The 225509-nt window shown below is 71.3% G+C and carries 213 protein-coding genes, 4 tRNA genes and 5 pseudogenes (2 of these 222 cut by a window edge); 115 read left to right on the top strand and 107 right to left on the bottom strand.

What is annotated here, in order from left to right:
• Positions 1 to 112: the end of an ROK family transcriptional regulator gene (locus LIV37_RS30775; RefSeq protein ID WP_121824314.1), read on the top strand. It extends 1064 nt beyond the left edge of the window; the window shows 112 of its 1176 coding nt (coding positions 1065-1176); its start codon lies beyond the left edge, outside the window; it ends in the stop codon at positions 110 to 112.
• A 118-nt stretch (positions 113 to 230) separates the two neighbouring features.
• Positions 231 to 1820, top strand: a complete 1590-nt coding sequence (locus tag LIV37_RS30780; protein ID WP_020870989.1) for a hypothetical protein — start codon at positions 231 to 233, stop codon at positions 1818 to 1820.
• Between the two features lie 48 nt (positions 1821 to 1868).
• Here the strand turns inward: LIV37_RS30780 and LIV37_RS30785 are convergent, their stop codons facing one another.
• The gene (locus LIV37_RS30785) at positions 1869 to 2057 is read right to left on the bottom strand and encodes an antitoxin (RefSeq protein ID WP_020870990.1); all 189 of its coding nucleotides are present in this window, start codon (positions 2055 to 2057) and stop codon (positions 1869 to 1871) included.
• Positions 2058 to 2292: 235 nt separating this feature from the next.
• Here LIV37_RS30785 and LIV37_RS30790 point away from each other — a divergent pair, with 235 nt between their 5' ends.
• The 4 genes from LIV37_RS30790 (at position 2293) to LIV37_RS30805 (ending at position 5744) form a co-directional block, all read left to right on the top strand.
• On the top strand, positions 2293 to 3075 hold the full coding sequence (locus LIV37_RS30790; RefSeq protein ID WP_020870991.1) for an HAD-IIA family hydrolase: 783 nt from the start codon (positions 2293 to 2295) through the stop codon (positions 3073 to 3075).
• Between the two features lie 125 nt (positions 3076 to 3200).
• Positions 3201 to 3800, top strand: coding sequence for a hypothetical protein (locus LIV37_RS30795; protein WP_121824313.1), 600 nt, complete (start codon positions 3201 to 3203; stop codon positions 3798 to 3800).
• 5 nt (positions 3801 to 3805) lie between these two features.
• Positions 3806 to 4543, top strand: a complete 738-nt coding sequence (locus tag LIV37_RS30800) for a class F sortase (RefSeq protein WP_020870993.1) — start codon at positions 3806 to 3808, stop codon at positions 4541 to 4543.
• Positions 4544 to 4727: 184 nt separating this feature from the next.
• The gene (locus LIV37_RS30805; protein ID WP_020870994.1) at positions 4728 to 5744 is read left to right on the top strand and encodes a glycoside hydrolase family 6 protein; all 1017 of its coding nucleotides are present in this window, start codon (positions 4728 to 4730) and stop codon (positions 5742 to 5744) included.
• Positions 5745 to 5747: 3 nt separating this feature from the next.
• Here the strand turns inward: LIV37_RS30805 and glxA are convergent, their stop codons facing one another.
• Entirely contained in the window at positions 5748 to 7694 is a 1947-nt protein-coding gene (gene glxA, locus LIV37_RS30810) for a radical copper oxidase GlxA (RefSeq protein ID WP_020870995.1), read from the bottom strand.
• A 345-nt stretch (positions 7695 to 8039) separates the two neighbouring features.
• Here glxA and uppS point away from each other — a divergent pair, with 345 nt between their 5' ends.
• Positions 8040 to 8741 carry a polyprenyl diphosphate synthase gene (uppS, locus tag LIV37_RS30815; RefSeq protein WP_121825169.1) on the top strand — a complete coding sequence of 234 codons (702 nt, stop codon included), beginning with the start codon at positions 8040 to 8042 and terminating at the stop codon, positions 8739 to 8741.
• Positions 8738 to 10195 carry an oxygenase MpaB family protein gene (locus LIV37_RS30820; protein WP_020870998.1) on the top strand — a complete coding sequence of 486 codons (1458 nt, stop codon included), beginning with the start codon at positions 8738 to 8740 and terminating at the stop codon, positions 10193 to 10195. The genes uppS and LIV37_RS30820 overlap by 4 nt, the downstream gene beginning before the upstream one ends.
• 5 nt (positions 10196 to 10200) lie before the next feature.
• Here LIV37_RS30820 and LIV37_RS30825 read toward each other — a convergent pair whose 3' ends face one another.
• Genes LIV37_RS30825 through LIV37_RS30835 form a run of 3 tightly spaced genes read right to left on the bottom strand, consistent with a single transcriptional unit; the run spans position 10201 to position 12056 of the window.
• Positions 10201 to 10881: a FadR/GntR family transcriptional regulator gene (locus LIV37_RS30825; RefSeq protein ID WP_121825168.1), complete on the bottom strand. Its 681-nt coding sequence runs from the start codon at positions 10879 to 10881 to the stop codon at positions 10201 to 10203.
• Positions 10882 to 10926: 45 nt separating this feature from the next.
• A complete protein-coding gene (locus LIV37_RS30830) occupies positions 10927 to 11232 on the bottom strand; it encodes a DUF397 domain-containing protein (protein WP_020871001.1) in 306 nt (101 codons plus the stop codon).
• Positions 11229 to 12056, bottom strand: coding sequence for a helix-turn-helix domain-containing protein (locus LIV37_RS30835; RefSeq protein ID WP_243146133.1), 828 nt, complete (start codon positions 12054 to 12056; stop codon positions 11229 to 11231). The genes LIV37_RS30830 and LIV37_RS30835 overlap by 4 nt, the downstream gene beginning before the upstream one ends.
• A 114-nt stretch (positions 12057 to 12170) precedes the next feature.
• Between LIV37_RS30835 and LIV37_RS30840 the strand changes: the two genes are divergently transcribed.
• A complete protein-coding gene (locus LIV37_RS30840; protein ID WP_020871003.1) occupies positions 12171 to 12605 on the top strand; it encodes an ATP-binding protein in 435 nt (144 codons plus the stop codon).
• Between the two features lie 558 nt (positions 12606 to 13163).
• Positions 13164 to 13751 carry a choice-of-anchor C family protein gene (locus LIV37_RS30845; protein ID WP_020871004.1) on the top strand — a complete coding sequence of 196 codons (588 nt, stop codon included), beginning with the start codon at positions 13164 to 13166 and terminating at the stop codon, positions 13749 to 13751.
• Between the two features lie 67 nt (positions 13752 to 13818).
• Here LIV37_RS30845 and LIV37_RS30850 read toward each other — a convergent pair whose 3' ends face one another.
• Complete coding sequence (locus tag LIV37_RS30850; RefSeq protein ID WP_020871005.1) at positions 13819 to 14304, bottom strand: hypothetical protein; 486 nt, start codon at positions 14302 to 14304, stop codon at positions 13819 to 13821.
• A gap of 4 nt (positions 14305 to 14308) precedes the next feature.
• Positions 14309 to 14983: a TMEM175 family protein gene (locus LIV37_RS30855; protein ID WP_020871006.1), complete on the bottom strand. Its 675-nt coding sequence runs from the start codon at positions 14981 to 14983 to the stop codon at positions 14309 to 14311.
• A 188-nt stretch (positions 14984 to 15171) separates the two neighbouring features.
• Here LIV37_RS30855 and LIV37_RS30860 point away from each other — a divergent pair, with 188 nt between their 5' ends.
• Genes LIV37_RS30860 through LIV37_RS30870 form a run of 3 tightly spaced genes read left to right on the top strand, consistent with a single transcriptional unit; the run spans position 15172 to position 17785 of the window.
• Positions 15172 to 15837: a hypothetical protein gene (locus LIV37_RS30860; RefSeq protein ID WP_020871007.1), complete on the top strand. Its 666-nt coding sequence runs from the start codon at positions 15172 to 15174 to the stop codon at positions 15835 to 15837.
• A gap of 41 nt (positions 15838 to 15878) precedes the next feature.
• Positions 15879 to 16451: a hypothetical protein gene (locus tag LIV37_RS30865; RefSeq protein WP_020871008.1), complete on the top strand. Its 573-nt coding sequence runs from the start codon at positions 15879 to 15881 to the stop codon at positions 16449 to 16451.
• Positions 16448 to 17785 carry a carotenoid oxygenase family protein gene (locus LIV37_RS30870; protein WP_020871009.1) on the top strand — a complete coding sequence of 446 codons (1338 nt, stop codon included), beginning with the start codon at positions 16448 to 16450 and terminating at the stop codon, positions 17783 to 17785. The genes LIV37_RS30865 and LIV37_RS30870 overlap by 4 nt, the downstream gene beginning before the upstream one ends.
• Before the next feature lie 114 nt (positions 17786 to 17899).
• Here LIV37_RS30870 and LIV37_RS30875 read toward each other — a convergent pair whose 3' ends face one another.
• Both LIV37_RS30875 and LIV37_RS30880 read right to left on the bottom strand, forming a co-directional pair.
• Entirely contained in the window at positions 17900 to 18442 is a 543-nt protein-coding gene (locus LIV37_RS30875) for a PadR family transcriptional regulator (protein ID WP_020871010.1), read from the bottom strand.
• A 61-nt stretch (positions 18443 to 18503) separates the two neighbouring features.
• Positions 18504 to 18580, bottom strand: a tRNA-Lys gene (locus tag LIV37_RS30880).
• Positions 18581 to 18764: 184 nt separating this feature from the next.
• On the opposite strand from LIV37_RS30880, the gene LIV37_RS30885 reads away from it, so the two are divergent.
• A complete protein-coding gene (locus LIV37_RS30885; RefSeq protein WP_020871011.1) occupies positions 18765 to 19358 on the top strand; it encodes a lytic polysaccharide monooxygenase auxiliary activity family 9 protein in 594 nt (197 codons plus the stop codon).
• 51 nt (positions 19359 to 19409) lie between these two features.
• On the opposite strand, the gene LIV37_RS30890 is transcribed toward LIV37_RS30885, so the two are convergent.
• Together LIV37_RS30890 and LIV37_RS30895 are read right to left on the bottom strand one after the other, a co-directional pair.
• On the bottom strand, positions 19410 to 19619 hold the full coding sequence (locus LIV37_RS30890; RefSeq protein ID WP_121824310.1) for a DUF397 domain-containing protein: 210 nt from the start codon (positions 19617 to 19619) through the stop codon (positions 19410 to 19412).
• A gap of 17 nt (positions 19620 to 19636) precedes the next feature.
• A complete protein-coding gene (locus LIV37_RS30895; RefSeq protein ID WP_121824309.1) occupies positions 19637 to 20521 on the bottom strand; it encodes a DUF5753 domain-containing protein in 885 nt (294 codons plus the stop codon).
• 154 nt (positions 20522 to 20675) lie between these two features.
• Here LIV37_RS30895 and LIV37_RS30900 point away from each other — a divergent pair, with 154 nt between their 5' ends.
• The 6 genes from LIV37_RS30900 to LIV37_RS30925 all read left to right on the top strand — a co-directional run bounded on the left by LIV37_RS30900 (position 20676) and on the right by LIV37_RS30925 (position 25794).
• On the top strand, positions 20676 to 21077 hold the full coding sequence (locus tag LIV37_RS30900) for an ATP-binding protein (protein ID WP_020871014.1): 402 nt from the start codon (positions 20676 to 20678) through the stop codon (positions 21075 to 21077).
• Between the two features lie 49 nt (positions 21078 to 21126).
• Complete coding sequence (locus tag LIV37_RS30905) at positions 21127 to 21522, top strand: hypothetical protein (RefSeq protein WP_020871015.1); 396 nt, start codon at positions 21127 to 21129, stop codon at positions 21520 to 21522.
• Positions 21523 to 21911: 389 nt separating this feature from the next.
• Positions 21912 to 22706 (top strand): response regulator transcription factor, encoded by a 795-nt coding sequence (locus tag LIV37_RS30910; RefSeq protein ID WP_020871016.1) that lies wholly within the window; start codon positions 21912 to 21914, stop codon positions 22704 to 22706.
• 54 nt (positions 22707 to 22760) lie between these two features.
• On the top strand, positions 22761 to 23651 hold the full coding sequence (locus LIV37_RS30915; protein ID WP_020871017.1) for a LuxR family transcriptional regulator: 891 nt from the start codon (positions 22761 to 22763) through the stop codon (positions 23649 to 23651).
• Positions 23652 to 24151: 500 nt separating this feature from the next.
• Positions 24152 to 24715, top strand: a complete 564-nt coding sequence (locus tag LIV37_RS30920) for an ABC transporter permease (protein WP_243146274.1) — start codon at positions 24152 to 24154, stop codon at positions 24713 to 24715.
• Between the two features lie 26 nt (positions 24716 to 24741).
• A complete protein-coding gene (locus LIV37_RS30925) occupies positions 24742 to 25794 on the top strand; it encodes an ABC transporter substrate-binding protein (protein ID WP_020871019.1) in 1053 nt (350 codons plus the stop codon).
• A gap of 17 nt (positions 25795 to 25811) precedes the next feature.
• On the opposite strand, the gene LIV37_RS30930 is transcribed toward LIV37_RS30925, so the two are convergent.
• From LIV37_RS30930 to LIV37_RS30945, 4 genes are all read right to left on the bottom strand, one after another.
• Positions 25812 to 27062, bottom strand: coding sequence for an MFS transporter (locus tag LIV37_RS30930; RefSeq protein ID WP_020871020.1), 1251 nt, complete (start codon positions 27060 to 27062; stop codon positions 25812 to 25814).
• Positions 27059 to 27841, bottom strand: coding sequence for an LLM class F420-dependent oxidoreductase (locus LIV37_RS30935; RefSeq protein ID WP_020871021.1), 783 nt, complete (start codon positions 27839 to 27841; stop codon positions 27059 to 27061). Before LIV37_RS30935 ends, LIV37_RS30930 begins: the two co-directional genes overlap by 4 nt.
• Positions 27842 to 27932: 91 nt before the next feature.
• Positions 27933 to 28949: a zinc-dependent alcohol dehydrogenase gene (locus LIV37_RS30940; RefSeq protein WP_020871022.1), complete on the bottom strand. Its 1017-nt coding sequence runs from the start codon at positions 28947 to 28949 to the stop codon at positions 27933 to 27935.
• Between the two features lie 75 nt (positions 28950 to 29024).
• Positions 29025 to 30590 (bottom strand): MFS transporter, encoded by a 1566-nt coding sequence (locus LIV37_RS30945; protein WP_020871023.1) that lies wholly within the window; start codon positions 30588 to 30590, stop codon positions 29025 to 29027.
• A gap of 344 nt (positions 30591 to 30934) precedes the next feature.
• Here LIV37_RS30945 and LIV37_RS30950 point away from each other — a divergent pair, with 344 nt between their 5' ends.
• The 21 genes from LIV37_RS30950 to LIV37_RS31050 all read left to right on the top strand — a co-directional run bounded on the left by LIV37_RS30950 (position 30935) and on the right by LIV37_RS31050 (position 49040).
• A complete protein-coding gene (locus LIV37_RS30950; protein WP_020871024.1) occupies positions 30935 to 31684 on the top strand; it encodes a helix-turn-helix transcriptional regulator in 750 nt (249 codons plus the stop codon).
• A gap of 284 nt (positions 31685 to 31968) precedes the next feature.
• On the top strand, positions 31969 to 32220 hold the full coding sequence (locus LIV37_RS30955; protein ID WP_020871025.1) for an acyl carrier protein: 252 nt from the start codon (positions 31969 to 31971) through the stop codon (positions 32218 to 32220).
• 39 nt (positions 32221 to 32259) lie between these two features.
• Positions 32260 to 33501, top strand: coding sequence for a beta-ketoacyl-[acyl-carrier-protein] synthase family protein (locus tag LIV37_RS30960; protein ID WP_121824306.1), 1242 nt, complete (start codon positions 32260 to 32262; stop codon positions 33499 to 33501).
• Positions 33498 to 34643, top strand: a complete 1146-nt coding sequence (locus LIV37_RS30965; protein ID WP_020871027.1) for a beta-ketoacyl-[acyl-carrier-protein] synthase family protein — start codon at positions 33498 to 33500, stop codon at positions 34641 to 34643. The genes LIV37_RS30960 and LIV37_RS30965 overlap by 4 nt, the downstream gene beginning before the upstream one ends.
• Positions 34640 to 35782: a beta-ketoacyl synthase N-terminal-like domain-containing protein gene (locus tag LIV37_RS30970; RefSeq protein ID WP_020871028.1), complete on the top strand. Its 1143-nt coding sequence runs from the start codon at positions 34640 to 34642 to the stop codon at positions 35780 to 35782. Before LIV37_RS30965 ends, LIV37_RS30970 begins: the two co-directional genes overlap by 4 nt.
• Positions 35779 to 36771 carry an acyl-CoA thioesterase family protein gene (locus tag LIV37_RS30975; RefSeq protein WP_020871029.1) on the top strand — a complete coding sequence of 331 codons (993 nt, stop codon included), beginning with the start codon at positions 35779 to 35781 and terminating at the stop codon, positions 36769 to 36771. Before LIV37_RS30970 ends, LIV37_RS30975 begins: the two co-directional genes overlap by 4 nt.
• A complete protein-coding gene (locus tag LIV37_RS30980) occupies positions 36771 to 37997 on the top strand; it encodes a beta-ketoacyl synthase N-terminal-like domain-containing protein (RefSeq protein ID WP_020871030.1) in 1227 nt (408 codons plus the stop codon). The genes LIV37_RS30975 and LIV37_RS30980 overlap by 1 nt, the downstream gene beginning before the upstream one ends.
• Complete coding sequence (locus LIV37_RS30985) at positions 37994 to 39184, top strand: beta-ketoacyl synthase N-terminal-like domain-containing protein (RefSeq protein ID WP_121824305.1); 1191 nt, start codon at positions 37994 to 37996, stop codon at positions 39182 to 39184. Before LIV37_RS30980 ends, LIV37_RS30985 begins: the two co-directional genes overlap by 4 nt.
• Positions 39181 to 39972, top strand: a complete 792-nt coding sequence (locus LIV37_RS30990) for an SDR family oxidoreductase (RefSeq protein WP_020871032.1) — start codon at positions 39181 to 39183, stop codon at positions 39970 to 39972. Before LIV37_RS30985 ends, LIV37_RS30990 begins: the two co-directional genes overlap by 4 nt.
• Positions 39969 to 40295: a DsrE family protein gene (locus LIV37_RS30995; protein WP_020871033.1), complete on the top strand. Its 327-nt coding sequence runs from the start codon at positions 39969 to 39971 to the stop codon at positions 40293 to 40295. The genes LIV37_RS30990 and LIV37_RS30995 overlap by 4 nt, the downstream gene beginning before the upstream one ends.
• Positions 40295 to 40702, top strand: a complete 408-nt coding sequence (locus tag LIV37_RS31000) for a DsrE family protein (RefSeq protein ID WP_121824304.1) — start codon at positions 40295 to 40297, stop codon at positions 40700 to 40702. Before LIV37_RS30995 ends, LIV37_RS31000 begins: the two co-directional genes overlap by 1 nt.
• Positions 40703 to 40705: 3 nt before the next feature.
• Complete coding sequence (locus LIV37_RS31005; RefSeq protein ID WP_020871035.1) at positions 40706 to 41101, top strand: hypothetical protein; 396 nt, start codon at positions 40706 to 40708, stop codon at positions 41099 to 41101.
• A gap of 50 nt (positions 41102 to 41151) precedes the next feature.
• Positions 41152 to 42270: a beta-ketoacyl synthase N-terminal-like domain-containing protein gene (locus LIV37_RS31010; RefSeq protein WP_020871036.1), complete on the top strand. Its 1119-nt coding sequence runs from the start codon at positions 41152 to 41154 to the stop codon at positions 42268 to 42270.
• Positions 42271 to 42307: 37 nt separating this feature from the next.
• On the top strand, positions 42308 to 43309 hold the full coding sequence (locus LIV37_RS31015; protein ID WP_020871037.1) for an ACP S-malonyltransferase: 1002 nt from the start codon (positions 42308 to 42310) through the stop codon (positions 43307 to 43309).
• 33 nt (positions 43310 to 43342) lie between these two features.
• Complete coding sequence (locus LIV37_RS31020) at positions 43343 to 43597, top strand: acyl carrier protein (protein ID WP_020871038.1); 255 nt, start codon at positions 43343 to 43345, stop codon at positions 43595 to 43597.
• Between the two features lies 1 nt (position 43598).
• A complete protein-coding gene (locus tag LIV37_RS31025; protein ID WP_020871039.1) occupies positions 43599 to 44060 on the top strand; it encodes a 3-hydroxyacyl-ACP dehydratase FabZ family protein in 462 nt (153 codons plus the stop codon).
• Complete coding sequence (locus LIV37_RS31030; protein ID WP_020871040.1) at positions 44057 to 44563, top strand: 3-hydroxyacyl-ACP dehydratase FabZ family protein; 507 nt, start codon at positions 44057 to 44059, stop codon at positions 44561 to 44563. Before LIV37_RS31025 ends, LIV37_RS31030 begins: the two co-directional genes overlap by 4 nt.
• Positions 44564 to 44597: 34 nt before the next feature.
• Positions 44598 to 45401 carry a 3-oxoacyl-ACP reductase FabG gene (gene fabG, locus LIV37_RS31035; protein ID WP_020871041.1) on the top strand — a complete coding sequence of 268 codons (804 nt, stop codon included), beginning with the start codon at positions 44598 to 44600 and terminating at the stop codon, positions 45399 to 45401.
• A gap of 18 nt (positions 45402 to 45419) precedes the next feature.
• On the top strand, positions 45420 to 46175 hold the full coding sequence (locus LIV37_RS31040; protein ID WP_020871042.1) for a DsbA family protein: 756 nt from the start codon (positions 45420 to 45422) through the stop codon (positions 46173 to 46175).
• 114 nt (positions 46176 to 46289) lie between these two features.
• Entirely contained in the window at positions 46290 to 47219 is a 930-nt protein-coding gene (locus LIV37_RS31045) for an alpha/beta hydrolase (protein WP_020871043.1), read from the top strand.
• A 54-nt stretch (positions 47220 to 47273) separates the two neighbouring features.
• Positions 47274 to 49040: an acetyl/propionyl/methylcrotonyl-CoA carboxylase subunit alpha gene (locus LIV37_RS31050; protein WP_121824303.1), complete on the top strand. Its 1767-nt coding sequence runs from the start codon at positions 47274 to 47276 to the stop codon at positions 49038 to 49040.
• 92 nt (positions 49041 to 49132) lie between these two features.
• Here the strand turns inward: LIV37_RS31050 and LIV37_RS31055 are convergent, their stop codons facing one another.
• A complete protein-coding gene (locus tag LIV37_RS31055) occupies positions 49133 to 50044 on the bottom strand; it encodes an alpha/beta hydrolase (RefSeq protein ID WP_020871045.1) in 912 nt (303 codons plus the stop codon).
• Between the two features lie 278 nt (positions 50045 to 50322).
• On the opposite strand from LIV37_RS31055, the gene LIV37_RS31060 reads away from it, so the two are divergent.
• The 3 genes and pseudogenes from LIV37_RS31060 to LIV37_RS31070 all read left to right on the top strand — a co-directional run bounded on the left by LIV37_RS31060 (position 50323) and on the right by LIV37_RS31070 (position 52267).
• Positions 50323 to 51171, top strand: a complete 849-nt coding sequence (locus LIV37_RS31060) for a 4'-phosphopantetheinyl transferase family protein (protein ID WP_020871046.1) — start codon at positions 50323 to 50325, stop codon at positions 51169 to 51171.
• 23 nt (positions 51172 to 51194) lie between these two features.
• Positions 51195 to 51640, top strand: a pseudogene (locus LIV37_RS31065) (alpha/beta fold hydrolase); the annotation flags it as partial.
• 408 nt (positions 51641 to 52048) lie between these two features.
• Entirely contained in the window at positions 52049 to 52267 is a 219-nt protein-coding gene (locus LIV37_RS31070) for a DUF2277 domain-containing protein (RefSeq protein WP_020871047.1), read from the top strand.
• 47 nt (positions 52268 to 52314) lie between these two features.
• On the opposite strand, the gene LIV37_RS31075 is transcribed toward LIV37_RS31070, so the two are convergent.
• The 6 genes from LIV37_RS31075 to ehuB form a co-directional block, all read right to left on the bottom strand.
• Positions 52315 to 52388: transfer RNA gene (locus LIV37_RS31075), tRNA-Lys, on the bottom strand.
• Positions 52389 to 52465: 77 nt separating this feature from the next.
• Positions 52466 to 53227 (bottom strand): IclR family transcriptional regulator, encoded by a 762-nt coding sequence (locus LIV37_RS31080; protein ID WP_020871048.1) that lies wholly within the window; start codon positions 53225 to 53227, stop codon positions 52466 to 52468.
• Positions 53228 to 53486: 259 nt separating this feature from the next.
• Entirely contained in the window at positions 53487 to 54257 is a 771-nt protein-coding gene (gene ehuA, locus LIV37_RS31085) for an ectoine/hydroxyectoine ABC transporter ATP-binding protein EhuA (RefSeq protein WP_020871049.1), read from the bottom strand.
• A 22-nt stretch (positions 54258 to 54279) separates the two neighbouring features.
• Positions 54280 to 54930, bottom strand: a complete 651-nt coding sequence (gene ehuD, locus LIV37_RS31090; protein ID WP_020871050.1) for an ectoine/hydroxyectoine ABC transporter permease subunit EhuD — start codon at positions 54928 to 54930, stop codon at positions 54280 to 54282.
• On the bottom strand, positions 54927 to 55679 hold the full coding sequence (gene ehuC, locus LIV37_RS31095; RefSeq protein WP_020871051.1) for an ectoine/hydroxyectoine ABC transporter permease subunit EhuC: 753 nt from the start codon (positions 55677 to 55679) through the stop codon (positions 54927 to 54929). The genes ehuD and ehuC overlap by 4 nt, the downstream gene beginning before the upstream one ends.
• Positions 55676 to 56599 carry an ectoine/hydroxyectoine ABC transporter substrate-binding protein EhuB gene (ehuB, locus tag LIV37_RS31100; RefSeq protein WP_121824302.1) on the bottom strand — a complete coding sequence of 308 codons (924 nt, stop codon included), beginning with the start codon at positions 56597 to 56599 and terminating at the stop codon, positions 55676 to 55678. The genes ehuC and ehuB overlap by 4 nt, the downstream gene beginning before the upstream one ends.
• 120 nt (positions 56600 to 56719) lie before the next feature.
• Between ehuB and LIV37_RS31105 the strand changes: the two genes are divergently transcribed.
• Positions 56720 to 57229, top strand: a complete 510-nt coding sequence (locus tag LIV37_RS31105) for a DUF3830 family protein (protein ID WP_020871053.1) — start codon at positions 56720 to 56722, stop codon at positions 57227 to 57229.
• A 228-nt stretch (positions 57230 to 57457) separates the two neighbouring features.
• Here the strand turns inward: LIV37_RS31105 and LIV37_RS31110 are convergent, their stop codons facing one another.
• On the bottom strand, positions 57458 to 58873 hold the full coding sequence (locus LIV37_RS31110; RefSeq protein ID WP_020871054.1) for an amidase: 1416 nt from the start codon (positions 58871 to 58873) through the stop codon (positions 57458 to 57460).
• A gap of 25 nt (positions 58874 to 58898) precedes the next feature.
• The gene (locus LIV37_RS31115; RefSeq protein ID WP_020871055.1) at positions 58899 to 59846 is read right to left on the bottom strand and encodes a D-2-hydroxyacid dehydrogenase; all 948 of its coding nucleotides are present in this window, start codon (positions 59844 to 59846) and stop codon (positions 58899 to 58901) included.
• Positions 59847 to 60053: 207 nt separating this feature from the next.
• Between LIV37_RS31115 and LIV37_RS31120 the strand changes: the two genes are divergently transcribed.
• From LIV37_RS31120 to LIV37_RS31145, 6 genes are all read left to right on the top strand, one after another.
• Positions 60054 to 61037, top strand: a complete 984-nt coding sequence (locus LIV37_RS31120; protein WP_121824301.1) for a maleate cis-trans isomerase family protein — start codon at positions 60054 to 60056, stop codon at positions 61035 to 61037.
• 317 nt (positions 61038 to 61354) lie between these two features.
• Entirely contained in the window at positions 61355 to 62110 is a 756-nt protein-coding gene (locus LIV37_RS31125) for a maleate cis-trans isomerase family protein (RefSeq protein ID WP_020871057.1), read from the top strand.
• 141 nt (positions 62111 to 62251) lie between these two features.
• The gene (locus LIV37_RS31130) at positions 62252 to 63499 is read left to right on the top strand and encodes an EfeM/EfeO family lipoprotein (RefSeq protein WP_020871058.1); all 1248 of its coding nucleotides are present in this window, start codon (positions 62252 to 62254) and stop codon (positions 63497 to 63499) included.
• A complete protein-coding gene (gene efeB, locus LIV37_RS31135) occupies positions 63496 to 64716 on the top strand; it encodes an iron uptake transporter deferrochelatase/peroxidase subunit (RefSeq protein WP_020871059.1) in 1221 nt (406 codons plus the stop codon). The genes LIV37_RS31130 and efeB overlap by 4 nt, the downstream gene beginning before the upstream one ends.
• A 157-nt stretch (positions 64717 to 64873) precedes the next feature.
• Positions 64874 to 66748 carry a phospholipase C gene (locus tag LIV37_RS31140; RefSeq protein WP_020871060.1) on the top strand — a complete coding sequence of 625 codons (1875 nt, stop codon included), beginning with the start codon at positions 64874 to 64876 and terminating at the stop codon, positions 66746 to 66748.
• A 232-nt stretch (positions 66749 to 66980) separates the two neighbouring features.
• Positions 66981 to 68108, top strand: a complete 1128-nt coding sequence (locus LIV37_RS31145; protein ID WP_020871061.1) for an LLM class flavin-dependent oxidoreductase — start codon at positions 66981 to 66983, stop codon at positions 68106 to 68108.
• Positions 68109 to 68331: 223 nt separating this feature from the next.
• Here LIV37_RS31145 and LIV37_RS31150 read toward each other — a convergent pair whose 3' ends face one another.
• Positions 68332 to 69975 (bottom strand): putative bifunctional diguanylate cyclase/phosphodiesterase, encoded by a 1644-nt coding sequence (locus tag LIV37_RS31150; RefSeq protein ID WP_243146273.1) that lies wholly within the window; start codon positions 69973 to 69975, stop codon positions 68332 to 68334.
• 696 nt (positions 69976 to 70671) lie between these two features.
• Here LIV37_RS31150 and LIV37_RS31155 point away from each other — a divergent pair.
• From LIV37_RS31155 to LIV37_RS31170, 4 genes are all read left to right on the top strand, one after another.
• Positions 70672 to 71937 (top strand): M6 family metalloprotease domain-containing protein, encoded by a 1266-nt coding sequence (locus LIV37_RS31155; RefSeq protein ID WP_020871063.1) that lies wholly within the window; start codon positions 70672 to 70674, stop codon positions 71935 to 71937.
• 190 nt (positions 71938 to 72127) lie between these two features.
• Complete coding sequence (locus LIV37_RS31160) at positions 72128 to 72535, top strand: AMP-binding protein (protein WP_020871064.1); 408 nt, start codon at positions 72128 to 72130, stop codon at positions 72533 to 72535.
• Positions 72532 to 73770, top strand: a complete 1239-nt coding sequence (locus tag LIV37_RS31165) for an AMP-binding protein (RefSeq protein ID WP_276064849.1) — start codon at positions 72532 to 72534, stop codon at positions 73768 to 73770. The genes LIV37_RS31160 and LIV37_RS31165 overlap by 4 nt, the downstream gene beginning before the upstream one ends.
• A gap of 140 nt (positions 73771 to 73910) precedes the next feature.
• Positions 73911 to 74516, top strand: a complete 606-nt coding sequence (locus tag LIV37_RS31170) for a response regulator transcription factor (protein WP_020871066.1) — start codon at positions 73911 to 73913, stop codon at positions 74514 to 74516.
• A gap of 110 nt (positions 74517 to 74626) precedes the next feature.
• Here LIV37_RS31170 and LIV37_RS31175 read toward each other — a convergent pair whose 3' ends face one another.
• From LIV37_RS31175 to LIV37_RS31185, 3 genes are all read right to left on the bottom strand, one after another.
• On the bottom strand, positions 74627 to 75847 hold the full coding sequence (locus LIV37_RS31175; RefSeq protein WP_243146131.1) for a sensor histidine kinase: 1221 nt from the start codon (positions 75845 to 75847) through the stop codon (positions 74627 to 74629).
• A gap of 138 nt (positions 75848 to 75985) precedes the next feature.
• A complete protein-coding gene (locus LIV37_RS31180) occupies positions 75986 to 78394 on the bottom strand; it encodes a TOMM precursor leader peptide-binding protein (RefSeq protein WP_020871068.1) in 2409 nt (802 codons plus the stop codon).
• 7 nt (positions 78395 to 78401) lie between these two features.
• The gene (locus LIV37_RS31185) at positions 78402 to 78647 is read right to left on the bottom strand and encodes a hypothetical protein (protein ID WP_020871069.1); all 246 of its coding nucleotides are present in this window, start codon (positions 78645 to 78647) and stop codon (positions 78402 to 78404) included.
• A gap of 183 nt (positions 78648 to 78830) precedes the next feature.
• Here LIV37_RS31185 and LIV37_RS31190 point away from each other — a divergent pair, with 183 nt between their 5' ends.
• The 5 genes from LIV37_RS31190 to LIV37_RS31210 all read left to right on the top strand — a co-directional run bounded on the left by LIV37_RS31190 (position 78831) and on the right by LIV37_RS31210 (position 84630).
• Positions 78831 to 79655 carry an AfsR/SARP family transcriptional regulator gene (locus tag LIV37_RS31190; RefSeq protein WP_020871070.1) on the top strand — a complete coding sequence of 275 codons (825 nt, stop codon included), beginning with the start codon at positions 78831 to 78833 and terminating at the stop codon, positions 79653 to 79655.
• 368 nt (positions 79656 to 80023) lie between these two features.
• Entirely contained in the window at positions 80024 to 81259 is a 1236-nt protein-coding gene (locus LIV37_RS31195; protein WP_020871071.1) for an FAD-dependent monooxygenase, read from the top strand.
• A 93-nt stretch (positions 81260 to 81352) separates the two neighbouring features.
• A complete protein-coding gene (locus LIV37_RS31200) occupies positions 81353 to 82303 on the top strand; it encodes a GlxA family transcriptional regulator (protein WP_020871072.1) in 951 nt (316 codons plus the stop codon).
• Between the two features lie 103 nt (positions 82304 to 82406).
• The gene (locus LIV37_RS31205) at positions 82407 to 83234 is read left to right on the top strand and encodes an SDR family NAD(P)-dependent oxidoreductase (RefSeq protein ID WP_020871073.1); all 828 of its coding nucleotides are present in this window, start codon (positions 82407 to 82409) and stop codon (positions 83232 to 83234) included.
• Positions 83235 to 83325: 91 nt separating this feature from the next.
• Positions 83326 to 84630 carry a nucleotide disphospho-sugar-binding domain-containing protein gene (locus tag LIV37_RS31210; RefSeq protein WP_121824299.1) on the top strand — a complete coding sequence of 435 codons (1305 nt, stop codon included), beginning with the start codon at positions 83326 to 83328 and terminating at the stop codon, positions 84628 to 84630.
• A gap of 78 nt (positions 84631 to 84708) precedes the next feature.
• Here LIV37_RS31210 and LIV37_RS31215 read toward each other — a convergent pair.
• The 7 genes from LIV37_RS31215 to LIV37_RS31245 all read right to left on the bottom strand — a co-directional run bounded on the left by LIV37_RS31215 (position 84709) and on the right by LIV37_RS31245 (position 91575).
• Positions 84709 to 84782, bottom strand: a tRNA-Lys gene (locus LIV37_RS31215).
• Between the two features lie 56 nt (positions 84783 to 84838).
• Positions 84839 to 85510, bottom strand: coding sequence for a bifunctional DNA primase/polymerase (locus LIV37_RS31220; RefSeq protein ID WP_020871075.1), 672 nt, complete (start codon positions 85508 to 85510; stop codon positions 84839 to 84841).
• Positions 85511 to 85624: 114 nt separating this feature from the next.
• Positions 85625 to 85990 (bottom strand): hypothetical protein, encoded by a 366-nt coding sequence (locus tag LIV37_RS31225; protein ID WP_020871076.1) that lies wholly within the window; start codon positions 85988 to 85990, stop codon positions 85625 to 85627.
• Positions 85991 to 86269: 279 nt separating this feature from the next.
• Positions 86270 to 87652 carry an AAA family ATPase gene (locus tag LIV37_RS31230; protein ID WP_243146272.1) on the bottom strand — a complete coding sequence of 461 codons (1383 nt, stop codon included), beginning with the start codon at positions 87650 to 87652 and terminating at the stop codon, positions 86270 to 86272.
• Positions 87652 to 89367 carry a hypothetical protein gene (locus LIV37_RS31235; RefSeq protein ID WP_020871078.1) on the bottom strand — a complete coding sequence of 572 codons (1716 nt, stop codon included), beginning with the start codon at positions 89365 to 89367 and terminating at the stop codon, positions 87652 to 87654. The genes LIV37_RS31230 and LIV37_RS31235 overlap by 1 nt, the downstream gene beginning before the upstream one ends.
• The gene (locus LIV37_RS31240) at positions 89358 to 90518 is read right to left on the bottom strand and encodes a hypothetical protein (RefSeq protein WP_121825161.1); all 1161 of its coding nucleotides are present in this window, start codon (positions 90516 to 90518) and stop codon (positions 89358 to 89360) included. Before LIV37_RS31240 ends, LIV37_RS31235 begins: the two co-directional genes overlap by 10 nt.
• A 31-nt stretch (positions 90519 to 90549) precedes the next feature.
• Entirely contained in the window at positions 90550 to 91575 is a 1026-nt protein-coding gene (locus tag LIV37_RS31245) for a phosphatase PAP2 family protein (protein WP_121824298.1), read from the bottom strand.
• A gap of 309 nt (positions 91576 to 91884) precedes the next feature.
• On the opposite strand from LIV37_RS31245, the gene LIV37_RS31250 reads away from it, so the two are divergent.
• Positions 91885 to 92478 carry a histidine phosphatase family protein gene (locus LIV37_RS31250; RefSeq protein ID WP_020871081.1) on the top strand — a complete coding sequence of 198 codons (594 nt, stop codon included), beginning with the start codon at positions 91885 to 91887 and terminating at the stop codon, positions 92476 to 92478.
• Positions 92479 to 92540: 62 nt separating this feature from the next.
• Here LIV37_RS31250 and LIV37_RS31255 read toward each other — a convergent pair whose 3' ends face one another.
• Positions 92541 to 93995, bottom strand: coding sequence for an NsdA family TPR-like regulatory protein (locus LIV37_RS31255; protein WP_020871082.1), 1455 nt, complete (start codon positions 93993 to 93995; stop codon positions 92541 to 92543).
• Between the two features lie 204 nt (positions 93996 to 94199).
• On the opposite strand from LIV37_RS31255, the gene LIV37_RS31260 reads away from it, so the two are divergent.
• Entirely contained in the window at positions 94200 to 94799 is a 600-nt protein-coding gene (locus tag LIV37_RS31260; protein WP_243146130.1) for a hypothetical protein, read from the top strand.
• Between the two features lie 40 nt (positions 94800 to 94839).
• Positions 94840 to 95730: a spermidine synthase gene (locus LIV37_RS31265; RefSeq protein ID WP_121825160.1), complete on the top strand. Its 891-nt coding sequence runs from the start codon at positions 94840 to 94842 to the stop codon at positions 95728 to 95730.
• 85 nt (positions 95731 to 95815) lie between these two features.
• Here LIV37_RS31265 and LIV37_RS31270 read toward each other — a convergent pair whose 3' ends face one another.
• The gene (locus LIV37_RS31270) at positions 95816 to 96400 is read right to left on the bottom strand and encodes a hypothetical protein (RefSeq protein WP_121824297.1); all 585 of its coding nucleotides are present in this window, start codon (positions 96398 to 96400) and stop codon (positions 95816 to 95818) included.
• 42 nt (positions 96401 to 96442) lie between these two features.
• Between LIV37_RS31270 and LIV37_RS31275 the strand changes: the two genes are divergently transcribed.
• The 3 genes from LIV37_RS31275 to LIV37_RS31285 all read left to right on the top strand — a co-directional run bounded on the left by LIV37_RS31275 (position 96443) and on the right by LIV37_RS31285 (position 99739).
• A complete protein-coding gene (locus LIV37_RS31275; protein WP_020871086.1) occupies positions 96443 to 97156 on the top strand; it encodes a response regulator transcription factor in 714 nt (237 codons plus the stop codon).
• Positions 97153 to 98547, top strand: coding sequence for a sensor histidine kinase (locus LIV37_RS31280; protein WP_020871087.1), 1395 nt, complete (start codon positions 97153 to 97155; stop codon positions 98545 to 98547). The genes LIV37_RS31275 and LIV37_RS31280 overlap by 4 nt, the downstream gene beginning before the upstream one ends.
• A gap of 139 nt (positions 98548 to 98686) precedes the next feature.
• The gene (locus LIV37_RS31285) at positions 98687 to 99739 is read left to right on the top strand and encodes a chitinase (RefSeq protein ID WP_121824295.1); all 1053 of its coding nucleotides are present in this window, start codon (positions 98687 to 98689) and stop codon (positions 99737 to 99739) included.
• Positions 99740 to 99923: 184 nt separating this feature from the next.
• Here the strand turns inward: LIV37_RS31285 and qcrB are convergent, their stop codons facing one another.
• From qcrB to LIV37_RS31310, 5 genes are all read right to left on the bottom strand, one after another.
• Positions 99924 to 101615 (bottom strand): cytochrome bc1 complex cytochrome b subunit, encoded by a 1692-nt coding sequence (gene qcrB / locus LIV37_RS31290; protein ID WP_020871088.1) that lies wholly within the window; start codon positions 101613 to 101615, stop codon positions 99924 to 99926.
• Positions 101616 to 101795: 180 nt separating this feature from the next.
• Positions 101796 to 103202, bottom strand: a complete 1407-nt coding sequence (locus tag LIV37_RS31295) for a GH1 family beta-glucosidase (protein ID WP_020871089.1) — start codon at positions 103200 to 103202, stop codon at positions 101796 to 101798.
• Between the two features lie 69 nt (positions 103203 to 103271).
• Complete coding sequence (locus LIV37_RS31300; protein ID WP_020871090.1) at positions 103272 to 104186, bottom strand: carbohydrate ABC transporter permease; 915 nt, start codon at positions 104184 to 104186, stop codon at positions 103272 to 103274.
• Between the two features lie 17 nt (positions 104187 to 104203).
• Entirely contained in the window at positions 104204 to 105229 is a 1026-nt protein-coding gene (locus LIV37_RS31305) for a carbohydrate ABC transporter permease (RefSeq protein ID WP_121824294.1), read from the bottom strand.
• Between the two features lie 7 nt (positions 105230 to 105236).
• The gene (locus LIV37_RS31310; protein WP_121824293.1) at positions 105237 to 106571 is read right to left on the bottom strand and encodes an ABC transporter substrate-binding protein; all 1335 of its coding nucleotides are present in this window, start codon (positions 106569 to 106571) and stop codon (positions 105237 to 105239) included.
• A gap of 280 nt (positions 106572 to 106851) precedes the next feature.
• Between LIV37_RS31310 and LIV37_RS31315 the strand changes: the two genes are divergently transcribed.
• Entirely contained in the window at positions 106852 to 107898 is a 1047-nt protein-coding gene (locus LIV37_RS31315) for a LacI family DNA-binding transcriptional regulator (RefSeq protein WP_121824292.1), read from the top strand.
• 147 nt (positions 107899 to 108045) lie between these two features.
• Here LIV37_RS31315 and LIV37_RS31320 read toward each other — a convergent pair whose 3' ends face one another.
• From LIV37_RS31320 to LIV37_RS31335, 4 genes are all read right to left on the bottom strand, one after another.
• Positions 108046 to 108597: an NUDIX hydrolase gene (locus LIV37_RS31320; RefSeq protein ID WP_020871094.1), complete on the bottom strand. Its 552-nt coding sequence runs from the start codon at positions 108595 to 108597 to the stop codon at positions 108046 to 108048.
• Complete coding sequence (locus LIV37_RS31325) at positions 108594 to 109715, bottom strand: adenosylhomocysteinase (protein WP_020871095.1); 1122 nt, start codon at positions 109713 to 109715, stop codon at positions 108594 to 108596. Before LIV37_RS31325 ends, LIV37_RS31320 begins: the two co-directional genes overlap by 4 nt.
• A 175-nt stretch (positions 109716 to 109890) precedes the next feature.
• A complete protein-coding gene (locus tag LIV37_RS31330) occupies positions 109891 to 110289 on the bottom strand; it encodes an ATP-binding protein (protein WP_121825159.1) in 399 nt (132 codons plus the stop codon).
• An 8-nt stretch (positions 110290 to 110297) separates the two neighbouring features.
• The gene (locus LIV37_RS31335; RefSeq protein ID WP_020871097.1) at positions 110298 to 110744 is read right to left on the bottom strand and encodes a hypothetical protein; all 447 of its coding nucleotides are present in this window, start codon (positions 110742 to 110744) and stop codon (positions 110298 to 110300) included.
• 191 nt (positions 110745 to 110935) lie between these two features.
• Between LIV37_RS31335 and LIV37_RS31340 the strand changes: the two genes are divergently transcribed.
• Genes LIV37_RS31340 through LIV37_RS31350 form a run of 3 tightly spaced genes read left to right on the top strand, consistent with a single transcriptional unit; the run spans position 110936 to position 113469 of the window.
• Entirely contained in the window at positions 110936 to 112039 is a 1104-nt protein-coding gene (locus LIV37_RS31340) for a helix-turn-helix domain-containing protein (RefSeq protein WP_020871098.1), read from the top strand.
• A 16-nt stretch (positions 112040 to 112055) separates the two neighbouring features.
• Positions 112056 to 112724, top strand: coding sequence for a YdcF family protein (locus LIV37_RS31345; protein WP_020871099.1), 669 nt, complete (start codon positions 112056 to 112058; stop codon positions 112722 to 112724).
• The gene (locus tag LIV37_RS31350) at positions 112666 to 113469 is read left to right on the top strand and encodes a WbqC family protein (protein ID WP_121824290.1); all 804 of its coding nucleotides are present in this window, start codon (positions 112666 to 112668) and stop codon (positions 113467 to 113469) included. Before LIV37_RS31345 ends, LIV37_RS31350 begins: the two co-directional genes overlap by 59 nt.
• A gap of 91 nt (positions 113470 to 113560) precedes the next feature.
• Here LIV37_RS31350 and LIV37_RS31355 read toward each other — a convergent pair whose 3' ends face one another.
• Together LIV37_RS31355 and LIV37_RS31360 are read right to left on the bottom strand one after the other, a co-directional pair.
• Positions 113561 to 114928 carry a glycoside hydrolase family 6 protein gene (locus tag LIV37_RS31355; protein ID WP_020871101.1) on the bottom strand — a complete coding sequence of 456 codons (1368 nt, stop codon included), beginning with the start codon at positions 114926 to 114928 and terminating at the stop codon, positions 113561 to 113563.
• Entirely contained in the window at positions 114925 to 116136 is a 1212-nt protein-coding gene (locus LIV37_RS31360; RefSeq protein WP_121824289.1) for a glycoside hydrolase family 5 protein, read from the bottom strand. The genes LIV37_RS31355 and LIV37_RS31360 overlap by 4 nt, the downstream gene beginning before the upstream one ends.
• Positions 116137 to 116435: 299 nt before the next feature.
• Here LIV37_RS31360 and LIV37_RS31365 point away from each other — a divergent pair, with 299 nt between their 5' ends.
• The 3 genes from LIV37_RS31365 (at position 116436) to LIV37_RS31375 (ending at position 120720) form a co-directional block, all read left to right on the top strand.
• Positions 116436 to 119327: a glycoside hydrolase family 48 protein gene (locus LIV37_RS31365; protein WP_185058005.1), complete on the top strand. Its 2892-nt coding sequence runs from the start codon at positions 116436 to 116438 to the stop codon at positions 119325 to 119327.
• 291 nt (positions 119328 to 119618) lie between these two features.
• Positions 119619 to 119891: a hypothetical protein gene (locus tag LIV37_RS31370; protein ID WP_020871105.1), complete on the top strand. Its 273-nt coding sequence runs from the start codon at positions 119619 to 119621 to the stop codon at positions 119889 to 119891.
• 79 nt (positions 119892 to 119970) lie between these two features.
• Positions 119971 to 120720 carry a Clp protease N-terminal domain-containing protein gene (locus LIV37_RS31375; RefSeq protein ID WP_020871106.1) on the top strand — a complete coding sequence of 250 codons (750 nt, stop codon included), beginning with the start codon at positions 119971 to 119973 and terminating at the stop codon, positions 120718 to 120720.
• Here LIV37_RS31375 and LIV37_RS31380 read toward each other — a convergent pair.
• Positions 120698 to 121156, bottom strand: coding sequence for an STAS domain-containing protein (locus LIV37_RS31380; protein WP_121824287.1), 459 nt, complete (start codon positions 121154 to 121156; stop codon positions 120698 to 120700). The two genes, LIV37_RS31375 and LIV37_RS31380, sit on opposite strands and share 23 nt — an antisense overlap.
• 110 nt (positions 121157 to 121266) lie before the next feature.
• Between LIV37_RS31380 and LIV37_RS31385 the strand changes: the two genes are divergently transcribed.
• Both LIV37_RS31385 and LIV37_RS31390 read left to right on the top strand, forming a co-directional pair.
• Positions 121267 to 121668, top strand: coding sequence for a helix-turn-helix transcriptional regulator (locus LIV37_RS31385; protein WP_121824286.1), 402 nt, complete (start codon positions 121267 to 121269; stop codon positions 121666 to 121668).
• A 36-nt stretch (positions 121669 to 121704) separates the two neighbouring features.
• The gene (locus tag LIV37_RS31390; protein ID WP_020871109.1) at positions 121705 to 122082 is read left to right on the top strand and encodes a MerR family transcriptional regulator; all 378 of its coding nucleotides are present in this window, start codon (positions 121705 to 121707) and stop codon (positions 122080 to 122082) included.
• 21 nt (positions 122083 to 122103) lie between these two features.
• Here the strand turns inward: LIV37_RS31390 and LIV37_RS31395 are convergent, their stop codons facing one another.
• The 13 genes and pseudogenes from LIV37_RS31395 to LIV37_RS31450 all read right to left on the bottom strand — a co-directional run bounded on the left by LIV37_RS31395 (position 122104) and on the right by LIV37_RS31450 (position 130789).
• Positions 122104 to 122295, bottom strand: a complete 192-nt coding sequence (locus LIV37_RS31395) for a hypothetical protein (RefSeq protein WP_020871110.1) — start codon at positions 122293 to 122295, stop codon at positions 122104 to 122106.
• Positions 122296 to 122602: 307 nt separating this feature from the next.
• On the bottom strand, positions 122603 to 123310 hold the full coding sequence (locus LIV37_RS31400) for a YVTN family beta-propeller repeat protein (RefSeq protein ID WP_020871111.1): 708 nt from the start codon (positions 123308 to 123310) through the stop codon (positions 122603 to 122605).
• The gene (locus LIV37_RS31405) at positions 123285 to 123647 is read right to left on the bottom strand and encodes a hypothetical protein (protein WP_020871112.1); all 363 of its coding nucleotides are present in this window, start codon (positions 123645 to 123647) and stop codon (positions 123285 to 123287) included. Before LIV37_RS31405 ends, LIV37_RS31400 begins: the two co-directional genes overlap by 26 nt.
• A 97-nt stretch (positions 123648 to 123744) precedes the next feature.
• Positions 123745 to 123873, bottom strand: coding sequence for a hypothetical protein (locus LIV37_RS51830; RefSeq protein WP_020871113.1), 129 nt, complete (start codon positions 123871 to 123873; stop codon positions 123745 to 123747).
• Between the two features lie 260 nt (positions 123874 to 124133).
• Positions 124134 to 124277 (bottom strand): hypothetical protein, encoded by a 144-nt coding sequence (locus LIV37_RS31410; RefSeq protein ID WP_020871114.1) that lies wholly within the window; start codon positions 124275 to 124277, stop codon positions 124134 to 124136.
• A 243-nt stretch (positions 124278 to 124520) separates the two neighbouring features.
• Positions 124521 to 124760, bottom strand: a complete 240-nt coding sequence (locus LIV37_RS31415; protein WP_020871115.1) for a hypothetical protein — start codon at positions 124758 to 124760, stop codon at positions 124521 to 124523.
• The gene (locus tag LIV37_RS31420; RefSeq protein WP_121824285.1) at positions 124757 to 125359 is read right to left on the bottom strand and encodes a hypothetical protein; all 603 of its coding nucleotides are present in this window, start codon (positions 125357 to 125359) and stop codon (positions 124757 to 124759) included. The genes LIV37_RS31415 and LIV37_RS31420 overlap by 4 nt, the downstream gene beginning before the upstream one ends.
• A gap of 280 nt (positions 125360 to 125639) precedes the next feature.
• A pseudogene (locus LIV37_RS31425) lies at positions 125640 to 126813 on the bottom strand (helix-turn-helix domain-containing protein).
• 70 nt (positions 126814 to 126883) lie between these two features.
• Entirely contained in the window at positions 126884 to 127522 is a 639-nt protein-coding gene (locus tag LIV37_RS31430; RefSeq protein ID WP_020871118.1) for an HAD family hydrolase, read from the bottom strand.
• Positions 127523 to 127758: 236 nt separating this feature from the next.
• A tRNA-His gene (locus LIV37_RS31435) sits at positions 127759 to 127831 on the bottom strand.
• Between the two features lie 108 nt (positions 127832 to 127939).
• Positions 127940 to 128548, bottom strand: coding sequence for an oligoribonuclease (gene orn / locus LIV37_RS31440; RefSeq protein WP_121824284.1), 609 nt, complete (start codon positions 128546 to 128548; stop codon positions 127940 to 127942).
• 5 nt (positions 128549 to 128553) lie between these two features.
• Complete coding sequence (locus LIV37_RS31445) at positions 128554 to 129894, bottom strand: helix-turn-helix domain-containing protein (protein WP_020871121.1); 1341 nt, start codon at positions 129892 to 129894, stop codon at positions 128554 to 128556.
• A gap of 520 nt (positions 129895 to 130414) precedes the next feature.
• On the bottom strand, positions 130415 to 130789 hold the full coding sequence (locus LIV37_RS31450) for a hypothetical protein (protein ID WP_373920676.1): 375 nt from the start codon (positions 130787 to 130789) through the stop codon (positions 130415 to 130417).
• Between the two features lie 497 nt (positions 130790 to 131286).
• On the opposite strand from LIV37_RS31450, the gene LIV37_RS31455 reads away from it, so the two are divergent.
• Complete coding sequence (locus LIV37_RS31455) at positions 131287 to 131808, top strand: universal stress protein (RefSeq protein ID WP_020871124.1); 522 nt, start codon at positions 131287 to 131289, stop codon at positions 131806 to 131808.
• 523 nt (positions 131809 to 132331) lie between these two features.
• Here LIV37_RS31455 and glmS read toward each other — a convergent pair.
• From glmS to LIV37_RS31470, 3 genes are all read right to left on the bottom strand, one after another.
• Positions 132332 to 134164 carry a glutamine--fructose-6-phosphate transaminase (isomerizing) gene (gene glmS, locus LIV37_RS31460; RefSeq protein WP_020871125.1) on the bottom strand — a complete coding sequence of 611 codons (1833 nt, stop codon included), beginning with the start codon at positions 134162 to 134164 and terminating at the stop codon, positions 132332 to 132334.
• A 120-nt stretch (positions 134165 to 134284) separates the two neighbouring features.
• Positions 134285 to 134560, bottom strand: a complete 276-nt coding sequence (locus LIV37_RS31465) for a hypothetical protein (protein WP_037953108.1) — start codon at positions 134558 to 134560, stop codon at positions 134285 to 134287.
• A 155-nt stretch (positions 134561 to 134715) separates the two neighbouring features.
• Entirely contained in the window at positions 134716 to 135627 is a 912-nt protein-coding gene (locus LIV37_RS31470; protein WP_020871127.1) for a DUF4429 domain-containing protein, read from the bottom strand.
• A 103-nt stretch (positions 135628 to 135730) separates the two neighbouring features.
• Between LIV37_RS31470 and LIV37_RS31475 the strand changes: the two genes are divergently transcribed.
• Positions 135731 to 137395, top strand: a complete 1665-nt coding sequence (locus LIV37_RS31475; RefSeq protein ID WP_121824283.1) for a beta-N-acetylhexosaminidase — start codon at positions 135731 to 135733, stop codon at positions 137393 to 137395.
• Between the two features lie 271 nt (positions 137396 to 137666).
• On the opposite strand, the gene LIV37_RS31480 is transcribed toward LIV37_RS31475, so the two are convergent.
• Genes LIV37_RS31480 through LIV37_RS31495 form a run of 4 tightly spaced genes read right to left on the bottom strand, consistent with a single transcriptional unit; the run spans position 137667 to position 143637 of the window.
• The gene (locus tag LIV37_RS31480) at positions 137667 to 138833 is read right to left on the bottom strand and encodes an acyl-CoA dehydrogenase family protein (RefSeq protein WP_020871129.1); all 1167 of its coding nucleotides are present in this window, start codon (positions 138831 to 138833) and stop codon (positions 137667 to 137669) included.
• A 3-nt stretch (positions 138834 to 138836) separates the two neighbouring features.
• Entirely contained in the window at positions 138837 to 139769 is a 933-nt protein-coding gene (locus LIV37_RS31485; protein ID WP_020871130.1) for a hydroxymethylglutaryl-CoA lyase, read from the bottom strand.
• Complete coding sequence (locus LIV37_RS31490; protein ID WP_121825157.1) at positions 139769 to 141925, bottom strand: acetyl/propionyl/methylcrotonyl-CoA carboxylase subunit alpha; 2157 nt, start codon at positions 141923 to 141925, stop codon at positions 139769 to 139771. Before LIV37_RS31490 ends, LIV37_RS31485 begins: the two co-directional genes overlap by 1 nt.
• A 59-nt stretch (positions 141926 to 141984) precedes the next feature.
• Positions 141985 to 143637, bottom strand: coding sequence for a carboxyl transferase domain-containing protein (locus tag LIV37_RS31495; protein WP_020871132.1), 1653 nt, complete (start codon positions 143635 to 143637; stop codon positions 141985 to 141987).
• A gap of 103 nt (positions 143638 to 143740) precedes the next feature.
• Between LIV37_RS31495 and LIV37_RS31500 the strand changes: the two genes are divergently transcribed.
• From LIV37_RS31500 to LIV37_RS31510, 3 genes are all read left to right on the top strand, one after another.
• Complete coding sequence (locus LIV37_RS31500) at positions 143741 to 144364, top strand: SACE_7040 family transcriptional regulator (RefSeq protein ID WP_020871133.1); 624 nt, start codon at positions 143741 to 143743, stop codon at positions 144362 to 144364.
• A 164-nt stretch (positions 144365 to 144528) separates the two neighbouring features.
• A complete protein-coding gene (locus LIV37_RS31505; RefSeq protein WP_020871134.1) occupies positions 144529 to 145686 on the top strand; it encodes an acyl-CoA dehydrogenase family protein in 1158 nt (385 codons plus the stop codon).
• A gap of 59 nt (positions 145687 to 145745) precedes the next feature.
• Entirely contained in the window at positions 145746 to 146636 is an 891-nt protein-coding gene (locus LIV37_RS31510; protein WP_020871135.1) for an acyl-CoA thioesterase, read from the top strand.
• 55 nt (positions 146637 to 146691) lie between these two features.
• On the opposite strand, the gene LIV37_RS31515 is transcribed toward LIV37_RS31510, so the two are convergent.
• The 3 genes from LIV37_RS31515 to LIV37_RS31525 form a co-directional block, all read right to left on the bottom strand.
• Positions 146692 to 147501: a phosphatase gene (locus LIV37_RS31515; RefSeq protein ID WP_020871136.1), complete on the bottom strand. Its 810-nt coding sequence runs from the start codon at positions 147499 to 147501 to the stop codon at positions 146692 to 146694.
• Positions 147502 to 147629: 128 nt separating this feature from the next.
• Positions 147630 to 149084 (bottom strand): DEAD/DEAH box helicase, encoded by a 1455-nt coding sequence (locus LIV37_RS31520; protein WP_121824282.1) that lies wholly within the window; start codon positions 149082 to 149084, stop codon positions 147630 to 147632.
• Positions 149085 to 149142: 58 nt separating this feature from the next.
• Positions 149143 to 149346 carry a cold-shock protein gene (locus LIV37_RS31525; protein WP_020871138.1) on the bottom strand — a complete coding sequence of 68 codons (204 nt, stop codon included), beginning with the start codon at positions 149344 to 149346 and terminating at the stop codon, positions 149143 to 149145.
• Between the two features lie 296 nt (positions 149347 to 149642).
• On the opposite strand from LIV37_RS31525, the gene LIV37_RS31530 reads away from it, so the two are divergent.
• From LIV37_RS31530 to LIV37_RS31540, 3 genes are all read left to right on the top strand, one after another.
• Entirely contained in the window at positions 149643 to 149942 is a 300-nt protein-coding gene (locus LIV37_RS31530) for an SCO5918 family protein (protein ID WP_020871139.1), read from the top strand.
• 67 nt (positions 149943 to 150009) lie between these two features.
• Positions 150010 to 150381 (top strand): ArsR/SmtB family transcription factor, encoded by a 372-nt coding sequence (locus LIV37_RS31535; protein ID WP_020871140.1) that lies wholly within the window; start codon positions 150010 to 150012, stop codon positions 150379 to 150381.
• Positions 150382 to 150384: 3 nt separating this feature from the next.
• The gene (locus LIV37_RS31540; RefSeq protein ID WP_020871141.1) at positions 150385 to 151017 is read left to right on the top strand and encodes an SRPBCC family protein; all 633 of its coding nucleotides are present in this window, start codon (positions 150385 to 150387) and stop codon (positions 151015 to 151017) included.
• Here the strand turns inward: LIV37_RS31540 and LIV37_RS31545 are convergent.
• Entirely contained in the window at positions 150999 to 151400 is a 402-nt protein-coding gene (locus LIV37_RS31545; RefSeq protein WP_148717787.1) for an ATP-binding protein, read from the bottom strand. The two genes, LIV37_RS31540 and LIV37_RS31545, sit on opposite strands and share 19 nt — an antisense overlap.
• 317 nt (positions 151401 to 151717) lie before the next feature.
• Here LIV37_RS31545 and LIV37_RS53065 point away from each other — a divergent pair.
• From LIV37_RS53065 to LIV37_RS31580, 7 genes and pseudogenes are all read left to right on the top strand, one after another.
• Positions 151718 to 151804 (top strand): annotated as a pseudogene (locus tag LIV37_RS53065) (hypothetical protein); the annotation flags it as partial.
• A 159-nt stretch (positions 151805 to 151963) separates the two neighbouring features.
• On the top strand, positions 151964 to 152164 hold the full coding sequence (locus LIV37_RS31555; RefSeq protein ID WP_148717786.1) for a DUF397 domain-containing protein: 201 nt from the start codon (positions 151964 to 151966) through the stop codon (positions 152162 to 152164).
• 145 nt (positions 152165 to 152309) lie between these two features.
• A complete protein-coding gene (locus tag LIV37_RS31560; protein WP_020871144.1) occupies positions 152310 to 153233 on the top strand; it encodes an alpha/beta hydrolase in 924 nt (307 codons plus the stop codon).
• Positions 153226 to 154461: an acyltransferase family protein gene (locus LIV37_RS31565; RefSeq protein WP_020871145.1), complete on the top strand. Its 1236-nt coding sequence runs from the start codon at positions 153226 to 153228 to the stop codon at positions 154459 to 154461. The genes LIV37_RS31560 and LIV37_RS31565 overlap by 8 nt, the downstream gene beginning before the upstream one ends.
• A 10-nt stretch (positions 154462 to 154471) precedes the next feature.
• The gene (locus LIV37_RS31570; RefSeq protein ID WP_020871146.1) at positions 154472 to 155827 is read left to right on the top strand and encodes a sensor histidine kinase; all 1356 of its coding nucleotides are present in this window, start codon (positions 154472 to 154474) and stop codon (positions 155825 to 155827) included.
• A complete protein-coding gene (locus LIV37_RS31575; RefSeq protein ID WP_020871147.1) occupies positions 155824 to 156498 on the top strand; it encodes a response regulator in 675 nt (224 codons plus the stop codon). Before LIV37_RS31570 ends, LIV37_RS31575 begins: the two co-directional genes overlap by 4 nt.
• A 163-nt stretch (positions 156499 to 156661) precedes the next feature.
• The gene (locus LIV37_RS31580) at positions 156662 to 159442 is read left to right on the top strand and encodes a glycosyl hydrolase family 65 domain-containing protein (RefSeq protein WP_020871148.1); all 2781 of its coding nucleotides are present in this window, start codon (positions 156662 to 156664) and stop codon (positions 159440 to 159442) included.
• Positions 159443 to 159600: 158 nt separating this feature from the next.
• Here the strand turns inward: LIV37_RS31580 and LIV37_RS31585 are convergent, their stop codons facing one another.
• Both LIV37_RS31585 and map read right to left on the bottom strand, forming a co-directional pair.
• On the bottom strand, positions 159601 to 160593 hold the full coding sequence (locus tag LIV37_RS31585) for a helix-turn-helix domain-containing protein (RefSeq protein ID WP_020871149.1): 993 nt from the start codon (positions 160591 to 160593) through the stop codon (positions 159601 to 159603).
• Between the two features lie 144 nt (positions 160594 to 160737).
• Positions 160738 to 161505 carry a type I methionyl aminopeptidase gene (map, locus tag LIV37_RS31590; RefSeq protein WP_020871150.1) on the bottom strand — a complete coding sequence of 256 codons (768 nt, stop codon included), beginning with the start codon at positions 161503 to 161505 and terminating at the stop codon, positions 160738 to 160740.
• Between the two features lie 75 nt (positions 161506 to 161580).
• Here map and LIV37_RS31595 point away from each other — a divergent pair, with 75 nt between their 5' ends.
• Complete coding sequence (locus tag LIV37_RS31595) at positions 161581 to 161871, top strand: helix-turn-helix domain-containing protein (RefSeq protein ID WP_020871151.1); 291 nt, start codon at positions 161581 to 161583, stop codon at positions 161869 to 161871.
• A gap of 597 nt (positions 161872 to 162468) precedes the next feature.
• Complete coding sequence (locus LIV37_RS31600; RefSeq protein WP_121824281.1) at positions 162469 to 166515, top strand: ABC transporter ATP-binding protein; 4047 nt, start codon at positions 162469 to 162471, stop codon at positions 166513 to 166515.
• A gap of 64 nt (positions 166516 to 166579) precedes the next feature.
• Here LIV37_RS31600 and LIV37_RS31605 read toward each other — a convergent pair whose 3' ends face one another.
• Entirely contained in the window at positions 166580 to 167023 is a 444-nt protein-coding gene (locus LIV37_RS31605; RefSeq protein ID WP_020871152.1) for a hypothetical protein, read from the bottom strand.
• Between the two features lie 182 nt (positions 167024 to 167205).
• On the opposite strand from LIV37_RS31605, the gene LIV37_RS31610 reads away from it, so the two are divergent.
• Positions 167206 to 168612, top strand: a complete 1407-nt coding sequence (locus LIV37_RS31610) for a S28 family serine protease (protein ID WP_020871153.1) — start codon at positions 167206 to 167208, stop codon at positions 168610 to 168612.
• 31 nt (positions 168613 to 168643) lie between these two features.
• On the opposite strand, the gene LIV37_RS31615 is transcribed toward LIV37_RS31610, so the two are convergent.
• Positions 168644 to 170566, bottom strand: coding sequence for a glycoside hydrolase family 3 protein (locus tag LIV37_RS31615; protein WP_020871154.1), 1923 nt, complete (start codon positions 170564 to 170566; stop codon positions 168644 to 168646).
• 259 nt (positions 170567 to 170825) lie between these two features.
• Between LIV37_RS31615 and LIV37_RS31620 the strand changes: the two genes are divergently transcribed.
• Positions 170826 to 172046, top strand: a complete 1221-nt coding sequence (locus LIV37_RS31620; protein WP_121824280.1) for a macrolide family glycosyltransferase — start codon at positions 170826 to 170828, stop codon at positions 172044 to 172046.
• Between the two features lie 367 nt (positions 172047 to 172413).
• Here LIV37_RS31620 and LIV37_RS31625 read toward each other — a convergent pair.
• The 4 genes and pseudogenes from LIV37_RS31625 to LIV37_RS31640 form a co-directional block, all read right to left on the bottom strand.
• A pseudogene (locus LIV37_RS31625) lies at positions 172414 to 173160 on the bottom strand (RNA-guided endonuclease InsQ/TnpB family protein); the annotation flags it as partial.
• A 160-nt stretch (positions 173161 to 173320) separates the two neighbouring features.
• Positions 173321 to 174118 carry a sugar phosphate isomerase/epimerase family protein gene (locus tag LIV37_RS31630; RefSeq protein WP_020871157.1) on the bottom strand — a complete coding sequence of 266 codons (798 nt, stop codon included), beginning with the start codon at positions 174116 to 174118 and terminating at the stop codon, positions 173321 to 173323.
• Positions 174119 to 174606: 488 nt separating this feature from the next.
• Positions 174607 to 175749, bottom strand: a complete 1143-nt coding sequence (locus LIV37_RS31635; RefSeq protein WP_121825155.1) for a methyltransferase — start codon at positions 175747 to 175749, stop codon at positions 174607 to 174609.
• A 199-nt stretch (positions 175750 to 175948) separates the two neighbouring features.
• Complete coding sequence (locus LIV37_RS31640) at positions 175949 to 176899, bottom strand: bifunctional helix-turn-helix transcriptional regulator/GNAT family N-acetyltransferase (RefSeq protein ID WP_020871159.1); 951 nt, start codon at positions 176897 to 176899, stop codon at positions 175949 to 175951.
• A 185-nt stretch (positions 176900 to 177084) separates the two neighbouring features.
• On the opposite strand from LIV37_RS31640, the gene LIV37_RS31645 reads away from it, so the two are divergent.
• The 3 genes from LIV37_RS31645 (at position 177085) to LIV37_RS31655 (ending at position 179362) form a co-directional block, all read left to right on the top strand.
• A complete protein-coding gene (locus LIV37_RS31645) occupies positions 177085 to 178308 on the top strand; it encodes a helix-turn-helix domain-containing protein (RefSeq protein WP_020871160.1) in 1224 nt (407 codons plus the stop codon).
• A gap of 173 nt (positions 178309 to 178481) precedes the next feature.
• A complete protein-coding gene (locus LIV37_RS31650; RefSeq protein ID WP_121824279.1) occupies positions 178482 to 179075 on the top strand; it encodes a hypothetical protein in 594 nt (197 codons plus the stop codon).
• Complete coding sequence (locus LIV37_RS31655; protein ID WP_020871163.1) at positions 179072 to 179362, top strand: hypothetical protein; 291 nt, start codon at positions 179072 to 179074, stop codon at positions 179360 to 179362. The genes LIV37_RS31650 and LIV37_RS31655 overlap by 4 nt, the downstream gene beginning before the upstream one ends.
• 44 nt (positions 179363 to 179406) lie before the next feature.
• On the opposite strand, the gene LIV37_RS31660 is transcribed toward LIV37_RS31655, so the two are convergent.
• A complete protein-coding gene (locus LIV37_RS31660) occupies positions 179407 to 180456 on the bottom strand; it encodes a LacI family DNA-binding transcriptional regulator (protein ID WP_121824278.1) in 1050 nt (349 codons plus the stop codon).
• A gap of 179 nt (positions 180457 to 180635) precedes the next feature.
• Here LIV37_RS31660 and LIV37_RS31665 point away from each other — a divergent pair, with 179 nt between their 5' ends.
• The 12 genes and pseudogenes from LIV37_RS31665 to LIV37_RS31720 all read left to right on the top strand — a co-directional run.
• Positions 180636 to 181793: a Gfo/Idh/MocA family protein gene (locus tag LIV37_RS31665; RefSeq protein ID WP_020871165.1), complete on the top strand. Its 1158-nt coding sequence runs from the start codon at positions 180636 to 180638 to the stop codon at positions 181791 to 181793.
• A gap of 7 nt (positions 181794 to 181800) precedes the next feature.
• Entirely contained in the window at positions 181801 to 182748 is a 948-nt protein-coding gene (locus LIV37_RS31670; RefSeq protein ID WP_020871166.1) for a DUF6807 domain-containing protein, read from the top strand.
• 5 nt (positions 182749 to 182753) lie between these two features.
• The gene (locus LIV37_RS31675; protein WP_020871167.1) at positions 182754 to 183512 is read left to right on the top strand and encodes a cupin domain-containing protein; all 759 of its coding nucleotides are present in this window, start codon (positions 182754 to 182756) and stop codon (positions 183510 to 183512) included.
• 61 nt (positions 183513 to 183573) lie between these two features.
• Complete coding sequence (locus tag LIV37_RS31680; protein ID WP_121824277.1) at positions 183574 to 184863, top strand: ABC transporter substrate-binding protein; 1290 nt, start codon at positions 183574 to 183576, stop codon at positions 184861 to 184863.
• Positions 184860 to 185822, top strand: coding sequence for a carbohydrate ABC transporter permease (locus LIV37_RS31685; protein WP_020871169.1), 963 nt, complete (start codon positions 184860 to 184862; stop codon positions 185820 to 185822). Before LIV37_RS31680 ends, LIV37_RS31685 begins: the two co-directional genes overlap by 4 nt.
• On the top strand, positions 185819 to 186688 hold the full coding sequence (locus LIV37_RS31690; RefSeq protein ID WP_020871170.1) for a carbohydrate ABC transporter permease: 870 nt from the start codon (positions 185819 to 185821) through the stop codon (positions 186686 to 186688). Before LIV37_RS31685 ends, LIV37_RS31690 begins: the two co-directional genes overlap by 4 nt.
• A 2-nt stretch (positions 186689 to 186690) precedes the next feature.
• The gene (locus LIV37_RS31695) at positions 186691 to 187275 is read left to right on the top strand and encodes a hypothetical protein (protein ID WP_121824276.1); all 585 of its coding nucleotides are present in this window, start codon (positions 186691 to 186693) and stop codon (positions 187273 to 187275) included.
• Complete coding sequence (locus tag LIV37_RS31700) at positions 187272 to 189086, top strand: hypothetical protein (protein ID WP_020871172.1); 1815 nt, start codon at positions 187272 to 187274, stop codon at positions 189084 to 189086. Before LIV37_RS31695 ends, LIV37_RS31700 begins: the two co-directional genes overlap by 4 nt.
• Positions 189087 to 189202: 116 nt before the next feature.
• Complete coding sequence (locus tag LIV37_RS31705; protein ID WP_020871173.1) at positions 189203 to 190363, top strand: Gfo/Idh/MocA family protein; 1161 nt, start codon at positions 189203 to 189205, stop codon at positions 190361 to 190363.
• Positions 190364 to 190435: 72 nt separating this feature from the next.
• Positions 190436 to 191605 (top strand): dihydrodipicolinate synthase family protein, encoded by a 1170-nt coding sequence (locus tag LIV37_RS31710; RefSeq protein ID WP_020871174.1) that lies wholly within the window; start codon positions 190436 to 190438, stop codon positions 191603 to 191605.
• Complete coding sequence (locus LIV37_RS31715) at positions 191602 to 192435, top strand: sugar phosphate isomerase/epimerase family protein (protein WP_020871175.1); 834 nt, start codon at positions 191602 to 191604, stop codon at positions 192433 to 192435. Before LIV37_RS31710 ends, LIV37_RS31715 begins: the two co-directional genes overlap by 4 nt.
• A 125-nt stretch (positions 192436 to 192560) precedes the next feature.
• A pseudogene (locus LIV37_RS31720) lies at positions 192561 to 192776 on the top strand (transposase); the annotation flags it as partial.
• A 42-nt stretch (positions 192777 to 192818) separates the two neighbouring features.
• On the opposite strand, the gene LIV37_RS31725 reads toward LIV37_RS31720, so the two are convergent.
• Entirely contained in the window at positions 192819 to 193625 is an 807-nt protein-coding gene (locus LIV37_RS31725; protein WP_121824275.1) for an SDR family NAD(P)-dependent oxidoreductase, read from the bottom strand.
• 286 nt (positions 193626 to 193911) lie between these two features.
• Here LIV37_RS31725 and LIV37_RS31730 point away from each other — a divergent pair, with 286 nt between their 5' ends.
• On the top strand, positions 193912 to 194820 hold the full coding sequence (locus LIV37_RS31730; RefSeq protein WP_020871177.1) for a LysR family transcriptional regulator: 909 nt from the start codon (positions 193912 to 193914) through the stop codon (positions 194818 to 194820).
• A 10-nt stretch (positions 194821 to 194830) separates the two neighbouring features.
• On the opposite strand, the gene LIV37_RS31735 is transcribed toward LIV37_RS31730, so the two are convergent.
• The 7 genes from LIV37_RS31735 to LIV37_RS31760 form a co-directional block, all read right to left on the bottom strand.
• Complete coding sequence (locus LIV37_RS31735) at positions 194831 to 195001, bottom strand: hypothetical protein (RefSeq protein ID WP_020871178.1); 171 nt, start codon at positions 194999 to 195001, stop codon at positions 194831 to 194833.
• A 598-nt stretch (positions 195002 to 195599) separates the two neighbouring features.
• Positions 195600 to 196754 (bottom strand): methyltransferase domain-containing protein, encoded by a 1155-nt coding sequence (locus tag LIV37_RS31740; RefSeq protein ID WP_158634876.1) that lies wholly within the window; start codon positions 196752 to 196754, stop codon positions 195600 to 195602.
• Positions 196742 to 197695 carry an ATP-grasp ribosomal peptide maturase gene (gene tgmB, locus LIV37_RS31745; RefSeq protein WP_020871180.1) on the bottom strand — a complete coding sequence of 318 codons (954 nt, stop codon included), beginning with the start codon at positions 197693 to 197695 and terminating at the stop codon, positions 196742 to 196744. The genes LIV37_RS31740 and tgmB overlap by 13 nt, the downstream gene beginning before the upstream one ends.
• Entirely contained in the window at positions 197692 to 197973 is a 282-nt protein-coding gene (tgmA, locus tag LIV37_RS51835) for a putative ATP-grasp-modified RiPP (protein ID WP_020871181.1), read from the bottom strand. Before tgmA ends, tgmB begins: the two co-directional genes overlap by 4 nt.
• A 70-nt stretch (positions 197974 to 198043) precedes the next feature.
• A complete protein-coding gene (locus LIV37_RS31750) occupies positions 198044 to 198232 on the bottom strand; it encodes a hypothetical protein (protein ID WP_020871182.1) in 189 nt (62 codons plus the stop codon).
• Positions 198229 to 198837: a hypothetical protein gene (locus tag LIV37_RS31755; RefSeq protein WP_121824274.1), complete on the bottom strand. Its 609-nt coding sequence runs from the start codon at positions 198835 to 198837 to the stop codon at positions 198229 to 198231. The genes LIV37_RS31750 and LIV37_RS31755 overlap by 4 nt, the downstream gene beginning before the upstream one ends.
• Positions 198838 to 198946: 109 nt before the next feature.
• Positions 198947 to 200140, bottom strand: coding sequence for a helix-turn-helix domain-containing protein (locus tag LIV37_RS31760; RefSeq protein WP_020871184.1), 1194 nt, complete (start codon positions 200138 to 200140; stop codon positions 198947 to 198949).
• A gap of 277 nt (positions 200141 to 200417) precedes the next feature.
• On the opposite strand from LIV37_RS31760, the gene LIV37_RS31770 reads away from it, so the two are divergent.
• Positions 200418 to 200891 (top strand): hypothetical protein, encoded by a 474-nt coding sequence (locus LIV37_RS31770; protein WP_020871185.1) that lies wholly within the window; start codon positions 200418 to 200420, stop codon positions 200889 to 200891.
• Between the two features lie 42 nt (positions 200892 to 200933).
• Here the strand turns inward: LIV37_RS31770 and LIV37_RS31775 are convergent, their stop codons facing one another.
• The 8 genes from LIV37_RS31775 to LIV37_RS31810 form a co-directional block, all read right to left on the bottom strand.
• Positions 200934 to 201293 (bottom strand): hypothetical protein, encoded by a 360-nt coding sequence (locus LIV37_RS31775; protein WP_020871186.1) that lies wholly within the window; start codon positions 201291 to 201293, stop codon positions 200934 to 200936.
• Positions 201290 to 201922: a sigma-70 family RNA polymerase sigma factor gene (locus LIV37_RS31780; RefSeq protein ID WP_020871187.1), complete on the bottom strand. Its 633-nt coding sequence runs from the start codon at positions 201920 to 201922 to the stop codon at positions 201290 to 201292. The genes LIV37_RS31775 and LIV37_RS31780 overlap by 4 nt, the downstream gene beginning before the upstream one ends.
• A 69-nt stretch (positions 201923 to 201991) precedes the next feature.
• Positions 201992 to 202360 carry a hypothetical protein gene (locus tag LIV37_RS31785; RefSeq protein WP_121824273.1) on the bottom strand — a complete coding sequence of 123 codons (369 nt, stop codon included), beginning with the start codon at positions 202358 to 202360 and terminating at the stop codon, positions 201992 to 201994.
• A 318-nt stretch (positions 202361 to 202678) separates the two neighbouring features.
• Positions 202679 to 203074, bottom strand: coding sequence for a D-ribose pyranase (gene rbsD, locus LIV37_RS31790; RefSeq protein ID WP_020871188.1), 396 nt, complete (start codon positions 203072 to 203074; stop codon positions 202679 to 202681).
• Positions 203071 to 203997 carry a ribokinase gene (gene rbsK, locus LIV37_RS31795; protein WP_020871189.1) on the bottom strand — a complete coding sequence of 309 codons (927 nt, stop codon included), beginning with the start codon at positions 203995 to 203997 and terminating at the stop codon, positions 203071 to 203073. The genes rbsD and rbsK overlap by 4 nt, the downstream gene beginning before the upstream one ends.
• A 19-nt stretch (positions 203998 to 204016) precedes the next feature.
• The gene (locus LIV37_RS31800; RefSeq protein WP_020871190.1) at positions 204017 to 205966 is read right to left on the bottom strand and encodes an ABC transporter permease/substrate-binding protein; all 1950 of its coding nucleotides are present in this window, start codon (positions 205964 to 205966) and stop codon (positions 204017 to 204019) included.
• On the bottom strand, positions 205956 to 207524 hold the full coding sequence (locus tag LIV37_RS31805; protein ID WP_020871191.1) for a sugar ABC transporter ATP-binding protein: 1569 nt from the start codon (positions 207522 to 207524) through the stop codon (positions 205956 to 205958). Before LIV37_RS31805 ends, LIV37_RS31800 begins: the two co-directional genes overlap by 11 nt.
• Positions 207521 to 208537 carry a LacI family DNA-binding transcriptional regulator gene (locus LIV37_RS31810; RefSeq protein WP_020871192.1) on the bottom strand — a complete coding sequence of 339 codons (1017 nt, stop codon included), beginning with the start codon at positions 208535 to 208537 and terminating at the stop codon, positions 207521 to 207523. The genes LIV37_RS31805 and LIV37_RS31810 overlap by 4 nt, the downstream gene beginning before the upstream one ends.
• Before the next feature lie 209 nt (positions 208538 to 208746).
• On the opposite strand from LIV37_RS31810, the gene recD2 reads away from it, so the two are divergent.
• Together recD2 and LIV37_RS31820 are read left to right on the top strand one after the other, a co-directional pair.
• Positions 208747 to 210990 (top strand): SF1B family DNA helicase RecD2, encoded by a 2244-nt coding sequence (gene recD2 / locus LIV37_RS31815; RefSeq protein ID WP_020871193.1) that lies wholly within the window; start codon positions 208747 to 208749, stop codon positions 210988 to 210990.
• Positions 210991 to 211129: 139 nt separating this feature from the next.
• Complete coding sequence (locus LIV37_RS31820; protein WP_202979599.1) at positions 211130 to 212431, top strand: citrate synthase; 1302 nt, start codon at positions 211130 to 211132, stop codon at positions 212429 to 212431.
• Between the two features lie 803 nt (positions 212432 to 213234).
• Here LIV37_RS31820 and LIV37_RS31825 read toward each other — a convergent pair.
• The 3 genes from LIV37_RS31825 to LIV37_RS31835 form a co-directional block, all read right to left on the bottom strand.
• On the bottom strand, positions 213235 to 215544 hold the full coding sequence (locus LIV37_RS31825; protein ID WP_020871195.1) for a heavy metal translocating P-type ATPase: 2310 nt from the start codon (positions 215542 to 215544) through the stop codon (positions 213235 to 213237).
• Positions 215545 to 215631: 87 nt separating this feature from the next.
• A complete protein-coding gene (locus tag LIV37_RS31830; RefSeq protein ID WP_020871196.1) occupies positions 215632 to 215856 on the bottom strand; it encodes a heavy-metal-associated domain-containing protein in 225 nt (74 codons plus the stop codon).
• Positions 215857 to 216067: 211 nt separating this feature from the next.
• Positions 216068 to 216727, bottom strand: a complete 660-nt coding sequence (locus LIV37_RS31835) for a TetR/AcrR family transcriptional regulator (RefSeq protein WP_020871197.1) — start codon at positions 216725 to 216727, stop codon at positions 216068 to 216070.
• 167 nt (positions 216728 to 216894) lie between these two features.
• On the opposite strand from LIV37_RS31835, the gene LIV37_RS31840 reads away from it, so the two are divergent.
• Positions 216895 to 219261 carry an MMPL family transporter gene (locus tag LIV37_RS31840; RefSeq protein WP_020871199.1) on the top strand — a complete coding sequence of 789 codons (2367 nt, stop codon included), beginning with the start codon at positions 216895 to 216897 and terminating at the stop codon, positions 219259 to 219261.
• Positions 219262 to 219287: 26 nt separating this feature from the next.
• On the opposite strand, the gene LIV37_RS31845 is transcribed toward LIV37_RS31840, so the two are convergent.
• The 6 genes from LIV37_RS31845 to LIV37_RS31870 form a co-directional block, all read right to left on the bottom strand.
• Positions 219288 to 219497, bottom strand: coding sequence for a helix-turn-helix transcriptional regulator (locus LIV37_RS31845; RefSeq protein ID WP_020871200.1), 210 nt, complete (start codon positions 219495 to 219497; stop codon positions 219288 to 219290).
• Positions 219498 to 219771: 274 nt separating this feature from the next.
• Complete coding sequence (locus LIV37_RS31850) at positions 219772 to 220791, bottom strand: Gfo/Idh/MocA family protein (RefSeq protein WP_020871201.1); 1020 nt, start codon at positions 220789 to 220791, stop codon at positions 219772 to 219774.
• A gap of 118 nt (positions 220792 to 220909) precedes the next feature.
• The gene (locus LIV37_RS31855; protein ID WP_020871202.1) at positions 220910 to 221830 is read right to left on the bottom strand and encodes a sugar phosphate isomerase/epimerase family protein; all 921 of its coding nucleotides are present in this window, start codon (positions 221828 to 221830) and stop codon (positions 220910 to 220912) included.
• Positions 221831 to 221985: 155 nt separating this feature from the next.
• Positions 221986 to 222861 carry an ATP-binding cassette domain-containing protein gene (locus LIV37_RS31860; RefSeq protein WP_020871203.1) on the bottom strand — a complete coding sequence of 292 codons (876 nt, stop codon included), beginning with the start codon at positions 222859 to 222861 and terminating at the stop codon, positions 221986 to 221988.
• Positions 222862 to 222866: 5 nt separating this feature from the next.
• Positions 222867 to 223937, bottom strand: coding sequence for an ABC transporter permease (locus tag LIV37_RS31865; RefSeq protein ID WP_020871204.1), 1071 nt, complete (start codon positions 223935 to 223937; stop codon positions 222867 to 222869).
• A gap of 7 nt (positions 223938 to 223944) precedes the next feature.
• A complete protein-coding gene (locus LIV37_RS31870) occupies positions 223945 to 224955 on the bottom strand; it encodes a substrate-binding domain-containing protein (RefSeq protein WP_121825152.1) in 1011 nt (336 codons plus the stop codon).
• A 290-nt stretch (positions 224956 to 225245) separates the two neighbouring features.
• On the opposite strand from LIV37_RS31870, the gene iolC reads away from it, so the two are divergent.
• Positions 225246 to 225509, top strand: the 5' portion of a protein-coding gene (gene iolC / locus LIV37_RS31875; protein WP_020871206.1) for a 5-dehydro-2-deoxygluconokinase. The gene runs 684 nt beyond the window's last position; the window shows 264 of its 948 coding nt (coding positions 1-264); its start codon is at positions 225246 to 225248; its stop codon lies beyond the right edge, outside the window.

The following is a 225509-nucleotide window of genomic DNA, read 5'->3' on the forward strand; positions in this document are numbered from 1 at the left end:
CGCCCGCGCCAGCCGCCCCCCGGTCTCCGTGGACGTCGTGGAGCGGGGCGAGCGGGCCGTCGTCGAGGGCGCCGCCCGGCTGGTGCTCGCACCGCTGTTCGCACTGGGCTGATCGAGGGGGATCCTGACCGCCAGTCGGGGGCAATCCGGGCCTGGTGCGGTGTGTCGGCGTGCGAACGCGGAATGTAGCGGAGTGCTCGGGGAAAACCGCAGCACAGCAGAGGTCACTCATGCGCTTGCCCACCGCACTGTCCCTACGAGCTGTCCTTCCGGCGGCCGCGCTCGCGTTCGCCCCCGCCCTCTACGGGGTCCCGGCGTACGCCGCCGAGGCCGAGCCCGCCGCCTGCGGGGACCGGAACGCCTCCGACTTTCCGATCGAAGCCCATCTGCGCGGCGGGCCGGACCAGTACGCCCTGGGCGGCGGCTGGCGCGGCTGGCACCTCGAACTGCGCAACGCCACGGACACCGGCTGCCGCGCCATCCACCCCGTCGCCGTCCTGGTCGACCAGGCCCGTCAACTGCGGCCCCGCCATATCGGCTTCGAGTTCCTGGACCCCTCCGCGGACGGCGGCGCCACCTGGCGGAACGTCTCCTTCCAGACCACGGACGAGGACGAGAACATCGGGGTCTTCGACGACCACTTCAAGGGCTTCACCGTGCCCGCGCACAAGACCGTCGACGTCCAGGTGCGCACGCGCTTCACCGCGGACGCGCCCGAGGGGCCGGTGACGGCCAACGCGATCGCCGTACAGCGGCGCGCGGACGACGGCGACTGGGTGGGGCAGTCGAACGACTACGTCTTCCGTATTGGCGGGACGGCGACCGGGTCGGGTACGAGTACGGGGTCGGGTACGAGTACGTCGGGTACGGGTTCGGGCACGGAGGCCGGTGCTGCGGGCACCGGTTCCGGTACCGGTACCGGTACCGGAACCACGGGCCCGGACGCCGGAACGCGTACGAGGGCGGCCACGCGCTCCGGCGGGCTCACGGAGACCGAGCCGGAACCGACCACCCGCTCCAAGCGCCCCACGGCCACGCCGAGCCGAACGTCCGAGGAGACCGACTCGGCCGCGCCGAGCCGGAAGCCGAGCGCCACCAGAAGCCCCGGCGCAACCCATAAGGAGAGCAGCCCGGCCGTGGTGCCGCCCCGTGCCGACAGCGACGTTGACGCCGACACGGAGGCGGACGCCGATGTCGGCGAGGAGGCCGACATCGACACCGATCCCGGAGCCGAGGAGGACGCGGGGACCGGAGCGGGTACCGATACGGATACCGATACCGGTGCGGATTCCGAGTTGGGCGCGGATGTCGATACGGACATGGACACGGACCCGGGCTTGGACTCAAGCGCGGACGCCGATGCCGGTACCGACACCGAGACGGGTACTGACACCGCCACCGACACCGGTACCGACACCGGTACCGACACCGGTACTGACCTCGACGAGGGCCTGGACACCGACACCGACACCGACACCGACCTCGGTACGGAGACCGACCCCGGCACCGACGTGGGTACCGACCCCGGCACCGACGTGGGTACCGACCTCGGCACCGACACCGGGCTGGGCACGGAGACCGACGACCCCGGCGCCGAAACCGACCCCGGGCGTGAACCCCAGACCGAGCCCAGCACCGGTACCGGCGGTGACGGCCGTCACGAGGAGGACGGCGGTCACGAGCGCGAGCACGAGCGGATGCCCGAACTCGCCGCGACGGGCCGTCACACCGCCCTGCTCGCGGGGCTCGGAGTCATCAGCGCCGCGCTCGTGACCTGCGGAACCGTCCTCGTGGTGAGGTCCCGGCGCTCGGGGGTCTGAAGCCCCGGCGCCCGGACGCCCTCACGTCCGGCGTCGCGTACGTACGAACTACTGGCCCCGGGGCCCCTCGCCCCGGCGGCGCAGTTCGTCGTCGACCTTGTCCGAGCCGGACTGGATCTGCTCCGAGTACTTGCCGCCGGTCTTCTTGTCCGCGGTCTCGGCTCCCTTACGAGCGCCCTTCCGAGCCTTGTCCGGGTTCTTGCTGATCGCGCCCTTGAGCTTGTCCATCATGCCCATCGCGGCCTCCTTACGGTCCGGCCTCACGGTCCGGCTCGTTCCACGGAGGGGCGGATTCCGCCCCTTCCCCAGGATCAGACACCTGTGCGGATCTGTCGCGCTGGGACGGGGCGCGAACGGACGGCGAAACGGACGGCGAACGGATCGTGCTCCGTAACACAGGGCGGTCTCCCCAGCGCTTTCCCCGGTTAGGCTGAGGTCGTCGCAGTGGCCGATTCCGAGCGGAGAGCAACCAGTGGCAGAGCGCAAGCCGATCGAGTCATGGCTCACCGACATGGACGGTGTGCTGATGCACGAGGGCATACCGGTGCCCGGTGCCGACGCCTTCATCAAGCGGCTGCGCGAATCCGACACGCCATTCCTGGTTCTCACCAACAACTCCATCTACACCCCGCGCGACCTCCACGCCCGGCTGTCCCGGATCGGGCTGGACGTGCCGGTGGCCAACATCTGGACGTCGGCGCTGGCCAGCGCCCAGTTCCTGGACGAGCAGCGCCCCGGTGGCACCGCGTATGTCATCGGCGAGGCGGGGCTGACCACCGCGCTGCACGACATCGGCTACGTCCTTACGGATGTCGAGCCGGACTATGTGGTGCTCGGCGAGACGCGTACGTACAGCTTCGAGGCGCTCACCAAGGCCATCCGGCTGATCAACGACGGTGCGCGGTTCATCGCCACCAACCCCGATGAGATCGGCCCCTCCGCGGAGGGCGCGCTGCCCGCCACCGGCTCCGTGGCCGCGCTGATCACCAAGGCCACCGGCCAGAAGCCCTACTTCGTCGGCAAGCCCAACCCGCTGATGATGCGGTCCGGGCTGAACGCGATCGGCGCCCACTCCGAGTCCAGCGCGATGATCGGCGACCGGATGGACACGGATGTGCGGGCCGGGCTCGAGGCCGGTATGGAGACCTTCCTGGTGCTCACCGGGGTGACCAAGGCGGGAGAGGTGGACCGGTACCCGTACCGCCCGTCCACGGTCGTCGAGTCCATCGCGAACCTCGTGGAACGCATCGCATGACCCGCGCATGAGCCCTGGCATGACCCGCCGGTGAGCCCTGTGCCCCCGGATGGCGCAGTAGGCGCCCGCAGCGGATGCGGGGCCCTGCCGGGCGCGTGAGCCTCTTGGTATCGGGAGGTTTCACCATGCGCATTGTCGCACTCACTCTCTGTGGCGCAGCTTGTGCCGCCGTCGCGGCGGTGACGGCCGCCGCTCCGGCCCTCGCCGACCAGCGCCACTCCGCCACCACCACGATCCGGATCAGTCCGCGGGCCCTCGCCCCCGGCGCCGAGGTCGAGGTCTGGGCCTTCGGCTGCCCGGCCCGGGTGGCCACCGCCTCGTCACCGGTGTTCGTGGACGACGCGGAGCTGACGCCCGAAGGGGACGCGCTCTTCAGCGAGGCGACGATCCGCTCGACGGCGGCCAAGGGGGCGCACCGGGTCACCCTGGACTGCGCGGACGGCGGCCTCGTACGCGAAGACGGATCGGGCGCGGACGGCGCGGACGGCGCGGGCGGGGACCGGCAGGGCGGCGCGGGCGGGGTCGCCCTCGCCGTGGAGCGCCCGCCCTCGCCCGTCGCCCCCGTCCGCGCCGGCGGGGGCGGCACCGCGCCCGACGAGGCGCGACCACGCGACGACATCGGCGCCGCGGAGGCGTACGGCCTGGTGCTCTCCGGCGGTACGGCCGTGGCCGTCGGCGGCCTCGCGGTCCACCGCCGCCGTCACCCCTCCCGTGCCGCGAGCTGATCCCCATGGATCTGGATACCGAGATGGACGGAAACATGGACGGCATCGGGAATCGCTTCTCCGGCCTCGGGCGGCTGGCCATCGGACTCGCCTGGGCGGCGCTGCTGCTGGGCCTGTGGATGTGGGGCCGCGACACCACGGAGGGGACGGGTGGTCCGGCGCCCATGACCGGGGACGTGGCCGCGGTCGGGCGGCCGTCCGCCCATCCGCTGCCCCCGGCGCACGCGCCGCTGGCCTCCGCCCGGCCGAAACGGGTCGTGATCGAGGCGGCGGGAGTCCGCGCCCCGATCGTCGCCAGCGACCTGGACCGCGACGGGGCCGTGAAGCCCCCGCCCGTCAGCCGCCCCGGCACGGTCGGCTGGTACCGCGCCGGCCCCGAGCCCGGCTCCCCTGGCGCCGCGCTGCTGGTCGGCCACCTGGACACCAAGAGCAAACCGGCGGTCTTCCACGAACTGAGCGACCTCAAACGGGGGGAGCGGGTGCGGGTCGCGCGATCGGACGGGACGACGGCGGAGTTCACGGTCGAGAACGTCGAGGTGGTGCCGGAGAAGCACTTCGACGCGCGACGGGTGTACGGGTCGCGGTCCCATGACCGCGCGGAGCTGCGGCTGATCACGTGCGGGGGCAAGTACGACCGCTCGACCCGGACGTACTCGGCGAACGTCGTCGTCTCGGCCTACCTGACCGGGACGACGCGCTCTCCGGGCAACGTGTCGGCGGGCAGCCGCGATGCCCCGCACTAGCCGGTGGTGCGACGGGTGGGCGCCTGCGGCGGGCAAAGCCCCCACCCCGCCCCTCCCCGAAACTGGGGCTCTGCCCCAGACCCCGGGGCCCAGGGACGAAGCCCCTGCCACGCGGCGGAGCCGCATATCGAAATGGTGCGGGAAGGGGGGCCGTACCCACACCGGCATCCGCGGCCGTACTCGCGTGGTCTCCGTCGCCGCCGGGGCGCTCCTGTCGTGCGTCGTGGTCTCCGGGTGCTTCGGGGCCTCGGAGGGGGACAGTGACCATGCCTCGCTGGCCGGGCAGCAGCCGAAGCAGCGGCCCAAGGCCACGATCCCCTATTGGGTGAATCCGGATGGCAGCGCGGCGCGCCAGGTCGTGGCGTATCGGAAGAGGGGCGAGGACGGCGAGGCCAGGCTGGTAGAGAAGATCGCGGAGCAGCCCGTCGCGGAGTGGCTGGGGGTGGACGACCCGGAGGGGCAGGCGCGGGGGTTCACCGCGGCCGCGGATCAGGTGAACCGGGATGCGCTGCTGGTCTTCTACAACATTCCGCACCGCGACTGCGGGCAGTACTCCAAGGGCGGCGCGGCCGACGGCGACGCCTATCGCACCTGGCTGGACCGGGTGGTCCGGGGGATCGGCGAGCGCCGGGCGACGGTCATCCTGGAGCCCGACGCGCTGCCGCACGTGGTGGACGGCTGTACGCCCAGGAAGTTCCACGAGGAGCGGTACGACTTACTGACCGGCGCGGTGGACAAGCTCAAGGGGCTACCGCGCACCAAGGTCTATCTGGACGCCGGAAACCCCCACTGGATCAAGGACCCGCGCCGGATGGTCGAGCCGCTGAAGCGGGCCGGTATCCGTAAGGCCGACGGCTTCGCGCTGAACACGTCGAACTATCAGACGACCCAGGAGAACCGGGCGTACGGCAAGCGGCTGTCCGCGCTGATGGGCGGCAAGCCCTTCGTGATCGACACCAGCCGTAACGGCAATGGCCCGGCCCCGGGGAAGAACGACCCGCAGGCGTGGTGCAATCCGAAGGGCCGGGCGCTGGGCGAGCGGCCGACCGTCGACACCGGGGACAGGTGGATCGACGCCTATCTGTGGATCAAGCGTCCGGGCGAGTCGGACGGCACCTGCAAGGGCGGTCCCACCGCGGGTCGGTGGTGGCCCCGGTACGCGCTCGATCTCGCCCGTAACGCCGACCGTGGAAATGGTTAGCCGTCACTTCTTCGTGGGGGCGGGCACTCTCACCCATGCCGCCTTCGACGGCGTCCCCTGGTCGTCCACCGCGTTGAGCATGTACCACCCCGGCGGCACCACGGACGAGTCCTTCGGCAGGGTCACCGTCACCCCGTCCTTCGTCCGGGTGAAGTCAAGGGCGATCGACCGTTGCTCGACATTGGTCACATGGGTGAAGGAGCCGGGCCGGATCAGCCGCATCTTGGTGATCGCCGATGCGTGCGCGGTCCGGTACGTGGTCTTCCCGCCGAGCTTGACCGTCCTGGGCGCGGTGTCGGCGAGCTTCGGACGGGAGTCGCGGAAGAGATACGGCGGGGTGTAGAGGTCGATCTGCTGCTGGAACTCACCCGGCGTGGTGTTGGCCTTGTCGGCGAAGAGCGAGTCCGAGCCGAAGGTCATGACCCGGCCGTCCGGCAGGAGCAGCGCCCCCGAGTGGTAGTTGCGGCCCACCAGCGGATCGGCCACCGCGCGCGCGGTGTCGCTCTTCGGGTTGTAGAGCTCGGCCTTCAGCACATTGGTGGCGCCGCGGCCCCGGTAGTCGCCCGAGCCGTTCGTGGTCAGGACGGTGTCATCGGGCAGGATCACACTGCTCGGATAGCGCACCTTGGCGTACAGTTCCGGGCCATTGCGGAACCGCGGCTTATCGGCGTGCAGATCGACGATCCGGGTCTTCGCCGTGGATTTGGGGTCCTCGCCGACCCCGCCCCCGCCCTGCACCATGTACCGCTGGTCCTGCGCGGGCGGCAGCAGCACGGACATCGACGTCTCCAGGGCGTCGGAGTCGCTGATGCCCGGGACCACATCGAACCGATTGGTCTTCAGGTTCCAGATGCCGGGCGTGCGGCCCTTGTCGTCCGGGCCGTATCCGGCGTTCGAGCCGGTGTAGAAGATCCGGCCCTTGTCGGTCAGGAACAGCGCGGGGTAGGTCGGGAAGAAGCGCTTCTTGGGCAGGTACTTCCACTTCTTGGTCTTGGGGTTGTAGATCTCGTTCTTCCCCGGCACCACCTGGCCGATCTCGTCCAGCCCGGAGACCGCGAGCACCTTGCCGTCCTGGAGAGTGGTCAGGGTCGGGTACCAGCGGGCCTCGTTCATCGGATCGACCGGGACATACCGCTCGGCCTCCGGGTCGAACTCATACGCCTGCTTGATGCCCTGGAAGTCCTTCTTGTCGAACGACAGCTTCTGGGCGATCCCGTAGAAGTTCCGCTTGTCCTTTCCCTTCAGCCCGGAGATCCGGTAGTTGTCCTCGGTGCCGGTCTGGTACTTCTTGCCCTTGCGCAGCGCCTCCACATAGACCCGTGCCGTGCTCGCGGTGACGGTGATCTTCCCCTTGCGGTTCTTGCTCTTCTTCGCGCGCGGAACGAGAATCGGGTCCTTGGACTCGAAGGTCTTGCCGTTCTCCTTGCCCGTGAAGCGGGTCCCGGCGGGGAGGGTCTTCGGTTTGTCGGGGCTCTCGTTGTGGACGAACATCAGTCCGCCCGCCTTCTCGACATCGCCCCTGAGCTTCTCATAGCGCTGGGTACCGCCCGCCACCAGCAGTTTTCCATCCGGGAGCTGGCTGTGCCCGGAGCAGAAGAGATCCTTGGGGGTGGGAATGTTGGTGAAGGTGTTCTTCTCCGGGTCCCACAGGACGCTGCGGAAGGATTTGGCGGCGAAGTTCTTGGCGTTGTTCCCGGATCCGGCCACCAGCAGTACCTTGCCGGTGTGCAGCAGGGCGGCGTGGATCGTATTGATCCGGTATTCCTCGGGGACATCGACCACGTCCCAGTGGCCGTTCTGCGCCTTGTACTCCGGTTGGTTGATTTTGTACTTGTGGTACTTGTCCGAGCTGAAACGGTAGAGGGCCGGGCCGTTCATTCCGGCCAGCACGAAGACAGCCGCCGCACCGATCCCGAAGCGGCGGGTGCGGCGACTCGGTCGGTACTTCACTTCTTATCGTCCCCCAAGGGCGGGCTGCGTGTTCCGGCAAGCAACGTCTAAACGGTCATCGTGGGGCGAATGTGGCCGAAGTGGAAGGAAGTGGCGAGCGACCCGCCGAAGACCACCAGGAAGAACTCGGACAAGGGTTCCAAGGGTGAATGTGTGGCTCCGGCGCGCCATTCGGGCTCGGGGGCTGGCACCCTGCTTCAGGTGCGATCGCCGCTTGACCTGTGGTGGCTCGCCAAGGGGAGGGCTGCCGTGGTAGCTGGGCACACCGTGGGCGATGCGTTCGCCGATCCCGCTTCCGCGCCGCGGTTCGCCGATGGTGACCGGTCGCTCAGGGCGCCGCGTCACGTGGCGTGTGTGATGGACGGCAACGGACGGTGGGCGGCCCAGCGGTCGCTGCCGCGTACGTCGGGTCATCGGGCGGCGGAGACGACCGTGATCGACGTCATCGAGGCGGCTCGGGCCGCGGGCGTGGAGTGGCTGAGCCTGTACGCCTTCTCCACCGAGAACTGGAGCCGGCCGAGTGCCGAGGTCGACTATTTGATGCGGCTGGTGCGCACGGTGGTGCGCAAGCACGCGCCGCTGCTGCACGCACGGGGGATCCGCTGCCGTTTCCTCGGGGTGAGCGACCAGAGGATCCCTCGGGCACTGGCACGCGACTTCGCCGACCTGATGACGCTGACCGGCGACAACCGAGGTATGACCCTGACCGTCGCGTTCGATCACGGCGGCCGCGGGGACATCGTCGCGGCCGCGCGGTCACTGATCCGCGCGGGTGTGGCGGCCGAGGCGGTGGACGAGCGGAGTTTCGCCGCCCATCTGCCCTTCCCCGACACACCCGACGTGGACCTGGTCATCCGGACCTCGGGGGAACAGCGCATCTCCAACTTCATGCTCTGGCAGGTCGCCTACGCGGAATGGGTCTTCCCGGCCGTGCTCTGGCCCGACTTCCGCGCGCCGCACTTCCTCGAATGTCTGCACACCTACCGGCAACGCGATCGCCGCTTCGGCGGCGTGCTGCCCGAGCAGAACGGAGATTCCCGATCGTGACCACCGCAGACGGCGGGACCCCCGAAGGCGCCCAGGACGGTGGGCTGTTCGGCGCGGGCTCGCAGTTCCAGGAATTCGTCAACGATCCGCGATGGGCCCTGGCCATGGTCCGGGCGACTGTACTGGAGGCCGCGCACCCGCAGGTCGGCGCCGCGCTGATCGACAACTCCACTTTCGTCGCCCACCCGTGGCGACGGCTGCGCAACACCCTCCGCAGCTTGCAGCGCATGTTCGGTGACGACGAACAGCTAAGGCTCCGCGAGGCGGCACGGCTGAACCGCCTCCACGCACGGCTCAGCGGAACCGACCCGCGGGGCCGGCCCTACAACGCGCTGGACCCCGCCGTACGGGCCTGGGTGGTGGCCACCATCTTCGAGTCCACCGTGACCATGTGCCGACTCAGCGGACAGCCTCTTGAGCAGCAGGCCATGGAGCGGCTGTACACCGAGTTCCAGGCATACCTGGCCGCCATGGGAGACGAGGCCGGTCACCTGCCGCCCACCCTCTCCGAGTTCTGGCTCTACTACGACCACGTCGTGGCGCGGGAGCTGGAGAACACCGAGGCGATGCGGATCATCCTCTACAAGCTGTTCGACCATCTGCCCGCTCCGGCCCTGTTGGGCGGGTTACCCACGCTGTGGGCCACCGGCCGGGCCGTCGTCGGCCCGCTCATCGGGGCGATCACCGTAGCCTCGCTCCCGGAGCCCTTCCGACGGCGTGCCGGGCTGCCCGAGATGCCCGGTGCGCAGACCCTGATGCAGGGGGCTTATCTGGCCGTCGGTCTGACCCGGTTCCTGCCGGACGGCTGGGTCCGAGCCGACGCCATCGCCGACCTGCTGGCTCTCTCGCCCCACAGTGACGACCCACGGGCTCGGGCGGTCACCGCCCTGCACGACAAAATGCGGCGAGCCGGTGCCCTGATCCGGCTCATCACGCCTCTCCCTCCGCAACCGGAACCCGTCGCCCGCACCGGCACCGAACGCGGTGCGGAGGAGTTCTTCCGCGAGGTGCTCGACCAGACCGGCGACGGGTACCTGGACTGGCCGGACCTCGCCGCCATGGCCCGCGAACTGTCCACCCGCCTCGATCTGGCGGAGCCCGAGGAAACGAGGCTCTACAACGCCTACGCCGACTGGTGGCGTGAGCTCCAGACGGCACTGGACACCGACGGTGACGGCCGCGTCAGCGCCCACGAGTACGCCGCCGCCGTTCCCTCCCTGGCCGGGCCCGCACTGATCAAGGTCGCTGAGGTCCTCTTCGACGCCACGGACAAGGACGGCGATCAGCACATCGACGCCGACGAATACCGGACGCTGTTCCAGACGGCGTTCCACCGCGACACCGTCGGCACCGGCCATACCTACACGCGCGGCGCCTTCACCGGGGACTTCCTCGCCTTCATGTCCGGCCGCCGACGATCGGCAGCCTACGACCCTCTGCTCGCCCAGGCGTGAGCCGCTCAGTCGCGATGCGCCGACCGCAGTCGGATGCGGATGTTCCCGAAGTGGTCGCGGATCGCCTCTTCGGCCCGTAGGGCGTCCCCCGAGCGCACCGACTCCAGGATCTCCCGGTGCTGTTTGCAGGTGACCCTTGGATCGGTGGGCACGTCCACGAGGTCGGTCCGCACCCGGTGGAAGGCGTCCCAGAACGCCTCCAGCACCTCGCTCAGCAGCGTGTTGTCCAGGCTCCCGTAGAGCGCGGCGTGAAACGCCCGGTCGGTCTCGGCCCGCACCGAGCCCTCCGCCGCCTCCGCCTCCATCCGCCGCACGACCGCGTCCAGCTCGGCGAGATCCGCCTCCGGGATGCGGCCTGCCAGCCGCGCGATCAGCCCCGTCTCCACGGCCTCGCGCAGTTCGAGGAGTTGGAGCAGGCTGTCCTCGCCCCGGTAGTGCCCGGCGACGGTACGGAAGATCAGCCCCTCGATCATCGGCGCCATCGACATCGGCCCGACGTACGTCCCGAAGCCGTGCCGGATCTCCACGATCCCCATCGCCTGGAGCGCCTTGAGCGCCTCCCGCACGGAGTTACGGCTGACGCCGAGCAGTTCCATCAGCTCGGTCTCGGTGGGCAGCGGGGCGCCCGAGGGGAGCCGCTGGTCGATGATCAGCCGCTTGATGCGTTCCTGTATGTGCGCCGCCACCGCCACCTCCGATCCGAATAGCTTAGCGGCGGCGGCACGAGCAGGTCAGATGTGCGCGATGAAGGCGGCCCAGGCTTCGGGGGACACAGTGAGCCGACCCCCCTGGGGGGTTTTGGAGTCGCGGATGTGGACGGCCCCGGTGCGTATGGCTACCTCGACGCAGTTGCCGCCTCCGCCTCCGCTGTAGCTGCTCTTGGTGAACGCGACCTCGACGCAGTCGCCGCCGCCGCTTCCGCTGTAGCTGCTCTTGTGCCAGCCGGGCTGGGTGAATGCGACCTCGACGCAGTCGCCGCCTCCGCCTCCGCTGTAGCTGCTCTTGAACCACTTCAGGCCCGTGGTGCTGCTGCTCATAGCGCTCCTCGCGTCCGCTCCAGCAGGCTCGTGGTGTCCTGGGGGCTCAGAGCCTGTGAGCGCAGTTTGCCATAGCGCTGAAGCATCGCACTGACGGCTTTTGGCTCGGTGATCAGGACGCTGCTGTCGTGCGCTTCGACGTATCCGATCCATCGATGGTCCGCCGTTTCCGCGAGGCGCATCGGGCCCTCGAAGCCGGAGTGATCCTCCTGTCGCAGCGGCATGATCTGGATCTCCACGTTCCGGCGGCGCTGCTGCTCAAGCAGGTGGTCGAGCAGAGCCGTCGTGACCTCTGCGCCGCCGAAGTGCCGGTCCAGCAGAGCCTGTTCGATGGTGAAGCAGAACGACGTGTTCGGCCGCTCCTTGAGCAGTCGTTGCCTCGCGAGGCGCGCGACGACCTGTTGCTCGTACTGCTCCTCCGAGATGTGCGGGAGGTAGCGGTCGAAGACCGCGCGGATGTAGGGCTCCGGCTGCAGCAGGCCCGGGATGACCGCGCACTCGTACGTGAGGAGGGACACCGCCTCCTCCTCGATCCCCGCCCACCGTAAGAACCACGACGCGAGGCCGACCTTCCGGGTCAGCGTGCGGTATGCCGCGCCCAGGACGCGGGCGGCCGGGGCGCCCAGGACCTCCTCCGCGCGCGGGATCAGTTCCTTCGGTGGGAAGCGCCTGCCCTGTTCCATCTTCGCGACGTACGTCGCCGAGTACCGGACCCGTGGGGCGAACTGCTCCTGCGTCAGCCCAGCCTCGTCCCGCAGCGCCTTCAGTACTGCGCCAAAGGTCTTGAGGCTCTCCGACGTTTCCGGTTCGCTGTCTTTTGCCATCCTCATATCGTCACGGACGGTGACCGGTCCGGTCCAGGCGGTGAACTGGTACAAGCGAAACTGGGTGGGTGTCGTGCCTGGCAGAAGCCGCCGCGTGGCCGGGACGCTTCCGCCATGACCGCACCACAGGGCCAAGTCCCCGTCACCGTACGTACGTTCGCGCAGCGATTCTCCGCCACCCGGCGCGGTGCCCGGCTCGCCCGGCTGCTGGCCGTGCACCAGCTCACCGCATGGGGGTTCACCCCGGGGGTGGGCGGCTATGACGCGGCGATCCTGGTCGTGGCCGAGCTCTCGGCCAACGCGGTGCTCCACGGGCGCGTGCCGGGGCGGGACTTCGCGGTGCGGCTGGCGTACGACGAGCGGGGCGGCGTCCTGGAGATCGAGGTGAGCGACACCCACGAGAAGTGCCCTGTGCCGAAGGCGCCCACGTCGGACGACGAGGAGGGGAGGGGGTTGATGCTGGTCGAGGCGGTGGCGGATCGCTGGGGGACCAGGGAGCGAAGGGGGCCGGGCAAGACCGTATGGGCGCGGATCACCGAGGCGAGGTGACTTTGAGCATGGGGCCGGGGGGGGGGGCCCGGGGCCTCGCCGCCGGCCGCCGGGCCGGTGGGGGCCGGTGCCGTGGCGGCTTCGGTGCCCGAGGGCCGGGGCCGATCCGGGGTGCGGGCCGGCGGCCCAGGGCGGCCCCTCCGGGTACCCCTCCCAAAAGCGCTTGATCTGAAGCAACTAATTTGTCAAACAGTTTCGAGACCACCCCCCGGCAGGCGGTCCGGCAACGGCCTTCGCTCCGGAAGACCGTGGCCGCCACCGGCGGCCACAACCGGCCGCCCGGCGCCCGGCGACGCGGCCGCGCCCCCCACCCCCTGCCCCGCTGCTCAAATGCGCCGGAGGCGCGAGACGGTGCCGCACCCGACCAAATCGAGCAACCCACACCCTCCCTCCCCGAGGGGCGGCTAGGCGTGATCGACCGGCGCACCAGCCGCGCTCGACCCGGTCCGCACCACGGTGCGCCGGGGGGCGGGCCCTGGCGTGTGATCCTCCGGTACGGAAGATTCAGCGGCGCCATCAATTCGGCACATTGCCGAATGAGTCGCACTGGAGGGGAATATGTCGCCCATTCGCATCTTTGTCGCATCGCTCGCCGTCGCCGGGGTGCTGGCCGGTATGGGGGCCGGTACCGCGACGGCCGCCGCCGTCAGCCGCTTCGACGACGGCAGCTTCGAGACGCCCACGGTGGCGGCCAACACGTTCGTGGACCTGGGGACGGGCGCGTCCCTCGGGCCGTGGAAGGTCACGGCCGGAAGCGTGGACCACATTGGGGACGGCTACTGGCAGGCGGCCGAGGGGGGCCAGTCCGTGGACCTCAACGGTCAGGGCGCCGGGGCCGTGGCGCAGACCTTCAGCACGGTCCCGGGGAAGCGGTACTCGGTGACGTACTCCCTGGCCGGCAATCCGGGGGGAGGCCCGACCGTGAAGACCGGGAAGGTGATGGTGGACGGGCAGAACTTCCAGGACTTCAGCTTTGACGTCACGGGCAAGACCTTCGCGAACATGGGCTATGTGACCCGGGAGGTGACCTTCGTGGCGCGCGGGACCTCCACGACGCTGGCGTTCGCCAGCACGAAGGACAGTGCCTACGGGCCGGTCATCGACGACGTCAGGGTCAGCGCCTGCACGCCCTGCCCCTCCTGCTGAGCACCATGCCGACCCGGAGTCCCGGCGCGCAGGCGCGCCGGGACTCCCCGTCTCGGGAGCCCGCCGCTCAGACCGCCGCCCGCTGGTCGCGGGCCACGACGGATACCGCGCCCGTGGCGATGGCCAGGACGAAGGCGATGCCCATGGCCGGGTTGACGTATCCGGGGACCGCGGCGTCGTAACTTCCGCCCTCGTCGATCCGGCAGGTGAAGCGCAGCGGAAGGTAGCTCGCCGAGTAGCGGTCGACCTGGGCCGCCTTCGCCGCCCCGCCCGCCTTGGCGCACTCCTCGCGCATGTTGTCGCTCTCCATGAACATCACGTGGAGCGAGCCCCAGGCGTACAGGGCGATGGTCGCGCAGACGGACAGCAGGGCGGTTCCCCCGAGCCATTCGGCCCGCGTCTTCCGGCGGCCGGTGCGCCGGGCGATGCCGGAGCCGAGCATGCCGATCAGGGTGAAGATGACGATGACCCCGATCAGGCAGATGAACAGCAGCAGGATCGAGTCGTGCCCGCCGCCCGAATCGGCCGCCAGTAATGAAGATGCTTCGCTCACCGCATCATCTTGTTGCACTTCCCGAAGACGTAGTAGAGGGGCGGGGCGACTCGGTCGCCGCGTGCTTGCGCTTCTTGGCGTGGTGCCGTGCGAGGCAGTACCGGACGGGAACGGCCAGGATCCACCAGTACTCCGCCACGTCGGACGAGACGATCACCGCCACCGGCACCGAGCTTCCGAAGACGATCGCGACACTCACGGTCTGCTGGAGCGTCTGGGTGACCAGGCCGCGCGGAGTGTCGCTGTCGCGCAGGTCGGGGCGGTTGAGGAGATGGGCCGCCATCGCCGTGATCAGCAGAGCGGCCAGGGTGATCGTGCCGGCGTACAGCGAGGTCGCGATCGCGCTGCTGTGGTACTCCGTGACGATCTTCGTCGGAAACGGCAGGGCGGCGACGAGGGCCATCAGCGCCAGATCCAGGTAGAGCAGCGGGCCGTTCACCACCTTGGCCATCCGGAACAGCCGGTGATGAGAGATCCACAGCGCCCCGACCACCACGAAGCTGAGCAGGTACCCGGCGATGGACGGGAGCGCCTCCTCCTTCAGGGCGTGCCCGAGCTCGGCCGCCGGGAGGCCCTCGGGGACCTTGATTTCCAGGGCGAGGAGCGTGATCGCGATGGCGAAGACCGCGTCGGAGAACGCTCGTATCCGCTCGACGTCGATTCCGTACTGAGGTCTCACCGTCAACAGCTCCTGACTCATTCGGGTGCGAGCGCGGATGCGGCCCGGTGGGACTCTGCACATTACAGATCTGACATGTCAAGCTGACTCCTGCTGGTGATGCGTGATGGCGTGCCCCTGTTGGCGGAGATCCAGCATCGGCAGTCGTTACTTTTGACATGTCGAATCTGACATGTAAGTTGAAGCGCATGAGCTTCTTCGAGGTTTTGGTCGCCGTGGCGGTCGTCGCGGCCCTCATCGCGCGCCAATTGCGAGGAGAGGCGCTCACCGGCCGGCGGCTGATGCTGCTGCCCGTGGTCCTCACGGTGATCGGCACAGCCGATCTGAGTCGGCATGGCCGCCATCCGGCCTCCATCGACGTGGTGTGCCTGGTGGTCGGAGCGCTGCTGGCCGCCGGTATCGGCGCCGCTCAGGGCGCGACGATCCGGCTGGAGCGGCGCGCCGGGGTGCTGTGGGCGCGGATGCCGGCGGTCGGCCTGTGGCTGTGGGCCCTGCTGGTGGTCACCCGCGTGGGGATGATGGCCGTCGCACACGTAGTGGACGCGAAGGTGGCGGCGTCCTCGGCGACCATTCTGCTGATGCTGGGCGTCAACCGGCTCGGACAGGCGCTCGTCCTCGTTCCGCGCGTGATGTCCTCCGGCATGGCGTTCGCCCCGGAGCGGGACGGCAGGACGTTCCCGGAACAGGTGTCGCAGCGGTTCACGCCCCCGCCACTGGACGACGAGGCCCCCGGGCGGCCGTACGGCGCTGCCCCGGCGGCGCCGTACGCCGACGGACATCAGGGCGATCGGCTGGACCTCATCCGCAGCCGTAGGCAGCAGCGCCGGGCGCGCCGGTTCAGCGACTGGAGGTGACGGCCCACGGTGGCCGAAATCCCCCATCAACAAGGAGTGGAATGCAATTCATCAAGGGTTTCCTGCCATGGGTGGCTTTCGCGGGCCTGGCCGCTTTCGGATGGCAGTGGGCATCCCTGGGCGCTCTCGTCGTCAGCACCTTGGTCCTGGTCAAGGGGATGATGGACGGCTACAAGGCCGACGCCCTCGTTCTGGAGTACAGCAACACCCTGTTCTTCGCACTGTGGACCGTGCTGGCCTTCGCCGACACGAACAGCCCCGCCGAGCATCTCGACGGGCCGGTATCCATGGCCTGGCTGGCCGCCACCGCATGGGGGTCGATCGTCTTCGGCCACCCGTTCACCACCGGTCTCGCGAAGCGGGACGTACCGCCCGATATGTGGAACCACCCCGGCTTCATCAGGACCAACCTGATCCTCACCAGGGTCTGGGCCACCGCCTTCTCGATCAGCACGCTCACCCTGGGCCTGGTCGTGGTCGCCGACCTGAACGTGGCGTTCAGGGTCTTCTTCCAGGTCACCGGGCTCGTCGTCCCCGCCATCGTCACGGTCCAGTACCCCAAGCGCGTCCAGGCACGGATGAACGACGCCATGGTTCAAGGAGTCCGATCATGATGAACACGACACCCGTCCCGCACCTCGCGCAGAACTTCGCCCCGGTGATGGACGAGATGACCGTCCGGGACCTGGAGGTCACCGGGGCGATTCCTCCGGAGCTCAGCGGCTGGTACGTGCGGAACGGGCCCAACCCCCAGGACGCCGACTCCGCCCACTGGTTCTTCGGCGACGGCATGGTGCACGGCGTCCGTCTCGACGGCGGCAGGGCGACCTCGTACCGCAACCGCTGGGTCAGGACCACGAAGTACACGGACGGCCGGACGACCTACGCCAACGGTCCCGAGGAGGACTTGGCCGCGGGCTCGGCCAACACCCACGTGGTGCGGCACGCGGGGCGCACCTTCGCCCTGGTGGAGGGGACCCTTCCGTACGAACTCGACAGCCGCCCCGGTCGCGAGCTCGACACCATCGGGGTCCACGACTTCGGCGGGCGTCTCACCACCGGCATGACCGCGCACCCCAAGACGTGCCCGGTCACCGGCGAGCTCCACTTCTTCGGATACGGCGGCTTCAAGCCCCCCTTCCTCACGTACCACCGGGCGGACGCGTCGGGCGCCCTGACGGTCAGTCGGCCGATCAATGTGCCGGCGCACACGATGATGCACGACTTCCACCTGACCGCCTCCTACCTCGTCTTCATGGACCTGCCCGTCCTCTTCGACCAGGACACGGCCCTCCACGGCGATGGTCTTCCGTACAAGTGGCACCCGACGTACGGGGCACGGCTCGGCGTGCTGCGCCGCAATGACCCGTTCGGTGTCGTCCGCTGGCTCCCCATCGAGCCGTGCTACGTGTTCCACGCGCTGAACGCGTACGACGGGGGGCCCGACAGTGGGCGGATCGTGATGCACGTGGCCCGCTACCCGGTCTACAACGAGACCAATGCCACCCTGTGGCGGTGGGAGATCGACCTCGACGCGGGCAAGGTCACCGAGGTCCAGATCGACGACACCCCGTGTGAGTTCCCCCGCGTGGACGACCGCCTCGCGGGCCAGGACTCCCGATTCGGGCACGCCACGGTGGCCGACACCCCGCATGTCGGCACCGGCCTGCCGCGCTCCTATCTGGTCCGCTACGACCTGCACTCGGGCACCGCGACGCGACACGAGTTCGCCGCGGGCCGGACTCCGGGCGAGGCCGCGTTCGCCGCGGCCGACGACACTCCGGGCGGCCCCGGCTGGCTGCTGAGCTACGTCTACGACGCGAGCACCGACAAGAGCGACCTGGTGATCCTGGACGCCCAGAACGTCGTGGCACCCCCCGTGGCCACGATCCACCTTCCCCGCCGCGTCCCGTTCGGATTTCACGGCAACTGGCTGCCGGACGAGTGACGGCGTCGCCGGCCGGGACGCGGCGGCGGAGCACGGACGGGGGCGCCACGGATTCCGTGGCGCCCCCGTCCGTTGGGCCGTGGCGGGCCCGGAGGAGGCGAGGCGAGGCGATGCCTATGCCGAATCGGACCCCTGGCGCTTGTTCACGTGCTCGATGGCCCACAGCGCCCAGTCGTGAGTCGCCTGGTACTGGCGCAGGCCGTACTCGGCGGCGAGCTGCCCGAGGGTGTCACGGCCCTGCCGTGGTTCGGTGTCCTGTTCCTCGCGGAGCCTGCGGAGTTCGGAGATGCGCGCCTCGGTGTGCTCGACGAGGCCGCGCAGTGCGGTGATGGTCTCGTCCGGCTCCAGTGCCTCGAGAAGGAACAACCGCAGGACCTGCTCATTGCGCACCACGCCCTGCCCCCATGGCGCGAGCAGCCACTCCCTCAGCTCCTCGCGGCCCTTGTCCGTCACCGCGTAGGTCCGGCTGCGGCGGGCGCCCTCGTGCGTCACCTCGACGAGCCCTTGCTCCGCCATCCGGATCAGCTCGGGGTACACGCTCGTGTGGCCGGCCTGCCAGGCGTACCGCCCGAGGTCGCGCTCGAACTCCTTGCTCAGTTCATAGCCGCTCGCGGGCTCGATGGCGAGGAGGCCCAGCAGCGCGTGCGACAGAGACATGTGCGAAATCCTAATGGGCGTCCTCGGAAGCCGAGGACGCCCAGGTCAGCGATATGGGTGCTGGTGCGCCGCCAGGGACTCGAACCCCGGACCCGCTGATTAAGAGTCAGCTGCTCTAACCAACTGAGCTAGCGGCGCCCGCTGACGTGGAAAGCCTACCGGACCCGGCGGGGTGCTCAGGGCGCCGTCAGGGCCCGTTCGCCCCGGCGTCCGGCCCCGCCATTGGTATGGACATGACTATTACCCCTGGATACTCTCAAACTTGGTCTAGACCGCCGTGCACGGCTCGTCGAAGCACTCCCCACGTCTTCAGGAGCGAAGCATGCGCAAGAAGATCAGCGCCGCCGTCATCGGCATCGGGCTCGCGGCGATTTCCGTCCTCGCGACCGGCGGCAGCGCCTCCAGCCACGGCTACACCGACTCGCCCATCAGCCGCCAGAAGCTGTGCGCCAACGGCACGGTGACGGGCTGCGGCGATATCCAGTACGAGCCCCAGAGCGTCGAGGGCCCGAAGGGCTTCCCCTCGGGCGGTCCCGCGGACGGTTCGATCTGCGCGGGCGGCAACAGCCGGTTCTCCCAGCTCGACGACCCGCGGGGCGGCAACTGGCCCACGACCAAGCTGACCGCCGGCCGGAGCTACACCTTCAACTGGCGGTTCACGGCCTCCCACGCGACCACGGACTTCAAGTACTACATCACCAAGAATGGCTGGAACCCCAGCCAGAAGCTGACCCGTGCGAGCCTGGACTCCCAGCCCTTCCTGACCGTTCCGTACAACGGTCAGCGTCCGCCGTCCACGCTCTCCCACTCGGGGACCATCCCGAGCGGTAAGACCGGCAGACACGTGATCCTCGCCGTGTGGACCATCGCGGACACCTCGAACGCCTTCTACGCCTGCTCGGACGTCCAGTTCTGACGTCGCTGGTGTGGTGCCGTCCCGGGGCGGCACCACACCGTCGTCATACGATCAGGCGTCGAACGCGCCCGCCTTCGCGCTCCGGACGAAGGCGGCGAGCACCGCCGGCACGGTGGTCAGCACGGTGCCGGGGTCGTCGCTCTCCCGCAGCCGGACGCGGCCGCCGGTGGCGGTGACCTCGACGCACTGTCCCTCGCCCACGGAGTGGGAGGACTTGCGCCAGTGGGGGTGGCGGTGCGTGGTCATTGCAGAGGTGTTCATATGTGGGGCCCTCTTTCTCATACCAGACCAGCGATGAGGGCCTTCGTCGCATCCGTGGACAGCGCGCAGTCCACGATATGGCCGAAGGCGTCGGCGAAGACGTTGACGTCGTCGACTCCTTCGACGTATATGGGGCCGCGCAGGTTCTCCTGGGTGACGACATCCGGCATGGGCCCAGGGAAGGCCACGAGTGTGAACGCTCCCGCGTCCCCGGGGTTGGGGGCCGCGTCGATCGGCATCACCTGGAGGGTGACCGTGGGCCAGTCCGCCACGTCCAGCAGCCGCTTCAGCTGAGCGGCCATGATGCCGGGCCGGCCGGTGAACCTGCGGCGCAGCGCGGCCTCGTGGATGACGGCCCACAGCCGCAGCGGATGGCAGGAGCGGGTGAGGACGGCCTGGCGGGCCAGGCGCACCTCGGCGAGGGCGTCGACCTCGGAGGCGGTGCGGGCCACGGCGTTCGCCGCGATCGTCTCGCGGGCGTAGTCGGCCGTCTGGAGCAGACCGGGGACGACCAGTGAGGCGTAGTCGCGGACGCTCTCCGCGTCGCTCTCCAGTGAGATGTAGTCGGCGTAGGCGGGGCCCACGACGCCGCGATAGGTCTGCCACCAGCCGCGTTTGCCCGCGTCCTTGGCCAGTCCCTCCAGGGCTATGCGGGTGCCCGGGTCGGTGACGGCGTAGGCCCTCAGCAGGGTTTCGACCTCGGTGGTGCGGATGGTCGCGTTGGCGTTCTCGATCCGGGAGAGCTTGGGCGCCGTCCAGCGGCGGGCGTCGGACGATCCGTTCGCGGCCGCATTGAGTGCGTCGGCCGCCGCGTCCAGTGTCATCCCCGCTTCGGTGCGCAGTTTCCGTAGCGTGGAGCCCAGGCGCCTGCGCCGAACGGTGGGCACTGGCTGGTAGGACATGTCGCCAGTCTGTCGTATTGCCAACTACGCCTACCAGCCAGGCATATGCCAGTCTTGTGCGAGTGGGTCGAAACATTGCGAGTGGGACGTTCCATAGGCCAGGATCGCTAGGGGACACGGCAGCGCGTCGTGCTTTGGAGGGGCCCCGGAGCATATGGCTGAGAACATCTCGCAGCGATACGAACTGCGCCTCCGTGCCCATCCGCGGATACTCGCCGACATACGCCGCGCCGTTGGGGCGCGGCTGCGGCTGTGGGGGCGTGAGGAACTGATCAGCGCGGCGGGGATGTGCGTCACCGAGCTGTTGTCCAACGTCCACAAGCATGCGGCCTCTCCCGAATGCGTCCTCACCTTGGAGAACCTTCCGCACGGGATCCAGGCGGCGGTCAGCGACACCGAGTCCGGGCTGCCGGTGGTCAAGGAGCCGGACTTCCTCTCCGAGAGCGGCCGGGGGATGTTCCTGCTGAGCAAGACCGCCCATGACTGGGGCACGGATCTCACCCCGACCGGCAAGACGGTCTGGTTCACGCTCCGCGCGGAAGCGGTGGAACCGTGACCGGCGGCGCCGGTAGCGTGGGGATCCGAACGAGGGCAGGGGGTGGGCCATGGACCCGGTGACGGCGGGTGCGCTGGTCGCGGCGGTCAACGCGGCGGTGTCGGGCGCCGGCGGCGAGGCCGGGCGGCGGGCCCTGGAGTCCTTCGGCACGCTGGTCCGCAGGGTGCTGCGGCGCGGCGAGGGCGAACCGGCCGGTGGGCCGGATCCGGAGCCGGTGGCGATTCCGTACGACGATGACGCCCGGCTGCGCCAGTTGGCCGATCTGCTGGTCGAACGGGCCCGGCGGGACCCGGAGTTCGGCCGTGACCTGGCGGCCTGGATGCGTGAGCACGGCGAGCCGGCCGGGCAGGCGGGGACCGTGAACAACCGCATCGGGGGCAACGCCCGTATCACCGGCCCGGTCGTCCAGGCCAGGGACATCAACGGGCCGATCAGCTTCGGCTGATACCGATCTTCGGTGCCGAGTTGGCAGTAACCGGACACCGGCCCCACTCCGCGTCGCCGAACGGCGTCGATTCGCTGCGGTCCGTAGTCTCCCCGGGTCCGGAAGGTGCACTCGCCGGTAACTTGTGGACACGCGCCCCCGGCGCATCGGCGGCGCGGCGGCATGACGCGCGTCGCCGCACGCTGTTTTGCCAACTCTTTACCTCACGCCCCGCGTTGACGCGGTCGCTGTGCGCGAATTAGTGTCGTCATGGATTTCGCACAATGCTGCCCGCGCATTTCGGGGCAGGGAAATTGACGAGAATCAGGCCGGTATTCGCATAACCAGGTCATTGTCACCCGGCAGGGGAAGTCATGGTTGGTCTTGTGAGGGTGTCCGAGCCTTCTCCCATGAGCACGGAGAGCACGGAGACTCCCTCGTCGGGCGCCATCGACTATGTCGAGCACGCGCTGCTGGCCGCCCGTGATCTGATCGAGTCCACGGTCACCCGGCACCGAAGGGAGCTGGCCCAGGACTCCTGGGCGGGGACGGCTCTGGGGAAGGTGCCGCTCGCCGAGGTCGTCGACACCCTGGTCGACTGCGCCGAGCGGACCGTCAGCATGGTGCTCTCGGGGAACGAGGAGCAGACGCGGGCCGTCTGCGCCGCGCTCGCCCGCCCGGCCAGGGGAGCCCGGCGCGCCGTCGTCGTACGGCTGTTGTGCGAGGAGCCGGTGCTGGCCTCGGGGGCGGTACGGGCGCTGGCGCGCACCGATCCGCGGTGCGAGATCCGGATCTGCGACGGCGGGCTGCCGGCGTTACCCGAGGCGCTGCTCATCGACGCCGAGGTGGTCTACCTCAGGAGGGGGCCGTCGGAGCCGGGGCGGGGCCCGGGGCAGGCGTCGCTCGCCGAGGACCCCGCCACGGTGCGGGCCCTGGAGATGATGTTCGCCGGGACCTGGGGGAACGCGGTGGCGCTCGCGGACTATCCGCGGCTGGGCGGGCGGTTGTGCCCGGACTCCGTACGGCGGATCCTGGAGTGTCTGCGCACCGGCCACACCGATGAGGTGGCGGCGCGCCAGATGCAGGTCTCCCTGCGCACCTACCGCCGGTACGTGGCGGAGATCATGCGCGAACTGGGGGCCAACTCCCGCTTCCAGGCGGGGGTGCGGGCGGTGGAAATGGGGCTGCTGCCCAGCCGTCACTGAACGGCGCTCGAGACCTTGACCACGTCACGAGGCGGAAAGTGCGGGAATATCGACATGATGGAGCGCGGACGCGATCCTGGACCGGAGGCCGCGCTCGCGGGGGACAGCCTGGAGGGGACGCTACGGGAGGTACGGGACCTCATTGAGTCCACGGTGATCCAGCACCGCGCCCGGCGGGCCCGGGACGCGCGGTTCACCGAGGTGGGGGTGGAGGACGCCGCGTTCCTCGCCGCCGCCGAGGAGGTGATCGGCCAGGCGGGGCGGAGCGTGGACGCCGTCTTCCCCGAGTGCTCGTCCCGGATGGCGCCGGTGCAGGCCGCGCTCGGCGCGCTGCTCACGGACCTCGGTGAGCCGGTCGGGGTGCGGATGCTGCGCGGCAGGTCCGCGCCTGGCCCCGGAGCGACCGGACCTGCCTCCGGATCCGCGCCTGCCTCCGGACCCGCCGTGGGAACGGCGCAGTCGGGGCCCGTACCGCGGCCCATCCCCGGGCCCGCGCCGCCCGCCGAGGCGTCCGGCGAGGTCCCGGCCGCGCGCCCCGCGCAGGTGCGGATCGCGTCGGTGCCGCTGCCCACGGCGGTGATCGCCGACGGGCGGACCGCGCTGGTGTGCACCGAGGCCGAGGAGGGGCGGCAGACCTCGGTCATCGAGGACCCGGTGGTGGTGGCCACCCTGTACGGCATGTTCCGCTCCATCTGGGGCGGTGCCGTACCCGCCGCGCGCCCGCTGGACTTCGGCAACCGCGCCCGCACCGAAATGGTCCGCCGGGTGCTGGCCCGGCTGCGCGACGGGGTCACCGACGAGGCCGCCGCCCGCGACCTGGCGATCTCGGTGCGTACGTACCGCCGCTATGTCACCGGGATCCTGGAGCTGCTGGAGGCCAACTCCCGTTTCCAGGCCGGGGTGCGCGCCACTGAGCTCGGCATCCTTGGAAATACGTCCACATGATAATTTCGTTTTCCCCATCGACATTGTGATCCGGAGCGTGCTGGCGATAGGTTGCCTGCGGGCGTGCCGAGATCTGGCAACAGCCGGTAATGCAAGGGGATTTGGGGATGACCGAAGGGCACGGAAGGGGCGCGACCGCCACGGCGGGCGCGGACGGCGAGTCGACTGCGGACGAGCCGCATTCACCCCGACCGGGACATGCGCGAAAGACCGGCGACGGCGGTGGAAATGGTGAGAAGTCGCGGTCCGGGGCCGGCCGGAAAATGACCGGAGCGGCATCAGGGGCGGCATCCGGAAGGGCTCTCGCCAACCGGCGCGGAACGCTGTTCCGGAGTGTGCTGCCGCCCCTGGTATTCGGGCTGTTGCTGCTTGTCGTCTGGGACATCGTGACCCGGACCGGCGCCGTTGCGGAATTCTATCTTCCGGCTCCGCTGGACCTCGCGCGGCAATTCCTCGATGACGTCTTCCACGGTGATCTCGTCGACTACACCAAGGAGACGGTGTGGGAGGCGCTGGCGGGCAGCGGTATCGGCATCGGAGTGGCGCTGCCGCTCGGCTATCTGATCGCCCGCAGCGAGATCGCCGCGGCGGCCCTCCAGCCGTATGTGGCCGCCTCGCAGGCCATGCCCGCGGTGGCGCTGGCCCCCCTGCTGGCCCTGTGGATCGGGTACGGACTGCTGCCCATCGCGGTCCTCTGCGCGCTGCTGGTCTTCTTCCCCATCCTCGTCAACACCGTGCTGGGGCTGCGTTCGCTGGACCCCGATGTGATGGGGGCCGCGCGGGTGGACGGGGTGGGGTGGTGGGGGATGCTCTGGTACATCGAGCTTCCGCTCGCCCTGCCCAGCGTCCTCGCGGGGGTGCGCAACGGCCTCACGCTCTCCATCACCGGCGCGGTCGTCGGCGAATTCGTGATGGGCGGCGACGGACTGGGGCAGCTGCTGTCGGTGCAGCGCCAGGAGGCCGACACCATCGGACTGTTCTCGACGCTCGTCATGCTCGGCCTTCTCGCCGCCGTCTCGTACGGAGTGATCCGCCTGGTCGAGCGGCTCGTTCAGCGCGACTGACAACTTTCACCCAAGAGGAGAAGTACGTGCGTTTCGTGCAGACGTCCATGAGGCGTGCCCACAGACCTCGGGTCACGGGCGCGGCCGCCCTCGCCTCGGCGGTGGCGCTGGCCACTTTGACCTCATGCGCCGAGGAGCCGGAGAACGCGGGGGCCAAGGGCGGCGCAGGCATCACCGTGGGGCTGACCTACACCCCCAACATCCAGTTCTCGCCGTTCTACGTGGCCGCCGAAAAGGGCTACTACAAGGACGCCGGACTCAATGTGACACTGCGCCACCACGGCGCGGCCGAAGATCTCTTCGGGGCCCTCACATCGGGCAAGGAAGATGTGATCTACGCGGGCGGCGACGAGATGCTTCAGGCGCGCGCCAAGAATGTGCCCGTCGTGGACATCGCCACCTTTTACCAGAAATACCCGGTGGGGCTGATCGTGCCCAAGGAATCCGACATCCGGACCCCCGCCGACCTCAAGGGCCGGAAGATCGGCACCCCCGGTGCCTTCGGCGAGACCTATTTCGGTTTGCTGGCGCTCCTGAAGGAGGGCGGCCTTTCCACCAAGGACGCCAAGGTACAGAACATCGGCTTCACCCAGCAGGCGGCCCTCACCGGAAACAAGGTCGAGGGGGTGATGGGCTATCTGAACAATGACGCCGTCTCGTTCAGGGAGGCGGGCAAGGCCGTCCGGTCGATAACCCTCAACTCGGGCTCGGCGGGGGATCATCTGGTCGGCGTGGGTCTCGGCGCCAAGAAGAAGACGCTCGACAAGCGCGGCGACGACATCAAGAAGTTCGTCGACGCGTCTCTGCGCGGATTGCGCTATGCGATCGACCACCAGGACGAGGCCATCGAGCTCAGCGAGAAGTACGTACCGGGACTGCGCGGCGAGAAGCAGCGGAACAACGCCCGCGCGGTGCTCAAGGCCACCGCGCCGCTGATGAAGAACGACCAGGGCGAGCTGGGCGCGATCGACCCGCAGACCTGGACCCGGATGGCCGACTTCATGTACGACCAGGGGCTCCTGGAGAAGACCGTCACGCCTGAGGACGCCTACGACACGTCGTATCTGCCCAAGTCATAGCGGTGCTTGGACGGCGGTCAGACCGTCGTCCGGCTGCGCAGCGCGGCGGCCACCGTGAACGCGGCCGCCGCGCCAAGGGCGAGGGCCAGCCAGCCGCCCGTGGCCGAGGCGTTGGCCACGACGAACAGACCGATCGGCGGGCCGGAGGCGGTGCCCAGGTTCCAGGCCAGCGACGCCAGGGCGCTCGCCCGGCCCACCGCCTCCTCGCCCGACCAGCGCAGCAGCAGCGGATAGAAGGCGGAGGAGTACATCAGCTCGCCCGCCGCGAAGATCACCGCGAAGGCGAGCAGGAGTCCGTACCGCACGGCCGCCGGGGCCGTCTCCCCGGCCAGTGCCGCGCCCAGACCGCAGCCGAACGCCCCGGTCCACAGCACCGGCCCGGCGGCCAGGCTCACGGTCTCCGGCAGCCGTTCCAGCCGGCGGCGGAGCAGCGGCTGCAGGGCGATCAGGGCGAAGGAGTTGGCCGCCACCACCGTGCTGACCCAGCCCAGCGTGACCGCCATACGGTCGTGCATCAGCAGCGGTACGGTCGCCTCGATCTGGGTGAAGCCGACGATCGCGAAGAGCGCCTGGGCCAGGATCAGCAGCGCCATCGGGCGGGCCCGCAGCAGGGCCCGATAGGTCGGCCCGCCCCCGGACCCGGCCCGTTCCTCCGGCTTGGGCCGCGCCCGGGTCCGGGGCCGTACGCCCAGGATCACCGCGATCAGCGGCAGCGCCGCCAGCCCGTTGGCCAGGTACAGCCAGCGCAGCGCCCCTACCGGGGTGGCCGCGCCGTGCAGCGCGAGTCCCGCCGCGACCGAGCCCAGCCCGATCCCGGCGTTGTTGACGATGTGCCGGATGGCGAAGGCCGAGCGGCGGCCGCTCTCGGGGACGGCGGTGTCCACGATGCCCACGATCGAGGCGTAGAAGAGCCCGAAGCCCGCCCCGACGCACGCCCCCGAGGCGAGCACCAGCGGCACCGAACCGGCCGGTGCCAGCAGGGCGTACCCGACCGCGAGCGCCGCGCCGCCCAGCGCGCCCACCCGGTGCGGGCTGCCCCGGTCGGCCAGCGGCCCACCGGCCAGGGCGGCGGCGAAGCTGGCCGCGGCCATCGCGATGAAGTAGCCGCCCGCCGCCCGGCCACCGAGCCCCAGCAACTGGCTGATGTAGATCGAGGTGAACGGGAAGCACAGCCCGTTGCCCAGGCTGGAGAGCAGCAGCGCGCCCATGAGCAGGCCGAATCGGCGCCCCAGGGGCGTACGGGGCGCCGTGGCGCGTATGGCCGTCACGAGGTGAGCGCGGCCCGCACCTTGAGCAGCTCCTCGACCCTGCGCAGGTCGTACGGGGCCGGGAGGGAGAGCACCACATGGACCGCCCCGGCCTCGGCGAACCCCTCGACCAGCGGCAGCTGGTCCGGGTTGACCATCACCGTACGGGCCACCTCGCCCGGGTCCCGGCCGACCCGTTCGCACCACTCGTCCAGCACCCCGCTCAGCTCGCGGAACTCGGCGACCGGGTCCTCGGAGGCCCAGCCGTACCAGTTCCACCAGTCGGCCTCGCGGGCCACCAGCTGCAGGGTGCGCCGCCGCCCGGCGCCGCCGATCAGCAGCGGAAGCGGGCCCGCCGGGCCGGGGTTGAGCCTGGCCAGCCGCTCCTTGACGGCGGTGACGGACGCCGCGAAGGCGTCCATGCGCCCGGCCGGTCCGGGGAAGGGCAGCCCGTACTCGGTGTGTTCGGCCTCGAACCAGCCCGCGCCCAGGCCCAGCACCAGCCGCCCGCCGCTGAGCTGGTCGACGGTGCGGGCCATGTCCGCCAGCAGATGCGGATTGCGGAACGCGGTGCAGCTCACCAGCGGCCCGATGGTGGCCCGCCGGGTCTCGACCGCCATCGCGGACAGCAGCGACCAGCACTCGTAGTGCCGCCCGGCGGGGTCGCCGGTGTGCGGCAGGAAGTGGTCCCAGGTCCACAGCGAGTCGACCCCGATGGCGTCGGCATCCCGCCACGCGGTGCGCAGCTCGGCGATTCCGGTGTGCTGGGGGTGGAGTTGGACGCCTACGCGCAGGGACACGGAGGGGAATCCTTTCTCTTGGCTCTCTTGGCTCTCTTGGCGATTCGGGTCCTTTGCCGGTTCGCCCGCGGCGGGCGGGCGCCGCGGACGGCTACGGCGTGACGACGACCCGGTAGACGGGCGTCTCCGCGGCCTGCTTGAGCGCCTTCTCGACCTCGTCCAGCGAGTAGCGCGCCGTGACCAGCGTCTCCAGCCGCCCGGACAGCCGCCCGCCGCGCAGCAGTTCGGCGGCGGCCCGCCAGTCGTCCGGCTCATGGCTGAAGGAGCCGGTGACGGTCAGCTGGCGGCGGTGCACCTCATAGCCGGGCAGCTCGGCGGGCGGGCCGCCGGGGCCGCCGCCGTAGAGGACGACGGTGCCGCCGTCGGCGACCGCGGCGAGCGCCGAGGCGATGGCCTCCTTGGACGCGATGGTCACGAAGACCACGTCCGCCGGGGGCAGTTGCCCGACGTCCTCGGGCGTTACGGCCGCGTCGGCGCCCGCCGCCGCGATGGCGGCCAGCCGCTGCTCGTCCCGCTCGACCACCGCGACGCCGCGGGCCTGGAGATGCGCGGCGACGGCGAGGTGGAGATGGCCCATGTAGCCGGCGCCGATGACGGTGACCCGGTCTCCGGCGCGGAAGCCGCCGCGGCGCAGCGAGTGGACCACACAGGCCAGTGGCTCGCCCATGGCGGCCACGGCGGGGTCGGCGTCGCCGACCGACCACACCCGGGAGGCGGGCAGAACGATGTACTCGGCGAGCCCCGCGCCCATGGTGATCGCGCCGTCCTCGCGCTTGTGTCCCTGGAGCGCGACGCAGATGGCGGTCTGGCCGCGCCGGCAGCTGCGGCAGGCGCCGCAGCGCGGCAGTCCGTCGAGGGCGACCAGGGAGCCGACGGCGGGCATGTCCTCCAGCGCGGCGGCCTTGGCGCCGATCCGCTCGACCCAGCCGGATATCTCATGTCCGGCGGCGGCGGGGTAGACCGTCATCCGCCCCGCGTAGAGATTGGCCTCCATGGTGCAGATACCGCAGGCCGCGATGCGTACCAGCACCTCCGAGTCACCGATGTCGGGGACAGGTATCTCTCTGGTCTCCACCTGGCCTGCCGCCGTGATGACAGCTGTACGCATGTGAACTGCCTTCCCCGTTACGGATGTTGTGCCGGGAGGCTATGCCGGGGCGACGGGGGTGGCAAGGAAGAACGATCACATGCTGGATCGCGCTCCGGAAGATGTCCTGCGGAAGCCCCACCAGATGATCAGGGCTCCGGCCGCGGCGGCGGCCGCGCCGACGACGGAGGCCACGTGCATGGCGTGGACGAACCCCTCGTCGGCGATGTCCGACAGCCGGGGCAGCCGCATCTTCGCGCCGAGCAGCCGGGTGGCCTCGGGCGACTCCGCGGCGCCGTCGGCGGCACGGGACGGCAGTCCGCTCAGGCGCGGGGTGACCCGGTCGCGGTAGACGCTGACCAGGATCGAGCCGAGGACCGCCACCCCGAGGACGCCGCCGATCTGCCGCAGCGAGTTGTTGACGGCGGAGCCCGCGCCGGTCCGGTCGGCGGGGAGGATCGCCATGATGGCCTCGGTGGTGGGGGCGACGGCGGCGCCCATGCCCAGGCCCTGGAGGATGAGGAAGACCCAGAACAGCGGCAGTCCGCTGTGCTCGTCGAGGAACACGTAGGCGACGAAGCCGGTGGTGGCGATCAGCATGGCCGCGGTGACGACCGGGCGCACTCCGTAGGCCCGTACCAGCCTGGCCGAGAGCGGGGCGCCCAGCAGCACGCCGAGGGCGACCGGGGCGATGGAAAGCCCGCACTCCAGCGGGGTCTGGCCGTGGACGCCCTGGAGATAGAAGCTGGTGTAGTACATCGAGCCGTTGAGCCCGAAGAACGTGAGCATGACGGCGACGCTGGCGCCGGTGAAGCGGATGTCGCGGAAGAGCCTTACGTCGAAGCTGGGGTTGGCGACGCGCAGTTCGACGAGGACGAAGGCCGCGACCAGCAGCACACCCCCGGCCAGCGAGGCGACGATGGCCGGGTCGGTCCAGTCGTTGCGGTGGCCGCCCTCGATGACGCCCCAGACGATGGCGAAGAGCCCGGCGGTGGAGAGCAACACGCCCAGCGGGTCGAACTTCTGCCGCACCCGGGTGACCACACCGGGCAGGAACACGAACGATCCGGCCACGCACGCCACCACGATCGGCACGTTCACCAGGAAGACCGAACCCCACCAGAAGTGGTCGAGCAGCGCTCCGCTGAGCATCGGCCCGGTGGCGATCGCGATTCCACTGGAACCCGACCAGATGGCGATGGCGGTGGCCCGGTGCCGCTCGTCGAAGACCTGGGCGATCAGGGCGAGGGTCGCGGGCATGATCAGGGCGCTGCCGATGCCCATCGCGCCACGCGCCACGATCAGTTCGGTGGCCGAGCCGGAGTAGGCGGCCCAGGCGGAGGCCGCGCCGAAGACCACCATGCCGGTCAGCAGTAGGCGGCGGTGGCCGTAGCGGTCGGCGAGCACTCCGCCGGTGAACAGCAGCACCGCGAAGACCAGGGTGTAGGAGCTGATGCTCCACTGGAGCTGATTGGGGCTGGCGCCGAGCCCCTCGGTGGGGTCGGCCAGGGTCTTGAGGGCTACGTTCAGCACGGTGTTGTCCAGCCACACCGCGAGTTGGGACAGGACGAGCACCGAAAGGGCGAGCCATTGGCGACCGGTGGGGGAGTGTGAAGGACCGGCCTGGGTGGCATCGGTGGTCGCGGTGTTCTGTGCAGCCATGGGGGCGGCGCCTTTCGGGACCCAAGGCGTGGTGGGGGGTCCGCGTCGTATGGCAAGGGATGGCGTGCTGGCTCTAGAGGAAGTTACCAATCCGCCGAGCGGAGGCGCAGCCCCTTGCCGACACGGGGAGGTGTGGTGGCCGGAACGCGAGGGTATTTCCCGGCGGGAAGTGTCCCATAAGGAGCGATCTTCCTTGCCGTGTGCCAGGGGGCTCGTTACTGTTCCCGGAAAGGGAACGGGGGTGTCCTTTGAGCCATTTCGGAATTCAACCAAATGGGCGAGTGCCTATTGATGGATTTGACGGGGAGGTGGGCACGGGGGGCGCGGTTCGAACGGAGCCGGACATGGGGTCGGACAACCTGGAGGAGGCTCTGGGCCAGGCGTTACGCCTCCTGGAGTCCGCCGTGCACCACCACCGCCGCTCCGCGCTGGCCTCGGCATCCGCCGAACTGCCGGTGGACGGGGAGGCCGTGGCCGGGTGGGTGGCGCGGCTGGTGCTGCGCGCCGAGCGGGATGTGATCTGGAGTCTGCCGGAGGTCGCGGGCGAGGACCACGCCCGGCTGGTCGGGCAGACGCTCGCCCAGCTGGCGGGCAAGGGGGTCAGGACCCGGATGCTGTGCCCGCCGGCGGTCATCCGGGGCGCGGCGTGGCAGCGCTCGTTGGGCACCGTGGCGCGCCTGGAGGTGCGCGTCTTCGAAGGGGTGCGGCAGGAGTTGGTGGTCGTGGACGGCGCGGCCGTCATCGCGCCCGACGTCTCGCCGGGCGAGCCCGGCGGCTCCCGCGCCTCGATGATCCAGAACTCGACGGTGGCCGATATGCTGCATCAACTGCTGTGCGGCATGTGGGACACGGCCCAGCGCCCGATGCGGCCGCTGTCGTTCGAGGGCGGCGCGCGCGGCCGGGTGCTGCGCGAGGTGCTGACGCTGATGGCGGAGGGCTACAAGGACGACGCCGCGGCGCGCAAACTGGGCCTTTCGGTGCGTACCTACCGTCGCTATGTGGCCGACATCATGCGGGACCTCCAGGTCGAATCGCGGTTCCAGGCCGGAGTGCGCGCCGTGCGCGCCGGGCTGATGGAGGCCGACCCCGAGTAGGGGGGGCATCGCACCGGGGCGGCGGCCGGGTTGTTGGCGGTTTGAACGATATTGGCAGGCTTCTGTCCGCCGACGACCTGGCAGCTTCCTGCAGATTCCATCTTCTGACCGTGGAGTAACCGGCTGTCATCTGCAGCTTTATGACACGCCGACTAGTCGAACGCTGGTGTTCAGCGGGTGCGTGACAGCTAGTGGACTCTGGGGTTGTCCCCTCCCGGACCGGCGCCTAGCGTCAGCGGAAGCTTCGTCGCTTTGCCCATGCCCGAAAATGGAGGTGCGCGGTAATGACCGCCATCGTCGAAGAGCGTCGTGAAACCATCAAGGAAATCGTCACAGATATTCTTGAGATCGACCCCGACGAGGTCACCGAGACCAGTCTCTTCAAAGAAGAGCATGACGCGGATTCACTGCGTGCCATTGAAATACTCGCGGCATTGGAGAAAACCTTCAACATTGTCATAGACCAGTCCGAACTCAGCCGGATGGTAAACCTCCGGGGCGTCTATGAGGTTGTCTCCGACGCGGCGGGCTGGTGACCGCCGGATCCTGGCGGACTCCTCGGAAGGCAGGGCGAAATGCGTGGTGAGCCGGGTCGTAGGGTCGTTGTCACCGGCCTCGGGGCGGTGTCCGGCATCGGCATCGGCGCGGCGGAATTCCTCGCCGGACTGCGCGCCGGGAAGAGCGCGGCGGGGCCCATCACCGCGTTCGACACGGAGGGCTTCGACCGCTCTACGGCGTGTGAGGTCAAGGATTTCGAGCCGGACCGGTGGATTCGAAATCTCGATGTGCGGACGCTGGGCCGGGCGAGCCGGTTCTCGGTCGCGGCGGCCCGTATGGCGGTGGCCGACGCCGGATTCCCCGAGCCGGAGAGCGCGCTGCGCGACATCCCCTGTCTGATCTCCGTCGGCACGACCGACGGCGAGTCCAGGGACCTGGACCATCTGGTCGAGGAGGAAGTGGACCTGGGGCCCGAGCGGATGGACCCGACGGTCGCCCGGCGGGTGCCCGCCGGACGGCTGTCGAGCGCGATCGCCCAGGAGTTCGGCCTCACCCGCGCCGAGGCGGTCACCCTCCCCACCGCGTGCGCCGCCGGGAACTACGCGGTCGGCTACGGCTACGACGCCATCCGCGGCGGGGACGTGGACGTGGCGCTGTGCGGCGGGGCCGACGCGCTGTGCCGCAAGACCTTCACCGGCTTCTACCGTCTCGGCACCATCGCCCCCGAGCGCTGTCAGCCCTTCGACAAGGACCGCAAGGGCATCCTGACCGGCGAGGGCGCGGGCATCCTGGTGCTGGAGAGCCTGGAGTCGGCGCTGGCCCGCGGCGCCCGTATCTACGCCGAGGTGCTCGGCTACGGCCTCAACTGCGACGCGGACCACCCCGTGGCCCCCAACCAGGACAGCGTGGTCCGCTGTATGCGGCTCGCCCTGGACAACGCCCGCGTCAAGCCGGACGAGGTCGACTTCATCTCCGCGCACGGCACCGGCACCAAGGCCAACGACACCACCGAGGCCCGCGCCATCCGCCAGGTCTTCGGGGACGCCGCCCCGCCGCGCACGGTCTCCATCAAGTCGATGATCGGCCATTCCATGGGCGCCGCCGGGGCGTTGGCCTCGATCGCCTGCTCCCTCGCGCTCACCGAGGGCTTCATCCCGCCGACCATCAACCATGAGCACACCGACCCCGAGTGCGGACTGGACTGTGTGCCCAACCAGGCCGTGGCAGCGGACCTGAAGGTGGTCCAGAACAACGGGCTGGCCTTCGGCGGCAACAACGCCGTCGTCATCTTCGGCAAGGCCCGAGCGGACTGGTCATGAGCCAGCTGGTGACGGGCGCGGGCGCGGTGGCGAGCGTGGGCGAGGGCGTCGACGAGGTCTTCCGGGCCCTGTGCGCGGGCACCAGCGGACTCGGCGAACTGCGCGGCTTCGACCGGGAGCGGTACCGGACCCGCCACGCCTACGAGATCGACGACCGCCCCGCGCCCGGCACCGACCTCCCGGGCCGCGCCACCGACTGGCTGCTGCGCGCGGTCGGCGAGGCCGCGGCCCAGGCGGGACTCGGCGAGGACCTGAGCGAGGTGCCGGTCCTCATCGGCACCGGGCTGCGGGAACTGCGCTCGGCCGAGCTCGCCTGGCGCGACGGCACGCCCTTCGACATCGGGCGGCTGCACTTCGGCACCGCACTGCGGACACGTTTCGGCGCGGTGCGCACCCACACCTTCTCCGGGGCCTGTTCGGCCTCCCTCTACGCGCTCGCACTCGCCGCCGACCTGCTGACCACGGGGGCCGAGGACACCGTCGTGGTGGCCGGGGTCGACACCCTCACCGAGTCGATGTACGGGCTGCTGGACCGCGTCAACAGCGAACCCCCCGACCGCGTCCGGCCGTTCGACCGGGACCGCCGCGGGGTGCTGATGGGCGACGGCGCGGCCGCCGTGGTGCTGCGCCGGGAGGAGCCCGGCGCGGAGACCCGCGCGCTCGGCCGGGTGCGCGCCGTCAGCATGAACTGCGACGCGAACCATGTGACCGCCCCCGACCCGCGGGGCATCGCGCGGGCGGTGCACGAGGCGCAGTGGCGGGCGGGCGTCAAACCCGGCGACATCGACCTGGTGCTGCTGCACGGGACCGGCACCCAGCTGAACGACGCCGCCGAGGCCGCCGCCATCGCCGAGGTCTTCGGTCGCGAGGTCAGCGGGCCCCTGATGACCGCCATAAAGTGCATGACCGGCCACACCTCGGGCGGCTCCGGGCTGCTCAGCCTCATCGTCGCGCTGGAGTCCCTGGCCTCCGGCCGGGTGCCGCCCACCCTGGGCCTGGCCGAACCGCTGCCCGAGGCCGAGGCGTTCCGCTTCGTCCGGGAGGAGGCGCGGGAGGACGGGGATCTGCGGGTCGCGCAGATCGACGCGTTCGGCTTCGGCGGGGTCAACGCGGTCGCCATCGTCGAGAGGGCCGGCCGATGACGCATGGCCCCGGCGGAGTCGTCGTCACCGGCGTCGGCCTGGCCGTCCCCGGCGCCGGCACCCCCGAGGCGCTGCTGCGCCGCACCGCCTGCCCCGTCACCGGGCCCGCCCCCGAACCGTTCGACACCGCCGCCCGGATCGGCCGCCGGGGCCACCGCTACAAGGACCGGGCCACCCGGCTGGCGCTGTGCGCCGCACTGGAGGCGCTGCGGAACGCGGACCTGATCCCCGCCGACGGCGAGGAGGTGACCGTGCCCGGCGACACCGTCGGCGTGGTCGCCAGCTCCAACCTGGGCAACCTCGACACCGCCTGTCTCACCGCCGCCGCCATCGCCGAGCGGTCGGCCGTGGACCTCAGCCCCATGAGCCTGCCGAACGCCTCCAGCAATGTGATCGCCTCCTGGGTGGCCATCCGCCACGGGCTGCGCGGCCCCAATCTGATGCTGTGCAACGGGGCGACCTCCGGCCTGGACGCCGTGCACTGGGGCGCCGCGCTGGTCGCGGCGGGCCGGGTCCGGCGCGCGGTGGTGATCGGCGTGGAGACGCACAACGCCGTCGTGGCGGATCTGGTCGGCCGGCCCGCCGGTGAGCTGCTGGACGGCGCCGCCGCCGTCGTCGTCGAGGGCGCGCGCTGGGCCGGGGCCCGGGGGGCGCGAGCCGCCGCCGCCCTCGGGCCGTACGAACGGCGGGCCGGGCTCGGCGGCTGCGTCGAGGCCCTGCTGCCCGACGGTGCCGCCCCCGGCGTCTGGTTCACCCCCGAGCGTTACGCCGAGGGGCCCGCCGGGGCCGTTCCGGTGCCGGGGGCCGTGCCGCGCTACGACGTCACCGGTGCGGTGGGCCGGGCCTCCGGGGCCCTCGGGGTGTTCCAGTGCGCGGCGGCCGTCGGCTGGCTGGCCCGCGCCGGGGCCGGAGCTGAAGCCGGGGCCGGAGCCGGGCCGGAAGCGGGAGCCGGGAGCGTCTTCGAGGCCGCCGGCCCCGGGGCCGCGCCGGGCCCGGTGCCCGCGTCCCGTCAGGCGCTGATCACCAGCGGGGACGACACCGCGGACGCCGTGGCCGGACTGCTGCTGCGCCCCGCGCCCGACCGGTGCCCCCCGCGCCCCGCACGTGCCCCCCTTATCTCCATGGAGTGTTCCCGATGACCGCCGCCGCCCCGCCGATGTCGACCAAAGCCCTGCTGACGGACGTCACCACCGTCCGGCTGCGCCCGCGCTACGAGGGGTCGAACATCTGCACCTGGATCGGCTTCAAACACGTCAACTACCTCGTCGAGGAAGCCGTGCTGGTGCACTTCGCGGAGTCCGGTACGCCCGCCCGGCGGCTGTACGAGGAGCACGGCCTCGGGCTGGACGTCGTTGCCCTGGAGACCCGCATCCTGCACGCCTTCCACATGGACGACGTGGCCGAGGCCGAGGTGGTGCCGGACACCGAGGACGACGACCGCACCCTCGGCTTCCGGGTGACCCTCCGCGTGGAGCGCGACGGCTCGTTCCTCAAGGCCGTGGCCGCCAAGGCGCGGGTCTCGCTGCGCGCCGACACCTATCTGCCGGAGCTGGGTGAACCCCCCGCCGAATTCGCGCCGTTCGTGGTGGACCGGCTGGGGGCCGAGGCGCGCACGGGCGAGCTCGCGCCCATCCGGGTGCGGATGCCGGACGGGGACGAGGCCGCCGTCCTGGCGTCGCTGACCGAGGGCCGCAACGCCTACGCCTGGAAGTGGAACATCCCCTACCCCTACTGCCACTTCACCGAGCGGCTCCAGATGTCCGGCTATCTGCGACTGCTGGAGGAGGCCAAGGACCGCTTCGTCCTGGACCGCGGCATCTCCATCAAGACCCTGCTGGACGAACGCAAATGGATACCGGTCGTCCCCCAGTCCTCGGTGCGCGTCCTCGACGAGGCGGTGATGGAGGAGGACCTCTACTCCGTCTACACGGTCGAGGAGATCTTCAAGGACCTCACCTACACCGCCCGGATGGACTGCTTCGTGGTCCGCGACGGCGCGCTCACCCTCACCGCCACCGGCCGGATCACCCACGGCTACGCGGTGATCGACAACCGCAGCGACTGGCGGCTGGTCCCCTTCGACCGGCGGGTGCTGGACGCGCTCGGCGGAGAACAGAGCGGCACCTGATGGACGACGTACTGGTCACCGGCCTCGGCGCGCTGTCCCCGCTGGGCGCGGGTGTCGACGCCTTCTGGCGCGGGATGCACAAGGCGGACACCGCGCCGACGCGGGTCCCCGATCCGCTCGCCCACATGAACCATCCGCTGATGTACCTGGTGCCGGAGGCCGACCTTCCGGACGGGCCCGAGGAGCAGGACGGGCTGCCGCTGGGCCGCGGCTCGCGGTTCGCGCTCGCGGCGGCGCGCGAGGCGGTCGCCGACGCGGGGCTGGCCGCGCTGCCGGGGCCGGGCGAGAGGCCGGAGGCCGAGGGGCTCGATCCGCGCCGGGTGGCGGTCGCCCTCAGCACCGGTATGGGCGACACGGATCTGCACGAGGGCTGGTGGACCGGCGAGGCGCCCGCGTCCGGCCGCTGGGCGCCCCCCTTCCCGCCGGCCTCGGTGGTCGGCGGCTGGTTCGGCGCCCAGGGCGTCAACACCTGCGTCAGCAACGCGTGCGCCGCCAGCGGCTACGCGCTCTCGGTGGGCGCCGATCTGATCCGCTCCGGCGAGGCCGACGTGGTCATCGCGGGCGGCGCCGAGGCGTACTCCCGCGTTGCCCTGGCCTGCTTCAACCGGCTGGGCGCCATCGACCCCGAGCGCTGCCGCCCGTTCGCCGTCGAACGGCGGGGGACCGTCTTCGGTGAGGGTGCCGCCGTGCTCGTCCTGGAGTCCGCCACGCACGCCCGCGCGCGCGGCGCGCGCACCGTCTACGGTCGTCTGGCGGGCGCCGGCTGGAGCTGCGACGCCTACCACGCGACCGCTCCCGAGCCCTCAGGAGAGCAGATCGAGCGGGCGATGCGCGAGGCGCTCCGGGAGGCGGGGGCCGGGACCGGGTCCGGGGCCGGGCCGGGCGGGCTGGGGTTCGTGATCCCGCACGGCACCGGCACCGAGCGGGGCGACGTGGTGGAGAGCCGGGTGCTGGACGCGCTGACCCCCCGTACGCCCCTCTACAGCGTCAAGGCGCTCATCGGGCACACCGGCGGCGCGGCGGGCGCGTTCGCCGCGCTGGCCGCCGGCTTGGTGCTGCACCACAGGACGCTGCCGCCGAACGTGCCGGTCGGCGAGCGGGACCCGGAGTGCGCGGTGCCGCTGCCGTCCGGCTCCGCTCCCATGACCGGGGCGTACGGGCTGGTCAACGCCTACGCCTTCGGGGGCAACAACATCTCGCTCGTCTTCGGGGAGGCCGCCGCGTGAGCGACGCACATGCGGCCGCCGGGCCGCGGATGGCGACGAAAGCCGCGCCTCCGCGCCGCGTGGGCGGAGAAGCGAACGAGGAGGCAGTGCGCGACGAACCGGCCGTCGGCCTGGTGGTGACGGGCATCGGCACCGTGGGCGCGGACGGCTTCGACTTCCGTACGGCGCTCGGCCGGCACGGCTACAAATACCTGCCCGCCGCCTCCCAGTACTTCCTCGCCGCGGCCAAGCGCGCGCTGGCCCAGGCCGGCCCGGACGCCCTGGCGGCGGTCGGGCCCGAGGAGCGGGGCGCCGCGGTGGGCACCAACAGCGCGGCCGTCGCCCTGCACCACACGATGGACCGTACGGTCACGGCCACCGGGGCGGGCGATCTGTCCCCGGTCACCGCGCCCTACTTCTCCATCAACCTCTTCGGCAGCCGACTGGCCACCGAACACGACCTCAAGGGCTTCAACCTCACCTTCACCAGCCCCCGGATCGCGGGCCTGGAGGCCCTCCAGACCGGCCAGCGCGCCCTCGCCACCGGCCGGGCCCGGCGGCTGCTGGCCGGGGCCACCGAGGAGACGCTGCCCGAGGGCGAGCCCGGCGCGGACACCTCGGAGGCGGGGGCCGTCGCGCTGGTCCTGGAGCCCGAACCGGCCGCCCGCAGCCGTGGGGTGGCGGTGCTGGGCCGGGTGGGCGTCCGCTCGTTCTTCCTGCCGCCGAAGGTGGCCGCCTCCGCCGAGGGGGCCGAGCGGGCCGCGGCGCTGCTGCGGGACGCGCTGGACGCCCTCGGCCACCGGCCGGACCGGCCCCTGGCCGTCACCGCCGTCCTCGACGGCTCCCCGGTCGGCGAGGCCTTGGCGGCGGCGCTGGACGAGAAGGCGCTGGGCGGGTGGACTCTGGCGGGCGAGCCCGAGCGGGTCCCGGCGGGCGCGGGCGCCCTGGAGCCGGTGGCGCGCGTGGCCGTCGCCCTCGGCGCGCCGGACGGCCACCCCCACGCCGTGGTCACCGCGGCGGCCGAGGGGAACGCCGCCGTCTGCCTGGTGACCCCGGGTGCCGCCGTCTGCCTGGTGCCCCCGGGCGCCCAGCTGAACGCAGCTTCCGGAGCCGAAGCGAGCGCCATGCCGGACGCGCCCGCCGGAGGCGAAGCGAGCGCCGGAGGCGAGCAGCCCATGAGCGGACGACGGAGGGCGAGCGACCGATGATCACCCGACTCGAAGGTTCCTGGTGCCTGGTCCTGGGCGCCTCCAGCGGTATGGGCCTGGCCATCGCCCATGAACTGGCCCGCGAGGGCGTCCACATCCTCGGCGTCCACTTCGACACCACCGACGGCCAGGAGAAGGCCGCCGTCGCCCGGGAGGAGATGCGCGGCCACGGCGTCCAGGCCCATTACTTCAACGCCAACGCGGCCTCCGCCCGCACCCGCGAGGAGCTGCTGCCCCGGTTCGAGGAGCTGACCGGCGGCGCGGGCATCCGGATCGTGGTGCACTCCCTCGCCTTCGGCACCCTGCTGCCGTACGTCGGCGCCGAGGGCCAGGACAGCCTGACCGCCCGCCAGATGAACATGACGCTCGATGTGATGGCGCATTCGCTCGTCTACTGGACCCAGGACCTGTTCACCGCGGGGCTGCTGCGCCAGGGCGCCAAGGTGTACGCGATGACCAGCGCCGGGGGCGCCAGGGTGATGCCCCACTACGGCGCCGTGTCCGCCGCCAAGGCCGCCCTGGAGTCCCATGTGCGCCAGCTCGCCCTGGAGCTCGCCCCCTCCGGCATCGCCGTCAACGCGCTGCGCGCCGGGGTCACCCCGACCCCGTCCATGGAGCGCATCCCCGGCAGCGACCGGCTCGCCGCGTACGCCCGGGACCTCAATCCGCACCGGCGGCTGACCCGGCCCGAGGACGTCGCCGAGGCCGTCTCGCTGCTCTCGCGCACCGACTCCTCCTGGATCACCGGCAATGTGATCGGCGTGGACGGCGGTGAGCTGCTGACATGACGGCCCATCTGCTGATCGAGAGCGGCGGGCCGCAGACCGGACCCGCCTGCGAGCGGTTCCTCGGCGATGCCGCGCGGCTGGCCAGGGACGGCCACCAGGTGGTGCTGTTCCTCGTGGAGAACGGCGTGACCGCCGCCGTCCCCGGCACCGCCCCGGGCGTCGAGACCTTCCTGAGCGACGGCGGCGAGCTGTGGGTGGACACCTTCTCCGCCGCCCAGCGCGCCCTGCCCGCCGACGATCTGACGCCCCGGGCGCGGCTGGTGGAGATGGACGACGTGGCCGCCAAGCTGCTGGAGCCGCGGATCAGGGCGGTGTGGCACTGATGCCCAGGCCCGTCCCCCGTACCGATGTACTGCTCAACCTCTTCGGCGCGCCCCACCAGACCGACCTGGTCACCTCGGCGCTCCGGCTGGCGGCCGCGCTGCTCGCCCGCGGCGCCCGGGTGCAGATCTGGACCTGCGGCGACGCCACCCGGCTGACCGGCGCCGCCCTCGGCGACACCAAACCGCGCGACTACACCGACCTGGGGCGCGAGCACCCCTCCACCGCCCGGGTCGTCCGCGAGCTGATCGAGGACCACCCCGACCGGTTGTACTGGTACGTGTGCCGCTTCTGCGCCGAGGAGCGCGGCGCCGCCGAGCAGATCCCGCAGGTCCGCACGCGGGCGCCGTTCGTCTTCGCCGAGCATGTGAACGCGGCGGACAAGAGCCTGCTCATGGGGGTGTGCTGAGCCATGGGCGACCAGGCGCGCTGGCTGCTGATCGTGGAGAAGGCGTACCGGGGCTCGATCGAGACCCAGTACGCCGACGTGCTGTACTGCGTGCCCGATCTGCACCGGCAGAGCGGCGGCTGCGATCTGGCGCTGCGCGGCCCCGCCGCCGGCTACGCCCTCGACACCGGCCCCCGGCCCTCGCTGCGCCTCGGCGGCCGCACCCTGGACACCCTGCCCCATCCGCCCACCTCCGTGGCGAAGCTGCTGGCCGCCGGGGTGACCGTGCTGGTCGAGGAGGACGGTCTGGCCGCGCTCGGCCGCACCGCCGCCGAGCGGCTGCTGCCCGGCGTACGCGTCATCGGGGGCGACGACCTCGCGGCCCGCTGGCCCTCCTACGAACAGGTGTGGTTCCTGTGACCCGCCCCTCCCACGGCCCCTTGGCCCCAACCGAAGGAGTACCCGTACCCATGGTCAACGCCCCCTCCGGGGCAGCCCCGGTCATCTCGGCCTGGACCGCCGTATCGCCCCTGGGACTGCGCGGGGCCGACTTCACCGCGGCCCTGCGGTCCGGCCGCTCGGCCGCCCGGCCGCTGGACCCCGAGGAGTGGTCGGCGCCGTTCCGCGAGGCGAGCCTCGTGCCCGACTTCCACATCCGGCAGATCCTCGGCCGCAAGGGCACCCGCTCCATGGACCGCGCCACCGGCCTCGCCGTCACCGCGATACGCCATCTGCTGACCGGGGAACGGGAGTACGGCGAGGGCGAACGGCTGCCGGGGGTGGGCGAGGAGACCGGTCTCGCGCTCGGCACCAGCACCGGCTCCGCCCAGAGCATCATGGACTTCACCCGGGACTCGCTGGTGGGCGAGAAGCCCTTCTACGTGGACCCGGCCCGGTTCCCCAACACCGTGATGAACTGCGCGGCCGGCCAGTCCGCCATCTGGCACGGGCTCAGGGGCCCCAACACCACCATCGCGGGCGGCCGCGCCACCGGGCTGCTCGCCCTGCGGTACGCGATGCGGCTCCAGCGGGCCGGACGGGCCGAGGCCGTGCTGTGCGGGGCGGTCGAGGAGTTCTCCTCCGCCCGCGCCTGGCTGGAGTGGCACGCCCGCGCGGACGAGAACAGCGCCGCCGTGCTCGGCGAGGGCGCGGCCGTATGGCTGCTGGAGCCCGAAGCCTCGGCGCGCGAGCACGGCCGCGACGGGCTCGCCGAGGTGGTGGGCCTGGAGTTCGGCTGCGCCGCGGACGCGAAGGCCGCCCGTACGGTGCTCGCCGAGGCGATCGGGCGGCTGCTGGACCGCACCGGGGTGACCCCCGGTGAGCTGAGCGCCGTCGCCGACTCCGGCGCCCCCGGCGCCGAGGGGGAGGCCGAACTCGCCGCCCTCGCCGCCGCCCTCGGCGGCAAGGAGCCGCCGCGGATCACGGCCGCCGACACCATCGGGGACACCTGCGCCGCCGCGGCGGCCTTCCAGATCGCCGCCGTGCTCGCGATGGCCGAGCGCAAGGAGATCCCCTCCGGCGGAACCGCCCTGGTCACCACCGTGGACCGGGACGGTGTGGTCGGCGCGGCCCTGCTGCGGATCCGGTGACGGGCCGCCGCCCCCTGAACTGAAGGAGCTGGTTGAGATGACGGACCGAGAGACGATGGCCGGGCCGCCCGCGGCCCCCGGCGGCCAGGCGCCCCGTACGGCGCTGGTCTTCCCCGGGCAGGGCGCCCAGAAGGCGGGCATGGGCGAGGCGTGGCGGGACACCGCGTCCTGGGCGGCGGTGGCGGAGATCTCCGAGTACACCGGTGTCGACGTCGAGGAACTCCTGCTGAAGGCCGACGACGAGACGCTGCGCCGCACCGACCTCGCCCAGATCGCCGTCTTCACCATCGAGGTGCTCGCCCACCGCGAGGCGGAGGCCGCCGGACTGCTGGGCGGCGTGGTGGCCTGCGCCGGGCACAGCCTGGGCGAGTACACCGCGCTGCACGCCGCCGGGGCCGTGCCGCTCGCCGACACCGCCCGCCTCGTCGCCGCCCGCGGCCGGGCCATGCGCGGCTGCGCCGAGGAGTCGCCCGGCACCATGGCCGCCGTGGTGCGGCTCGGCCCGGAGACCGTGGAGGCGCTGGTCGCCCGGGTCCAGGAGGAGGGCGGTCAGGAGGACGGCGGCCAGGTCTGGATCGCCAATGTGAACGCGCCCGGCGCCATCGTGCTCTCGGGCACCGCCGAGGCCGTCGACCGGCTCGCCGAACTGGCCGTGGAGAGCGAGGGCAAGGTGATCCGGCTCGCCGTCGGCGGCGCCTTCCACAGCCCGCTGATGGCCGCCGCCGCCGACGAACTGCGCGAGGCCCTGGCCGCCGTGGACTTCGCCCCCGAGCACACCCCGGTCGTCGCCAACGTGGACGCCCGGCCGTACGCGAGCGGCGAGCACTGGCGGGACCTCGAACTGGCCCAGCTCACCAGCCCGGTGCGCTGGGAGGAGAGCGTCCGCACCCTCGCCGGCGAGCTGGGCTGCGTCCGGTTCGTGGAGCTGGGCCCCGGGCGCCAGCTGACCGGCATGATCCGCCGGATCGCGGACGGCGCGCTCACCGTCCCGGTCGAGTCGGCCGCCGCCCTCGCCAAGCTCACCACCCCCGAACCCTGAGCCCCACGCTCTGAGAGCGGAAGGAGACCCCGCATGGCCGACGCCACCGCCGCCCTGGACATGGACGAGCTGCGCACCTTCGTCGCGGATGTGCTCGACGTGGACGAGGAGGACGTCACCGACGACGCCGACTTCGTCAAGACCCTCGGCGTGGACTCCCTGATGGCCCTCGAGGTCATGGTCGTCCTGGAGAAGAAGTACTCGGTGAAGCTGGAGGAGCGGGAGATGAAGGACATCACCACGCTCCGGAAGGTGCACGACCTGCTCGCCTCGAAGATGGGGAAGTGAGATGACGGTGGCCGCGTGCGGGCCGGTGGACGGCACCGTGGAGATCGTGGACCCTGGCCTCCCCGGTGAGCGGCCCGCCCGGTGCGTGGCCGTGGTCGGCGCGTCGGAGAAGGTGTTCGCCGGGCACTTCCCGGGGTTCGCCATCTTCCCCGGGGTGTGTGTCGTGGAGTACGTCCAGCGCGGCGCCCTCGCCACCATGCCGGAGCGGGAACCGGGCGGGCGCTGGGTCCTGGCGGCCGTCGAGTCCTCCCGCTTCCTCAGCCCGGTCTACCCCGGTGACGAGCTGACCAGCGAATACGTCTGGTCGCGCAAGGACGGTGGCTGGCGCTGCCGGGCCTCGGCGGCCACCGGGCGCGGGACCGCCGCGCAGATAAGGCTGCGCTTCGAGAACCGGGACGCCCCGGGCGCGGCGGCCGGGGCGGGGGAGCGGAGCGACCAGGACCGAGGAGCGGACGCCGGATGATCACCGTCGATGAGATCAAGCGGATGCTGCCGCACCGCTACCCCATGCTGCTGGTCGACCGGGTCACCGAGCTGGTGCCGGGCGAGCGGGCGAGCGGGCTGAAGGCGGTCACCTGCAACGAGCCCTGGTACGAGGGGATGCCGGACACCGCGTCCGAGGAGGACTACCACTATCCGTGGACGGTGCTCATCGAGTCCTGGTGCCATGTGGCCGGGGTGCTGGTCACCTGGGACCGGCCCAACCCCGACGTGCGCTCGGGCAAGGCGATGCTGCTGGGCGGCATCGCGGACGCCGAGTTCCACCGACCGGTGGTGCCCGGCGACGTGGTGGAGCATCATGTGCGGCTGGCCCGCCAGGTCGGCGAGACCTACGTCTTCGAGGGCGAGAGCCTGGTCGGCAAGGAGACCGCCCTCACCATAGGGCGGCTGACGATGACCATGCGCCCGGCCTCCGACCTGGCCGCCCCGCCAGTGCCTGATCCGCCCGTGCCCGATCCGCGCTGACCGCACACCACTCCCGGGAGAAGGACCTCACCGTATGTCCGACCGAATATCCGACGACACGGACCGCGCATCCGGTGACGAGGAGCCGACGCCTGACGAGAAGCCGGCGCCGCGCGTCGCGCTGGTCAGCGGCGGCTCCCGCGGCATAGGCCGGGCCACCGTGCTCCGGCTGGCCCGGGACGGTTTCGATGTGGCGTTCTGCCATCGATCGAGCCCCGACGCCGCCCGCGAACTGGAGGAGGAGGCGGCGCGGCGCGGCGGCGGGCGGGTGCTCGGCCGGCAGACGGACGTCCGCGACGCGGGCGCGGTGCGCGAGCTGGTCGCCTTCACCGAGGAGTCGCTCGGCCCGGTCGAGGTCGCGGTCACCTCCGCCGGGATCGCCCGGGACAATCCGCTGCTGCTGATGACGGACGAGGAGTGGCGCGGCGTCCTGGAGGTCAACCTGGACGGCACCTATCACCTGTGCCGTTCCGTGGTGTTCGGAATGATGAAACGCAAGTCCGGATGCGTCATCAACATCTCGTCCGTGGCCGGTGTCCACGGCAATGCGACCCAGAGCAATTACGCGGCCTCCAAAGCGGGGATCATCGGCTTCACCAAGTCGCTCGCCAAGGAGGTCGGCCGGTACGGCATTCGAGCCAATGTGGTGGCACCCGGCTTCGTCGAGACCGATATGACGGCCGAGCTCTCCGACCGGGTGCGCAAGGAGGCGGAGCAGAGCATCCCGCTGCGCCGCTTCGGCCGTCCCGAGGAGGTGGCCGACACGGTCGCGTACCTGGCCGGAGCGGAATATGTGACCGGTGCGGTGTTCCAGGTGGACGGCGGCATCGTCCTCTGACTGCGAGGAGGTACGGACATGGCAGCCAAGCGCAGCAAAGTACCGCGGTTCTATTTCAATTTCCGCAGCCCGTACAGCTGGATCGCCTACCGTGATCTGATGAACCGCTATCCGGATGTCGCACAGGCGGTGGAATGGCACCTGTGGTGGGAGCCGGACGCGGAAGGGGAGCGCCGTATGGCCGAACTCGGCCATCACTTCCCCTATTCGGCGATGTCCCGGGAGAAGCATCTCTATATCCTCCAGGATGTGCGCCGGCTGACGGCCGACCGCGGACTCGCGGTCAGCTGGCCGGTGGATCACGACCCGGTCTGGGAGGTGCCGCATCTGCCGTACTTCCTCGCGCTCGACGCGGGGCTCGGCCCCGCCTGGATCGAGCGCGTCTACCGGGCCCGCTGGCAGGAGGGCCGCGACATCTGCGACCGTACGACCATCGCGGACATCGCCGGGGAGCTGGGGCTGTCGGCCGAACGGGCGGCGGCGGCCGCGGATGACGAGGAGCTGCGCCGCGGCCGGGGGCTCCGGGCCCTGCTCGCGCTCAGCGACGCCGGGGCGTTCGGCGTGCCGTTCTTCACCCACGGCTACGACAAGTTCTGGGGCGTGGACCGGCTGGCGGCCTTCGTCGCCTCGGTCCGCTCCGGGTCCGGGTCCGGCTCCCGGTCCCGGGACACGCCTCCCGCCGGGGCGCCGGACGCGGACTTCGCCGAGCTGTCGGACGCGGACTTCGCCGCCGCCCGGTCGGCCGATCCGGGCCATGCCGGAGGCTGTGGCTGACTCTTCGCCCGCCCGCTCGTTCACACGTTGTCGCCCGACCGCCCAGCCGCCCGTCCCGACCGAGACGAGAACGCCCTGACCGCCGACGGACACTCCCCCTCCTGGAGGACGCAGATGCCCGAGCCACGCCAGACGTCGGCGCGGCCTCCTTCCCTGGGAGCCCGCGCCCTCTCGGCCGCGGCCCTGCCGGTCGCCCCGCTGTTCGGGGTCTCGCTGGCGTATCTGGCCTTCCACCCGCGGCGCCGGGAGCAGCGGGAGCACCCCCGGGACCACGGGCTGCCCTGCACCGAGCTGAAGATCCCCTTCGCGGCGCGGAAGCACCTCGACACCTGGCTGTGCCCGGGGTCCCCCGAGAAGGTGGTGGTGCTCGGGCACAGCATGGCGACGGCGAAGGACCACAGCCTGCGCCACGCCAAGTTCTTGCACGAAGCCGGGTACACCGTCTGTCTGTTCGACCACCGCAACCACGGCGCCAGCAGCGACGACCGGGCGCTGTTCGGGCTCGGCGACCGGTTCGCGAGCGATGTCACCGCCGTGGTGTCCCATCTGCGCGGCCGGCGCGGGTACGGCACGGCGCGGATAGCCTTCTACGGCTTCTCGTTCTCGTGCTTCTCGTCCATGTGGGCGCTGACCCACGACGGGTTCGAACTTGACGCGCTGGTGTGCGACAGCGGGCCGGGGCATGACGTCCCGCCGCTGCTGCGCAAGTTCCTGGAGGCGGAGGCGCTGCCGCTGCCCGCCGTGCTGAAGGGCGAGCCCGCCCGTTCGGTGGTGGCGCGGACGCTGTGCGCGGTGGGCCCGGCCATGCTCCGGGCCCAGTGGCCGCCGCCCGCGACGGGCAAGTTCGCCAAGATCCCCCTGTTGTTCATGTCGGGCGAGCACGATGCGATCGTGCCGCCGTCCTCGGTGGACGCGCTGGCCGAGCGCTACGCCCAAGCCGAGACGCACGTCCTGCCGGGAGCCGAGCATCTGCTCGGGCTGGAGACCGATCCCGAAGGCTACGCGAGCGTGGTACTGGATTTTCTCGAGCGGGCCCTGGGGTAGCCACCTTGACCGTCCCCGACGGGACGGAACTTTTCGGAAGAGGGAAGAGAGAGCGTGCAAAAGGTGCTCATCGCCAACCGTGGCGAGATCGCTGTCCGTGTTGCCCGTGCCTGTCGGGATGCCGGGATCGCGAGCGTAGCCGTCTACGCCGATCCGGACCGGGACGCATGTCATGTGCGCGCGGCCGATGAAGCCTATGCGCTGGGCGGTGACACCCCGGCGGCCAGCTATCTCGACCAGGCCAAGGTCCTGGCCGCGGCCGCCGAATCCGGCGCCGACGCCGTCCACCCCGGCTACGGATTCCTCTCCGAGAACGCCGAGTTCGCCCAGGCCGTCCTCGACGCCGGCCTGACCTGGATCGGCCCCCCGCCACACGCCATCCGCGACCTGGGCGACAAGGTCGCCGCCCGCCACATCGCCCAGCGCGCCGGCGCCCCCCTCGTCGCCGGCACCCCCGACCCCGTCTCCGGGGCCGAGGAGGTCGTGGCCTTCGCCGAACAGCACGGCCTGCCCATCGCCATCAAAGCCGCCTTCGGCGGCGGCGGCCGCGGCCTGAAAGTCGCCCGCACGATGGAAGAGGTCCCCGAGCTCTACGACTCCGCCGTCCGCGAAGCCGTGGCCGCCTTCGGCCGCGGCGAATGCTTCGTCGAGCGCTACCTGGACAAGCCCCGCCACGTCGAGACCCAGTGCCTGGCCGACACCCACGGCAACGTCGTCGTGGTCTCCACCCGCGACTGCTCCCTCCAGCGCCGCCACCAGAAACTCGTCGAAGAGGCCCCCGCCCCCTTCCTCACCGAGGACCAGAACACCCAGCTCTACACCGCCTCCAAAGCCATCCTCAAGGAGGCCGGATACGTCGGCGCGGGCACCGTCGAGTTCCTCGTCGGCAACGACGGCACCATCTCCTTCCTCGAGGTCAACACCCGGCTCCAGGTGGAACACCCGGTCACCGAGGAGGTCACCGGCATCGACCTGGTCCGCGAGATGTTCCGCATCGCCGACGGCGAGGCCATCGGCTACGACGACCCGCCGATGCGGGGGCACTCGTTCGAGTTCCGCATCAACGGCGAGGACCCGGGCCGCAACTTCCTGCCCGCCCCGGGAACCGTGACCTCCTTCGTCCCGCCGACCGGCCCCGGTGTCCGGCTGGACGCGGGCGTCGAGTCCGGCAGCGTCATCGGCCCCGCGTGGGACTCGCTGCTGGCCAAGCTGATCGTCACCGGCGCCACCCGGAAGCAGGCCCTGGAGCGCGCGGCCCGCGCCCTGGCCGAGTTCCAGGTCGAGGGCATGGCCACCGCGATCCCGTTCCACCAGGCGGTAGTGAAGGACCCGGCGTTCACCAGCGAGCCGTTCACCATCCACACCCGCTGGATCGAGACCGAGTTCAACAACACCATCGCCCCGTTCACCCCCACCGGGACGGACGAGACCGAGGAACCGACCGCCCGCGAGACCGTGGTGGTCGAGGTCGGCGGCAAGCGTCTTGAGATCTCCCTCCCGGCGGTCCTCGGCCTGGCGGTGTCGCCCGGGGAGGCCGCGGGCGCCGCGGGCGGCTCGAAGAAGCCGAAGCGCAAGGCGGTCAAGAAGTCCGGCTCCGCCGCCTCCGGCGACGCCCTGGCCTCCCCGATGCAGGGCACCATCGTCAAGGTCGCCGTCAACGAGGGCGACACCGTGGCCGAGGGCGATCTCATCGTGGTCCTGGAGGCCATGAAGATGGAGCAGCCCCTCAACGCCCACCGCGGTGGCATCGTCAAGAACCTGAACGCGGACGTCGGCGCCTCGGTCAGCGCGGGCGCGGTCATCTGCGAACTGAAGGACTGACCCGCCGCCATGGCGTCCTTACGGACGTCATGGCGTCCTTACGGTGGGCCGGGTCCGGCCGGGCCCACCGTAAGGGGCAATCTTCGTAAGGGTCAGTCCTTGAGCGTCCGCTCCAGGAAGCCCAGGACGGTCTCCGCGTACGCCTCCGGCTGGGTCTTGATGCCCTGCAGATGCTCGGTGTCCGGCAGGGTGTGCACCTCGGCCAGCGGATAGCGCTCGGCCAGTGCCCGTACCCCCGAGGCGGGGATCATGGTGTCGCGCTCACCGGCCAGGAAGAGCATCGGGGTGCGCTCGTACGCGCCCCCGAGCGGCGGCGGCCACTGCACCCGCAGCATCGCCACGGCCGCCGACGAGGCGACCGACTCCACGACCGGGCGGGAGGGACCGGCGCCCAGCGGGCCGGGGATGGGCACCCCGCCGGCCGCGACGAAGTTCCGGAACAGCGGGGCCAGCTCAAGCGCCGGGCCGCTGTCGAAGACCACCGCGTCGACCGGGCAGTCCTCCCTCTTGAGCATGTAGAAGGAGGGGAAGGTCGAGATCGAGAAGCCGTAGATCGCGATGCGCGCCGCGGCGTACTCGTCCATCGACCGCATGTGCCGCACCACGGCGACGACATCGTCGGTGTGACGGTCGCTCATGCCCCAGCCCGCCCGGTCCGTGACGCTCTTACCGTGGTTGCGGTGGTCGAACATGGCGACCGTGTAGCCCGCCTCGCTGAGCAGCCGCGCGTGCGCCAGGCTCGCGGACTTGCTGAGCCCCAGGCCGTGTCCGAGCACCACGACGCGCTCGGCGTCGCCGGGGATGAGCCAGACATGCAGCCCGCGGCCCTGCTGCCCGTTCAGCGGAACGTTGACGTCCGTACTGGTCAGCCCCAGGTCGGCGGGGGTCTTGTGATGCGGTCTGCGCGGCGGGTGGAAGATCATGTACGAGAGGAAGGCGCCGTACAGCGGTGCCACCGGGAGGGTCACCGCTGAGGCCGCCTTGGCCAGGAATCTCGTCGCCATGGTCGTCAAACCCCCATCACCGATCGTGCCCGGACGTGCGCGATCGTAGTGCGGACGGGCAGGTGACCGCGTCGGCCGGACCGTGAACGTGGCCTATGTCACCGGGTGCCCGCGATCGGCAACGCTGCCTTGCCGCAAGGGTGTTGGGGGCGGCTGAAGGGGCCGTGGCGGCGCGTTCCGACGGCGGGGCACCCACGGCGCGCCGCGCGCGCCGCTGTACCGTCAGTACGTCCACAGCGAGCGCATCATCGGCCGATAGCACGGGGGGAAGCCGAACAGTGTCCTTCACCAGCCCGGTTCAGCCCGCACACGAGCCCCGGCGATGGGCCCCGGTCCGCGCCCTTCCCGGCCCCGGGGACCGCCCCGGCCCCGGCGAGGTGGCCGTATGGCTGCTGCGGATCCCGCCGTACGCCACCGCGGCCGCCGCCGTCGCGGAGGGCCTGCTGGACGAGCGGGAGCGCGAGCGCGCGGCGCGGCTGCGGTCGGACGTGGCGCGCGAGCGCTATGTGACCTCCCATGTGGGGCTGCGGACGCTGCTCGGCGGCTATCTCGGCATCGACCCGGCCGAGGTCGCCTTCACCCGGGAGACCTGCGGCATGCCGGACTGCGAGAAGCCGCACGGCCGCCCGGCCCTGGCGGGCGAGGACGCGCTGCACTTCTCCCTCTCCCACTCCGGGGACGCGGCCCTGTGTGCCGTCGCCGGAGTGCCCGTCGGCGCCGACGTCGAGGAGCGGGACCCCGGGCGCGCCGGGGCCCGGCTGACGGGGCTGGTCGGGCAGTTGCACCCCGAGGAGCGGGCGGCGATCGACGCACTGCCGGAGGAACTGCGGGAGGAGGCGTTCCTGGGCTGCTGGGTCCGTAAGGAGGCGTACCTCAAGGGCATCGGCACCGGGCTGCCGGGCGGAATCGGCGCTCACCACGTCGGGCTCGCCGAGGGCCTGGCCCCCGCCGGTGCCCCGCCCGGCCCGCGCGGCTGGGCCTTTGCCGACCTGGACGCCCCGCCCGGCTACCACGCGGCGGTCGCCGTAAGGGACGAGGCCCTGCGAGACATGGCCGTACGGAACGAGTCCGCGCCCGGCGGCGCGGCGCGTCCCGTGGTCACCTTGGCCGGTCTGCCTCTGGTGTGATCACCCCGAGTACAGTCGGCGCCATGCCGCATCTCGAGGTGGAACTCTCGGCGGGCACCATCGAGTACGAGGACACGGGAGGCGAGGGCCCGGTCGCGGTCCTGCTGCACGGAGTCGCCATGGACGGCTCCCTGTGGCGCGAGGTGGTCGCCGCGCTGGCCCCCGACGTCCGCCGTGTCGTCCCCACCCTGCCCCTGGGCGGGCACCGCCCCCCGATGCGGCCCGACGCGGATCTGTCGGTGCTCGGAGTGGCCCGGCTGAACTGCTCCACTGGGCCGACGCCCCGCGCACCTTCGACCGCCCCGCCCTGGCGGCCTGGGGTCCGAGGACCGCGTCATGCCGCCCGAGCACGGCTTGCGCCTGGCCGGTCTGCTGCCCCGGGGCAGCCTGGTGGAGATCCCCGACAGCTATACCCTGACCCCCCCAGGACCAGCCGGGCCCCCTGGCCGACCTGATCCGAGCCTTCGTCCTGGGCGGCCCGGAGATGGCCTGGGCACGCCCCCACCGCCTGCGGCGGGCTATTCCCCTCCCCGCCCCTTCCCGCAACCGGGGCTCCGCCCCAGACCCCGGCCGGTCGACCCGGGTGACCGGTGGCCGACCGCGACCAGCTCGCCGGTGCAGGTGTCCAGGCCCTCGCCGCTCGCCGCTCGCATCACCCGTCCCGCGGATGCCCTGGCCCCCTGCTCACCGGTCAGCCGCTGACCACCGGGTCGCGGGTGGCGCGGTCGGCGCCCTGGTCGGCGAGCCGTTCCCGCCGACGGTCGGTTCGTCGAGCCCCGGGGGCCAGGGGCGGAGCCCATGGTTCGGGTAGGGGCGGGTAGGGGAAAGATCCGCCACGGCCCACGGGCTGTCGTACCCCCGGCGTACCGTCGTCAGTATGTGCAGATCCATCAAGACGCTCCGCCCGCCCTACGCCGAGTCCGTCACCGAGGCCGATATGCGCGCCGCGGCACTTCAGTACGTCCGCAAGATCTCCGGCTTCCGCCGGCCGGCCGCGCACAACGCGGAGGCGTTCGACAAGGCCGTCGAGGCCATCGCCGCCGCCACGGGCGAGCTGCTGGACTCGCTCGAGGTGCGTGGCGGGGCGGCACGCTGAATGGCCCGGGGCTTCGAGAGCACCCGGGCCATTCGCCTGATCAGTTGTGCGCCGCCAGGGACTCGAACCCCGGACCCGCTGATTAAGAGTCAGCTGCTCTAACCAACTGAGCTAGCGGCGCCTGCTGACGCCATAAATACTACCTGGTCCGGAGGGGTGGTTCTGACCACGCGCGGATGGGCTCAGATGCGGATGGGCTCAGATGGAGAGGGAGAGCAGCATCGGGGCCGCCTCGCGGTTGAGGGTGTCCGCGGCCTGGCGGAGACGGTGGGCATGGGCCAGGGGGAGGGAGAGGGCCAGACAGCCCACCGAGCGCCCGGCGCTGATCGGCACCGCCGCGCAGACCGTGCCGACCGCGTATTCTTGCAGGTCAAGGACGGGCACGGTGGCGGGCTGGCTGTCCAGCTTGCGGAACAGCACCTTCTCGTTGGTGGTGGTCCGGGAGGTGAGCCGCACCGTCTTGTGGCGGGCGAGGTGATCGCGGCGGCTGTCGTGGTCGAGCTGGGTGAGCAGGCATTTGCCGAGCGCCATGGCGTGGGCGGCGGAGCGGAAGTCCACCCACTCGTTGACCTTGGGGGCGCGCGGCCCGTCCGCGTACTGGGTGATCTTGATTTCGCCGTCCACATAGCGGCTGAGGTAGACCGCCGCGCCCACCGAGTCGCGCAGGGCGATGAGCGACTGCTGGAGCTTGTCCCGGACGGCGTGGCCGCGGTCGGGGGCGGCGGAGCCCAGCAGGGTCAGTGCGTTGCCGCCGACGTAGGCGCCGTCGGCGATCTGCTCCACGTAGCCCTCGCGGCGCAGCATCCGCAGCAGGTCGGCGAGCTGGTGGGCCGGTAGCCGGGTCTCCCTGGCGAGCATGATGTCGCTGACGCCGGACGAGTGTTTGGCGACGACCTCCAGGATGCGGAGGGCGTGCTGCACCGAGTGGAACGGCGCGGTCGGCTCGGGCCTGAGCGCCACGATTTCCCCCCTCGCAGGTTGGCGTGGCTTTGTATCACGATAACCGCCAAGGGGCTTATCCGGATCGGCTGTTGAGGATATTGCCGAGGCGTATCGGCCCCGGTCAGCTGGGGCGTATGTCCTCGGCATATGACAATGGCGCGCCCCCGCGGGAGGGTCGCGGGGGCGGCGCCGGACCGGGCCCGGCCGGGGCCGGATGATCCATCCGTCAGGGGGCGGATGATCAGCCCGGCAGCGGTCGGACGATCCGGCCGAGGGGTCAGAGAACCGCGCTCAGGAACTCCCTCGTCCGCTCGTGCTCCGGCTCGGTGAAGATCTTCTCCGGCGGTCCGGACTCGATCACCCGGCCGGAGTCGAACATCAGTACATCGTCGGAGATGTCCCGCGCGAAGTTCATCTCATGGGTGACACAGAGCATGGTGATGTCCGTTGTGTGAGCGATGTCACGCAGCACATCCAGCACCCCGGCCACCAGCTCCGGGTCCAGCGCCGACGTCACCTCGTCCAGCAGCATCACCTGCGGCCGCATCGCCAGCGCCCGGGCGATCGCCACCCGCTGCTGCTGCCCGCCGGACAGCTGTGTCGGGTACGCGTCGCACTTGTCGCCGAGCCCGACCAGGTCGAGCAGCTCCCGGGCGCGGGTCTCGGCCTCGTCCTTGTTGAGGCCCAGCACGTTCACCGGGGCCTCGGTGATGTTCCGCAGCACCCGCATATTGGGGAAGAGGTTGAACTGCTGGAAGACCATTCCGATCTTCTTGCGCACCTCTCTGGTGTGCTTCTCGCCCGCCGGGACCAGCTTGCCGCCCTTGTCCTCATGGGTCAGGTAGTCGCCGTCGACCTTGATCGTGCCCTCGTCCGGCTTGATCAGCGTCATCAGCAACCGCAGGATCGTGGTCTTGCCCGAACCCGAGGGGCCGATCAGGGTGACGTGCTTACCGGAGGAGACCGAGAAGTCGAGGTTGTCCAGGACCGTATTGCTGCCGAAGCGCTTGGTCACCTGGTCGAAGCGGATCAGTTCACTGCCGTCCACGGCAGGGTTCGTGTGGTCGGTTTCAGTGGCCAAGACGACGCTCCAGGGCTCGCATCAGAAGGGAAGCCGGATAGGCGATGAGGATGAAGGCGATGCCGACCATCGTGTAGGGCTCGATGTACTGGAAGGACGACGCGCCCTCCGCGCGCGCCTTCTGCAGCATGTCGACGACGCCGATCAGCGCGAGCATCGGGGAGTCCTTCAGCATCGCGATGACGTAGTTGCCCAGTGCGGGCACCACCCGGCGAATGGCCTGCGGCAGGATCACCGCGGTCCAGGTACGGCCGCGGGAGAGGCTGAGCGCGGTCGCCGCCTCCCACTGGCCCTTGGGCACACCGTCGATACCGGCCCGGTAGACCTCGGCGGTGTACGTCGAGTAGTGCAGACCGAGCGCGATCACCCCGGTGGTGAGCGCCGAGAACTTGATGTCCCAGGTCGGCAGTACGTAGTAGAAGAAGAACAGCTGCACCAGCAGCGGCGTGTTGCGGATGAACTCCACGACCGCCGCCACCGGCCAGCGGACGAAGCGGGTCGGCGAGCGGAAGGCCATCGCCCACACCAGGCCGAGCGCGAACGCCAGGACCGAGCCCAGGGCGGTCGCCTCCAGGGTGATCAGCAGTCCGTTGCCCAGCTCGGGGAGGAAGTCCTTCGCCACATCCCAGTTCCAGCTCACTGGGCACCTCCCGCCGTGATGATGTTGGACGACTGCTCGGCCTCCTGGCGCGAGGACAGCTTCCGGGTGATCAGCGGGCCCTTGCCGGACTTCACGGGGGCCTGCCCGATGCCCGCCTTGGCGCGCCGCTCCAGCAGCCGCATCAGCCGGGTGAGGACGAAGGCCAGCACGAAGTAGAGAACCAGGATGATCGCGTAGATCTCCAGGCTGTCACCGGTCGCCAGCCGCGAGAGCTGGGCGGCGAAGGTGATGTCGGCGACGCTCACCGCGGAGACCAGGGCGGTCGCCTTCAACAGCTCGATCAGCAGATTGTTGAAGGGCGGGATCATCTCCGGGATCGCCTGCGGCAGGATCACCCGGCGCATCCGCTGCGCGGGCGTGAAGCTGAGCGCGATGGCCGCCTCACGCTGCGCCGGGGCCACCGCGGCGATCGCGCCACGCACGATCTCCGAGCCGTACGCCCCGTAGGTGAGGCCCAGCGCCAGTACCGCGGCCCACATCGGCACCAGCTGGAACTGGAACGCCAGTGGCATCACGAAGAACAGCCAGAACATCAGCACCAGGGCCGAGGTGCCGCGGAAGACCTCCACATAGAAGCCGGTCAGGAAGCGGACGATCCACAGCGGGGAGGTGCGCGCGATCCCGATGCCGAACGCCACGACGGCCGCGAAGATCGCGCTGTACAGGGTCAGCTGGATGGTGATCCAGATGCCCGGAAGAAGCCAGTTTTCCCACAGCCCGGCCGTCATGAGCACAGCTCCTTGGCGGTCAGATCGGTCATCTCTTCCTTGGTGAAGCCGAAGGGCCGCACGATGCGCAGCAGCTCGCCGCTCTTCTTCATCTTGTGCAGCTCCACGTTGAAGGCGTCCCGGAGCTTGGTCTCCTCCGGCCGGAAGGCGAAGCCGCCGGCGCCGATGTCCGGCTTGCCGTCGACGTACGCCTGGAACGGCTCGGTGGCCTCGGCCCGCTGGCTGTTCCGCTGCTTCACCACGTTGTGGACGGTCACGGTCGTGCCCGCGAAGACATCCGCCCGGCCCTGCTCCACGGCCAGCAGCCCGGCCAGCTGGTCGGGGAGGATCAGCATGTCGCTCTGCTTGATCCCGGCGTCCTCCGCGTAGCCGATCTCGGCGTAGGCGGTGCCGGTGGCCATCTTGGCCTTCTGCTTAAAGATGTCTTCGTAATTGTGCAGGTTTTTGGGGTTCCCCTTGCGCACGATGAACGCGTCACGCATGCGGTAGTCGGGGTCCGAGAAGATCACCTGGGCGCAGCGTTCGGGGTTGATGTACATCCCCGCCGAGACCACGTCGAACTGCTGCGAGCGAAGGCCCGGAATGAGCGAGCCGAACTCGGTCGGCACCGGCTGGACCTTGGGCACGCCCAGCCGCTTGAAGATGACTTTCGCGATCTCCGGCGCCTCGCCGGTGAACTCGCCGTTCTCGTCGATGTAGCCGAATGGGATCTCCCCCGCAATTCCCAGCCGGACCGTCCCCTGCGACCGCAGTCGCTCCAGCAGATTGCCCCCGTCCTTGGCGCCCGAGCCGGACACCCGGCTGCAGCCGGCCGCGCCCAGCAGACCCAGGGCCGCACCGCCGGCGAGAAGAGCGCGGCGGCTTGGACCCATTTTTGCTATTTCTCTGCTATCGGTGTCTTTCCCACGTGGTGGAGCCATGGGCGCGCGGCTACCCGACTCCGGCAAATGTATGCGGGTCGTTTCCGGCCCTTGATACAGCCGATGTCTGGGTAGTCCCCTGGGACAGGACTGGTTCCGAAGCGACCTGGAGGAAAGTCGATGGTTGACCGAGCCGACCGGTTCATCGAGGTCTCGCTCGACAAGCGCGGGGTGAGCTGCACGGCCAAGCTCCTTGACGATCTCGCGCCGATCACCTGCGACGCGGTGTGGAACGCGCTGCCGCTCGGGGGTGACGTGTATCACGCGAAGTACGCACGCAACGAGATCTACGCACTGCTGCCCCCCTTCGCGCCCGAGGAGCCGCCCCTCGAAAACCCGACGATCACCCCGATCCCCGGGGACCTGTGCTATTTCACCTTCACGGACACCCAGCTCGGGACCAAGTCGTACGGATACGAGACCGAGGCCAAGCACCAGGGGCGGCGGCAGGTGATCGACCTGGCGCTCTTCTACGAGCGGAACAACCTGCTGATCAACGGCGACGCGGGCTGGGTGCCCGGGATCGTCTGGGGCTCGATCGTGGACGGCCTCGACCGGATGGCCGACGCCTGCCAGGACCTGTGGCGCGCGGGGGCGCTGGGGGAGACCCTGAACTTCCGCCGCGCGTAGACCTCGGCTCGCGCCGGGCACGGGCCCCGAGCCGGGCACGGGACTCGCGTCGGGCACGGGCCTGGCGCCGGGCACGGGCTCTCGGCCTGTGCCCGGCGCAGCGCATGGGCCGCGCTCGGGCCGTGCGCTGCGCCGCGCTCGAGCCGGGCTCGGGCAGCGCATGGGCCGGGCTCGGGCCGGGCTCGGGCTCGGCTCTGGGCGGAGCCGTCCCGGGCCCGGCCCCGGGCCTTACGCCGCCGGGGGGCGCACCCCGTCCGCGAGCCCCGCCTCGAACAGCGCGTGCGCCGCGCGCAGCACAAGCGCGTCCGCGTGGCGCGCGCCCACCAGCTGCACCCCGATCGGCAGGCCCGCGACGCTGAGGCCGCACGGCACCGAGGCCGCGGGCTGCTGGGTCAGGTTGAACGGGTAGGTGAACGGCGTCCAGCCGGTCCACCGGGTGTGCTCCGACCCCTTGGGCACCTCCACCCCCGCCTCGAACGCGGTGATCGGCAGCGCCGGGGTGACCAACAGGTCGTACGCGGAGTGGAACCGCCCCATGGCGTGGCCGAGTGCCATCCGCACATCCACGGCCGCCAGATAGTCCAGCGCGCTGTACGACGCCCCCTGGGCGCAGATCTCGCGCAGCCCCGGGTCCAGCAGCTCCCAGTCCTCCTGCCCCAGTGGCTGCACCACCCGGGCCGCGCCGCTGAACCACAGCGTGTGGAACGCCTCCACCGGGTCCTCGAACCCCGGGTCGATCTCCTCGACCACCGCGCCCAGCTCCGCCAGCAGGTCCACCGCCCGCCGCACCGACGCGGCCACCTCCGGGTCGACCACGGCCGAGCCGCCGAGCGCGGGGCTGTAGGCGATCCGCAGGCCGTCCACCCCGCCCCCGCCGGAGGTGAGGGCCTCCCGGAAGCCGCCCCCCGCGGGCCCCAGCTGGGACCAGTCGCGCCAGTCCGGACCGGAGATCACATCCATCAGCAGCGCCGCGTCGGCCGCGTCCCGGGTCATCGGCCCCACATGGGCCAGGGTGCCGAACGCGCTCGCCGGGTAGAGCGGAACCCTCCCATAGGTGGGTTTCAGCGCGAAGATGCCGCAGAAGGCCGCCGGGATCCGGACCGAACCCCCGCCGTCCGTCCCCAGGCTCAGCGGACCCGCGCCCAGCGCGACCGCGGCCGCGCTGCCGCCACTGGAGCCGCCCGCGGTCCGCTGGGGGTCGTACGGATTGCCGGTGACCCCGTGGACCGGGCTGTCGGTGACGCCCTTCCAGCCGAACTCCGGGGTCGTGGTCTTCCCCACGAACACCGCGCCGTGCTCGCGCAGCCGCGCCACCGAGGGCGCGTCCTCGTCCCATGCCCCGGCCTCGGGCCGTACGGTCCGCGAACCGCGCAGGGTGGGGGCGCCGCGCTGCAACAGGATGTCCTTCACCGACACCGGGACGCCGTCCACCAGGCCCACCGGGGCTCCGCGCCGCCACCGCTCGGCGGACTCCTCCGCCTGCCGCAGCGCGCCCTCGGCGTCCACCCGGGTGAAGGCGTTCACCTCCGGCTGAATCTGCTCGATCCGGTGGAGGACGGCACGGGTCGCCTCGACGGGGGAGAGCTCGCCGGAGGCATAGCGCTCGACGAGTTGAACGGCTGTCAGGTCGTGCATGTCGGTCATCCGGCTCTCCGTTCAGGTCCTGCGATCAGTCCACCGGTACGTACCCGAGGCGTTTGTCGACGATGTTGAGCAGTGGTTCGCCCGCGCACCAGCGCTCGTAGTTGTCCTGGAACTGGTCGGCCAGATGGTCGCGCCACCCGACCGTGTCGCCGCTCATATGGGGCGAGACGAACAGCCCGGGCACGTCCCACAGGGGATCGTCCGAGGCCAGCGGCTCGTGTTCGAAGACGTCCAGGGCCGCGCCGGCGATCCGCCGGGCGACCAGGGCCGCCGTAAGGTCCTTCTCGACGACCAGGGGGCCGCGGCCGACGTTGATGAACCGGGCGGACGGCTTCATCCGGTCGAAGACGGTGCGGTCGAACATGCCGCGGTTGGCGTCGGTGAGCGGCGCCGCGCTCACCACCCAGTCGGCCGACGGAAGCAGCTCGGGCAGCTCGTCGCCGCCGCGCACGCCCTGCCGGGCGGTGCGGCCCACCAGGTCGACCACCACGCCGAGCGCGGCCAGGGTGGAGCCGATCGCCCGGCCGATGGGACCCGCGCCCACCACCACGGCGCGCGTTCCGGCCAGCCGCATAGTCTCGCGGTGCTGCCAGCGCCGCTGCCGCTGCAGCTCCCAGCTTCCGTGGAAGTCCTTGGCCATGGCGACCACCAGACCGGCCACGTACTCCGCGATCGGCTGCTCGAAGACGCCTCGAGCATTGGTCAGTACCGTGTCGGACGCGACGAGTTCGGGGCAGAGCAGCCGGTCCACCCCGGCGCTCGCGGTATGGACCCACGCCGGCCGGGGGCCCTCGCCGGGCCAGGCGTCGCGGACCGCGTCGGAGGAGAAGTCCCAGACCAGGAGCACATCCGCGGTGGGGAGCGCCTGGGGCAGCGAATTCTCGTCACAGACGAGCACCTTGGCCCGGCCGGCCACCCGGTCCAGGTGGACCGGCGGCTGGTCGCCGAAGACGACAACTGTGCTTTCGGACATAGGCGGGAAACCGTTTCGAAACGTGGATGGGTTTGCCTGAAGAAGGAGCGGGCAGACGCCTCAGTTTGAGGATTGACCACGCTAGGCAGCGGAAACTACCGTCGTCAACAACGGCTTCTGTCCCGGCGTCCCCGGCATCAGTCCGGCTCTCTCCATCCAAATCTCTGGCCAATGGTCCAGTCCCTCCGTTCCGTATTGGGGCTCGCTTTGGACGTCTCTTTTCTGGGTGGCCCACGACCGCAGCGCGGCGTGGGTGTGGTGGCACCGTTCGACTTCGCACTCGACCGTGAGCTGTGGCGCTGGGTGCCGGACGAGGTATCCCTCCACCTCACCCGTACCCCGTTCGTACCCGTCGAGGTGAGCCTCGACCTGGCACGACTCGTGAGTGAGCACGAGACCTTGCACGACGCGGTGCAGGCGCTGGCGGCCGTCGCACCGGAAGTGGTGGCGTACGCGTGCACCTCGGGCAGTTTCGTCGGCGGTGTGGCCGGGGAGCGCGCGATGTGCGCGGCCATGTCCCAGGCGGGTGAGATCCCGTCGCTGACCACCTCGGGCGCGCTGCTGGAGGCGCTGCGGGAGATCGGTGCCCGGCGGATCGCGGTGGTGACGCCGTACACCCAGTCCGTCACCGACTCGCTGGAGGAGTACCTGGCCGAGGGCGGGATGACCGTCACCGGTCGGGCGTACCTCGGACTGACCCGGCACATCTGGAAGGTGCCGTACCGCGATGTGGTCGACATGGCCCGGCAGGCGGTGGTCGGGGCCACCGACGCGCTCTTCATCAGCTGCACCAATCTGCCGACCTACGACGTGATCCCGCAGCTGGAGGCGGAGCTGCGGATGCCCGTGCTGTCCGCGAACCAGGTCACCATGTGGGCGGCGCTGCGGGCGATCGGGGCCCGGGCCGTGGGGCCGTACCAGGCGCTGCTGGACCCGGTGGCCCGGTCCGGTCCGGCGGGGATGTCGGTGTCGCCGAGCGGCCCGTTCCCGGTGACGGACCCGGTCGTCGAGTCGATGCTCGGGGCCGTGGAGGCGGTCGAGTCCGTGGTGGACGAGCCGGAGGCGGCGCTGGCCGGGGCGGCCTCGCCGGGGCCGGACGGCGACCCGGCCGACGGGCTCGATCCGGGCTTCGGCACCGGCCTCGGCGAGGGCCCCTACCTGGACGACTCCGGAGGCCCGGCCGCGGGGTGAGACGGCGGTCCGGCGTGATGTGACGTGATGTGAAGGGTGGCCCGCCTCTGAACAAGGGGGTGGGCGCCCTGGCGCGGCCGGACCCGGCCCGGCGTTCGGGGTGGGCCCCGGCGTGGCGTTCGGGGTGTCCCGGTATGGCGTTCGGGGTGGGTCCCCCGGCGTGGCCGGGAAGCCTGTCCGGGTGGGACGGGCAGGCCCGTCACCTACGCGAGGGAGGCTGTCCGGCGGATGGGAACCCGCCGGGCGTCCGCGGTGTAGGACAAGTGACAGCAGTGCAGGGGCGGCGCTCGCGGGGGCCGCCAGTCAAGGAGGCAGTCATGGTGGACTCGACGCACCCGGCCCCGGACGCGGTCGGCTTTCTCTACCCCGGATACTCCGCCGAGGACGAATACCCGCGCCTGGAAGGCATGCTCGGCGGCGACAGCGGCGACATCCGGCTTCCACTGGTCCACACCGACATCGGTGAGGACGCCCATCGGGTGGACGCCCTGCTGGAGATGGGGTCGGCGGCCCGCCTCGCGGCCGGGGTCGCCGAGCTCGCCGAGCGCGGCGCCCGGGCCGTGGTCTGGGCGTGCACCAGCGCCAGCTTCGTCTTCGGCTGGGAGGGTGCCAAGGAGCAGGTGCGCGAGCTGAGCGAGACGGCGGGGATGCCCGCCTCCAGCACCTCCTTCGCCTTCGCCCACGCGGTGCAGGCGCTCGGCGCCGACCGGGTGGCCATCGCCGCCACCTATCCGGAGGACGTCGCCGACTACTTCCGGGCATTTTTGAAGGCGGCCGGCGCCGAGGTGGTCTCGATGCGCGGCAGCGGGATCATCACGGCCGCGGAGGTCGGCACCTGGGGCCGGGAGGAGGTGCTGGAGCTGGGCCGCGCGGGGGATCACCCCGAGGCCCGGGCGGTGCTCCTGCCGGACACCGCCCTGCACACCGCCGCCTGGATTCCGGATCTGGAGGCGGAGCTGGGCAAGCCGGTGCTCACGGCCAACCAGGTCACGGTCTGGGAGGGGCTGCGGCTGCTGGGCCGTGATCCGGTCCATGACCGGCTGGGCACGCTCTTCGCCCGGAGCGGCGGATAGCGCGGCGGGTGGCGCGGCCGCGGGCGGGCGCGCCGAAGGGGCCGAGGAGCCGGTGACGGGGAGCTGAACCCCCGCGAAATTCCATGGCGCTCTTTTGCCATCAGGGCATTCCGCTTATCGGACTGCGCCTAGCATGCAGCCGTGCGTCGCCAACATCTCTCCCCGGTCCCGCCGGCACGTCATCTGCTGGTCGCCGGTGCGGTGACGGTGGCCACGGCCGTCGGAATCGGCGCGCTTGCGGTCGGCGGAGGCTCCTCGGGCGGCTCTCGTGCGCACCCCTCCGCGAGCGGAAGCGCGCCCACGAAGGCGTCGGACGGGCTGCGGCACACCTCCGTCGAGGTGTCCGAGGGCGGCTGCGGCCGTGGCTGGACCGGTGCCACCCGTGGCAAGCAGGTCTTCGATCTGCGGAACACCTCCAGCAGACCGGCCGAGGTCTATCTCACCAATCCGGCGAACGGCGCCGTCTACGGAGAGGTGGAGGGCCTGGGCCCCGGCACCAGCAGACCGTTGAGCGTCACGCTCGGCGGGGGCTCCTACGCCTTCGTCTGCCTGCCCGAGGACGCGGACGCGGTCACCGGGCCCACCGTCACCGTGTCCGGACCGGCGCGGGGTGGTGGCCCGGCCGCGGTCCCGGTCAGCCAGCAGGATCTGATCCCGCCCACCATCGCCTACCAGAAGTGGGTGGCGGGCCGGATGGACGAGCTGGTGCGGCGTACGGACGCGCTGCGCTCGGCCATCCACTGCGGCGACCTGGCCACGGCCCGTGCGGCGTGGCTGCCGGCCCATCTGGTGTACGAGCGGATGGGCGCCGCCTATGGCACCTTCGGCGACGCCGACGGGGCGATCAACGGCACCACGGCGGGGCTGTCCGACGGGGTCCACGACCCGGACTTCACCGGCTTCCACCGCCTCGAGTACGGCCTGTGGCACGGCGAGTCCGCGAGCTCACTGCGCCCGGTCGCCGACCGGCTCGTCAAGGACGCACGAGACCTGCGGGACGATTGGCCGCGGGAGCGGATGGACCCGGCCGACCTGGGCCTGCGGGCGCACGAGATCATGGAGAACACCGTGCAGTTCGAGCTGACCGGCCGCACCGACTACGGCAGCGGCACCAACCTGGCCACCGCGCGGGCCAACCTGGACGGCACCCGGGCCGTGCTGCGCCGGCTGGAGCCGCTGCTGAAGCCCCGTGCCCCCTGGCTGCCCGAGCTGGAGAGCGACCTGGACCGGGCCCAGCGGACCCTGGAGCGCTCGCACCACGGCGACGGCTGGACCCCGTTGGACCGGCTGAGCCGCACCGGGCGCCAGCGGCTCAACGCGGACACGGGCGCGCTGGTGGAGCGGCTGGCCCAGGTGGCGGCGCTGATGGATGTGCGGAGGACCCGGTGAGCGAGGTGCTGCGCAGGGGCTTTCTGCTGGGCGCCGCCGCGGGCACGGTCGGCGTGGTGGCGGGCACGGCCGCGGGCACGGCGGCCGCGAAGGAGGACGGGCCGGAGAAGAGGCCGGTCCGCGCCCCCTTCCACGGCACCCATCAGGCCGGGATCCTCACCCCGCCCCAGCGGGCCACCGCGTTCATCGCCTTCGACACCATGGCCGAGGGCCGCGAGGAGCTGACCGACGCCTTCCGTACGCTCACCGAGCGGTGCCGCTTCCTCACCACCGGAGGCGCCCCCGATCCGGTCGGGATCACCGCGCCGCCCGCCGACTCCGGCACCCTGGGCCCGGAGGTGGCCGCCGACCGGCTGACCGCGACCGTCGGCGTGGGCGCCTCGCTCTTCGACGAGCGCTACGGACTGCGGGACCGCAAGCCCCGGCGGCTGCACACGATGCGGTCCTTCCCCGACGACGATCTCGACCCCGACTGGTGCCATGGCGATCTGAGCGTCCAACTGTGCGCCGACAGCACGGACACGGTGCTGCACGCGCTGCGCGACATCGCCCGCCACACCCGGGGCGCGCTGCAGATCCGCTGGCGTATCGACGGCTTCGTCAGCCCGCCGCGCCCGTCCGGCACCCCGCGCAACCACATGGGGTTCAAGGACGGCACCGCCAACCCGGACACCGGGGACGCCCGGGCGATGGACCGTCTGGTGTGGGTGGGCGCGCACTCAGGGGAGCCCGCCTGGGCCACCGGCGGCAGCTATCAGGTGATCCGGCTGATCCGGATGCTGGTGGAGTTCTGGGACCGGGTGTCGATCAGCGAGCAGGAGCGCATGTTCGGCCGCAGCCGGGACTCGGGCGCCCCGCTGGACGGTCAGCACGAGTTCGACACCCCGCGCTTCGCACAGGACCCCAAGGGCGACGTCATTCCGCTGGACAGCCATATACGGATGGCCAATCCGCGCACCGCCCGGACCGAGGACCAGCGCATCCTCCGCCGTGCCTACAACTACGACCGGGGCATGGACGGCAATGGCAACTTGGACATGGGGCTGCTGTTCTGCTGCTACCAGCAGGATCTCGAGCGCCAGTTCGAGACCGTGCAGAAGCGGCTGGCGGGGGAGCCGCTGGTGGACTACATCACGCCCTTCGGCGGCGGCTATTTCTTCGCCCTCCCCGGGGTGAGGGACCGCTCCGACTGGCTGGGACGGACCCTTCTGTCCTGATCGTCGCCCCACCATCCGGTCAAGAACACCTCAAGAGTTCCTTGGATTCTTCTGACCCTCTATTCACTCGGCCGTCTCCATGGATTCCATCGGAGAGTCCTGCCCGCGGCACAGGATCAGGCGCAGGCGTGAAACGCGAATCATGTGGAGGCATGGCATGGGCGGCACGGCAGGATCCGAAGGCGGCCGACGGCGTGGCCGGGTCGCGCGCTGGGGTGCCCTGGCCGGCGCCGCGGCCCTGGCGACCGTGGGCGGGGTGGCCCCCGCATGGGCCGCGCCCGCGAAGGGCGGCCACACCGCGACCCCGGTGAAGCATGTGGTGGTGATCTTCGACGAGAACATCTCGTTCGACCACTACTTCGGCACCTACCCCAAGGCGGCGAACACGGACGGCACCAGGTTCACGCCGGCCAAGGACACCCCCAAGAACATCGACACCCTGGCGCACGCCGGGCTGCTGGAGAAGAACCCCAATCTCTACAAGCCCAAGCGGCTGCGCGGCGACCAGGCCATGACCTGCGACCAGAACCACTCCTATGGGCCCGAGCAGTATGCCGCCAATGGCGGCAAGGCCGATAAGTTCGTGGAGAACACCGAGGTCAGCAAGTGCACCGGGCTGTTCGGCGAGCCCGGTCTGGTGATGGACTACTACGACGGAAACACCGTCACCGGCCTGTGGAACTACGCCCAGCACTACGCGATGAGCGACCGCTCCTTCAGCTCGGCCTACGGTCCCTCCACCCCCGGAGCGCTGGAGCTGATCTCGGGCCAGACCCATGGCGTGATCTCCACCGACCCCAAGTCCTCCACCGAGGACCCGGTCCAGACCGACAAGCCGGACGCGTACGCGGTGGCCTCGCCGGACGCCAAGGGCGTCGGCACGATGATCAACGACCCGGACCCGGCCTTCGACGACTGCTCCAACAAGGACCACACCAGCGGCAACGCCCTGGCCCGGATGAAGGGCCGGAACGTCGGCGATCTGCTCAACGCCAAGGATGTGAGCTGGGGCTGGTTCCAGGGCGGCTTCCGCCCCAGCACCGCCTGGGACGGTGAGCAGGACCACTACGCCAAGTGCTCCGGCACCACCCACAAGAACGTCGGCGGCGCCGCCTCGGTGGACTACAGCCCGCACCACGCGCCGTTCCAGTACTACAAGTCCACGGCCAACCCGCATCACCTCCCGCCGAAGAACGTCCAGGAGATCGGCCACAGCGGCCGGGCCAACCACAACTACGACCTCACCGACTTCGACGCGGCGCTCAAGACGGGCCATCTGCCGTCCGTCAGCTTCCTGAAGGCCGCCGAGTACCAGGACGGCCACGCCGGCTACTCCGACCCGGTCGACGAGCAGCACTTCCTGGTCAAGCAGATCAACGCGATCCAGAAGTCGCCGCAGTGGAAGGACACCGCGATCGTCGTCGCGTACGACGACAGCGACGGCTGGTACGACCACGCCTACGCCAAGCCCCTCAACGGGTCGACCGACAAGACCACGGGGCCGGGCGGCAAGGCCACCGACAGCCCCGCCTGCCAGTCCGCTCCGAAGCCCGCGGGCGGCTACCAGGACCGTTGCGGCCCCGGCCCCCGGCAGCCGCTGCTGGTGATCTCGCCCTTCAGCAAGTCCAACAAGGTCGACCACACCCGGACCGAGCAGACCTCGATCACCCGCTTCATCGAGGACAACTGGCACACCGGCCGGATCGGTGACGCCTCCTTCGACCGCCGGGCGAACACCCTCTCCGGGCTCTTCGACTTCCGGCACCCCAACAACACCCAGGTGCTGCTGAAGTCCGACGGCTCGGTCGCGTCGGTCCACAAGTCCGGTCACTACACGACCTCCGCCCTGGCCGCCCACGCCCCGATCGTGAACGCCGCGGCCGCCGACGCCCCGACCACCCGGCGGCTCTCCGACGACAAGGGCATCTCCGCCGCCCTGCCCATCGGCCTCACGGCGGGTGTGCTGGTGCTCGGCGGAGCCGGTACGGCGCTGGCCCTCCACCGCCGGCGCACCGCGCGGACCGCGGGCTAGGCCCGTCCCGCGCGAGCGCGCGGCACACCGTCGTCGGGTCCGCCGCCACACCTCCTCCCCAGGTGACGGCGGGCCCGGCCGTTCACCGGGGGCCGGGGAGCAAGGGCCGGGAATAAAGCGGAGCCTTTCTCCGGTTGAATGTCGCCGGTAGACGTTGAGGCGTGGCGGCGCGGCGCCGCACACGCATACGACATACGCGCACCGTGCGGTGCGACCAGGGAGGCGGGCCACCGTGGCCGATGAGCAGGACCGGCGAGACGACCAGCGCGACCCCATCCGGGCCCGGCCCCTCGGCAGCGCACCGGTGCCCCTGTCGGTGCTGGACCTAGCGACCGTCGGCAGCGGGGTGACGGCCACCGAGGCGCTGCGGACCACCACCGAGCTCGCCCGGCTCGCCGAGCGCCGGGGCTTCCAGCGTTTCTGGGTCGCCGAGCACCACTCCATGCCCGGGGTCGCCAGTTCCTCCCCGGCCGTGATCCTCGCCCATCTCGCCGCGCACACCGAGCGGATCCGGCTGGGCTCCGGCGGGGTGATGCTCCCCAACCACGCCCCGCTGGTCATCGCCGAGCAGTTCGGCACCCTGGAGGCGCTCGCCCCCGGCCGGGTGGACCTCGGTCTCGGCCGCGCGCCCGGCACCGACGGGGCCACCGCCGCCGCGCTGCGCCGCACCGAGCGGCTGCGCGAGGGCGCCGACGACTTCCCCCAGCAGCTCGCCGAGCTGACCCGATTCCTCGACGACGACTTCCCCGACGGCCACCGCTACGCCCGTATCCACGCGGTGCCGGGGCCGGTGCAGGGCACCGTGCCCGGTGGGGTCCAGGCCGCCGGCCGGCCCTCGATCTGGCTGCTGGGCTCGAGCGGGTTCAGCGCCCGGCTCGCCGGGATGCTCGGCCTGCCGTTCTCCTTCGCCCACCACTTCTCCGCGGCCAACACCGTCCCCGCGCTCGACCTCTACCGCGAGACCTTCCGGCCGTCCGCCGTGCTGGCCGAGCCGTACGCCTCGATCGGCGTCTCGGCCTTCGCCGCCGAGGACGAGAAGGAGGCCCACCGCCAGGTGCTCACCGGCGCCCTGGCCATGATCCGGCTGCGCACCGGACGCCCCGGCCTGGTGCCGACGCCCGAGGAGGCCGAGGGGTACGAGTTCAACGAGATCGAGCGCGACTTCATCAACAGCTGGCTCGCCAATGTCGAGTACGGCAGCCCGGACCAGGTCCGCGAGGGGCTCGACGGGCTGATCAAGCGCACCGGAGCGGACGAAGTCAAGATCACGGCCAATGCCCACGGCCGTGACGCCCGTCTGCGCTCGTACGAGCTGATCGCCGACGCCTACGATCTGCCGACGGCGCAGACGGGGGCGTAGCGCTACGGAGTGTCCGCCGCGAGGGGCTTCGCCCCTGTACCCCGGACGCCCTTCGGGCGTGTCCTCAAACTCCCCCAGCTACCGCTGGGAGGTGCCCCCTGACGGGCTGAAATCAGCCCCTCCGGCACTTGAGGAGCGGGGTCTGGGGCGGAGCCCCAGTTGTGGGAAGGGGCGGGTAGGGGAGCAGCCCGCCGCAGGCGTACGCGTACCGCCCGGACATGCCCTAACCCGGCGCCGGGCAGTTGATCATCGCCTGGATGCGGTCCGGCGGCACCGGACGGGAGTAGAACCACCCCTGTCCCGTGTCGCAGCCGATCCGCCTCAGCCGCTCCGCCTGCTCGGCGCTCTCCACACATTCGGCCGTCACCGTGAGGCCCAGCCGGTGCGCGAGCTGCACCAGCGCCTCGACGATGGTCTCGTCGGCCGGATTCGGATGCTCCTCCGCCCGGAACCCCTGGACGAACGAGCCGTCCAGCTTGAGCGTGGAGACCGGCAGCCGGCTGAGATAGGCGAGGTTGGAGTAGCCGGTCCCGAAGTCGTCGATCGCGATGGCCACCCCCATGTCGCTGAGCGCCTGCAGCGCCTGCAGCGGCCGCCCCGTGGACCCCATCACCGCCGACTCGGTCAGCTCCAGCTGGAGCAGATGCGGCGGCAGCCCGGTCTCCGCCAGGATCGCGCCGACATCGGCCACCAGATCGGAGTCCCACACCTGGCGGACCGCCACATTCACGCTGACCACCAGCGGATGCGGCGGTTCGGCCAGCTGCCAGGCACGGGCCTGGCGGCAGGCGGTGCGCAGCACCCACCGGCCCAGCGGCACGATCGCGCCGTTCTCCTCGGCCAGCGGGATGAAGCGGTTCGGCGACAGCCGCCCGAACTGCGGATGGTCCCAGCGCACCAGCGCCTCCACCCCCCGGACCACCCCGTCGCCCAGCCCCACCAGCGGCTGGTAGTCGAGCACGAACTCGTCCCGCTCGACCGCCGGGCGCAGGGTGCTGGACAGCGCCTGCCGGGTCATCCGATGGGCGTTGCGCTCCGGGTCGAAGAGGGTCCAGCGCGCCTTGCCGTCCTCCTTCGCCCAGTACAGCGTGGTGTCCGCGGCCTGCATCAGCCACGTGGTGTGGGTGCCGGCCGCGGGCCGCTCCACCACGCCGATGCTGGCCGACACCGACAGCCGCTGTCCGCCCACGTCGAACGGTTCCTGAAGGGTGGCCAGCACCGTCCGGGCGAGGTCGCACAGCTGCTCGGTGCCGCTGGAGTTGCGGACCAGCAGGGCGAACTCGTCCCCGCCGAGCCGTGCCACCAGATGGCCGTCGGGCGCCGCGCAGTCGGTGAGCCGCTGGGCGACCGCGCCGAGCAGCCGGTCGCCGACCCGGTGGCCGAGGGTGTCGTTGACCGCCTTGAAGCCGTCCAGGTCGAGATAGCAGAGCCCGATCCGGCCGGTGCCCCCGTGGTCGTAGGTGGCCGCCTCCAGTGCCCTGGTCATCCGCTCGAAGAAGAGGCTGCGGTTGGGCAGCCGGGTCACCGGGTCGTGCATCTGCAGATGGCGCAGCCGCCCCTGGAGGTCCCGCTGGTCACTGATGTCGGCCATCGACAGCAGCAGACTGCAGCTGTCCGGCGCGGGCTCGACGGTGATCTCGGCCCACAGGGCATGGCCGTCGGCGCGCCGCAGCCGCCGGGTGCGGCGCAGCCGCGCGGCACGGCCGCCGAGTACGTCCCGGTACTCCCGCCAGGTGCGCGGATCCTCGCGCAGATCGGCCAGGTCAGCCGCGCTGCGGGTGATCAGCAGGGCCGGATCGGTGCCGAGCAGGGCGCCGAGCGCGGGGTTGGCGTCGAGCACCCTGCCCTCGCGGTCGACGACGGCCATGGCGAGGCGCGCCACGTTGAAGGCGGCGCGGTAGTCGCCGGGCGCGGGGCCGGTCGCGTGCTCGGCCGTGTGTCCGGCGGTATGCCCGGTGGTGGGCCCGGCGGTATGCCCCGCCGCGAGCCCGGTGGTATGCCCCGTTGGGTGCCCCGCGCCCGGGGGCGCGCCGGGGCCCGGGGGCGTGCCCAGGGCCGACGGCGCGCCGGGGGCCGGTCGGGGTGCGCCGGGGTCCTCCGTGACCGGAAGGACGCTCGGCATAGCCTCACGCTCTGTGATCGTCGGCAGTGTCGCGCCCGGGGCGCGTCCCTGCCCGTCGGGGGTTCCGCTCACCGCTCGCTCCCGCGTGGCGTTTGTTTTGTCCAGGTTGTTCGTACACATCTTGTGCATGTCTCACACCGGGTGCCGGGCCGACCGTAAGTGCCTGCCTGAGGGGGGATTCCCCGCTGGAAATGTGCCGATCATAGGGGCTCGTGCTCCGGGTGTTCCATCGATGTCATCGCGCTCACCGCCGCCTTGACAATGTGTTTGGTCGTATCTGTTCGACTCTGCGCGGGTCAACGGCCGCTCTGACCGATTGTGACCGTCTGTTACGTACCCGGATCGCGGCCTCTTCACTCGACCAGCCCAGCCCAACAGGGCGTACCCCGCCAATTCACCTCAGGGTGGAGTGGGTGTTCCGACTACGCCCGGGAGGTCGACATGGTGCGTCCTCAGGTACCCGAGGGGGTGCACCGGCAGCCTCGGCTGCGTCGGACCGGAGCCCTGCTCACCTCGCTGAGCGCGCTCATCGCGACCACCGTGGTGGCGGGTCCCGCCGTCGCGGCCGGCCCCGGCGGCCCCTGTGACCTGGAGCGCACCGACGCCCACCACTCGGAGGGCGTGGACAGCTGGAACTCCCGCTATCCGCGCCCGGCCCGCCGCCTGGACGCGGCGATGGTCTTCCTGTCCTTCCCGGACGCCCGGCCCCGGGTCACCCCCGCCCAACTGGCCGCCGACCACATCCCCGCGACCCCCAATTTCTTCAAACGGGCCTCCTACGGGAAGTTCGGTTTACGGGTGCATCCGCTGCGGCGCTGGATCACCATGCCCCAGCGCTCCACCGCGTACGCCATACAGCGCGACTGGAACGCCCAGCGCCGCGCGGCCTATCTGAGCGACGCCATCGCGGCCGCCGATCCGCACCTCGACTTCGCCCGCTACGACCTCGTCTATCTGGTCGCCGACCCCGACGCCCCGGGTGTGGACGCCGACGCGACGAAAGTGGTCAACTTCGAAAAGCCACTGCGCGCGGACGGTGTCGAGCTGCGCCGCCTGGTCACCGTTTTCGAGCACCATCCGCCGGACCGCAATGTGCTGGCCCATGAAACCGGGCATGTCTTCGACCTGCCCGACCTCTACCACCGGCCGAAGGACACCGACGGCAACGCCGAATGGGACACCTACGTCGGCGACTGGGACCTGATGGGAAGCCAGTTCGGCATGGCACCCGATCCGTTCGGCTGGCACAAGTGGAAGCTCGGCTGGCTCGGCGCGCGCCAGGTGGCCTGCGACCGCGCCACCGGACCGCGCCGGTACACCCTCCGGCCCCTCGCCGCCCCCATGGCGCGCGGCCGGTCCGGCCCCGACACCCGCACCCGGCTGGTCGTGGTCCGCACCGGGCCCACCACCGCACTGGCCATCGAGGCGCGCGGCGGCAGCGGCAACGACGCGGGCACCTGCACCGAGGGCGTGCTGGTCTACCGCGTCCGCAACGACAAGGCGTCGGGCGACGGCCCCGTCCAGGTGCTGGACGGCCACCCCGCCACCTCCGCCTGCTGGAACGAGTCGGTCTACCCCGAACTCGCCGACGCCCCGCTCGGCGTCGGGGACACCATGTCGGTCAAGGACGACGCCGTACGGATCACGGTGGCGGGCCGCGCCGCCGACGGGGGCTGGACCGTCCGGGTCAACCGCAGGGCGCGCTGATGACGGCCGATGACGGGGCCGCGACGGTCCGTCGGGCCGCTGCCGGACCCGTGCCGATGCCGCAGGTCGGGCCGGTGCCGGACCCCGGCCTAGGACCGGTGCTCGCTCCTCACCATTGATCAAGTCGGCTTCGAGGTGGCGCTTCGAGACTGTGGGCCCCTTTTCGACGTCGGGCGCCCGGGAGTTGAGAATGCCGCGATACGCGAATCTGACCGAGGCCCTGAAGGAACGGGCCCTCTCGCGCCCCGACGGCACGGCGCTCGCCCACCCCGCCGCCGATGGCACCGAACACCGCGTGTCCTACGCCGCCCTCGACGCCCGCGCCGACGCCGTGTCCGCCTGGCTGCGCGCCCGGGACGCCACCGGCCGCCGGGTGCTGCTCGCCATGGACCCCGGTCCGTGCGCGGCGGTGGCGCTGCTCGGCTGTCTGTACGCGGGGGCCGTCGCGGTGCCCGTGCCCGCGCCGTCCGCCTCCCGGACCGATGCCGAGCGCACCGCCTCGATCGTCCGGGACGCCGCCGTGGACCTCGTCCTCACCGAGACCGCCCACGCCACCGAGACCTCGCGCGGCTCTCCCGAATCGGCCGCGCCGGTCTGACCTGCCTCGCCGTCGACGGACTCCGCCCCGACGCGTGCGCCGACACGCCCCGGCAACCCCTCCGCACCCCCGCCGACAGCCTCGCGCTGCTCGCCTACGACTCCGGGCCCGCCACCGCCCCGCGCGGCGCCCTGCTGACGCATGGCAACCTTACGGCGGCCATGGCCGGGCTGCGGCGGACGCTCGGCACCGACCGCCGCTCCCGGATCGGCGGCTGGCTGCCCCGCCGCCACACCCCCGGGCTGATCGGGCAGGTGCTGCACCCCTTATGGCTCGGCGCCACCGCCGTGACACTTCCCGCGGAGCCGTACCGCACCGATCCGCTCGGCTGGCTGCGCGCCATCAGCCGCCACGGGATCACCGAAACCCTCGCGCCCGACTTCCTCCACGCCCGCTGCGCCGCCCTCCTCGGCGACGAGCCACCGGCCGGGCTCGACCTCTCCCGCTGGCGGACCGCGCTGAACGCCGGGGAACCGGTCTCGGCCGGGACCATGGCCGCCTTCCCCCACCGCTGCGCCCCGCTGGGCCTGCGCCCGGGCACCCTGGTGGCCGGTTACGTCCCGGCCGAGGGGACGCCGGTGCCGCTGGCCACGGGGCGCACACCGGTGCCGGGCGCGGACTTCGCCGTCGCGGACCCGCTGACCGGGCGCCGGCTGCCGGACGGGGCGCCCGGGGAGATCTGGGTGCGCGGCCCCGCCGTCGCCACCGGCCACTGGGGCGGTCCGCCGGACACCGCGCTGCTGTTCGCCGCCCGCGTCGCCGAGGGGCCCGGCGGCTTCCTGCGCACCGGCGATCTCGGCCTTACGGTCAACGGCCGGCTCCGGATGACCGGCCGGGTCCGTGACGCCCTCCTGGTGGACGGCCACACCCTGCACCCCCAGGACGTGGAGCGCGAACTGCTGGGCTGCGCGAAGGCGCTGGGATCGGCCCGGGTGTTCTGCGCCGGGCCCGGTGCGGGGGCGCTGGTGGTCGTGCAGGAGGTCGTCCGTACGGCTGGCGGGGCGCGCAGCGGGCTGCCCCGGCTGGCGGCCCGGATCCGCGCCCTGATCGCGGAGGAGTTCGGGGTCGAGACCGGCGCGCTGCTGCTGGTGCGCCCCGGCACCGTGCGCGGGGCGGGAACCGCCAAGGTACGGCGCGCCCTGCTGCGCGAGCGCTATCTGCGGGGTGAAGTGCGCGCGCTGCACGCCGAGTTCGGGCCGGGGGCCGGTGAGCCCTGCCGGGGTGGTGCGGCGTGAATAGGGGGCGCACGGTCGCGTGCGTGCTACGGGATGGGCGTTCGACGGGCGTATTTGCCCGCGAATCGATGGAATGGCCGAGAGGGCGGGGGAATAATCCCCATGCGGGGTGAGGCCGGGCGGGGAAAGCAGGGGGCGGCATGGTCAGGGTGCTGATCGCGGAAGACATGCATATGTTGCGCAAGGCACTGGTCGCCCTGCTGGAACTCGAACCGGATATCGACGTGGTCGCCGAATTCTCCGACGGCGCCGAAATCCTGCCGCGCGCCCGAGAGCTCCGCCCGGACGTCGCCGTCCTCGACATCGACCTGCCGGGCGTGGACGGGCTCACCGCCGCCGCCGAATTGAGCACCGCCGTCCCCGAATGCCGCACCATGATGCTCACCAGCCTCGGCCGCCCCGGAAACCTGCGCCGGGCGCTGGCCGCCCATGTCTCCGGCTTTCTGCTGAAGGACAGCAGCCCGGAGAAGCTGAGCGACGCCATCCGCGCCGTCGCCAAGGGCGAGCGGGTGATCGATCCCCAGCTCGCGCTGGCCGCCCTGGACGACGGCCCACAGCCGCTGACCCCAAGGGAGCTCGAGGTCCTGCGGTTCGCCGCGAAGGGCGAGGACTCCGGGCAGATCGCGGCCAAGCTGTTCCTGTCGGTGGGCACGGTGCGCAACTATCTGACGTCCGCCGTGACCAAGCTGGACGCCCGCAACCGGGTGGACGCCATCCGGATCGCCCGCGAGGCGGGCTGGCTCTAAGACGGCGTACGGCGTTCCCGCGTGCTGGGCAGGCCGTCAGGGGTTCCATTGCGCCGTCAGCGGCCAATACACCGGCAGGAGCGGTCGCGCCGTTGGGCCCCGTCACGCCGTCACGCCGTCACCGTCGGACCCGGGCCGTACTCCCGGCCGCTCCGCGGCGGCGCGTCCACGGACACATCCAGCTCCGCCCGTAACTCGAACCAGCCGTCCGACCGTACGCCCGCGCGTAGCCGCCCGTCGAGGTTCTCCACCCGCACCCGGAGGTTGCCGATGCCGCTGCCGCCGTCCGAGCTGTCGGCGCGCAGGATCGTGGACGGTCGGCCCACCCCGTCGTTGACGAGGGTCAGTGACACCCGGCGCCCGCTGCGCCGCGCCTCGACCGCGCAATGGTCGGCCTTGCTGTGGCGCAGCACATTGGTCAGCCCCTCGCGCAACACGCTCGCCAGCACCGTGTCCACCAGCTCCGGCAGCGGTCCGCAGTCGATCTCGGCCGTGGCGCTGATGCCCGCCGCGGCCAGCATCGAGCGGGCCGTGGCCGCCTCCGCCGACAGCGACATCTTGCGATAGCCGCTGGCCACCGCCCGTACGTCGGCGAGGGCCTGACGGGAGGTCTGCAGGATCTCCGAGAGTTCCTGCTGGGCGCGGGAGTTCTGCCGTGGCACCAGCCGGTGCACCAGCTCGCATTTGAGGGTGATCGTGGACAGGCTGTAGCCCAGCAGATCGTGCACGTCCCGGGAGAACCGCAGCCGCTCCTGGGCGACCGCCAGCCGGGCCAGCTCGGCCCGGGACCGGGACACCTCGGCGACCAGCCCGGACAGCCGCGAGAGCCCGAAGACCACCAGCCCGGTCAGCGCGGTGGAGACCGAGGTGTACGCGACCTGACCCCAGCCGAAGCCCACCTGGAACAGCAGCACGTCCGTGCACAGCAGGATGGCCGCGAACGCGGGCCACGCCAGCGCCGGGACCAGCACCAGCAGCGAGGAGCCGGCCAGGAAGCCCGGCATGCCCAGCCAGGCGTGCTTGAAGATGGCGAAGGGGGCGAAGGTCAGCACCGTCTGGAGCGCCAGCGTCCAGCGCCGCGCACCGCTGAGCCGGGGCGCGAGGCCGGGGAAGGAGTGCAGCATCTGGAGACAGAGCAGCACGGTCATCGGCAGCAGGGCAAGACCGAGCATCGCCGCGTCGACCGACCTGCCCGAACGATTGCCGTCGACCACGTAGGTGACGGCCACGGCGAAGTACCCCACCAGCACGAGGACCGTGATGACCACGGCCAGACGCGGCGCCAGACCGTCCTGGTGGCGCGGTGGATGGTTCCCGGCATCGTCGGGCAAGAGGCTCCCCTGCACTCGTCCTCCGGATGGTCGGGCCGGATTGGGTGGCTTGCCCGAGAGTATCCGATCTTCACCTGGGGTGGAGAGAGCCTGTGGAAGGCTCATGGTGTACGCAGAGTTACCGGATATCACGGGGGATCACAGGAAAAACGGAATCGGGTTGAGATCCGCGTAGGGCGTGGGCCCCGGCAACCGGCCGAGTGCCACGGGGGCGTCGAAGAGCCGGCCGGGCGCGAACCGGGCCCAGTGCGGGCGCATTCCGGGCACCAGCACCTTGGCCACCGGCAGCCCCACATCCGGCCGGGTCTGGTCCAGTACCAGCAGTTCCATCCCGCGCCCGCGCACCAACTCCCGCACGGCGGCCGGCGCACCGCCCTCCGCGGGCTCCGCGGCGCCGGATATCCCCGGGGGCGGTGGGGCGGCCGGATCAGGCGTCAGATACGGATGGTCGGCGAGGGCCGCGGTACGGAACCAGCGCAGCGCCTCGGGCTCGGCGGCGCCGTAACCACCACCGTCGGCGCGGGCCTCGACCACCGCCGGAAGCATCTGGTTCAGCTCGGCGAAGGCGTGGCACAGCGCGGTGTGCCGGTCGAAGTGGGCGCCGAAGCCGAAGGTGATGTCCTCGGCGGGCTTGTCGAGGCGCCGGGAGAGCGCGGCGACCACCGGGATGCCGAAGTCCGTGGTGAGGTCCAGGGCCCACACCTCGCGCCGCACGCCCCGGTGGGCGGCGCGCACTTCGGCCAGCCACGGGTCGTCGAAGGCCTCCAGGGCCACGGCGGGCTGCCGGGTGCGGTTGTACCACCACAGGGCGACCGCGTCCCGCTCCACGAGCTCCAGGAAGCCCCGTACGACGGCGTCGGCCAGGGTGGCGCCCGCCGCCGCGCCGTTGGAGCCGGCCCGGCAGCAGCGGTGGCCCGGGGGCTGCGGGGCGCCGTAGTACAGCAGCGCGGTGGGCAGCAGCCGGTGGCGCTCGGCGGTGAGCGACCACACCGGGGTCCAGTCCAGCTCCGCGCCCTCGTCGAACGGGTCCTGGACGCGGTGGCGCGCGGGGAGGGCGGGGTCCCGGAACTGGCGCGGGTCGAAGAGCTGGACGGTGTCCGGATGCACCGCGTCCTCCGGGCGCAGATCGCGGTAGCGGGCGCGCTGACGCGGCTCGTCCCCCTGGAAGTGGCCGCTGTAGTGCTCCAGGGCCTCGCACAGCGCGCTCGCCCGCGCCTGTTCGGCCGTGCGGCCCTTACCGTGGGCGGCGGCCCGCAGCCCGGCCCTTACGGCGTCCAGGCCGCTGTGGGGGCCCGCCCCGGCGTACGAAGGGTGGCGGGCGTGGAAGCAGTTGAGGACGGCGGGGCCGCGCGGATCGCGCCGGATCTCGGTGACCAGTCCGGTGACGGGGTCCACGAGATGTCCGTAGCGCTCCAAGATTCCGCGCGGGGAGGTGTCGGCCGCGGTCTCGGTCGGCGGCTCCTTTGGCGTCCTTGGCTCTCGTGGCTCCCGTGGTGAGGGCAGCGACAGGGGCGCCCGTATCCGGGCCGCGACCAGCGCCGGATCGCCGCAGCCGGCGCACTGCGGGCGTCGGGAGAGCGGATGGCGGTCCACGGTGGCGGTGAGACTGTCCAGGGTGCGCAGCTCCCGCTGGCCCGGGTGCCGGTACCCGGCCAGCCACTTGGCGGCCTCAAGGGCGGCGAGCTGGAGCGCGGCGGCGCGGCTCGCGGGCAGGGAGGCGGGCGGCCGCGGCACCGGTCCGCGGCGGCCGAGCCGGCGCTGGAGATACGCCTCGGCCTGCCGTCCGCGCCACAGCCGGTCGGCCAGACAGACCCAGCACGGATCGTCCGGGGCGCCGAGGAGCGGGCCCAGCCACGCCTGGGTGCCCACCGGTTTGACGGGCAGCCAGCGACGGCCGGCGGCCCGGTGCGCGGCGTCCACGGCGGCGAGCCGGGGATCGAGGTAGTCATCGCACACCACAAGGGTGAGTTCTGCGGCGTCATGTTGACGAATGGCGATTTGACATATCTCCCGCCGAGGACTATCGGCCCCCGAGGCCGTCGGATCGCCTTCCGCCGCCTCCGCGTTCACGGACCCCGGGTCCGCGGTCCCGGCGTCCACCGTCCTCAGCCCTGCGACGCGCAGCGCCCGGACCACCTCGTCCGGGTCGGTCGAGCCGAGCACCAGCGGGGCCACGGCGGGGCGGGCGGACGCGGGCGTGGGGGCCGGGGCGGAGCCGCCCGTGCCCAGCCCGGCCAGCTCCCAGTACGCCTCCTCGGGGCTCCAGGCGTGCTCCCGCTCGGAGACCAGCCCGGCCGCGCGGAGACGGGCGATGACGCGCTCGGCCTGCCCGGCCGGGACCGCGCCGGGCGGGCCCGCGGCACGGCCGGGCGCGGCGGCCTCGGTGAGGATGTGGGCGAGGTCCCGCGACCCGTCGAGCAGTGGTGCCAGCGCGGCGATCGCCCGCCCGTGCAGCGCCGTGACCCCGTGCTCGGAGACGAGGTAGACGGCCTCGCCGGGCACCGGCTCGACCCGCAGATGTGGTGTGAAGCCCAGTTCGCCGGTCATTGCCCGGTCATTCGGCGCCGACGGTGCAGATGCAGATGCCGGGCGCGGGGATGGGCCAGGCGGCGTCGGAGAGGTCCTCGATGACCAGGTCGTCGTCCTCGGCGGGCGGACGAACGGCCTCGGCGGTCTTGGCGCGCTCGGTGATCTGGACGGCTCCGGCGACCCCGGCGACCCCGGCGACCTCGGTGTTCTTGGCGGGATGAGCCAGGGCGGCGGGGCTCGTGGACTCATGTGGGACGGGCGTATCGGTCATCGCGGACTCTCTTGTCGCCAGGGGTGTGAATTTGTCATGGTGCGAGGCTCTGGAACTCATATCGAGCTCGGTACTCCGGCACTGGCCGCGCAGGCCGCCCACAAGCGAGGCTCTTAGATGCCTCGGTGGCAGGGCCGCGCGGCCAGGAGGCACTTGACGGACCGTTGACGGAGGTACAGGACCATGGACATCAAGGTGTTGGGGCCGCTGAGCGTCGAGGCGTGCGGTCAGTCGATCGTGCCCAGCGCGGGCAAGCCGCGCCAGATCCTTGCACTGCTTTCCGTCTACGCCAACCAGATGCTCCCGGTGCCCACTCTTATGGAGGAAATCTGGGGCACACAGATGCCGCGCAGCGCACTCACCACTTTGCAGACCTACATCCTGCAGCTGCGCCGCAGGCTGGCCGCTGCCTATGGCCCACAGGCCCCGCAGGCTTCCAAGGACGTGCTCGCCACGCGGTACGGCGGATATGTGCTGGAGGCCCAGCCGGGCGCGGTGGACATCCATGAGTACGACCGGCTGGTGGCCGCGGGGCGGGACGCGCTGGACGCCGGGGACGATGTCCAGGCGTCCCTGCTGCTGCGCGAGGCGCTGGCCGTCTGGCGCGGCCCCGCGCTGGTGGATGTGAAGGTCGGGCCGGTCCTGGAGATCGAGCTGGCCCGTCTGGAGGAGAGCCGGCTCGGCGTCCTGGAGCGCCGTATCGAGGCCGATCTGCGGCTGGGCCGCCATGCCGAGCTGCTCACGGAGCTCACCGAGCTGACCGCCCGTCATCCGCTGCACGAGGGGCTGCACGCCCAGTGCATGGCCGCGCTCTACCGGGCGGGCCGCCCCTGGCAGGCGCTGGAGGTCTACCAGGGGCTGCGCGCCAGACTGGTGGAGGACCTCGGGCTGGAGCCGTCGCCGCGGCTGCAGAAGCTCCAGCAGGCAGTGCTCGCCTCCGACCCGGCGCTCGATCTGGACCTGCACGGCCACTGGCGCCGCCCGGTGCTCGATCTGTTCGCCGCATAGCCCCCGGCCCCCGGCCACCGGCCTCCCCAGCCGCGGCCTCGGCCCCCGCCCACAGTCGACAGCCCCCGCAGAGCAGAGCCCCGAGGTCCCCGAGGTCCCCGACATCCCCGAGGTCCTCGACATCCCCGACACCGCCCCGTCCTCGTCCGGAGTCCCGTAGGTCCCGTACCAGCCGTCCCCGTCCGGCGAACCATCCCCCCAAATACGCCCGGCGCCGCCCTTCAGCCGGGCCTGCTACGGCTCCGCTGCCCGATCCCCCCGCGCGGGCAAGCGGAGCCGTAGCGCGTCCAGGGGCTGTCACAGGCGCCCGATGCCCGATGCCCATGGCCTGAAGCCCTGGACCCTGAGCCCGACCAGCAGGAGGCGCGATGATGCGCGAGATCGACACCGATGTGTGCGTGGTCGGGGGAGGCCCGGCCGGTCTGGTGCTGGCGCTGCTGATGCTGCGGTCAGGCGCTCGGGTGACCGTGGTGGAGTGCGCCCGCGCGCATCAGCGCGTGGTCCGCGGCGAAATACTCCAGCCCGGCGCGATGGAGTTGTTGGACGCGCTCGACGTGCTCGCCGGCGCCCGCGCCCGCGGCGCCCATGAGCACCACCGGTTTCTGGTGATCGAGGGCGAGCGGGTGCTGCTGGAGGCCGACTACCGGCTGCTTCCTGCCCCGTACGACCACCTGCTGAGCGTGGTGCGCCCCCATCTGCTGGACGAGCTCCTCGCCCACTGCCGCCGCTCGCCCGGCTTCCGCTATCTGCCCGGACGGCGGGCCGGGGCGCTGCTGCGGCGGGAGGGCCGGATCGCCGGGGTCATCGCCGAAGGCTCGCCGGGCCGCTGTGCCGTACGGGCCCGGGTCGTGGTCGGCGCGGACGGCCGGTTCTCGAGGGTCCGGCGGCTGGCGGGCATCGGGGCGGGCCGCGCCGACGCGTTCGCCCAGGATGTGCTGTGGTGCACCCTCATCACGCCCCCGGAAGAGCCGCCGGTCCGCGATGTGCGGGTGTACCGCACCGGCGGCGGCCCGGTGCTGGTCTACGGCTCCTGGCCGAACCGGATCCAGATCGGCTGGACCCTGCCGCACCGGCGCTACGGCCATATCGCCGCCCTCGGCCTCGACCACGTCAAGGAGCGGCTGGCGCGTGCCGTGCCGCGGTACGCCACGCTGATCCGCGATCAGATCCGCACCCCCGCCGACCTCGGTGTGCTCGATGTCTTCTCCGCACGCGCCGAGAACTGGGTGGCCGACGGGCTGGTGCTGATCGGCGACGCCGCCCACACCCACAGCCCGATCGGCGCCCAGGGCATCAACCTCGCGGTGCAGGACGCGGTGGTGCTGCATCCCCTGCTGGCCCGTGCCCTGGCCGAGGGCGACACCAGCGCCGAGCGGCTGGCGGAGTTCGAGCGGCGGCGTGGGCCCGATATCGCGGCGGTGATGCGGATGCAGACCCTGCAGAGCCGGGCGATCCTCTCGCAGGGCGCGTTCACCACCCGGGTGCGCCCCCGTCTCGCGCGGGCGCTGCGTCGTACGCCGCTCTATCGCAAGATCCTCCAGCGCATGGCCTACGGCAACCCCTCGATCCGTATCGCCGACGCGGGGGTGTGCGGCCGCATATGACACCCTCGAGCGCGATGGCTGGAAATCAGCTGTGCACCGGCTTCTCGCCACTCCGGCGTTGGTGCGATGCCCCCTACGGCCTAGGTTGAGGCCATGCACACTGTCGTGATCCTGGCGCTGGACCAGGTCATCGCCTTCGATCTGGCCACCCCGATCGAGGTGTTCACCCGCACCCGGCTGCCCGACGGCCGTGAGCCCTATCGGGTCCGGGTCTGCGCCCCCGCCCCCGCCGTCGACGCCGGGGTGTTCGCCCTCCAGGCTCCGTACGGGATCGAGGCGCTCGCCGAGGCCGACACCATCGTGGTGCCCGGCCGCGGCGACCCCCTGCTCCCGATCCCCGACGAGGTGGTCGAGGCGCTGCGGGACGCGGCCGGGCGGGGCACCCGTATCGCCTCGATCTGCTCCGGGGCCTTCATCCTCGCCGCCACCGGGCTGCTCGACGGACTCCGCGCCACCACGCACTGGCTCGGCGGCGCGCTGCTCGCCGAGCTCCATCCGAAGATCCAGGTCGACCCGGATGTGCTCTATGTGGACAACGGCCAGTTCCTCACCTCGGCGGGCGCCGCGGCCGGGCTCGACCTGTGTCTGCACCTCATCCGGCGCGACCATGGCTCCGCCGTGGCCGCCGACGCCGCCCGGCTGTCCGTGATGCCCCTGGAACGGGAGGGCGGACAGGCCCAGTTCATCGTCCACGACCAGCCGCCCGTGCCGCGCGGCTCGCTGTTCGAACCCCTGCTGCGGTGGATGGAGGACAACGCCGGACGGGACCTCACCCTCAACGAGATCGCCGCCCACGTCGGCATGAGCACCCGCACCCTCAACCGCCGCTTCCGTGAGCACACCGGGACCACCCCGCTGCAGTGGCTGCACCGCGCCCGGATCCGCCAGGCGCAGTATCTGCTGGAGGCCACCACCCACCCCGTCGAACGCATCGCCTCCCAGGTGGGGTTCGGCTCGCCGACCTCCTTCCGGGACCGTTTCAAGCGCGTCGTCGGCACCAGCCCGCACAGCTATCGCTCCGCCTTCCGGCGAAACGCCGGATAGCCGCCGAGCGAGCCCCCGCACAGGGTCGGGCGCGGGTCGAGGCAGGCTCGAGTCACGGCGGCGACCATGGCCTTCTCAGTGGGAACGACCGCGAGGAGCGCCCATGTTGGACCTCGGTCTGGAGGGACGCACGGTCCTGGTCACCGGGGCCACCGGGGCCATCGGCAGCGCCGCCGCGCGCGCCTTCGCGGAGCAGGGTGCCCGGGTCGCGCTCGCCTTCCGGCACCGCCACGAGATCGCCGAGGCGCTGGCCGTCGAGCTGTCAGGACCGGACCGGGGCAGGGCCTTCGCCGTGCCGTACGCCCTGGACGACGCCGCGTCGCCGCGCTGGGTCGTGGCCGCCGTGGAGGAGCACTGGGGCGGGCTGGACGTGCTGGTGGCGGCCGCCCGGCGAAGGGGCGCGCGACGTGAGCCGCACGCCCGGTTCGAGGACGTCCCGGAGGAGCACTGGCGGCCGCTCGTCGCCGACGCGTTCGCGCCCGCGATCCGCACCGTCCAGTGGGCCGTCGCAGGGATGCGCAAGCGCGGCTGGGGCCGGATCGCGCTGGTGGCCCCGCCGCACGCGCCGGAGGGCGCCCCGGGTGGGGAGTTCCACGAGGTGGCGCGGGCCGGGCTGCGAGGTCTGGTCCGCGGACTGGCGGGCGAGGTGGGCGGGGAGGGAGTGCTGATCAACGCCGTGTGCCCCGGGCCCACCCCGCCCGACCGGCCACCGACCACGCCGGTCCGGCCACCGACCCCGCCCGACTGGCCACCGACCAGGCTCGACCGGCCGCCCACCGCTACCGCGGGTCCCACCGCGTCCGAGGGCCCCACGACCCCCGAGGGCCCCACGACCACCCCTCAGGACGTCGCCCGCGCTCTCGTCTTCCTGTGCTCGGCGGCGAACGGCGCGATCACCGGCGAGACGCTGACGCTCGCGGGGCGCCGCTGAACCCGCCGGGGGTCGCGCGGAGTCGGCCCGGTGTCATGTCCATCGGCCGGACGGGTCGGTCCGGTCGGCTCGACCTCTGCGGGAGGTGACCGTGCGCGTCCTGTTCACGACCTGGGCCTCGGGTGCCCATCTCGTCCCCATGGTGCCGTTGGCCCGCGCCCTGCTCGGGGCCGGGCATCAAGTGCGGGTCGCGGTGCCGTCCGAATGCGCGGCGGCTGTCGCCCGCACCGGCCTGGTGCCGGTGCAGATCGGCGCCCTGCCCCTGGCGGTGGTCAGAGGGCCGGACGTGGCGCGCCGCCCGCGCGGCATCTGGCCCACGGAGTGGCCGGTGCGGCCCGCCGCGCTCACCCCGGAGCAGCACGGCGTGCTGCGCGCGTGCGGCGACCGGCAGGTGCGGATCGCCGAGGCGATGGCCCAGGGCCTGGTGGCCTTCGCCCGCTGCTGGCAGCCGGAGCTGGTGGTGCACGACGCGGGCGCGTACGCGGGCACGGTGGCCGCGGGAGCGCTGGGGGTGCCCGCGGTCGGCCAGCTGTGGGGGAGCGCGGCCGTCCTGCGGCTGGACCGGCAGCGGCTCGAAGGCCCGCCGCTGCCCGGCTACGCCCGGCTGATGAGGCGTTACGGCGCCGACCCGGCGCGCGAGCCCGACCTGTGGCTCGACCCCTGCCCGCCGAGTCTCGCGCTGCCCTCGCGGGCGCGGCGGCTGCCGGTGCGCTTCGTGCCGTACGACGGGACGTCGCCGTACGAGGCCCGCCGCGCCGGGGCGCACCCCGCGCGCCATGAACACCCCGGGCGCCCCGGGCGCCATGAACACCTCGGGCACTCCGGGCACTCCGGGCGCCACACCGCCGCGTCGAACGGGCGGCGTGGGCCGGGCGGCGGCCCCAGGCGCTCCGGGCCGGTGCGGGTGTGCGCGGCATGGGATGACGCCGGTGGCCCGCCGGACGCCGTACGGGCCGCGCTGTGGGCCGCCGAGGCGCGGGGTGTGGAGGTCGTCCGGGTCGGAAGCGCCGCCGAGGGGCGGCCGCCCGCCGGGCCGCTGCACCGGGTGCTGCCGGGCTGCCGGGTGCTGGTCCACCAGGGCGGGGGCACGGCGGTGCTGGCCGCCGCCATGGCCGGGGTGCCGCAGCTGGTCGTCGCGCCCCGTCTGGAGCACCAGCTGAACGGGGCGCGGCTGGCCCGGGCGGGCGCCGGGATGTATCTGCCCGCCGATGCCCTCGACGCGGCCCGGCCCGGGGCGCGGGCGGCGGGCGCCCGGCTGGCCCTGGATCTGTTCGCGTTGCTGGAGCAGCCCTCGTACGCCGCGGCGGCGCATGCCCTGCGCCGGGAGGCGCTCGCGATGCCCGGCCCGGACAAGGCGGTGCGGGCGGTCACCCGGCTCGCGGGCCCGGCGGTGTGAGTCCGCCGGTCAGACGCGACCCATGCCGTCGGCCACGCGAAAGGCCCCTCACCGAAGTGAGGGGCCTTTCACTGTCTGTGCGCCGCCAGGGACTCGAACCCCGGACCCGCTGATTAAGAGTCAGCTGCTCTAACCAACTGAGCTAGCGGCGCCTGCCGACGTAGGAGACCTTAGCACCCGGACGCCATGGAGTGAAAATCGATAAGTTTCAGCCCGGAAAGGCGGCAGGTGCGCTGGTCACAGCCGTGCTGACAAGATCACCACCGGTGCTGCGGGCCGCTCTGACGCAGGCCCACAGCAACACCTCGGGGCCGGGCAGCCAGGGGTTGCGGACATCGGGCGCGACCAGCCAGCGCGGTGACGGCATCGGGGCGGACTCCCGGGCTCCGGACTCCCGGGCCCGGGGCTCCCGGGCACTGGGCCTCCCGGCGTCGGCCTCTTGGGGATCGCCCTCCAGGGGCGCCGCCTCCGGTGGTCCGGGGTCGGGCGGGAACAGCGGCGGCACGGTCACCGCGTCGCCCCGGCCGTAGCAGAGCAGTGGGGGAGCGGCCGCGCCCCACTCCTCCCAGCCGAGCAGCGCGGGCAGCCGCTGGGCGGTACCCGGGGTGGCGAAGAGCATGACCCGGCCGCCCTGGGCCGCGACCGGTCCGGTGCCGGGGCCGTCGGTCCATAACCGGCCCACCACCCGGCGGCCGAAGAGCGCGTCCATGCTGATGACGTCGAACGCCGTACCGCACGGCAGCGTCACCGGGGCGGTCGGGGCAGCGGCCCACAGGGCCTGCACACCGCGCGGGGAGGCGCTGGCCGAGGCGAGCCAGTCCGCGCCTGCCGGGGTGACGAAGGCGGCGGTGTGAAGCGAGTCCTGCGGCGATCTGCTCATGTTTCCACCTTTACCGTCAGCGATGACGGTGTAGAGAGATGAGACGAAACCGGGACATCGGACGGCGGTATCGGGTACCTTCCGCCCGCATATGCCCCGGGCTCACGCCTGCCGTCAGTCCAGCACCTCGCCGCCCCGCATCAGCTCACGACCGAATTCGACCATCTTCTTGGCGTAGTCCTCGGTCCACTCGGCACGCTCGGCGATCACGGCGGGGGTCAGCCGATCGAACCGCCTCGGGTCGGCGAGCTGCGCGGCCGCCATCGCCTGGAACTCCATGGCCCGGTCCGTCGCCGCGCGGAACGCCAGCACCAGCTCCGTCGAGCGGGACAGCAGCTCACGCGGGTCTTCGATCGACTCCAGGTCGAAGAAGTGCGCCTCGTCCGACGCGGCGGCGGCCGGTTCGAAGAGCAGGGGCGCGGGCTTCAGCCGCCGGGGCGCGGAGCCGTGCCGGCCGTGAGCCGAATCCGGCTCGGGCATGTGATCTCTCCTCCTGGCTCGTGAGACACGTACGGTTCGCGGGTCTTGTCGTCTCCATTGTCGCGCGTAGGGCAAGGGCACCCCCGCCGTACGCCGCCGACCTGGGGTCTCTCCCCACCCCACCGTCCCCTGAACCCTGGCCGCACCTCTCACCCCGGTGACGCACCGTACGGCCACCGGGAACGCGCCGCCCTTACGGCCCTCGGCGACAGGCTCCTACGGCCGCCCGAGCCACGCCCGCACGCCCATACAGCCGCCCGAGCCACGCTCATCACGCCCTTACGGCCGCCATGCCACCCGGTGCTCCGACAGGTGCGCCAGCACCGCGTGATTGGCCTCCCAGCCGTCCGGGAACTTCACCGTGACGCCCAGCTGCACCGGCTCCGTGGAGGGATGCTCGTCCAGCAGTTCGGCCACCCCCGCCCGGCACACCACCACACACGCCTGCCGGTGCCGCGACGCCAGCACGCACAGCCGCCCCGTCTCCAGGTGGAAGGCCGTGGCGTCCGGCCGCCCCGACAGCGGGTGGAGCACGACCGTGACGTCGAACTCACGCCCTTGGAGGCGATTGGCGGTGTCGACGGTGACGCCGGAGACCCCGAGCCCCGCCAGCGCCGCCCGGACCGCCGCCGCCTGGTCCCGGTGCGCCGTGCCCACCGCGATCCGGTCCGCGGCGACCGGTTGCGGCTCGTCGGACCGCTCGCTGACCGCCACCGCGCCCCGGTCCAGCAGCCGCCGCACCACCTGGGCCACGGCCGCCACCGCCTCCGGGTCGGTGCGCGGGGTGCGCCGGGCGGGCAGCTCCAGCAGCCCCCAGCCGGACTCGGCGGCCTCGTCCAGCACCCGGTCGGGCCCCGAGCCGTCGGAGGCCACCCCGAAGCTCAGCCGCCGCTCGCCGTGGCCGGTGCCGCTGCGGAAGGGCGTGTACGGGTAGAACGCGTGCGAGACCAGCGGCGCGGCCGTGGCCGGGAGCCGCCAGGAGACCGGCAGCCGGTGCTGCGGAAGCCGCGGATTGTGGGCGAGCAGGGTGGTGACCGCGCTCGCCGACGGGTCGTACGAAAGCCCCGCCCACTGGTCGGCGCCCACCACGCTGAACGGGTCCAGCTGCCCGGGGTCGCCCACGAACAGCGCCCGCTCGAACAGCCCGGCGACCGCAAGCAGCGCGTCGGAGCGCATCTGGTACGCCTCGTCCACGATCGCGTGCCGCCACGGCTCGACGTTTTTGACGTGCGCCCACTTCGCGGCCGTGGAGACCACGATGTCGAGCCCGGCGAGGTCGGCGATCTTCGCGGAGGCGCGGACCGACTCATGACCGTCGAGCACCGGGTCGTACGGATGCGGATCGCTGCTGTGCAGCCGCCCCACCGGGAGGTCGGGGTCCGCCGTGGCCAGCCGGTCCACCAGGTCGTCCACCTGGGCGTTGGTCTGCGCGACCACCATCAGCGGCCGTCCGGCGGCGGCCAGCTCCCGCGCCGCCCGCACCACCAGCGTCGACTTGCCCGCACCGGGCGGGGAGTCCACGACGACGCCGCGGTCCGCTCCGTGCAGCGTGTCGTGCAGGATCGCCTCGGTGGCGCGCGCCGCGGCGGCCGACGGGTCGAACGGCTCGTCCGCGCGGGCACGGCCCGGGTGGGCAGCGGCGGCGGCCGGGTCCGCGCCGATCACAGATAGTCCTCCTCGGTCATCGGGTCGGGCTGGGGGCCCTGGACCGGGGCGGCGGCGTCCGGCGGGCCGCCGTGGGTCCATGGGGTGCTATCTGCGTCGGGCAGCTCGGGGCCGCCGCGCGGGGCGTGCTCGAACAGCGTCCAGCACACCCGGTCGCCCTTCTCGGGCACCGTGCCCGGCTCGGGCTGCTTGCCCCGGCCCATTCCGCCGGTCAGCCGCACCACCAGCGCGCGGCCCTGGCCGTCCGCGTCGTCCGGGGCGTCCGCGTCGCCTGGGCCGTCCGCGTCGCCCTGGCCCTTCGCGTCGCCCTGGCCCTCCACGGCAGCGGCTCCGTCGGCCCCGTCGGCCCCGTCGGCACCATCCACGTTCGCGAGACCCGCGAACTCCCCGCTCTGTGCCCTGCCGTCGGCCGTGACCCGGTGCAGCTTGACCCGCTCGGCCAGGTGCGGACGGTCCTCGGTGCGGATCGTGACCAGCGGGCGCGGGCGCGGCACCTTCGCGTCCGACCAGGCCATCTCCACATCGATCACCTCGCCCGCGAACGCCTCACCGGCCAGCCGCCGCCCCGCCATGACCAGCGGATCGTCCAGTGCCTCATGGGCGTCCAGCTGGGCCTGCGCGGTCTCGCGCGCGGCGAGCTTCTGCGCCGCCGTCACCGCGTCGTCCAGCTTGGGCTGCGGCGGCTCCCCGGCCCGGACCCGGTCCCGGTGGCCGGTGTAGGACCAGCGGTCCCGCTTCCAGCGGTCGGCCACCCGCGCGCCCTCCGGGAGGGCGCGCAGCAGATCCACTCCGCGCCACAGCGCGTCCCAGGTGGGCCGCAGCTGTGACTCGATCAGCCCGCGCAGCTCCGCCTCGGCGAGCCGCAGCCGCGCCGCGCCCCCGGCCACGCCCTGTGACGCCTCGGCACGGGCCGCGTCGTAGCGGGACATCGCCGGGGCCAGCAGCTTGTTGTCGAAGGCGGGGTCGGTGGCCGGGCCCGCGGGCGGGCAGCGCAGCCGACTGTCCCCGTCCCGCTCCGACTCCGCCCGCAGCGCCGCTTCCGCGCCCGGTACGCCCTCCGGCGGGTCGATCCAGGCCAGCAGCGAGCCCAGGTGCTGATCCTCCAGGTTGCTCTGCCCGGTCGCCCAGTGACGGCTCAGCAGCTCGGTGAGCGACAGCAGCAGACAGGAGCCGGGCACTCGCGCCCGCTCCCCGTAGTGGGTCAGCCACCGCCCCAGCAGCGGTACCCGCGCGGGTGCCGGGAAGGGCGTCTCCGGGTCCTGCTCGGCGGTCCGCCGGAACCGCATAGACCGGCCCAGCAGCCGGACGAACGCCACGCCCGCGGCGCTGGGCACCAGCAGCTGCGGCGCGTCCGCGCAGAGCTCGACCTGGACCGGCACCTTCTTACCGGTCTCCGGATCGGTCTCCTTGCGCTCCTCCAGCTCGACCTCGTCCCCGTACGAGTCCAGATACGGCTGGATCTCCTCGGCGAGCTCGGCGAGGAACGCGAACCTCAGGTCGCGGTCGCGTGGCTGGGCCACGATCAGCAGCCGCGGCGCGTCCCGGTCGGTGCCCACCAGTGCCCCGAGCGGCGCCCCCGCCTCACCCGCGGTGGTGAGCGGGACGAACGCCAGCGGGCGCTCCGACAGATGGCGGTGGCGCACGGTGGTCAGGGGCTGGGCCCGCCCCTCCCGGACCGCCTCCATCCGGGCCAGGGTGGTGATCAGCGACATGCCACCGCCTCGGGGCGGGACGCGAGCGCCTCGGCGCGCAGGGCCGCCGCGCGGCGCAGGGCGTCCACGGCGGGGTCGCCGGTGGGCGTTTCGTCGGCGGCAGCGTTCATGGCGGCCGTAAGGACGGCGTCCACGGTGGTGAGCCCGCCCAGCTCGCCCCGGACGCCACGGCCCAGCGCCTCGACCTGTCCCGCCGCGCGGGACCGCGTCCGGCAGTGGGCGGCCAGCTCACAGGTGGACAGGCACTCCGGCGCGTACGCCGCGTCGACCGCGTCCACGGCGGCCGTGAGCTCCCCGACCGGCCGGGTCGGGATCCGGCCGTCGTCGGTGAGCCGGAGGTCGAAGGTGGTGCCCTCGGGGAGGGCGGCGGCGATCTCCTCGATCCGGATCAGCCGGTCCAGCTGCCGCCGGGTGACCGCCAGCTGCTTGCGCACATCGACCAGTTCGGCGGTCGGCAGGTTGGAGAAGTCCTTGGGGCACACGAGCAGCACCTGATGCCGCACCCGGGCCCGTACGGGAGCGCGGTCCGCCCTGTTCGCCGCCTCCACCGCCTCCGCCGCGTCGCCGCCCTCCGCCGGCTCGCGGATCATCGACGCCACCCGCTCCAGCGCCAGCGTGTAGACCGCCGACTGCCGGGCGGCCGCGCCCACCTTGGCCGGGTCGGCGGAGCCGTCCACCATGGGGAAGGACTTGATCTCGATGACCGTCCACGACCCGTCGGGGTGGACCACGACCGCGTCCGGCTCCAGGAAGGCGGGCGAGCCCGCGACGTCCAGGCTCACCATCGGATGGTCCAGCAGCGCCCAGCGCCCCGCCTCCGTGGCCTCCCGCAGCGCGAGCGCCGTACGGGCGGTGCGGCCCTGCGGTCCGGGCGCGGTCAGATCGGGGGTCGCGACGGCGCCGGGGCCGGGCGGCTCCGAGCCGTCGCGCAGCCGCTCGTGCAGCAGCCGGACCAGGTCCGCGCCGCCGTCGGCCTTTACCCGGGCCTCGAAGGAGTTACCGCGCTGATGCGCGAACTGCGACTGACCGAAGTTCGCGGGAGCCCCCAGGGCCTGCGCCAGCGCGCCCTTGTCGACCCCGGCCCCGTCCAGCAGCGCGCGGCGGCGGCAGCCCGGGTTGGCGGCCAGCGCCGCCAGCGCTCGGGCGTCCATCGGACGGGGAGCGGTGGCCGGGCCGCGCAGCTCAGCGAGCCGCTGCCGGAGCCCCGTCGCCTGCCGTGGAGGCCGCGCCGTCCGTGGCCGGGCCGCCCCGGCCGCCGGCACCGGCACCGGCTCCCCGGCCGCCGTCGTCCGCGGCACCCTCGGTGCGTTGCCTGTCCGCGCCCCTGCCCTGCTGTCGGGGGATCCGTTCCCGTTCACGCGCCGAAGTCTCGCACTTGTCACCGACATTCGCGGGCACAGCCGCGTTTCGGGAGGCGACGGGGGCCTCCTGGGCGGGGCGCAGGCGGCTGCGCAGGGCCTCCGTGAGCCGCAGCGCCGGGCCCGCCAGCAGCGCCCCGAGCCCCATGGTGACGACGCCGGCGGCCGCGTCCAGGAAGTAGTGGTTGGCGGTGCCCATCACCACGAGTGCGATCACCAGCGGATAGCCGACCGCGCCGACCTTGGCCCACACCGAGCGCCCGTGCCGCCACAGGGCGACGCCGCACCACAGCGCCCATCCCACATGGAGGCTGGGCATCGCCGCGTACTGGTTGGTCAGCCCGCCGAGCCCGCGCGGTGCGCTGGCGTCGCCGCCCCACCAGCCGTACGAGCCGTACTGCGCCATGGTGTCCACGAAGCCGTGGCTCGCGTCCAGGAGCCGTGGCGGGCACGTCGGCAGCAGCGTGAAGCCGATGAGCCCGATGACGGTGGAGACCAGCAGCCAGGTGCGCAGAAAGCGGTAGTCCGACGCCTTACGGCGCTTCCACAGCCACATCAGGATGGCCGGGGTGAGGACGTAGTGCAGCGAGGCGTAGGCGAAGTCCGCAGGTATGCCTATGACCGCGTGGGTCGTGAAGAGGTCGTTCAGCGGCGACTCGAAGTCGATGTTCAGACGCTGTTCGAAATGGAGGATCGCCAGACCGTGATCGACGGCGGTGGACACATCGCCGCGGGCCAGGAGCCGACCGGCCGAGTACGCGGCGTACACCACCGCTATGAGCGGCAGTTCGGTCCACCAACGGGGCCGACTGCCCTGTGCTGCTCCGGCACGGGGCACGGTATAGGGCATTCGGACGCTCTCCAAAGTTCAGCCGGCCAGGAAAAGGCGCGCGGTCAACCGTACGGTGTAGGCGAAGCGACCTACGCACCGCCCCCATCCGCGAGCGCGTCCACTGTCGGGACCCCCTGGCGGACTCGCGCGCAGCCTGGAAGACGCCAGGAGTGACCCGGAGGTTGCCTGCCGATCATGTGCGCGATGATGGAGGGATGGTGATCGGCCATGTGCCGGTCCTGTGATGTGCACGAAACCGCAGGCAGCGACGTGTAACGGCGCACGGCGGCGCGGCGGTGCGGATCCGGTGAAAGAAGGCACTGCCCCATGGCCCCACGCATCCTCCTGGCCCGGCACGGACAGACGCGGTGGTCGCTGACCGGGAAGCACACCGGCCGTACGGACATCCCGCTGCTGGACGAGGGGCGGCGCGGCGCCGAACTGCTCGGCGAGCGGCTGCGCCACGGCCCCTGGGCGGGCCTCCCGGACGTCGAGGTGCGCACCAGCCCGCTGGCGCGGGCGAAGGAGACCTGCGCGCTGGCGGGCTTCGGCGACCGGGCGCGGGAGTGGGACGCGCTCCTGGAGTGGGACTACGGCGCGTACGAGGGGATGACCCCCGCCGAGATCAAGGCCATCCGGCCGGACTGGCTCATCTGGCGCGACGGGGTGCCCGAGGGCGAGTCGATCGCCTCGATCGAGGCGCGGGCCGACGAGGTCGTGGAGTGGGCGCGCTCGGCCGACCGCGATGTGCTGGTCTTCGCGCACGGCCACATCCTGCGGACGCTGGGCGCCCGTTGGCTCGGTCATGACGCCTCCTTCGCCGCCCGTATCCGGCTCGATCCCACGTCCCTGTCGGTGCTCGGCTGGGCGTACGGCGAGCCCGCCATCGAGCGCTGGAACGACACCGGTCATCTCGACTGAACCGGCCATTCGACTGAACCGGCCATTGAACCGGCCATCCCGATCGAGTGGCCGAACCGGCGTCAGACCGGGCTGGTGAGGCCGGCCGGTTCGGGACGCGCGCCCTGCTCGGGACGGGCGGCGGCCTCGGGACGGGCGGCGGCCGTCTCATAGCGGGCGAGGAAGTCCGCGACCGCCGCATCGCGACCGTAAGGACGAAGTATCCGGGCCGTGTCGTCGAGCATCCGGCGGATCCGCGACGACTTCACCTGGTCCAGCAGGCCGAGCGCCCGGCCGGCCGAGGCGGCGGCCGCGTCCGGCGCGCCGCCCGCCACCAGATCGCTCGCCAGCTCCGTGGTGAAGAGCGCGATGTTGCGGGTGAAGTGGGGGTTCTGGAGGGCGACCGCGCGCCGCGCGTGCTCCACGGCGCGCTTCCAGTCGCCGAGCGCCGACCAGCACTGTGCCTCCAGCCCCTCCAGTTCGGCCTCCCCGAAGAAGCTCATCCACTCGGGGTCGGCGTCGCAGGGGCCGCGCTCGAACAGGGTCCGGGCGCGCAGCAGCGCCCGCTCACAGCCACCCCGGTCGGTCAGCCAGGCGAGCCCCCCGGCCTCGCGCAGCGCGAGCAGCGACAGCAGCCGTGGCGAGGCGAGCCGCTCGGCGACCCGCTGGGCCGCCTGCGCCGCCCTCACGGCCTCGCGGGGGTGTCCGGCGTCGCGGGCGAGGAAGGCGGTGTTGCAGAACGCGTGCGCCTCCAGGGCGGCGTCGCCGGAGACCCGCGCGGTGGCCAGGGCCTCGGCGTAGTGGGACCGCGCGTCGGACAGCCGCCCGGAGTCATGGGCCAGCCAGCCCACCGAGATGGCCAGTTCGCCCGCGCCCGCGAAGAGCCGCTCGGCGATGGAGCGGCTGTAGCCGCCCGCGTCGAGCAGCGCGTAGGCGGCGCTCAGCGGTTTGGCGGTGTGCGCGTAGAGGGGGTCGGCGCCGTGCCGGTCGTCCAGCACCCGGATCCGCCGTACCGCCTCCTCCACGGCGGCGGCCTCGGCCTCGCCCACCCGCCGTTCCGTCCGCCGGGGCGGCGTCCCGGCCCGGGGCGCGGCGGCCACGGCGGCGGCCGCCGCCCCACCGGCCATGAACGAGCGGCGCAGCAGTTCGCTCTCCTCGAAGACGTCGACGGGCCCCTTGCCCTGGGGTGCGCAGGGCCCGGGGCGCGGGCCGGGTAAGGGGACGGGCACGGGGACGGGAGGGCCCATGGGGCCGCGCGCCTGGTGGCCGCGCACCGACTCACGGGAGGCGAAGCCGAGATCCGTAAGGGTGCGGCCGGGGAACATATGGCGGAAGACCCGCTCGTACGCGTAGTTGGGGCAGCGGATCGCCCCCGATTCGACACGGCCGATATAGCGGGCGTCGCAGGAGACCTGCTCGCCGATCTCACGGGCGGCGCGGCGCACGGACGCCGCGAACTCGGAGGGCGAGAGCTGTCCGCGCAGTCGGCGGAACGCGGTGTTCGGCCGGGGTGGCGGGGGCTCTGGAAGCGGCGTCATCTGAGCCTCTCCCTTGGTGATGCCAGGTGGGCGGGGGAGAACCGTACCGGCTGTGAGATCCACGACACTCGGAGATTTCCGGCAAATGTGGCGTCTCGTCCACGATCTGCCATGAACTGCCATCCTTTACGGCGGCATTCGGCCGTAGCCGTTGACACCGCCGCGCGTTGAACCAGGTGCTACCCGATGAAGAGGGAGGCCGGAGTGGATACCAGCCGCTCACGGACGACTGCCCAGCACCCCCAGCGCCAGGACTGCGATCTCGTCACCGTGCCCGCCCGCCAGGGGCTGGAGGCGGTGGACATCATGCGTCGTGCGTGCGACGGCCTCGGTCCCGTCCTGCACGACAACGCCTGCGACACCCTCGGCTTCCTGGTCCCGCCCGGCACGGCGGACGGCTGGGACCTGCCGGGCTCGGCGTGCACCCAGACATCCGGACGTGGGATCCGGATAAATATCGACTCTGGCACCGGCACCGGCACCGGCACCTCCGCCGAGGCCGGAGACACCCGAACCGGAGACTCCGCGTTCGGGGACCCCCCGTCCGGAGACACCGCGTCCGGAGACTCCGCGTCCGGAGACTCCGCGTCCGGAGACTCCGCGTCCGGAGACAGTGAATCCGGGGGCAGTGAATCCGGAGACAGCGCGTCCGGTGCGGCCGGGAACGAGGCCCCGCCGGGCATCGGCACCGGCTGGCTGGTGCCGCCCGACGCGGCGTACACGGTCGCCACCGACCCCGCCGAGCTCCGGGCGGCGCTCGGTGAGGCGGCCCGCACGATCGAGGCCGTCGACCGCTGCCAGTGAGTCCCGGGGGCTGTCAGTGGTCGGCCCCATACTGGGACACATGGCGAAAGGCACGAACAAGCGAGCCGCGCGCGGGCGCGGAGCGGCGCGGGGACGCAGCCCCGAGCCGGTCACCGCATCCGTCGACGGGGGGCTCGCCGAGCTCGTGCCGGACCGGGACCGGCCGCGCGGCTGGACGCTGCTGCTCGACGGCAAGCCGCAGTCGCATGTGGACCTCGACGACCCCGCGTATCTCGACTTCGAGTACCAGCGCAGATTCGGCCATGTCGCCGATCTCGCCGCCCCTCCCGGCCGCCCGCTGCGCGCGGTCCATCTGGGCGGCGGCGCCTTCACCCTCGCCCGCTATATAGCGGCCGCCCGCCCCCGCTCCACCCAGCAGATCATCGAGATCGACGCCCCGCTCATCCAGTTCGTCCGGCGTGAGCTGCCGCTGGACCCCGGTGACCGGATACGGGTGCGCGGCGCCGATGCCCGGGCCGGGCTCGCCAAGGTGCCCGACGGCTGGGCGGATCTGATCATCGCGGATGTCTTCAGCGGGGCCCGTACGCCCGCCCATCTCACCAGCGCGGAGTTCCTCGCCGAGGTGCGCCGCGCCCTGCGCCCCGACGGGTGCTACGTCGCGAACCTCGCCGACGGCCCGCCGCTGGCCCATCTGAAGGCCCAGATCGCCACCGCCCGCACCGTGTTCGCCGAGGTGTGTCTGACCGCCGACCCCGCCCTGCTGCGCGGCCGCCGCTTCGGGAACGCCGTGCTGCTGGCCGCGGACCGCGAGTTGCCGCTGGCCGAGCTCACCCGCCGCGCCGCGGGCGATCCGCACCCCGCCCGGGTCGAACACGGCCGCGCGCTAGCGGACTTCACCGGTGGCGCGGCCCCGGTCACCGACGCGACCGCCGCCCCCTCCCCGGCCCCGCCGCCCGCCGTCTTCGCCTGACCGGAGGTCAGCACCGGAGGTCGGCACCGGAGGTCGGCACCGGAGGTCGGCACCGGAGGTCAGCAAGGGACCTCCCGCGAAGCGCTCAGTGCTCGTCGATGCGGACCTGGGGCGGGCCGTCGTGCCAGGTGCAGAAGATGGTGGTGGTGTCGGCCCCGGAGACGAAGTCCACCCGGATCCACTCGCTCTGCTTCCACACCTGCATCTGCCATCCGCCGTCCGGGGTCGCCGAGACCAGATCCGCCGACGCCGCCCGGATGTCGAAGACTGCCCGGCCGCCCTTGGCCGGATAGCTGCGCACCTCCCCGCTCTCCTCCGGCCGCGCAGGCTCCCGTCGGGACGGCGTCTGCGTCGGCTTCCGGGTGCGCCCGGCCGAACCGGACTCCTTGTCCTTGTCCCCCGCGGACCCCGCGGACCCCGCGTCCGTCCCGGGAGGCGAGGGCGAGGACGGCGAGGACGGTGAAGTGGCCGACGGCGAGGGTGGTTTGGGCCGATGCGTGGAGGAGGACCAGGCCCCGTTCGCCGACCCGGAGCCGTCCGTGATCGGCAGCGCGCGCGGCGGGTCGTAGGCCGTACCGGTCAGCACCGTCCGCACGCCGTACCACGACAGCGTGACCGCGGCGCCGGTCGCCAGCACCCAGGCCAGACATTGGACCAGACCTCTTTGCATCTTCCTCATCTTGCCTCACCCGAATGGCGTACGGTGCCGCTCATGGCAAGTGTGCTTGTGGTCGAGGACGACCAGTTCGTGCGCTCAGCCCTCATACGGCAGTTGACCGAGGCGTCCCATACCGTGCGCAGCGTCGGCACCGCCCTGGAGGCGTTGCGTGAGGTGGCGCAGATCGGGTTCGACGTCGTCATCCTGGACCTCGGCCTGCCCGACCTGGACGGGGCGGAGGCGCTCAAGATGCTGCGCGGCATCACCGATGTGCCGGTCATCGTGGCCACCGCCCGTGACGACGAGGGTGAGATCGTCCGGCTGCTCAACGACGGCGCCGACGACTACCTGGTCAAACCGTTCTCCGTGGCCCATCTCTCCGCCCGGATGACCGCCGTCCTGCGCCGTACGCGCGGGGGCGGGGCGGGCGAGCCGGGCGGCGCGGCGGCGCCCCCCGCGGTGCTCCGGGTCGGCGGGCTGGCCGTCGATCCGCTGCGCCGTCAGGCCCAGTTGGACGGGATGACGCTCGATCTGACCCGGCGGGAATTCGACCTGCTGGCCTATCTCGCCGGGCGGCCCGGCGTCGTGGTGCCGCGCCGGGAGCTCCTCGCCGAGGTCTGGCGGCAGGCGTACGGAGACGATCAGACCATAGACGTCCATCTGTCCTGGCTGCGCCGCAAGCTGGGCGAGACGGCCGCCCGGCCGCGCTATCTCCACACGCTGCGCGGGGTCGGGGTCAAACTGGAGCCCCCGGCGGAGCCCACGTGAGATGGGCTCTGGTCAAGGTCTGTCTGGCGGTCACGGCGATGGTCGTGGTCGCCTTCGCCGTACCGCTCGGACTCGTCGTCAAGGAGCTGGCCCGGGACCGGGCGTTCGCCGACGCCGAGCGGCAGGCCTCCACCATCGGCCCGGCGCTCGCCATCACCACCGAGCGGGCGCGGCTGCAGCGCGCGGTCGCCAGCACCCAGGCGGGCGGGGACGGCCGGATGGCGGTGCACGTCCCCGATGAGCCGGGGGAGCGGGGGAGCGGCTACGACCTGGGCAAGAGCCGTGCGCCCAAGGGTGAGCTGGCCACCGCGCGGCGGCTCGGCCGCGCCTCGGTGTCCGGCGCCCCCGGGGGCTATGCGCTGCTCCAGCCGACCGCGCTGAGCGGCGGTCAGGTCGCGGTCGTGGAGGTGTACGTCCCGCGGGGCGTGGTCACCAGCGGGGTCACCACGTCGTGGCTGGTGCTCGCGGGTGTCGGCCTCGCGCTGATCGTCGGCGCGGTGGCCATCGCCGACCGGCTCGGCACCCGGCTGGTGCGCCCCGCCGGGCGGCTCGCCGAGGCCGCCCACGACCTGGGCCGGGGCGAGCTCGGGGTGCGTGTCCCGGAGGACGGCCCGGCCGAACTCCGGGCGGCGGCCGCCGCGTTCAACTCCATGGCCGACCAAGTGGTCCAGCTCCTGGCCGGCGAGCGCGAGCTGGCCGCCGACCTCTCCCACCGGCTCCGCACCCCGCTCACCGTGCTGCGCCTCAACGCCGCCTCGCTGGGCGAGGGACCGGCGGCCGACCACACCCGCGCCGCCGTGGCCCAGTTGGAGGGCGAGGTCGACCAGATCATCCGCACCGCGCGCCAGCAGAAGACGCACACCCCATCCGGCTGTGACGCCTCCGAGGTGATCCGGGAGCGGATGGAGTTCTGGTCCGCGCTCGCCGAGGACGAAGACCGTACGGTGCGGCTGGCCGGGGTCGACCGCACCGTGCGGGTGCCGGTCGCCCGCCCCGAACTGGGCGCCGCGCTGGACGCCCTGCTCGGCAATGTCTTCCGGCACACGCCCGAGGGCACGGCGCTCGCGGTGGACGTCCACAACGGCGAGGACAGCGTGATCATCCTGGTCTCGGACGCGGGCCCCGGCATCGCCGACCCCGACGCGGCGCTCCGCCGGGGCCACGGCGACGGCGGCCCCGGCTCGACCGGGCTCGGCCTGGACATCGTGCGCCGGGTCGCGGAGTCCACGGGCGGCGATCTGCGGATCGGGCGGTCCGTGCTGGGCGGCACCGAGGTACGGGTGTGGCTCTCGCTGAACGGCGCCGGGTCCGCCGACCCGGGGCAGCGGCGGCGCGGCCGTAAGAAGAGGACCCGGGGCCGCGGCAGGGCCAAGGAGCCCGCGGAGCATTAATCGCCGCCGATGGGTTCCTTAAGGCAGCCATAAGATCCGTGGCCCGTGCACGGATCCTGCCGTTTGTCCGACTTCCCCTCGCTAGCGTGTCGCCCGCACCACCAACCCCCCACATCCGTACAGCGAAGGCAGGCACCTGATGAGCAGTACGCACCGTCGCAAGGCGAGCCGGACCACCAAGGTGATCGGCGCGACCGCCGCCGCCGTCGTGGCCGGTGGCACGGCGTTCGCGCTCAGCGGGGCGGCGAACGCGGGAACCGTCTCCGAGAAGCCCGCCGCCTCCGAGAAGCCCGCCGCGGCGGCGGGCGGCTTCGCCCCGTACATCGACACCTCGCTCTACCCCGCCTACGACATGGTGGGCACCGCCGACAAGACCGGCGTCAAGGAGTTCAACCTCGCCTTCATCACCTCCGGTGGCGGCTGTGCCCCCAAGTGGGGCGGCGGCACCGAGGTCGGTGACAACGAGGTGGCCAAGCAGACCGAAGCGCTGCGCGCGAAGGGCGGCGACGTCCGGGTCTCCTTCGGCGGCGCCTCCGGCTCCGAGCTGGGCCTGGTCTGCACCTCGGCGGACGAGCTCGCCGCGGCCTACGGCAAGGTCGTGGACGCCCTCAAGCTCACCAAGGTCGACTTCGACATCGAGGGCAGCGCGCTCCCGAACAAGGAGGCCAACACCCGCCGCGCCCAGGCGATAGCCAAGCTCCAGGAGCAGCACGCGGACCTGGATGTCTCCTTCACCCTGCCGGTGCTGCCGACCGGCCTCACCCAGGACGGTGTCGACCTCGTCGCCGACGCCAAGAAGAACGGCGTGAAGGTCTCCGCCGTCAACATCATGGCGATGGACTACGGCGCGTCCTTCGACGACGACATGGGCCAGTACGCGATCGACGCCGCCACCGCGACCCAGGGCCAGATCAAGGAGGCGCTCGGGCTGAGCGACGACGAGGCGTGGAAGGCCGTCGCGGTCACCCCGATGATCGGCGTCAATGACGTCAAGAACGAGATATTCAAGGTCGACGACGCCTCCCAGCTGGTGGAGTTCGCCAAGTCCAAGGGCCTGGCCTGGCTGTCGATGTGGTCCGCGACCCGCGACAAGCAGTGCCCCAGCCCGCAGGACACCGCGTCGCCGACCTGCAGCTCGATCGACCAGGAAGAGCTCGCGTTCACCAAGGCCTTCGGCGCCTTCAACGGCTGACGCCCACGGCAGCTGAGACGGCGTAGCCGTCGCACCGGCCCCACATCACCACCCCCCACGGAAACCCCCCACACGGCGGGGCGCGGACGGAATCCCCCACCCACCGCGCCCCGCCGTTTCCGTCGTCCCGGCGTCCTACGGGATGTCCGGCGGGGCCAGGCGTACGCGTACCGTCGGAGAACCCCTAGGGCCGCTGTGGTTCCTCCGCCCGCACCTCCTCCTCGCGCTCCCCGTGCTCCTCGTGCTCCGCCACCTGCTCCTTCGTGACCTTGGCGACCTGGCCGTCGCGACCGAAGTAGCTCCGGGACAGCGAGACCCGCAGCCGTTCCTTGAAGGAGAGCTTCCGGGCGACCCCGGCCTCGTCGACCGACGGCGGCAGCTCCAGCGGCAGATACTGCTCATACGCGGTCAGCGTGTACTTCTCCCCGGGTGAGAGCGGCTCGTGCACCTCGGCGTACTCGCCGTGCGGCAGCCGCTGGATGGTGCCGGTCTCGCGGCCGTGCAGCAGCTTCTGCCGGTCCCTGTGCTGGAGGCCGAGACAGATCCGCTTGGTGATCACGAAGACCACGACCGGTACCACGAAGAAGCCGATCCGGCAGGTCCAGGTGATCGCGTTGATCGACAGCTGGAAGTGGGTGGCGATGAGGTCATTGCCGCCGCCCGCCAGCAGCACCGCGTAGAGGGCGGCCCAGGCGGCGCCGAAGGCGGTGCGGGTCGGGGCGTTGCGCGGGCGCTCATTGAAATGGTGTTCGCGCCGGTCCCCGGTGATCCACGCCTCCAGGAACGGATAGAGCCAGATGACCAGCAGCACCGTGGGGAAGACCAGGAACGGGATCAGCACCCCGAGTACCAGGGTGTGGCCCCAGAGATTGATCTCCCAGCCCGGCATCAGCCGGATCAGCCCTTCGGAATAGCCCATGTACCAGTCGGGCTGGGCGTCGGTGGACACCTGGTCGGGCCGGTAGGGGCCGTAGGACCACACCGGATTGATCTGGGCGATGGCCGACATCAGGGTGGTGACGCCGAAGACCAGGAAGAAGAATCCGCCGGACTTGGCCACGTAGACCGGCCAAAAGGGCGGCCCCACGATATTCATGTTCTTCTTTCCGGGCCCCGGTTGATGGGTGTGCTTGTGGTACACGAGCAGGATCATATGGAGCGCCAGCAGCCCGAGCATGATGCCCGGAATGAGCAGCACATGCACGGTGAACAGCCGTGGCACGACCGCCGTTCCGGGGAATTGGCCGTCGAAGAAGAAGAACGACAGATAGGTGCCGACGATCGGGACGGACAGGATCGCGCCCTCCACGAAGCGCAGACCGGTGCCCGACAGCAGATCGTCGGGCAGCGAATAGCCCATGAAGCCGTCGAACATTCCGAGGATCAGCAGACCGGCGCCGGACAGCCAGTTGATCTCGCGCGGTTTGCGGAAGACGCCGTTGAAGAACGTCCGCATCATATGGACGATCATGCTGGCGATGAAGACGATCGCCGCCCAGTGGTGGACCTGCCGCATCAGCAGTCCGCCGCGCACATCGAAGCTGATGTCCAGCGTGGACGCGTACGCCTGCGACATGCGGATGCCGTTCAGGGGCGTCCACCGGCCGTCGTAGATCACCTCGTTCATCGCCGGTTTGAAGAACAGGGTCAGATAGACACCGGTCAGAATGATGATGACGAACGTATAGAGGGCGATCTCACCGATCAGAAAGGACCAGTGGTCGGGGAAGACCTTGCGCAAATTGGCCTTGGCCATCGTGAACAGGCCCACCCGGCCGTCGAACCAGCCGGCGAGGGCCTCGCCTTTTCCGGCGGGCGCGCGCCGACCGGATGGCTCATCGCGGAACCTCTGCCGGCGCTCCGGAAATGCTCTCATGTCTCAATGGGTTTACCAGGCATTCTCCACGGATGACGGCGCCCTTCCGCCGGGTGGATCAGGGCGTAACCCCTTTGAAGGAAGAACGCTCCGGCCGGCTTGCGCACCGGCGCCCGCCGCCATCGCCATCCGCGGCGCCGCCCGCCCCCCAGCGGGCGGCGCCGCGGACGCGGGCCCCGGTCAGGCCGCCGGAAGCTCTCCGGTGCGGGCCACCCGGGCGTACCAGCGGGCGCTCGACTTCGGTACCCGGGCCTGCGTCGGATAGTCGACGTAGACCGCGCCGAAGCGCTTGCTGTAGCCGTACGCCCATTCGAAGTTGTCCATCAGCGACCACAGGAAATAGCCGCGCAGATCGGCGCCGTCCGCGATGGCCTGGTGGGCCACGGCCAGATGGGCCTGGAGGTAGTCGATCCGCCGCGGGTCGTGGACCGCGCCCTCCGCGTCCGGCTTGTCGTCGAACGCGGCGCCGTTCTCGGTGATGTACAGCGGTACGCCCGGCGCCTCACGGCTGTAGCGCATCAGCAGGTCGTGCAGCCCGGTCGGGTCGATCGTCCAGCCCATCTCGGTGCGCTCGCCCGGGGTCTGGTGGAACGCCACCCCCTCCGAGCCCGGCCACGGGGAGTGGGCACTGGCGCCGTGGCCGTCGTGGCGGGCGGGCGAGCCGTCCTTGTCGGTGGCGGCTGATACCAATGACGGTGTGTAGTAATTGATGCCCAGCGCGTCCAGGGGGTGCTTGATGACGGCCAGATCGCCATCGCGGACGAACGACCAGTCGGTGATCGAGGCGGTGTCCTTGATCAGGTCGCTGGGGTACGCGCCGCGCAGCAGCGGCCCGGTGAAGACGCGATTGGCCAGCGCGTCGATACGGCGCGACGCGTCCAGATCCTCGGGCTTGTCGCTGAGCGGCCGGACCACGGCCGGATTGAGGCTGATGGCGAGCTGAGCGCGGGCGGGGAGCGCGGCGCGCAGCGCCTGGGCGCCGAGGCCATGGGCGAGGTTCAGATGGTGGGCGGCGCGCAGCGGCGCCAGCCGCTCGGTGCGGCCCGGGGCGTGCACCCCCGAGCCGTAGCCCAGGAAGGCGCTGCACCACGGCTCGTTGAGGGTGGTCCAGAACTCGACGCGGTCGCCCAGCGCCTCCGCCACGATGCCCGCGTACTCGGCGAACCGCTCGGCGGTCTCGCGCTCCGGCCACCCGCCCGCGTTCTCCAGCTCCTGGGGCAGGTCCCAGTGGTAGAGGGTGACCACCGGCTGGATGCCCGCGCCCAGCAGCTCGTCCACCAGCGAGCGGTAGAAGTCGAGCCCGCGCTGCACGGCCGGCCCCCGGCCGGTCGGCTGCACCCGTGACCAGGACACCGAGAAGCGGTACGCCCCCAGGTTCAGCTCCGCCATCAGCCGGACGTCCTCGCGGAAGCGGTGGTAGTGGTCGACCGCCACATCACCGGTGTCACCGGCGAGCACCCGGCCCGGGGTGTGGCTGAAGGTGTCCCAGATGGAGGGGGTGCGGCCGTCCTCCTGGGCGGCGCCCTCGACCTGATAGGCGGCCGAGGCCGCGCCCCACAGGAATCCGGGCGGAAAGGTAAGAGTCATGGAAGCGCTCCCATTCGAGGTCGTGGGGAGGGGGAAACGGGGAGGGAGGACGTAGTGGCGGCGGGCCGCTCAGCCCTTGACCGCGCCCTGCATGATGCCCCCCACAATCTGCTTGCCGAAGAGGACGAAGGCGATCAGCAGCGGCAGGGTGCCCAGCAGCGCCCCCGCCATGATCAGTGATTGATCCGGGGTGTACCCCCGGCTCAGACCGGTCAACGCCACCTGCATGGTCGGGTTGCCGTTCTGCGTGAGCGCGATGAACGGCCAGAAGAAGTCGTTCCACGATTGGACGAAGGTGAGCATTCCCAGTACCGCCATCGCCGGACGCGCCGCCGGGAAGACGACGTGCCAGATGATCCGCAGGCTGCTCGCGCCGTCCATCCGCGCCGCCTCGATCAGCTCGCTCGGCAGCGCCTGGGAGAGGTACTGCCGCATGAAGAAGACCCCGAAGGCGCTGACGAGTGTCGGCACGATGACCGCCTGGAGCTGGTCGGTCCACTCCAGCTTGGCCACCATCATGTACAGCGGCACGACGCTGAGCTGGGGCGGCACCATCATCGTCCCGATGGTGAGCATCAGCAGGATGTTCTTGAAGCGGAAGCGCAGCTTGGCGAAGGCGAAGCCCGCGACGGTCGAGAACAGCACGGTCGACGCCGCGACCGTGCCCGCCACCACCGTCGTGTTGAGCAGCGCGGTGCCCATGTTGGCGCCGTTCCACGCCTTGTCCAGGTTGTTGAAGAGGTTGCCGCCGAACCACAGGGGAGGGGGCGTCTGGGCCAGCCGGGTGTTGGTGCGGGAGGCGGCGACGGCGGTCCACACCAGCGGGAAGAGCGAGCCGATGGTGAACAGGATCAGCACGGCGTAGGTGATCTTGCCCCCGTGCAGCTGCCTGCCCGCTCGGCCGCGGCCCCTTCCGCCCCGCGGGGCGGTGGGCGGGGGAGCTGCCGGATCGAGTGTCCGCCGGGAAGAGACAGTGGCGCTCATGGTTCTCCTCGTCTCCCTCACTGGCTCTTTCGCAGCCGTCGCGCGAACAGCGCGTTGGCCGCGGCGATCAGCAGCAGGATCAGGAACATCGTCCAGGCGATGGCGGAGGCCCGGCCGAGGTGCAGGTTCACCCAGCCCTGCTCGTACATGTAGAGGCCGAGCGTCTGGTACTGGTGATCGGCGCCGCCGGTGGCCGTCCCCGCGGTGTTGAACAGCAGCGGCTCACCGAAGAGCTGGGTGGCCCCGATCGTGGAGACGACGACCGTGAAGAGGATGGTGGGCCGCAGCGACGGGACGGTGACATGCAGGAACTGCTTCCAGCGCGAGGCCCCGTCCAGCGCCGCCGACTCGTACAGATCGTTCGGCACGGCCTGCATGGCGGCCAGGTAGATCAGCGCGTTGTAACCGGTCCACCGCCAGATGACGATCGTGGAGACCGCGATCTGCGAGGTCCAGGTGCCGTTCTGCCAGTCGACGCCGTCCAGTCCGACCAGCCCCAGGGACCAGTTGACCATGCCGTAGTCATGCCCGAAGAGCAGCGCGAACACCAGCGTGGCGGCGGCGACGGAGGTGGCGTACGGGGTGAGGATCGCCACCCGGAAGAACATCGAGGCGCGCAGTCGGTAGTTGAGCAGATGCGCGATCCCGAGGGCCATCATCAGCTGGGGAACGGTGGAGATCACCCCGATGGTGAAGGTGTTCCGCAGCGCCTTCCAGAAGAACTCGTCCTCCCACAGCCGGGAGTAGTTGTGCCACCCGGCCCACTCCATATGGGTGGGGTTGGTGAGCTCCACTTGGTGCAGCGAGGCCCACCCCGTGTAGAGCAGGGGGAAGAGGCCGAAGGCGGCGAAGAAGACGAAGAAGGGGGCGACGAAGGCGTACGGGCTCCATCGCACGTCCAAGCGGTAGCGGCGGCTGCGCCGGTCGCGACGCCGCTGCTCGGCCGGGTCGGGCGCCGGCGCGGTCGCGGCGCGCGGGGCCGCGCCCCCCTGCCCTGCGGGGGGCGCGGCCGTATCAGGGGTAAAGCCGGAAGGTGCGGTCATGTCCGGGTCACTGGTCCAGCGCGTTGTCGTTCGTCTTGATCGCGGCCTTCCAGCCTTCGTCGGCGGACTTGCCCTGCTGCTCGACTTGGAGCAGGCCGACATCGGTGAAGTTCTGCTTGATGACGGCGTCCTTCGGGCCCAGGATCTGCGTCGGACTGTCCTTCGCGGCCTGGGAGAAGATCTTGCCGATGGGCGCGTTGTTGAAGTAGGGGAGCTTGGCGTCGGCCACCTGGGGAAGGCTGTACGCGGCCTGGGCGCTGGGGAAGCTCGCCTGCTTCTCGAAGAGCTTGGCCTGCTGCTCGGGCGCGGTCAGCCAGGTGGCGAGCTTGACCGCCTCGTCCTTGTTCTTCGCCGCCTGCGGCACGGAGAGGAAGGAGCCGCCCCAGTTGGCGGGCTGGGGGGCGGCCGCGACGTCCCACTTGCCCTTGTACTTGTCCCCGGCGTACTCCTTGATCTGGCCGAGCATCCAGGCCGGGCAGGAGACGGTGGCGAACTTTCCGTTGGCGAGCGCCTGCTGCCAGGGCTTGGTGAACTCCTGGAGCTTGGCGGAGAGTTTGGACGCGGACGCGTCGGTCGCCAGCTTCCACGCCTTCTTGACGGCCGGGCCGTCCTTGTAGATGGGCTTCCCGCTCTTGTCGTAGTAGACCTCCGAGCTGCCGGAGACCGCCGCGTTGAACAGTCCGCCGGCCGAGTCCAGGAACGCGGCTCCGCCCGGCGCCTTCTTCGCGTAGTCCTTGCCGGCGTCGAGGTACTTCTGCCAGTCGCCCGCCCAGAGCTCGGAGACCGCGTCACGGTCGGCCGGGAGCCCGGCCTGCTGGAAGAGGTCCTTGCGGTAGCAGATCGCCATCGGGCCCACGTCCGTGCCGAGGCCGATCGTCTTTCCGTCCTTGGCGGTGGCCTGCGCCCACTTCCAGTCGAGGAAGTTTTCTTTTTTGACGCCGTCCGCCTTCGAAAGATCAACGAACTTGTCGGCCTGGGTGGTGGTGACCTCATTGATGTTGCCCACCTCGACCGCCTGGATGTCGGCGAGCCCGCTGCCCGAGCCGAGATGGGTGAGCAGCTGCGGGTAGTAGTTCGAGGCCGGGTCGATCACATTCTCTTCGATCTTGATATCCGGGTGCAGCTTTGTGTACTCGTCATAGAGCCCGGCCTGTTTGAAACCCATGACGCCGTACGTGCCGACGGTCACGACCGTCTTGCCCTTGCTGTCGCCGCCGCCGGACGAGCCGGCGGATCCGTCGTCGCCGTCATCGGCGCAACCGCTGAGCAGCCCGGCTCCTAAAGCGGCGACGGCCGCGAGGACCACGGCTCTGCTGCGGTGACTACCAGTGTTCCTGCGCATTCCGTCCTCCTAGCGCCCGGCCCAACGGCTTCCGGCCAAAAAGTAGTGATACATGGCTCTTTGAGATGCATCGAGTCGGGTGGGCATCGTGCGGGTTGTGTATGGCTCAGGTACGGTGGGAGCGCTCCCAGCTGTGATGTGTTGAAGGGTCGCGGCTCCCCGCTGGGGTGTCAAGGGAGTGCGCGAAACAACTTCCCGAAACCACACTGCTGTTGAATGTCCACGCAGCCGCCCATTTGGGGGGTTGGAGCTGCTGGGCATGGACGGCTGGAGGCGCGATATGGCAGGAACGCGGCGGCATGGTGCGGGGCGGGGACGGCCGACCCTCGAGGAGGTGGCGGCCCGCGCCGGAGTCGGCCGCGGCACCGTCTCCCGGGTGATCAACGGTTCGCCCCGGGTCAGCGACCGCACCCGCACGGCCGTGGAGCAGGCCGTCGCCGAACTCGGCTATGTGCCGAACCGAGTGGCCCGCGCCCTCGCCGCCAACCGTGCCGACGCCGTCGCCCTGGTCATCCCCGAGCCCGAGACCCGGCTCTTCGCCGAACCGTACTTCTCCGACATCATCCGCGGCGTCGGCGCCGAGCTCGCCGACACCGATCTCCAGCTGCTGCTCACCCTCATCCGCACCCCCAAGGAACGGCAGCGGCTCGCGGACTACCTCTCCGCACACCGGGTCGACGGGGTGCTGCTGGTCTCCGTCCACGCGGACGATCCGCTTCCGGATCTGCTGGAGCGGATCGAGATGCCCGCGGTGCTCAGCGGCCGCCGCTCGGCGCATGAGACGGTTCCGTACGTCGACTCGGACAACACCGGCGGCGCCCAGTCCGCCGTCGAGCACCTCATCGGCCGCGGCCGCGAAACGGTCGCCACCATCACCGGCCCGCTGGACATGTACGTCGCGCAGTGCCGCCTGGAGGGCTACGGCGCCGCGGTCCGGGCGGCGGGCCGGGAGGTGGAGGCGGAGCTGGTGGCCTCCGCGGACTTCACCGAGGAGGGCGGCCGCCGGGCGATGCGGCAACTGCTCAGCCAGTGCCCGGACTTGGACGGGGTCTTCGCCGCCTCGGACGTGATGGCCGCGGGCGCCCGTCAGGTGCTGCGCGAGAACGGGCGCGGCGTCCCGGACGACGTGGCGCTGGTCGGCTTCGAGGACTCGGCCGTCGCCCGCCATATGGACCCTCCGCTCACGAGCGTCCGGCAGGCCACGGAGGAGATGGGCCGGGCGATGGTGCGGGTGCTGCTCGAGGAGATCGCGGGGCGCTCGGACCGCACGGCCAAGCGGCCGCAGATGGTGCTGCCGACGCAGCTGGTGCGGCGGGAGTCCTCCTGAGGCTGCCCGGCTCCAGGCGGGCCGTCGTCATTTACGGACGCCACTCCGACGGCTTGAGCCGCTTCAATATCACCGCGAGGTGGCGGCGCCGGACGGCCACCCCTGCGCGCGTCGGGGGCGCAGGGGCATAGGCGGCCTGACCGTAGGTCAGCGAATGGCCTGGGCGATGTGCTGCCGCAGGGCGTCGTCGCTGATGGTGTCGGCGTCGCGCCAGGCGGCGTCGATGACCTCTTCGGTCTGCAACTGGCCGATCTCGGCGGTGGTGCGGAAGAGGAATCGGAAGTCGAAGTGCTGGTGGTCAGGCTCGCCCTTGGCGTCGTTCGCGTCGATCGAGTGAACATCGATGTGGATCGGTTTGTTGCTCATCGGGGTGACAGTGCCGATGGGGATGCCGGTCTCCTCCGCGAGCTCGCGGAGGGCGGCCTCCAGGAGGGTGCTGTCGGCGGATTCCAGGTGGCCTCCGGGGAGCAGCCACTTGCCGGTGGCGAGGTGGTGGATGTGCAGGATGCGCCCGTCCGGGCCGGTGAGGATCGCGCCGGCGGTCGCGTGGCCGCGGAACTCCTTGCGGGTGGTGAGGTCGGCTCCGGTGTTCAGGAGGTCGAGGACGGGGGCGAGGTCGGTCTTCTCTTCGGGGTGCTGGTCGAGGTAGGCGGTGAGAGTAGCGCGGATGTGGTCTGCCGTAATGGGCAAGTCGATCACCTGTTGAAGTAGGAGAGCCAGGTCGCCGCGATAGCGGCTCGGTCGGCCGCGCTGACCTCGTGCATGCCGGGGCTGAGGTCACCGCGGGTGAGCATCCTGATCGCGGCCAGTATTTCGGCCTGGATCAGGAAGATGAATGGCCCAACGCTGGCGCCATGCAGGAAGTTCACGGCGTTTCCACCGTTTGCCAGATAGAAGTAGTGGCCGGTGGTCTGATAGCGCGTGACGTGATCCCCGACCATCGTGCGGGTGTAGACGTCTGGTAGTCCGCCCAGCTCCAGCTCGTCCTCGCTTGAGGTGACGGTGGCGACGTAGGCACCGTTGCGGAGATGCGGGAAGTCCTCGCCGTGCAGGGAGACCTTGCCGGTCGCACAGAGCACCAGCCCGGCGCCGGTCAACGCGCTCGCGCAGTCGCGGGCGACGGCGAAGCCCTGGGACAGGGCCTGCGTGCGGCGGATGGGGTCGATGTCGAAGACGGTGACCTGGACGCCCTTGGCGTGCAGCAGGCGGGCGATGCTGGAGCCGAGCTTGCCGAAGCCGATCACCAGGGCGGGGCGGCCGTGCAGGATATCGCCGCGCCCGCGCATGACGGCCTCGGCCGAGAAGACCACGGACTGGCCGACGAGGAAGTCCTCGGGGTCCTTCAGCGGTGAACGGGCGACGGAGATGACCGGGCAGGGCAGCTTGTCGAGGTTCTCGTAGCGACGGTGTCCGTTCTCGGTGTCCTCAATCACTCCGGTGAGCTGACCGGAGAATCGTCCGTGCAGGTCGGCCAAGGTCGGCGCGAAGTAGCCGCCGACGTCCAGTAGGGTGATCGGCTCGCCGCCGGCCCTGGACTCGAAGTAGTCCAGGGCGGTATCAGCGTCGGCGAACAGCTCGCGGGACAGGGCGTCCACGGGGATGGTTTGCTCGATCTCGTGCTGGGCTGCCGGGCTGATGGACTTGGGCTTGGGCAGTACCGCCCGTAGCCGGGACAGCGAGGCGACCGCGCGGACGAAGCCGGGCCGTTCGGGAAGCAGGTGGGTGACCAGAAAAGACGCGGCCTGCTCAGCTGGGGCGAACTGGGCGGCGATCCTTGCGAAGTAGGCGTCCAACCGGGCGCGTTCAAAGGATTCCATCGCGTTCCCTCTCATCCGTCAGTGCGGGCTGTGCGTGGGGCGGCTGGTGTATCAGTCGGTGCGGGCGAGGCCGAACAGGAGCCTGTCGGCGGCAAGGGTGGCGTTAGGGGCGTCGACGCCGACAGCAGCCCGGGACCGGGGCCGGACGGAGTGGAGACCGGTGCCGCAGGGCGGTTCAGCATGGCGTCCCGCCCGCCTTGAAACGCGACCAGACGACCTTGCCGAACGGCTGGCGGTCCTCGACGCCCCAGCCGTCGGAGAACTCCTCGACGATCAGTAGCCCCCGCCCAGAGGTGTCCGTCTCGTCCGGGTGGCGAACTTCGGGGCGGCGGCCCCGGCTGTCGTGCACTTCCAGACGTACGAAGTCGTCGTCAGCGGCGATCTTGACCAGGAAGCCATGACCGGGGGCGGTTCCGTGGGTGAGGGCATTGGAAGCCAGCTCGGAGATGCAGAGCCGGATGTCCTCGGCCCGTTCGGACAGTCCCCAGGAAGCCAGGGTCGTCAGGGCGAAGTCGCGTGCCCGTCTGATCGATTCGGGCTCTGCGGCGAAGAACTGCTGAGTGGGGTCGGGCATGGTGAGCCTCACGTCTCGGCCTCCAGGGCGAAGGCGGGTCCCGGGCTTTGGCGGTACGAGCGACCCGTGCTGGAAAGGCTGGAGTGCCCGTGGCCTGCCGGGTGGGGCTTGCTGGTCCCGCGGACCAGCAGCAGCCGGGCCACGGCAGTGTCGATCCGCCTCTCCCGCTCGGTCGCTATCGCTTTGGGACCCAGGTGGGAGACAGCGGGCAGTACGACGCCGTAGGTGCCGGGCAGCGCGAGCACGTCCAGCAGCCCGGTGAACGCCGTCGTGATGGGCCCTGCTGTGGCCTTGCGGTCGGTGAAGACGCCGGACAACAGCAACTCGTGCCGTCGGCAATACTCGACCAGAGATGCGGTCAGGGCGATCTGCCGGGCTTCGGGGACGTTCACCAGTCGCAGGAAGCCGTAGACAACCGGGCCATTGACGCGGCGCTGCTCAGTGAGTGGTTCCATGCTCGTGACCGTCCAAGAAGAGTTGGGGAGGGCGGGGTGTTCGGGCCTGAGGCCTGCGGCTTCGGGCCCTGGGATCGAGCGTGGAGCAAACCGGACAGCCACGAAATGACCGGGTGTTGTACTTCCGTTGCACTTCCGTCCCCCGCCTTGCACGCTCCGTGCTTCCATGAGGTCCAGGAAGGGAGCGACGCGTGGCGACGGTGCACCATTGGAGCGGCTTGGAGGCCCATGTTCTGCGTCGCGCGCTGCGGATGAGCGTCCGCGCGTTCGCCGAGCATCTTGGGGTCGCTGTCCGCACCGTCTCCAAGTGGGACAAGCTCCAGGCCGCCACCGAGCCCCGACCGGACACGCAGGCCATCCTCGACACCGCGCTCGCCCGCGCGGATGCCGCCGTTCACCTGCGGTTTGAGACGCTCCTATCCGAGACTGGCAGGTTTTCCCCGGCAGGCACCGGGCGGCGGGTGACCGCCGGTGGCCCGCGGATGTGGGAATACGAGTCTTGGACCGAGGACCTGGACCGGACCGTGGTCGCGCTTTCCCGCCAGAACTTTGACTTTGCCGCCAGTCTGCTGACCCGGTGGATCAATCGGTGGAGACCGCTGGAACTGGACGACAAGGGCCTGTATCTGTTCGCCCGGTCCACTGCCCTGCTCGGTGACCTCCAACGCGACCAGGGTGCCGTGCTGGGACCGCTGTCGGCCCAGCACTCCTATGCCGGGGCCCGCTCGGTCTTCACCCAACTCGACATCCCCCGCCGAGTCGCCCAGCTCGACCTGTCACTGGCGGTGGTCGCGGAGATGTCCGGCAAGCTGGAGATCGCCGCCCGCCGATATGAATCCCTGGCCGTCGATGACCGCCTCTCCCGCCGAGACCGGGCCCGTGCCCGGTTATGGGTGGGGACCGCGCTGAGCAAGGATGGCAATCACAACTATGCCGCCCGCGTCATGCTGGCCGCGACCCGCGAGTTCGAGAACCTGTCCGAGCCCGACGACTGGTCGGTCGCCCACCAGAAACTCGCCCTCGCCCACCGTGGCGTCGGCAACCTGGGTGCCGCCCTGCACTGCATCGACATATCTCGTAGCACCGGCGTGACCGACTCGCCGATGCAGCGGGTGCGTCTGGACACCGCTCATGGTCACATCCTGCTGTCCGACCCGTCCACCCGGGATGATGGGCTGCGTGTGCTCGACGATGCCGCGAAGCTGGCCGCCAGGTTCGGCCTGAGCCACCAGCTCCGCAGCATCGAGGGCATCCGGATGACAACCGAGGGGGCGTCCGGCCCCCGGCGACGGTGACCAGGGAGACAGGCGAGTGACGGACAACCAGCGGGCCATCACCGAAGTCCAGCGCCAGCAGGCCAAGCTGATTTGGGACTTCCACCAGATGCATCACCAGGCACGGCCGTGCGACGTCGCGATCGGCCTGGGCAGCCACGACCTTGGAGTGCCTGCCTTCTGTGCCGAGCTGTATCGCGCCGGGCTCTTCGAGACCCTGGTCTTCACCGGCGGCCCCAACCCCACCGCGCCGGAGCGATTCCCCTGCGGCGAGGCGGTCCACTTCCGCGAGCACGCCATTGCGCTGGGCGTCCCCGCGGAAGCGATCCTGCTGGAGCCCGAGGCGCGCAACACGGGCCAGAACATCACCTTGTCCCGCGAGGTTCTGGCCGCTGCGGGGATCACTCCAGAGACGGTGCTGCTGGTCTCCATGCCCTATATGGAGCGACGCTCCTTCGCCACCGCCCGCAAGATGTGGCCCGAAGCCGAGGTGATCTGTGCCTCGGAGCCACTGGAGTTCGACGACTATCTCAAGAGTATTGGTGACGAGAAGCTCGTCACCGACCAGCTCGTCGGCGACCTCCAGCGGGTGATCGAGTATCCGAAGCTCGGGTTCGCCATCGAGCAGGACGTCCCGGAGGACGTGCATGCCGCGTACGAATCTCTCCTCGCCGCTGGCTTCGACAGCCGTCTCCTCAAGCTCTGACCTTCCCCCACCGGGCGGGCTGTGCGCGATTCACCAGCCCAACCTCTTCCCGCGGCTTTCGACGCTGGCCAAGCTGTTCGCGGCGGACTACTGGATCGTCTTGGACGACGTCCAGTTCACCCGCCGCGACTACCAGCACCGGGCCCTCCTGGCGGCCCTTGGCGACCGGCGGCGGCAGTGGCTCTCCATCCCCACCCACCTGCCCCAAGGCCAACCGACACGCATCAAGGACGCCCTGATCGTCGATCTCGTCCGGTCCCGGCGGCGCACCGAGTCGATGCTCCGGCAGTACTACGCCTCCAGCCCTCACTGGCCCGCCTTCGACCAGGCCCTGGCCCCGGTGCTCGAACGGTTCAGCACCGGCAAGACCGCAGCGGTCGCTGAGGCGTCCACCCGCATCCTGCTGGACCTGCTCGGCTGGAATGGCCAGATCCTCCGCAGCAGCCAGCTGGCTGCCCGACCCGGACGCTCGCAGCGGCTCGCCGACTTGGCCGCCGTCACCGGGGCACGGTCGTATCTGTGTGGGACCGGCGGCATGACCTATCTGGACACCTGCCTGTTCAGCGCTTGCGGCGTTACCGTCATGCCGTTCCGCATTCCGACGGCGGGGGTGTGGGTCTCCGGCCGCCAGGTCAGCGCCGTTCTAGCCTTGATGAGCATCGGCCCACAATCCTTGGCCGATGCACTGCGGACCGCTGCCGCCCAGACCTTCGCGCAACCCGTCGCATGCAGGCCCACGGCTTGATACGCAGACAGGGTCGGTGGTCGCGGTTCGCGACCACCGACCCCACCGCATCAGGGGACGGGTTGTGCGATCATGGCGCCGGTCAGGCGGATTACAGCGCCGGATAGGCGTTCTTCAGCAGCTCCTGGAACTGGGCCGAGAACCAGTGGCCCGACAGCGGAGCGTTCGGCAGCGCACCCGACATGTTGTTGTTGTTGCGCGGGTTGCCGGTGTACGTCGGGTCGCACATCCGGTCGAAGCCCTTGCCCTCGTCGTTCGGGATCTCGGAGCTCGCGCCGTCCGACTCGCCCGGGGGCTTCATCCACACGTACGCGTCGATCCCGGCCGCGGGTGCCGCCTTGGGCCGCTCACCGAGCCCGGCGCCCTTCTGGTTGCACCAGTTGCCGACGTGGATCCGGCGGTCGTAGCGCCCGCCGTTGACGTACGTGTCCACGTCCGTCTTCGCGCCGGGGCCGCTGGGCCGGGCCGAGCCGCCCCAGCCGTTGCGGGAGGTGTCGATCAGCGCGCCGATGTTGCTCGGGAAGCCGACGTTGACCAGCTCCTGGCGGAACGCCTGGGCGTAGGAGAGCTCGTCCACGTACCGGTTCCAGTCCACCCACTTCGACTGGCGCACGGTGGTGCCGTTGACCGAGTCGTTGACGGTGAAGTTGTCCTCCTTCAGCGCGCTGAAGTTGGCCGTGTTGGTGATGATGCCGGCCACCTTGTCGACCGTGCTGCCCTCGGCCGTCGCCGCCTGCTTGATCACCTGTGCGGTGGGGTTGAAGTTGTCGTCCCAGCCGATCCAGCCGTGGTGCCCGGCGTCGATGTAGTTGTAGACGTTGCCGATCGAGCCCAGCTTGTTCAGGGCGTAGCCGACGCCCTTCACATAGTTGCCGTTCGCCTTCATCGTGTCGCACTCGGGGGTCGCGGTGGGCTTGCCGCCGGTGTTGGTGACCAGATTGGGCAGCGAGTCGACCTCGATCGTGTTGACGATCCGCAGACTCGAGTTGGCGTACTTGGACTCGGAGAGGATCGCCGCTATCGGGTCGATGAACTCCGTCTTGTACTTGTCGATCTCGGTCGGGCCCAGCTCCCCGTTGGACGCCAGCGCGGAGCAGTCACGGCCGGGCAGGTCGTAGACCACTAACTGGACGACGGTCGGGCTGCCGCTCGACTGCTGCAGCGCCCGGTCGAGGTGGGCGCGCAGCCCCATCGCGCCGCCCGTGCCGTTGATCGCGGCGATCCGGTCCAGCCAGATGCCGGTCGGCTGGTTGGAGATCTTGCTGCCGCCGGGTTCGGCGGCGGCCTTCGCCGACCAGTCGGGGTTCACATACACCTTGGCGCCCGAGTACGGGTTGTCGACCTTCGCGGCGGCCGCCCTGCCGCTGTCCCCCTGGGCGGACGCCACACCGGTCAGCGCCCCCATGGTCAGCGCGGAGGCGGCGAGCAGAGTGCCCGCCCTTCGGATTCTGCGGCTCATTGCATTCCTTTCAGGTGATCACGGAGTCCCACGCCGTAGTTGGTCGGCGTGCCGTTGTAATCGCTGATCAGGGACGGTCCCGAGGAACAGTCCCAGGTGTTCCAGGTCCACCCCAGATACGAGGCGCCCTTGGTATCCAGCCAGGCCATGACCCGGTCGACATAGCCGTGGGAGCAGGTGTTCTCGCCGATCTCGCCCGCCACGAACGGGACCTGGGCGATGACCGGGGCCAGCTGTTCGTCGAAACAGCTCTCGCTGGAGCAGGTGTTGAAGTTGTAGGTGTGCCAGGCGGCGGCGAGATTGCCCGCCGGGTCTTTCGGCTTGTACGTCAGCCACTGGCGCAGATCGTTGGAGTAGGCGATCCCGGGGATCAGCACCAGGTTCCTGGCGCCGGTGGCCCGTACGGCGTTCAGCAGGGTCTGCGTCCCGGCGACCTGGAAGTCGATCCCGGGGCAGCTCCCGCCGTCGCGCCAGCACTTCCACGCCGCCGTGAGGTCGGAGGTGGCGCGGTCCGGGAACGGCTCGTTGAACAGGTCGAAGACCACGGCCTGGTCGCCTTTGAAGGTCTGGGCGACCGAGGTCCAGAAGGCCGGGGTGTACTGCGCGTCCGGCATCGGCTTCTGGCAGGTGGCGTACTCGGTGTCGGCGCAGTGGCTGTCCCCGCCCGTGTATCTGCCGTGGGACCAGTGGAGTTCGACGACGGGCGTGATGCCATGGGCCTCCAGCCGGGCGACGAATGCCTTGACGGCCGCGATGTAGTTGGCCCCTCCGTAGGCCGCGTCGATATGGGAAAGGCCCAGCCAGCACTCCTCGTTGAGCGGGATCCGGACCGCGTTGGCCTTCCAGTCGGCGATGGCCTTGACGGCCGCGTCGTCCACGGGGCCGTCGAAGATGCCACGGCCCTGGACACACATGAACTCACCGCCGGAGCGGTTGACGCCCAGCAGCCGCCGGGTGGCGCCGTTCTCGTCGACGAGCTTGTTGCCGGAGGCGCGGAGCTTCGGTGGTGCCGCGTTGGGTACGGTCACCGCTGGGGCGCTCGCGGCCGAAGCGTTCGTGCCCGAAGCGTTCGTGCCCGAAGCGCTCGCGGTCGAAGGGTTCGTGGCCGGGCCGCTCGCCGCCGAGGCGGTGGCGGGCACCAAGGCGGTGCCCGCCACGGATAACACCGCGGTGGCCACCAAGGCATAAAGGCGCGGGGGTGCTCGCATGGAGCGACTCCTCGAGGTCCAAGCGCCGTTCGATGCGGCGCTGACTGCTGGAACCGCTCCCACTGGTTGAAGTGAAGGTAGCGCTCGACGGGCGCATGTCAACAGACCCCGTTCACGAATTATCGGTTGAAGGTGTTCGACGACCCGCTGTTGTTCAAAGACTTGACACTCCTTCAGGCTGACACGAACCTTGGGAGCGCTCCCACTGGTTCGCACATCCCCCACCACCGCACGAACCGCGAGGAGGTCCCCCGATGCGCGTACAGCGTGGCTCGCCCTTATCCGGGGCACGACGACGAATGAGACGGCTGGTGACCACCCTGGTCGCCGCCCTCTCGCTCCCCGTGGCCATGACCGCGGCGGGCGGCGCCGCCCCCGCGCACGCCGCGGCGGTCCAGTGCGGGGTCGACTACAAGACCAATGACTGGGGCTCCGGCTTCACCGCCGATCTCACCATCACCAACCCCGGCAGCGACGCCATCGACGGCTGGACCCTCACCTACGCTTACGCGGGCAACCAGAAGCTCGCCAACGGCTGGAACGGCGGCTGGTCGCAGTCCGGCAAGACCGTCACCGTCACCAACGCCGGGCACAACGGGAAGATCGCGGCCGGAGGCAATGTCACCACCGGCGCCCAGTTCACCTACAGCGGCACCAACGCCGCCCCCACCTCCTTCGCCGTCAACGGCGTGGCCTGCCGGGGCGCCCATCAGCCGCCCATCGCGGTGCTGAGCAGCCCGTCACCCGGCGCCGTCTTCACCTCCGGCGGCACCGTCCCGATGACGGCCACGGCCGCGGCGGCCGACGGGGCGACGATCAGCAAGGTGGAGTTCTACAGCGACACCGAGCTCCTCGGCACCGACACCACCTCCCCGTACTCCTTCGACTACCAGGACGTCCCGGCCGGCGACTACTCGCTCTACGCCAAGGCGTACGACAGTCAGGGTGCCGCCGCCGAGTCCACCCCCGTCGGCATCCATGTGGCGGCCGGGCCCGCGCTGGTGGCCAGTCCCGGGCAGCTCGGGGTGCAGCAGGGCAAGTCCGGGACGTTCGGCGTGAAGCTGTCCACCAAGCCGTCCGGAGACGTCACGGTCTCCGTCGCCCGCACCTCGGGCAACACCGGGCTGACGGTCTCCTCGGGCGCCGCCCTCACCTTCACCCCCGCCAACTGGGACACCGCCCAGCAGGTGACCGTCGCCGCCGCGAACTCCGGCACCGGCGCCGCGACCTTCACCGCGACCGCCGCCGGTCACACCAAGGCCGAGGTCACCGTCACCCAGCTGGCCTCCGCGAAGGACTACGACGCCCGCTTCCTGGACCTCTACAACAAGATCACCGCACCTTCGGCGGGCTACTTCTCGCCCGAGGGCGTTCCGTACCACTCGGTGGAGACCCTGATCGTCGAGGCCCCCGACCACGGCCATGAGACGACCTCCGAGGCCTACAGCTATCTGATCTGGCTCCAGGCGATGTACGGCAAGGTCACCGGCGACTGGGCGAAGTTCAACAACGCGTGGGACCTCATGGAGAAGTACATGATCCCCACCCACGCCGACCAGCCCACCAACAGCTTCTACAACGCCTCCAAGCCGGCCACCTACGCGCCCGAGTGGGACCAGCCCTCCCAGTACCCCTCGCAGCTCAACGGCAATGTCCCGGTCGGCAACGACCCCATCGCCGCCGAGCTGAAGAGCGCGTACGGCACCGATGACATCTACGGCATGCACTGGATCCAGGACGTCGACAACGTCTACGGCTACGGCAACTCGCCCGGCAAGTGCGAGGCGGGACCGTCCGACACCGGCCCGTCCTACGTCAACACCTTCCAGCGCGGCCCGCAGGAGTCGGTCTGGGAGACCGTGACCCAGCCCACCTGCGACAGCTTCAAGTACGGCGGCAAGAACGGCTATCTGGACCTGTTCACCGGCGACGCCTCCTACTCCAAGCAGTGGAAGTTCACCAACGCCCCCGACGCCGACGCCCGCGTCGTCCAGGCCGCCTACTGGGCCTCGGAGTGGGCCAAGGCGCAGGGCAAGGGCGGCCAGATCTCCGGCAACATCGCCAAGGCCGCCAAGATGGGCGACTATCTGCGCTACGCGATGTACGACAAGTACTTCAAGAAGATCGGCAACTGTGCCGGTGAGACCACCTGCCCGGCCGGGAGCGGGAAGAACAGCTCCCACTACCTGCTGTCCTGGTACTACGCCTGGGGCGGCGCCACCGACACCTCCGCCGGCTGGTCCTGGCGCATCGGCTCCAGCCACGCCCACGGCGGCTACCAGAACCCCATGGCGGCCTGGGCCTTGAGCTCGTACGCCGACCTCAAGCCCAAGTCCGCTACGGGCGCGAGCGACTGGTCCACCAGCCTCAAGCGCCAGCTGGAGTTCTACCGCTGGCTGCAGTCCAGCGAGGGCGCCATCGCGGGCGGCGCCACCAACAGCTGGCAGGGCCGCTACGCCACGCCGCCGTCGGGCAGCTCCACCTTCTACGGGATGTACTACGACGAGAAGCCCGTCTACCACGACCCGCCGTCCAACCAGTGGTTCGGCTTCCAGGCGTGGTCCATGGAGCGCGTCGCGGAGTACTACAACCGCACCGGTGACGCCTCCGCGAAGACGGTCCTGGACAAGTGGGTGAAGTGGGCGCTGTCCAAGACCACCGTCAACGCCAATGGCACCTACCAGATCCCGTCCACCCTCCAGTGGTCCGGCCAGCCCGACACCTGGAACGCCTCCAGCCCCGGCGCCAACGCGAACCTGCACGTCACCGTCGCCGACTACACCAATGACGTCGGCGTGGCGGCCGCGTACGCCAAGACCCTGTCCTACTACGCCGCCAAGTCCGGCGACACCAAGGCCAGGGACACCGCCAAGGCACTGCTGGACGGCATGTGGAACAACTACCAGGACGCCCTCGGCATCGCGGTCCCCGAGACCCGCGCCGACTACAACCGCTTCGACGACCCGGTCTACGTCCCCAGCGGCTGGACCGGGACCATGCCGAACGGTGACAAGATCGACGCCGGCTCCACCTTCATGTCGATCCGCTCCTTCTACCAGGACGACCCGGCCTGGTCCAAGGTCGAGGCGTATCTGAAGGGCGGCGCGGTGCCCAGCTTCACGTACCACCGGTTCTGGGCCCAGGCGGACATCGCGCTGGCGATGGGGTCGTACGCGGACCTCTTCGAATAGCCGGTTTCCGCGCGTGACAGGCGGGGCTCCCGGGCGCGGGAGCCCCGCCGCTCACGCGAATTCGGCGCGCGCCCCGGCTCCGTACACCTCGCGCACATTGTCCTTCGGCCGCGGCTTGTCCCTGCCACAGGGCCCCGCCGCGAATGCGCGCAGCCGGACCATCGTGGGGCGTGGGGCGGGGGCGGACGAGCCGGGAAGGCCCGAACGAGTATCCGGCCGGGCGGTCCGGCGCCTCCGAGGTGTGGCGCCTCCGAGGTGCGGCGGGAGGGCGCCGGGCGCAGCCTGGGACATATGACCGAATCCCAGGCGCCGCGCATCCACCGGCCTCCGATCGTGGTGCTCGGCGTCCAGCAGAACGATCCCCCGTACCGTCTGGTCGAGATCGCCGGTGAGCTCGCGGGCAAGGCGCACTCGGTCCTGGACGTCATCGAGATCGCGCGGGAGGTCGGCCTGGACGATGTCGATCTGGACGATCCGGACGTGGTCCGGTGGGTGGGCGGCGACAAGTTCACCTGGACGTCGTTCTGGCCTCCGAACCGTCCGCACCGCGAACGCCGGGACTAGGTTCACGGCGAACGCCGGGACTAGGTTCACTGTCAACTCGACGTTGACACCCTGGGGAGTGTCAACCTATGGTTGACGCATGACGAAACCAGTCGGACTCACCCATCCCGTGCGCCTCGACGAACTGATCGAGACCATCAAGAAGGTCCACCCCGACGCCCTCGACCAGCTCACCGACGCGGTGATCGCCGCCGAGCACCTCGGCGAGGTGGCCGACCACCTCATCGGCCACTTCGTGGACCAGGCCCGCCGCTCCGGCGCCTCCTGGACCGACATCGGCAAGAGTATGGGGGTGACGCGGCAGGCGGCCCAGAAGCGCTTCGTCCCCAAGGCGTCCGGCGAGCCGTCGGACCTCGATCCGAGCCAGGGTTTCGGCCGCTACACGACGCGCGCCCGGAGCGTCGTGGTCGCCTCCCAGAACGAGGCCCGAGCCGCCGACAACGCCGAGATCCGCCCCGAGCACCTCATCCTCGGCCTCCTGGCCGAGCCCGAGGGGCTGGCCGCCAAGGCGATCGTCGCCCAGGGTGTCCTCCTGGACGCCGTCCGCCAGGAGGCCGCCGCCGCCCTCCCGCCCGCGGCCGACTCCATGCCAGCCCTGGTCCCCTTCGACGCCGACGCGCGCAAGGTCCTCGAGCTCACCTTCCGCGAGGCGCTTCGGTTGGGCCACAACTACATCGGCACCGAGCACATCCTCCTCGCCCTCCTCGAACACGAGGATGGCGCGGGCCTGTTGACCGGCCTGGGGATCGACAAGGCCACCACGGTGGACATCATCACCAAGACGCTGACCCGGATCGCCGAGGCCATCAAGGACGAGATGGAGGGGTGACCGCCCGGCCCTCGAAGACCGGCGGCCGGAACAGCCGTGAGGTGCCGGTCAGGCCGAGAACCCGCCTGACCGTGCGGCTCGGGGAGTGGACGATGACCGTCTTGCCATGTGCGAGCGCCTCCCGGCGGAGCCTGAGCAGCGCGTTGAGCGCCGAGCAGTCCCAGAACCTCACCGCGCTCAGGTCCACGTCAACGCCCTCGGCGGAATCGCGGAGGGCGTCGCGCAGGACGGCGGACATGACGGGGGCGGTCTCGTAGTCCACCTCTCCCTTGACCACGACGACCTTCCGGGGGCCCTCCGGGTAGCCGTCGGTGAGGAGGATGGTCGAGGGGCCCGGCGGCGTCGAGCCGGCCGATGTCCCCGGCGCCGTGCGGATCACGGGCCCGGACGGCGGGCGATGCCCAGGGTCGGGTACGGAGACGTCTCGTGCGTGCACCTGCCTGTCTCCCCTCGAGGTATCGCCTCGCCGGCGTCACACGGTTTGCTATACACGAAGCCGGATTCATGTTTCCAGATGCGCTATTGTTTCGGCAATATCATGAGGCCATGGGAGGAGTGCCTGAATCGCACACTGGATGGACGTTCTTGACCAACCACGCCCGCGTGCTGGCCGCGATCGCCGACGATCCGAACGTACGGATCCGCGATATCGCCGCGCACTGCAGGCTGACCGAGCGTGCCGTCCAAAAGATCATCGGCGACCTGGAGCAGGACGGATATCTGTCCCACACCCGTGAGGGGCGTACGAACACGTACCGCATCGAGCCGGGGAAGGTCCTGCGCCACCCGGCCGAGGCCGGACTCCCCGTGGCCTCGCTCCTCTCGCTGCTCCTCGAGGACGAGGCGAGGCGCAAACACCCCGACCGGCCCCTCGACGACGAGAGGCCGACGGCGGACGAGGCTCCTGCCCAACCGACCTCCGACTCCCACGCGCCTCGACTACTCTGAGGCCGATCCCTGACGTCGGAGCCAGGAGGAGTCACGGTGCGCATCGGCGAACTCGCCGCCAGAACCGGCGTCAGCGTACGAGCGCTGCGCTACTACGAGGAGCAGGGCCTGCTCACCTCGGAACGCAGCCCCAGCGGCCAGCGCCAGTACGCGGACACCGCGGTCGACCGCGTCCTGTGGATCCAGTGCCTCTACGCCGCGGGCCTGTCGAGCAAGATCCTCCGCGAATTCCTCCCCTGCACGTACACCGGCGTCGCCACCCCCGACACCATCGACCGCCTGACCGTCGAACGCGACCGCATCAACGCCCAGATGGCCGACCTGGCCACCACCCGCGACCGCCTCGATGCCGTCATCGCGGCAGCCAGTGGCACGGTCGGCTGCGAAGTGAACTGCATCCCGCAAAGCGCTTGATCCGACGCGGTCCGTGCGGGGTCAGTCTCCGCTCGATGCCAGATGCTCACGGAAGAAGGCGATGGCCGCTGCCGAGGCCCGAGCGAACTCGGTGGTGTACGGGGCGAAGTGCCCGCCCGGGATCGTCACCAGCCGCTTCGGCTCCAGCGCCCGGTTGTAGGCGGCGAGCCCGGTGTCGGTGAGGGTGACGGTGTCCTCCAGACCGACGATCATCAGCAGCGGCGTGGGCGAGACGCGGTCGATGAGGACGCCTGGTTCGTACGTACGGGCCTTGCGGTGCGTGATGGCACGCCGCCAGTCCTCGATCTGCCTCCAGGGGTCGATGTCCCGGCGCGGTGTGCCGTCGCTGGCGCCGAAGGTGCGGTGGTCATGGACCAGCGCGGCAAAGCCGGCCTCGGGGGTACCGCGAAAGCAGAGGAGCCCGGCGCCTGGCCGGGCTCCTTCGTGCTGTGCGTTCGCCGCCCTCCGCGTCAGGGATCTTGGGGCGCCGGGGTGTCCAGGATCGACCGACTGCGGTCATTCACGACGAAGTTGGGCTGTTTGACGAGTTCCGTTCGGCGACGGTTTGCGGGGTGATGGCGACACCGTTGGGCTCGTCACCGACGGGGATCGTGGTGGTGACGGTGTTGGTCTTGGTGTCGATCACCGACACGGTGTTGTCCAGCTGGTTGGCGACGTAGGCTCGCTCACCGTTCAGAGTGAAGGCCACTCCCCGGGGCCAGGTGCCGACGGGGATCGTGGTGGTGACGGTGTTGGTCTTGGTATCGATCACCGACACGGTGCCGCTGTTGAGGTTGGTGACGTAGGCGCGCTGACCGCTCGGGGTGATGGCCACGCCGTTGGGAAGGTCGCCGGCGGGGATGGTGGTGATGACGGCGTTGGTCCCGGTGCTGATCACCGACACGTTGTCGCTGCTGGCGTTGGTGACGTAGATACGCTGACCGTTCGGGGTGATGGCCAGGTGGCCGGGCCCGTTGCCGCCGGTGGGGACGGTGGTGGTGACGGTGTTGGTCTTGGTGTCGATCACCGACATGGTGTCGTCGAGGTCGTTGGCGACGTAGGCGCGGTCGCCTTTCGGGGTGATGGCCACGCCGATGGGATAGTCGCCGACGGGGATGGTGGTGGTGACGGCGTTGGTTTTGGTGTCGATCACCGACACCGTATCGTCGTCGATGTTGGTGACGTAGGCGTGGGCAGGGTCGTCATACGCGGCGGCGGGCGATGCCACGGCGAGTGGGGACCGTCAGGCCCACGAGCACCGCCAATCCCACCCAGGCCCGCACGATCCTCCCCCGCGAGCGCGGCCCGTTCAACGCCGGCGTGACGCCGGGTCCCGGGGGCCCTCGTGCCGGCGGGCCTGATCCGCGGTGCTGCGGTACCTCCAGCGGGGGCACGTCGCTCGCCATGAAGGCGGGGCTGGCCGCCGCGATCTGCTTCCGCTCCTGGGCCGAGATGTCCTGCACGACGAGGTACGGCGGCCGTCGGGCAGACTCGTCGTCGTACGTGCGGCGCTCTCCGGTCCAGCGGTAGCAGTGCCAGTGAGCGGGCGGGGGCGGAGCGTTCATCCGGGGGTACCTCCTAGGTGGTAGGGGGAGCGGCCCACCCCGGTCGGGGGCGAATCGACCGAGGGGGCCGCCGCTTACCTATGGCGCCGCGCGCCGGCTACCTCGCGTACTGGCGGCCGTCGTCCGAGTCACCGGGCGTCCCACCACTCGGTGACGGGGCGTCCGTGTCCGGCATCGTGGCGCCGTCCTCCGGGTCCTGACGGGCAACGACATGCTGTAATCGCATGGGGCCTCCTGAGTTCACGTGCGCAGGGGTGTCCCCGCGCGTTCGCGCGGTGCTCGTCCAGGCCACTGGCCTGCAAGCGGGAGGCCGGGGCGAGCCTTACTGGACGGGACTCCGGCCAGCGGTCTCGGCCGGAGTCCCTTCCCCCCTGCCTTGTCGGCGGCCGTGCCTGGCTGTATCGACCGGCAGGGGGTCTTGGAGGGTGGACCGCCGACCCGGTGAGTCCGGCACGGGGGCACCGGACTGCCGACGGCCCATCCGGTCTATGGGTCCGGGGTGCTGGCGAAGCAGAGCCAGACCGCGAGTACCAGCAGGATGGGGACCAGGGCGAGCAGCAGACCCATCCGGGCGGCGCGGAAGGCGAGCAGCCCGGCCCTTACGGCGGTGGAGTGTCGACGGTGCCCCATCCGGGGCCTCCCGGGCTCTTCCGGCGGGGTGGGGGTGGCTGCTCGCGCCTGACGTGCTTGCACTGGTCCTGCCGCACGCCCGTCACCGTGGGGTAGCGGATCGTGCTGCATGTGGCGCACGCAGCCCGCCAGGGCAGGTGTGCGCGGCCCGGGTAAGGGACCAGTGGCACATAGCCCGCTGCGCGGATACGCGCTCGGCCCACGCAGCCCGCTGTCGAGGAGACGACGCCTTCGTCCAGGCGCTCACCCGTGACCACCACCCTGCTGAGCCGCACCAGCGCAGAGAGGCCGGCACACGTACAGCTCGACTTCCTCTTTGGTGACGCCCCCGCAGGTCCACACGACCGTGCCGAGCAGCTGGTCCGCGAGCAGTCGCTGCCCGCACAGGACGCAGTTCCAGCCCTGTAGTTGGGGTCCGGTCAGGGTTTCGGGGTCCGGCAGCTCGATGCCCGGGAGCAGGGAGGGCTGTGGGCAGGTCGTCATCGGGACCGCCGCCCCTCGTGCTCGGCCGCGGCCGCGCTGAGACTCCGCGGGCGGCGTCTGGTGTAGAGCGGCGCGTGTGGCGGGCAGGCGTACGTGACCTTGCCGACGTCGCTGCGCCCGTCTTCCACGTCGACCGGGATGGGCTCGTCGGTGGGCAGCTGACAGCGGTAGCAGAGTTGACGGCCTTCCGGCCTGCGGCCGTACTCGGCGCGGTCGGCCTCGGCCAGCGCCCCCCATAGCCTCCCTGCGTCCGTCAGGTAGTGGTCGGCCGAGAGCGGCACGCGCCAATGGGTGCGCGGGCCCTCCGTCCAGGAGACGGGGGGTACGCCGAGGTAGGTGCTCTCGTCGGCCAGCTCGGTGAGGACGCGGACCTGCCGCAGGTGCCAACTCGTCTCGGTGCCCACTTCGACGAACCAGTACAGGGTGCCGTACTTGTCCTGGACTACGGCGCCCGTCTCGTCGCCGAGCAGTTCCAGGGCGCGCTCGCCGACGAGGGGTGCGGCGCGCACGGCGTCCCACCATTTGCCCGCGGGTAACGCTTCGACGTCCACGGCGGGCGGTGGTGTCCATGATGGGGGCTTGAGGAAGTCAACTGACATTCGGCTCGCCTTGGTCGCGGTGGTCTTCACAGACGACGACAGGCCACACGCGGGCACGGCCGGGAAGGGTGATGTGCCCGGCGGCGTACAGCGTCCGGGCGACGGCTCCGCAGCGAAAGCACGCCTCACCGTGGAGCCGTGCGATGCTGATGTGCTCGCTGACGGGCACCCGCAAGGGTTCGGCCATGGCTGGTGCTGTCCCATCTGCCTGGTCGGTGTGGACAGGTAGATGGTTCTCCGCTGGAAGGGCCACAAGTGACCCAGCGAGGGTCAGTCAGGGTCACTCGCCCGCATGGCACCACTCAGCGAAGTTGCTGAGGCTCTCCGCGTCGGCGCGCCGCAGGCGGCGGAGCGTGGCGGCGTCCTCCCGCACCCATGGGTGATCACGCGTGTGCTGAGGCGCGATATGACGGGCGACCTTCAACGACTCGAACGCATCCCGCGGGAGCCCCGACCACAGCTGGGCACGAGCTACCTCGATGTAGAACCCGCTCCGGCGCTCTGCAGGCAGATCATGCGGCGGCGCCCACTCGTTGGCGACATCGAGCGCTCGGTGAACCTGATCGCGGCCGAGGCTGACCGCGACAGACACCTCATGGATGCGGACGTTGTCTGGACCGAACGCCGTTCCGTGGTAGACGTCCTCTGGCACAGCGTCTCCTAGGCGCAGGGCCTCCGCGAGGTGGTGACTTGCAGCCTCCACAAGACCGGCGCGGCCAGCGATCACCGCTGCCCGCATGTGCAAGGCACCCCGAGCGGCGATCTTCGCGTCATCTCGACCGGTAGGCGCCTTGTCGATCGCGGTCTGCAGCGCCCGCAGTCCAGCGGCGTGCGCACGGGCGGCGAAGAAGGTCTCGGTGCGCACGTAGGCGACGGTGGCGTCCAACAGTGGATTGTCCGCGTACGGTGCTGCCCAGCGCATCAGATCTACCAGGCGAGCAGACAGATCTCGGGCGCCGTACTTGTACGCCACGGCGTCAGCCGTTCGCAGCCCGGCAACTAGCAGGCTGGCCACCTCGGATTGCGCTTCGACCGGAGCAAGGTGGAAGGCGCGGATTAGCTCGCTGATGAGTGGGGGGGAGCTGGCGTGCGATCCGGGCGTATTGCGAGGCCAGGCGCCAGGTCACTGACTCATCCACTGCTGCGCGGAGTTCACCGAGTTGCCGTACCGGCCCGTCGTCTGGCCCCTCGTACGCAGCGATGACGGCGGACAGGGACGGCATAGCGGCGTGGACGCGGGCGTCCGCCCGGTCTCGACTGCCCAGCAAGACGGATGGCTCGACACCTAGAGCAGCCGCGAGGGACTCCATCACGTTGTCGCCAGCACCCCGCGCTCCGCGTTCGATCTTCCGCAAGGTGCCAACGTGTACCCCGGCGGCGTCTGCGAGTTCTTGCTGCGTCATGCGGGCGATGCGGCGCTGATAGGCCACACGCTTGCCGAGATCCTTGGGCATAATTGTGCTCCGTTCGGTGCGTCCACCCCGAACGGTAGCGAGCGGCCACATTACGGTGGGGCCGCTCGGCTTATGGCGTGGCGAGTGGTACGAGATCGTGCAGCGAATCGAGGTGCCAGTCAGCGACGGCCGTCTCGGCCGTGTGCGCCCACAGGTGGCCCCACGGTCCACGGCGTAGATGCGCAGCGCGCAGCCCCGCTGCTTTTGCTGGCTGGGTGTCGTTCGCAGGATGGTCGCCTACGTACACGATCTCATCGGGCGCGGTTCCTGCCAGGTCCAGGACGCGGGTGAAGAAGCGGGGGTCCGGCTTCGCGATGCCCCACTCTCCCGAGGTCGCGATCTCATCGACCGGGAGGTCCAGGGCTCGCAGCAGCTTTCCCGCGCGCGCCGTCTGGTTGCCTGCGATCACGACTCGCGCCCCCGATTGACGGAGAGCGGCGAGGGCTGGGCGTACGTCCGGGTAAAGATCTTCTTCCGTTATCTGCTCACCCAGCCCAGCAGCCTCCATGGCGGCCCTCTCTGCGGCAATGTCGATGTCCGGTCGAATGAGCCGGAGGGCATCCGCGTTGTCGCGTCCTTGAGCGACGACCGCGCCGACGAGGGCCGAGAGCGTGTGTCGGGGAATGTCCAGCCAGTCGGCCCAGGTAGCCCACACGCGGTCATCCCGGATCAGGGTCTCGCCAACATCGAGGGCCACAGCGCGGATCATGCAGGCAGCCTAGGACACTGATCCGGAGTCGCCGAATCGCTCGGTCTGCCACTCGCCGTCTTGGCGCCACTTCACCTGAAGGGTGCTGCTGCCGTCCTTCTTGGGACGTTCCACGATGCTCGCCATGCCCTGAATGTGGGACTGGCCGGGAGGGTTTGTGTTCCCGTCGTGTTCCCATAATCTTCGAGACGACGAAGGGCCGACCCGTTTTCGCAGGTCGGCCCTTGATCATTAAGGGTGAGTAACGGGACTCGAACCCGCGACATCCTGGACCACAACCAGGTGCTCTACCAGCTGAGCTATACCCACCATGACCGGTGCTTTTCGCACCGGCCGAGAAAAAGTGTACAGGGTCCGGAGGGGTGCTCGCTCCCGGCTTTCGGGGAGTCGGGAGCGAGCACCGGGATGGCGGCGGGGTCAGGCCTGCCGGGCGGGCAGGACGTGCTTGGTCGCGATGGCCTTCGCCGTGTCCGAGTCCGGGCCGGGAGCGGGTACGAAGATCGATTCCCGGTAGTAGCGCAGTTCGGCGATGGACTCGTGGATGTCCGCGAGCGCGCGGTGGTTGCCGTTCTTCTTGGGGCTGTTGAAGTAGGCCCGCGGATACCAGCGGCGGGCCAGCTCCTTGATCGAGGAGACGTCGACGATCCGGTAGTGGAGGTAGCTCTCGAGCGTCGGCATGTCCCGGAGGAGGAAGCCCCGGTCGGTGCCGACCGAGTTTCCGCACAGCGGGGCCTTGCCGGGCTCGGGGACGTGCTCGCGGATGTAGGCCAGGACCTGGTCCTGGGCATCCTCGAGCGTGGTCCCGCCCTCGAGCTCGGCGAGCAGGCCGGAGGTGGTGTGCATTTCGCGCACCACCTCGGGCATGGTGACCAGCGCTTCCGCGGGGGGCCGGACAACGATGTCCACTCCGTCGCCCTGGATGTTCAGCTCGGAGTCCGTGACCAGCGCGGCCACCTCGATAAGCGCGTCGTTCGCCAGCGAGAGCCCGGTCATCTCGCAGTCGATCCACACCATGCGATCGTTCATACGTCTCACCCTACGGGGCGTTCCCGCTGGCCGGGCAGGGACGGACGGCCCGGGACCCGGCCCGCGGCCTGTTCGGGCAGGCGTGGGGCGTAGGCGTCCGACTCCGGTTTGCCAGGTTCCGGATGCGGAGCGTGATGGTGGTGCGGAGGGTGCCCCGAGTGGCCGGTGGAGGCGCCGGGCGCGCCCGGCCGCCGCAGCGGCAGGGAGTGGTCGCCGACACGGGGTTCGATCACCTCGGCGCGGTCGGGCCGGTCGGCCCGCTCCAGCCGCTCCAGCCGCTCCAGCCGCTCCAGGCGGTCGGGGCGGTCCGGACGCTCCGCGGGCCCGCCCTGGGGCCTGCGGGCGCGGTACGCGGCCCGGTAGGCGGCCGGGGAGGACCCCAGCTGCCGCCGGAAGTGCCCGCGCAGCGCGACCGGCGAGCGGAAGCCACAGCGCCCCGCGACCTCGTCGACCGAGTAGTCGGAGGTCTCCAGGAGCCGCTGCGCCTGCAGCACCCGCTGGGTGATCAGCCACTGGAGTGGAGCGCTCCCAGTGAGCGAGCGGAACCTGCGGTCGAAGGTCCTGCGGCTCATATAGGCGCGGGCCGCCAGGGCCTCGACGTCGAACTGCTCGTGCAGATGCTCGAGCGCCCACGCCACCACCTCGGCGAGCGGATCCGCTCCGATCTCCTCTGGTAACGACCTGTCCAGATAGCGCTCCTGCCCTCCGCTGCGGCGCGGCGGGACGACCAGGCGCCTGGCGAGGGCGCCGGCGGCGTCCGCGCCGTGGTCGGTGCGCACGATGTGCAGGCACAGGTCGATCCCGGCGGCGGTGCCCGCCGAGGTCAGTACGTCGCCGTCGTCCACGAAGAGCTCGCGGGGGTCCACATGGACCGACGGATAGCGCTTGGCGAGCGTCGGCGCGTACATCCAGTGTGTGGTCGCCGGGCGGCCGTCCAGCAGCCCGGCGGCGGCCAGTACGAAGGCCCCGGTGCACAGGCCCACGATCCGCGCGCCCTCCTCGTGCGCGCGGCGCAGCGCGTCGAGCGCGGCGGCCGGTGGCGGCTGGGTTATCGACCGCCAGGCCGGTACGACGACGGTGCCGGCCCGGGAGAGTGCCTCCAGGCCGTATGGTGCGGTCAGTTCCAGTCCGCCAGTCGTTCGCAATGGCACATCTTCGCCCGCGCACACCAGAAGTCGGTACCGAGGAACTCCGGCGTCCTGCCGGTCGATACCGAAGACGGAGAGCGGGATGGAGCTTTCGAAGATGGGGCCGCCGCTGAACAGCAGCACCGCGACGATTTCTCGTCGCCGGCGTCCGGAGAGCTTGCGCGAGGTCTCCGGTACGGTCGTGGAGTCCTGGCTCATGGCACTAAGCCCCCCTCGGTGGTCGCGTCCTCTCGGTCCTGCACGTTTCCCCTCGGTCCTGAACGGTTCCCCCGCCGGTCATGGCCAAGATCGAATCTACTGTGTCGCGTGTGGTCGCCGTGACCAGTTCACCACCCGCCACTATGTCGACATGACAACTTGGCGCGAAGCATTCGATCACGAAGCGTTGCACTCGTAGCCCTCGCTGTGAAGTACGCCTTGTGCGGACACCCACTTCCCGTAGGGGGTACGTGCGCTCCGGACCCCTTTCCACGCTGGCCGGACGGGTGTTGAGCACGGCGTTTGCCAAGGGAAGAAGTGTGGCCGGAAGTTGGCTGAAAACAAGCGAGCGCAGACGTGCGGATGCGTCATACGACCGGCGTACGTGCGGCTCGTACTTCTTCAGGGGCCCAGCGGTCGCCTTCCGGGCTTGAGCGGTGCTATAGCGACGCTCCATCGGCGCTGAGTGCGCGGAGCGCTACGCACCGCTTCCCCGGCTCCGGGTCTTTCCGGTCGGCCCTCAGGCGCGGCGGCCGCCCCGGTGCGCGCCGATCCCCGTACGGCCGTGGCGGCCCCGGTGCGGGCTGACGCCGTCCGCGTCCAGCCGGGCCGCGGTGCGCTCGGAGTGGCGCAGCAGGGCCCGGCTGGCGGCCGTCACGGCGGCGAGGCCCGCGGCGGCCCCCAGAGCGGCACCGAAGGGCGATCCGCACATGAGCAGGACGACGGGGACCACGGCGCAGCTGAAGGCCGCCCAGCGGATCACCTCGTTCACCGCGTCGCTAGCGGGGGCCTGGACCTGAGCTCGAGGGGGGCTCGGAAGGTGGGGCCGTCCGGGTCTCCCGGGCCCGCCGCCGGGGGTGTCGCCGGGGGCGTCGTACTCGGGGGCGACGGACACGGGCGGGGCTCCTCTCGAGCGGCCGGCGAGGTGTCGGCAGGGGGCTCGGCGCGGGGGTGGCGAGGGGCGGCGGGCGGGGGATCCGGGCAGGTGAACCGGGCGGGCCGGGGCCGCCGCACCCGGTGCCGCTACTACAACGCCCGGCCCGCCCCCAGGTCACTGCCGGGCGGCCGCACGGCGTACCGCGGCGGCCCCGCCGAGCCGGGCCGCGGGCCGGGTCCCGGCTGGGCGGGGGACCACTTGGGGCATTGCGTTACGGGCCGCCCTCCGGCATGCTCCGGGGAACGCTTCGGGCGCTCCGCTCCCGTGGCGACCTCTGGGCAGGTGGTGAATGCCGCCGTACCCTTGGGGGTAAGGGCTTGGAAAGATGAATCCCGGACGGATTTCGACCCCTCGAGACCGTCCCCGAGCTCCAGCGGAGCTCAAGTCCCCCGACAGCCCTCTACCTGAGCCCCCGCCGATCCCTCCGCACGAGGACATCCTTCGCCGAGACACCGATGGCCGGTCACGAAATCCCCGAACCCGCGGACCGCAAGCGGGTCGCCGATCACATGGCGCACCCCGAAGCGGCGGAAGAAACACGTCATTCCTGCGATCCAGCGTTCCAGCACGGTGTTGTGGTGGGATTCGACGGTTCCATGTCGAGCGAGCGCGCCCTCGCCTATGCGATCGGCATGGCCCGGCGCTCCGGCTCCGGGCTGATCATCGTCCATGTGGCCAACCGGCTGCCGACGACGGTCTGGGCGGGCTGTGAGCCACCGGTCTTCGTCGACGTCCCCGATCACCGCACCGAGGTGCTGGGGCTCGAGCTGGCCTGCGCCGATCATCTCTCCGAGGTGCCCTGGATCCTCGTCGAGCGGGGCGGGGACATCTGCCATGAGCTGGAGGAGGTCGGCCGGGAGTACGCGGCCGACGCCATCGTGGTGGGCTCCACGCACGGGCTGGTGGGGCGGATCTTCGGCTCGGTCGCGGGGCGGCTCGCGCGGCGGGCGCAGCGGCCCGTCGTCGTCATCCCCTGAATCCCCCGAGCGTCCGCTGAGTCCCCCGAGCGTCCGCTGAGTCCCCCGAGCGTCCGCTGAATCCCCTGAGCGTCCGTCCGGCGTCCTGCCGGGCCCTCCTGGCCGCTTCCCGGGCCCTTTCGGCCCTCCTGGGTTCGCTCGAGTTCCTGAGACTCTGGACGCACCGTGCCCGGCGCGCCGCCTCGTCAAGTGACGTTGTTCAGTCCAAAACCTCTGGCGTCGACACGACTTGGCGCGGGCGCCTGGAACCGGACACCCTCAACTCCCCTTGACCGCAGGTGAGATGGCGTCAAGTCCACCTTGACAACGGACAAACCTACCCGTGCGTAGAGGTGGATTGTGCGTTTGTGAGGGGTACAAACCGTTCGATCGTGCTGTCGCGCGGGAAGTGACGGTTCCCGCGCGACGGCCAGCCGCCGGCGTATTTAGGGCGACGTCGGCGAAGGGGAGGCGGCCCCCGCGTGCGTGGTGGCACACGCGGGGGACCGCCGAAGGATCCGCCCAGGTCGCGGGCGGTGCGGGCCTATTCGACCGTCACCGACTTGGCGAGGTTGCGGGGCTTGTCGATGTCCCGGCCGAGCGCCAGCGCCGTGTGGTAGGCGAGCAGTTGGAGCGGAATGCCCATCAGGATCGGGTCGAGCTCCACCTCGTTGCGGGGTACCACGATCGTGTGGTCCGCCTTCGCCTGCTCCCGGTGGGCGACGGCCAGGATCCGGCCGCTGCGGGCCTTGATCTCCTCCAGCGTCGCCCGGTTCTTCTCCAGCAGGTCGTCGTCCGGCAGGACCGCCACGGTCGGCACCTCGGGCTCGATCAGCGCGAGCGGCCCGTGCTTGAGTTCGGAGGCCGGGTACGCCTCGGCGTGGACGTAGGAGACCTCCTTCAGCTTCAGGGACGCCTCGCGTGCCACCGGGTAGCCGCGGACCCGTCCGACGAACATCATGCTCTTTGCGTTCGCATATTCCGTGGCGAGCTTTTTGATCTCCTCCTCGCCGCGCAGCACCTCCGCGATCTGCTCGGGCAGCTTGCGCAGCCCGGCGATGATCCGCTTGCCGTCGGCGACCGAGAGATCGCGGATCCGGCCCAGGTGCAGGGCGAGCAGCGCGAAGGCGACGGCGGTGTTGGTGAAGCACTTGGTGGAGACGACGCACACCTCCGGTCCGGCGTGGACGTACACCCCGCCGTCCGTCTCCCGGGCGATCGCGCTGCCCACGACGTTGATGACGCCCAGCACCCGCGCGCCCTTGCGCTTGAGCTCCTGGACGGCCGCCAGGGTGTCGTAGGTCTCGCCGGACTGGCTGACCGCGATGTAGAGGGTGTCCGGGTCCACCACCGGGTTGCGGTAGCGGAACTCGCTCGCGGGCTCCGCGTCCGCCGGGATCCGGGCCAGCTCCTCGATCAGCTGGGCGCCGATCAGACCCGTGTGGTACGCCGAACCACAGCCGAGGATCTTGACCCGGCGCACCCCGCGCGCCTCACGGGCGTCCAGGTTGAGTCCGCCCAGGTGGACGGTGGAGAAGCGGTCGTCGATCCGGCCGCGCAGCACCCGGTCCACGGCGTCGACCTGCTCGTGGATCTCCTTGTGCATGTAGGTGTCGTGGCCGCCCATGTCGTACGACTCGGCCTCCCACTCCACGGTGGTGGGGGAGGTGGAGGTGCGGCTGCCCTCGGTGGTGTAGGTGCGGTAGTCGTCGGCCTTGAGGGTGGCCATCTCGCCGTCGTCCAGGGTGACCACCTGGCGGGTGTGGCTGACCAGCGCGGCGACGTCCGAGGCGACGAACATCTCCTTCTCACCGATCCCCAGCACCACCGGCGAGCCGTTGCGGGCGACGACGATGCGGTCGGGGAAGTCCGCGTGCAGTACGGCGATGCCGTAGGTGCCCTCGACCATCGCCAGCGCGTGGCGGACCTTCTCCTCCAGGGTGGGCGCCTGGGAGCGGCCGATGAGGTGGGCGAGTGCCTCGGAGTCGGTGTCGGAGACCAGCTCCACGCCGTCGGCGGCCAGCTTGGCGCGCAGATCGGCGGCGTTGTCGATGATGCCGTTGTGGACGACGGCGACCTTGCCGTCCGCGTCCAGATGCGGATGCGCGTTGATGTCGTTGGGCGCGCCATGGGTGGCCCAGCGGGTGTGGGCGATCCCGGTGGTGCCCGCGAACCGCTTGGGCAGCCTGGCCTCGAGGTCCCGGACCCGGCCCTTGGCCTTGGCGGTCTTCAGCCCGGCGCTCTGGGCGCCCTTGGCGGGCTTGCCCTGGATCGCCAGCCCCGCGGAGTCATAGCCGCGGTACTCCAGCCGCTGCAGCCCCTCCAGCAGCAGCGGTGCGACATCCCGTTTCCCGATGTATCCGACGATTCCGCACATGGTGTTCAGGCCCTCCCATTGGATCGCTCATGCGTGCTCGTGCTCGTGTCCGGCGGTGGCGGCCGCCGTCCTGGACCGGCGTTCTGGACCGGCGTCGTGTCCGGCGTCGTACCGGCGTGGTCAGCCGTAGACGATGCGGCGCAGCTGGCGCAGCGAGAGTTCGGGCGGGGCCACCGCGCGGTACGGCAGCTCGGCCGTGATCCGCTCGAAGATGTCCGCGTTGGTCAGCCCGCCGGACTGGAGTTCGCGGTGGCGGCGCCGGACGAACTCCTCCGTCGTCTCGTCGAAGTACGCCAGGACGTCCAGCACCACCCGGCCCGCCTCGCCGCGGCTGAGCGGCGTACTGCGGACCAGGTGGTCGATGAGGTCATCGTGGGACATACGGCGGTCGAGCATCCGTAGATACTGCGATGCGGCGCGGCGTTTCGCAACATTCCTGCCCGATATCGGGCAGGGTTGAGTCTCGGTGACGGAAAATCCGGCCCTCAGTGGCGAGGGGGCCGTCCCTCAGGCGCGGGGAAGCCGGCCCTCGGTCGCCGGGAAGCCGTCCCTCAGGCGTCGGAGAAGCGGCGGAGCACGGCCTGTTTGGCGGTGGTGAACTCCTCCTCGGTGAGGATCCCGCTCTGGTGAAGATCGCCGAGTTCGCGCAGCCGTCGCAGCAGGACGTCGTGATCCACCTCACTCTCCTCGCCCCCGGTGGGCGGTGCGTCCACGGGCGCCGGCTCGGGGGCGGACGGCTGGGCGGGGAGCGCCTTCGCCGGGGCGCCCGGATGCGGCATCCGCGCCATGACGGCCGCCGCGACCAGAGCCATCAGCGGATCCTTCTTGAACCCGTACAGCACCACCGCATGCGGGTCGTACTTGGGCGCGGCCGTTGCCGTGGCCCGCGCCGTGATGAAGCGGAGGTAGCCGTTCTCCAGCCCGGCGGCCGGGACCCACTCCACCACCTCCAGATCGGACAGGAGGATCGTGCGGGGGCCGCCGGACTTCTTCGACTCCTCGGTCTTCCAGTTCCAGTCCAGCCGGACCCGCTCACCGTCGAAGGAGACCGTGGCGTCACCCGCCGACGCCGAGATCGGCACCGAGGGGCCGGGCAGCACATAGCGGTCGCAGGGGCCGGGCGGCACCTGCTCCAGGGTCAGGGCCCGGCGGACCTCGTCGACCAGGTACTCGGCGAGGTCCCTGCGGTCCGGCTCCACCGGGAGCTGATACGGATCGGCGGCGTCCGGCAGCTTGCCGCCGGTGGCCTGCAGCAGCGGGTCCGCCCCCGCGCGCAGCCGCAGCCGCAGCCGGCCCGACTTCCGCCCCGGCTCGTAGGCCACCCCGGCCAAGGCCACCAGGGGGACGGTCAGTTCGCCGAGCGCCTGCCGTACGGCAGGCACGCCGCGGTCCCGCCCCGGGACGATCCGGATCGCTTCGCCGTCAAAGCTCCAGGCGCCATCGCGCTGGGTGATTTCCGCCATGCGGTGAATTCTGACAGGCAGACAGCGACACATTGGTCTACACCTTGACCGCAACTGACCCTCGCGGTACCCAAGATGCCACGTTTCGTTGAAGGGATCCCCTGTGAGACGACGCCGTGCTCGACTTCTGTGTTCCCTGCTGCTGACCGTGGTGGCCGGGGCGGGGACCGCGGCCTCCTCCGCCTCCGCTTCTCCGGCTTCCCCCTGGTCCTCCCGCTCGTCCTCCGCTTCCGCCCCGGACTCCGCCGCGGCCGCCCCGACCCCGCTGGACCGGGTGGTGCCCGCGCCCGCGTCCGTACGGCCCGCGGCGGGCTCGTACGCGATTCGCCCGGACACCCGCATCCGGGTCTCCGGCTCCGACGGCTCCGACGGCTCGGCGCGTTCGGCGCGCCGGGTGGGCGACTACCTGGCGCAGGTGCTGCGCCCCTCCACCGGCTTCTCGCTGCCCGTCACCACGCGATCGGGTGATGAGGGCATCCGGCTGCGGCTGACGCCCAAGGCGGCCGGGGCGCGGACGCTGGGCGAGGAGGGGTACCGGCTCCAGGTGACCGGCCGCGCGATCACCCTCACCGCACGCGGCTCCGCCGGGCTGTTCCACGGCGTCCAGACCCTGCGGCAGCTGCTGCCCGCGTCCGTCGAGCGCACCACCCGGCAGTCGGGCCCCTGGCGGGTCTCCGGCGGCACCATCACGGATGTGCCGCGCTACGCCTGGCGGGGCGCGATGCTCGATGTCTCCCGGCACTTCTTCGGTGTGGACCAGGTCAAGCGCTATATCGACCAGCTGGCCCTCTACAAGATCAACAAGCTGCATCTGCATCTCTCGGACGACCAGGGGTGGCGGATCGCGATCGACTCCTGGCCGAAGCTGGCCAGTCACGGCGGCTCCACGCAGGTCGGGGGCGGACCCGGCGGCTACTACACCAAGGACGACTACCGCGAGATCGTGCGCTACGCGGCGAGCCGTGAGCTGACCGTCGTCCCCGAGATCGACATGCCGGGCCACACCAACGCGGCGCTCGCCTCCTACGCGGAGCTCAACTGCGACGGCGTCGCCCCGCCGCTCTACACCGGCACCGAGGTCGGTTTCAGCTCGCTGTGCGTGCCGAAGGAGGTGACGTACGACTTTGTGGACGACGTCATCCGCGAGCTCGCCGCGCTCACCCCCGGCCCCTACCTCCACATCGGCGGCGACGAGGCCCACTCCACCAGCCATGAGGACTATGTGGCCTTCATGGACCGGGTGCAGCCGGTGGTCGCCAAGTACGGCAAGACGGTGGTCGGCTGGCACCAGCTGACCGGTGCGCACCCCGCGAAGGGCGCGATCGCCCAGTACTGGGGGACGGACGGGAGCGAGAAGGAGGTCGCGGACGCGGCCAAGGCGGGTACCCAGCTGATCCTCTCCCCGGCCAACCGCGCCTATCTGGACATGAAGTACAACGCCGACACACCGCTGGGGCAGAGCTGGGCCGGGTACGTCGAGGCGAAGCAGTCCTACGACTGGGACCCGGGCACGTACATCAAGGACGCCCCGGAGTCCTCGGTGCTCGGTGTCGAGGCGCCGCTGTGGTCGGAGACCCTCCGGACCAGTCCGCAGATCGAGTACATGGCCTTCCCCCGCCTCCCCGGCATCGCCGAGCTCGGCTGGTCGCCCGCGAGCACGCACAACTGGGACGAATACAAGGTTCGGGTGGCCGCGCAGGGCCCCCGCTGGGACGCGATGGGCATCGCGTACTACCACTCCCCGCAGATCCCCTGGCCCAACGGCTGAGCCTCTCCCCGGGGACTCCCCCCGGGGGGCGTCTCGCCGTCCCCGGCCGGGAGCGCCCAAGGAGGCCTGCGGCGGGCTGCTCCCCTACCCCGCCCCTTCCCGAAACTGGGGCTTCGCCCCAGACCCCGGGGTCCAGGGGCGAAGCCCCTGCCACGCGGCGGAGCCGCATATCGGTGCTGCGGGAAGGGGGGGTAGGGGACAGTATCGACATGCGGCTCCGCCGCGTGGTCCACCGGATACCCCCGGCCGGGGCGGCGGCTCGATCACCGGCTCAGCTCGCGAACCCCAGCTCTCGGGCGATCAGCGTGCGCTGGACCTCGCTGGTGCCCTCGCCGATCTCCAGGATCTTGGAGTCACGCCACATCCGGGCCACCGGATACTCGTTCATGAAGCCGTAGCCACCGTGGATCTGGGTGGCCTCGCGGGCGTTGTCCACCGCGACCTCGGAGGAGTAGAGCTTCGCGATCGCCGCCTCCTTCTTGAACGGCTCGCCGAGCACCAGCCGGGACGCCGCGTCGCGCCAGGCCACCCGGGCCATATGGGCGCGCATCTCCATGTCGGCCAGCTTGAACTGGATCGCCTGGTTGGCGCCGATGGGGCGGCCGAACGCCTCACGGGTCCTGGCGTACGACACCGACTCGTCCACACAGCCCTGGGCGAGCCCGGTGGCCAGGGCGGAGATCGCGATCCGGCCCTCGTCCAGTATCCGCAGGAACTGGGCGTAGCCCCGGCCCTCCGCGCCCAGCAGGTTCGCGGCCGGGACCCGGCAGTCGGCGAAGGACAGCTCGCGGGTGTCCGAGGCGTTCCACCCCACCTTGGAGTAGGGGGCGGCCACGCTGAAGCCGGGGGTGCCGGACGGCACGATGATCGAGGAGATCTCGGGGCGGCCGTCCTCCTTGCGGCCGGTGACGGCGGTGACGGTGACCATCGCGGTGATGTCCGTACCGGAGTTGGTGATGAAGCACTTGGTGCCGTTGATCACCCACTCGCCCGTGGCCTCGTCCAGCCGGGCCGTGGTGCGGGTGGCGCCCGCGTCCGAACCGCCGCCGGGCTCGGTCAGGCCGAACGCGCCCAGGGTCTCCCCGGAGCAGAGCCCCGGCAGCCAGGTGCGCTTCTGCTCCTCCGTGCCGTAGAGGAAGATCGGCATCGCGCCGAGCGAGACCCCCGCCTCCAGGGTGATCGCCACCGAGGAGTCCACCCGGGCCAGCTCCTCCAGGGCGAGGCAGAGCGCGAAGTAGTCCCCGCCCATACCGCCGTACTCCTCCGGGAAGGGCAGGCCGAACAGACCCATCCGGCCCATCTCGCGGATGATCTCGTACGGGAACTCATGGTGCTCCCAGTACTCCCCGATCTTGGGGGCGACCACATCATGCGCGAACGCCTCGACGGTGCGGCGCAGTTCCTCGTGTTCGGGGCTGAGTCGGTGGTCGATCGGCATGGCTCAGATCTCCTTCTGGGAGAGGGCGCGGACGGTGCGGGACGGGCTGGGCCGGCCCAGATGCCGGGCCATCCACACGCTCGTGGCGGTGAGACGGCCGATGTCGACCCCGGTCTCGATGCCGAGGCCGTCGAGCATCCACACGAGGTCTTCGGTGGCGAGATTGCCGGTGGCGCTCTTGGCGTACGGACAGCCGCCGAGGCCTCCGGCGGAGGCGTCGACGGTGGTCACGCCGTGCTCGAGCGCGGCGAGGGTGTTGGCGAGGGCCTGGCCGTAGGTGTCGTGGAAGTGCACGGCCAGCCGCTCGTCGGCGACGCCCGCCTCGTTGAGCGTGTCCAGCAGCTCCCGCACATGGCCCGGGGTGGCCACGCCGATGGTGTCGCCGAGGCTGATCTCGTCGCATCCCATGTCCATCAGACGGCGGCTGACCGAGACGGTCTGGGAGATCGGGACCGGGCCCTCCCACGGGTCGCCGAAGCACATCGACAGATAGCCGCGCACGGCCACGCCCGCGTCCTTGGCCTTGGTGACGACCGGTTCGAACATCTCCAGCGCGCCGTCCACCGTGCGGTTCAGGTTGGCCTTGGCGAAGGACTCCGTGGCGCTGGCGAAGACGGCGATCTCGCGCGCGCCCAGCGCGAGGGCGCGGTCCAGCCCGCGCTCATTGGGCACGAGCACGGGGAGCCGGGCGTCCACGTCGTCGATGAGCGGCATCAGCTCCTCGGCGTCGGCCAGTTGGGGCACCCACTTGGGGTGGACGAAGCTGGTGGCCTCGATGGTGGTGAGGCCCGCCTCGGCGAGCCGGTGGATGAACTCGGCCTTGATGGCCGCCGGGACCAGCGCCTTCTCGTTCTGCAACCCGTCCCGGGGGCCCACCTCGTGGATCCGGACCCGGGTGGGCAGCCCGGGGGCCGGGACGGTCATGGGGAGGGTCATCACTCACGCTCCTCGCTCTGCCGCGGCTCGTGCGGGGTGACGACCGCCAGCAGCTGATCCATGGCGACCGTGCTGCCGGGGGTCACCTCGAGCTCGGTGACGGTGCCGTCGTGCGGCGCGGAGATGAGGTGCTCCATCTTCATCGCCTCGACCACCAGCAGGCCCTGACCCGCGGTGACCTCGTCGCCGACGGCCGCCTTCACGACGGTGACGGTGCCGGGCATGGGCGCGGTCAGCTCCCCGGCGTGCGCCGCGGCGGCCCCGCCGCGCAGCGCCTCCTCCACGGGGTCGTGCCCGACCACGCGCCAGGCGTCCCCGTCCCGCCCCAGCCAGTGGCTCGCGCCGTGCGCGGCATGCCGGAAGCGATGGGTGACCCCGTCGAGGTCCAGCAGCACGGAGCCCTCTTCGAGGGCAATGAGGCGTGCCCGTAGGGTGGCGCCCGCGTCGGCACCGGCGGCGTGGGCCGCGTCGTCGGGGTGCTCGATGCGGAGTTCCGCGTCGTGGGCGCGGCCGCGTACGCGGACCGTCACCGGGGGGTGGCCCGCTACGCGGAGGCGGTGGACCGTCCAGGCGGGGGCGCCGCCTAGGCGCCAGCCGGTGGGCACCGAGAACGGGTCGACCCATACGCCCGCGGCCGGGCCGCCGAGGCCGGAGCCGCCGGGCTCCGGGCGCCCGCCGGATCCATCGCCACGCGGAGTGGCGGGCTCCAGGGCCGCCTGGCGCAGCAGGGCCGCCGTCGCGTAGACCTCTTCCGGTATGGCCGCCGGGATCAGCTGGGCCGCCGCGCGGTCGACCAGGCCCGTGTCGAGCTCGCCCGAGGCGACCGCGGGGTGGGCGGCCAGACGGCGCAGGAAGCCCGTGTTGGTGTCCACGCCGAGGACGGTCAGGGAGCCGAGGGCGGCGCGCAGCCGGCGCAGGGCGGTGGGGCGGTCGGGGCCATGGGCGATGACCTTGGCGAGCATCGGGTCGTAGACCGTGCCGACCTCGGTGCCCCGGCTCAGCCCGGAGTCGACCCGCACCCCCTCGCCCTCCGGCTCGTCCAGCGCCAGTACGGTCCCGGCCGAGGGCAGGAAGTCCACCCGGCCGTCGGCCGCCGCGCGGGCGGTCTCGGCGCAGATACGGGCCTCCACGGCGTGGCCCGCGGAGGCGATGCCGTCCTGCCCGAAGGGCAGCGGCTCGCCCGCGGCGACGCGCAGCTGCCACTCCACCAGGTCAAGACCGGGCCGCCCGCCGACCGACACCGTCAGCTCGGTGACCGGATGCTCCACCTGGAGGCGGGTGTTCATCTCCATGAAGCAGTACGCGGACGGATCGTCGCCCGGCACGATGAACTCGACCGTGCCCGCGCCCACATAGCCGCACGACCGGGCGGCGGCCACCGCGGCCTCGCCCATCCGCGCCCGGGTGGCCTCGTCCAGCAGCGGGCTGGGCGCCTCCTCGATGATCTTCTGATGGCGGCGCTGCAGCGAGCACTCGCGCTCCCCGAGGTGGACCACGTGCCCCTGGCCGTCCGCCAGCACCTGGATCTCGATGTGCCGGGGCCGGTCGATCCAGCGCTCCACCAGCAGCGTGTCATCGCCGAAGGCGCCGCGCGCCTCCCGCCGGGCGGCGGCGATCTCGTCGCCGAGCAGCGCCTCGTCGCGGACCAGCCGCATGCCCTTGCCGCCGCCGCCCGCCGAGGGCTTCAGCAGCACCGGCATCCCGATCTCGCGGGCGGCGGCGGTGAGCTGCTCGTCCGTCAGCCCGCTGCCCGAGGAGCCCGGCACCACCGGCACCCCGGCCGCGCGCACGGTCTCCTTGGCGCGGATCTTGTCGCCCATCAGCTCGATGGCCCCGGCGGGCGGGCCGATGAAGGCGAGCCCGGCGTCGGCGCAGGCGCGGGCGAACGCCCCGTTCTCCGCGAGGAATCCATAGCCGGGGTGGACAGCCTGGGCGCCGGTGCGCGCGGCGGCCTCCAGCAGCCGCTCGATGGACAGATAGCTCTCCGCGGCGGGGGCGGGGCCGATCCGCACCGCCGTGTCCGCCTCGCGCACATGGCGGGCGTCCGCGTCGGCGTCGCTGTAGACGGCGACCGAGCGCACTCCGAGCCGCCGCAGGGTGCGGATGACCCGTACGGCGATCTCACCGCGGTTGGCCACCAGGACGGTGTCGAACATCGCGGGCGACGGGCCGGTCGTCTTCGTACCGCTCATGCCACTCATCGGGTGCATCTCCCTCACATCCGGAAGACGCCGTAGCCGGGCGCCGCGGGCTCGGTGGCCGTACGGCCGGGCAGCGGTGCGTTGGCGCAGGCCGTAAGGGCGAGGCCGAGCACCGTACGGGTCTCCAGGGGGTCGATCACACCGTCGTCCCACAGCCGGGCCGTGGCGTAGTAGGCGTTTCCCTGCGCCTCGTACTGCTGGCGGACCGGGGCCCGGAACGCCTCCTCGTCCTCGGCGCTCCACTCCTCCCCGCGCGCCTCCATCTGGTCGCGCTTGACGGTGGCGAGCACGGAGGCGGCCTGCTCACCGCCCATCACCGAGATCTTGGCGTTGGGCCACATCCACAGGAAGCGCGGCGAATAGGCCCGGCCGCACATCGAGTAGTTGCCCGCGCCGTAGGAACCGCCGATGACGACTGTGAGCTTGGGGACGCGGGTGCAGGCCACGGCGGTGACCATCTTGGCGCCGTGCTTGGCGATACCGCCCGCCTCATAGCTGCGGCCCACCATGAACCCCGAGATGTTCTGCAGGAAGACCAGGGGGATGCCGCGCTGGTCGCACAGCTCGATGAAGTGGGCGCCCTTCTGGGCCGATTCGGAGAACAGGATGCCGTTGTTGGCGACGATGCCCACCGGGTGGCCCATGATCCGCGCGAAGCCCGTGACCAGCGTGGTGCCGAACTCGGCCTTGAACTCGGCGAACCGCGAGCCGTCCACCACCCGCGCGATGACCTCCCGCACGTCGTACGGCGTGCGCGAGTCGACCGGGACCGCCCCGTAGAGCCCCGCCGGGTCCACCGCGGGCTCCTCGGAGGGCTCCAGCGGCCACGGCGGCGACCCCTGCCGCATCGGGGACGGCGGCAGGGTGGCGACGACGGAGCGGACGATCCGCAGCGCGTGGGGGTCGTCCTCGGCCAGGTGGTCGGTCACGCCCGAGACCCGGGAGTGGACCTCGCCGCCGCCCAGTTCCTCCGCCGAGACCACCTCACCGGTGGCCGCCTTCACCAGCGGCGGCCCGCCCAGGAAGATCGTGCCCTGCCCGCGCACGATCACGGCCTCGTCGCTCATCGCCGGGACATACGCCCCGCCCGCCGTGCAGGATCCCATCACGGCCGCGACCTGCGGAATCCCGGAGCCGGACAGCCGCGCCTGGTTGTAGAAGATCCGCCCGAAGTGGTCGCGGTCCGGGAAGACCTCGTCCTGCATGGGGAGGAAGGCGCCGCCGGAGTCGACCAGATAGACACACGGCAGGCGGTTCTCCAGCGCGACCTCCTGGGCGCGCAGATGCTTCTTCACCGTCATCGGGTAGTACGTGCCGCCCTTGACCGTGGCGTCATTGGCGACGACGACCACCTCACGGCCCGACACCCGCCCGATCCCGGCGATCACCCCCGCCGCCGGGGCCTGGCCCTCGTACATCCCCTCGGCCGCGAGCGGTGCCAGCTCCAGGAACGGCGACCCCGGATCCAGCAGTGTGTCCACCCGGTCGCGCGGCAGCAGCTTGCCGCGCGCGGTGTGCCGCGCCCGCGCCTTATCCCCGCCGCCCAGCCGCGCCACGGCCAGCTTCTCGCGCAGCCGCGCGGCCAGCTCGCGGTGCCCGGCCTCGTTGGCCTTCCAGGCCTCGGACCCCGGGTCGGCGCCGCTGCGCAGTGCCGGTGCCTGCTCCATGGCTACGAGCCCCCTCGCTCGGTCCCGCTCGGTACCGTTAGTGAACGTTAACTACTCCCCACCAGGTTAACGACCACTAACCCCGCTGTCTAGAATTGAATCCATGAGCACGCAAGCACCCGCCCCGAGCCGCCGTGAGCAGATCCTCAAGGAGGCCGCCCGCCTCTTCGCCGAGCGTGGCTTCCACGGCGTCGGCGTCGATGAGATAGGCGCCGCGGTCGGCATCAGCGGCCCCGGTCTCTACCGCCACTTCCCCGGCAAGGAGGCGATGCTGGCCGAGCTGCTCGTCGGGATCAGCGGCCGGCTGCTGACGGGCGGCAAGCGGCGGGCCGCGGAGGGGGAGGGGGCCGGGTGCGCCCCCGCTGAGGTGCTGGACTCGCTGATCGAGGGGCATATCGACTTCGCCCTCGACGACCGCCCGCTGATCATCCTCCACGACCGCGAGCTCGACCGGCTCCGGGACACCGACCGCAAGCTGGTGCGCTCCCTCCAGCGGCAGTACGTGGAGCTGTGGGTCGAGGTGGTGCGGAAGGTCTACCCCCGGCTCGCCGAGGCCGAGGCCCGCGCGTGTGTCCACGCGGTCTTCGGGCTGCTCAACTCCACGCCCCACCTCGGCCGCCCCGGAGCCCTCCCGGGGCGCGCGGCCACCGCCGCCCTGCTGCACCGCCTGGCCCTGGGTGCTTTCGACGGCGCCCATGGTGCGGATGGCGCGCCCCTTCGGCTGTGAACCGAGCCCTGTAGAGGCTGGACAGGCTGGGTAACTGGCGGGTAGCTTTCACTGAGCAAGCGCTTAGGTGAGTGCTGCCAAGCCATCAATTGAGGAATCACGACGGCGGCCGGGCGGATCCGCGAGAGCGGCGGCGGCTTAGCCGCGAGGAGGGCCGCGCCAATATGCGCCGTACGGTGTTCAACGAGGACCACGAGGCGTTCCGGGAGACCATCCGCGACTTCATCGCGGCCGAGGTCGTGCCGTACTACGACGAGTGGCGGGAGGCCGGCCAGGCCCCGCGCGAGTTCTACAAGAAGCTCGGTGAGCTCGGTGTCTTCGGCATCGAGGTGCCCGAGGAGTACGGCGGGGCCGGCGAGACCAGCTTCAAGTTCAACGCCGTCATCACCGAGGAGACCGCCCGCGCCGGAGTCAGCTTCGGTGGCAGCAGTGTCCACACCGCGCTGTGCCTGCCGTACCTCCTCAAGTACGCCAACGAGGAGCAGAAGCGCCGCTGGCTGCCCTCCTTCGTCTCCGGCGACATGATGACCGCCATCGCCATGACCGAGCCCGGCACCGGCTCCGACCTGGCGGGCATGAAGACCACCGCCAAGCTCTCCGAGGACGGCACCCACTACGTCCTCAACGGCGCCAAGACCTTCATCACCGGCGGCGTCCTGGCCGACCGGGTGCTGGTCTGCGCCCGCACCGCCCCGCCCACCCCCGAGGACCGCCGCGGCGGCATATCCATCCTCGTGGTGGACACCAAGAGCGAGGGCTACGCGGTCGGCCGCAAGCTGGAGAAGCTGGGCCTGAAGACCTCCGACACCGCCGAGCTCTCCTTCACCGACGTCAAGGTGCCGGTGGAGGACCTGCTGGGCGAGGAGGGCAAGGCGTTCGGCTACCTCGCCCACAATCTGCCGCAGGAGCGCCTGGGGATCGCCGTCGGGGCGTACGCGCAGGCCGCGGCGGCCGTACGGTTCGCCACCGAGTACGTCCGGGACCGCACCGTCTTCGGCCAGCCGGTGGCGTCGTTCCAGAACACCAAGTTCGTGCTCGCCGACTGCAAGTCCGAGGTGGACGCGCTCGAGGCGGTCGTGGACCGGGCCCTGGACGCGCACGACGCCGGTGAGCTGACCGCCGCCGACGCCGCCTCCGCCAAGCTCTTCACCACCGAGCGCGCCGCCGTCGTCATCGACCGGTGCCTGCAGCTCCACGGCGGCTACGGCTACATGATGGAGTACCCCATCGCCCGGCTGTACGCGGACACCCGCGTCAACCGGATCTACGGCGGCACCAGCGAGGTCATGCGGTCCATCGTCGCCAAATCCATGGGTCTGTGACGGCCGTCATGACCAGCGGCAACGGGACCGCAATACGGGTCTGCAAGACTGCTTGAATCATGAATGACGCACTTCAGGGCCTTCTCGATCTGCTCGACCTCGAGCAGATCGAGGAGGACATCTTCCGCGGCACCAGCGACGCCGCACCCCTCGTACCGCGGGTCTTCGGCGGCCAGGTCGCCGCCCAGGCCCTGGTCGCCGCGGGCCGTACCGTGCCCGCGGACCGCTCGGCGCATTCGCTGCACGCGTACTTCCTGCGGCCCGGCGACCCCGGGGCGCCCATCGTCTACACCGTCGACCGGATCCGGGACGGCCACTCCTTCACCACCCGCCGGGTGGTCGCCGTCCAGCACGGGCAGCCGATCTTCCATCTCTCGGCCTCCTTCCAACTGCACGAGGACGGCCTCGAGCACCAGGAGCCGATGCCGGACGTCCCCGACCCGCTCACCCTGCCCACCGCCGATGAGCTGCTGCCCCGCTATGAGCACCTCTTCAGCCCCGGGGTGGCCCAGCGGATGCTCCAGGCGCGGGCCTCGATCGATCTGCGGTACGTGGACGAGCCGCCCTTCGGCAGCGTCGGACGGCCGCGTGAGCCCAAGTCGCAGGTTTGGTTCCGGACCAACGGCAAACTGGACGGCGTCGCCGACCACCCGCTGCTCCACGTCTGCCTGGCGACCTATGTGTCCGATATGACGCTGCTGGACTCCATCCTGCTCGCCCATGGGCGCGGCGGCTGGGCGGTAGGCGACATCGTCGGTGCCAGCCTGGATCACGCCATGTGGTTCCACCGGCCGTTCCGGGTGGACGACTGGCTGCTGTACGACCAGGAGAGCCCCTCCGCGTCCGGCGGCCGCGGGCTCGCCAAGGGCCGCATCTTCACCGCCGACGGGCGGCTGGCCGTCTCCGTGATCCAGGAAGGGGTCATGCGGGTGCCGCGCGGGAAGAAGTGACCGCGGCGGGCGGCGGCCCGGAGCCGTCGGAAACCGGGCCGTCAGGACCAGGCCGTCAGAACTGGGCCGTCAGCCCCGCCGCGTCCAGCAGGTACGCCGTCATCGCGTCGTAGAACCTCGGGTTGGTGACGTGGTCGTCCAGGGGGACCACCGCCGACAGCGTGCCCTCGGACTCGCCGAGGAAGAGCGCCGGGTCGTTGCAGTCCGCGTAGCCCACCGCGTCGATGCCCCGCTGCCCCGCGCACCCGGCCCAGCCGTGGTCGGCGACCACCAGATCGGGCAGCGGCCGCCCCTCGTGGGCCAGCCCGTCGAGGATCGCCGCCATGGGCGCGGGGGAGTGGGTGTGCCACAGCGTGGCGCCACGCTCCAGCATCGCCACATCGCAGAACTGGAAGACATACCCCTCGTCCGCCTGCAGCCCGCCCGGAATCTCCACGATCTCGCACCCGGCGGCCCGCAGCGCCGCCGCCGTGGCCCGGTGGACCTCCAGCAGCCCGCCCGGGTGCCCGGTGGCGAACAGCACCCGCTCGTTCGCCTCCGCCGCCTTCCGCAGCACCGACGCCATCCGGTCCAGCGCGCCGACGGTCAGCTCCGGGTCGATGGTGTCCTGCCCCGAGCGGTGCTGCGGGTCGTCCACCACGCCGCAGCGCTCGGCCATGACCGCCAGTACGTCCTGCTCATCGGTCCAGCGGTCGCCCAGCTCCAGGCCCAGCCAGTAGTGGCGGTCGCCGTTCGCGAGCTTGCGGTAGTGGGAGAGGTTGTTCTCACGAGGGGTGGCGACATCGCCCGCGATGCGCGTACGGACGAGATGGTCGATCAGTTCGGCACGGCTGGGCACGGCGCTGGGTATCGGCATGTGGCCCATTGTCGCCTCTCCGGGGGGGTAATGGGGACATCCACCGCCGGTCGGGCGTGACACGATCATGGCGAAATGCCGGACGTCCGCCGCCCGGGCCGTGGACGAGTCCTGCCCGGGCCCGGCCCCGCACCGGCCTAACGGCGGGGCCGACGGCTCCTGGCGGGGCGACGGGCGGCCCGGCCCGCACGCTGTGGCTGCGGCGGCACGGGAGCGCTGATGATCACGGGAACACCGGAGGGATCCTGCGCTCCGGTGATACGGGTGAGCTCGGGGTCGGCGGAGTGGACCCGGGCGGTCCGGGGGGTGATGCCCGCGTCGGCCATGAGACGGACCATGTCCCGGCGCTGGTCCGGAGTGACCAGCGTGATGACGCTGCCGGATCCGCCCGCACGGGCGGTACGGCCGCCACGGTGCAGATAGTCCTTGTGGTCGGCGGGCGGGTCGACGTTGACGACGAGGTCGAGATCGTCCACATGGATGCCCCGGGCGGCGACGTTCGTGGCCACCAGCACGGTGACATGGCCGGACTTGAAGTGCTCCAGGGTCCGGGTGCGCTGCGGCTGGGACTTGCCGCCGTGCAGCGCGGCCGCCCGTACGCCGCTGGTCAGCAGATGCCGGGTCAGCCGGTCGACGCCGCGCTTGGTGTCCAGGAACAGGATGACGCGGCCGTCCCTGGCGGCGACCCGGGTGACGACGGAGCGCTTGTCGGTGTCCGCGATGTGCAGCACATGGTGCTCCATCGTGGTGACGGCACCGGCGGACGGGTCGAGCGAGTGCACGGCCGGGTCGTGGAGGAACTGGCGCACCAACTGGCCGACGTTGTGGTCGAGGGTCGCGGAGAACAGCAGGCGCTGACCGTCGGCGGGGACCTGCCGCAGCAGCCGGGTCACCTGGGGCAGGAAGCCCATGTCGGCCATTTGGTCGGCCTCGTCGAGGACCGTGATGCGCACCTGGTCCAGTCGGCAGTCGCCGCGTTCGATCAGGTCCTGGAGGCGTCCGGGGGTCGCGATGACCACCTCCGCGCCGCCGCGCAGGGCCTCGGCCTGGCGGTTGATCGACATTCCGCCGACCACGGTGGCCGGACGCAGCCGCAGCCGCCGGGCATAGGGGGTGAGCGCGTCGGTGACCTGCTGGGCCAGCTCCCGGGTGGGGACCAGCACCAGGGCGAGGGGGCGGCCGCGCTCGGCGCGCCGCCCGGCGGTGCGGGCGAGCAGGGCGAGGCCGAAGGCGAGGGTCTTGCCGGAGCCGGTCCGGCCACGGCCCAGGACGTCCCGGCCGGTGAGGGCGTTGGGGAGGGCGGCCGCCTGGATCGGGAAGGGCACGGTGACACCCTGCTGGGTCAGCTCCGCGAGCAGTTCCTCCGGCATGTCGAGCTCGGAGAACGACGTGACGGCGGGCAGCACCGGGGCGGAGCCGGGCGGCAGGGCGAATTCGTTTCCGCCGTTGTTGCCGCCGGTGGAGCGGGTGCGGCCACGGTCGGCGGAGCGGCCATGGCCGGCGGAACGGGAGGGTGCCGGTTTTTTGCGGTACGAGCGGGAGGAGCGGCTCAATGCGGTGCCTTCTGCTGGGCGCGGTCTGCGGAAACGCATACGAGCCGAGGCCCGCACCCCTTCAGGTACGGGCCCCGGCTCGTGACAGGCGCTGCGATCAGGCGGGAACGATGTTCTCCGCCTGCGGGCCCTTCTGGCCCTGGGTGACGTCGAAGGTCACCTTCTGGCCTTCCTGGAGCTCGCGGAAGCCGCTGGTGGCGATGTTCGAGTAGTGGGCGAAGACGTCGGCGCCGCCGCCGTCCTGCTCGATGAAGCCGAAGCCCTTTTCCGCGTTGAACCACTTCACGGTGCCAGTAGCCATATCCTTCTCCTTTATATGGGGATCGGTCCGGAATGCGTGGGAAATGCATCCCGAGTCGCCGAAATGACCCCATCCGGAAATGACCGGCAAAAACAAGAAATGCGCCTGCGGCTACATACCGCCAGGCGCATACAAAGTCCATGGGTACCAAAACTGCAACTGAAGGAGAGCCTATCACGTACGGCCCCGGAGCGGACGGAACCAGGTGGGCGATTTTCCCGCCGGGCTGTGCCCTCCCGCTTCGAGGTGTGACACGCTGGTGCTTCCGACTCCTCTTCTCTCCCCGTGGGGGCGCCATGCGTTGCATCATCGCCAACTTCGCCTTCGACCTGACCGCGCGCGAGGTGACGGACGCGATGAGTGGTGTCAGCCCCGAACCGATCACCGGCCCGTCGGTCCAGATCGGCCGCCATGTCTACCCGGCCAAGCAGGTCGGAGCGGTGGTCACTCGCCAGGACCGCCGCGACTTCACGGCGGGAGAGGTGACCCGGGCCATGACGCGCCTCGGCTTCACCTGTCATGCGGCGCCCCCGGCCGCGGCGTCCGGCGCCGTCGAGGCCGCCTCCGAGCTCCTGGGGAAGCCGACTGACGGCTGACCCTCGCCGCGCGGGGAAGTCATGTTAAGCGTTGACTTATATAAGCGACGGCTGGCATAGTCCGGGCGTGCACGCACTCGATGTCCTCGGGGACCCCGTCCGGCGCCGGATATTGGAGCTGCTCGCCGAGGGGGAGCGATCCTCCGGCGAGGTCAGCTCCGTCGTCCGGGCCGAGTTCGGCATCTCGCAGCCCGCCGTCTCGCAGCATCTGCGGGTGTTACGGGAGGCCGGATTCGCCTCCGTACGGGCCGAGGGCACACGGCGGTTGTACGCCGTCGAGGCCGCGCCCCTGCGGGAGGTCGACCGCTGGCTCGACCGGTTCCGGGGCTTCTGGGAGCAGCGGCTGGACGCGCTGGGGACGGAACTGGCGCGGGGCAAGCGGCAGCGGCGGCTCGACCAGGGGCGCGGCGGCGGCAGCGGAACCGATGCGGAGACATGACTCATGAGCGAGATCGTCGACCAGATCAACCACGTCCATCGCGAGGTCGGCACCCGTGAGGTGCCCGACGGCGAGGCCCGTACCGTCCTGCTGCGGCGCAGCTACGACGCCGCGATCGAGGACGTCTGGGACGCGTGCACCGACCCGGAGCGGATCAGCCGCTGGTTCCTGCCGGTGAGCGGCGACCTCAAGCTCGGCGGCCACTACCAGCTGACGGGTAACGCGGGCGGCGAGATCCTGCGCTGTGAACCCCCGAGGCTGCTCGCCGTGAGCTGGCTGTTCGGCGAGAACCCCGGCTTCAGCGAGGTCGAGGTCCGGCTGACCGCCGAAGGCGAGGAGCGGACCGCCTTCGAACTCGAGCACATCGCCGTCGTACCGCCCGAGATGTGGGACCAGTTCGGACCCGGCGCGGTCGGCGTCGGCTGGGACGGCGCGCTGCTCGGCCTCACCCTGCACCTGACGGGCGAAGGCGCGCCCGCCGACCCGGAGGCGTGGCAGGCCTCGGACGAGGCGCGGGAGTTCATGACCCGCAGCAGCGAGCGCTGGGGCGCGGCGTACCAGGCCTCGGGGGCCCCGGCGGAGGTTGCGGCGGCGACGACGCGGGCGACCATGGGCTTTTACGTTCCGGAACGGTAGGCGCTGTCGCGCGGCGGGTCGGCCGGCGCGAACCACACGCTCTTGCCGCGCGGGTGCGGCCCGCCGTGCCGGATCGTGCCCCACGAGTCCGCGTACGCCTGGACCAGGAGTAATCCACGGCCGTGCTCGGCGTGAGTGGCGCGTTCCGTCGCGCGGGGCACCCCCATGGGGTCCTCGTCTCTTACGGATACGTGGAGTTGGTTCGCGTGGACCGTTGCCTCCAGCATCAGGAGCGGGACCCTGGTGTGCAGGTGGACGTTCGACACCAGCTCGGAGACGAGGAGGCGGGCGGGGTCGATGAGGGAGGAGCGTCCGGTCGCCGACAGCAGCCCCGAGACCATCTCCCGTGCGACCTTGGCGGTTTCGGGGATGTTTGGGGGCACGTAGCCGGTAGTGGGGGTCGAGTTCGTCGTGGGGTGCGTTCATGGGTGATCTCTCCCCTGCCGGTCTGCTCGGTGTCGACCAGGCCAGGATGAGCGACATCGAGTCGGGGCGCATGGGCGTGAGCGACGAACGGATCCGCCGTCTCGCAAGCTTTTACGCATGCGCTGACACCGCGCTGGTCGATGCCCTGTGCGTCATTGCGGCTGAGCACCGAGGTCAGTTCTGGTGGGACGAGTACCGGGGTGTCCTCGCACCGGGGTTCCTGGACGTGGCCGAGATGGAACATCGCGCGGTGTACCTGCGCTCCATGCAGGCGATGGTCATCCCGGGGCTCTTGCAGACCGAGAACTACGCGCGCGTTCTCTTCCAGGGGCGGCGCTGCGCATGCGGTTCGGGGGTCGCGGTTCTGGTCGATAGCACGCGGCGGGCAATTCCCGGACGCCGAGGCCGAGCTTCAGCGGTATCGAGAGGTGCTGGACAAGGCCGAGGACGTGGCGCTCGACACGGAGGAATCGCGACAGCTCATCCATCACATCGCGCGGGAACTGTGAGAGGTGTGGCCATGAGTGCTCCGACCCAGTGGCGGAAGTCGACGTTCTCGGGCGGGCAGGGGCCCGACTGCGTCGAGGTCGCACGCGACGCTCACGCCGTCCACATACGGGAAAGCGACCAACCCGGCACCATACTCACCAGCACCACCACCCGCCTCGCCGCCTTCATAGTGAGCGTCAAGGCGGGCGACTTGGACCACCTCACGGGCTGAGCGCGGCGCGTCGACCGCCGCCCCACCCCCTACCCGTCATACCTGGGGACTACCCCGGAGATGCACTCCCCGGTGGGACGCCAACCACACGGCCGGGTCCATAACTTCCTTACTCACGACATCCGTTGGTACGGAAGGAACAGCCATGGCGTCCCGTCTTCGCCGCGCTCTGCTCGCGGCGCTCGTCACCGCCTCGGTGGTGGTGCCCCTGATGGGGGCCGCCGGGCCCGGTGAGGTGCCCGCGCCCGCGCCGGTGGCGCTCGGGCCGGTGCGCGTCGCGGGGCTTGAGCACCGGTACGCGGCCAACCGGGAGGGGATCCGGGCGGCCGAGGCGATGGCCGCCCGGCACGGGGACCGCAAGCGGGCGCGGGCGCTGCGGAAGATGCGCGGGGCGTCGCGGCACTTCCTGTCCTTCGACGGGCGGAACGGGGGCCGTGCCGTCGAGGTGTACGGGGATCTGGGGCGCGCCACGCGCATCGCGGTGCTGGTGCCGGGGTCGGACACCAACCTGGAGACGTACGGCCGGTTCCGGGACGGGGCGCTCGCGCTGAGCCGTCAACTCGGGCCCCGTACGGCCGTCATCGGCTGGCTCGGGTACAAGACGCCCGGCACCGTGGCGCCCGAGGTGCTGACCACGGGCCGGGCCGCCGGTGCCGCTCCCCGACTGGCCGCGTTCGTACGGGAGTTGAACGCGGCCATGCCCCGGGCGCGGATCTCGCTCCTGTGCCACTCCTACGGCTCGGTGGTCTGCGCCCGGGCCGCCCGGGGGCTGAACGCCGCTGACATCGTCCTGTACGGCAGCCCCGGGACGGGGTACGACGACGCCCGGCAGTTGCACACCCGGGCCACCGTCTGGGCCGGGCGGGGCGGGCACGACTGGATCGGCGGGGTGCCGCATGTGCGGATCCCGCTGCTGGCCACGACCGTCGGCTTCGGGACCGATCCGGTCTCCCGGGGGTTCGGCGCGCGGATCTTCGACGCGGGGGACGTCGGGCACAGCGACTACCTCAGGCCCGGGTCCGCCGCCCTGGCGAGCATGGGCCGGATCGTGGAGGGCCGCGATGCGTGAGACATCCCGGCCGCGTGAGACGGTCCGCATACGTGACCTCGCCCGGCGGATCGAGGCCGCCACCCCGTCCGGCCGCGACCGCGCCGTGGACGGCCTGCGGGCCGTCGCCATCCTCGGCGTGGTGCTCGGCCACTGGCTGGTGACCGCCCTCGTGGCCGACAGCGGCACGCTGCGCGTGGCCAGCCCGCTGCAGTACCAGCCCGGACTCACCCCCGTCTCCTGGGTGTTCCAGACCCTCGCGGTGTTCTTCCTGGTCGGCGGGCAGATGGGCGCCAAGAGCCACGACTGCGCCCGCGCCCGTGGCACCACCTACCGGCGGTGGCTGCGCGCCCGGCTGGTACGGCTGTTCCGGCCCGTGGCCGCCGTGCTCACCGTATGGGCCGTGGCGGCGGGGGCGCTGCTCGGCGCCGGGGTGAGCCTGCTGACCGTGCACACGCTGCTCAAACTCGTGCTGTCCCCGCTGTGGTTCCTGCTGGTCTACGCGGCGCTCACGGCCGCGACCCCGCTGGTGGCGCGGCTGCATCCGCTGTGGCCGCTCGCGGTCGTGCTCCATGTCGACCTGATCCGGTTCGGCTTCGACGGCCCGGCCTGGCTCGGCTGGGTCAACCTGGCGGCGGGCTGGCTGGTCCCGTACTGCCTGGGGGCCGCCTGGGGCCGTGGCAGGCTGCGCGGGCGGACGGCCGGGTGGGTGCTGCTGACCGGGGGCGCGGCGGTCACCGCCGGGCTCGTCCTGTTCGGCGGCTATCCGGCGGCGATGGTCGGGGTGCCCGGCGCCCCGGTCTCCAACCTCAACCCGCCCACCCTGGCGGCCGTCACCTTCGGGCTCGCCCAGTGCGGCGCGGCCCTGCTGCTGCGCGGCCCGCTGCGCCGGGTGCTGGCGCGGCCCGTCGCGTGGGCGGTGGTGGCGCTGGTCAACCTCGCCGCGATGACCGTCTTCCTGTGGCACCAGACCGCGATGATGGCGGTCAGCGTGACCACGCTGCGGCTCGCCGGACCGCAGACCGGGCTGCACACCGTGCCCGAAGGACCCGGCTGGGTGCTCGCCCGGCTGTGCTGGCTGCCGGTGTTCGCGGGGGCGCTGCTGATCTGCTGGGCGGCGTTCCACGCGTACGAGACGGGACGGCCGCGGAAGGGCGGCGGTGGCGGCCCTGGTGGACGAGTCGTTCGCGTAGGACGTCCCGGGAAGCAGGCGGAGCAGGCCCGGCACGTGGAGCAGCGGAGTGTCTAGAGTCAAGGGCATGACAGGCGGCAAGATCGCGGACCGGCTGGCGGGGGGACTGCGCGCGCTGCCACGCACGTTGGGCGAGGCACTGCGCGCGGTGCCGGGCATCCTGCGCGAGGACCTGTGGACGGTGGCGCGCGATCCGCTGCCGCGGCTGCGCTGGCTGGGCCGGCTGCCCCATGGCCATGTGGTGTTGTTCGCGGTGATCATGGGCTCGCTCAGCTTCGCGCAATACCAGGAGCCCGCCCGCCCGGGGACGATCCAGGGCCCGGTGCCCCTGATCTGGTTGGTCGTGCTCCAGGCGGCGGCCGTCCTGCTGGCGCTGACCCGCCCGATACCGGCGTGGTGGCTTTCCACCACCATGCTCCTGGTGACGGCACTGGACATGGACGATCGCGTCCCCGCACAGCTGCTCTACCCCTGGAATTTCGGGCAGATCGCGCTGCACACCGCCGTCCTGTTCCTCCTCGCACTGCGGGTTCGCCCCCGGATCGCCGCAGAGGGGCTCATCCTGACCCTGCTGGTGGGGGCGCTCACCTCGGCCCTCGCCTCCCGGCTCCACCAGGACGGCCTGGGCAACGCCGTCGTCTCCTTCACCACCGCCGTGGTGGTGGGCGCCGCGCTGCGGGGCCGCCGGGTGGCGCGGACCCGGCTGGTCGAGCAGGAGGAGCTCACCGCGGAGGAACGGGCCCGGCGCACCCTGCTGGAGGAGCGCAACCGCATCGCCCGCGAACTGCACGACGTCGTCGCCCATCACATGTCGGTGATCTCCATCCAGGCCCAGGTCGCCCCGCACCTCGCCGAGAACCCCTCCGACGAGCTCAGGGAGAACCTCGCGGGCATCCGGCAGAACGCGGTCGAGGCGCTGGCCGAACTGCGCCGTGTGCTGGGCGTGCTGCGCTCCGAGGACGCCCTGGCCGACGGCGCCCGGCACACCCCGCAGCCCACTCTGGACCGGCTGGACGAGCTGGTGGGCACGGTGCGGGGGACCGGGATCACGATCCTCACCGATGTCACCGGGGAGCGGCGGGCGCTGCCGCCGGGCGTGGAGCTGTCGGCGTTCCGCATCGTCCAGGAGGCGCTGAGCAATGTGATGCGGCACGCGCCGGGCGCCGAGGCGCGGGTCGAGCTGGGGTACCGGCGGCACGGGCTGACCGTCCGGATCGTCAACACCGCGCCGGACCGGCCCGCCCCGCCCTCGCCCGGGGCCGGGCACGGCCTGCTCGGGATGCGGGAGCGCGCTGCGATGCTAGGGGGCGAGCTGACCACCGGCCCGACGCCGGACGGCGGTTACGAGGTGATCGCCGTACTGCCCACGGACCACCCCGCCCCGTCCGCCGCCGCCCCCGAGACCGCCGAGGACCCCGTATGACGACCATCCGCGTCCTGATCGCCGACGACCAGATGATGGTCCGCCAGGGCTTCACGGTGCTGCTCAACGCCGAACCGGACATGGAGGTCGTCGGCCAGGCCGTGGACGGGGCCGACGCCATCGCCCAGGTCGCCGAGCTCGCCCCGGACGTGGTCCTGATGGACATACGGATGCCTGGGGTCGGCGGTATCGAGGCCACCCGCCGGCTCACCGAACCCGCCGGCGCCACCGTCAAGATCCTCGTTCTCACCACCTTCGACCTGGACGAGTACGTCTACGAGGCGCTGCGCGCTGGCGCGTCCGGGTTTCTGCTGAAGGACGCCTCGGCGGATGAACTGGCCCATGCGGTACGGGTGGTGGCGGCCGGAGACGCGCTGCTGGCGCCGAACATCACCAAGCGCCTGATCGGCGAGTTCTCCCGGGTGACCGCCGCCGCCCCGCGCGGGCCCCTCCGGGCCCGGGTGGGCGATCTGACGGAGCGCGAGACCGAGGTGCTCACGCTGATCGCCCAGGGGCTGTCGAACGCGGAGATCGCGGCACGGCTGGTGGTGGCCGAGCAGACCGTGAAGACCCATGTGAGCCGGATCCTGTTCAAGCTGGGGCTGCGCGACCGGACCCAGGCGGCGGTCTTCGCGTACGAGACGGGGCTGGTGCGCCCGTCGGCGTTCTGACCAGGCCCTCCTAGGGGCGGGGAGGGGCGCAGCCCGCCGCAGGCGTCACCCTCGCATGTGAACCTGTGTTCAGATATTGAAGACATCGCGCCATCCATTGACCTGTCGTGTTCACCTCTTTATGGTCACTGCGACCGTCACCGGCGAACCACGACGGAGAACGATGACGTACTCCCCCCTCCGGCCGCCCCGGCCCGCCCGGCTGATCGCCCCGCTCCTCGTCTGCGGGCTGATCGCCGCCGTGCCCCCGGCGTCCGCCGCTCCCGAATCCGATCCCTCCGCGGCGGCCGACGCCACCGCCGGAGGGGACTGCACGCGCGGGCCGTCCGACGGCTGGGCGCTCTCCTCCAACCGTATCGACCCCAAGGACAGCTCCCACGCGTATGTGGGCAACGGCTATCTGGGGCAGCGGGTGCCGCCCCAGGGGACCGGCTACTCCGGCGGGGGTGACAAGACCGGTTGGCCGCTGTTCACCCCCCGCTACGACGGCGCCTTTGTCTCCGGCCTCTACGCGCACAACGCGAAGACGACCGAGAACCGGCAGGTGGCCGCCGCCATCCCGACCTGGTCCACGCTGAACGTGGCCACCGGGGGCGACCGTTCGGAGACCTTCGGCTCCCAGACCTCCGCCGGGCGGATCTCCCACTACCGGCAGGCGGTCTTCATGCGCTGCGGTCTGGTGCGGACCTCCCTCACCTGGACCGCGTCCGACGGGCGCGCCACCGACCTCACCTATGACATCGTCGCCGACCGCGCCAACGCGCACGTGGGCGCCGTAAGGATGCGGATGACCCCGCACTGGGGCGGGGACGCGACCGTCACCGACCTGCTCGACGGGCGCGGTGCGCGGCGGATGAGCGGGACCGGCGGTGGCGCCCATAAGGGCGGCACGGTCGATGTCGCCTTCCGTACGGATGGCACGAAGACCGACGGAGCCGTGGCCTCCACGCTGCGCCCCGGCCCGGGCGTCCGGGCGGCCGGGGCGAGGACGGGCGGCACGGAGGCCGGTGGGAAGGACGCCGGTGGTACGGAGGCCGGTGGCACGGACGCGGCGCGGGACCTGTCCGCGCGCCAGGGCCTCCGCTTCTCCGTACGCCCCGGCCGGTCCTATGAGTTCACCAAGTACGTGGGCGTGGACACCGCGCTGACCTCCCACACCCCGCGCGCCGACGCCCTCGCCGCCTCCCGCCGCGCGGCGGACCAGGGCTGGGACGGGCTGTTCGCCGCGCACAGCGCCGCCTGGAAGCGGCTGTGGCGCTCCGACATCGAGGTGGCCGGACGCCGCCGACGCGACCTCCAGGACTGGGTGCGCTCCGCGCAGTACGGACTGCTGTCCGCCACCCGCGCCGGCTCCCGCAACAGCATCTCCCCGACCGGTCTGAGCAGCGACAACTACGGCGGGCTGATCTTCTGGGACGCCGAGACCTGGATGTACCCCGGGCTGCTGGCCACCCATCCCGAACTCGCCAAGTCGGTGGTGGAGTACCGCTACAAGACCCGCGCCGGCGCCCGCGCCAACGCCCGCAAGCTGGGCTACCCCGGCCTGTTCTACCCCTGGACCAGTGCGAGCAAGGGCGGGCTGTGGACCGAGTGCCACAGCTGGGACCCGCCGCACTGCCGCACCCAGAACCACCTCCAGAGCGATATCGCCGTGGCGGCCTGGCAGTACTACCAGTCGACGGGCGACACCCGGTGGCTGCGCGGGCGCGGCTGGCCGGTGCTCAAGGGGATCGCCGAGTTCTGGGCGGGGCGCGCCACGCACAACGCCGACGGCAGCTACTCCATCAAGAACGTGGCCGGTCCCGACGAGTACAGCAACGGCGTGGACGACGCGGTCTTCACCAACGCCGGGGCCGCCACCGCCCTGCGCGACGCCGCCCGCGCCGCCCGCCTCCTCGGCGAGCCGGTGCCCGCCGCCTGGAGCCGGATCGCCGACCGGATGCGGATCCCGTACGACAAGAAGAGCCAGGTCTTCCGGCAGTACGACGGCTACAAGGGCTCGCTGATCAAGCAGGCCGACACCGTGCTGCTGATGTACCCGCTGGAGTGGCCGATGTCCGGTCGGACGGCCGCCAGGACGCTCGACTACTACGCGGCCCGCACCGACCCGGACGGCCCGGCCATGACGGATTCGGTGCACGCCATCGACGCCGCCGCCATCGGCGAGCCCGGCTGCTCCACGTACACCTACCTCCAGCGCGCCATCAAGCCGTTCGTCCGCGGCCCCTTCGACACCTTCTCGGAGGCGCGGGGCGAGAAGGCGGGCGCGCGGGACCCGCTGTCCGGCTCCCCGGCGCAGGACTTCCTCACCGGCAAGGGCGGCTTCCTCCAGGTCTTCACCCACGGTCTGACCGGGATGCGGATGGACGAGGACGGTGTGCGGCTCGACCCGACGCTGCCGCCGCAACTCCACGACGGTGTCACCCTGCGCGGGCTGCGCTGGCGGGGCCGCACCTACGACGTGGCCATCGGCCCGCACGAGACGACCGTAAGGCTGACGGCGGGCGCGCCGATGCGGATCGACACCCCGCACGGCGGGGAGCGGATCGTGAGCCGGGGCGCGCCCGCGGTGCTCAAGACCCGCCGCCCCGACCTCGAGCCGACCGACGACGTCGCGCGCTGCGGTAAGGCGACGGCGAGCACGGAGGAGCCCGGGATGTACGCGGGCGCCGCCGTGGACGGCAACGCGGCCACCGCCTGGGTCCCCGACGCCGCCGAGGGCACGCTCACGGCCGACCTCGGGCGCGCCGTGCGGCTGGCCGAGGTCAGCCCGGAGTGGACCCGCACCCGCCCCGCCTCCCACGAGATGCGGACCTCGCTCGACGGCCGCCACTGGCGCGAGGGGACGACCGGCCCGGCCCGTTTCGTACGGGTCACCGTGCGGTCGGCGGACGACAAGAAGCGCGCGGGCATCGAGGAGTTGCGGGTGACGCGCGCCAACTGACCCCGTGGGGGGCCGGGATGTGCCATCCGTGCACGGCGGACGCGGTCCGTGCACGCAGGATCAAGACAGTGTGCACAGGAGGCCAACGACATCCCGGCCCCGGCGGGCCCATGCTGATCAGGGACGGGTGAGCAGGGTTGCTACGGGGGGAGCCCCGCTCACCTGTTCGCCGCGAGCGCCCTATGGCGGAAGTCCCGTGGGGGCACGCCATAGGCGCCGCGGAAGGCACGGCTGAAGTCCGCGGCGTGGCTGAAGCCCCAACGGGCGGCGATGACATGGATGGGGGTGTCGCCCAGGGCGGGATCGGCGAGGTCGCGGCGGCAGCGTTCCAGGCGCTGGGCGCGGATCCACGCGGAGACGGTGTGCCCCTGCTCCTCGAAGAGGCGGTAGAGGTACCGGAGCGAGATGTGATGGGCCGCGGCGATCGAGGCCGGGGTGAGCCCCGGGCGGTCCAGATTCTGCCGGACGAACTCCTGGACACGTAACCGCAGGGTACGCCGACGGCTCTCGGGGGTGAGCCGGTTCTCGGCGCGCGCCTCGGCACCGGTGTCGAGCTCATGGGCGAGCAGCGCGTTGAGCAGATCGACGGCGACGGTGCCGAGGCGCGGTGCGTCGGCCGGGCCGTAGGCGTCGGACTCGGTGGCCAGGCGGGTGAGGAAGTCGGCGAGCATGGCCCCGATCCCGGACCGTCCGGACAGCCGCTGCCCGAGCAGCCGCTGGAGCTCGGCGGGCGGGAACGGCAGCAGCGAGGGGTGGAGGGTGACCGTCATCCCGTCGACCCTGCCGCGCTCGCACACCGCCAGATACGGCGCGGAGGTGGAGGTGAGCATGAACTGCCGGGCGCCGACCGTGGTTTCGGCGTCCCCGTGGCATACGTCGGTCTCCCCGCGCAGGGTGAGCCGCAGATGGTAGAGCTCCGGGTCGGAGCGCCGGATGTGGGCCGCGGTCCGCTCGTTCCGCAGTGACGGTACGGAGGTGTAGGTCAGCATCACCTCGCCGATGTCCACTCCGCCCCGTACGTTCGCGCGGAAGTCGTGCTCATGGTCACTGCGCAGCTCCATGGGTATCGACGTCAGCTCGCACAGGGCGCGCCACGCCGCGAACCGTTCCGCGGGCGGGATGTCGTCGATCCGGGGCACCGCCACGATCATCATCCTTTCGCCTGGCCGGTGGTGCGCTTTTCGATGGGCGCGACCTTAGACAGCCCTGCTAAGTGTTTGATGAACGGTCCGGTATTGAACAGTCCGCTTTTGGGCGATTCCGCGAGCGTGTGTCCGGACGGGTGAGCTGTCTTCTCAGAGCGCGGTCAGGATCCGCGGCCCGTCCTCCGTGATCGCCACCGTGTGCTCACTGTGGGCGGCGCGGCTCCCGTCCGTCGTCCGCAGCGTCCAGCCGTCGGCGTCGGTGGTGTACGCGTCCAGACCGCCCGCCAGGAACATCGGCTCGATGGCCAGCACCAGCCCGTGCCGCAGCCGAAAGCCCCGGCCGGGCCGCCCCTCGTTGGGGACCGGCGGGTCCTCGTGCATCCGCCGGCCGATGCCATGGCCGCCGAAGTCCTCCATGATGCCGTAGCCCGCGGTGCGCCCCACCGTCCCCACGGCATGGGAGATGTCGCCCATCCGGCCCCCCGCGACGGCCGCCGCGATCCCCGCCTCCAGCGCCTGCCGGGTGGTCTCGATCAACCGGACGTCGGCCGGGCGCGGGGTGCCGACGGTGAAGCTGACCGCGGCGTCACCGCTCCAGCCGTCCAGCGTCGCACCGCAGTCGATGGTCACCAGGTCGCCGTCGGACAGCCGGTAGTCGCCCGGGATGCCGTGGACGATGGCGTCGTTGACCGAGGCGCAGATGACCGCGGGGAAGGGGGTGGACGCGAACTGCGGCCGGTAGCCGAGGAACGGGGAGCTCGCCCCGGCCTCGCGCAGCACCTCCCGCGCCGCCTCGTCCAGCTCGCGCAGCGAGACGCCGACGGCCGCGGCCCGCTGTGCGGCGTCGAGCGCCGAGGCCACGACGCGGCCCGCCTCGCGCATCGCGTCCAGGGACGCGTCGGTCTTGATTTCCACCATGGGTGAGCCCTTTCGCATGACCGAACCGCCGGTCCGGTGTGCACCAATTACTATACCGGTATTAGTATCACGGTCATGGTGCGCACTCCTCTCACCCCGCTGGAACGTGAACGCGGCCGCTTCCTCGGCGCCCTGCTGCGCCAGGCCCGTGGCGAACGGAGCATGGCCGAGATCGCCGCCGGGGCCGGGATCTCCGCCGAGACCCTCCGGAAGATCGAGACCGGCCGGGCCCCGACCCCCGCCTTCTTCACCATCGCGGCCCTCGCCGCCACGCTCGGGCTGACTCTGGGCGAGATCGCGGAGCGCTGCGCCGCGGTCACCGCCCCGGAGCCGGGGGAGGGGGTGACGGAGGAGGCGGCGGCCTAGCCGGGGCGGGCCCGCGGCGCCTGCGGCGGGCCGTGGCGCCTGCGGCGGGCACCCTCCCCGCCCCTTCCCGCAACTGGGGCCCCGCCCCAGCCCCCGCCCGCTCGGCGCCCCGGAGTCCAACCGCGGCACCGGCCGCCCCCCGACCCTCGGGACCCAGGAGCGAAGCCGAGCCGCGCGGCTCCGCCGCAGGGCAAAGCCGCGCCCCACTCCCAGACCCGCGCCCCGCTCCCAGGCCCGCGCCCCGCTCCCAGGCCCGCGCCCCGCTCCCAGGCCCGCGCCCCGCTCCCAGGCCCGCGCCCCGCTCCCGGGGCGTGCCCCGGTTCCAGGGCCGCGCCCCCGCCCCCGGGGTCCAGGGGCGGAGCCCCTGCCGCGCGGCGGAGCCGCAAATCGATGCTGCGGGAAGGGGTGGGGAGGGGGGCGCCCGCCGCCCCCAAGCAGCCGCCGCGCCCCGATTCATTTGTTGCGGCAGGATGAAATCCGCACATCAGTGTGTTGGTGCCTTCCGGAAGCGTGTGCGGATCGGGAGGTTCACGGGTGGCGGACGTAGCGGCGGATGCATCGGATGAAACGGGCAAAAGGGGTGCAGGCGAGCCGGATGTGGAGGGCCCGGAAGCCGGACAGGGCTGGGTAAGGCGGCTGTTCGGCTACTGCTGGCAGTACCGCAGCGATGTGCTGCTCGCCCTCGGCGCCTCGCTCGCCGGAATGGCCGTCATGGCGCTCGTCCCCCTGGTGCCGAAGCTGATCATCGACGATGTGATCGTCTCGCACGACCGGTCCCTCGCCCCCTGGGCCACCCTGCTGATCGTCGCCGCCCTCGTGGTGTACGTCCTCACCTACGTCCGCCGCTTCTACGGCGGACGGCTCGCCCTCGACGTCCAGCACGCCCTGCGCACCGAGATGTTCGCGGCCATCGCCCGCTTCGACGGCAGACGGCAGGACAAGCTCTCCACCGGCCAGATCATCGGCCGGGCCACCAGCGACCTCCAGCTGATCCAGGGCCTGCTCTTCATGGTGCCGATGATGATCGGCAACATTCTGCTCTTCCTGGTCTCGCTCATCGTGATGGCGGTGCTCTCGCCGCTGCTCACCGTCGTCGCCCTCGCCGTCGCCCCCGCCCTGTGGATCCTCGCCTCGCGCAGCCGCATCCGGCTGTTCCCCGCCACCTGGTACGCACAGGGGCAGGCGGCCGCCGTCGCGGGTGTGGTCGACGGGGCCGTGACCGGTGTCCGGGTGGTCAAGGGGTTCGGGCAGGAGGCGCAGGAGACCGACAAGCTGCGGGAGGTGGGCCGGGGGCTGTTCGCCGCCCGGCTGCGGACCGTACGGCTGAACTCCCGCTACACCCCGGCCCTCCAGGCCGTCCCCGCCCTCGGCCAGGTCGCCATGCTGGCGCTCGGCGGCTGGATGGCCACCCGGGGCCAGATCACCCTCGGCACCTTCGTGGCCTTCTCGACCTACCTCGCCCAGCTCGTGGGCCCGGTGCGGATGCTCACGATGCTGCTGACCATCGGGCAGCAGGCGCGGGCCGGGGTCGAGCGCGTCTTCGAGCTCATCGACACCGAGCCCGTCATCGACGAGCGCCCCGATGCCCGGGAGCTTCCCGAGGACGCCCCGGCGACGGTCGAGTTCGACCGGGTGAGTTTCGGCTACGACCCCGAGCGGCCGGTGCTGTCCGAGGTGTCCCTGCGGATCGAGCCGGGCGAGACCCTGGCCGTCGTGGGCGCCTCCGGAAGCGGCAAGTCGACGCTGTCCATGCTGCTGCCGCGCTTCTACGACGTGTCGTCGGGCGCGGTGCGGATCGGCGGCCACGATGTGCGGGAGCTGACGTACGACTCGCTGCGCGGGGCGGTCGGGATGGTGCCGGAGGACAGCTTCCTCTTCTCCGACACCGTGGGCGCCAACCTCGCCTACGGGCTGCCGGACGCGAGCGAGGAGCGGATCCGGGCCGCCGCCCGCGCCGCGCAGGCCGACGGCTTCATCTCCGAGCTGCCGAACGGCTATGACACCGAGGTCGGCGAGCAGGGGCTGACCCTCTCCGGCGGCCAGCGCCAGCGGCTGGCCCTGGCCCGCGCGATCCTCACCGACCCCCGGCTGCTCGTCCTGGACGACGCCACCTCGGCGGTGGACGCGCGCGTCGAACACGAGATCCACGAGGCGCTCCGGGGCGTCATGGCGGGCCGCACCACTCTGCTGATCGCCCACCGGCCCTCCACCCTCGCCCTCGCCGACCGCATCGCGGTGATGGACCGGGGCCGGGTCGTGGACGTGGGCACGGACGAGGAGCTGAAGGCGCGGAGCGCCGTGTACCGGAGCCTGCTGACGGACGAGTCCGAGGCCGTCGCCGCCCCCAGCGGCGACGGCCCGGCCCCGGGCGCGCCACGCGGTGCCGCGGCGCACGCGGCGGGGCTCGCCGGTGCGTTCGGCGGGGAAGCCGCCGCGACCGGGTTGGCCGAACCGTGTCTCGACGGCGGGCCGCCCGCCGACGGCGACCACACGGCGCACGGACCCGAGGGGCGCCCGTGCCCCACGGCGGGTTGGCGGGCGCGCGGCGGGGACGACCCCGCGCACGCCGTTCGTGAGGCGGACGGCATCGTAGAGCCGTTGGACGGGGGCGGCACCGTAAGGGCGCTGGACGGGGACGGCGCCGCCATCGCGCCGGATGGGGCCGAGGCGGGTCATCCGGCGCGCCCGAGCCACCGCGGGGTGACCCCGGAGCTATGGGTGCGGCCCGATGGTGAGCTCCGTAAGGGCGACACGGCGGCGGGCGCGGGGGCCGCGGCCGTGGCCGGTCCCGGGCTCGCGGGGGCGCTGTCCGGCATGCCGGCCACCCCCGAGCTGCTCGCCAAGGTCGCCGCCCTGCCGCCCGCCACCGACACCCCCGACATCGACGAGGAGCGGGCCACCCGTCCCGAGGAGACGTACGGGCTGCGGCGGTTGCTGCGCGGCTTCGGGGCTCCGCTCCTGGTCGCGCTGTCGCTCGTCGCCGTGGACGCGATCGCCGGGTTGCTGCTGCCCGTGCTCATCCGGCACGGGATCGACCAGGGTGTGCAGCGGCTCTCGCTCGGCGCGGTGTGGGCCGCCTCCGGGCTCGCGCTCGTCGTCGTCCTCGTGCAGTGGGCCGCCCAGATCGGCGAGACCCGGATGACCGGGCGGACCGGTGAACGGGTGCTCTACGCCCTGCGCGTGAAGATCTTCGCCCAGCTCCAGCGGCTCGGTCTCGACTACTACGAGCGCGAGCTGAGCGGCAAGATCATGACGCGGATGACCACCGACGTCGACGCGCTGTCCACGTTCCTCCAGACCGGTCTCGTCACCGCCGTGGTCAGCCTGCTGACCTTCTTCGGCATCCTGGTGGCGCTGCTCATCATCGACGTGGAGCTCGCGCTGGTGGTCTTCCTGACCCTGCCGCCGCTCATCATCGGCACGGTGGTGTTCCGGCGCCGCAGCGTCAAGGCGTACGAACTGGCCCGCGAGCGCGTGAGCGTGGTCAACGCGGACCTTCAGGAGAGCGTGGCGGGGCTGCGGATCGTGCAGGCGTTCCGGCGCGAGCGGTCCGGCCGGGAGCGGTTCGCGGCGCGCAGCGACGCGTACCGCCAGGCGCGGATCCGTGGCCAGCGGCTGATCTCGGTGTACTTCCCGTTCGTCCAGCTGCTGGCGTCCGTGGCCACCGCGCTGGTGCTCATCGTGGGCGCCGGGCGGGTCGGGGACGGCACGCTGACGGCGGGTGCGCTGGTGGCGTACCTCCTCTACATCGACCTGTTCTTCGCCCCCGTCCAGCAGCTCTCCCAGGTCTTCGACGGCTATCAGCAGGCCACCGTGTCGCTGGGCCGCATCCAGGAGTTGCTGCGCGAGCCCACCACCACACCTCTGGCCGAGGCGCCGCGCGAGGTGCGCGCGATGCGCGGCGACATCGCATTCGACGATGTGCGGTTCCGGTACGGGGACGGCGAGGAGGCGCTGGCGGGCATCTCGCTCACGATCCCCTCGGGGCAGACCGTGGCGTTCGTCGGGGAGACCGGGGCCGGTAAGTCCACCCTGGTCAAGCTGGTGGCGCGGTTCTACGACCCGACGCGGGGCGCCGTGCGGGTGGACGGTGTGGATCTGCGCGAGCTCGACCTCACCGGATACCGCGGCCACCTCGGGGTGGTCCCGCAGGAGCCGTATCTCTTCGCCGGGACGGTGCGCGACGCCATCGCCTACGGACGGCCCGGCGCGAGCGACGCGGAGGTGGAGGCCGCCGCGCGGGCGGTCGGCGCCCATGCCATGGTGGCGTCGCTCGACGGTGGCTATCTGCACGAGGTCTCCGAGCGCGGGCGCAATCTCTCCGCCGGGCAGCGGCAGTTGATCGCGCTGGCGCGCGCCGAGCTGGTGAACCCGGACATCCTGCTGCTCGACGAGGCCACGGCCGCGCTCGATCTGGCCACCGAGGCTCTGGTCAACCAGGCCACGGATCGTCTTACGGGACGGCGCACCACACTGGTCGTCGCCCACCGGCTGACCACCGCCGCCCGTGCGGACCGGGTGGTGGTCCTGGACCACGGCCGGGTCGTCGAGGACGGCACGCATGAGGAGCTGGTGGCGCGGGACGGGCGGTACGCCGCGCTGTGGCGCACGTTCATGGGGGAGACGGCCCCCGCCGTCGTCTGACGCCTGAGCGGTCGGCTTACGGCCGGTAACGCTCAGCGTTCGCCCATCGTTACGTACGGTAACATCACGGTTCCATGCCGCTGGCCCTCGCTATGCCCTCCACCTCCCGCCGGTCCCGCTCCCGCTGCTCCGCCTCGGCCGCCACCCGCTGCTTGTGGCGGTGCAGGAAGTCGGGGTCCCCGGCCCGCTCCTGAGGCACCAGCACCTTCATGCCCTTGGCGTGCGGACTGTCGCCGAGGTCGACCACCACACGCTCGTCCTGGGAGGTGAGCAGGCCGAACAGCACCAGCAGCTCGGCCTGGAGAGCTGGGGTGAACAGCTCTTTCTCCTCCGGCCCCATCCCGAGCTCGTACGTCCCCCCGCGGACGGCCGGTGAGGTGCTCAACTCGCGCAGCAGCCGCATCAGCAGCTCGAGCGAGCGAGGGTCGATCCGTTCCTGCAATTCGTTCAGATACCGCGTCAGCCGCTCGGCCCGTTCACTCCGGTCGTGCCGTTCGTCTCGGTCCATACAGGCAGCATGCGCCATCACAGCCCGCTACGAAAGAGGGCGGCGGTAACAACTCTCCGTATTCGGCCTCGGGTTGGAGCGTTGACTGCATCTGGCGACGCGAGTGTGTGCCCGGATAGGTTCTCGGCGACCTGTGCGAATTCACGGGCCAAAGGGTCAACACGGCAACAAGGGGAGGGTGCATGCGCAAGATGCTCAGATGGCTGTTGTCGCTCGCGATACTGGTGGGGGCGGTCGGCGCGGGCGCCGGAAGCGCGTCCGCGGCACCGGCCGCCCCCGCCCAGCCGGACATCAAGGAACGTGTCCTGGCGATTCCCGGAATGCGTTTCGTGGAGGAGCAGCCCTACGACGGCTATCGCTTCCTCGTCTTCAGCTACGCCCAGCCGGTGGACCACCGGCATCCCTCCAAGGGCACCTTCCAGCAGCGGTTCACGCTGCTGCACAAGGCCACCGACCGGCCCACGGTCTTCTACACCTCGGGCTACAACGTCACCACCGCACCGCGCCGCAGTGAGCCCACGCAATTGGTGGACGGCAACCAGGTGTCCATGGAGTACCGGTTCTTCACTCCCTCCCGGCCCCAGCCCGCCGACTGGTCCAAGCTGGACATCTGGCAGGCCGCGAGCGACCAGCACCGCCTCTTCCGGGCCCTCAAGCCCATCTACGGCAAGAAGTGGCTGGCCACCGGCGGCAGCAAGGGCGGGATGACGGCCACCTACTACCGCCGCTTCTACCCCCGGGACATGGACGGCACCGTCGCCTACGTCGCGCCCAACGACGTGGCCGACAAGGAGGACTCCGCCTACGACCGCTTCTTCGCGGGCGTCGGCACCGCCGAATGCCGCACCAAGCTCAACGCGGTGCAGCGCGAGGCGCTGGTGCGGCGGGACGAGATCGTGAAGCGCTACCAGAAGTGGGCGGACGACGAGAAGCGGACCTTCACCGTCGTCGGCAGCGCCGACAAGGCGTACGAGAACGTGGTCCTGGACCTGGTGTGGGCCTTCTGGCAGTACCACCTGCTGAAGGACTGCGCGGACGTGCCCGCCCCGACCGCGTCCACCGACGAGCTGTACGGCTTCATCGACGAGATCTCGGGCTTCTCCGCCTACACCGACCAGGGCCTGGAGACCTACACGCCGTACTACTACCAGGCGGGCACCGAGCTCGGCTCGCCCACCTTCAAGACCCCGCACCTGGCCGGGCTGCTGCGCTACCCCGGCATCTACGCCCCGCGCAGCTATGTGCCGCGTGACATCCCGATGCGCTTCAAGCAGGGTGTGATGCGGGACATCGACAGCTGGGTCCGGCACGACGCCCACCGGATGCTCTTCGTCTACGGCCAGAACGACCCGTGGGGCGCCGAGCGCTTCCGGGTCGGCAAGGGCGCCGAGGACTCGTACGTCTACACGGTGGCCGGCGGCAACCACGGCTCCAGCATCGCCCAGCTGACGGGCGACCAGAAGGAGAAGGCCACCGCCGAGGTGCAGCGCTGGGCGGGCGTCAGCCCGACGAGCAAGCCCCTCGCCCGGCACGACGCGAAGCTGGACCGCCGCGAGACCGAGCGCGAGCCGGTGACGCTGCGCCCGTAGGGCGCGTCCGCGGGCCCCGACCGGGCCCGGGTCAGTAGCTCAGCCCGTGCCCGATCGGGTACAGCACCCGGGACGGGGCGTCCGCGTGCCGGACCGCGACCGGCAGTTTGCCGCGTGGCGCGGTCCGGCCCGCGATGACGCGGGCGGCGGCGCGCAGTTCCACGTCCGTCCAGCAGTAGGCGGCCAGCGAGGCGCCGGGAGCCGTGTCTCGGCCGTTCAGGCGCGCGATGTCGTAGGGATTGCGCAGGGCCAGGTGGACCACCGGGACACCGGTGGCCACCAGCCGTGCCACCAGGGTGCGCTGGGCGGAGCCGGAGGCGATGTCGTACGTCGTCACGATCACCGCGTCCCGCCCGCGCGCCGCCGCGACCGCCGCCTCGACGCGCCGCGGGGAGGGACCGGGGGAGGCGGCGGTGCCGGTGGTGAGCGCCTCCGTGCGGAATCCGAGGCCGGACAGGGCGCGGGCCAGGACGGACGTCGGCGGGCCGCCGGTGCCGGAGGGCGCGGGGGCGTCCACGCCCACCACGAGCAGGTCGCGGTGGCGGCTCGGCGACAGCGGCAGCAGTCCGCCCCGGTTGGTGATCAGGGTGGTGGTGCGCTCGGCGACGCGGTCGGCGGTGGCGCGGTGCTCGCGGGTGCCCACCGTGCGGTTGACCGCGCGGTCGCTGGTGTACGGATCGTCGAACAGGCCCCGGCGCACCTTGAGTTCGAGGACGCGCCGCAGCGACCGGTCGATCCGGTCCTCGCTGATCTCGCCCGCCCGGACGGCCTTGCGCACACCCTCGAAGGCGAGGGACAGGCTCGGCGGGTTCAGCAACTGGTCCACGCCCGCCTTGAGCGCGAGCACCGGCACCCGGTCGTCGCCGTACTTCTTCCGCACCCCCTCCATACCGAGCGAGTCGGTGACCACCACCCCGTCGTAACCCAGCTCCTCGCGGAGCACCCCGGTGAGGATGGGGTGCGAGAGCGTGGCGGGGTCGTCGGCCGGGTCGAGCGCGGGGAACAGCAGATGCGCCGTCATGATCGAGTCGATTCCGGCCTCGATCGCGGCCCGGAACGGCGGCGCGTCCAGCCGCTCCCACTCCTTCCGGGAGTGGGTGATCCGGGGCAGGCCCACATGGCTGTCCACACTGGTGTCGCCGTGGCCGGGGAAGTGTTTGGCGGTGGCCGCGACCCCGGCGCTCTGATAGCCCTCCACCTGGGCCGCCACCATCCGGGCCACGGCCTTCGGGTCGGCCCCGAAGGAGCGCACGCCGATCACCGGATTGGCGGGGTCGACGTTGACGTCCGCGATCGGGGCGTAGTCCTGCCGGATGCCGAGCGCGGCCAGCTCCGCCCCCGCGGTGCGGGCGGCCGTACGGGCGTCGGCCGCGCTGCCGCCCGCGCCGAGCGCCATGGCGCCCGGGAACAGCGTGGCGGGCGCGCCGACCCGGGCGACGGTGCCGTACTCCTGGTCGGTGGAGAGCAGGACGGGGACGGGCACGGAGGTGGCCAGCGCGGCCTTCTGGATGCCGTTGGAGAGCGCGGCCAGCTGGTGGGGGTCGCGGATGTTGTGTGCCCATCCGATGTACATCACCCCGCCCACGTGATACTTCGCGATCAGCTCGGCGGCGTTGTCGACGCCGATCTCCTTGCGGTTGGCCGCGACATCGGCGGGGTCGGGTCGGGTGGCCGAGTGGCCGTAGACCCGCATCACGAAGAGCTGGCCGATCTTCTGGTCCAGCGTCATCCGCCCGATGAGTCCGTCGATCCGCCGGCGGTCGCGCTCGTGGTCCCGGCCGGGCTCCGTGGTGGGCCGGGAGGGGGCCGCGGACGGGCTGCCGGAACCGGCTGTGGTGCGGCGCGCGGGGGCCGCGGGCGCGGGGGAGCTGTTCGTCGGTCCGCTGCAGGCACCGGCCGCGGCGGCGGCCAGGGTGGCGGTGAGCAGGGCGCGGCGAGACGTCGTCGTGTGCACCCGCACTCCTTCCATGGGACGTTCGGAGGGGGCGGCCATAGGTGTGCAGGACACGCTGGGACACAAACAGCGGCCGGGTCAAGAAAAGTTGGCCTTTCCCACAGCATCGATATGCGGCTCCGCCGCGTGGCTGGAAGCGTAAAGGAAAAGACTGGTTAAAGACCGTGATCTGGTGCCTGCACGAAACCGGTACTAAACTCTCGACCGGGTATGCGTGGTATTTGTATGAGGCATCCGTTCTCGCTTATGTTCCGTTTTCATGACCCCACCGACGGGTGCCAAGCCCCCCACACACATAGCCATGTTCGGCATCGCGGCACACGGGCACGTCAACCCGAGCCTGGAGGTGATCCGCGAGCTGGTGGCCCGCGGCCACCGGGTTACCTACGCCATCCCCGAGTCGTTCGCCGAGAAGGTGGCCGAAACCGGCGCCGAGCCGAAGACCTACACCTCGATCCTCCACGGTGAGAATGTGCCGGGCGCCAGGGGCTCCGATCTGATCGACTACATCGAGCCGTTTCTCACCGAGGCGGAGCAGGCACTTCCGCAGCATCTGGCGGCCTACGAAGGCGATGAGCCGGACCTGGTGATGTACGACGTCACCGCCTACCCGGCGCATGTCCTCGCCCACCGGTGGGGCGTGTCCGCCGTGGAACTCGCGCCCAGCTTCGTGCCCTGGGACGGCTACCGCGAAGAGGTCTTCGAGCCGATGTACGCCCATATGCGGCGGTCGGAGCGCGGCCGGGCCTACTACGCGCGCTACCGCGCCTGGCTCGACGGCAACGGCCTGGCCGGCACCGACCCCGACACCCTCATCGGCCGCCCCAGCCGCTGTGTCGCCCTCATTCCCGAACTGCTCCAGCCCAACGCCGACCGCGTCGACACCTCCGTCTACAGCTTCGTCGGCGGCTGCCAGGGCGCCCGCCGCGACGTGGGGGAGTGGCGCCGCCCGGAGCGGGCCGCCGGGACCGACCGGATCCTGCTGATCTCGCTCGGCTCCACCTGGACCAGGGAGCTCGGCTTCTACCGCGAGTGCGTCGCGGCGTTCGGCGATCTGCCGGGCTGGTACGTGGTGCTCCAGATCGGCGAGTTCGTCGACCCGGCCGACCTCGGCGGGATCCCGGCCAATGTCGAAGTGCACTCGTGGATACCGCAGTTGAGCGTGTTGCGGAAGGCCGACGCGTTCGTCACCCACGCGGGTGCGGGCGGCGCCCAGGAGGGGCTGGCCTGCGGGGTGCCGATGGTCGCCGTACCGCAGGCCGTCGACCAGTTCCGCAACGCGGACACCCTCGAGGGGCTCGGGGTCGGCCGCCATCTGCCCAAGGCGGAGGCCACGGCTCCGGCGCTGCGCAAGGCGGTGCTCGATCTGGTGGACGACCCCGAGGTGGCCGCCCGCTGCGCCGCGCTCAGGGAGCGGATGGCCACCGAGGGCGGGCCGGACCGGGCGGCGGACCTGATCGAGGCGGAGCTGCCGGTCTGAGAGCCGTGGCGCCACCCCGTGAACGCCCGCCGGACGCCACCTGGGCGCCCGCACCCCTCTCATCACCGATTCGCGCCATGCGCGCCCTGTGCGGAACCGGCGCGGGCCGCCGCGCGTCGAAGCGGCGTGCTGATGGGGAGTCCCCGCACGGCGGTACTCGGCCTCGCTGCTGGCTGCGTGGCCCACCACCCTCTCCGCCGCCCGCGGCCAGCAGCACCCCGCCGCCGACGCGACACCCCTCCCAGAGCGTCGGCGGCGTACCGGGGATATGACACAGGCTCAGATCGTGCGCCGCGGCCAGAGGTCGGTTCGGCAGCCGCACCGTTTCGTTGACTGCTCCCTTCCCTGATGGGAGGGGGTTCCTGGCTCAGGCTGCCTCCGGGAGCGGCGCTCCCGGAGGTCTTACGCCCTCGGCACCAGCCGGGTTCAGACCTGCCCGGACGAGCATCACGCGGGCGGAGTTCTTGTCTCTGGGAGAGACGGCTCCGCACGCGGTGCAGGTGTAGGTGCGCTCGGACAGCGGCAGTGCGTGCTTGGTTCTCGCTCCGCAGGATGCGCAGTCCATGGTGGTGTGTGCTGGATGCACCAGCCGGATGTCCCGCCCGTGCTTGCGGCCCATCTCGATGAGGGCCTTCTTCGTGGCGCCGATCGCGGCGTCCGCCGCTTTGCGCGCCATTGAGGACCTGGCCAGGAACTTGGGCCTGAAGTCCTCCACGGCGATGGCATCGTGGTCGGTCACCGCCTTCTTGGCCCATTTGCGGCCGGTGTCCCGCCGCTGCCGGGCGATCTTCGCGTAGGTCTTCGCCCGCCACTTCTTCGCCTCGTGGTAGCCCTTCGAGGCGGCCTGCCCCTTCCTCGGTCTGCGGCGGGCCATCATCCGGTCGTACCGGGTCAGCCTGGCCTGGGCCTTGCGGCCGTGCTCGGCGTGCGGGAGGTCGTGGGCACTCGAGGTGGTGGTGGCGGTCTGCCTCACGCCCCAGTCCACACCGAGCACCCGGCCGGTCTCCGGCAGCGGCCGCACCCGGGTGGGGACCACGAACGAGCAGTACCAGTGCCCGACACTGTCCTGGTACACGCGCACCGAGGAGGGCTCGGCGGGCAGGTCCCGCGACCAGCACCGCGCTGGCTGGCGGCGGCGCTGCTGGTGGGCGGCGTGGCGCTGACGTCGCTCCCGGCCGGGAGGCTGCGGCGGATGCGCCTCGGGTCGCGCCGCGACCTCGAGCCGTCTGAGCCGAACGGTGACGACGGACCGAGGCGGACCGCGAGCAGGGAGCTCAGGCCGCGTCGGCGAGCAGCCGCAGCAGATGCTCCCGGCCCGGGGCCAGCAGCTCCGGGAGGGCTCGCGCCTGCGGATGCCACCGCTTCTCGTACTCCCAGCACAGCCAGCCGTCCCAGCCCTCGCGGCTGAGCAGCTCCACGCATTCGGTCAGCGGCAGCACCCCCTCGCCCAGCGGCAGCGGGGTGGTGTCCTCGGCCGAGGCGATGTCCTTGACCTGGACGTAGCCCAGATGTGCGAAGAGCGCCGGATAGCTGGTGGCCGGGTCCTCGCCGCCCAGCCAGGTGTGCATCACATCCCAGATCGCACCGACGCTGCCATGGCCCACGAGCCCGAGGACCCGGGCCGCGTCCGCGCCCGTCCGGTGCGAGTCGTGGGTCTCGAGCAGTAGCCGTACGCCGAGGTCGGCGGCGCGGGGCGCGGCCGCCGCGAGCCGCCGGGCGGCCGTGGCGTCGGCCTCCTCCGGGCTCTGCTCCCCGCCGCCGGGGAAGACCCGGACGTTGCGGGCGCCCAGGTCGTGGGCGAGCTCCAGCAGCTCCCCGAGCCCGGTCAGCACCGGCTCGTCCGGCCCGGTCTGGGCGGCGCGCACATATCCGGCGACGGTGAGGATCTCGACCCCGGCGTCCCGGAACTCCGCCGTCACCCTGGCCCGTTCGTCCGCCCCGATCCCCGGGTGCACCGGCTCCTCGGGGTGGGCGCGCAGCTCGATGCCGTGGTACCCGGCTCCGGCGGCGAGCCGGGCCACGTCGGGTACGGGCATACCGGGGACGCCGAGGGTCGAGAAGGCGAGCTTCATACGGGCTCCCTTGGTGGGTTCGTGCGGAACGTGAATCAATCCTGCCGTGCCGATCACGCCTGCGGCGTGTCTTGCCGGGTGCCCCGCCGTCGTGTCCCCTACGCGGTGTCCGGCGGTACGCGTACGCCTGCGGCGGGCCGCTCCCCTGCCCGCCCCTTCCCACAACTGGGGCTTCGCCCCAGGTCCCGCTCCTCAAGCGCCGGAGGGGCTGGAAGACGCGGCTCCGCTCCGGGCCCCGCTCCTCAAGCGCCGGAGGGGCTGGAAGGTGGGGCTCCGCCCCAGACCCCGCTCCTCAAGCGCCGGAGGGGCTGGAAGGTGGGGCTCCGCTCCGGGCCCCGCTCCTCAAGCGCCGGAGGGGCTGGAAGGTGGGGCTCCGTCCCAGGCCCCGTTCCGCCTTAAGCGCCGGAGGGGGTGGAAGGTGGGGCTCCGCCCCGGGCTCCGGGGATCAGGGGCGAAGCCCCTGCCACGCGGCGGAGCCGCATATCCGCTCATCCCGCCGTCAGGCGCCACAACGACGTCACCTCCGCCGCGCGGGCCGAGTGGAGGGGGTCGGTGGGGTCGAAGGCGCGGGGGTGGACGGGGCGGACGTCCAGCCGGTCCAGGACCGTCAGGCCCGCCGTGTCGAAGGCGGCCGGCAGTTCGGCGGGTGGCCGCAGTCCGAGGTGTTCGGCGAGGTCGGAGAGGATCAGCCAGCCCTCGCCGCCGGGGGTCAGATGCCCGGCCAGCCCGTTCAGGAAGCCGTGCAGCATACGGCCGGACGGGTCGTAGACGGCGTATTCGAGTGGTGAGGAGGGCCGGGCCGGGACCCAGGGCGGGTTGCAGACCACCAGCGGGGCGCGGCCCGGCGGGAAGAGGTCGGCCTCGACCACCTCGACCCGGCCGGACAGGCCCAGCCGGGCCACGTTCTCCCGGGCGCATGCCAGCGCCCGCGCGTCCTGGTCGGTGGCGACCACCCGCTCGATGCCGCGCCGGGCGAGGACCGCGGCCAGGACGCCGCTTCCGGTGCCGATGTCGAAGGCCAGCTCGTGCGACGGCAGCGGGGCCTCGGCCACGAGGTCGACGTACTCGCCGCGCACCGGTGAGAAGACCCCGTAGTGCGGATGGACACGGTCCCCGCCCAGCGCCCGCACCTTGACGCCCTTCTCCCGCCACTCGTGTGCGCCGATCAGCCCGAGCAACTCGCGGAGCGAGACCACCGAGGGGCCCTTCGCCGGGCCGTACGCCTCGGCGCACGCCTGCCGTACGTCCGGCGCCCGGCGCAGCGGAACCCCGAAGTCCGTGTCCAGCGGCACCAGCACCATCCCCAGCAGCCGGGCCCGCCGGGACTGGGCCTGGCGGTGCCGGTGGAACGCCTCGGCCGGGGACGCCGCGGGTGGCCGCCGCTCCTTCGCCCGGCGCGGGCCCCGGTCGATCCGGCGCGTCAGCGCCGTCAGCATCTGGCGGGCGCCCTGGTAGTCGCCGCGCCACAGCAGCGCGGTGCCCTCGCAGACGAGGCGGTGGGCGGTGTCGGCGGGCATCCGGTCGTCCGCGATCGCGACCCGGCGGGGCGGCGGCGTACCGCTCTCGGAGCGCCACTGGGCGGTACGGGTCCGGCCGTCCTCGGTCCACTCGATGACCTGCTGGGTACTCAGGGGGACGCCCTTTGCTCTTGTGCCGTTCCGACGCGCGCCGCCGGCGGGCCGCACGGACGCGTCGTCCGTACGTCACCCGTGCGATGCCCGGGTGCTGTACGGGCCGGTGTGTGTGCGCCGATCCTTCCGGTACCGAGCCCTCCGCGCGAGCGGTTTTCCGGTCGGGGCGACGCCGTGTCATATGCGTGCCGGAAGGTTCTCAGCCGGGCGTGGCGTCCCCCAGCGCAAGCCGCCAGTCCTGGCCGACCAGCGGCGAGCCGTAGCCCCCGTGCCGCTTCTCGGCGATCAGCTCGAACCCGGCCCGCTCATAGATCCGGCGCGCGGAGGTCAGGACGTCGTTGGTCCACAGCACCAGATCGCGGTAGCCCGCCTCGCGTGCGAAGTCGATACACGTGCCCACCAGCCGCTCGCCGAGCCGCCGCCCACGCGCCTCCGGTTCGACGAGCAGCAGCCGCAGCCGGGCCGTATCGGGCTGTTCGTCCCGTACGCACATCACCGACCCGACGGGGCGGCCGTCGAGCTCCGCGATCCACGCCCGCTCGCGGTCCGGGTCGTGGCCCGCGCCGAACTCACCGACGATCCGGGCCACCAGGGCCTCGAACTCCGCGTTCCACCCGAACTCGCGGGCGTACACGGCGCCGTGGCGCTGCACGATCCAGCCCAGGTCCCCCGGCTCAAGTCCGCGCAGCCGCACCTCGGGCTCCGCCGGGCCGGTGAACACGCCCCGGGCGGTGGCCAGCGCCTCCCGCAGCCGCCCCATCTCGTTCCGGGGGAGCTTGGCCAACAGCCTGGTCACCGCGTCCCGCGAGCGCCGGTCCAGGCCCTCCGCCGCGGCCCGGCCCGCCGCGGTGAGCAGCACCTCCTGGTATCGGGCGTCGCGGTGGTGGCGCTCGCGCGTCACCAGCCCGCGCTCCTCGAACCGGCTGAGCGTCCGGCTCAGATGCGCGGCGGTGACCCCCAGGTGCTCCCGGAGCGCCGAGACATGGGTGCGCTCGCGCCGGGCCAGCTCGTAGAGGATGCGGGCCTCGCCCAGCGTGTACGGGGTGTTGAGCTGCCCTGGGTAGTCGAGGACGCCGATCAGCCGGGTGTACATCCGGTTGAAGTCGCGGACCTCGTCCACGGCCAGGTCAAGATCGTCGCGCGGGCCCATCCGGCACCCCTCCGTACACCTGTGGTCGATTTTGCTTGACCTCATAGTTGCGTCAGATCAAGTATTTGGGAAGGGGGGTCCCGTCCCGGGGGCAGGGCTCTTTCGTGTGCCCGATGCCTGCTGGCCTCCCACGGCTCCCCCTCCGGGCGTACCGTGACCGAAAGACCTTCCGGTGGGGGGGACAGATGATGAGCAGCAAGTCCATCGGCGACCGCCTCGGCGAACTCCGGCGCTACCGCGACGTCACCCAGGAAGAGCTGGCGGAACGGTCGGGCGTCCACGTCGACACCATCCGGAAGCTGGAGCAGAACGTCCGGCAGTCGGCGCGCCTGGGCACTCTCCGGAAGTTGGCGAGGGCCCTCGATACCGAGCTGGATCGACTACTGGGACAGCCCACCGTGACCACAGAACTCCCCGACGACGACGGCGGGTTGATCGCCTTGCGTGACGCCATCCAGGACATCAGCACCCTGCCGGGTGTGCCTGCCGACGATCTCGACGAGGATCCGCCTGCGGCAGACGACTGGATGCGCCAAGTCCGGGCGGCCACCACGCTCTACTGGGAAGGCGGGTACAGCGAACTCGCCGGCTCGCTGCCGCTCCTCCTCCGTGACGGGCGTGCCGTGGCCCGGGAGGCGACTGGCTCGCTCGCCGAACAGGTCTGGAACCAGCTCGCCCTCTCGTACCAGCTTGGGGCCAGCCTCGCGACGCAGGCTGGTCATGTCGACTGGGCTTTCGAGGCCGTGACGAAGCAGTTGCGGGCAGCCCAGCGCGCGTCCGATCCGCTGATGGAGGGAATGGGCGTCTCCACGCTGTCGTGGGTGCTGCTGCGGCAGGGCCGGTGGGAGGAGGCGCAGTCGGTCGCCGAGCGGAAGGCAGACGAGCTGGAGCCGTCCATGCGGCGCGGCACGAGCGCTCAATACGCGGTGTACGGCAACCTGTTGGTGGCGGCGGCCACGCCTGCCGCGCGTCAGGATCGCAAGGCCGACGCCGATCAGTACCTCAACTTCGCCGAGGCTGCGGCTGTCCGGTCCGGGGCCGTGCGCGCCTACGGCACTGCCTTCTCTCTGGTCGACGTCAAGACGCAGATCGTCAACGTCGTCATGGCGGGCAGCGAGCCCGAGCCGGAGAAGGCGCTGGAAGCTTCCGAGGATGTGCGCCGCGATTTGATCAAGCGCCCGGTGCACCTGGCCGCCCACCGCTTGGACGTGGCCCAGGCTCAGTATCAGATGGGCGACAACGAGGGAGCGCTGGACACGCTGCTGGAGGTGGAAGCCGACCAGCCCGAATGGATCCGGTATCAGATGCTCGCGCGGGCCACGGTCTTGGAGATGCGCGAGGAGGAGAGGCGGCGGAACACCCGGCTCCGGGGGCTGGCCGCCCGACTGGGGGTTGAGCCCGCTCTCTGACTAGGACGTGACGTCGTACTCGCTCCGGCATCGGGCCAGCGACGGATGCGCTTCGTCACTGGGGCGTAATCGCGCGCACACCTAGCGTGATCCGCATCGAGGCGGCGTCGGCCCTCGCTCCCATCAGGAACCGGTTCGGCGCTGCCCCTCGCAGATCAGCAGGGGAGCCCGACGTGACGACCAGAGCCTTACCGTGGACACCACCGCCCGCCGCGGATGTCCAGGCGTTACCCGCGGACAGATGGTGGGATGCCGTACGGGCCGCGCCGACGGTCGGGGAACGCGCCTTGAAGCTCCTCGGCGACGAGAACGGCGCCGTCATCCAGGACAAGTACGGCACCCTGTACTGGCTCGTCGAGGTGGGCTCCGCCACGAGCTGGCATCTGCGGCAGGTCCGGGTCCTGACCGAGCTGGCGGACGAGTGCACCTACCTCGGCGTGCCGCCCAACTCCTGGACCACGCCGCCCGGCACCCACTGGCGCGTGCCGCTCTCGGTCGACCACTACATGACCGACGCCTGGAAGCTGTGGGGAGCACTGGCCGAGGCCGACCGCGTTGAATTCGGCCCGGTCCCACGGGGGCGCCAGACCTGCTACCGCTGCGAGCTGCCCACCGACGAGCCCGTCATCGTGGACGTTCAGCACGGCGGCAGCGGACCCGGCCGCACGGTGTACGCCTGCCCTCCCCACGCCCTGGCCCACCGGCGCGACCCGGTCGCCGAGGCCGCCGCCATGCGCCGCGCCCGCGAACGGGGGCACACCTGGTGACGGAGGACGAGCGCACCGAGCGGGAGCGGATGGCGGAACTACAGACCCCGGGCAGGAAGTGGGTCTTCGGCCAGCTCCAGGGCTGGAACTGCGCCCTGTGCGCGGCACGCCTCTACGCGGACCGGCCGACCTGCACGGTGGAGGTGGACTACGGCAACGTCACCGAGACGTACCAGCTGTACGTCTGTGCCCCCGCGTGCGAGGCGGCCCACGCCGCACCGCGCCCCGCTCAGCCGGACGGCGACCGTCCGGTGATCCCCGCGCCTCGCCGGCGGACGGGCGCATAGACGGCCTCGTACCGAGGGAACCCGCCCCGCGCGGAGCGCATCGCTCAGCCGCGCGGCGGCGCCGTGGAGGCGCGGGCCATCAGCTCGGCCCGGACCATCGCCACCCCGCCCGGCGGCTGCGGCTCGCGGCCCAGGGCCAGCCGCCCGGCCCGCGCGCCCGCCTCGTGCAGCGGCAGCCGCATCGTGGTGAGGGCCGGGACGGCGTCCGCGCTGAACGGGAGGTCGTCGAAGCCCGCCACCGAGACGTCCTCGGGGATCCGCAGCCCCTGGTCGCGCAGGGCCGCGCAGACGCCGAGCGCGATGGTGTCGTTGGCGGCGACTATGGCCGTCAGGCTCCGGTCGCGGCGCAGGAGTTCGAGGGTCGCGTCATAGCCGGAGGCGCGGTCGTACAGGCCGTGGACGGTCAGCCGCTCCGCGTCCTGGTCCACCCCGGCGGCGGCCAGCGCCGCCCGGTGGCCCTCCAGCCGGTGGCGGGTCGTGGTGCGCTCGGCGGGGCCCGCCACATAGCCGATCCGGCGGTGGCCGAGGGTCAGCAGATGTTCGGTGAGCCGGCGGGCGCCGCCGCGGTTGTCGAAGGTGAGGGTGGTGGCGTCCTCGATCGGCGGGCGCCCGCAGAGCACCACCCGGGTGCCGGAGGCGGCCAGCCGGGACGCCTTGGTGGCCACGGCGGCGGCGTGGTCGGGGTGCTCGACCGCGCCGCCGGTGAGCACGACGGCGGCGGCGCGCTGCCGCTGCAGCAGGGTGAGGTAGTTGAGCTCGCGCTCGGGCGAGCCACCGGTGTTGCAGATGACGGCGAGCTTCTCGCCGCCCCGGCCCGATTCCCCGGCGGGGGTGACCATTTCGGCCTGTACGGCGCCCGCGATGATCCCGAAGAAGGGGTCCGCGATGTCGTTGACGAGCACCCCGACCAGATCGGAAGTGGCGGCGGCGAGGGCGCTTGCCGGGCCGTTGACCACGTACTCCAGCTCGTCGACCGCACGCAGCACCCGGTTCCGGGTCGACTCCGCGACCGGGTAGTTGCCACTCAGAACGCGCGACACGGTGGCCGCCGAGACCCGAGCCCGTGCCGCCACATCGGCCAGGGTCACTGCCATATTTCCTCCGTTGGTGGTCACCTTCTGGTACACCGTGTGCGCTGGTTGGGCGCCTCCATGCTCTCACTCCATGAGCGGCGCGATTCTGCACTCCAGGGTCTTGTCCTGTCATCCGGACCATGCCTAGGGTCCTCTGCAGCAAGCGCTTACCCCAGGCGACGGCGAGGAGACCTCAGCCCATGGCCGCAGCAGCCACCGCCCGTATCCGTGCCGCAGTGGTCGGCACCGGAGGAATCGTCAGCGGCAGCCATCTGCCCGCACTGCGTGATCACGCCGACCGCGTGGACCTCGTCGCCGCCGTCGACGTGGCCGCGGACCGGCTCGACGCCTTCCGCGCCGCGGCGGCCGAGGGCGGCACCTTCGACGTCACCGGCTACTCCGACGTGGCCGCCATGCTGGAGGCCGAGCGCCCCGGCCTGGTCCTCATCGGCACCCCGCCCTCCCTGCACCGCGAGCAGACGGTGGCCGCCCTCGAGGCCGGCGCCTGGGTGCTGTGTGAGAAGCCGCTGTGCCTCACGCTCGCCGAGTACGACGAGATAGCCGGGGCCGAGCGGGAGGCCGGCGGCCCGTACGCCTCGGTGGTCTTCCAGCACCGCTACGGCTCGGGCGCCGTCCACGCCCGTGAGCTGCTGGCCGAGGGCGCCCTGGGCCGGCCGCTGGTGGCCCACTGCCAGACCACCTGGCACCGCGACACCGCCTACTACGCGGTGCCGTGGCGCGGCCGCTGGGAGACCGAGGGCGGCGGCCCCTCCATGGGCCACGGCATCCACCAGATGGATCTGCTGCTCCATCTCCTCGGCGACTGGACCGAGATCCGCGGCATGGCCGGACGGCTGGTCCACACCGTGGAGAGCGAGGACGTCTCCACCGCGCTGGTGCGGTTCGAGAGCGGCGCCATGGCCACCGTCGTCAACAGCGTGCTGTCGCCCGACGAGGTCAGCCGGATCCGCATCGACTGCGCGGACGCCACCGTCGAGCTGACCCACCTCTACGGCCACCGCAACGACGACTGGGTCTACACCCCCGCCCCGCACGTCCGCGACGAACCCGACCGGCAGCGGCGCTGGCGCACCCCGGCCGCCGATCTGCCCAGCTCCCACGGGGCCCAGCTGACCGGGCTGCTGGACGCGATGCGCGACGGCGTACGGCCGCCGGGCAGCGGGCAGGACGCCCGCCGCACCCTCGAGTTCATCGCCGCGCTCTACAAGGCGGCCTTCACCGGACAGCCCGTGCGCGCGGGCGAGATCGTGCCCGGGGACCCGTACTACGACGCCATGCACGGCGACCACCCCGCATGGGCGCCGAAGGCAGCGACCGCCACCACGAAGGAGAACTGAGGCCGCCATGACCCAGCGCATCACCGTCACCCACACCCACGGGACACGGATCTCGGTCGCCGCCGCCGGCGTCGAGCTGATGGCCTACGTCTACCGGCCCGACCCGGACGCCTTCGAGGCCCGTAAGCCCTACGCCCACCCGCTGCGCACCCTCGCCGGGAACCCGGTCTCCGGCTACCGGCCGAACGACCACCGCTGGCACAAGGGCCTCCAGATGACCTCGAGCCATCTGTCCGGCCAGAACTTCTGGGGCGGCAACTGCTACCTCGGCCCCGAGAAGGGCTACCAGCGGGTGGACGAGCTCGTCGGCTCGATGCGCCACGACGGCTTCGAGGAGTTCACCGTCACCGACGACCGGCTGCGCTTCGTGGAGACCCTCACCTGGGTGGAGAACGGCGGCCAGGAGTGGGCGCGGGAGCGGCGCACCATCGAACTCCACTCGGTGGAGCCGGAGGAGGGCACCTGGGCCCTGGACTGGTCCATCAACCTCACCAACATCCGCGGAGAGGCCCTCCACTTCGGCTCCCCGACCACCGCGGGCCGGGAGATGGCCGGGTACACCGGGCTCAACTGGCGCGGCCCGCGCGACTTCACCGGCGGCGACGTCATCGGCCCTGACGGGCGCGGCGGCGACGGCGAGAAGGGCGCGTCGGACCTGATGGGCGCCCCGGCCGCCGATGCCCCCTGGGTCGCCTTCACCGGTGAGCACGACGACGTGGACGGGCACTCCACGCTGCTGTTCGCCCACGCCCCGGAGAACGCCGAATCCATCCACGCCTCCCACTGGTTCGTGCGCTCCGAGCCGATCCCGTCGGTGGCCCCCTCCTGGGCGTTCTTCGAGGAGTTCGAGCTGGAGCCCGGGGAGTCCTTCGGCTACCGCTACCGGGTGGTGGTCGCGGACGGCGCGTGGGACCGGGCGCGGGCCGAGAACTACCTCAAGAACCACGGGTGGTGAGGAAGATGACCGCGTCGTCCGAGATGTCCGCCCCGCTGCCGGGCGGTGTGGGCCTCTCCCACATCAGCGCGTACGAGTGGGAGGCCGCCGACGGGGTGTGCGGCGGCAGCCCCCATCTCCACCTCGCCTGCACCGAGGCGTATGTGGTAACCGCCGGACGCGGCGCCGTGCAGACCCTGACCCTCGCGGACGGCTTCACCGAGACCCCGCTGGAGCCGGGCTCGGTGGTGTGGTTCACCCCCGGCACCATCCACCGCATGGTGCAGGGCGGCGGCCTCAAGGTGACCGTGCTGATGCAGAACAGCGGGCTGCCGGAGGCCGGGGACGCCGTCTTCACCTTCCCGCCCGAGGTGCTGGCCGACCCCGAGCGCTACGCGGCCGCCGCCGCGCTGCCCGCGAAGGAGGGGCCGGAGGCCGACGCGGCCGCCCGGCGCCGCCGGGACCTCGCGGTCGAGGGCTATCTGACGCTGCGGGCCGCCGCCGAGAAGGACGACGACGCGCCGCTGCGCGCCTTCCACGAGGCGGCGGCGCGGATCGTGGCGCCCAAGGTGAAGGAGTGGGAGCCGCGCTGGCGGGACGGGGCGCTCGCCGCCGCGCGGCGCACCGGTGAGCAGCTCACCGCGCTCGCCGCGGGCGACGCCGCGCACCTCGCCGAGGCGCGGGTCACCGCGACCGGGCCCAGCCGCCGGGGCGGCTACGGCATGTGCGGCCGCCGGGACGAGTACGAACTGCCCGGTGTCACGCTCCCGTACTACGGCGAATAGCCGCCGTAGACACCACCACGCACGCTCAACGAAATGATCATGGAGGGAGGTCGGCTCCGGTATGCGCGGAAACGGGACAAGGACGTCCCTGGCCCTGGCCCTTGTGCTCACCCTCGGAGGGACCCTCACGGGCTGCGGCGGCGACGGCGGCGGCGGCTCGGGCGGCAAGGTCAGCCTGCGGTTCACCTGGTGGGGAAACCCCGACCGGGCCGCCCGCACCGAGGAGGCCGTCAAGCTCTTCGAGCAGCGTCACCCCGACATCGACATCGCGACGTCCTTCGCGGGCTTCGACACCTACAAGGCGAAGCTGGCCACCCAGGCGGCGGGCGGTGACGCCCCCGATGTGATGCAGCTGGACTACCGGCAGATCAACCAGTACGCGACCTCCGGCATCCTGCTGAACCTCGGCGAACACCCCGAGCTGCGCACCTCGGAGATCGACAAGGGGCTGCTGGCCACCGGCGTGGTCGACGGCAAGCAGTACGCGCTGCCGGTGGCCCGCGGCACCGAGACGGTGGCGTACGACGCCGCGCTGTGGCGCAAGGCGGGCGTCCCCGAACCCACTCTGACCTGGACCTGGGACGACTGGGCCGACGCCATGCGCAAGCTCTCGGCGGCCAAGGCGACGCAGGGGCGGGTGGGCTCCACCGACCCGGGCCAGAGCGAGGACGTCTTCGAGATCTGGCTGCGCGGCCGGGGCAAGTCCCTCTACACCAAGGACGAGAAGCTCGGCTTCACCGCCGACGATCTGACCCGCTACTGGGAGTGGTGCACCAAGCTCCGCGAGGAGGGCGCGGTCGTGCCCGCCGAGCAGACCACCCAGATGGACGGGACGGTGGAGAACACCCCGCTGGGCCGGCTCAAGTCCGTCTCCGACTTCAACTGGGACGCCCCCACCAGCGGCTACGCGCCCATCGTCGGCGAGGGGCTGAAGCTGGCGCCGCTGCCGGTCGGCGAGGACGGCACCCCCGGGCAGTACTTCAAACCGTCGATGTTCTTCGGCGCCTCGGCCAAGACCGCGCACCCCAAGCAGGCGGCCCAGTTCATCGACTTCCTGCTCAACGACAAGAAGGCGGGCGCCATCCTCGGTGCCACCCGCGGCATCCCGGCCAACGACGCCATCCGGCAGGACGTACTGCCCAAGCTGGAGGGCTTCGACCAGGTCGTCTCCACCTACCAGAAGCAGTTCGAGGGCAAGTTCGAGGATCCGCCGCCCGCGCCGCCCAAGGGCGACGCCTCCCTGCAGACCACCTTCTCGCGCGACTACGACCAGGTCAGCTACGAGCGCATGTCGCCGCGTGAGGCGGCGGAGAACTACATCACCGAGGCGAAGGCGGAGCTGAGGCAATGACCGCGACCGCGACCCGCCCCCCGGACGCCGCGCCCCCCGCCACCGGCGGCAAGCGGGCGCCGAAGCGCGAACGGCAGGGGGCCGCCTGGGTGTTCCTGTCCCCATGGGTGCTCGGCGCCGCCGTGCTGACGCTGCTGCCCATGGCCGTGTCCCTGTATCTGTCGTTCACCGACTACGACATGTTCGACGCGCCCCGGTGGATCGGCTTCCGCAACTACACCCAGATGTTCACCGAGGACCCCCGCTACTGGCGGTCGGTCATCACCACCCTGACCTACGTCGTGATCGCGGTGCCGCTGCAACTCCTGCTGGCGCTGGCCGTCGCGATCGCGCTGAAGTCGGTCAAGCGCGGCAAGGGCTTCTACCGCTCGGCGTTCTACGCCCCCTCGCTGCTCGGCGCGTCGATGTCCATCGCCCTGGTCTGGCGGGCGATCTTCAACGACGGCGGCTCGGTCGACAACCTGCTCTCCGGCATGGGCATCGACATCGGCGGCTGGATCAACAAACCGGGCTGGGCCATCCTGTCGGTCGCGCTGCTCACCATCTGGCAGTTCGGCGCCCCCATGGTGATCTTCCTGGCCGGGCTCCAGCAGATACCCGCCGAGCTCTACGAGGCGGCCGCGGTGGACGGGGCCTCCTGGTGGCGGCAGTTCCGCTCGATCACCATCCCGATGCTCTCCCCGGTGCTCTTCTTCAACCTGGTGCTCCAGATGATCCAGGCGTTCCAGGTCTTCACCCCCGCCTTCGCGGTCAGCGCGGGCAAGGGCGGGCCCGCCGACTCCACGCTCGTCTACACGCTCTACCTCTACGACCGCGGCTTCACCGCCTCCCACATGGGCTACGCCTCCGCCATGGCGTGGGCACTGCTGCTGGCCATCGGGGTCGTCACCGCGGTGCTCTTCCGCACCTCCCGGGCCTGGGTCTTCTACGCCAACGACAACAACGAGGGGGCCCGATGACCACCGCCCCGACCACCGCCCCGGCGGCGCGGCGGCGTCCCACCGGCCGGATCGTGCTGCACATCTGCCTGATCGCCGTGCTGCTGGTGATGCTCTATCCGCTGGCCTGGCTGCTGGCCACCTCGTTCAAACCCGCCGACGAGGTCATCGCCAGCCTCAAGCTGCTGCCCAGCCACTTCGAATGGGGCAACTACTCCACCGCCCTGGACGGAGTGAACGAGGTCAGCGTCGGACGGCTGCTGTGGAACTCGCTGCTCATCGCGTGCGGCGCGGTGCTCGGCAACGTCATCAGCTGCTCGCTCGCCGCGTACGCCTTCGCAAGGCTGCGGTTCCGGATGCGCGGTCCGCTCTTCGCGTTCATGATCGCGACGATCATGCTGCCGCACCACGCCATCCTCATTCCGCAGTACATCATCTTCAACCAGCTCGGCATGGTGAACACCTACTGGCCGATGATCCTGCCGAAGTTCCTGGCCACCGACGCCTTCTTCGTCTTCCTCATCGTGCAGTTCATGCGCGGACTGCCGCGTGAGCTGGAGGAGGCGGCGCGGATCGACGGCTGCGGGCCGTTCCGCTCGTTCTTCAGCGTCATCCTGCCGCTCACCCGGCCCGCCCTGATCACCACCGCGATCTTCACCTTCATCTGGACCTGGAACGACTTCTTCACCCAGCTCATCTACCTCTTCGAGCCGGAGAAGTTCACCCTGACCCTGGCCCTGCGGTCCTTCGTGGACGCCTCCAGCCAGTCGGCCTTCGGCCCGATGTTCGCGATGTCGGTCTTCGCGCTGCTGCCCATCGTGCTCTTCTTCCTCGCCTTCCAGCGGTTCCTGGTCGAGGGCATGGCGAGCTCCGGACTGAAGGGATGAGCATGGCCACCGCCACCAAACGCGAACCCGGCGAGCTGTTCGGCCCGCGCTTCGCGCTCTTCGCCGACGTCCTGGCCGTGGGGCTGGCCACCGCCGCCGCCTCGCTGCCCCTCCTCACCGCCCCGGCCGCGATGTCCACGGCCTGCGCCGTCCTGGACCGGCGGGTGCGCGAGGACGTGCCCGCCACGGCGGGCGGCTACCTCCGCGCGCTGCGGGACCGGCTGCGCACCGGCGATCTGCTGGCCGGGGCGGGGCTGCTGGCAGGCGGCGCCCTGCTGCTGTTCAACGCGCTCGCGGCGGGGGCGGGGCTGCCCGGCGCGGTGGTCTTCCGGCCCGTGCTGCTGCTCGCGGGCGGACTGCTCGCCGTCGTCCTGCTGCGGGCCTGCGCCCGCCCCGAGTCGGCCACGAGCTGGCGGGTGGCGCTGCGCTCGGCGGCGTACGACGGTGTGCGCAAGCCCCGGGCGAGCGGCGTGCTGCTGCTGGCCGTGGCCACCGCCGCCGTCTGCGCCTGGGCCTATCCGCCGCTGGCCTTCCTCGTCCCCGGCCCCCTCGCCCTGGCGGCCCGAGCCACGGAGCACCACCTATGAGCCCCCTGCCCCGCCGTCACCTGCTCGCCGGGACCGCCGTGGCGGGCGGACTGCTGGCCGCCGGCGCCCCGGGCGGCGCATCGGCCGCGGGCCGGACCCCGGCCGCGGGCCGGGTCGACAAGCCGTTCCTGGCCCTGCTCACCGAGGCGGCGGACGCCCGGGTGGCCGAGGTGGTGGACGGGCTCGAGACGGTCCTGGGCCAGCTGAACAACCTCGGCCAGGCCCGCCCCGCCGCCCGTAGCCTGCGGCTGCTCACCTCCGTCCACGTCTGGGGCGACGCCGCCCACCACCACGACGGCGCGCTGATCGCGCCGATGACCCGGCTCGCGGACGCGCTCGCCGCCGCCCAGTTCGACGACGGCCTCTACGACCAGGGCGCGGTCCACTCGCCCCCGGACACCGCCTTCTCGATCGTCGATCTGGGCCTGGTGTACGGCCTGCTGGACGCGGACGACCACACGGGCACCCGGGCGGTCCGCGCCACCCTGGAGAAGATCCTGCTCAAGGCGGGCAAGGGCCTGTCCACCGGCGGGGTGCACACCCCCAACCACCGCTGGAAGGTGTGCGCCGCGCTGGCCCGGATCAACTCCTTCTGGCCCGACGCGCGCTACACCCGCCGTATCGACGCCTGGCTGGCCGAGGGCATCGACAGGTACGACAGCGGCCAGTACAGCGAGCGCAGTGCCACCTACGCGCCCATCGTCACCAACCCCTCGCTGCTGACCCTGGCCCGGCTCACCGAGCGCCCGGCCCTCTACGAGCACGTACGCCGCAACCTGGACGCCACCCTCCACCTCCTGGAGCCCGACGGTGAGGTGGAGACGGTGCACTCGCGCCGCCAGGACCAGAAGACGGTCAAGCATCTGTCCGAGTACTGGCTGCAGTTCCGGGCCCTGGCGCTCCGGGAGCGGGACGGGCGGTTCGCGGACGTGGCCGCCACCATCCAGCGGCGCGGCGCGGATCAGACCTTCGACGAGACCCCGCTCGGGGACTTCCTCGCCGAGGTGCTGGACCATCCGGAACTGGCCGCGCCGCTGCCCGAGGCGACCCCGGCGCCGTCCGCGTACACCTGGCGCGACAAGGACTGCGGGCTGGTCCGGATCGCCAAGGGGAGGACGCGGACCACGATCTTCGGCGGCACCGACTTCCCCGACGTCCACGCGATCTCCTCGGGCCTGTCCACCAACCCGACGTTCTTCAAGTGGCGCAAGGGTTCGGCCATCCTGGACTCGCTCCGGCTGTCCCCGCAGTTCTTCTCGCTCGGCCACTTCCGGGCCGAGGACGTGGAGCGCACGGCGGACGGCTGGCGGCTGTGGGCCGAGGTGCGGGCCGGATTCCACCAGCCGCTGCCGCCCCAGCACCGCCGCCCCGACGGGCGCTATCGGCTCACCGACGACGGCCGGTTCTGGTCCGCGATGGACTTTCCGCACCGCCCCAAGGAGTGGCGCACCCTGCGCACCGAGGTACGGATCGCGGAGGCGGACGGGGGCTGGAACCTGGACCTCGAGATCGGCGAGTCCGAGGTTCCGCTCGCCCTCGAACTGTGTTTCCGCGGCGGCGGAAAACTGACCGGGGTCGACCCCGTGCCCGGCCAGAAGGACACGTATCAGCTGGTCAAGGGGTACGGGACCTATACGGCCGGCGATGACGTGATCACCTTCGGGCCCGGTAACGGCAGCGGCCCCCGCCAGCCCGCCGTCGTGGACTCCGGCGAGCGCTACAGCTGGCTGGGCGGCGATCTGACCCCGGCGGGGCAGCGGGTCCTGATCACCGGGCGTTCGCCGCTGCGCTACCGGCTGACCCTGCGCTGAAGCGCTGACCGGCCCCCGCCCCTGTGTTCGGTCCTCTGTACAGGGGTGGGGCGGGGCGGTTAGCGTGGATGTCTAGAAAGCGCTTACTATCACTCGCGGTGAGGAGAAGAACCCACGTGACACGCAAGACAGTGCGGATCGCCATGAACGGTGTGACCGGCCGGATGGGCTACCGCCAGCACCTCGTCCGCTCTCTCCTCGCCCTTCGCGAACAGGGCGGCCTGGACCTCGGCGACGGCACCGTGCTGTGGCCCGAGCCGCTGCTCGTCGGCCGCCGGGAGCACGCGCTCAAGGAGATCGCCGAGCACCACGGCCTCGACCCGGTCGCGGACGTCTCGACCGACCTGGACGCCGTGCTCGCGGACGACGGCGTCGACATCTACTTCGACGCGCAGGTCACCGCCGCCCGCGAGGAGGCCATCAAGAAGGCCATCGCGGCGGGCAAGCACATCTACACCGAGAAGCCGACCGCCACCGGTCTGGAGGGCGCCCTGGAGCTGGCCCGGCTGGCCCAGGCGGCGGGCGTCAAGCACGGGGTCGTCCAGGACAAGATCTTCCTGCCGGGGCTGCTGAAGCTGAAGCGCCTCATCGACGGCGGCTTCTTCGGCAGAATCCTTTCCGTGCGCGGGGAGTTCGGCTACTGGGTCTTCGAGGGCGACTGGCAGGCCGCCCAGCGGCCCTCCTGGAACTACCGCGCCGAGGACGGCGGCGGCATCGTCTCCGACATGTTCCCGCACTGGGAGTATGTGCTGCACGAGCTGTTCGGCCCCGTGCGCACCGTCCAGGCGCAGGCCGCCACCCACATCCCGACCCGCTGGGACGAGCGCGGCAAGCCGTACGAGGCCACCGCCGACGACTCTGCCTACGGCGTCTTCCAGCTCGAGGGCGGCGTCATCGCCCAGATCAACTCCTCCTGGGCGGTCCGGGTGAACCGCGACGAGCTGGTGGAGTTCCAGGTCGACGGCACCGAGGGCTCGGCCGTCGCGGGCCTGCGCAACTGCCGCGTCCAGCACCGCTCGCACACCCCCAAGCCGGTCTGGAACCCCGATCTGCCCGCCACCGAGGCGTTCCGCGACCAGTGGCAGCAGGTGCCGGACAACGAGGAGTTCGACAACGGCTTCAAGGCACAGTGGGAGCTCTTCCTGCGCCATGTCGCGCTCGACGAGCCCTGGCGCTGGGACCTGGTGGCCGGGGCGCGCGGCGTCCAGCTCGCCGAACTGGGCCTGAAGTCGTCGGCGGAGGGCCGCCGTCTCGACGTGCCGGAGCTGAGCCTGTGACCATCCACCGCCTGGACGTACCGGAGCCGAGCCTGTGACCATCCACCGCCTGGACGTACCGGAGCCGAGCCTGTGACCATCCACCTTCCCGCGCCGGGCGGTACGACCCGCGCCTACGAACCCCGCACCGAACCGCTGTCACCGACCCCCGGCGCCCCCTTCACCTCCCGCGTCGTCTTCTCGGCCGCCCATGTGGTGGCCGACCCGTACGCCGATGTGACCCCCGACAGCCCGGCCGCCGTGGACTGGGACGCCACCCTGGCCTTCCGCCGCCACCTGTGGTCCCACGGGCTGGGCGTGGCCGAGGCCATGGACACCGCCCAGCGCGGTATGGGCCTGGACTGGGCGGGCGCCGCCGAGCTGATCCGCCGCTCGGCGGCCGAGGCGAAGGCGGCCGGCGGCCGGATCGCCTGCGGCGTCGGCACCGACCAGCTGGCCGCCACCGAGATCGGCTATCCGTACGGCCTGGACGAGGTCCGGGCCGCGTACGAGGAGCAGCTGGCCGTCTGCGAGGAATCCGGCGCCCAGGCCATCCTGATGGCCTCGCGCGCCCTGTGCGCCGTGGCCAAGGGCCCCGAGGACTACCTCGAGGTCTACGGCCATCTGCTGCGCCAGTCCGCCGAGCCGGTGATCCTGCACTGGCTCGGCCCGATGTTCGACCCGGCCCTGGAGGGCTACTGGGGCAGCACCGACCTGGACGCGGCCACCCGTACCTTCCTCGACGTCATCGCCGCCCACCCCGACAAGATCGACGGCATCAAGGTCTCCCTGCTGGACGCACAGCGCGAGATCGACCTGCGGCGCAAACTGCCGGACGGCGTGCGCTGCTACACGGGTGACGACTTCAACTACCCCGAGCTGATCGCGGGCGACGACCGGGGCTTCAGCCACGCCCTGCTCGGCATCTTCGACCCGCTGGGCCCGCTGGCGGCGGAGGCCGTGCGCAGGCTCGACACCGGCGATGCGGGGGCCTTCCGCGCCCTGCTGGACCCCACCGTGGAACTCTCCCGCCACCTCTTCCAGACCCCGACCCGCTACTACAAGACGGGTGTGGTGCTGCTGGCCTGGCTGGCGGGCCACCAGTCGCACTTCACCATGGTCGGCGGCCTCCAGTCGGCCCGCTCGCTGCCGCATCTGGCGCGGGCGTACGAATTGGCGGACGGGCTGGGCCTGTTCCCGGACCCGGCGCTGGCGGAGTCCCGGATGAAACACCTGCTGTCCGTGTACGGAGTCACCCAATGAGCCCCGCTGCGCCCCGCCTGAGCCTCAACCAGGAAACGATCAAGCAGTGGTCGCTGCCCGAGCTGGCGGAGGGCTGCGCCAAGGCGGGCGTCACGGGCGTGGGCCTGTGGCGCGAGCCGGTCCAGAAGTACGGCGTGGACGCCGCGGCTCGCCTCGTCCGCGACGCGGGCCTGACCGTCACCAGCCTGTGCCGGGGCGGCTTCTTCACCGCGAGCGAGCCCGAGGCGCGCGCCGCGGCCCTGGCCGACAACCGCCGGGCCATCGACGAGGCCGCCACCCTGGGCACCGACACCCTGGTCCTGGTCTCCGGCGGCCTCCCGGCCGGCAGCCGGGACCTCTTCGCCGCCCGCGAGCGCATCGCCGACGCGCTGGCGGAGCTCGCCCCGTACGCCGCCGACCACGGCGTCCGCCTGGCCATCGAGCCCCTGCACCCCATGTACGCGTCCGACCGCTGCGTGGTCTCCACCCTCGCCCAGGCCCTGGACCTTGCGACGCGCTTCCCGGCGGAGCAGGTGGGCGTGGTCGTGGACACGTACCACCTGTGGTGGGACGACACCGTCGCGGACCAGATCGCCCGCGCGGGCGCGGGCGGCCGCATCGCCGCCTTCCAGCTCGCCGACTGGATCACCCCACTCCCGGAGGGCGTCCTGCTGGGCCGGGGCCAACTCGGCGACGGCTCGGTGGACTTCCGCTGGTTCCGCGAGCGGGTCGACGCGGCGGGCTACACCGGCCCGATCGAGGTGGAGATCTTCAACCCGGACCTGTGGGCCCGGGACGGCGCGGAGGTCCTGACGGAGATCGCCGACCGCTACCGGACGCTGGTGCTGTAACGACTGCTTCGGAGTGTGTTGGGCAGCGTTGCGTCCAGGCAGCCGAACCCACCCCGGCGCGGGGAGTCCTGAGAGGGTGTTGAAACGCCATTTCAGTTGGCGTGAGCTTGCGTCAGTCTGGAGTGATGACTGCCGCGCTTGTCGAGCGGATGGCGCCGGAAGACCTGTGGACGTTGTTCCAGCGGGTGGTGCCGCCGGCGCCGGTCCGCCCGCAGGGTGGAGGGCATCGTCGGCGGGGGGACCGCGAGGTGCTGGCCGCGATCATTTTCGTGGCCACCTCGGGCTGTACCTGGAACCACCTGCCACCAGGCTTCGGCCTGTCGGGCGTGACGGCCTTTCGTCCCGCGGAGCGGGTCTGCAGACTCCGGCGTTGTCAGGGTGTGTCAGCTTCGCAGGCCGCCAGAGGCGGTGAGGCGCTCTCCGGTGACCCATGCGGCGTCGTCGGAGGCGAAGAAGACCGCCGCCCGCGCCAGATCCTTGGGCTGACCGATACGGCCCAGGGGGGTGCGCCCGATCATGTCCGTCTCGGCGTCACTGCCGATGAAGCCGGCCGCGTGGATGCCTTCCGTCTCCACACCGCCAGGGGCCAGGGTGTTCACTCGGATCCCGCGAGGGCCGAGTTCGGCGGCCAGGACTCGCGTCAAGGCATCGACGGCGCCCTTCGTCGCGGCGTACACCGACATCCCCGGCACCGCGCGGGCGCTGTCCAGCGATCCGATGTTGATGACCGATCCGCCGTCGGACCCGAAGTACTTGAGGGCTTCCTGGATCGTGCGGATCGGTCCGGTCACGTTGACGGAAAGCTGACGGTCGATCTCCTGCTGCGTGACGGTCTCCAGCGGCTGTGCGTGATAGACACCGGCATTGTTGACGAGGATGTCGAACCGGCCGTACGCGTCTACGGTCCTGGCGAAGAGGCGCTCAACATCCCCAGGCACCGACACGTCGCCCTGCACGGCGATCGCGGTCCCTCCTCGCGCCTGGATGTCCTGCACCACCCGCTCGGCGCCGGCGGCACTGGAGGCGTAGTTGACCACGACCGACGCTCCGGCCGCAGCGAATTCCCGCGCGATGCCCGCCCCGATGCCCTTGGAAGCACCCGTCACGAGCGCGACCTTTCCCGCCAGTCTCGAATCGGCGTTCTTCGGCGATACTCCGTCGCCGCGGCCAACACCTGTCTGATTTGCCATGATTGCCACTCCCATCCATGTTGGTGAGCGTCCGGGTGACGCGGGCCTCCGGGGCAACCGCCCGGGATCGGGGCGATGTGTTGTCGAACAGAACCCGCAGGGCGGCCTCGCCGCCACGGGCCTCTCACAGGCACGTCCGTACCGGCTCCCGCCCTGATGGCCGCCGCTTTCGGCGGCGGCGATCGACCGGACATGCACCACGGTAGGATCCGCGAGACATAGAGACAAATAGTGTCACTGCATAGTTGAGATTGGCGTTGCCTATGTCGCCGGAAAGTGGAAGCGGATGAACCTGCGGCAATACGAATACGCTCTGGCTGTGGCCGAAGAAGGCTCCATGACAGCGGCTGCTGAGCGTCTGCGCGTCACGCAGCCGTCCTTGTCGCAGCAGATCGGCGCTCTGGAAAAGCATCTCGGTGTGCAGCTGTTCACTCGGACATCGGGCGGGGTCACAGTGACCATGGCCGGACGCGCCTTCCTCGCCGAGGCAGAGATCGCGACCACCGCGTCCCGCAGAGCCGTCCTGGCTGCCCGTGCCGCCTCCGGGGAACTGGCCGGTGAACTCATCATCGCCGTCCACATGGGCCTGGGAGCACGACAGCTCCCTCTGGCACTGGGCCGGCTCCGCCACCGCCACCCGAAACTCCAGGTCATTCTCCACGAGGAGCCCGATCCAGCGGATATGGAACGGCTGGCCCGCCAGGGAACGCTCGACATGGTCCTCGTCCACCGCATCCCCACCGGCTGCACATTCGACATCCATCCCCTGGGCGAGGAGACCTACGTCGCCGTCCTGCCCGAGGGACACCCGCTCCTCGCCGGCGACAGGGCCCTGCGCATGGCAGACCTTGCGACACAGGGATGGGTGCGCTTCCGCCGCGCCAGCCTGCTCGACGAATACCTCGCCCGCCTGCTCGCCGACGCGGGCATCAGCCCGCCCACGGTGGCCCGAGCGTCACAGATCTCCACCGCCGTGCGACTGGCAGCCCAGGGCTTGGGCGTCACCGTGGTTCCGGCATCGGCCGTGCCCGAAAGCTTCGAACAGCTAGCCCGCCCGTTCCTGCCTTCCCTGACCGAACCCGTCATCGTCGGTACACGCCGCCACCCAGGTTCGGCGGAGGCAGCCGTGCTCGACCACCTCCGTCAGCAGAACTGGTGCGGCACCAGCCTCCTCGCCCCGCATACCGCCCTCTGAGCTAAGGGCCTCACTGGTCGTCGGCCGCGCGCTTGTCCCGGAGGGGCCGCAGGCGGCCGTCGTCGTCGAAGGCGATCTGCGCGTTGTCCGGGACCCGGGCGACGACCTCCCGGTAGGTGCCCTCCAGCAGCGCGGCCGGATGCCCGCCCGCCTCCCTGGGCAGGTTCAGCGGGGCAAGCACGGTCGGCCTTGTCTGCTGCCACGCCTGGCCGGCCAGCAGCCACTCCCAGGACTACGACTACCGGCACTTTCATCACCGCGATCCTCAGTGGGCCCAGGTGGCGTTCGCGATCTGCCTGAGCGCCCTTGTCGCATGCTGCGTGAGCGGTACGCACGCGTCGACGCGGCAGCTCGACGCGGCGCCGCCTGCCGGGGGTGCCCCTCGGCGCCGAGGGCCTGCGCGAGCGCGATCCGGGATGGCAGGCCGCGGGCAAGGGCGTCATAGCGCGGCAGGCGCTGAAGTCGCGTCGGGAGGCGTCGACCGCCGCGAGGACCGTGGACGGGGTGGGGTCCGTGCCGAGTATGGGGCTGTTCTGCCGATGCAGCAGCAGGTCCTCCAGACCCGAAAGGATCGGCCGCGCCGGAGGCTGGGCGGCGGCCGGGACGGGCCCCAAGACCGCACTGGAGGTCGCCCTGGCCAGACCGGTCAGGAGTATGCGGCGTCGCACTGGGTCGTCCTCCAGTCGTGACAGCGAGATGGCGGTGTAGCCGACGGCCGGGAACACCGGGCCCCCTCCCACCGGGAGGAGGCCCTTTCGTGCTCTGGCTGCGCGCCTCACTCACACAGGCAGCTTCCATGAGGGGCCCCGGGGTGTTTCGTACCAGAGGCGATGCTCTTCGTCCGAGACCGTCAGGCCGAAGCGATCCCATTTCGGCATGTCGTGATCGACGAACCACCCCCACCACCCCTCGACGGTGTCCCAGACGCCGCGGTCACCTGTCTCGCGGAACTGCGTCTGTTCGCCGACGAAGATGCCCTCAGCCCACGCCCCGTCAGGCATCACCAGGCGACGCATGGTGTGCCCCTCTTCGTCAGTGCCGTACTGGAGCACCACCCCGGGCAGCGCGGACGCCAGCAGGAAGGTGAAGTGGTAGCTGTCGAAGGCGGTGACCGGTACGCGGGATTTCCCGTGTGCCTCCACCGGTCCCGATGCAAGCGGTGGGGGAGGGGCCGGCGCCGCCGTACGCGCCGCCATGAAGGACCCGCCGCCCGCCTGGAAGCGCCCCTCCAGACTCCCGTCCGGCATGCGGTCGAGGACGGCCAGACCCCCGCTCAGCGGCGGGAAGAGGTTCACGACGAGTCGTCCCCCGGGAGCGACCGCAGACCTCAATGTCTCGGTGATCCGCGGGAGGGCACACGTAATGATCACCTTGTCGAACGACTCCGGCGGCCAAGCCCAGTCCCTCACGTCCACGGTGAGCACGTTCGGTGTGATGCCGATGGCCTCCAGATTGAGCAGGGCTTCGGACGTCACATCCGGGTCAATGTCCGCTGTTACGAGTTGGTCAGCGCTGTCCAGGCGGTGAGCGATGAGGGCGGTTTGGTAGCCGGTGCCAGTGCCCCCATCGAGGACCCGGTCTCCAGGCCGCACGTCAAGGGCCTCCAGCATCCGGGCCGTGAGGCTCGGCTGCGTGCTGGATGAGGTGGGGACGCCGGTGAACAGTCCATCCGCGGACTTCATCGTCTCCGGGTCGAGGCGGGTGACGAGTGTGGCGTTGGTGTAGATGGGGTTGAGCCAGTCTCCGCCGTCCGAGGCGTCGAGCGGTTTCCATCGAGTTGGCACACCCCCCTGATTCTGGAAATAGCGTGGGACGAAGACGTGCCGGGGCACCTCCTCGAACGCCTGCTTCCAGTGAGGTGAGACCAGGTCGTCCGAGCCCTCCAGGATGCTTGCCAGATTCTCAGCGAGCGGTTTCCAGTTCACTGGTGACACCAGTTCTCCAGGGTGTGAGCGATCGAAGCGGCTAGGGGGATTTCCGGACTGTTGAGCCATGCCCACTGGCCCGAGGGGTTCGCCTCCAGGAACTTCCACTGACCGTTCGGCTGCACGATGAAGTCCATGGCAGCGTAGGTGAGGGCCAGTCGAGCCATGTATCCGCGCACCCCGTTGACCACATCGGTCGGCGTCTCGATCGGCTCGTACTCAAGCGCGTCGTAGTCGGACCGCCAATCCGTACGGGCGGCCTCGCTGTGGGCCTTGATCTTCACGCTGTGGCAGAAGTCGCCCACGACGATCAAGCGCACTTCGTACTGCTTGGGGACACGCTCTTGGAACAGGTGCGCAGTGAGCTCCACGCCGCCGAGGGCGTCAAGGTCGACCTCGCGCGTATACATGGTCTCCGCGCCCTGGGAGTGGGCAACGTGCGGCGTCCCCAACGGCTTGGTGATCAGTGGGACTTCGATGTGTTTCGCGAAGGCCCGTACCTCATTGGCGGAGTTCGTGATCAGAGTGCGGGGAGTGGCGAGCCCCATGGAGTGTGCGGTGCGGAGCTGCTGGGGTTTGAACTCCGCGGCGGAGGCTCTGGACGGGTGGTTCATCCACCGGGCGGCGAGGCTCATGAGTACGCCGCCGAGGCCGATGCGGGCAGCGCCCCGCGCCCAGTGGGCGTCCGACTCCGACAGTTCGGGGAACCGGAACAGACTCGGCCGGTTCCAGTAGATCGCCTTGACGTCGGCCAGTGCGACGCTTCTGTGCTTGTTGGAGAGCGTGCCGGCCCACTGCCCGTCAACGTTGCCTGTCTGTAACTCCAGTTCGTGAGGGAAGTCAGCGGTATCCATGCGGAACACGGGGATATCGGAGGAGGACAGCCCCTCCACGACGAGATCCGTTCCCGCCTCGAAGGGGCCATCCACGACCAGGACGGTGTTGGTCACTCAAACGCTCCGGGGTCTCCGCCCTCATCACTCGGTGGTGGGTTCTTGATGTCGCCGTCCTGGTTGGTCTTCTGGGACGTGGCCATGGTCGTCAGCGGAGTGCCGTCCTCGAACCTGGCCGTCTGGCTGACGGGGTCATAGACCGGGCGAGGCTGCGGAACTGCGGCCGAGCGAGCGGGCCGGAAGCGCGCTCCGGCTAACGCGTACGGGCGGATGCTGCCCGGCGCGAGGCTCACGGGGGCACTGGTCTGAAGGGGAAGGGGCGCAACCAGTTGCATGTTTTTCCTCTCACTCGATGGATGGGGAATCACCGCTCTGGCACTGTGCACTTCAGCGCCGGAGAGGGAGTCAATTGGTGGGCCACGGGCTGCAGGATCGAGCCAGCCGTGCAGCCTCCTCGTAGGCGTGCAGCAGCCGCTCCCCGGTCTCACATCCGGCGCCGGGCGTGCGGCAGGCCATGCACCCCGCGGCGTGGTTGATGGCCGCGCGCCACGCCTCGTTGGCGAACGGGTCCTTGATCTGCTCGACGGCCGTCATCGGGCCCGCCCCTTGTGCTGGTCCGTGGCCGCGCTGGTGAGGGTCCGCGGGCGGCGGCCGTTCCTCGGGTAGCCGGTGGCGTGGGTGGGGCAGGCGTAGGTGACCTTGCCGACGTCGCTCCCCGTGTCCTCCACGTCGACCGGGATGGGCTCGTCGGTGGGCAGCTTGCAGTGGTAGCAGAGTTGGCGTCCCTCGGGCCTGCGTCCGTACTCGGCCCGGTCGGCCTCGGCCAGCGCCTCCCACAGGCGCCAGGCGTCGGTGAGGTAGCGGTCGGCCGAGAGGGGCACGCGCCAGTGGGTGCGGGGGCCCTTCGTCCAGGAGGCGGGCGGTGCGCCGAGGTAGGTGCTCTCGTCGGTCAGCTCGGTGAGGACGCGGACTTGCCGCAGGTGCCAGCTCGTTGCGGTGCCGACGGAGACGAGCCAGTAGAGGGGGCCGTGCTTGTCCTGGATGACGGCGCCGGTCTCGTCGCCGAGCAGTTGCAGGGCGCGCTCGCCGATGGTCGGGGCTGCGCGCACGGCGTCCCACCATCTACCTGCGGGTAACGCCTCGATATCCTGATTGTTCGGCGGTGTCCAGGGCAGCGCTGGCTGTGGATCAGCGATCACGACACGGCTCCTCGTGGCCGATTTGTATCCGTGTCGTGACGCTAAGTGTGGTGACCGGGGTCACTCAATGGCACTTCCAACGGGCCGCCGACGGAAGTGCCATTGAGCGTTACAACGGCAGACTGACCTCGTCCGCCAGCGTCCGCATCTCCGGCGTCAACGTCCGCCGCTTCTCCACCACATCGCCGAGGATGCCGCGCGCGTATCGCTGACTGGCCAGCCACTCCGGCGCGGTGGCGCGCACGCTGGTCAGTACGTCTACAGCCTCCGGGTACTGCCGCATCATGGTGTGAGCCTTCGCGACGTCCAGCCGGTGCCGGTGGTACTCGGTGCTCACCGCCAGACCGCCGGGTTTCCTGGCCGTGGCCCGGCCGGGCCGCTTCGGCTTGGCTGCGCGGAGCACCTTGTCCGGCTCGTCCAGCACGATGTGCCTCTCGCACGCCTTATAGCGCACGGTGGTCGGGCCCCAGGTCGTCAGGCGCTCAGTGCCGCGGGGCAACTCACGCCCCAGCAGGACGGAGACCGACTGGGCGAGGCGCATCATGTCGTCCGCCTCCCCCCGCCGGTTGTCGCGCAGAGCGGCGGCTGAAGACTGCATCAGCAGCCAGCCCCACGCCGTCAACTCCTCCGGCGTCGCTCGGGACACTCGCGGCTCCACATCGTCCGCCCACTTGGTGGCCATTTCCCGGGACGCTGCCAACTTGCCTTGCCGGACGAGGAGCCAGCTCCAAGTAGCGATGATCCCCGCCGCGCGCAGCCGGTCCGGTGCGTCATCCAGGGCGCGGCGCAGCGCGGTCTCCGCGGCACCGTACTGGCGGACCTGGGTCAGCACCGATCCGGCGATCTGTAGCAGATGGGAGCGCACGTCCCGCGCCTCGGCGGAGTCGCCGAGCGCGTCAGCATCCGCCAGAAGCGGGGCAAGGAGCCCGGTCAACTCACCGAGCCGGTTGTCGAAGTAGGCCGAGCGCACCTCGGGGAGCATCGCACGCACGCCCTCCACCGTCGGGGCCTCGCCTGTGCGGACCGGCGCGACCTGAACAGCCTGCCTCAGCGGGCGCCAGGGCTCGGCGGCCTCGCCGGCGGGCTCCTCGTCGTCGCGCTCCAGGAGGTAACTCGTGGGGACGCGCAGTGTGGAGGCCAGCGTGTGGGCGGTCTCCATGCGCGTGTCGGTGATCTCTCCCTGTTCCAGCTTCCGGATCAGCGAGAGCGATACGCCTGATGCTGTGGCCAGTTCCCTCTGCGTCAGACCGCGCCGCTTGCGGATCTTGCGGAGGCTGGAGCCAATGCCTGTGTCCTCGTGCATACTGAACTCCGTTCTGAACTCGACACTCAGACGGTACTCCCGGCCCGAACGGGATTGCAGCGATCGGCCCCTGACCACAGGTTGGGGGCCTTCGTGTTGGTGCGTTCGCTCTGGCCGGGCGGGCACTTGAGACAGGGGCACGGTATCGGTCAGGCCGGATCATCGAGCGCGCTCGTGCGGTCCGGCGGTCCTACACTTCGACGACTCCACCCAGGGTTGTCCGCGAGTTCGACGACCGACTGCGAGGCATCTACCTATGATCACGAAGGAGCGGCCCATGCGCCTCGGCATCACCGGCCACCGCGGTCTTCCCCCGGAGACGGAGCGATTGGTCCGCCGGGCCCTTCAAGAGGAAGTCGCGCGCTACGGACCTGATCTGATCGGGGTCTCGTGTATCGCCGACGGCCCGGACGCCTGGTTCGCTGAGCTGGTGCTGGAGGCTGGTGGTCGCCTGGAGGTGGTGGTCCCTGCGGAGAAGTACCGCGAGGGCCTGCCGGAGGAGCACCACCAGACCTATGACCGTCTCATCCAACAGGCCGCCGACATCCACCGCACGGGCATGGCGGAGTCGGACTCCCAGGCGCACATGGCCGGAAGCGAGATTCTGGTGGGCGTGGTGGATGAGCTGGTCGCCGTTTGGGACGGGCAACCGGCCCGTGGGTACGGCGGCACGGCCGATGTCGTGGCCTACGCCGAGCGCACCGGTGTCCGGTCTCGGGTGATCTGGCCGGAGGGTGCTACCCGCGACTGACCGAGAGCGCGGCGTATCACCCAGCGCGTGCGGGGCGGCCGGTCAGTGCTGGGTGGCCGTGGAGGTCGCGGGCGGGGTTTCGGGGGGTGAGGTCGGGGAGGGCTTGGCCGTGGGCGAGCCGTTGGAGGACGGGACCGAGGTGGCCGGAGGGGAGGTGCGGGGGTCCCGTGCGGGTGGTGCCGGATGCGGGCGATCCGGGGAGCCGGACAGCAGCAGGAAGGCCACGGCCGCCGCTGCCGCCACCGTCACCGCGACGGCGGACACGACCCGCCGGATCCGCCGCGCGCCCCAGGCCGGGCCGGTGGGAGGCCGGTACGGGGACAGATCGTGGGCGTCGATGAGCCGCGCACGGGCGTCGAGCGCGGCGCGCAGCCGTTCCTCGGTGGGGGAGGGAGTGCTCATCGGGCCGCCTCCAGCAGCTTCTCCAGGGTGACGAGCGCACGGCTCGCGGTCGACTTCACGGTGCCTCGGGAGACGCCCAGCGCCTCGGCTATCTGGGCCTCGGTCAGCTCCGACCAGTAGCGCAGAACCAGCACCTCGCGCTGGCGCGGGGTGAGTTCCGCGAGCGCGTCGAGGACCTGCCGGTGCTCCTCGGCGAGCAGCAGCGGCTCGTCCACGGGTGCCCCCGGCCCCTGGTACGGCGGGGTGTACGCGCGTGCCGTACGCCGTCGGCGCAGCACCGAGCGGGCGGCGTTGACCACGGCGGTGTGCAGATAGGCGTGGGCGTCCTGGAGACTGTCCAGCTTTGAGCCGTGGCGGCGGCAGACGGCGGCGAAGGCGTCCTGGACGACATCCTCGGCGGTGTGCAGGTCGTCCACCAGGAAGACCGCCAGCCGGATCATGTCCAGCCGCCGGGCCTGGTAGAGATCGGCCAGCGTGGGGCCGGGCTCCCTGCCGCCCCGGCCGCCCACCGGCCGCAGCGCCCGTAGCCGACGCCCGGCACGCGGTGTCTCCGCCGGCGGTGTCGAGGCGGTCGTCCGGGCACGGCGGAGCAGCCGGGCCCACCAGGGCCGGACAAGAGTGAGCTGCATCGTCCTCGTTCACCTCATCGGTGCGGCGGGACCGGCTCCGGATCCGGTCCCGCCCCACCCCTGGTCGGGCTAGCGGCTGGCCTTGGTGGGCGCGGGCTCGGTGGGCTCGGGCGCCGTGGTGGGCGGCAGCGTGGGCGCGGGCTTCGTGGGCTCGGGCTTGCTGGTCGGCGGCTTGGTGGGCTCGGGCTTGCTGGTGGGCGGCTTGGTGGGCTCGGGCTTGCTGGTCGGCGGCTTGGTGGGCTCGGGCTTGCTGGTGGGCGGCTTGGTCGGCTCCGGCTTCGAGGTCGCCGCCGGGACCGGCTTGGCCGGGCGGGAGTGGTCGGAGGTGGCCGCCTGGGCGGCGATGCCCCCGCCCACGATCAGGGCGACTCCGGCGGCCGACCCCACGATCCAGGGGCGCAGACGGCGGTTCGGCTTCTTGGCGCGGACGTGCTGCATACGGAACGACTCCCGAAAGAATTGAGCGAACGCTGATGGGCGAGGCGCGCGCCGAGGATCCGAGGGCCACGAGGACCTGAGGACCCGTTCCGGAGCCCGCCTTCAACCCACCAGACGTGCGGCCCCACCCGAGGTTGTCGCGCCCCGGAAAAATCTTCGCGGTTGACCGTGCAACCGTTCCGGCCCTTGGCGGGTCGTACCTGGCGTCGGGCTTCCTGGGGGGATCCGGGGGGGATTCGAGAGGAAGCCCTAGGAGGGGAAAACGAGGGGCCCGGACCACGGCCGGGCCCCTCGAAATATCACACCCTCGTCACACCCTCAGAACGGCACCCCGCACCGCAGCAGCACATTCGCGTACGGCCGCGCCTCGCCGGTGCGCACCACCAGCCGTGCCCCCGCCGTCAGCGTCTTCAGCTCCTCGTGCGGGACCAGATCCAGCGCGGGAGCCGGGAAGAGGCGGCTGAGCAGGGCGGTCGCTCCGGGGTTGTGGTCGCTCACCTCCCGCGCCGCCGTGGCCCGTTCGACCACCAGCTCGTCCAGCAGCCCGGTGAGCACCCGCTCGAAGGACGGCACCCCGGCCGTGAAGGCGAGGTCCACCACGAACGGCCCGTCCGGTATCGGCAGGCCCGCGTCGCACACCATCACCGTGTCGGTGTGGCCCAACAGGGCGATGCCCGCGCTCAGCTGACGGTTGAGGATCCCGGACCGCTTCACAGGGCAGCCACCTCCTCGGCGCTCGGGAAGGACGCCTGCGCCCCGGCCCGGGTCACCGCGGCCGCGCCCACGCGCACCGCGAACCGCACCGCCGTCACCAGGTCGTCGTCGGCGCCGAGGCGCCAGGCGAGCGCGCCGGTGAAGGCGTCCCCGGCGCCCGTGGTGTCCACGGCCGTCACCGCGGGACTGGGCACGAGCACCGTACGGTCGCCGTCGGCGACCAGCGCGCCCTCGCCGCCCAGGGTCACCACGACCGAGCGCGGACCGCGCGAGAGCAGGGCGTCGGCCCACTCCTCGGGGTCGTCGGAGGAGCCCACCTGGTCGTCGCTGAGCAGGAACCGCGCCTCGTGCTCGTTGACCACCAGCGGATCACAGGCGGCCAGCACATCGTTGGGCAGCGGCGCGACCGGCGAGGGGTTGAGCACCACCCGCGGGCCGGGGCGGCCGCCGAAGCCCGCGGCCGCCGTACGGACCACCTCGGCGACCGACTCCAGGGGAATCTCCAGCTGCACCGAGACCACCCGCGCCGCGGCCAGCAGGCGTAGCGAGGCCTGGATGTCGCCGGGGGTCAGCCGGGCGTTGGCCCCTTGGGAGACCACGATGCTGTTGTCCCCCGAGGGGTCCACCGTGATGAGCGCGACCCCGGTGGGCGCGCCGCCGACGAGCACGCCCACGGTGTCGACCCCGGCCGACCGCTGCGAGTCCAGCAGCAGCCGGCCGTAGTCGTCGTCGCCGACCCGGGCCAGCAGGGCCGTCCGGGCCCCCAGCCGGGCGGCGGCGACGGCCTGGTTGGCGCCCTTGCCGCCCGGGTGGACCACCAGGTCGGACCCGAGGACCGTTTCACCGGCCCCGGGGCGGCGGTCGACTCCGATCACCAGATCGGCGTTGGCCGACCCCACGACCAGCAGGTCGTAGTCGTGCATCCGCACGTCCTTTCGTTTGTCACTTCGCAGTGACGACCTTCACCGGCACCTTCACCGTGCCGTCGATCTTCTGCCCCTTGGCGGCCTTGACGGCGTTCTCCACCACCATCCGGCCCAACTCCTTCGGCTGCTGGGCGACGGTCGCGGCGAGGCTGCCGTTCTCGACGGCCTTGAGCCCGTCCGGGGTGCCGTCGAAGCCGACGACGGCGACGGACTTGCCCGCCTTGGACCCGAGCGCCTTGACCGCGCCGAGCGCCATCTCGTCGTTCTCGGCGAAGATCCCGTCGATGCCCGGGTGGCCCTGGAGCAGATTGGTGGTCACATCCAGTCCCTTGGCCCGGTCGAAGTCGGCGGTCTGCTTGCCGACGACCTTGATGTCCGGGTACGCCTTGAGTCCCTCCGCGAAGCCCTTACCGCGCTCACGCGAGGCCGAGGTGCCGGGGGTGCCCTGCAGCACCAGGATCGTGCCCTTCTTTCCGAGCCGCTCGGCGAGCGTCTTCGCGGCCAGCTTGCCGCCCGTGATGTTGTCGGAGGCCACCAGGGTCGCGATCTTCGCCTTGTTGACACCGCGGTCGGCGGCGAGCACCGGGATGCCCGCCTTGTCGGCGGCCCGGACGGACGGGCCCGCGGCATCGGAGTCGACCGGGTTGATGATGATCGACTTCATGTTCTGGCTGGTGAAGTTCTGGATCTGATTGGCCTGCTGGGAGGCGTCGTTCTGGGCGTCGGTGACCGTAAGGCTGATCCCGGCGCGCTTGGCCTCCTCCTGGGCGCCCGCCTTCAGCTGCACGAAGAAGGGGTTGTTGAGGGTGGAGACCGACAGACCGACCTTGGTGTCCGCGCCCCCGGAGGAGCCGGAGCGCCAGACGGAGGCGCCGAAGGCGATGGCGGCGACGACCACGGCGGCCAGCGCGAACTTGCCCGCGTTGACGGCCTTCTTACGGCCGCCACCGGACGGTCCGCCCGCCGCGGCCCCGGGCGCGCCCGGTCCGGCCCCGGCGCGCCGGCGCACCGTGTCCAGCAGCACCGCGAGCGCGATGACGACACCGATGACGACCTGCTGCCAGAAGGCGGACACCTCCAGCAGGTTGAGCCCGTTGCGCAGCACGGCGAGGATCAGCGCGCCGATGAGCGTGCCGGACGCCTTGCCGACGCCACCGGACAGGCTCGCGCCGCCGATGACCACCGCGGCTATCGCGTCGAGCTCGTAGCCGACCGCCGCCTGGGGCTGCGCGGAGGACAGCCGGGAGGCGAGCACGATGCCCGCGACGGCCGCGAAACCGCCGGAGAGCGCGTAGATGACCAGCTTCTGGCGGGTCACCCGGATCCCGGAGAGCCGGGCCGCCTCCTCGTTGCCGCCGATCGCGTACATCGCCCGGCCCGGGTACGTACGGCCCAGCACACCCGCGGTGATCAGGCCCATCACGACCATCACGATCACCGGCACGGGCAGCCAGCCGCCGAGGGTGTCGCCGAGGCCGGACACCGAGTCGGGCACGGCTATCGGGCTGCCCTGGGAGATCACCAGGGCCAGACCGCGGCCGATCGACAGCATCGCGAGCGTGGCGATGAACGGCGGCAGCTTCCCGAAGGCGACCAGCGCACCGCTGACCAGACCGCAGGCGACACCGGTGGTGAGCGCCAGGAGCGCCGCGAACCACACCGGCAGCCCCTGTGAGCTGGCGGACCAGGCGAGCACGGTGGCGGACAGCGCGGCCACCGAGCCGACCGACAGGTCGATGCCCGCGGCGACGATGACGAACGTGACGCCGAAGGCGAGGATCGCGGTGACCGCCGCCTGGACGCCGACGTTGAGGAGATTGTCGGTGGTGAGGAAGTCGCCGGACAGCAGCGCCATGGCGGCCAACAGCAGCACCAGGGCGCTCAGGGCGCCGTTGTCGAGCAGCACGCGGCGCAGCGCCGGCGAGCCCCCGGGGTTCTTCGTGCCCTTGAGCGTGTCAGTGGCCACGGGAGCCCTCCTTTTCCTTGCCGCCGACTCCTTCGTCGGCGTCCTTGACGTCCTTCACTGCCAGGGCCATCACGGCGTCCTGGGTCGCTTCCCGCGCGGTCAGCTCGCCCGCGATCCGGCCCTGGGCCATGACCAGGACCCGGTCGCTCATCCCCAGCACCTCGGGCAGATCGCTGGAGATCATCAGCACGGCGTGGCCGGACGCGGTGAGTTCGTTGATGAGCTGGTAGATCTCGACCTTGGCGCCCACGTCGATCCCGCGGGTCGGCTCGTCGAGGATCAGCACCTTGCTGTCGGCGAGCAGCCACTTGCCGATGACGACCTTCTGCTGGTTGCCGCCGGAGAGGGTGCGCACCCGCTGGTCGAGACCGGCCATCCGGACGGCCAGCCGCTCGGCGACACCGGCCGCCGAGCGCCGCTGGGCGGCCCGGTCGACCAGTCCGGCGCGGGTGGCGGCGCGCAGCGTGACCAGGCCCAGGTTCTCCTGCACGGAGCCGTCCAGGACCAGGCCCTGGCCCTTGCGGTCCTCGGGGACGAGGCCGATCCCGGCCCGCATGGCGGCCACCACGTCATGGCCGGGCAGCGGGCGGCCGAGCACCTCGACGGAGCCCGAGTCGTACGGGTCGGCGCCGAACAGCGCCCGGACGACCTCCGTACGGCCCGCGCCGACCAGTCCGGCCAGGCCCACCACCTCCCCGGCCCGCACCTCGAAGCCGATGTCCTGGAAGCTGCCGTTCCGGGTGAGTCCCCGGACCTTCAGCAGGGGCTCACCGGCGTCCCCGCGCTCGCGCGGGTACTGCTGCTCGATGGAGCGGCCCACCATCAGCCGCACCAGTTCGTCCTGGTCGGTGCTCGCCGGGACCTGGGTGACGCTGCTGCCGTCGCGCAGCACGGTGACGCGGTCGCCCAGGGCGGCGATCTCCTCCAGGTGGTGGGTGATGAAGACGACGCCGACACCGTCCGCGCGCAGGGTGCGCACGATCCGGAAGAGCTTGTCGACCTCCTCGGTGGTGAGCACGGCGGTCGGCTCGTCCATGATCAGGACGCGGGCCTCCAGGCTCAGCGCCTTGGCGATCTCCACCATCTGCAGCCGGGCGATGCCGAGGTCGCGGACGCGGGTCCGGGGCGAGACGTCCACCCCGACGCGGGCCAGCAGCTCGGCGGCCCGCGCGTCCATGGCCTTGCGGTCGATCATGCCGAAGCGGCGCGGCTGGCGGCCCAGGAAGATGTTCTCGGCCACGGTGAGGTCCGGGACGAGGTTGAACTCCTGGTAGATGGTGGCGATCCCGAGCCGCTCGGCGTCCTGCGCGCTGTTGATCCGCACCGGCTCGCCGTCGACCAGGATCCGCCCGCCGTCGGGGCGGTGGGCGCCGGAGACCATCTTGATCAGCGTGGACTTGCCCGCGCCGTTCTCGCCCAGGAGGACATGTACTTCGCCCCGGCGCAGATCGAAGTCCACCCCGTCCAGCGCGATCACCCCGGGGAAGGTCTTACGGACCCCCTCCATGCGCAGCAGCTCCGCCCCGCCGGGGGAGGACCGCTCGGACTCGGCACTCATGGTTTGCTCCCTTCGGGCTCGCCGCACGAGCGGCGGGTGACCAGACGGGCGGACAGGGTCACCGACTCGGCGGGCCGCCCCTCGACGAGACCGATCAGCGCCGTCACGGCGGCACGGCCGAGGGCCCCGGTCGGCTGGGCGATGGCGGTGATCGGCGGATCGGTGTGGACGAACCAGGGGATGTCGTCGAACGCGGCGAGCGCCACGTCGTCCGGCACCCGCAGGCCCCGGGCGCGGATCTCGTCCATCGCGCCGAGCGCCATCAGGTTGTCCGCGGCGAAGATCGCGTCCGGGGGGTGCGGAAGATCGAGGAAGCGGGCGGTCACCCGGCGGCCGCTGTCCGCCTGGAAATCGCCCTGGCCGATGTGGTCCTCGTGCAGCTCCAGGCCGAACTCGCGCAGCGCGGAGCGGAAGGCGTCCACCCGCTCGCGGCCGGTCGTGGTGGCCGCGGGGCCCGCGATGATGGCGACCCGGCGGTGGCCGAGGGCGCACAGATGCGCCACCAGGGCGCGGATGGCTCCCCGCCCGTCGGTGCGGATCACCGGCACCCGGTCCAGGCCCTCGCCCTCGATCCAGCGGTCGACGAAGACCATGGGGGTGCCGGCGCGGGCGGCGGCCAGCATCATCGGGGAGCCGCCGTCGGTGGGGCTGACCAGCAGTCCGTCTATGCGGCGGTCCATGAGGGTACGCACATGGTGGTCCTGGAGGTCGGGCCGCTCGTCGGCGTTGCCGATGACCACGCTGTAGTCCAGCTCGCGGGCGGCGTCCTCGACCGAACGGGCCAGCTCGGTGAAGAAGGGATTCAGCACATCGCTGATGACCAGGCCCAGGGTCCGGGTCTGATCGGTGCGCAGCGAGCGGGCCACCGCGTTGGGGCGATAGCCGAGGTCGGCGACCGCGGCGAGCACCCGTTCGCGGGTGTCCGCGCGGACGGAGGGGTGGTCATTGAGCACCCGTGAGACCGTCGCCACGGAGACCCCGGCACACCGCGCCACGTCTTTGATGGCCGGCATCGTCCACCTCCTTGTGGAATCGATTACATGAGATTGGAATCGATTACATGGAAGGAGGCAAGGGGTCGGCCCCCGGTGAAACCGGATCGTGATGTTCCGCGACCGGACACCGTGGTATTCCGCGACCGGACACCCGCCCTCGTTCCTTCCCCGCAGGCGTTGTCCACAGGCCCGAACCGTCTGTCGGCTCCCGGCGGTACGGTCGGGGCATGCTCAAACTCGCGGTGGTGGAAGGGGTCCTGGAGCGGATCACCTACGCCAATGAGGAGAACGGCTACACGGTCGCGCGGGTCGACACCGGCCGTGGCTCCGGCGATCTGCTCACCGTCGTCGGCTCGCTGCTGGGCGCCCAGCCGGGCGAGTCGCTGCGGATGGAGGGCCGCTGGGGTTCCCATCCGCAATATGGCAAACAGTTCACGGTCGAGAACTACCAGACCGTCCTCCCCGCCACCGTCCAGGGCATCCGGCGCTATCTCGGCTCCGGGCTGATCAAGGGCATCGGCCCCCGGATCGCCGACCGGATCACCGAGCACTTCGGCGTCGACACCCTCGACGTCATCGAACAGGAGCCCAAGCGGCTGGTCGAGGTCCCCGGCCTCGGCCCCAAGCGCACCAAGATGATCGCCGCCGCCTGGGAGGAGCAGAAGGCCATCAAGGAGGTGATGGTCTTCCTCCAGGGGGTCGGCGTCTCCACCTCCATCGCGGTGCGGATCTACAAGAAGTACGGCGACGCCTCGATTTCGGTCGTGAAGAACGAGCCGTACCGGCTGGCGGCCGACGTCTGGGGCATCGGCTTCCTCACCGCCGACAAGATCGCCCAGTCGGTCGGCATCCCCCATGACAGCCCCGACCGGGTGAAGGCCGGCCTGCAGTACGCGCTGTCCCAGTCCGCCGACCAGGGCCACTGCTATCTCCCCGAGGAGCAACTCATCGCGGACGCGGTCAAGTTGCTCCAGGTGGACACCGGCCTGGTCATCGACTGCCTGGGCGAGCTCGCAGCCGAGGACGAGGGCGTGGTGCGCGAGCCGGTCCCGGGCCCGGCGGACGGCGAGCAGGTCTCCGCCGTCTATCTGGTGCCCTTCCACCGCGCCGAGATCTCCCTCGCGGGCCAGGTGCTGCGGCTGCTGCGCACCGAGGAGGACCGGATGCCCGCCTTCCGGGGCGTGGACTGGGACAAGGCCCTGAGCTGGCTGGCCGGCCGCACCGGCGCCGACCTGGCGCCCGAGCAGAGCGAGGCGGTGCGGCTCGCGCTGACCGAGAAGGTCGCGGTGCTCACCGGCGGGCCGGGCTGCGGCAAGTCATTCACCGTGCGGTCCGTGGTGGAGCTGGCCCGCGCCAAGAAGGCCAAGGTGGTGCTCGCGGCGCCCACCGGCCGGGCCGCCAAGCGGCTGTCCGAGCTGACCGGCGCCGAGGCCTCCACCGTCCACCGCCTGCTGGAGCTCAAGCCCGGCGGGGACGCGGCGTACGACAGGGACCGCCCCCTCGACGCGGACCTGGTGGTGGTCGACGAGGCGTCCATGCTCGATCTGCTGCTGGCCAACAAGCTGGTCAAGGCCGTCCCGCCCGGTGCCCATCTGCTCTTCGTCGGCGATGTGGACCAGCTGCCGAGCGTGGGCGCCGGGGAGGTGCTGCGCGATCTGCTGTCCCCCGGCAGCCCCGTCCCCGCGGTGCGGCTGACCCGGATCTTCCGCCAGGCCCAGCAGTCCGGGGTCGTCACCAACGCCCACCGGATCAACGAGGGGGTGCCGCCGGTCACCCAGGGCCTGTCCGACTTCTTCCTCTTCGTCGAGGACGACACCGAGGAGGCCGGGCGGCTCACGGTCGATGTCGCGGCCCGCCGCATCCCCGCGAAGTTCGGCCTCGACCCCCGCCGTGACGTGCAGGTTCTGGCCCCGATGCACCGCGGCCCGGCGGGCGCCGGCACGCTCAACGGACTGCTTCAGCAGGCCATCACCCCGGCCCGCCCGGACCTCCCGGAGCGCCGCCTCGGCGGCCGGGTCTTCCGCGTCGGCGACAAGGTGACCCAGATCCGCAACAATTATGAGAAAGGGGCCAACGGGGTCTTCAACGGCACGGTTGGCGTCGTCACCTCACTCGACACCGATGAGCAGCGGCTGACCGTGCGGACGGACGAGGACGAGGAGGTACCGTACGACTTCGACGAGCTGGACGAGCTGGCTCATGCCTATGCGGTGACCATCCACCGGTCACAGGGCAGTGAGTACCCGGCCGTCGTGATCCCGGTGACCACCGGGGCCTGGATGATGCTGCAGCGCAACCTCCTGTACACGGCCGTGACCCGTGCCAAGCGCCTTGTGGTGCTGGTCGGCTCGCGCCGCGCGCTGGGGCAGGCGGTGCGCACCGTCTCGGCGGGCAGGCGCTGCACCGCGCTGGATCACCGACTCGGCGGCGATGTGACAGTCGAGCGTGTCAGATGGGTTTCCGAACGATGACGAACGGGGCAGGATGGCCGTGAAGGCGGCACTGAGTGCCGCCAAAAGGCTCTTCGGCCGACCCCGAGTGCACGTTCGCTACCCGAGTAGGGGAAGGTGGGGGGAGTCAGGGCACCTCGAAGAAGAGAACCAGACGTCGGTGAGGGATGACGTGAGCGACAACTCTGTAGTACTGCGGTACGGGGACGGCGAGTACACCTACCCGGTGGTCGACAGCACCGTCGGCGACAAGGGCTTCGACATCGGAAAGCTGCGCGCCCAGACCGGTCTGGTGACCCTGGACTCCGGTTACGGCAACACCGCCGCGTACAAATCCGCGATCACCTATCTGGACGGTGAGCAGGGCATCCTGCGCTATCGCGGCTACCCCATCGAGCAGCTGGCGGAGCGCGCCTCCTTCCTGGAGACGGCCTTCCTGCTGATCAACGGGGAGCTGCCGACCGTCGATGAACTGGCGGCCTTCCGTGAGGACATCACCCGCCACACGCTGTTGCACGAGGACGTCAAGCGGTTCTACGACGGCTTCCCGCGTGACGCCCATCCGATGGCGATGCTGTCCTCCGTGGTCAGCGCGCTGTCGACCTTCTACCAGGACAGCCACAACCCCTTCGACGAGAAGCAGCGCAACCTCTCGACGACCCGGCTGCTGGCCAAGCTGCCGACCATTGCCGCTTACGCGTACAAGAAGTCGGTCGGCCACCCCTTTGTCTACCCGCGTAATGACCTCGGCTATGTCGAGAACTTCCTCCGGATGACCTTCTCGGTCCCCGCCCAGGAGTACGACCTCGACCCGACCGTGGTCTCCGCGCTCGACAAGCTGCTGATTCTGCACGCCGACCACGAGCAGAACTGTTCGACCTCCACGGTCCGGCTGGTCGGTTCCTCGCAGGCCAATATGTTCGCCTCCATCTCGGCGGGCATCAACGCCCTGTGGGGCCCCCTGCACGGCGGCGCCAACCAGTCCGTGCTGGAGATGCTCGAGGGCATCCAGGCTTCGGGCGGCGACGTCGACACCTTCATCCGCAAGGTGAAGAACAAGGAAGACGGCGTGAAGCTCATGGGCTTCGGGCACCGCGTCTACAAGAACTTCGACCCCCGGGCGAAGATCATCAAGTCGGCGGCGCACGATGTCCTCTCCGCGCTCGGCAAGTCCGACGAGCTGCTCGACATCGCGCTCAAGCTGGAGGAGCACGCGCTCGCGGACGACTACTTCGTGGAGCGCAAGCTCTACCCGAACGTGGACTTCTACACCGGTCTGATCTACCGGGCGATGGGCTTCCCGACCGAGATGTTCACCGTGCTGTTCGCGCTCGGCCGGCTGCCGGGCTGGATCGCCCAGTGGCACGAGATGATCAAAGAGCCGGGCTCCCGCATCGGCCGCCCCCGCCAGATCTACACGGGTGTGGTCCAGCGCGACTTCATCCCGGTCGAGGAGCGCTAGAGCAAATTCGCGTCTCCGGGTGCCTCCGTCCCCCTTGGGCCGGGGGCACTTCGCGTTATATGGATGCTTGGTCCCGGTCGGGTGCCCGCCCCACGGAAGGGCCGAGCACCTTCGCGCATGTGGGTGCTCGGTCCCGGTCGGGTGCCCCTCTCAGGGGGCCGGGCGCGTTCGCGTATGTGGGTGCTTGGTACCCCGGTCGGGTGCCCCTCTCAGAGAGCCGGGCACTTTCGCGTATCCGGCCCATGGGGCTGACCGGCGAGTGAGCCGAAGGGGCGCGTCGCTGTCGTAAGGGAGAGCGCGCGGAGGCCCCTGAGGAACGAAGGGGCCGAGCACGGTCGACCGTCGACAGGGGGTACCTCCCAGCGGTAGCTGGGGGAGACTTATGCGCCCCGGAGGCGAACCGAGCCTCAAAAAGATAGCGAGAAGCGCCCCGCTGCCGATCCCCCCACGGGTCGGAGCGGGGCGCTTCCCTTGCCCCGGAGCGGATTCCCCCCACGGGATCCGGCCGGGTGTCTCTATGGGCCCTTGCGGGCCGTTTGGCGACGCGATCTGCCGGGACGCGTACCTACGGGAGGGCCGCTCAAAGCTCCCCGAGTACGTCGTCCCGGCTACGCGTAGCAGGATCCGTCCCCCAAGACGTATCCCCACCGTCCCATTAGACTCGCGACCCCCCGCAATGGTTACGTTGGGTTGCCTGTGATCTGCGTCTCTTGTCATAAGGGCCATAAAAGGGCAAGAGCCTCGATTTGAAGATCGAGGCTCCGCCGTATGGGTGTTGTGCGGCTTATGGGGACTTGGTGAATCTATGTGGACGCTGTGAAGGTCCGCAGTCGCAGACTGTTCGTCACCACGAACACTGACGAGAACGCCATCGCGGCTCCCGCGATCATCGGGTTCAGCAGTCCGGCCGCCGCGAGCGGCAGCGCGGCGACGTTGTAGCCGAAGGCCCAGAAGAGATTGCCCTTGATGGTGCCGAGGGTCCTGCGCGCCAGCCGGATCGCGTCCCCCGCCACTCGCAGATCGCCCCGGACCAGGGTCAGGTCCCCGGATTCGATGGCCGCGTCCGTGCCCGTGCCCATCGCGAGTCCCAGGTCGGCGGTGGCGAGGGCGGCCGCGTCATTGACCCCGTCGCCCACCATGGCGACCGTACGGCCCTCGTCCTGCAGCCGCTTCACCACGTCCACCTTGTCCTGCGGCAGTACCTCGGCGATGACGTCGTCGATGCCGACCTCGCGGGCCACCGCCTCGGCGACCAGCCGGTTGTCGCCGGTCAGCAGGATCGGGGTGAGGCCGAGCGCCCGCAGCTGGGCGACCGCCTCGGCGCTGGTCTCCTTGACGGCGTCGGCCACCAGGAGGACGCCGCGCGCCTCGCCGTCCCAGGCCACCGCGACCGCTGTCTGCCCCTCGGACTCGGCCGCCGCCTTGGCGGCCGCCAAGGCGGCGGGCAGTTCGATGGCCCAGGCGCCCAGCAGCTTCTCGCGGCCGACCAGCACCGCGTGGCCGTCCACCGTGCCCTGGACGCCGAGGCCGGGCTCGGAGCGGAAGTCCGCGGGCGCCGGGAGGTCGCCGATCCGCTCGGCCGCGCCGTCCGCGATGGCCCGCGCGATCGGGTGCTCCGAGGCGTGTTCCAGGGCGCCCGCGAGCCGTAGCAGCTCCCGCTCGTCCACGCCGGGCGCCGTGACGGCCCCGCGCAGCCGCATCTGCCCGGCCGTCACCGTGCCGGTCTTGTCCAGGACGACGGTGTCCACCCGGCGCGTGGACTCCAGCACCTCGGGCCCCTTGATCAGGATGCCCAGCTGGGCGCCGCGGCCGGTGCCGACCATGAGCGCGGTCGGGGTGGCCAGGCCCAGGGCGCAGGGGCAGGCGATGATCAGGACGGCGACGGCCGCGGTGAAGGCGGCGGCCGGGTCGCCCGTGGCGAGCAGCCAGCCCAGCAGGGTGCCGACGGCGATCAGCAGCACGACCGGTACGAAGATCCCCGAGACCTTGTCGGCGAGCCGCTGCACCTCGGCCTTGCCGTTCTGCGCGTCCTCGACCAGCTTGGCCATGCGGGACAGCTGGGTGTCCGTGCCGACCCGGGTGGCCTTGACCACGATCCGGCCCGACGCGTTGACGGTCGCGCCCGCCACCGCGTCGCCGACCCCCACGTCCACCGGCACCGACTCGCCGGTCAGCATCGAGGCGTCCACGGCGGAGGAGCCCTCGACCACCGTGCCGTCGGTGGCGATCTTCTCGCCGGGGCGCACCACGAAGCGGTCGCCGACGGTCAGCTCACCGACGGGGATCCGTACTTCCACGCCTCCGTGCAGCACGGCCACGTCCTTGGCGCCGAGCTCCAGCAGCGCGCGCAGCGCGGCGCCCGCCCGCCGCTTGGACTTGGCCTCCAGATGGCGGCCGAGCAGGATCAGCGCGGTCACCCCGGCCGCCGCCTCCAGGTAGATCGAGGACGATCCGTCGGTGCGGGAGACGGTGAGGTCGAAGCCGTGCCGCATACCGGGCATGCCCGCGTGGCCGAAGAACAGCGCCCACGCGGACCAGCCGAGGGCCGCCAGGGTGCCGATGGAGACGAGGGTGTCCATGGTGGCCGCGCCGTGCCGGGCGTTCGTCCAGGCGGCCTTGTGGAAGGGCGCGCCGCCCCAGACGACGACCGGCGCGGCGAGGGTGAGCGAGAGCCACTGCCAGTTGTCGAACTGCAGGGACGGCACCATCGCCAGCACCACGACGGGCAGGGACAGTGCGAGGGAGACGAGCATGCGGTGGCGCAGGGAGTCCGGTGCGGCCTCGCCGCGCGGGTCGGCCTCCGGTGCGGCGGCGTCCCCGGGGGCGCGGGGCTCGGGCACGGCGGGGCGCGGTTCCTCGGCGGTGTACCCGGTCTTGACGACGGTGGCGATCAGGTCGGCGACCTCGATCCCTTCGCCGTAGGACACCTTGGCCTTCTCGGTGGCGAAGTTCACCGTGGCGGTGACGCCGTCGAGGCGGTTGAGCTTCTTCTCGACACGGGCGGCGCAGGACGCACAGGTCATCCCGCCGATGGCGAGTTCGACCTGCGAGGGCCCGCCGGTCGTCGCCGTGGTGTCGGCGGCGGGCCCGGCGGGGGGTGCCGTGCTGGTCATGTCTGGTCTCCTGGGAGGAGGGCCGGGCCGTGCGGCGACTGTATGAGCAGGGCGGCACGGTCCGGCGGGGGTTTGGTGGGGGCTCGCTCAGGCCCGGCCGGCGAGCTCGTAGCCCGCCTCGTCCACGGCGGCGCGGACGCTCTCGTCGTCCAGCGGGGCGGCCGAGACCACGGTGACCTGGCCGGTGGACGCCACGGCCTTGACGGAGGTGACGCCGTCGAGGGCGCCGATCTCCTCGTTGACGGCGCCTTCGCAGTGGCCGCAGGTCATACCGGTCACCTTGTAGACGGTGGTGACTGCCTCGGAGCTCATGGGGGTTCTCCTGTGTGGGGTGAACGTGACGGTCGGTGCGCAGGAGGCACCGGAATGCCTCAGCGTCTCCTGGCAATCCCCACTCTATACCCCTAGGGGGTATGGATGGAAGCCGGTGGTGCGCCGGTCGGTGACCGGTGCGGCGCGCCCGCGCACACCCCTCCGCGGCCCGGGGCGGGGGAGGGGTGGGTGACGAGGTGTGGTGCGGGGGTCAGGGCCGGGCGGGGGCTCCCTCGGTGCCGAGCACCGGGGCGAGATAGCCGTACAGGGCGGTCTTCAACTCCGCTACGTACGCCTCCCGTTCCGCGCCCTCATGGCCGAGGATCAGCCCCAGTCCGGCCTTGAACAGGGCGAACGCCATGTTCGCGGTGTGGGTGCGGCGCTCGGGGGAGAGGTCGGGGCTGCGGACGCCGATCAGCTCGTTGATGCGGTCCTGGATCGAGTCGTGCAGGGCGGCGTGCTCCTCGAGGAAGTGGCCCGGCGCGTCGGAGGACTGGAGCAGGGTCAGGAAGGCGGGGTTCGCACAGTTGAACTCGATCATCGGATCGAGGACCGCGTCGAGCAGTTCGCGCAGCGGCAGCGCGGCGTTCTGCAGGGTGAAGACCACCCCGTGGGTCTCCAGCATCCGGCGGTTGAGGCGCTCGCCGAGCTCGACGGCGATGGCCTCCTTGTTCGGGAAGAACTGGTACAGCGTGCCGGGGGAGACCCCGGCCTCGCGGGCGATGGCGTTGGTGCTCGCGGAGGTGTAGCCGGCGCGGCAGAAGACGCTGGCGGCGGCGTCGAGCAGCTGCTGGATCCGGCGCTCGCCGCGCGCCTGTCTGCGGCGCGGCTTCGCCGTCTCATCGGGCTGGTCCGCCTTGCTCTCGCTCACCTGTTTTCCCCGGCTCTCCGTGTTCGATTGACAAACACGAGCGCCCGCTCGCATTCTTGAGAAACGCGAGCGGTCGCTCGTGTTTACCGCCCATGGTAATCAGCGACCCGTGCTGCCTACGGACATTTGGTGGCGGCATGGGGCACAGGTGAAGGGGACACCGCGCCATGACCGATGTCAACCGCCCACCCGAGGACCGGATCGGAGGGTGGACCCGCCTGGTCACGGCGCGTCCTCGGCTGTCCCTGCTGATCGCTTTGATCTTCACCGCGCTGGCCGTCGTAGCCGGGAGCGGGGTCGCCGACCGGATGGGAAGCGGCGGCTGGGAGGACCCCGCGTCCGAGTCCGCGTATGCCACCAAGGCGCTCGAGAAGCGCTTCCCCGCCTCCCAGCCCAATCTGATCCTGCTCGTCGACAGCGGTAAGAAGACCGTGGACGATCCGGCCGTCGCCGCCGAGGCCCGGTCGCTGGCCAAGAAGCTCTCGGACGAGAAGGCGGTCACCGGGGTCACCTCGTACTGGACCACCGGCGCGCCCTCGCTTCGCGCCCGGGACCGGGGCGAGGCGATCATCGCCGCGCGGGTCCTGGGCGATGAGTCGGCGGCGGGCAAGGCGCTGGAGCGCATAGCGCCCCACTACCGGGGCGCCCACGGCCCGGTCGAGGTGCGGGTCGGCGGGATGGTCGCGGTCCGCCATGAGCTGCAGTCCACCATCCAGGAGGATCTGCTGCGGGCGGAGATGATCGCCCTGCCCATCACCCTGGTGCTGCTCGTGATGGTCTTCGGCAGCGCCGTGGCCGCCCTGCTGCCGCTGGGCGTCGGCATCATCGCGATCCTCGGCACCGACGCGGTGCTGCGCGGGCTCACCGAGTTCACCGATGTCTCGGTCTTCGCGCAGAACCTGACCACCGCGCTCGGCCTCGGACTCGCCATCGACTATGCCCTGTTCATCGTGCGCCGCTTCCGCGAGGAGCTGGGCCGGGGCGCGGAGAAGCTGCCCGCCGTCGCGGCCACGCTGCGCACCGCCGGGCGCACCGTGCTCTTCTCGGCGCTGACCGTCGCCGCCTCGCTCGCCGCCATGCTGGTCTTCCCGCAGTACTTCCTGCGCTCCTTCGCCTATGCGGGGATCGCGGTGGTGCTGATCGCCGCCACCGCGGCCCTGGTGGTCCTGCCCGCGGCGCTCATCCTCCTGGGCGACCGGGTCAACGCACTGGATCTCACCCGGCTGCTGCGCCGCCGCCGCCCGGCCCGTGGCGGTGAGCCAGGAGCGGGCTGGGCGCGGCTCGCGCGGCTGGTGATGCGGCGCGCCCCGGTGTTCGCGCTGGCCACCGTCGCCGGTCTGGTCGCGCTGGGACTGCCGTTCCTGAGGGTGGAGTTCGGCACCGCGGACGACCGCCAGCTGCCGTCGAGCGCCGAGTCCCATGTGGTGCAGCAGCACATCCGGGAGGGGTTCCCCGGCGGTCCCGGGGGCGCGGTGGAGGTCCTCGCCGAGGGCCGCGGCACCACCGGCACCAAGGCCCTCGCCGACTACAGCGCCAAGGTCTCCGCCCTCCCCCAGGTGCTGCGGGTGGACAGCCCGGCGGGCCGGTTCGCCGACGGGCGGCGGGTGGCCGAGCCGGGGCCGGCGGAGGCGGCGCGGCTGTCCGATGGCTCGGCGGAGATCACCGTGCAGCCCAAGGGCGAGGCCGTGGACACCGCCAGCCAGGATCTGGTGCGGACGATCCGCGCCCAGGAGCCGTCGTTCACCACCTCGGCGACCGGCACCGCCGCCGTCCTGGTGGACACCAAGGACTCCATAGCCGACCGGCTGCCCTGGGCCGCGGCCATCATCGTCGCCGTCACCCTGCTGCTGGTCTTCCTGCTCACCGGAAGCGTGCTGATACCGATTCAGGCCGTGCTGCTCAACGCGCTCAGTCTGACGGCGATGTTCGGCGCGGTGGTGTGGGTCTTCCAGGACGGGCATCTGTCCGGTCCGCTGTCCTTCACCACCTCCGGCGATATCGAGACCACCCTGCCCGTCCTGATGTTCTGCGTCGCCTTCGGGCTCTCAATGGACTACGGGGTTTTCCTGCTCTCCCGGATCAAGGAGGAGTACGACCGCACCGGGGACCATCAGGCGGCGGTGGAGTTCGGGCTGCGGCGCACCGGCGGCCTGATCACGGCGGCGGCACTGATCCTCGCCGTGGTGATGGTGGGCATCGGCACCTCGCGGGTCACCAACACCAAGATGCTGGGGCTGGGTATCGCCCTGGCCGTGCTGATGGACGCGATGGTGGTGCGCGGGCTGCTGGTGCCGGCGGTGATGAAGCTGACCGGCCGGGCCACCTGGTGGGCCCCGGGCCCGCTGCGCCGGCTGCACACCCGGTTCGGGCTGAGCGAGGGGGAGTCCACGGATGCCGCCACCGGCGGCAATGCCGACGATCGCCAGTACGGCGTCAAGGGCGGACCTCACGGTGAGGTCGGGGCACATGGTGAGGACGGGGTTCAGGGAGAGGGGGAGGAGGCGCCGCGGGACCGGGTGAGCACGGGCCGCTGACGGCTCACGCGGGTGTGACGGCACCGCTAGTCCTTGCCGTCACGCCGGGCGCGACGGTTGCCGGGTCTGCGGACCACCCAGGAGCGGATCGTATCCGCGTACCAATACGGTTTGCCGCCCTCCACATGATCGGGGGGCGGCAGCAGACCGTGCTTGCGATAGGACCGTACGGTGTCGGTCTGCACACCGATATGCGCGGCGATCTCCTTGTACGACCACAGCCTCCGGTCGGTCATCTCTTATGCCCTTCCGCAGGGCGTCGCGGTCACGGCCCGGTGGGGCCGTCGGGGGAGCCACGGCGCGCCTGCTCACATTCCATCAGCCTGTGCCCGGTCAACGACGCTGAGTGAAGGGCGGCCCGGGGCTGTTGAACATCTGTGACGGAGGCGTGTGGAGATGTGACCGCTGTGACACACGGGTGACGCAGCGGACGAGACTCGGACGTCATGACCACAGCGGGCCGGCCGTGAGGTCACGGCCGGCCCGCTGGGTGTGAGCTGGAGGCGGGTGTCAGCTGTAGAGGGCGGGGCGCTCGATCATCTCGACGGCGGTGCGCTGCCCCGTGGCCTGGGCCCGGACCCCCGCCTCGCTGACGGCGGTCGCGGCATAGCCGTCCCAGGTGCTGGGGCCCTCGACCTCCCCGCGCCGGGTGGCGTTGACCCAGCTCTGCACCTCGCGGTCGTACGCCTCCTCGAAGCGGGCCACGAAGTCGGGGGCGATCTCCCCGCCCCAGGTGCCGGGCCGGTTGACCAGCATCCCGTGGGCATCGCCGACGCGGGCGGTGCCACGTTCGCACACCGCCTCCGCCTGCACCTGGTAGCCGAAGCCGCAGGTGGCGAAGATCTCCACATTGACGATCGCCCCGCCGGTGGTCTCGAAGACCACCAGTTGGGGGTCGCTGAGCGGCTCGGGCGACAGCGAGCTGGGGGTCGGCTTGAGCACGGTGACCGCGGCGATCTCCTGCTCCAGCAGCCAGCGCGACTGGTCCATCTCATGCACCACCGAGTCTGTGATCATCATCTCGTTGGTGAAGTACGAGTGCACCGAGGCATTGCGGTGGCGGCAGTGCAGCAGCAGCGGGCGGCCCAGCTCGCCCCCTGCCAGCAGCGCCTTGAGCTTCATGAACTCGGTGTCGTAGCGGCGCATGAAGCCCACCTGCACCCGGCGGTGGCCCAGCCGCTGTTCGGCCTCCAGCACCCGCAGCGCCGACGCGGAGTCCGGGGTGAGCGGCTTCTCGCACAGCACCGGCAGATCGCGTTCGAACGCGCTGAGCAGCGCGGCCTCGTGCGCGGGCCCCGGCGAGGCGATCAGCACCGCGTCCACGCCGGGCGCGGCCATCGCGGCGGCCGGGTCGGTGAACGCCTGACAGCCGTCGGCGGTGTCGGCGACCGCCTTGGCCCGCGCCTCGTCGATGTCGACCACGGCGGCCACCCGGGCGCCGCTGATCACGTCGTTGATGCGGCGGACATGGTCGGCGCCCATCTTGCCGGTCCCGATGACGGCGACCCCGAGCGTTCCCTGCTGGGTCATAGACTGCTCTCTCTTCTCTCTCTGCTCTCTGGACGGTTCGAAAGCCCGTGGGGGCGAAGGCCCGTACTGGGCGAAAACCCGTACTGGGCGAGGGCCCCTGGGGGCGAAAAGGGAGGGGTCAGGCGCCGCAGGAGCGCAGGAAGCGCCGGGTGCGCTCGGCGATGGGGAAGGGCTGGCCGGGCGGGCAGGGGTACATGTCCTGCTCGACGATGGCGAACAGATCCACATTCAGGTTCTGGGCCGCGGTCAGGACGGGGCCCAGCTCCGGGACGCCGTTGGGCGGTTCGCACATCACACCGCGCTGGACGGCGGAGCCGAACGGCACCTGGTTCTTGACCACATCGGCGAGGATCTCCGGGTCGACCTGCTTGAGGTGGAGATAGCCGATGCGCTCGCCGTAGGTCTCGATCAGCTTGACGCTGTCGCCGCCGCAGTAGGCGTAGTGGCCGGTGTCCAGGCAGAGGTTGACCAGGCCCGCGTCGGTGGCGTCCAGGAAGCGGGCCACGTTCTCCTCGGTGTCGATATGGGTGTCGGCATGCGGGTGGACGACGATGTCCAGCCCGAAGCGCTCCCGCACCTCACGGCCGAGCCGCTCCATCCCGGTGGACAGATGGCGCCACTGCTCCGCGGTGAGGGTCGGGGGCTCGATCAGCTCGGCGGTCTTGTCGTCCCGCCAGAAGGAGGGGATGACGACGAGATGCTTGGCGTTCATCGCCCGGGTCAGCTCGGCGACCTGGGAGACATGCTCCCAGGTGGCGTCCCAGACCTCGGGGCCGCGGTGCAGCGAGGTGAAGACGGTGCCCGCGGAGACCGTGAGACCGCGCCGGCCGGTCTCCTCGGTGAGCCGGACCGGGTCCGTGGGCAGATAGCCGTACGGACCCAGCTCGATCCACTCGTAACCGGCCTCCGTGACCTCGTCGAGGAAGCGCTGCCAGGGGACCTGCTGATCGTCGTCGGGGAACCACACCCCCCAGGAGTCGGGGGCCGAGCCGACCCGGATGCGGTCCAGGGCGGGTACGGGGGAGGCGTCGGCAGTCATGGCAGAGGGTCTCCTCGGTGTGCTGGGGTGCCCGCGTCGTGCTGTTTTGGGCAGCTTCACCGTCCGGGCGGGTGGCCGTCAAGGTTTCGTCAGGACATTCGGACGTCTTGTCAGCGAAAGGCGTCGGAAGGATGGCGTCCGTCAGGTGGTGTCCGTCAGGAGGAAGGAGCGGTCACCTCCTCCGGCAGTTCGTCCACGTCGACCCCGCGGACCTGGGCCAGCTCATGCTTGAGCGCGGCCAGTTCGGCACCGCCGGCCATATGGTTGGTGAGCTCTTCGAGGCTGACGTCCTCGCGTGCCGCGTTCAGCTCCAGGGCGCCGAGCCGGAGCACCGCGAAGTGGTCGCCGACCATATAGGCGTGGTGCGGGTTGTGGGTGATGAAGATGACGCCGAGCCCGCGCTCGCGCGCCGCCGCGATGTACTTGAGCACCACACCGGACTGCTTGACGCCGAGCGCCGCGGTCGGTTCGTCCAGGATCAGCACCCGGGCGCCGAAGTGGACCGCCCGGGCGATGGCCACGGACTGCCGCTGGCCGCCGGAGAGGGTGCCGATGGGCTGCTCCAGGTTGTCGAGGTGGATGCCCATGGCGGACAGTTCCTCGCCGGTGATCTGCTTCATCCGCTCGATGTCCAGCCGCCGCACCGGCCAGGGGCCGCGGGTCAGCTCGGAGCCGAGGAAGAAGTTCCGCCACACCGGCATCAGCGGCACGGTGGCCAGGTCCTGGTAGACGGTGGCGATGCCCAGGTTCAGGGCGTCGCGCGGGGTGTTCAGCCGCACCGGCTTGCCGTCAACGAGGTATTCGCCCTCGTCATGCGGGTGCAGTCCCGATACGATCTTGATCAGGGTGGACTTGCCGGCGCCGTTGTCGCCGAGCACACAGGTCACCCGGCCCGGCCGGACGGCCAGGTCGATGCCCTCCAGGGCGCGGATGTTCCCGTAGAGCTTGCCCACGCCCCGCAGCCGGATCACCGGCTCCTCGTCCGGGGCGGGAGCCTGTGCGGCGCTGTCCTTGGTGATGTTCGTTGCCATTCCGATCACCTCCTGGCGGCCTGACGGCGCACCCACAGATTGACGAGGGTCGCGAGCAGCAGCATCACGCCGACGAAGAACTTGAACCAGTCGGGGTTCCAGTTGGCGTAGACGATGCCCTGGTTGACCATGCCGAAGATGAAGGCGCCGAGGACCGCGCCGATCGCTGAGCCATAGCCGCCGGTGAGCAGGCAGCCGCCGATCACGGCCGCGATGATGTAGTAGAACTCGTTGCCCACGCCCTCGCCGGCCTGCACGGTGTTGTACTCGAAGAGCAGATGCATGCCCACGAACCAGGCCGCGAAGCCCACCGTCATAAAGAGGGCGATCTTGGTGAGGTTCACGGGGACGCCCACGGCCCGCGCGCTCTCCTTCGAGCCACCGGCCGCGAAGATCCAGTTGCCGAACTTGGTGCGCAGCAGCACCCAGGTGGCGATGGCGGCGAAGACCAGCCACCACAGCACGGTGATCTTCACATCGACGCCGAAGACGTCGATCTCGGAGGCGAAGAGAGATTTGGCCTGGTCGAAGCCGTCCATGTCGCTGATGGAGTCGGTGGCGACATTGGTGGTCAGCAGCTTGGTGATGGCCAGGTTGGCGCCCTGGAGCATCAGGAAGCTGGCGAGGGTGACCAGGAAGCTGGGCAGCCCGGTCTTGATCAGCAGCAGTCCGTTGATCAGCCCCACGGTGAGCGAGACCAGCAGGGCGACGAGCACCCCCACCCAGACATTGGTGGTGAGCTGGAAGCTGAGCATGCTCGCGGCCAGCGCCGAGGAGGTGACGGCGACTCCGGCCGACAGGTCGAACTCACCGCCGATCATCAGCAGGGAGACGGCCAGCGCCATGATGCCCATGGTGGACGCCTGGTAGAGGACGGTGGCGAAGGAGTCGGCCTGCCGGAAGGTGGGGGCGACGGCGAAGAAGAAGAGGTAGACGCCGACGGCCGCGACCAGCGCCCCGATCTCGGGGCGGGCCAGCGCCCGCCGGGCCAGCGAGCGCTCGGCGGTGCGGCTCTTGGGCGGGACCGCGGGGGAGGCGGGCGGGGTGGCGGCCGCCGGGGTGGCGGTATGGGTCATGACCGGATCACCGCGTTCCCTTCTGGGCGAACTTGGCGATGGTGTCCACGTTGTCCTTGGTGACGAACGCGGGCCCGGTAAGCACGGGCTGCTCGCCGCCGCCGCTGAAGTTGCCGTTGTTCTTGTAGAGCCACAGGGAGTCGATGGACAGATAGCCCTGGAGGTACGGCTGCTGGTCGACGGCGAACTGGACGTCGCCGCTCTGCACGGCCGAGACCAGGTCCTTGTTGAGGTCGAAGGTGGCGACCTTGGCCTTGTCGCCGGCGTCCTTCGCGGACTGCACGGCGGTCAGGGCGAACGGGGCGCCCAGGGTGACGACATAGTCGATGCTCGAATCCTGCTTGAGCTTCGCGGAAATCGTCGACTTGACCGACGGCATGTCGGTTCCGTTGACGTAGAGGACATCGGTCTTGCCCTTGAAGGTCTTCTTCACGCCCGCGCAGCGGGCCTCGAGGGCGACATGGCCCTGCTCCTGGATCACACAGATGTCGTGCTTGGCGCCGATCTCGTTGAGATGCTTGCCGAACGCCTGGCCCGCGATGTTCTCGTCCTGGCCGAAGTACTCCAGCAGGCTCATGTCCTTCCACTGGTCGAGCCCGGCGTTGAAGGCGACGACCGGGATCCCGGCCTTCTTCGCCTTGGCTATCGCGCCCTTCATGGCGTCGGGCTTGGCGAGGGTGACGGCGATGCCGTCGACCTTCTGGTTGATGGCGTTCTGGATCAGGTTGGCCTGGTCGGCTCCGTTGGGGTTGCTGGAGTAGACGAGGTCGACGTTGTCCTTGGCCGCCGCGGCCTTGGCGCCCTTGCGCACCGTGTCCCAGAAGGTGTCGCCCGGGGCGGCGTGGGTGATCATCGCGATCCTCATCCGCGGGGTGTCGGCCTTACCGGCCGCGAGGCCGGCGTCGGCTTCCTGGGCCTTCTTGCCACCCTGACTGCTGCAGCCCGCCGCCAGGAGGGCGGCTGCGGTGGCGAGTGCGGCGAGGCCCGCTCTGCGGTGTCGATTGAGTCTGAGGTCCATCCGTTCCAGCACCTCTCAAAAGCTCAAAGCCAGGTCCGTCGAATCAGCACGGCCGTTGCAGAACGGGAGCCTCTCCCCGTGGATGGCCACTGTCAAGACTTTGTCATGACAACATTTCATCCGGACGTAACGGGGCGATAACGCGACCCATGGGCCCGGATGATTACGTCCGTATGTAAGGACAAAGTCTTGACAGTGGGCGGGGCACACGTCTAGACCTGAAGGGCCGGGGTGGATCCCGGAGTTCTGAGTACCAGACCCTGAGCTGCGTCTTTCCCGAAGGGGCAGGCATGAGTGAGCCGCACGACCTGATCACGATGGGCCGCATCGGAGTGGACCTCTATCCACTGCAGACCGGTGTGCCACTGCCGCAGGTTGAATCGTTCGGAAAGTTCCTCGGCGGCTCGGCGACCAATGTCGCGGTCTCCGCGGCCCGCCTCGGCCACCGCTCCGCGGTGATCAGCCGCACCGGGGCGGATCCGTTCGGCGACTACATCCACCAGGAGCTGCGGGCCTTCGGGGTGGACGACCGCTTCGTCACCCCCGTCGAGGAG

Source organism: Streptomyces rapamycinicus NRRL 5491 (assembly GCF_024298965.1).
Classification (GTDB): domain Bacteria; phylum Actinomycetota; class Actinomycetes; order Streptomycetales; family Streptomycetaceae; genus Streptomyces; species Streptomyces rapamycinicus.

Coding starts and splice junctions, on each gene's coding strand:
- LIV37_RS30780 (WP_020870989.1), top strand. CDS start 231: ATGCGCTTGCCCACCGCACTGTCCCTACGAGCTGTCCTTCCGGCGGCC.
- LIV37_RS30785 (WP_020870990.1), bottom strand. CDS start 2,057: ATGGGCATGATGGACAAGCTCAAGGGCGCGATCAGCAAGAACCCGGAC.
- LIV37_RS30795 (WP_121824313.1), top strand. CDS start 3,201: ATGCGCATTGTCGCACTCACTCTCTGTGGCGCAGCTTGTGCCGCCGTC.
- LIV37_RS30800 (WP_020870993.1), top strand. CDS start 3,806: ATGGATCTGGATACCGAGATGGACGGAAACATGGACGGCATCGGGAAT.
- LIV37_RS30830 (WP_020871001.1), bottom strand. CDS start 11,232: ATGAGCAGCAGCACCACGGGCCTGAAGTGGTTCAAGAGCAGCTACAGC.
- LIV37_RS30835 (WP_243146133.1), bottom strand. CDS start 12,056: ATGGCAAAAGACAGCGAACCGGAAACGTCGGAGAGCCTCAAGACCTTT.
- LIV37_RS30840 (WP_020871003.1), top strand. CDS start 12,171: ATGACCGCACCACAGGGCCAAGTCCCCGTCACCGTACGTACGTTCGCG.
- LIV37_RS30845 (WP_020871004.1), top strand. CDS start 13,164: ATGTCGCCCATTCGCATCTTTGTCGCATCGCTCGCCGTCGCCGGGGTG.
- LIV37_RS30860 (WP_020871007.1), top strand. CDS start 15,172: ATGAGCTTCTTCGAGGTTTTGGTCGCCGTGGCGGTCGTCGCGGCCCTC.
- LIV37_RS30865 (WP_020871008.1), top strand. CDS start 15,879: ATGCAATTCATCAAGGGTTTCCTGCCATGGGTGGCTTTCGCGGGCCTG.
- LIV37_RS30870 (WP_020871009.1), top strand. CDS start 16,448: ATGATGAACACGACACCCGTCCCGCACCTCGCGCAGAACTTCGCCCCG.
- LIV37_RS30875 (WP_020871010.1), bottom strand. CDS start 18,442: ATGTCTCTGTCGCACGCGCTGCTGGGCCTCCTCGCCATCGAGCCCGCG.
- LIV37_RS30885 (WP_020871011.1), top strand. CDS start 18,765: ATGCGCAAGAAGATCAGCGCCGCCGTCATCGGCATCGGGCTCGCGGCG.
- LIV37_RS30890 (WP_121824310.1), bottom strand. CDS start 19,619: ATGAACACCTCTGCAATGACCACGCACCGCCACCCCCACTGGCGCAAG.
- LIV37_RS30895 (WP_121824309.1), bottom strand. CDS start 20,521: ATGTCCTACCAGCCAGTGCCCACCGTTCGGCGCAGGCGCCTGGGCTCC.
- LIV37_RS30900 (WP_020871014.1), top strand. CDS start 20,676: ATGGCTGAGAACATCTCGCAGCGATACGAACTGCGCCTCCGTGCCCAT.
- LIV37_RS30905 (WP_020871015.1), top strand. CDS start 21,127: ATGGACCCGGTGACGGCGGGTGCGCTGGTCGCGGCGGTCAACGCGGCG.
- LIV37_RS30910 (WP_020871016.1), top strand. CDS start 21,912: ATGAGCACGGAGAGCACGGAGACTCCCTCGTCGGGCGCCATCGACTAT.
- LIV37_RS30915 (WP_020871017.1), top strand. CDS start 22,761: ATGATGGAGCGCGGACGCGATCCTGGACCGGAGGCCGCGCTCGCGGGG.
- LIV37_RS30940 (WP_020871022.1), bottom strand. CDS start 28,949: ATGCGTACAGCTGTCATCACGGCGGCAGGCCAGGTGGAGACCAGAGAG.
- LIV37_RS30945 (WP_020871023.1), bottom strand. CDS start 30,590: ATGGCTGCACAGAACACCGCGACCACCGATGCCACCCAGGCCGGTCCT.
- LIV37_RS30950 (WP_020871024.1), top strand. CDS start 30,935: ATGGGGTCGGACAACCTGGAGGAGGCTCTGGGCCAGGCGTTACGCCTC.
- LIV37_RS30955 (WP_020871025.1), top strand. CDS start 31,969: ATGACCGCCATCGTCGAAGAGCGTCGTGAAACCATCAAGGAAATCGTC.
- LIV37_RS30960 (WP_121824306.1), top strand. CDS start 32,260: ATGCGTGGTGAGCCGGGTCGTAGGGTCGTTGTCACCGGCCTCGGGGCG.
- LIV37_RS30965 (WP_020871027.1), top strand. CDS start 33,498: ATGAGCCAGCTGGTGACGGGCGCGGGCGCGGTGGCGAGCGTGGGCGAG.
- LIV37_RS30970 (WP_020871028.1), top strand. CDS start 34,640: ATGACGCATGGCCCCGGCGGAGTCGTCGTCACCGGCGTCGGCCTGGCC.
- LIV37_RS30975 (WP_020871029.1), top strand. CDS start 35,779: ATGACCGCCGCCGCCCCGCCGATGTCGACCAAAGCCCTGCTGACGGAC.
- LIV37_RS30980 (WP_020871030.1), top strand. CDS start 36,771: ATGGACGACGTACTGGTCACCGGCCTCGGCGCGCTGTCCCCGCTGGGC.
- LIV37_RS30990 (WP_020871032.1), top strand. CDS start 39,181: ATGATCACCCGACTCGAAGGTTCCTGGTGCCTGGTCCTGGGCGCCTCC.
- LIV37_RS30995 (WP_020871033.1), top strand. CDS start 39,969: ATGACGGCCCATCTGCTGATCGAGAGCGGCGGGCCGCAGACCGGACCC.
- LIV37_RS31000 (WP_121824304.1), top strand. CDS start 40,295: ATGCCCAGGCCCGTCCCCCGTACCGATGTACTGCTCAACCTCTTCGGC.
- LIV37_RS31005 (WP_020871035.1), top strand. CDS start 40,706: ATGGGCGACCAGGCGCGCTGGCTGCTGATCGTGGAGAAGGCGTACCGG.
- LIV37_RS31010 (WP_020871036.1), top strand. CDS start 41,152: ATGGTCAACGCCCCCTCCGGGGCAGCCCCGGTCATCTCGGCCTGGACC.
- LIV37_RS31015 (WP_020871037.1), top strand. CDS start 42,308: ATGACGGACCGAGAGACGATGGCCGGGCCGCCCGCGGCCCCCGGCGGC.
- LIV37_RS31020 (WP_020871038.1), top strand. CDS start 43,343: ATGGCCGACGCCACCGCCGCCCTGGACATGGACGAGCTGCGCACCTTC.
- LIV37_RS31025 (WP_020871039.1), top strand. CDS start 43,599: ATGACGGTGGCCGCGTGCGGGCCGGTGGACGGCACCGTGGAGATCGTG.
- LIV37_RS31030 (WP_020871040.1), top strand. CDS start 44,057: ATGATCACCGTCGATGAGATCAAGCGGATGCTGCCGCACCGCTACCCC.
- fabG (WP_020871041.1), top strand. CDS start 44,598: ATGTCCGACCGAATATCCGACGACACGGACCGCGCATCCGGTGACGAG.
- LIV37_RS31040 (WP_020871042.1), top strand. CDS start 45,420: ATGGCAGCCAAGCGCAGCAAAGTACCGCGGTTCTATTTCAATTTCCGC.
- LIV37_RS31045 (WP_020871043.1), top strand. CDS start 46,290: ATGCCCGAGCCACGCCAGACGTCGGCGCGGCCTCCTTCCCTGGGAGCC.
- LIV37_RS31055 (WP_020871045.1), bottom strand. CDS start 50,044: ATGGCGACGAGATTCCTGGCCAAGGCGGCCTCAGCGGTGACCCTCCCG.
- LIV37_RS31070 (WP_020871047.1), top strand. CDS start 52,049: ATGTGCAGATCCATCAAGACGCTCCGCCCGCCCTACGCCGAGTCCGTC.
- ehuC (WP_020871051.1), bottom strand. CDS start 55,679: ATGACGGCCGGGCTGTGGGAAAACTGGCTTCTTCCGGGCATCTGGATC.
- ehuB (WP_121824302.1), bottom strand. CDS start 56,599: ATGGCTCCACCACGTGGGAAAGACACCGATAGCAGAGAAATAGCAAAA.
- LIV37_RS31105 (WP_020871053.1), top strand. CDS start 56,720: ATGGTTGACCGAGCCGACCGGTTCATCGAGGTCTCGCTCGACAAGCGC.
- LIV37_RS31110 (WP_020871054.1), bottom strand. CDS start 58,873: ATGACCGACATGCACGACCTGACAGCCGTTCAACTCGTCGAGCGCTAT.
- LIV37_RS31115 (WP_020871055.1), bottom strand. CDS start 59,846: ATGTCCGAAAGCACAGTTGTCGTCTTCGGCGACCAGCCGCCGGTCCAC.
- LIV37_RS31125 (WP_020871057.1), top strand. CDS start 61,355: ATGGTGGACTCGACGCACCCGGCCCCGGACGCGGTCGGCTTTCTCTAC.
- LIV37_RS31140 (WP_020871060.1), top strand. CDS start 64,874: ATGGGCGGCACGGCAGGATCCGAAGGCGGCCGACGGCGTGGCCGGGTC.
- LIV37_RS31150 (WP_243146273.1), bottom strand. CDS start 69,975: ATGGCCGTCGTCGACCGCGAGGGCAGGGTGCTCGACGCCAACCCCGCG.
- LIV37_RS31155 (WP_020871063.1), top strand. CDS start 70,672: ATGGTGCGTCCTCAGGTACCCGAGGGGGTGCACCGGCAGCCTCGGCTG.
- LIV37_RS31160 (WP_020871064.1), top strand. CDS start 72,128: ATGCCGCGATACGCGAATCTGACCGAGGCCCTGAAGGAACGGGCCCTC.
- LIV37_RS31170 (WP_020871066.1), top strand. CDS start 73,911: ATGGTCAGGGTGCTGATCGCGGAAGACATGCATATGTTGCGCAAGGCA.
- LIV37_RS31180 (WP_020871068.1), bottom strand. CDS start 78,394: ATGACCGGCGAACTGGGCTTCACACCACATCTGCGGGTCGAGCCGGTG.
- LIV37_RS31185 (WP_020871069.1), bottom strand. CDS start 78,647: ATGACCGATACGCCCGTCCCACATGAGTCCACGAGCCCCGCCGCCCTG.
- LIV37_RS31190 (WP_020871070.1), top strand. CDS start 78,831: ATGGACATCAAGGTGTTGGGGCCGCTGAGCGTCGAGGCGTGCGGTCAG.
- LIV37_RS31195 (WP_020871071.1), top strand. CDS start 80,024: ATGATGCGCGAGATCGACACCGATGTGTGCGTGGTCGGGGGAGGCCCG.
- LIV37_RS31200 (WP_020871072.1), top strand. CDS start 81,353: ATGCACACTGTCGTGATCCTGGCGCTGGACCAGGTCATCGCCTTCGAT.
- LIV37_RS31205 (WP_020871073.1), top strand. CDS start 82,407: ATGTTGGACCTCGGTCTGGAGGGACGCACGGTCCTGGTCACCGGGGCC.
- LIV37_RS31220 (WP_020871075.1), bottom strand. CDS start 85,510: ATGAGCAGATCGCCGCAGGACTCGCTTCACACCGCCGCCTTCGTCACC.
- LIV37_RS31225 (WP_020871076.1), bottom strand. CDS start 85,990: ATGCCCGAGCCGGATTCGGCTCACGGCCGGCACGGCTCCGCGCCCCGG.
- LIV37_RS31235 (WP_020871078.1), bottom strand. CDS start 89,367: ATGTCGCTGATCACCACCCTGGCCCGGATGGAGGCGGTCCGGGAGGGG.
- LIV37_RS31240 (WP_121825161.1), bottom strand. CDS start 90,518: ATGGACGCCCGAGCGCTGGCGGCGCTGGCCGCCAACCCGGGCTGCCGC.
- LIV37_RS31245 (WP_121824298.1), bottom strand. CDS start 91,575: ATGCCCTATACCGTGCCCCGTGCCGGAGCAGCACAGGGCAGTCGGCCC.
- LIV37_RS31250 (WP_020871081.1), top strand. CDS start 91,885: ATGGCCCCACGCATCCTCCTGGCCCGGCACGGACAGACGCGGTGGTCG.
- LIV37_RS31255 (WP_020871082.1), bottom strand. CDS start 93,995: ATGACGCCGCTTCCAGAGCCCCCGCCACCCCGGCCGAACACCGCGTTC.
- LIV37_RS31265 (WP_121825160.1), top strand. CDS start 94,840: ATGGCGAAAGGCACGAACAAGCGAGCCGCGCGCGGGCGCGGAGCGGCG.
- LIV37_RS31270 (WP_121824297.1), bottom strand. CDS start 96,400: ATGCAAAGAGGTCTGGTCCAATGTCTGGCCTGGGTGCTGGCGACCGGC.
- LIV37_RS31275 (WP_020871086.1), top strand. CDS start 96,443: ATGGCAAGTGTGCTTGTGGTCGAGGACGACCAGTTCGTGCGCTCAGCC.
- LIV37_RS31285 (WP_121824295.1), top strand. CDS start 98,687: ATGAGCAGTACGCACCGTCGCAAGGCGAGCCGGACCACCAAGGTGATC.
- qcrB (WP_020871088.1), bottom strand. CDS start 101,615: ATGAGAGCATTTCCGGAGCGCCGGCAGAGGTTCCGCGATGAGCCATCC.
- LIV37_RS31295 (WP_020871089.1), bottom strand. CDS start 103,202: ATGACTCTTACCTTTCCGCCCGGATTCCTGTGGGGCGCGGCCTCGGCC.
- LIV37_RS31300 (WP_020871090.1), bottom strand. CDS start 104,186: ATGAGCGCCACTGTCTCTTCCCGGCGGACACTCGATCCGGCAGCTCCC.
- LIV37_RS31305 (WP_121824294.1), bottom strand. CDS start 105,229: ATGACCGCACCTTCCGGCTTTACCCCTGATACGGCCGCGCCCCCCGCA.
- LIV37_RS31310 (WP_121824293.1), bottom strand. CDS start 106,571: ATGCGCAGGAACACTGGTAGTCACCGCAGCAGAGCCGTGGTCCTCGCG.
- LIV37_RS31315 (WP_121824292.1), top strand. CDS start 106,852: ATGGCAGGAACGCGGCGGCATGGTGCGGGGCGGGGACGGCCGACCCTC.
- LIV37_RS31325 (WP_020871095.1), bottom strand. CDS start 109,715: ATGGAATCCTTTGAACGCGCCCGGTTGGACGCCTACTTCGCAAGGATC.
- LIV37_RS31330 (WP_121825159.1), bottom strand. CDS start 110,289: ATGCCCGACCCCACTCAGCAGTTCTTCGCCGCAGAGCCCGAATCGATC.
- LIV37_RS31335 (WP_020871097.1), bottom strand. CDS start 110,744: ATGGAACCACTCACTGAGCAGCGCCGCGTCAATGGCCCGGTTGTCTAC.
- LIV37_RS31350 (WP_121824290.1), top strand. CDS start 112,666: ATGCCGCGTACGAATCTCTCCTCGCCGCTGGCTTCGACAGCCGTCTCC.
- LIV37_RS31355 (WP_020871101.1), bottom strand. CDS start 114,928: ATGAGCCGCAGAATCCGAAGGGCGGGCACTCTGCTCGCCGCCTCCGCG.
- LIV37_RS31360 (WP_121824289.1), bottom strand. CDS start 116,136: ATGCGAGCACCCCCGCGCCTTTATGCCTTGGTGGCCACCGCGGTGTTA.
- LIV37_RS31365 (WP_185058005.1), top strand. CDS start 116,436: ATGAGACGGCTGGTGACCACCCTGGTCGCCGCCCTCTCGCTCCCCGTG.
- LIV37_RS31370 (WP_020871105.1), top strand. CDS start 119,619: ATGACCGAATCCCAGGCGCCGCGCATCCACCGGCCTCCGATCGTGGTG.
- LIV37_RS31375 (WP_020871106.1), top strand. CDS start 119,971: ATGACGAAACCAGTCGGACTCACCCATCCCGTGCGCCTCGACGAACTG.
- LIV37_RS31385 (WP_121824286.1), top strand. CDS start 121,267: ATGGGAGGAGTGCCTGAATCGCACACTGGATGGACGTTCTTGACCAAC.
- LIV37_RS31395 (WP_020871110.1), bottom strand. CDS start 122,295: ATGATCGTCGGTCTGGAGGACACCGTCACCCTCACCGACACCGGGCTC.
- LIV37_RS31405 (WP_020871112.1), bottom strand. CDS start 123,647: ATGAACGCTCCGCCCCCGCCCGCTCACTGGCACTGCTACCGCTGGACC.
- LIV37_RS51830 (WP_020871113.1), bottom strand. CDS start 123,873: ATGCGATTACAGCATGTCGTTGCCCGTCAGGACCCGGAGGACGGCGCC.
- LIV37_RS31410 (WP_020871114.1), bottom strand. CDS start 124,277: ATGGGGCACCGTCGACACTCCACCGCCGTAAGGGCCGGGCTGCTCGCC.
- LIV37_RS31415 (WP_020871115.1), bottom strand. CDS start 124,760: ATGACGACCTGCCCACAGCCCTCCCTGCTCCCGGGCATCGAGCTGCCG.
- LIV37_RS31420 (WP_121824285.1), bottom strand. CDS start 125,359: ATGTCAGTTGACTTCCTCAAGCCCCCATCATGGACACCACCGCCCGCC.
- LIV37_RS31430 (WP_020871118.1), bottom strand. CDS start 127,522: ATGATCCGCGCTGTGGCCCTCGATGTTGGCGAGACCCTGATCCGGGAT.
- orn (WP_121824284.1), bottom strand. CDS start 128,548: ATGAACGATCGCATGGTGTGGATCGACTGCGAGATGACCGGGCTCTCG.
- LIV37_RS31445 (WP_020871121.1), bottom strand. CDS start 129,894: ATGAGCCAGGACTCCACGACCGTACCGGAGACCTCGCGCAAGCTCTCC.
- LIV37_RS31455 (WP_020871124.1), top strand. CDS start 131,287: ATGGCCGGTCACGAAATCCCCGAACCCGCGGACCGCAAGCGGGTCGCC.
- glmS (WP_020871125.1), bottom strand. CDS start 134,164: ATGTGCGGAATCGTCGGATACATCGGGAAACGGGATGTCGCACCGCTG.
- LIV37_RS31465 (WP_037953108.1), bottom strand. CDS start 134,560: ATGCTCGACCGCCGTATGTCCCACGATGACCTCATCGACCACCTGGTC.
- LIV37_RS31470 (WP_020871127.1), bottom strand. CDS start 135,627: ATGGCGGAAATCACCCAGCGCGATGGCGCCTGGAGCTTTGACGGCGAA.
- LIV37_RS31480 (WP_020871129.1), bottom strand. CDS start 138,833: ATGCCGATCGACCACCGACTCAGCCCCGAACACGAGGAACTGCGCCGC.
- LIV37_RS31485 (WP_020871130.1), bottom strand. CDS start 139,769: ATGACCCTCCCCATGACCGTCCCGGCCCCCGGGCTGCCCACCCGGGTC.
- LIV37_RS31490 (WP_121825157.1), bottom strand. CDS start 141,925: ATGTTCGACACCGTCCTGGTGGCCAACCGCGGTGAGATCGCCGTACGG.
- LIV37_RS31495 (WP_020871132.1), bottom strand. CDS start 143,637: ATGGAGCAGGCACCGGCACTGCGCAGCGGCGCCGACCCGGGGTCCGAG.
- LIV37_RS31500 (WP_020871133.1), top strand. CDS start 143,741: ATGAGCACGCAAGCACCCGCCCCGAGCCGCCGTGAGCAGATCCTCAAG.
- LIV37_RS31505 (WP_020871134.1), top strand. CDS start 144,529: ATGCGCCGTACGGTGTTCAACGAGGACCACGAGGCGTTCCGGGAGACC.
- LIV37_RS31510 (WP_020871135.1), top strand. CDS start 145,746: ATGAATGACGCACTTCAGGGCCTTCTCGATCTGCTCGACCTCGAGCAG.
- LIV37_RS31515 (WP_020871136.1), bottom strand. CDS start 147,501: ATGGGCCACATGCCGATACCCAGCGCCGTGCCCAGCCGTGCCGAACTG.
- LIV37_RS31520 (WP_121824282.1), bottom strand. CDS start 149,084: ATGCGTTTCCGCAGACCGCGCCCAGCAGAAGGCACCGCATTGAGCCGC.
- LIV37_RS31525 (WP_020871138.1), bottom strand. CDS start 149,346: ATGGCTACTGGCACCGTGAAGTGGTTCAACGCGGAAAAGGGCTTCGGC.
- LIV37_RS31530 (WP_020871139.1), top strand. CDS start 149,643: ATGCGTTGCATCATCGCCAACTTCGCCTTCGACCTGACCGCGCGCGAG.
- LIV37_RS31540 (WP_020871141.1), top strand. CDS start 150,385: ATGAGCGAGATCGTCGACCAGATCAACCACGTCCATCGCGAGGTCGGC.
- LIV37_RS31555 (WP_148717786.1), top strand. CDS start 151,964: ATGAGTGCTCCGACCCAGTGGCGGAAGTCGACGTTCTCGGGCGGGCAG.
- LIV37_RS31560 (WP_020871144.1), top strand. CDS start 152,310: ATGGCGTCCCGTCTTCGCCGCGCTCTGCTCGCGGCGCTCGTCACCGCC.
- LIV37_RS31565 (WP_020871145.1), top strand. CDS start 153,226: ATGCGTGAGACATCCCGGCCGCGTGAGACGGTCCGCATACGTGACCTC.
- LIV37_RS31570 (WP_020871146.1), top strand. CDS start 154,472: ATGACAGGCGGCAAGATCGCGGACCGGCTGGCGGGGGGACTGCGCGCG.
- LIV37_RS31575 (WP_020871147.1), top strand. CDS start 155,824: ATGACGACCATCCGCGTCCTGATCGCCGACGACCAGATGATGGTCCGC.
- LIV37_RS31580 (WP_020871148.1), top strand. CDS start 156,662: ATGACGTACTCCCCCCTCCGGCCGCCCCGGCCCGCCCGGCTGATCGCC.
- LIV37_RS31585 (WP_020871149.1), bottom strand. CDS start 160,593: ATGATCGTGGCGGTGCCCCGGATCGACGACATCCCGCCCGCGGAACGG.
- map (WP_020871150.1), bottom strand. CDS start 161,505: ATGGTGGAAATCAAGACCGACGCGTCCCTGGACGCGATGCGCGAGGCG.
- LIV37_RS31595 (WP_020871151.1), top strand. CDS start 161,581: ATGGTGCGCACTCCTCTCACCCCGCTGGAACGTGAACGCGGCCGCTTC.
- LIV37_RS31605 (WP_020871152.1), bottom strand. CDS start 167,023: ATGGACCGAGACGAACGGCACGACCGGAGTGAACGGGCCGAGCGGCTG.
- LIV37_RS31610 (WP_020871153.1), top strand. CDS start 167,206: ATGCGCAAGATGCTCAGATGGCTGTTGTCGCTCGCGATACTGGTGGGG.
- LIV37_RS31620 (WP_121824280.1), top strand. CDS start 170,826: ATGACCCCACCGACGGGTGCCAAGCCCCCCACACACATAGCCATGTTC.
- LIV37_RS31630 (WP_020871157.1), bottom strand. CDS start 174,118: ATGAAGCTCGCCTTCTCGACCCTCGGCGTCCCCGGTATGCCCGTACCC.
- LIV37_RS31640 (WP_020871159.1), bottom strand. CDS start 176,899: ATGGGCCCGCGCGACGATCTTGACCTGGCCGTGGACGAGGTCCGCGAC.
- LIV37_RS31645 (WP_020871160.1), top strand. CDS start 177,085: ATGATGAGCAGCAAGTCCATCGGCGACCGCCTCGGCGAACTCCGGCGC.
- LIV37_RS31660 (WP_121824278.1), bottom strand. CDS start 180,456: ATGGCAGTGACCCTGGCCGATGTGGCGGCACGGGCTCGGGTCTCGGCG.
- LIV37_RS31665 (WP_020871165.1), top strand. CDS start 180,636: ATGGCCGCAGCAGCCACCGCCCGTATCCGTGCCGCAGTGGTCGGCACC.
- LIV37_RS31670 (WP_020871166.1), top strand. CDS start 181,801: ATGACCCAGCGCATCACCGTCACCCACACCCACGGGACACGGATCTCG.
- LIV37_RS31675 (WP_020871167.1), top strand. CDS start 182,754: ATGACCGCGTCGTCCGAGATGTCCGCCCCGCTGCCGGGCGGTGTGGGC.
- LIV37_RS31680 (WP_121824277.1), top strand. CDS start 183,574: ATGCGCGGAAACGGGACAAGGACGTCCCTGGCCCTGGCCCTTGTGCTC.
- LIV37_RS31685 (WP_020871169.1), top strand. CDS start 184,860: ATGACCGCGACCGCGACCCGCCCCCCGGACGCCGCGCCCCCCGCCACC.
- LIV37_RS31690 (WP_020871170.1), top strand. CDS start 185,819: ATGACCACCGCCCCGACCACCGCCCCGGCGGCGCGGCGGCGTCCCACC.
- LIV37_RS31695 (WP_121824276.1), top strand. CDS start 186,691: ATGGCCACCGCCACCAAACGCGAACCCGGCGAGCTGTTCGGCCCGCGC.
- LIV37_RS31700 (WP_020871172.1), top strand. CDS start 187,272: ATGAGCCCCCTGCCCCGCCGTCACCTGCTCGCCGGGACCGCCGTGGCG.
- LIV37_RS31715 (WP_020871175.1), top strand. CDS start 191,602: ATGAGCCCCGCTGCGCCCCGCCTGAGCCTCAACCAGGAAACGATCAAG.
- LIV37_RS31725 (WP_121824275.1), bottom strand. CDS start 193,625: ATGGCAAATCAGACAGGTGTTGGCCGCGGCGACGGAGTATCGCCGAAG.
- LIV37_RS31730 (WP_020871177.1), top strand. CDS start 193,912: ATGAACCTGCGGCAATACGAATACGCTCTGGCTGTGGCCGAAGAAGGC.
- tgmA (WP_020871181.1), bottom strand. CDS start 197,973: ATGCAACTGGTTGCGCCCCTTCCCCTTCAGACCAGTGCCCCCGTGAGC.
- LIV37_RS31750 (WP_020871182.1), bottom strand. CDS start 198,232: ATGACGGCCGTCGAGCAGATCAAGGACCCGTTCGCCAACGAGGCGTGG.
- LIV37_RS31760 (WP_020871184.1), bottom strand. CDS start 200,140: ATGCACGAGGACACAGGCATTGGCTCCAGCCTCCGCAAGATCCGCAAG.
- LIV37_RS31770 (WP_020871185.1), top strand. CDS start 200,418: ATGCGCCTCGGCATCACCGGCCACCGCGGTCTTCCCCCGGAGACGGAG.
- LIV37_RS31775 (WP_020871186.1), bottom strand. CDS start 201,293: ATGAGCACTCCCTCCCCCACCGAGGAACGGCTGCGCGCCGCGCTCGAC.
- LIV37_RS31780 (WP_020871187.1), bottom strand. CDS start 201,922: ATGCAGCTCACTCTTGTCCGGCCCTGGTGGGCCCGGCTGCTCCGCCGT.
- LIV37_RS31785 (WP_121824273.1), bottom strand. CDS start 202,360: ATGCAGCACGTCCGCGCCAAGAAGCCGAACCGCCGTCTGCGCCCCTGG.
- rbsK (WP_020871189.1), bottom strand. CDS start 203,997: ATGCACGACTACGACCTGCTGGTCGTGGGGTCGGCCAACGCCGATCTG.
- LIV37_RS31805 (WP_020871191.1), bottom strand. CDS start 207,524: ATGAGTGCCGAGTCCGAGCGGTCCTCCCCCGGCGGGGCGGAGCTGCTG.
- LIV37_RS31810 (WP_020871192.1), bottom strand. CDS start 208,537: ATGCCGGCCATCAAAGACGTGGCGCGGTGTGCCGGGGTCTCCGTGGCG.
- recD2 (WP_020871193.1), top strand. CDS start 208,747: ATGCTCAAACTCGCGGTGGTGGAAGGGGTCCTGGAGCGGATCACCTAC.
- LIV37_RS31825 (WP_020871195.1), bottom strand. CDS start 215,544: ATGACCAGCACGGCACCCCCCGCCGGGCCCGCCGCCGACACCACGGCG.
- LIV37_RS31830 (WP_020871196.1), bottom strand. CDS start 215,856: ATGAGCTCCGAGGCAGTCACCACCGTCTACAAGGTGACCGGTATGACC.
- LIV37_RS31840 (WP_020871199.1), top strand. CDS start 216,895: ATGACCGATGTCAACCGCCCACCCGAGGACCGGATCGGAGGGTGGACC.
- LIV37_RS31845 (WP_020871200.1), bottom strand. CDS start 219,497: ATGACCGACCGGAGGCTGTGGTCGTACAAGGAGATCGCCGCGCATATC.
- LIV37_RS31850 (WP_020871201.1), bottom strand. CDS start 220,791: ATGACCCAGCAGGGAACGCTCGGGGTCGCCGTCATCGGGACCGGCAAG.
- LIV37_RS31855 (WP_020871202.1), bottom strand. CDS start 221,830: ATGACTGCCGACGCCTCCCCCGTACCCGCCCTGGACCGCATCCGGGTC.
- LIV37_RS31860 (WP_020871203.1), bottom strand. CDS start 222,861: ATGGCAACGAACATCACCAAGGACAGCGCCGCACAGGCTCCCGCCCCG.
- LIV37_RS31865 (WP_020871204.1), bottom strand. CDS start 223,937: ATGACCCATACCGCCACCCCGGCGGCCGCCACCCCGCCCGCCTCCCCC.
- LIV37_RS31870 (WP_121825152.1), bottom strand. CDS start 224,955: ATGGACCTCAGACTCAATCGACACCGCAGAGCGGGCCTCGCCGCACTC.